Annotated in this window: 216 protein-coding genes and 1 tRNA gene (2 of these 217 running past the window's edge); 84 read left to right on the top strand and 133 right to left on the bottom strand. The window is 66.6% G+C overall.

Annotation, left to right across the window (positions count from 1 at the left end; translation table 11 throughout):
• Positions 1-136: the 3' portion of a protein tyrosine phosphatase family protein gene (locus tag DSHI_RS07175; protein WP_044027672.1), read on the top strand. Its footprint begins 302 nt before the window's first position; only the last 136 of its 438 coding nucleotides appear in the window; the start codon falls outside the window, past its left edge; the stop codon is at positions 134-136.
• A 12-nt stretch (positions 137-148) separates the two neighbouring features.
• Here DSHI_RS07175 and DSHI_RS07170 read toward each other — a convergent pair whose 3' ends face one another.
• From DSHI_RS07170 to DSHI_RS07150, 5 genes are all read right to left on the bottom strand, one after another.
• The gene (locus DSHI_RS07170; RefSeq protein WP_044027671.1) at positions 149-1177 is read right to left on the bottom strand and encodes a FliM/FliN family flagellar motor switch protein; all 1029 of its coding nucleotides are present in this window, start codon (positions 1175-1177) and stop codon (positions 149-151) included.
• 69 nt (positions 1178-1246) lie between these two features.
• On the bottom strand, positions 1247-3940 hold the full coding sequence (locus tag DSHI_RS07165) for an ATP-binding protein (protein ID WP_012178080.1): 2694 nt from the start codon (positions 3938-3940) through the stop codon (positions 1247-1249).
• Positions 3940-4260, bottom strand: coding sequence for a hypothetical protein (locus DSHI_RS07160; protein WP_012178079.1), 321 nt, complete (start codon positions 4258-4260; stop codon positions 3940-3942). The genes DSHI_RS07165 and DSHI_RS07160 overlap by 1 nt, the downstream gene beginning before the upstream one ends.
• 1 nt (position 4261) lies before the next feature.
• Positions 4262-4627 carry a response regulator transcription factor gene (locus DSHI_RS07155; RefSeq protein WP_012178078.1) on the bottom strand — a complete coding sequence of 122 codons (366 nt, stop codon included), beginning with the start codon at positions 4625-4627 and terminating at the stop codon, positions 4262-4264.
• Between the two features lie 104 nt (positions 4628-4731).
• Positions 4732-6027: a helix-turn-helix transcriptional regulator gene (locus DSHI_RS07150; RefSeq protein WP_012178077.1), complete on the bottom strand. Its 1296-nt coding sequence runs from the start codon at positions 6025-6027 to the stop codon at positions 4732-4734.
• Positions 6028-6257: 230 nt separating this feature from the next.
• Between DSHI_RS07150 and DSHI_RS07145 the strand changes: the two genes are divergently transcribed.
• The 6 genes from DSHI_RS07145 to acs all read left to right on the top strand — a co-directional run bounded on the left by DSHI_RS07145 (position 6258) and on the right by acs (position 13711).
• Entirely contained in the window at positions 6258-7613 is a 1356-nt protein-coding gene (locus DSHI_RS07145; protein ID WP_012178076.1) for an ABC transporter substrate-binding protein, read from the top strand.
• A 109-nt stretch (positions 7614-7722) separates the two neighbouring features.
• On the top strand, positions 7723-8754 hold the full coding sequence (locus tag DSHI_RS07140) for a branched-chain amino acid ABC transporter permease (RefSeq protein ID WP_012178075.1): 1032 nt from the start codon (positions 7723-7725) through the stop codon (positions 8752-8754).
• A gap of 4 nt (positions 8755-8758) precedes the next feature.
• A complete protein-coding gene (locus DSHI_RS07135) occupies positions 8759-9967 on the top strand; it encodes a branched-chain amino acid ABC transporter permease (protein WP_012178074.1) in 1209 nt (402 codons plus the stop codon).
• 12 nt (positions 9968-9979) lie between these two features.
• Positions 9980-10738 carry an ABC transporter ATP-binding protein gene (locus DSHI_RS07130; protein WP_012178073.1) on the top strand — a complete coding sequence of 253 codons (759 nt, stop codon included), beginning with the start codon at positions 9980-9982 and terminating at the stop codon, positions 10736-10738.
• Positions 10739-10749: 11 nt separating this feature from the next.
• A complete protein-coding gene (locus DSHI_RS07125; RefSeq protein WP_012178072.1) occupies positions 10750-11505 on the top strand; it encodes an ABC transporter ATP-binding protein in 756 nt (251 codons plus the stop codon).
• A 244-nt stretch (positions 11506-11749) separates the two neighbouring features.
• Positions 11750-13711 (top strand): acetate--CoA ligase, encoded by a 1962-nt coding sequence (gene acs / locus DSHI_RS07120; RefSeq protein WP_012178071.1) that lies wholly within the window; start codon positions 11750-11752, stop codon positions 13709-13711.
• 80 nt (positions 13712-13791) lie between these two features.
• Here the strand turns inward: acs and DSHI_RS07115 are convergent, their stop codons facing one another.
• Both DSHI_RS07115 and DSHI_RS22970 read right to left on the bottom strand, forming a co-directional pair.
• Positions 13792-14244 carry a DsrE family protein gene (locus DSHI_RS07115; protein WP_012178070.1) on the bottom strand — a complete coding sequence of 151 codons (453 nt, stop codon included), beginning with the start codon at positions 14242-14244 and terminating at the stop codon, positions 13792-13794.
• A 131-nt stretch (positions 14245-14375) separates the two neighbouring features.
• Positions 14376-15908: an SGNH/GDSL hydrolase family protein gene (locus tag DSHI_RS22970; RefSeq protein ID WP_050757820.1), complete on the bottom strand. Its 1533-nt coding sequence runs from the start codon at positions 15906-15908 to the stop codon at positions 14376-14378.
• 271 nt (positions 15909-16179) lie between these two features.
• On the opposite strand from DSHI_RS22970, the gene accB reads away from it, so the two are divergent.
• The 4 genes from accB to DSHI_RS07090 all read left to right on the top strand — a co-directional run bounded on the left by accB (position 16180) and on the right by DSHI_RS07090 (position 19516).
• Positions 16180-16674 carry an acetyl-CoA carboxylase biotin carboxyl carrier protein gene (gene accB / locus DSHI_RS07105; RefSeq protein WP_044028497.1) on the top strand — a complete coding sequence of 165 codons (495 nt, stop codon included), beginning with the start codon at positions 16180-16182 and terminating at the stop codon, positions 16672-16674.
• 9 nt (positions 16675-16683) lie between these two features.
• Positions 16684-18030, top strand: a complete 1347-nt coding sequence (gene accC / locus DSHI_RS07100) for an acetyl-CoA carboxylase biotin carboxylase subunit (RefSeq protein ID WP_012178067.1) — start codon at positions 16684-16686, stop codon at positions 18028-18030.
• A gap of 59 nt (positions 18031-18089) precedes the next feature.
• The gene (aat, locus tag DSHI_RS07095; protein ID WP_012178066.1) at positions 18090-18761 is read left to right on the top strand and encodes a leucyl/phenylalanyl-tRNA--protein transferase; all 672 of its coding nucleotides are present in this window, start codon (positions 18090-18092) and stop codon (positions 18759-18761) included.
• Positions 18762-18928: 167 nt separating this feature from the next.
• Complete coding sequence (locus DSHI_RS07090) at positions 18929-19516, top strand: hypothetical protein (protein ID WP_012178065.1); 588 nt, start codon at positions 18929-18931, stop codon at positions 19514-19516.
• 9 nt (positions 19517-19525) lie between these two features.
• On the opposite strand, the gene DSHI_RS07085 is transcribed toward DSHI_RS07090, so the two are convergent.
• The 4 genes from DSHI_RS07085 to DSHI_RS07070 all read right to left on the bottom strand — a co-directional run bounded on the left by DSHI_RS07085 (position 19526) and on the right by DSHI_RS07070 (position 22241).
• Positions 19526-20068 carry a DUF2155 domain-containing protein gene (locus tag DSHI_RS07085; protein WP_012178064.1) on the bottom strand — a complete coding sequence of 181 codons (543 nt, stop codon included), beginning with the start codon at positions 20066-20068 and terminating at the stop codon, positions 19526-19528.
• Positions 20065-20511: an outer membrane lipid asymmetry maintenance protein MlaD gene (gene mlaD, locus DSHI_RS07080; protein WP_012178063.1), complete on the bottom strand. Its 447-nt coding sequence runs from the start codon at positions 20509-20511 to the stop codon at positions 20065-20067. The genes DSHI_RS07085 and mlaD overlap by 4 nt, the downstream gene beginning before the upstream one ends.
• 47 nt (positions 20512-20558) lie before the next feature.
• On the bottom strand, positions 20559-20933 hold the full coding sequence (locus DSHI_RS07075) for an NADH:ubiquinone oxidoreductase subunit NDUFA12 (RefSeq protein ID WP_044028493.1): 375 nt from the start codon (positions 20931-20933) through the stop codon (positions 20559-20561).
• Positions 20934-21023: 90 nt separating this feature from the next.
• A complete protein-coding gene (locus DSHI_RS07070; protein WP_012178061.1) occupies positions 21024-22241 on the bottom strand; it encodes an FAD-binding domain-containing protein in 1218 nt (405 codons plus the stop codon).
• A gap of 236 nt (positions 22242-22477) precedes the next feature.
• Here DSHI_RS07070 and DSHI_RS07065 point away from each other — a divergent pair, with 236 nt between their 5' ends.
• From DSHI_RS07065 to DSHI_RS07055, 3 genes are all read left to right on the top strand, one after another.
• Positions 22478-23104, top strand: a complete 627-nt coding sequence (locus DSHI_RS07065; protein ID WP_012178060.1) for an ATP-dependent Clp protease proteolytic subunit — start codon at positions 22478-22480, stop codon at positions 23102-23104.
• A 207-nt stretch (positions 23105-23311) separates the two neighbouring features.
• Positions 23312-24571: an ATP-dependent Clp protease ATP-binding subunit ClpX gene (gene clpX, locus DSHI_RS07060; protein WP_012178059.1), complete on the top strand. Its 1260-nt coding sequence runs from the start codon at positions 23312-23314 to the stop codon at positions 24569-24571.
• 189 nt (positions 24572-24760) lie between these two features.
• On the top strand, positions 24761-26128 hold the full coding sequence (locus tag DSHI_RS07055) for a hypothetical protein (RefSeq protein WP_044027670.1): 1368 nt from the start codon (positions 24761-24763) through the stop codon (positions 26126-26128).
• Positions 26129-26131: 3 nt separating this feature from the next.
• Here DSHI_RS07055 and DSHI_RS07050 read toward each other — a convergent pair whose 3' ends face one another.
• The gene (locus DSHI_RS07050) at positions 26132-26530 is read right to left on the bottom strand and encodes a RidA family protein (RefSeq protein WP_012178057.1); all 399 of its coding nucleotides are present in this window, start codon (positions 26528-26530) and stop codon (positions 26132-26134) included.
• A 238-nt stretch (positions 26531-26768) separates the two neighbouring features.
• Here DSHI_RS07050 and DSHI_RS07045 point away from each other — a divergent pair, with 238 nt between their 5' ends.
• The 9 genes from DSHI_RS07045 to DSHI_RS07005 all read left to right on the top strand — a co-directional run bounded on the left by DSHI_RS07045 (position 26769) and on the right by DSHI_RS07005 (position 35208).
• Positions 26769-27770, top strand: a complete 1002-nt coding sequence (locus tag DSHI_RS07045; protein ID WP_012178056.1) for an ABC transporter substrate-binding protein — start codon at positions 26769-26771, stop codon at positions 27768-27770.
• 76 nt (positions 27771-27846) lie between these two features.
• Positions 27847-28644 carry an ABC transporter ATP-binding protein gene (locus tag DSHI_RS07040; RefSeq protein WP_050757819.1) on the top strand — a complete coding sequence of 266 codons (798 nt, stop codon included), beginning with the start codon at positions 27847-27849 and terminating at the stop codon, positions 28642-28644.
• Positions 28641-29498: an ABC transporter permease gene (locus DSHI_RS07035; protein WP_012178054.1), complete on the top strand. Its 858-nt coding sequence runs from the start codon at positions 28641-28643 to the stop codon at positions 29496-29498. Before DSHI_RS07040 ends, DSHI_RS07035 begins: the two co-directional genes overlap by 4 nt.
• Positions 29498-30772, top strand: a complete 1275-nt coding sequence (locus DSHI_RS07030) for a cytosine deaminase (protein ID WP_012178053.1) — start codon at positions 29498-29500, stop codon at positions 30770-30772. The genes DSHI_RS07035 and DSHI_RS07030 overlap by 1 nt, the downstream gene beginning before the upstream one ends.
• Positions 30769-32175: an FAD-binding oxidoreductase gene (locus DSHI_RS07025; RefSeq protein WP_012178052.1), complete on the top strand. Its 1407-nt coding sequence runs from the start codon at positions 30769-30771 to the stop codon at positions 32173-32175. Before DSHI_RS07030 ends, DSHI_RS07025 begins: the two co-directional genes overlap by 4 nt.
• 118 nt (positions 32176-32293) lie before the next feature.
• Complete coding sequence (locus tag DSHI_RS07020) at positions 32294-32881, top strand: NAD(P)H-dependent oxidoreductase (protein WP_012178051.1); 588 nt, start codon at positions 32294-32296, stop codon at positions 32879-32881.
• Positions 32881-33516, top strand: coding sequence for an NAD(P)H-dependent oxidoreductase (locus DSHI_RS07015; protein WP_012178050.1), 636 nt, complete (start codon positions 32881-32883; stop codon positions 33514-33516). The genes DSHI_RS07020 and DSHI_RS07015 overlap by 1 nt, the downstream gene beginning before the upstream one ends.
• A complete protein-coding gene (locus DSHI_RS07010) occupies positions 33516-34418 on the top strand; it encodes an isopenicillin N synthase family dioxygenase (protein WP_012178049.1) in 903 nt (300 codons plus the stop codon). The genes DSHI_RS07015 and DSHI_RS07010 overlap by 1 nt, the downstream gene beginning before the upstream one ends.
• Positions 34411-35208, top strand: a complete 798-nt coding sequence (locus DSHI_RS07005; RefSeq protein WP_012178048.1) for a creatininase family protein — start codon at positions 34411-34413, stop codon at positions 35206-35208. Before DSHI_RS07010 ends, DSHI_RS07005 begins: the two co-directional genes overlap by 8 nt.
• Before the next feature lie 56 nt (positions 35209-35264).
• Here the strand turns inward: DSHI_RS07005 and DSHI_RS07000 are convergent, their stop codons facing one another.
• The 10 genes from DSHI_RS07000 to aptA form a co-directional block, all read right to left on the bottom strand.
• Entirely contained in the window at positions 35265-36455 is a 1191-nt protein-coding gene (locus tag DSHI_RS07000) for a type III PLP-dependent enzyme (protein WP_044028491.1), read from the bottom strand.
• A 347-nt stretch (positions 36456-36802) separates the two neighbouring features.
• On the bottom strand, positions 36803-37792 hold the full coding sequence (locus tag DSHI_RS06995) for an ABC transporter substrate-binding protein (RefSeq protein ID WP_012178046.1): 990 nt from the start codon (positions 37790-37792) through the stop codon (positions 36803-36805).
• Positions 37793-38065: 273 nt separating this feature from the next.
• A complete protein-coding gene (locus DSHI_RS06990; protein WP_012178045.1) occupies positions 38066-38977 on the bottom strand; it encodes an ABC transporter permease in 912 nt (303 codons plus the stop codon).
• Complete coding sequence (locus DSHI_RS06985) at positions 38974-39891, bottom strand: ABC transporter permease (RefSeq protein ID WP_012178044.1); 918 nt, start codon at positions 39889-39891, stop codon at positions 38974-38976. Before DSHI_RS06985 ends, DSHI_RS06990 begins: the two co-directional genes overlap by 4 nt.
• Positions 39892-39903: 12 nt before the next feature.
• The gene (locus tag DSHI_RS06980) at positions 39904-40671 is read right to left on the bottom strand and encodes an ABC transporter ATP-binding protein (protein ID WP_044028488.1); all 768 of its coding nucleotides are present in this window, start codon (positions 40669-40671) and stop codon (positions 39904-39906) included.
• A 243-nt stretch (positions 40672-40914) separates the two neighbouring features.
• On the bottom strand, positions 40915-42366 hold the full coding sequence (hydA, locus tag DSHI_RS06975) for a dihydropyrimidinase (protein WP_012178042.1): 1452 nt from the start codon (positions 42364-42366) through the stop codon (positions 40915-40917).
• Between the two features lie 46 nt (positions 42367-42412).
• On the bottom strand, positions 42413-43156 hold the full coding sequence (locus tag DSHI_RS06970; protein ID WP_012178041.1) for a class II aldolase/adducin family protein: 744 nt from the start codon (positions 43154-43156) through the stop codon (positions 42413-42415).
• A gap of 16 nt (positions 43157-43172) precedes the next feature.
• On the bottom strand, positions 43173-43415 hold the full coding sequence (locus DSHI_RS06965; protein ID WP_157865277.1) for a hypothetical protein: 243 nt from the start codon (positions 43413-43415) through the stop codon (positions 43173-43175).
• A gap of 87 nt (positions 43416-43502) precedes the next feature.
• The gene (locus DSHI_RS06960) at positions 43503-44777 is read right to left on the bottom strand and encodes a Zn-dependent hydrolase (RefSeq protein WP_012178039.1); all 1275 of its coding nucleotides are present in this window, start codon (positions 44775-44777) and stop codon (positions 43503-43505) included.
• Between the two features lie 34 nt (positions 44778-44811).
• Entirely contained in the window at positions 44812-46137 is a 1326-nt protein-coding gene (aptA, locus tag DSHI_RS06955) for an omega-aminotransferase AptA (RefSeq protein ID WP_012178038.1), read from the bottom strand.
• Positions 46138-46356: 219 nt separating this feature from the next.
• On the opposite strand from aptA, the gene DSHI_RS06950 reads away from it, so the two are divergent.
• Positions 46357-46992 carry a TetR family transcriptional regulator C-terminal domain-containing protein gene (locus DSHI_RS06950; protein ID WP_012178037.1) on the top strand — a complete coding sequence of 212 codons (636 nt, stop codon included), beginning with the start codon at positions 46357-46359 and terminating at the stop codon, positions 46990-46992.
• A 182-nt stretch (positions 46993-47174) separates the two neighbouring features.
• Positions 47175-47462 carry a hypothetical protein gene (locus DSHI_RS06945; RefSeq protein ID WP_044027668.1) on the top strand — a complete coding sequence of 96 codons (288 nt, stop codon included), beginning with the start codon at positions 47175-47177 and terminating at the stop codon, positions 47460-47462.
• Between the two features lie 13 nt (positions 47463-47475).
• Here DSHI_RS06945 and preA read toward each other — a convergent pair whose 3' ends face one another.
• The 3 genes from preA to DSHI_RS06930 form a co-directional block, all read right to left on the bottom strand.
• Entirely contained in the window at positions 47476-48774 is a 1299-nt protein-coding gene (gene preA, locus DSHI_RS06940; protein WP_012178035.1) for an NAD-dependent dihydropyrimidine dehydrogenase subunit PreA, read from the bottom strand.
• 27 nt (positions 48775-48801) lie between these two features.
• The gene (locus DSHI_RS06935) at positions 48802-50139 is read right to left on the bottom strand and encodes an NAD(P)-dependent oxidoreductase (protein WP_012178034.1); all 1338 of its coding nucleotides are present in this window, start codon (positions 50137-50139) and stop codon (positions 48802-48804) included.
• Positions 50140-50298: 159 nt separating this feature from the next.
• Positions 50299-51705: an FAD-binding oxidoreductase gene (locus tag DSHI_RS06930; RefSeq protein WP_012178033.1), complete on the bottom strand. Its 1407-nt coding sequence runs from the start codon at positions 51703-51705 to the stop codon at positions 50299-50301.
• A 106-nt stretch (positions 51706-51811) separates the two neighbouring features.
• Between DSHI_RS06930 and DSHI_RS06925 the strand changes: the two genes are divergently transcribed.
• Complete coding sequence (locus DSHI_RS06925) at positions 51812-52849, top strand: nuclear transport factor 2 family protein (protein WP_012178032.1); 1038 nt, start codon at positions 51812-51814, stop codon at positions 52847-52849.
• Here the strand turns inward: DSHI_RS06925 and DSHI_RS21325 are convergent.
• The 7 genes from DSHI_RS21325 to DSHI_RS06890 all read right to left on the bottom strand — a co-directional run bounded on the left by DSHI_RS21325 (position 52838) and on the right by DSHI_RS06890 (position 60469).
• On the bottom strand, positions 52838-53215 hold the full coding sequence (locus DSHI_RS21325) for a Zn-ribbon domain-containing OB-fold protein (protein ID WP_012178031.1): 378 nt from the start codon (positions 53213-53215) through the stop codon (positions 52838-52840). The genes DSHI_RS06925 and DSHI_RS21325 overlap by 12 nt on opposite strands.
• A gap of 148 nt (positions 53216-53363) precedes the next feature.
• The gene (locus DSHI_RS06915) at positions 53364-54140 is read right to left on the bottom strand and encodes an SDR family NAD(P)-dependent oxidoreductase (RefSeq protein WP_012178030.1); all 777 of its coding nucleotides are present in this window, start codon (positions 54138-54140) and stop codon (positions 53364-53366) included.
• A 2-nt stretch (positions 54141-54142) separates the two neighbouring features.
• Positions 54143-55192, bottom strand: coding sequence for an ABC transporter ATP-binding protein (locus DSHI_RS06910; protein ID WP_012178029.1), 1050 nt, complete (start codon positions 55190-55192; stop codon positions 54143-54145).
• On the bottom strand, positions 55180-56454 hold the full coding sequence (locus DSHI_RS06905; RefSeq protein ID WP_012178028.1) for an MGH1-like glycoside hydrolase domain-containing protein: 1275 nt from the start codon (positions 56452-56454) through the stop codon (positions 55180-55182). The genes DSHI_RS06910 and DSHI_RS06905 overlap by 13 nt, the downstream gene beginning before the upstream one ends.
• The gene (locus DSHI_RS06900; RefSeq protein ID WP_012178027.1) at positions 56451-57665 is read right to left on the bottom strand and encodes a carbohydrate ABC transporter permease; all 1215 of its coding nucleotides are present in this window, start codon (positions 57663-57665) and stop codon (positions 56451-56453) included. The genes DSHI_RS06905 and DSHI_RS06900 overlap by 4 nt, the downstream gene beginning before the upstream one ends.
• Positions 57666-57852: 187 nt before the next feature.
• Positions 57853-59103: a carbohydrate ABC transporter permease gene (locus DSHI_RS06895; RefSeq protein ID WP_012178026.1), complete on the bottom strand. Its 1251-nt coding sequence runs from the start codon at positions 59101-59103 to the stop codon at positions 57853-57855.
• A gap of 61 nt (positions 59104-59164) precedes the next feature.
• Positions 59165-60469 (bottom strand): ABC transporter substrate-binding protein, encoded by a 1305-nt coding sequence (locus tag DSHI_RS06890; RefSeq protein ID WP_012178025.1) that lies wholly within the window; start codon positions 60467-60469, stop codon positions 59165-59167.
• 651 nt (positions 60470-61120) lie between these two features.
• Here DSHI_RS06890 and DSHI_RS06885 point away from each other — a divergent pair.
• Complete coding sequence (locus tag DSHI_RS06885; RefSeq protein WP_012178024.1) at positions 61121-61450, top strand: TfoX/Sxy family DNA transformation protein; 330 nt, start codon at positions 61121-61123, stop codon at positions 61448-61450.
• Here DSHI_RS06885 and DSHI_RS06880 read toward each other — a convergent pair.
• Both DSHI_RS06880 and ndk read right to left on the bottom strand, forming a co-directional pair.
• Positions 61447-61839, bottom strand: coding sequence for a hypothetical protein (locus DSHI_RS06880; RefSeq protein ID WP_012178023.1), 393 nt, complete (start codon positions 61837-61839; stop codon positions 61447-61449). The two genes, DSHI_RS06885 and DSHI_RS06880, sit on opposite strands and share 4 nt — an antisense overlap.
• 149 nt (positions 61840-61988) lie before the next feature.
• The gene (gene ndk, locus DSHI_RS06875) at positions 61989-62411 is read right to left on the bottom strand and encodes a nucleoside-diphosphate kinase (RefSeq protein ID WP_012178022.1); all 423 of its coding nucleotides are present in this window, start codon (positions 62409-62411) and stop codon (positions 61989-61991) included.
• Between the two features lie 138 nt (positions 62412-62549).
• On the opposite strand from ndk, the gene DSHI_RS06870 reads away from it, so the two are divergent.
• The 3 genes from DSHI_RS06870 to DSHI_RS06860 are packed head-to-tail and all read left to right on the top strand — an operon-like array spanning position 62550 to position 65708.
• Positions 62550-64406, top strand: coding sequence for an ABC-F family ATP-binding cassette domain-containing protein (locus DSHI_RS06870; RefSeq protein ID WP_012178021.1), 1857 nt, complete (start codon positions 62550-62552; stop codon positions 64404-64406).
• Between the two features lie 46 nt (positions 64407-64452).
• Positions 64453-65079, top strand: a complete 627-nt coding sequence (locus tag DSHI_RS06865; protein ID WP_012178020.1) for a MarC family protein — start codon at positions 64453-64455, stop codon at positions 65077-65079.
• 44 nt (positions 65080-65123) lie between these two features.
• The gene (locus DSHI_RS06860) at positions 65124-65708 is read left to right on the top strand and encodes a retropepsin-like aspartic protease family protein (RefSeq protein WP_012178019.1); all 585 of its coding nucleotides are present in this window, start codon (positions 65124-65126) and stop codon (positions 65706-65708) included.
• 97 nt (positions 65709-65805) lie between these two features.
• Here the strand turns inward: DSHI_RS06860 and DSHI_RS06855 are convergent, their stop codons facing one another.
• The 4 genes from DSHI_RS06855 to DSHI_RS06840 are packed head-to-tail and all read right to left on the bottom strand — an operon-like array spanning position 65806 to position 68413.
• Entirely contained in the window at positions 65806-66657 is an 852-nt protein-coding gene (locus tag DSHI_RS06855) for an ATP-binding protein (RefSeq protein ID WP_012178018.1), read from the bottom strand.
• Entirely contained in the window at positions 66654-67694 is a 1041-nt protein-coding gene (tatC, locus tag DSHI_RS06850; protein WP_012178017.1) for a twin-arginine translocase subunit TatC, read from the bottom strand. The genes DSHI_RS06855 and tatC overlap by 4 nt, the downstream gene beginning before the upstream one ends.
• 8 nt (positions 67695-67702) lie before the next feature.
• Positions 67703-68170 carry a Sec-independent protein translocase protein TatB gene (gene tatB, locus DSHI_RS06845; protein WP_012178016.1) on the bottom strand — a complete coding sequence of 156 codons (468 nt, stop codon included), beginning with the start codon at positions 68168-68170 and terminating at the stop codon, positions 67703-67705.
• Positions 68171-68188: 18 nt separating this feature from the next.
• A complete protein-coding gene (locus DSHI_RS06840) occupies positions 68189-68413 on the bottom strand; it encodes a twin-arginine translocase TatA/TatE family subunit (protein ID WP_012178015.1) in 225 nt (74 codons plus the stop codon).
• Positions 68414-68606: 193 nt separating this feature from the next.
• Between DSHI_RS06840 and DSHI_RS06835 the strand changes: the two genes are divergently transcribed.
• Positions 68607-69266, top strand: coding sequence for a helix-turn-helix transcriptional regulator (locus DSHI_RS06835; RefSeq protein ID WP_012178014.1), 660 nt, complete (start codon positions 68607-68609; stop codon positions 69264-69266).
• Between the two features lie 3 nt (positions 69267-69269).
• On the opposite strand, the gene DSHI_RS06830 is transcribed toward DSHI_RS06835, so the two are convergent.
• From DSHI_RS06830 to DSHI_RS06820, 3 genes are all read right to left on the bottom strand, one after another.
• A complete protein-coding gene (locus DSHI_RS06830; RefSeq protein ID WP_012178013.1) occupies positions 69270-70358 on the bottom strand; it encodes an ABC transporter ATP-binding protein in 1089 nt (362 codons plus the stop codon).
• A gap of 45 nt (positions 70359-70403) precedes the next feature.
• The gene (locus DSHI_RS06825) at positions 70404-71792 is read right to left on the bottom strand and encodes an SLC5/6 family protein (protein ID WP_012178012.1); all 1389 of its coding nucleotides are present in this window, start codon (positions 71790-71792) and stop codon (positions 70404-70406) included.
• Between the two features lie 114 nt (positions 71793-71906).
• Positions 71907-72686 (bottom strand): SDR family oxidoreductase, encoded by a 780-nt coding sequence (locus DSHI_RS06820; RefSeq protein ID WP_012178011.1) that lies wholly within the window; start codon positions 72684-72686, stop codon positions 71907-71909.
• 134 nt (positions 72687-72820) lie between these two features.
• Between DSHI_RS06820 and DSHI_RS06815 the strand changes: the two genes are divergently transcribed.
• Entirely contained in the window at positions 72821-73663 is an 843-nt protein-coding gene (locus DSHI_RS06815) for a universal stress protein (RefSeq protein WP_012178010.1), read from the top strand.
• Positions 73664-73730: 67 nt separating this feature from the next.
• On the opposite strand, the gene DSHI_RS06810 is transcribed toward DSHI_RS06815, so the two are convergent.
• The gene (locus tag DSHI_RS06810; protein WP_012178009.1) at positions 73731-74102 is read right to left on the bottom strand and encodes a nuclear transport factor 2 family protein; all 372 of its coding nucleotides are present in this window, start codon (positions 74100-74102) and stop codon (positions 73731-73733) included.
• Between the two features lie 113 nt (positions 74103-74215).
• Between DSHI_RS06810 and DSHI_RS06805 the strand changes: the two genes are divergently transcribed.
• Positions 74216-75823 carry a peptide chain release factor 3 gene (locus DSHI_RS06805; protein ID WP_012178008.1) on the top strand — a complete coding sequence of 536 codons (1608 nt, stop codon included), beginning with the start codon at positions 74216-74218 and terminating at the stop codon, positions 75821-75823.
• A 93-nt stretch (positions 75824-75916) separates the two neighbouring features.
• On the opposite strand, the gene DSHI_RS06800 is transcribed toward DSHI_RS06805, so the two are convergent.
• Positions 75917-76996: a VPLPA-CTERM sorting domain-containing protein gene (locus DSHI_RS06800; protein WP_044027665.1), complete on the bottom strand. Its 1080-nt coding sequence runs from the start codon at positions 76994-76996 to the stop codon at positions 75917-75919.
• A 402-nt stretch (positions 76997-77398) separates the two neighbouring features.
• Here DSHI_RS06800 and DSHI_RS06795 point away from each other — a divergent pair, with 402 nt between their 5' ends.
• Together DSHI_RS06795 and DSHI_RS06790 are read left to right on the top strand one after the other, a co-directional pair.
• Positions 77399-78937: a tetratricopeptide repeat protein gene (locus DSHI_RS06795; protein ID WP_012178006.1), complete on the top strand. Its 1539-nt coding sequence runs from the start codon at positions 77399-77401 to the stop codon at positions 78935-78937.
• Positions 78938-79267: 330 nt separating this feature from the next.
• Positions 79268-80749 (top strand): DEAD/DEAH box helicase, encoded by a 1482-nt coding sequence (locus tag DSHI_RS06790; protein ID WP_012178005.1) that lies wholly within the window; start codon positions 79268-79270, stop codon positions 80747-80749.
• A gap of 88 nt (positions 80750-80837) precedes the next feature.
• Here DSHI_RS06790 and DSHI_RS06785 read toward each other — a convergent pair whose 3' ends face one another.
• The 27 genes from DSHI_RS06785 to DSHI_RS06655 all read right to left on the bottom strand — a co-directional run bounded on the left by DSHI_RS06785 (position 80838) and on the right by DSHI_RS06655 (position 104194).
• On the bottom strand, positions 80838-82511 hold the full coding sequence (locus tag DSHI_RS06785; protein WP_044027664.1) for a ribonuclease J: 1674 nt from the start codon (positions 82509-82511) through the stop codon (positions 80838-80840).
• Positions 82508-83278, bottom strand: a complete 771-nt coding sequence (locus DSHI_RS06780; protein WP_012178003.1) for a type III pantothenate kinase — start codon at positions 83276-83278, stop codon at positions 82508-82510. The genes DSHI_RS06785 and DSHI_RS06780 overlap by 4 nt, the downstream gene beginning before the upstream one ends.
• Positions 83279-83298: 20 nt before the next feature.
• Complete coding sequence (locus DSHI_RS06775) at positions 83299-84054, bottom strand: biotin--[acetyl-CoA-carboxylase] ligase (protein WP_012178002.1); 756 nt, start codon at positions 84052-84054, stop codon at positions 83299-83301.
• The gene (gene nuoN / locus DSHI_RS06770) at positions 84044-85483 is read right to left on the bottom strand and encodes an NADH-quinone oxidoreductase subunit NuoN (RefSeq protein ID WP_012178001.1); all 1440 of its coding nucleotides are present in this window, start codon (positions 85481-85483) and stop codon (positions 84044-84046) included. Before nuoN ends, DSHI_RS06775 begins: the two co-directional genes overlap by 11 nt.
• 10 nt (positions 85484-85493) lie before the next feature.
• Complete coding sequence (locus tag DSHI_RS06765; RefSeq protein WP_012178000.1) at positions 85494-87041, bottom strand: NADH-quinone oxidoreductase subunit M; 1548 nt, start codon at positions 87039-87041, stop codon at positions 85494-85496.
• Complete coding sequence (gene nuoL / locus DSHI_RS06760) at positions 87041-89098, bottom strand: NADH-quinone oxidoreductase subunit L (RefSeq protein ID WP_012177999.1); 2058 nt, start codon at positions 89096-89098, stop codon at positions 87041-87043. The genes DSHI_RS06765 and nuoL overlap by 1 nt, the downstream gene beginning before the upstream one ends.
• A gap of 4 nt (positions 89099-89102) precedes the next feature.
• A complete protein-coding gene (nuoK, locus tag DSHI_RS06755) occupies positions 89103-89408 on the bottom strand; it encodes an NADH-quinone oxidoreductase subunit NuoK (RefSeq protein WP_012177998.1) in 306 nt (101 codons plus the stop codon).
• Positions 89409-89490: 82 nt separating this feature from the next.
• Positions 89491-89985, bottom strand: coding sequence for a hypothetical protein (locus DSHI_RS06750; protein WP_012177997.1), 495 nt, complete (start codon positions 89983-89985; stop codon positions 89491-89493).
• A 181-nt stretch (positions 89986-90166) separates the two neighbouring features.
• On the bottom strand, positions 90167-90781 hold the full coding sequence (locus DSHI_RS06745; protein WP_012177996.1) for an NADH-quinone oxidoreductase subunit J: 615 nt from the start codon (positions 90779-90781) through the stop codon (positions 90167-90169).
• 22 nt (positions 90782-90803) lie between these two features.
• Complete coding sequence (locus DSHI_RS06740) at positions 90804-91217, bottom strand: carboxymuconolactone decarboxylase family protein (protein WP_012177995.1); 414 nt, start codon at positions 91215-91217, stop codon at positions 90804-90806.
• A complete protein-coding gene (nuoI, locus tag DSHI_RS06735; protein ID WP_012177994.1) occupies positions 91214-91708 on the bottom strand; it encodes an NADH-quinone oxidoreductase subunit NuoI in 495 nt (164 codons plus the stop codon). Before nuoI ends, DSHI_RS06740 begins: the two co-directional genes overlap by 4 nt.
• A 3-nt stretch (positions 91709-91711) precedes the next feature.
• Entirely contained in the window at positions 91712-92749 is a 1038-nt protein-coding gene (gene nuoH, locus DSHI_RS06730; RefSeq protein WP_012177993.1) for an NADH-quinone oxidoreductase subunit NuoH, read from the bottom strand.
• A gap of 273 nt (positions 92750-93022) precedes the next feature.
• Positions 93023-95041, bottom strand: coding sequence for an NADH-quinone oxidoreductase subunit NuoG (nuoG, locus tag DSHI_RS06725; RefSeq protein ID WP_012177992.1), 2019 nt, complete (start codon positions 95039-95041; stop codon positions 93023-93025).
• 3 nt (positions 95042-95044) lie between these two features.
• Entirely contained in the window at positions 95045-95563 is a 519-nt protein-coding gene (locus tag DSHI_RS06720; protein WP_012177991.1) for a DUF3291 domain-containing protein, read from the bottom strand.
• A complete protein-coding gene (locus tag DSHI_RS06715; RefSeq protein WP_012177990.1) occupies positions 95560-96021 on the bottom strand; it encodes a DUF5333 family protein in 462 nt (153 codons plus the stop codon). The genes DSHI_RS06720 and DSHI_RS06715 overlap by 4 nt, the downstream gene beginning before the upstream one ends.
• Positions 96018-96410: a DUF5333 family protein gene (locus tag DSHI_RS06710; protein WP_012177989.1), complete on the bottom strand. Its 393-nt coding sequence runs from the start codon at positions 96408-96410 to the stop codon at positions 96018-96020. Before DSHI_RS06710 ends, DSHI_RS06715 begins: the two co-directional genes overlap by 4 nt.
• Entirely contained in the window at positions 96407-97708 is a 1302-nt protein-coding gene (gene nuoF / locus DSHI_RS06705) for an NADH-quinone oxidoreductase subunit NuoF (protein ID WP_012177988.1), read from the bottom strand. Before nuoF ends, DSHI_RS06710 begins: the two co-directional genes overlap by 4 nt.
• A gap of 3 nt (positions 97709-97711) precedes the next feature.
• Entirely contained in the window at positions 97712-97942 is a 231-nt protein-coding gene (locus DSHI_RS06700; protein ID WP_044027662.1) for a DUF5337 family protein, read from the bottom strand.
• A gap of 2 nt (positions 97943-97944) precedes the next feature.
• Positions 97945-98664: an NADH-quinone oxidoreductase subunit E gene (locus DSHI_RS22745; protein ID WP_012177986.1), complete on the bottom strand. Its 720-nt coding sequence runs from the start codon at positions 98662-98664 to the stop codon at positions 97945-97947.
• A 29-nt stretch (positions 98665-98693) separates the two neighbouring features.
• Positions 98694-99902, bottom strand: a complete 1209-nt coding sequence (locus tag DSHI_RS06690) for an NADH-quinone oxidoreductase subunit E (protein ID WP_012177985.1) — start codon at positions 99900-99902, stop codon at positions 98694-98696.
• Positions 99902-100168, bottom strand: a complete 267-nt coding sequence (locus DSHI_RS06685) for a hypothetical protein (protein ID WP_044027661.1) — start codon at positions 100166-100168, stop codon at positions 99902-99904. The genes DSHI_RS06690 and DSHI_RS06685 overlap by 1 nt, the downstream gene beginning before the upstream one ends.
• Positions 100169-100307: 139 nt before the next feature.
• Positions 100308-100496, bottom strand: coding sequence for a hypothetical protein (locus tag DSHI_RS06680; RefSeq protein ID WP_012177984.1), 189 nt, complete (start codon positions 100494-100496; stop codon positions 100308-100310).
• On the bottom strand, positions 100493-101704 hold the full coding sequence (locus DSHI_RS06675; protein ID WP_203426326.1) for an NADH-quinone oxidoreductase subunit D: 1212 nt from the start codon (positions 101702-101704) through the stop codon (positions 100493-100495). The genes DSHI_RS06680 and DSHI_RS06675 overlap by 4 nt, the downstream gene beginning before the upstream one ends.
• A gap of 6 nt (positions 101705-101710) precedes the next feature.
• Complete coding sequence (locus DSHI_RS06670) at positions 101711-102589, bottom strand: sulfotransferase family protein (protein WP_012177982.1); 879 nt, start codon at positions 102587-102589, stop codon at positions 101711-101713.
• Positions 102590-102593: 4 nt separating this feature from the next.
• Complete coding sequence (locus tag DSHI_RS06665) at positions 102594-103214, bottom strand: NADH-quinone oxidoreductase subunit C (RefSeq protein ID WP_044027659.1); 621 nt, start codon at positions 103212-103214, stop codon at positions 102594-102596.
• Positions 103215-103304: 90 nt separating this feature from the next.
• A complete protein-coding gene (locus DSHI_RS06660; protein WP_012177980.1) occupies positions 103305-103838 on the bottom strand; it encodes a NuoB/complex I 20 kDa subunit family protein in 534 nt (177 codons plus the stop codon).
• Positions 103829-104194: an NADH-quinone oxidoreductase subunit A gene (locus tag DSHI_RS06655; RefSeq protein ID WP_012177979.1), complete on the bottom strand. Its 366-nt coding sequence runs from the start codon at positions 104192-104194 to the stop codon at positions 103829-103831. Before DSHI_RS06655 ends, DSHI_RS06660 begins: the two co-directional genes overlap by 10 nt.
• A 341-nt stretch (positions 104195-104535) precedes the next feature.
• Between DSHI_RS06655 and DSHI_RS21315 the strand changes: the two genes are divergently transcribed.
• Positions 104536-105144, top strand: a complete 609-nt coding sequence (locus DSHI_RS21315; protein ID WP_012177978.1) for a VPLPA-CTERM sorting domain-containing protein — start codon at positions 104536-104538, stop codon at positions 105142-105144.
• A gap of 1 nt (position 105145) precedes the next feature.
• On the opposite strand, the gene DSHI_RS06650 is transcribed toward DSHI_RS21315, so the two are convergent.
• The 6 genes from DSHI_RS06650 to DSHI_RS06625 all read right to left on the bottom strand — a co-directional run bounded on the left by DSHI_RS06650 (position 105146) and on the right by DSHI_RS06625 (position 111515).
• A complete protein-coding gene (locus tag DSHI_RS06650; protein ID WP_012177977.1) occupies positions 105146-105364 on the bottom strand; it encodes a glycine zipper 2TM domain-containing protein in 219 nt (72 codons plus the stop codon).
• Positions 105365-105503: 139 nt separating this feature from the next.
• A complete protein-coding gene (locus tag DSHI_RS06645; RefSeq protein ID WP_012177976.1) occupies positions 105504-106292 on the bottom strand; it encodes a crotonase/enoyl-CoA hydratase family protein in 789 nt (262 codons plus the stop codon).
• Positions 106289-107152, bottom strand: a complete 864-nt coding sequence (locus DSHI_RS06640; protein WP_012177975.1) for a hydroxymethylglutaryl-CoA lyase — start codon at positions 107150-107152, stop codon at positions 106289-106291. Before DSHI_RS06640 ends, DSHI_RS06645 begins: the two co-directional genes overlap by 4 nt.
• A complete protein-coding gene (locus tag DSHI_RS06635) occupies positions 107149-107817 on the bottom strand; it encodes a glutathione S-transferase family protein (protein ID WP_012177974.1) in 669 nt (222 codons plus the stop codon). Before DSHI_RS06635 ends, DSHI_RS06640 begins: the two co-directional genes overlap by 4 nt.
• A complete protein-coding gene (locus DSHI_RS06630; RefSeq protein WP_012177973.1) occupies positions 107814-109799 on the bottom strand; it encodes an ATP-binding protein in 1986 nt (661 codons plus the stop codon). The genes DSHI_RS06635 and DSHI_RS06630 overlap by 4 nt, the downstream gene beginning before the upstream one ends.
• 111 nt (positions 109800-109910) lie before the next feature.
• Positions 109911-111515, bottom strand: coding sequence for a carboxyl transferase domain-containing protein (locus DSHI_RS06625; RefSeq protein ID WP_012177972.1), 1605 nt, complete (start codon positions 111513-111515; stop codon positions 109911-109913).
• Positions 111516-111658: 143 nt separating this feature from the next.
• On the opposite strand from DSHI_RS06625, the gene DSHI_RS06620 reads away from it, so the two are divergent.
• Positions 111659-112267, top strand: coding sequence for an OmpW/AlkL family protein (locus tag DSHI_RS06620; protein ID WP_012177971.1), 609 nt, complete (start codon positions 111659-111661; stop codon positions 112265-112267).
• A 74-nt stretch (positions 112268-112341) separates the two neighbouring features.
• Here the strand turns inward: DSHI_RS06620 and DSHI_RS06615 are convergent, their stop codons facing one another.
• The 4 genes from DSHI_RS06615 to DSHI_RS06600 all read right to left on the bottom strand — a co-directional run bounded on the left by DSHI_RS06615 (position 112342) and on the right by DSHI_RS06600 (position 115970).
• Positions 112342-112680 carry a hypothetical protein gene (locus tag DSHI_RS06615; protein ID WP_012177970.1) on the bottom strand — a complete coding sequence of 113 codons (339 nt, stop codon included), beginning with the start codon at positions 112678-112680 and terminating at the stop codon, positions 112342-112344.
• A 24-nt stretch (positions 112681-112704) separates the two neighbouring features.
• Complete coding sequence (locus tag DSHI_RS06610; protein WP_012177969.1) at positions 112705-113868, bottom strand: isovaleryl-CoA dehydrogenase; 1164 nt, start codon at positions 113866-113868, stop codon at positions 112705-112707.
• A 165-nt stretch (positions 113869-114033) separates the two neighbouring features.
• Complete coding sequence (locus tag DSHI_RS06605) at positions 114034-115245, bottom strand: DegT/DnrJ/EryC1/StrS family aminotransferase (RefSeq protein WP_012177968.1); 1212 nt, start codon at positions 115243-115245, stop codon at positions 114034-114036.
• A gap of 50 nt (positions 115246-115295) precedes the next feature.
• A complete protein-coding gene (locus DSHI_RS06600) occupies positions 115296-115970 on the bottom strand; it encodes an HAD-IA family hydrolase (protein WP_012177967.1) in 675 nt (224 codons plus the stop codon).
• Positions 115971-116097: 127 nt separating this feature from the next.
• Here DSHI_RS06600 and glmU point away from each other — a divergent pair, with 127 nt between their 5' ends.
• The 5 genes from glmU to moaA all read left to right on the top strand — a co-directional run bounded on the left by glmU (position 116098) and on the right by moaA (position 121763).
• Positions 116098-117450: a bifunctional UDP-N-acetylglucosamine diphosphorylase/glucosamine-1-phosphate N-acetyltransferase GlmU gene (glmU, locus tag DSHI_RS06595; RefSeq protein WP_012177966.1), complete on the top strand. Its 1353-nt coding sequence runs from the start codon at positions 116098-116100 to the stop codon at positions 117448-117450.
• A complete protein-coding gene (gene glmS / locus DSHI_RS06590; protein ID WP_012177965.1) occupies positions 117450-119270 on the top strand; it encodes a glutamine--fructose-6-phosphate transaminase (isomerizing) in 1821 nt (606 codons plus the stop codon). The genes glmU and glmS overlap by 1 nt, the downstream gene beginning before the upstream one ends.
• Before the next feature lie 3 nt (positions 119271-119273).
• Positions 119274-119822 carry a pyridoxamine 5'-phosphate oxidase family protein gene (locus tag DSHI_RS06585; RefSeq protein ID WP_012177964.1) on the top strand — a complete coding sequence of 183 codons (549 nt, stop codon included), beginning with the start codon at positions 119274-119276 and terminating at the stop codon, positions 119820-119822.
• The gene (locus DSHI_RS06580) at positions 119819-120520 is read left to right on the top strand and encodes a DNA alkylation repair protein (protein WP_012177963.1); all 702 of its coding nucleotides are present in this window, start codon (positions 119819-119821) and stop codon (positions 120518-120520) included. Before DSHI_RS06585 ends, DSHI_RS06580 begins: the two co-directional genes overlap by 4 nt.
• 232 nt (positions 120521-120752) lie before the next feature.
• A complete protein-coding gene (moaA, locus tag DSHI_RS06575; RefSeq protein ID WP_012177962.1) occupies positions 120753-121763 on the top strand; it encodes a GTP 3',8-cyclase MoaA in 1011 nt (336 codons plus the stop codon).
• A 91-nt stretch (positions 121764-121854) separates the two neighbouring features.
• On the opposite strand, the gene DSHI_RS06570 is transcribed toward moaA, so the two are convergent.
• Together DSHI_RS06570 and DSHI_RS06565 are read right to left on the bottom strand one after the other, a co-directional pair.
• Positions 121855-122595, bottom strand: coding sequence for a glutamine amidotransferase (locus DSHI_RS06570; RefSeq protein WP_012177961.1), 741 nt, complete (start codon positions 122593-122595; stop codon positions 121855-121857).
• 47 nt (positions 122596-122642) lie between these two features.
• Positions 122643-123809, bottom strand: a complete 1167-nt coding sequence (locus DSHI_RS06565) for a M20 aminoacylase family protein (RefSeq protein WP_012177960.1) — start codon at positions 123807-123809, stop codon at positions 122643-122645.
• A gap of 345 nt (positions 123810-124154) precedes the next feature.
• On the opposite strand from DSHI_RS06565, the gene DSHI_RS06560 reads away from it, so the two are divergent.
• Complete coding sequence (locus tag DSHI_RS06560; protein ID WP_012177959.1) at positions 124155-125249, top strand: YeeE/YedE family protein; 1095 nt, start codon at positions 124155-124157, stop codon at positions 125247-125249.
• On the opposite strand, the gene DSHI_RS06555 is transcribed toward DSHI_RS06560, so the two are convergent.
• From DSHI_RS06555 to DSHI_RS06530, 6 genes are all read right to left on the bottom strand, one after another.
• On the bottom strand, positions 125182-126465 hold the full coding sequence (locus tag DSHI_RS06555; protein WP_012177958.1) for a DUF3422 family protein: 1284 nt from the start codon (positions 126463-126465) through the stop codon (positions 125182-125184). The genes DSHI_RS06560 and DSHI_RS06555 overlap by 68 nt on opposite strands.
• Before the next feature lie 204 nt (positions 126466-126669).
• Positions 126670-127569, bottom strand: a complete 900-nt coding sequence (folD, locus tag DSHI_RS06550; RefSeq protein WP_012177957.1) for a bifunctional methylenetetrahydrofolate dehydrogenase/methenyltetrahydrofolate cyclohydrolase FolD — start codon at positions 127567-127569, stop codon at positions 126670-126672.
• On the bottom strand, positions 127566-127886 hold the full coding sequence (locus tag DSHI_RS06545; protein WP_012177956.1) for a chorismate mutase: 321 nt from the start codon (positions 127884-127886) through the stop codon (positions 127566-127568). Before DSHI_RS06545 ends, folD begins: the two co-directional genes overlap by 4 nt.
• 58 nt (positions 127887-127944) lie before the next feature.
• A complete protein-coding gene (locus DSHI_RS06540) occupies positions 127945-129612 on the bottom strand; it encodes a formate--tetrahydrofolate ligase (protein WP_012177955.1) in 1668 nt (555 codons plus the stop codon).
• A 129-nt stretch (positions 129613-129741) separates the two neighbouring features.
• Positions 129742-132543 carry a formate dehydrogenase subunit alpha gene (fdhF, locus tag DSHI_RS06535; RefSeq protein ID WP_012177954.1) on the bottom strand — a complete coding sequence of 934 codons (2802 nt, stop codon included), beginning with the start codon at positions 132541-132543 and terminating at the stop codon, positions 129742-129744.
• 2 nt (positions 132544-132545) lie between these two features.
• The gene (locus tag DSHI_RS06530) at positions 132546-134243 is read right to left on the bottom strand and encodes an NAD(P)H-dependent oxidoreductase subunit E (RefSeq protein WP_012177953.1); all 1698 of its coding nucleotides are present in this window, start codon (positions 134241-134243) and stop codon (positions 132546-132548) included.
• Between the two features lie 292 nt (positions 134244-134535).
• Here DSHI_RS06530 and DSHI_RS06525 point away from each other — a divergent pair, with 292 nt between their 5' ends.
• Positions 134536-135801: an aminotransferase class V-fold PLP-dependent enzyme gene (locus DSHI_RS06525; RefSeq protein WP_012177952.1), complete on the top strand. Its 1266-nt coding sequence runs from the start codon at positions 134536-134538 to the stop codon at positions 135799-135801.
• A gap of 16 nt (positions 135802-135817) precedes the next feature.
• Here DSHI_RS06525 and iolB read toward each other — a convergent pair whose 3' ends face one another.
• The 6 genes from iolB to DSHI_RS06495 all read right to left on the bottom strand — a co-directional run bounded on the left by iolB (position 135818) and on the right by DSHI_RS06495 (position 140970).
• Complete coding sequence (gene iolB, locus DSHI_RS06520) at positions 135818-136630, bottom strand: 5-deoxy-glucuronate isomerase (protein ID WP_012177951.1); 813 nt, start codon at positions 136628-136630, stop codon at positions 135818-135820.
• An 11-nt stretch (positions 136631-136641) separates the two neighbouring features.
• On the bottom strand, positions 136642-137811 hold the full coding sequence (locus DSHI_RS06515; RefSeq protein ID WP_012177950.1) for a phytanoyl-CoA dioxygenase family protein: 1170 nt from the start codon (positions 137809-137811) through the stop codon (positions 136642-136644).
• Positions 137808-138050: a hypothetical protein gene (locus DSHI_RS06510; RefSeq protein WP_012177949.1), complete on the bottom strand. Its 243-nt coding sequence runs from the start codon at positions 138048-138050 to the stop codon at positions 137808-137810. Before DSHI_RS06510 ends, DSHI_RS06515 begins: the two co-directional genes overlap by 4 nt.
• Positions 138037-138831, bottom strand: coding sequence for an ATP-binding cassette domain-containing protein (locus tag DSHI_RS06505; RefSeq protein ID WP_012177948.1), 795 nt, complete (start codon positions 138829-138831; stop codon positions 138037-138039). Before DSHI_RS06505 ends, DSHI_RS06510 begins: the two co-directional genes overlap by 14 nt.
• Before the next feature lies 1 nt (position 138832).
• Positions 138833-139957: an ABC transporter permease gene (locus tag DSHI_RS06500; protein WP_012177947.1), complete on the bottom strand. Its 1125-nt coding sequence runs from the start codon at positions 139955-139957 to the stop codon at positions 138833-138835.
• 65 nt (positions 139958-140022) lie between these two features.
• Positions 140023-140970, bottom strand: coding sequence for a sugar ABC transporter substrate-binding protein (locus tag DSHI_RS06495; protein ID WP_044028474.1), 948 nt, complete (start codon positions 140968-140970; stop codon positions 140023-140025).
• Between the two features lie 172 nt (positions 140971-141142).
• Here DSHI_RS06495 and DSHI_RS06490 point away from each other — a divergent pair, with 172 nt between their 5' ends.
• Positions 141143-142141: a LacI family DNA-binding transcriptional regulator gene (locus DSHI_RS06490; RefSeq protein WP_012177945.1), complete on the top strand. Its 999-nt coding sequence runs from the start codon at positions 141143-141145 to the stop codon at positions 142139-142141.
• A 30-nt stretch (positions 142142-142171) separates the two neighbouring features.
• On the opposite strand, the gene DSHI_RS06485 is transcribed toward DSHI_RS06490, so the two are convergent.
• The 3 genes from DSHI_RS06485 to DSHI_RS06475 are packed head-to-tail and all read right to left on the bottom strand — an operon-like array spanning position 142172 to position 145324.
• Positions 142172-143305, bottom strand: coding sequence for a Gfo/Idh/MocA family protein (locus DSHI_RS06485; RefSeq protein ID WP_012177944.1), 1134 nt, complete (start codon positions 143303-143305; stop codon positions 142172-142174).
• A 7-nt stretch (positions 143306-143312) separates the two neighbouring features.
• Positions 143313-144209, bottom strand: coding sequence for a sugar phosphate isomerase/epimerase family protein (locus DSHI_RS06480; protein ID WP_012177943.1), 897 nt, complete (start codon positions 144207-144209; stop codon positions 143313-143315).
• Complete coding sequence (locus DSHI_RS06475) at positions 144206-145324, bottom strand: Gfo/Idh/MocA family protein (protein ID WP_012177942.1); 1119 nt, start codon at positions 145322-145324, stop codon at positions 144206-144208. Before DSHI_RS06475 ends, DSHI_RS06480 begins: the two co-directional genes overlap by 4 nt.
• Before the next feature lie 98 nt (positions 145325-145422).
• On the opposite strand from DSHI_RS06475, the gene iolD reads away from it, so the two are divergent.
• The 5 genes from iolD to iolG are packed head-to-tail and all read left to right on the top strand — an operon-like array spanning position 145423 to position 150969.
• Positions 145423-147288, top strand: a complete 1866-nt coding sequence (iolD, locus tag DSHI_RS06470) for a 3D-(3,5/4)-trihydroxycyclohexane-1,2-dione acylhydrolase (decyclizing) (RefSeq protein WP_012177941.1) — start codon at positions 145423-145425, stop codon at positions 147286-147288.
• A complete protein-coding gene (gene iolC, locus DSHI_RS06465; RefSeq protein WP_044027658.1) occupies positions 147288-148286 on the top strand; it encodes a 5-dehydro-2-deoxygluconokinase in 999 nt (332 codons plus the stop codon). Before iolD ends, iolC begins: the two co-directional genes overlap by 1 nt.
• A 3-nt stretch (positions 148287-148289) precedes the next feature.
• Positions 148290-149150, top strand: coding sequence for a 5-deoxy-glucuronate isomerase (locus tag DSHI_RS06460; RefSeq protein WP_012177939.1), 861 nt, complete (start codon positions 148290-148292; stop codon positions 149148-149150).
• A complete protein-coding gene (locus tag DSHI_RS06455; RefSeq protein WP_012177938.1) occupies positions 149147-149989 on the top strand; it encodes a class II fructose-bisphosphate aldolase in 843 nt (280 codons plus the stop codon). The genes DSHI_RS06460 and DSHI_RS06455 overlap by 4 nt, the downstream gene beginning before the upstream one ends.
• Complete coding sequence (iolG, locus tag DSHI_RS06450; RefSeq protein ID WP_012177937.1) at positions 149986-150969, top strand: inositol 2-dehydrogenase; 984 nt, start codon at positions 149986-149988, stop codon at positions 150967-150969. Before DSHI_RS06455 ends, iolG begins: the two co-directional genes overlap by 4 nt.
• 19 nt (positions 150970-150988) lie before the next feature.
• Here the strand turns inward: iolG and DSHI_RS06445 are convergent, their stop codons facing one another.
• Positions 150989-151396: an ion channel gene (locus DSHI_RS06445; protein ID WP_157865275.1), complete on the bottom strand. Its 408-nt coding sequence runs from the start codon at positions 151394-151396 to the stop codon at positions 150989-150991.
• A 115-nt stretch (positions 151397-151511) separates the two neighbouring features.
• On the opposite strand from DSHI_RS06445, the gene DSHI_RS06440 reads away from it, so the two are divergent.
• Together DSHI_RS06440 and DSHI_RS06435 are read left to right on the top strand one after the other, a co-directional pair.
• Entirely contained in the window at positions 151512-152759 is a 1248-nt protein-coding gene (locus DSHI_RS06440) for an efflux RND transporter periplasmic adaptor subunit (protein WP_012177935.1), read from the top strand.
• Positions 152760-152763: 4 nt separating this feature from the next.
• Complete coding sequence (locus tag DSHI_RS06435) at positions 152764-155817, top strand: efflux RND transporter permease subunit (RefSeq protein ID WP_012177934.1); 3054 nt, start codon at positions 152764-152766, stop codon at positions 155815-155817.
• A 6-nt stretch (positions 155818-155823) separates the two neighbouring features.
• On the opposite strand, the gene gltS is transcribed toward DSHI_RS06435, so the two are convergent.
• From gltS to DSHI_RS06415, 4 genes are all read right to left on the bottom strand, one after another.
• Positions 155824-157032 (bottom strand): sodium/glutamate symporter, encoded by a 1209-nt coding sequence (gltS, locus tag DSHI_RS06430; RefSeq protein ID WP_012177933.1) that lies wholly within the window; start codon positions 157030-157032, stop codon positions 155824-155826.
• 89 nt (positions 157033-157121) lie between these two features.
• The gene (gene cueR, locus DSHI_RS06425) at positions 157122-157517 is read right to left on the bottom strand and encodes a Cu(I)-responsive transcriptional regulator (protein ID WP_012177932.1); all 396 of its coding nucleotides are present in this window, start codon (positions 157515-157517) and stop codon (positions 157122-157124) included.
• A gap of 10 nt (positions 157518-157527) precedes the next feature.
• On the bottom strand, positions 157528-160032 hold the full coding sequence (locus DSHI_RS06420) for a heavy metal translocating P-type ATPase (RefSeq protein ID WP_012177931.1): 2505 nt from the start codon (positions 160030-160032) through the stop codon (positions 157528-157530).
• An 86-nt stretch (positions 160033-160118) separates the two neighbouring features.
• Positions 160119-160862: an SDR family NAD(P)-dependent oxidoreductase gene (locus DSHI_RS06415; protein WP_012177930.1), complete on the bottom strand. Its 744-nt coding sequence runs from the start codon at positions 160860-160862 to the stop codon at positions 160119-160121.
• Positions 160863-160907: 45 nt separating this feature from the next.
• Here DSHI_RS06415 and DSHI_RS06410 point away from each other — a divergent pair, with 45 nt between their 5' ends.
• Complete coding sequence (locus DSHI_RS06410) at positions 160908-161189, top strand: rhodanese-like domain-containing protein (protein ID WP_012177929.1); 282 nt, start codon at positions 160908-160910, stop codon at positions 161187-161189.
• A 10-nt stretch (positions 161190-161199) separates the two neighbouring features.
• Here the strand turns inward: DSHI_RS06410 and DSHI_RS06405 are convergent, their stop codons facing one another.
• From DSHI_RS06405 to DSHI_RS06390, 4 genes are all read right to left on the bottom strand, one after another.
• Positions 161200-161820 (bottom strand): exopolysaccharide biosynthesis protein, encoded by a 621-nt coding sequence (locus tag DSHI_RS06405; protein ID WP_012177928.1) that lies wholly within the window; start codon positions 161818-161820, stop codon positions 161200-161202.
• Positions 161821-161887: 67 nt separating this feature from the next.
• Positions 161888-163156 carry an organoarsenical effux MFS transporter ArsJ gene (gene arsJ / locus DSHI_RS06400; protein ID WP_012177927.1) on the bottom strand — a complete coding sequence of 423 codons (1269 nt, stop codon included), beginning with the start codon at positions 163154-163156 and terminating at the stop codon, positions 161888-161890.
• Positions 163153-164175, bottom strand: coding sequence for an ArsJ-associated glyceraldehyde-3-phosphate dehydrogenase (locus DSHI_RS06395; RefSeq protein WP_012177926.1), 1023 nt, complete (start codon positions 164173-164175; stop codon positions 163153-163155). The genes arsJ and DSHI_RS06395 overlap by 4 nt, the downstream gene beginning before the upstream one ends.
• On the bottom strand, positions 164172-165035 hold the full coding sequence (locus DSHI_RS06390) for an arsenate reductase/protein-tyrosine-phosphatase family protein (RefSeq protein WP_012177925.1): 864 nt from the start codon (positions 165033-165035) through the stop codon (positions 164172-164174). The genes DSHI_RS06395 and DSHI_RS06390 overlap by 4 nt, the downstream gene beginning before the upstream one ends.
• A 111-nt stretch (positions 165036-165146) precedes the next feature.
• Between DSHI_RS06390 and DSHI_RS06385 the strand changes: the two genes are divergently transcribed.
• Together DSHI_RS06385 and DSHI_RS06380 are read left to right on the top strand one after the other, a co-directional pair.
• Positions 165147-165869, top strand: a complete 723-nt coding sequence (locus DSHI_RS06385; RefSeq protein ID WP_012177924.1) for a DUF1045 domain-containing protein — start codon at positions 165147-165149, stop codon at positions 165867-165869.
• Between the two features lie 452 nt (positions 165870-166321).
• On the top strand, positions 166322-166609 hold the full coding sequence (locus tag DSHI_RS06380; protein WP_012177923.1) for a hypothetical protein: 288 nt from the start codon (positions 166322-166324) through the stop codon (positions 166607-166609).
• 6 nt (positions 166610-166615) lie between these two features.
• On the opposite strand, the gene DSHI_RS06375 is transcribed toward DSHI_RS06380, so the two are convergent.
• Both DSHI_RS06375 and DSHI_RS06370 read right to left on the bottom strand, forming a co-directional pair.
• Positions 166616-167671, bottom strand: coding sequence for an ABC transporter ATP-binding protein (locus tag DSHI_RS06375; RefSeq protein ID WP_012177922.1), 1056 nt, complete (start codon positions 167669-167671; stop codon positions 166616-166618).
• A gap of 15 nt (positions 167672-167686) precedes the next feature.
• Positions 167687-168502 (bottom strand): IclR family transcriptional regulator, encoded by an 816-nt coding sequence (locus tag DSHI_RS06370; protein WP_012177921.1) that lies wholly within the window; start codon positions 168500-168502, stop codon positions 167687-167689.
• Between the two features lie 141 nt (positions 168503-168643).
• On the opposite strand from DSHI_RS06370, the gene DSHI_RS06365 reads away from it, so the two are divergent.
• The 13 genes from DSHI_RS06365 to DSHI_RS06305 all read left to right on the top strand — a co-directional run bounded on the left by DSHI_RS06365 (position 168644) and on the right by DSHI_RS06305 (position 184352).
• Positions 168644-169888, top strand: a complete 1245-nt coding sequence (locus tag DSHI_RS06365) for an ABC transporter substrate-binding protein (RefSeq protein WP_012177920.1) — start codon at positions 168644-168646, stop codon at positions 169886-169888.
• Between the two features lie 77 nt (positions 169889-169965).
• A complete protein-coding gene (locus DSHI_RS06360; RefSeq protein ID WP_012177919.1) occupies positions 169966-170892 on the top strand; it encodes a carbohydrate ABC transporter permease in 927 nt (308 codons plus the stop codon).
• Position 170893: 1 nt separating this feature from the next.
• Positions 170894-171742, top strand: coding sequence for a carbohydrate ABC transporter permease (locus DSHI_RS06355; RefSeq protein ID WP_012177918.1), 849 nt, complete (start codon positions 170894-170896; stop codon positions 171740-171742).
• Positions 171739-173079, top strand: coding sequence for an alpha-glucosidase/alpha-galactosidase (melA, locus tag DSHI_RS06350; RefSeq protein ID WP_012177917.1), 1341 nt, complete (start codon positions 171739-171741; stop codon positions 173077-173079). The genes DSHI_RS06355 and melA overlap by 4 nt, the downstream gene beginning before the upstream one ends.
• 43 nt (positions 173080-173122) lie before the next feature.
• The gene (locus tag DSHI_RS06345) at positions 173123-174832 is read left to right on the top strand and encodes an IlvD/Edd family dehydratase (protein ID WP_012177916.1); all 1710 of its coding nucleotides are present in this window, start codon (positions 173123-173125) and stop codon (positions 174830-174832) included.
• On the top strand, positions 174832-175608 hold the full coding sequence (locus tag DSHI_RS06340) for an SDR family NAD(P)-dependent oxidoreductase (RefSeq protein WP_012177915.1): 777 nt from the start codon (positions 174832-174834) through the stop codon (positions 175606-175608). The genes DSHI_RS06345 and DSHI_RS06340 overlap by 1 nt, the downstream gene beginning before the upstream one ends.
• On the top strand, positions 175605-176501 hold the full coding sequence (locus DSHI_RS06335; RefSeq protein ID WP_012177914.1) for a 2-dehydro-3-deoxygalactonokinase: 897 nt from the start codon (positions 175605-175607) through the stop codon (positions 176499-176501). The genes DSHI_RS06340 and DSHI_RS06335 overlap by 4 nt, the downstream gene beginning before the upstream one ends.
• The gene (locus DSHI_RS06330; RefSeq protein WP_012177913.1) at positions 176498-177103 is read left to right on the top strand and encodes a 2-dehydro-3-deoxy-6-phosphogalactonate aldolase; all 606 of its coding nucleotides are present in this window, start codon (positions 176498-176500) and stop codon (positions 177101-177103) included. Before DSHI_RS06335 ends, DSHI_RS06330 begins: the two co-directional genes overlap by 4 nt.
• A complete protein-coding gene (locus DSHI_RS06325) occupies positions 177100-177960 on the top strand; it encodes an SMP-30/gluconolactonase/LRE family protein (protein ID WP_012177912.1) in 861 nt (286 codons plus the stop codon). The genes DSHI_RS06330 and DSHI_RS06325 overlap by 4 nt, the downstream gene beginning before the upstream one ends.
• Entirely contained in the window at positions 177957-179864 is a 1908-nt protein-coding gene (locus DSHI_RS06320; protein ID WP_012177911.1) for a beta-galactosidase, read from the top strand. Before DSHI_RS06325 ends, DSHI_RS06320 begins: the two co-directional genes overlap by 4 nt.
• Positions 179861-182632, top strand: a complete 2772-nt coding sequence (locus tag DSHI_RS06315; protein ID WP_044027657.1) for a molybdopterin oxidoreductase family protein — start codon at positions 179861-179863, stop codon at positions 182630-182632. Before DSHI_RS06320 ends, DSHI_RS06315 begins: the two co-directional genes overlap by 4 nt.
• An 82-nt stretch (positions 182633-182714) precedes the next feature.
• Entirely contained in the window at positions 182715-183461 is a 747-nt protein-coding gene (locus DSHI_RS06310; RefSeq protein WP_012177909.1) for a 4Fe-4S dicluster domain-containing protein, read from the top strand.
• A gap of 3 nt (positions 183462-183464) precedes the next feature.
• On the top strand, positions 183465-184352 hold the full coding sequence (locus DSHI_RS06305) for a dimethyl sulfoxide reductase anchor subunit family protein (RefSeq protein ID WP_012177908.1): 888 nt from the start codon (positions 183465-183467) through the stop codon (positions 184350-184352).
• On the opposite strand, the gene xylB is transcribed toward DSHI_RS06305, so the two are convergent.
• The 5 genes from xylB to DSHI_RS06280 all read right to left on the bottom strand — a co-directional run bounded on the left by xylB (position 184316) and on the right by DSHI_RS06280 (position 190780).
• A complete protein-coding gene (xylB, locus tag DSHI_RS06300) occupies positions 184316-185758 on the bottom strand; it encodes a xylulokinase (protein WP_012177907.1) in 1443 nt (480 codons plus the stop codon). The two genes, DSHI_RS06305 and xylB, sit on opposite strands and share 37 nt — an antisense overlap.
• 114 nt (positions 185759-185872) lie before the next feature.
• Positions 185873-187369, bottom strand: coding sequence for an NAD(P)(+) transhydrogenase (Re/Si-specific) subunit beta (locus DSHI_RS06295; protein ID WP_012177906.1), 1497 nt, complete (start codon positions 187367-187369; stop codon positions 185873-185875).
• Positions 187370-187381: 12 nt separating this feature from the next.
• On the bottom strand, positions 187382-188953 hold the full coding sequence (locus DSHI_RS06290; protein WP_044027656.1) for a Re/Si-specific NAD(P)(+) transhydrogenase subunit alpha: 1572 nt from the start codon (positions 188951-188953) through the stop codon (positions 187382-187384).
• A gap of 178 nt (positions 188954-189131) precedes the next feature.
• Complete coding sequence (locus DSHI_RS06285) at positions 189132-189608, bottom strand: methyltransferase family protein (RefSeq protein WP_012177904.1); 477 nt, start codon at positions 189606-189608, stop codon at positions 189132-189134.
• Positions 189609-189823: 215 nt separating this feature from the next.
• A complete protein-coding gene (locus DSHI_RS06280) occupies positions 189824-190780 on the bottom strand; it encodes an MBL fold metallo-hydrolase (protein ID WP_012177903.1) in 957 nt (318 codons plus the stop codon).
• 126 nt (positions 190781-190906) lie between these two features.
• Between DSHI_RS06280 and kynU the strand changes: the two genes are divergently transcribed.
• The gene (gene kynU / locus DSHI_RS06275) at positions 190907-192088 is read left to right on the top strand and encodes a kynureninase (RefSeq protein ID WP_012177902.1); all 1182 of its coding nucleotides are present in this window, start codon (positions 190907-190909) and stop codon (positions 192086-192088) included.
• Here the strand turns inward: kynU and DSHI_RS06270 are convergent.
• The 6 genes from DSHI_RS06270 to DSHI_RS06250 all read right to left on the bottom strand — a co-directional run bounded on the left by DSHI_RS06270 (position 192085) and on the right by DSHI_RS06250 (position 198064).
• On the bottom strand, positions 192085-192864 hold the full coding sequence (locus DSHI_RS06270; protein ID WP_012177901.1) for a gamma-glutamyl-gamma-aminobutyrate hydrolase family protein: 780 nt from the start codon (positions 192862-192864) through the stop codon (positions 192085-192087). The two genes, kynU and DSHI_RS06270, sit on opposite strands and share 4 nt — an antisense overlap.
• 105 nt (positions 192865-192969) lie before the next feature.
• Complete coding sequence (locus DSHI_RS06265) at positions 192970-193392, bottom strand: GlcG/HbpS family heme-binding protein (RefSeq protein ID WP_012177900.1); 423 nt, start codon at positions 193390-193392, stop codon at positions 192970-192972.
• A gap of 83 nt (positions 193393-193475) precedes the next feature.
• A complete protein-coding gene (locus DSHI_RS06260) occupies positions 193476-195650 on the bottom strand; it encodes a malate synthase G (protein ID WP_012177899.1) in 2175 nt (724 codons plus the stop codon).
• A 167-nt stretch (positions 195651-195817) separates the two neighbouring features.
• Positions 195818-195985: a DUF2256 domain-containing protein gene (locus DSHI_RS21680; RefSeq protein WP_012177898.1), complete on the bottom strand. Its 168-nt coding sequence runs from the start codon at positions 195983-195985 to the stop codon at positions 195818-195820.
• Positions 195986-195993: 8 nt separating this feature from the next.
• Positions 195994-197538 (bottom strand): FAD-binding domain-containing protein, encoded by a 1545-nt coding sequence (locus DSHI_RS06255; RefSeq protein ID WP_012177897.1) that lies wholly within the window; start codon positions 197536-197538, stop codon positions 195994-195996.
• A gap of 10 nt (positions 197539-197548) precedes the next feature.
• Positions 197549-198064: a lysozyme family protein gene (locus DSHI_RS06250; RefSeq protein WP_012177896.1), complete on the bottom strand. Its 516-nt coding sequence runs from the start codon at positions 198062-198064 to the stop codon at positions 197549-197551.
• 207 nt (positions 198065-198271) lie between these two features.
• On the opposite strand from DSHI_RS06250, the gene pepN reads away from it, so the two are divergent.
• Positions 198272-200827 carry an aminopeptidase N gene (gene pepN / locus DSHI_RS06245; RefSeq protein ID WP_012177895.1) on the top strand — a complete coding sequence of 852 codons (2556 nt, stop codon included), beginning with the start codon at positions 198272-198274 and terminating at the stop codon, positions 200825-200827.
• A 25-nt stretch (positions 200828-200852) separates the two neighbouring features.
• Entirely contained in the window at positions 200853-201596 is a 744-nt protein-coding gene (locus DSHI_RS06240) for an SDR family oxidoreductase (protein WP_012177894.1), read from the top strand.
• Between the two features lie 330 nt (positions 201597-201926).
• Here DSHI_RS06240 and DSHI_RS06235 read toward each other — a convergent pair whose 3' ends face one another.
• A complete protein-coding gene (locus tag DSHI_RS06235; protein WP_012177893.1) occupies positions 201927-203333 on the bottom strand; it encodes a helix-turn-helix domain-containing protein in 1407 nt (468 codons plus the stop codon).
• 167 nt (positions 203334-203500) lie between these two features.
• On the opposite strand from DSHI_RS06235, the gene DSHI_RS06230 reads away from it, so the two are divergent.
• From DSHI_RS06230 to DSHI_RS06210, 5 genes are all read left to right on the top strand, one after another.
• Positions 203501-204487, top strand: a complete 987-nt coding sequence (locus DSHI_RS06230) for a tripartite tricarboxylate transporter substrate binding protein (protein WP_012177892.1) — start codon at positions 203501-203503, stop codon at positions 204485-204487.
• A gap of 83 nt (positions 204488-204570) precedes the next feature.
• A complete protein-coding gene (locus DSHI_RS06225; RefSeq protein ID WP_012177891.1) occupies positions 204571-205056 on the top strand; it encodes a tripartite tricarboxylate transporter TctB family protein in 486 nt (161 codons plus the stop codon).
• Between the two features lie 12 nt (positions 205057-205068).
• Complete coding sequence (locus DSHI_RS06220; protein WP_012177890.1) at positions 205069-206583, top strand: tripartite tricarboxylate transporter permease; 1515 nt, start codon at positions 205069-205071, stop codon at positions 206581-206583.
• A gap of 96 nt (positions 206584-206679) precedes the next feature.
• On the top strand, positions 206680-208221 hold the full coding sequence (locus DSHI_RS06215) for an acyl--CoA ligase (protein ID WP_012177889.1): 1542 nt from the start codon (positions 206680-206682) through the stop codon (positions 208219-208221).
• 102 nt (positions 208222-208323) lie between these two features.
• Positions 208324-209301, top strand: a complete 978-nt coding sequence (locus DSHI_RS06210; RefSeq protein ID WP_012177888.1) for a 2-dehydropantoate 2-reductase — start codon at positions 208324-208326, stop codon at positions 209299-209301.
• 98 nt (positions 209302-209399) lie between these two features.
• Here the strand turns inward: DSHI_RS06210 and DSHI_RS06205 are convergent, their stop codons facing one another.
• The 8 genes from DSHI_RS06205 to DSHI_RS06170 all read right to left on the bottom strand — a co-directional run bounded on the left by DSHI_RS06205 (position 209400) and on the right by DSHI_RS06170 (position 218115).
• Positions 209400-210212 carry an XdhC family protein gene (locus DSHI_RS06205; RefSeq protein ID WP_012177887.1) on the bottom strand — a complete coding sequence of 271 codons (813 nt, stop codon included), beginning with the start codon at positions 210210-210212 and terminating at the stop codon, positions 209400-209402.
• Positions 210212-211390: a vWA domain-containing protein gene (locus tag DSHI_RS06200; protein ID WP_012177886.1), complete on the bottom strand. Its 1179-nt coding sequence runs from the start codon at positions 211388-211390 to the stop codon at positions 210212-210214. The genes DSHI_RS06205 and DSHI_RS06200 overlap by 1 nt, the downstream gene beginning before the upstream one ends.
• Entirely contained in the window at positions 211387-212265 is an 879-nt protein-coding gene (locus DSHI_RS06195) for an AAA family ATPase (protein ID WP_044027655.1), read from the bottom strand. The genes DSHI_RS06200 and DSHI_RS06195 overlap by 4 nt, the downstream gene beginning before the upstream one ends.
• A gap of 71 nt (positions 212266-212336) precedes the next feature.
• Positions 212337-214757 (bottom strand): aerobic carbon-monoxide dehydrogenase large subunit, encoded by a 2421-nt coding sequence (locus DSHI_RS06190; protein WP_012177884.1) that lies wholly within the window; start codon positions 214755-214757, stop codon positions 212337-212339.
• Complete coding sequence (locus tag DSHI_RS06185) at positions 214754-215245, bottom strand: (2Fe-2S)-binding protein (protein ID WP_012177883.1); 492 nt, start codon at positions 215243-215245, stop codon at positions 214754-214756. Before DSHI_RS06185 ends, DSHI_RS06190 begins: the two co-directional genes overlap by 4 nt.
• A gap of 12 nt (positions 215246-215257) precedes the next feature.
• The gene (locus DSHI_RS06180) at positions 215258-216112 is read right to left on the bottom strand and encodes an FAD binding domain-containing protein (protein ID WP_012177882.1); all 855 of its coding nucleotides are present in this window, start codon (positions 216110-216112) and stop codon (positions 215258-215260) included.
• 208 nt (positions 216113-216320) lie between these two features.
• Positions 216321-217427 (bottom strand): MHYT domain-containing protein, encoded by a 1107-nt coding sequence (locus DSHI_RS06175; RefSeq protein ID WP_012177881.1) that lies wholly within the window; start codon positions 217425-217427, stop codon positions 216321-216323.
• A 91-nt stretch (positions 217428-217518) separates the two neighbouring features.
• Positions 217519-218115 (bottom strand): transglycosylase SLT domain-containing protein, encoded by a 597-nt coding sequence (locus tag DSHI_RS06170; protein ID WP_012177880.1) that lies wholly within the window; start codon positions 218113-218115, stop codon positions 217519-217521.
• Between the two features lie 181 nt (positions 218116-218296).
• Here DSHI_RS06170 and gatB point away from each other — a divergent pair, with 181 nt between their 5' ends.
• From gatB to DSHI_RS22965, 3 genes are read left to right on the top strand one after another with little or no spacing between them, the layout of a single operon-like run.
• Entirely contained in the window at positions 218297-219814 is a 1518-nt protein-coding gene (gene gatB / locus DSHI_RS06165; RefSeq protein WP_012177879.1) for an Asp-tRNA(Asn)/Glu-tRNA(Gln) amidotransferase subunit GatB, read from the top strand.
• A 7-nt stretch (positions 219815-219821) separates the two neighbouring features.
• The gene (locus tag DSHI_RS06160) at positions 219822-220070 is read left to right on the top strand and encodes a hypothetical protein (RefSeq protein WP_012177878.1); all 249 of its coding nucleotides are present in this window, start codon (positions 219822-219824) and stop codon (positions 220068-220070) included.
• On the top strand, positions 220067-220192 hold the full coding sequence (locus tag DSHI_RS22965) for a hypothetical protein (RefSeq protein ID WP_274580503.1): 126 nt from the start codon (positions 220067-220069) through the stop codon (positions 220190-220192). Before DSHI_RS06160 ends, DSHI_RS22965 begins: the two co-directional genes overlap by 4 nt.
• A 168-nt stretch (positions 220193-220360) precedes the next feature.
• Here the strand turns inward: DSHI_RS22965 and DSHI_RS06155 are convergent, their stop codons facing one another.
• Positions 220361-220909: a VPLPA-CTERM sorting domain-containing protein gene (locus DSHI_RS06155; protein WP_012177877.1), complete on the bottom strand. Its 549-nt coding sequence runs from the start codon at positions 220907-220909 to the stop codon at positions 220361-220363.
• A gap of 342 nt (positions 220910-221251) precedes the next feature.
• Between DSHI_RS06155 and DSHI_RS06150 the strand changes: the two genes are divergently transcribed.
• A complete protein-coding gene (locus DSHI_RS06150; protein ID WP_012177876.1) occupies positions 221252-221668 on the top strand; it encodes a DUF4177 domain-containing protein in 417 nt (138 codons plus the stop codon).
• Positions 221669-221677: 9 nt separating this feature from the next.
• Here DSHI_RS06150 and DSHI_RS06145 read toward each other — a convergent pair whose 3' ends face one another.
• Positions 221678-221935 carry a BolA family protein gene (locus tag DSHI_RS06145; protein WP_012177875.1) on the bottom strand — a complete coding sequence of 86 codons (258 nt, stop codon included), beginning with the start codon at positions 221933-221935 and terminating at the stop codon, positions 221678-221680.
• Positions 221936-222007: 72 nt separating this feature from the next.
• Between DSHI_RS06145 and DSHI_RS06140 the strand changes: the two genes are divergently transcribed.
• Positions 222008-222637: a DnaJ domain-containing protein gene (locus tag DSHI_RS06140; protein ID WP_012177874.1), complete on the top strand. Its 630-nt coding sequence runs from the start codon at positions 222008-222010 to the stop codon at positions 222635-222637.
• 18 nt (positions 222638-222655) lie between these two features.
• On the opposite strand, the gene DSHI_RS06135 is transcribed toward DSHI_RS06140, so the two are convergent.
• Together DSHI_RS06135 and DSHI_RS06130 are read right to left on the bottom strand one after the other, a co-directional pair.
• Positions 222656-222741: transfer RNA gene (locus tag DSHI_RS06135), tRNA-Leu, on the bottom strand.
• Positions 222742-222792: 51 nt separating this feature from the next.
• Positions 222793-223344, bottom strand: a complete 552-nt coding sequence (locus tag DSHI_RS06130) for a tetratricopeptide repeat protein (RefSeq protein ID WP_012177873.1) — start codon at positions 223342-223344, stop codon at positions 222793-222795.
• 88 nt (positions 223345-223432) lie between these two features.
• Between DSHI_RS06130 and DSHI_RS06125 the strand changes: the two genes are divergently transcribed.
• A complete protein-coding gene (locus DSHI_RS06125; protein WP_012177872.1) occupies positions 223433-224209 on the top strand; it encodes a rhomboid family intramembrane serine protease in 777 nt (258 codons plus the stop codon).
• 2 nt (positions 224210-224211) lie between these two features.
• Here the strand turns inward: DSHI_RS06125 and DSHI_RS06120 are convergent, their stop codons facing one another.
• Positions 224212-225006, bottom strand: coding sequence for an inositol monophosphatase family protein (locus tag DSHI_RS06120; RefSeq protein WP_012177871.1), 795 nt, complete (start codon positions 225004-225006; stop codon positions 224212-224214).
• Between the two features lie 152 nt (positions 225007-225158).
• On the opposite strand from DSHI_RS06120, the gene DSHI_RS06115 reads away from it, so the two are divergent.
• Positions 225159-226160 (top strand): serine hydrolase domain-containing protein, encoded by a 1002-nt coding sequence (locus tag DSHI_RS06115; protein WP_012177870.1) that lies wholly within the window; start codon positions 225159-225161, stop codon positions 226158-226160.
• A gap of 48 nt (positions 226161-226208) precedes the next feature.
• Positions 226209-226210, top strand: a 2-nt sliver of a protein-coding gene (locus DSHI_RS06110) for an ATP-binding protein (RefSeq protein ID WP_012177869.1). 1867 nt of this gene lie beyond the right edge of the window; only 2 of the gene's 1869 nt are visible here; the start codon is cut by the window's right edge — 2 of its three bases fall inside, at positions 226209-226210; the stop codon falls past the right edge of the window.

The raw sequence follows: 226210 nt of genomic DNA, 5'->3' as shown, positions 1-226210 counted from the left end.
GGCGATTGTCTGGGCCCTGGCCATGGCCGGAAAAATGCCGACCGACGACATCCTGGAGGCAACCCAGCGCGCAGGTTATGCGCTGGAGGGTCTGCGCGGGCAGATCGACATGCTCGCCGCCCAACAGGCGGGCTGAGCGCCGCCGCCGTCAGGGACCTGCCGCCGCGCCACTCTCCGGCTCGGGGGGCGCGACCTGCGCCGGGATCCCCGCCTCGTCCTGAAATCCCGCACCTGGCGGCAAGGGTTCCGGTGGCACCGGACGCGACGCGATCCCGCCAACCCGCTGGGTGGTGATCTCGTTCAGCCGCAGCGCCCGCACGCCCCGCGCCTGCCCCAGCCGCGCGGTGGCCACGCTCGGCCCGTTGCGTCGGCCCAGCGACACCGAGGACAGCGCCGAGGCCGGGATCGACACCCGGTCCCCCGGTGCCCAGCGGCGCACCTCGTCCAGGGACAACTCCAGCTTGCACAACACCGCGTCCAGCTCCGCCGGGCTTTCCAGCACCGCCGCACGCCAGTCCTTGGCCCATTCGCCCGTGCTCCGCGCGGCATCCCCGGTCTCGACCAGATCGGCGGGTCGGGGCCGGCTCACCGGCAGGGCCACGCTGAAGGCCACCTCGCGCAGCCCGTCGAACTGCGCGGTGATCAGATAGAGCCTGTAGGGAATATCGGGCGCCGACACCGACAGCACATCGGGCTGCATCATCCCGTCCGTGGGGGCATAGCCCGCCAGCCACGCCTCATGGGACGTGCCCGCCAGCAACTCACCCCAGGCCTCGAAGAACCGCTCGATGAAGCCCCGGCACAGAAGCTGGTCGATGCTGCTGGCGTCCCGCGGCTCGGGCTCGCCCGGCGAGATCCGCCCCGTGGTGGTCTTTTCCACCAACCCGGTCATACCCCCCGAGGACAGGGCCGCGAACCCCTCCGCCCCGTCGGGGGCATTGCAGGGGATCAGCAGCGCGACATCGGCCATCTGTTCGGCAAGCCCGGCCACCCCGTCGGTGTCCACCACCTGGACCGACGGTGCGGCGATCTTCAGCCCGGCGGCGATGAAGCCCGCGCGCGCCACGGCCCGCAGGCTCGCCATCTCGGGCGAGACGGGGGCTGCGCTGCCGCCCTGGGCCGCGGGGCTGCTTTCCATCTTGCGCCGCAAAAGCGCGGACTGGTCTGGCACGGACATGGGGCGACTCGCATTCTGCAATCGGAACACCCCCTTGTCGCGCACTCGGGTTAAGGCGAGGTAACCGGCTCAGGCCACGGCGCGGGAAATCTCCATCGGCAGGCTGACCCGGAACGCCGCGCCCGACTGCCCGCGCAGGTAATCGATCGATCCGCCCAGCTTGCTCATCACCTCGCGGCAGATCGCCAGACCCAGCCCCGCGCCGCCCGCCTTGGTCTGGTCGTCCAGCCGCGCGAATTTCTCGAAGATCAGGCCATGGCTGCGCGCCGGGATGCCCGAGCCGTTGTCGATGAAATCGAGCTGCAGCATCCCCTCGCCCGCGCGCACCTCGATCCGCAGTTCCGGATCGGTCGCGTCGCAATACTTGATCGTGTTGGCGATGATGTTGATGAACACCTGCACCAGCCGGTCGGTATCGGTGTAGATCACGTGATCTTCCTGCCCCGGATCGCGCAGCACCCTCAGGCTGCGCGCATGTCCCACCGCCGAGGCCGAGATCGCCCGGTCGATCAGGTCGCCCAGCCGCTCCTGCTGCGGGTTCAGCACCACCTGCCCGTTCTCCAGCACGCTGAGATCCAGCAGATCGTCGAGCAGCCGGGTCAGCCGCAGGCTCTCGTCATGGATGATCGAGGAATAGCGCCGCCGCACCTCCGGCTCCAGCCGCCCCTGCATCAGAATCTCGGAAAACGACCGGATCGAGGTCATCGGCGTGCGCAGCTCGTGGCTGATCTGGCTCAGGAAGGCGTCCTTCTGCACCGACAGCTCGGTGAGCTTCTCGTTGGCCTCGCGCAGCTTGGTCGCCGTCGCCTCCAGCTCCCGCGACTTGGCCTCCAGCTGGCTGGAATATTCCATCATCTGCGCGGTCTCGTCGGCCACCGCCATCAATTCGCGCACCGACACCGACGCCCCGCCGTTGATCTGCGCGATCATCGCATGGGCCGTGGCCGCGCCCACCGATCCGGCCAGCTCCCGCTCAAGGTCCATCAGGAATTCAGGCGTCGTGTCCGGCAGGTACCCGGTCTTGCCCTGGGCGCGCGCGGCTGCGCTGAAGACGTTATGGGCCTCGTCCGGGCCCAGGATCCGCTGCGCCATGATCAGCAGATCCTCGGCCTCCGCCCGCCCCCCGGCCCAGCTGCGCGGGGTGGTCGAATGCTCGAACACGTTGACGAACTGCGCGCCCTGCAACCGCTCCATCGGCGACGGGAAGGACAGCAGGGACACCCCCAGGAACAGCCCCGCATTCAGCACCATCGACCACAGCAGCGCATGCACCAGCGGGTCGAGCCCCGTCAGCCCGAACAGCCCGTGCGGCCGCAGGAACCCCATGCCCAGCGGCCCGTCCCGCACGATATCGGCCAGCACCGATCCCGGCACCGCGAGGCTGGGCATGTAGAACGTGTAGGCCCAGACCGCGAACCCCGCGATCAGGCCCGCGACCGCGCCGCGCCGGGTCGCCCCGCGCCAGAAAATCCCCCCGAGCAGCGCCGGCAGCACCTGCGCCGCGCCCACGAACGAGATCAACCCGATCGCCGCCAGCGCCTCGCCGCCTTCGGACAGGGCGAAATAGGCATAGCCCATGCCCAGCACCGCCGCGATCGAGATCCGCCGCGAGAACAGCATCGCGCGCCGCACATCGCCCGACACGCTGGCCTTGCCGCCATCCTGCAGGCTCAGCCAGACCGGCATGATGATGTGGTTCGACACCATGGTCGACAGCGCGATGGCCGCCACGATCACCATGGAGGTCGCCGAGGAAAACCCGCCCAGAAACGCCAGCGCCGCCAGCATGTTCTGATCCTGCGACAGCGGCAGGGTCAGCACGAACAGGTCCGGGTTGGCCCCCGCGGGCATCAGGTCCAGCCCCACCACCGCGATCGGGATCACGAACAGGCTCATCAGCATCAGGTAGGCGGGAAAGGCCCAGCTTGCCGTGCTCAGGTGGGACTCGTCGGCATTCTCGACCACCATCACCTGGAACATCCGCGGCAGGCAGATCACCGCCGCCGCCGAGACGAAGATCAACCCGACCCAGCGCCCGCCCTCGACCTGCCAGGCCGAGACCGGCGAGGCGTCGAGCCGCGTCAGGATATCCCCGACCCCGTCGGCCAGCCCCCAGACCACGAACACCCCCACCGCCAGCAGGGCCACGAGCTTCATCACCGCTTCGACCGCGATGGCCATGACCACCCCATGGTGCCGCTCGTTGGCATCGAGGTTGCGCGTCCCGAACAGCACCGTGAAGATCGCAAGCCCGATGGCCACCCACAACCCGTCCATCACCGCCCCGGTGGGATTGGCCATGACCTCCGCGCTTTCCGCATCGAACACCGCCAGCGACAGCGAGACCGACTGCAATTGCAGCGCGATATACGGCGCCGAGGCGATCACCGCCATCCCGGTGACCAGCACCGCCAGCCCGTTGGACTTGCCATAGCGCGACGAGATCAGGTCCGCGATCGACGTGACCCGCTGCGCCCGGCCGATCCGCACCAGCTTGCGCAGCAGCCACCACCAGCCGATGAAGACCAGCGTCGGACCGAGATAGATCGTCACGAATTCCAGCCCCGACCGCGCCGCGTAGCCCACCGCGCCATAGAACGTCCAGGCCGTGCAATAGACCGACAGGCTCAGCGTGTAGATCATCGGCGCGCGCAGCCACCCGGTCTTGCCCCGCGCCGCGCGCCGTTCGGCCACGAAAGCCACCCCGAAGAGCAACGCCACATAAGCCAGCGAGATCGCGACAAGCAGGTTGAGCGACAGCATCAGGCCCCGCCCCCGGCGTCGTCATCCCCCTTGTCCCCCTGCCGACGCGACACGGTGAACCCGGGCGCGGGAAGGTTCGCGCGCTCCGCCCGCCGGATGTAGCGGTTGATCAGCGCGCTGAACACGATCAGCAGCGTCCACAACACGAACAGATAGATCAGCGCCTCGCCCGTGGTCCCCGGCTCGTCCCGCGGCAGGAGCAACATCGGCACCACGAACAGGAATGTCCCGAACACCGGCAACAGCCGCGCGGCATCGATCAGCCGCCGCTTGCGATAGGGCTCGGGTTGCAGGAACAAGGGCGGCCGTCCCCGCGCCATCTCAGCCTCCCAGCTCCCGCACGCGGTCCAGGATCTCGGCATTCGAGAAGGGCTTGGTCATGAAATGGGACACCCCGTAGCTCTCGGCCAGTTCGCGATCCTTGCTCTGCCCCTTGGCGGTCAGCATCAGCACCGGCAGGGCGGAAGTCTCCGGATGGGCGCGCAGATCGCGCAGGATATCGAACCCGCTGCGATTGGGCAGCATCACGTCGAGCATGACCAGATGCGGCACCTCGCGCAGGATCGCCTCCAGCGCCGTGGCCCCGTCGGAATGGGTGCGCACGTGCCATCCCTCGCGCGACAGGATGAAACTGATCGCCTCGATGATATTCGGCTCGTCTTCGATCACCAGAACGGTTTTCGCCATGATCGGTTCCTCCTCCGCCCTGGCGACACTACAGGCGCGCAGAATTGCCCGCTTTCCCCCGAGTGTCAAAGCCGTTCCCACCTGCCGCTTGGTCAAGCCCGCCTCTAGTCCGCCAGGATCGACGGCTCGCGCCGGGCCGCGCAGGCGTCCCGCGGGCAGATCCGGCAGGTCGTGCCGATGGGCCGCGCGCGTTCCTCCGGCATCGGGGCGTTGCCGGCGTCCAGCACCAGCATCCAGGACCGAAAGACCTGCGGCGCATCGAAATCCACGGCCGAGGTCAACTCGGATACCGCATAGGTCACGAAACGCCGCCCCGGCGGCGTCTCCACCGCCACCCGGATCGGCTGCACCGGCTGGGTCAGCGCCTGGTAGACCGACCAGAGCGAACAGGCCGCCCCGAAACGCGGGATCGGAAAACCGTCGATCCCCTTGCGAAACAGCAGGCTGCCCGAGGTGTCCGCCACCACCAGCCCCACATCCGGCGCGTCCTTGGCCTTGGGCAGACAGGCCAGCCGATGCATCACCACCGGCAGGGCCACATCGAACCGCCGCGCCAGCTGCGCCGGGTCGCGAACCTCGGCGAAGGCCGCCTGCAAGGGGCGCATGGGCAACGCCTCGGCGTCGCGCACATAGGTGCGGAAATAAGCCAGCGCCAGGGCCCGGGCCTGGGGCATCGCCAGTTGCGGCGCCTTGTCGAGCAGGGCCGCGGCGGCCTCCATGCCCCCGGTCTCCAGCATGGGCAGGTGGTAATCATGCTCCAGCAGCACCGATTCCAGCGCCTCCTGCGGGGTCGAGAACGCGGTCTCCGCCCCCACCTGCCGGTCGAAATAGGACACCAGCGCCTGGCTGCCCTCGGCCAGCCTGTCGCTTTCCTCCAGCATGTTGCGATGGAACCGGTCGCGCCAGGCCTCTTCGATCTCCGGGGTCTGGGCGAGGATCGAGGCGGTCGCCCGGATCGCCGTGACGTTCGACAGCAGGTCATGCATCGCCTCGGCCAGGAACGGGTCATGGGTCAGCCGGTCGTTCAGCGCCTCGATGGTGCGCTCCTGGGTGACCATGCGCCGCCGCTGCGCCGCGATCAGCTGCGCCCAGCCGGGAAAACGGGCCACGAATTCCTCGATCCGGTCGATCTCGGCCGTGCTGCGCCGGGCCGAAACCACCGCCTCGCGCAGCCCTTCCAGCAGGGTCTCCTCCGCGCCCTGGGTCAGGATGGTGATATCGACCCGCAAGGCCTGGGCGAGTTTGACCAGTACCTTGCCGCCGATTCTGCGACGATTGTGTTCGATCAAATTGAGATAGGAGGCGGAGATTCCGACCTGCCGGGCGAGATCGGCCTGTTTGATGCGAAGAGACTGGCGTCTTTCGCGAATGCGACTGCCGGTCAGGGCGCTCTGGGGCATGGTGAAACCTGAGTGTTATCACGCACTTTCTGCGGGTGCGTGACAATAACTTTACACATACTGCGGGCGCATTGTCCAATCGTTTACAAATAAACCCTGTAAATCAAAGCACTTGTTGCGCCATTGGGGCAGTTTGTAATTTCATTGACAGGTGCCTGTACTGTTCGTGCGGGTCCGTCGAGACGCGGGAGAGGTTTAGCGGCTCGAAAGTTTTAAACGGGAGGACTTCAATGTCTAATTCGGAAATCAGCCGCCGTCGCGTGCTGAAGACAGGCGCTGCCACCGGCGCAGGCCTGGCACTGCCCACCATCTTCACCGGCGCCGCCTGGTCGGCGGGCTTCACCAACGAGCCCACCGGCAGCACCGTCACCCTGGGCTTCAACGTGCCCCAGTCCGGCCCCTATGCCGACGAGGGCGCCGACGAGCTGCGCGCCTACGAGCTGGCGGTCGAGCACCTCAACGGGGGCGGCGATGGCGGCATGATGAGCACCTTCAGCTCCAAGGCGCTGCAGGGCAACGGGATCCTCGGCAAGAAGGTCGAGTATGTCACCGGCGACACCCAGACCAAGTCCGACGCCGCCCGCGCCTCGGCCCGCTCGATGATCGAAAAGGACGGCGCGGTGATGATTACCGGCGGGTCGTCCTCCGGCGTGGCCGTGGCCGTCCAGGCGCTCTGCCAGGAGGCGGGCATCATCTTCATGGCGGGCCTCACCCATTCCAACGACACCACCGGCAAGGACCGCAAGGCCAACGGCTTCCGGCATTTCTTCAACTCCTACATGTCCGGCGCGGCACTCGCCCCGATCCTGGCCAAGAACTACGGCACCGACCGCAAGGCCTATCACCTGACCGCCGATTACAACTGGGGCTACACCACCGAAGAAGCCGTGCGCTCCTCCACCGAAGCCATGGGCTGGGAGACGGTGAACACCGTTCTGACGCCGCTCACCCAGACCGACTTCTCGGCCTATATCACGCCCGTGCTGCAGTCGGACGCGGATGTGCTGGTGCTCAACCACTACGGCGGCAACATGGTGAACTCGCTGACCAACGCGGTGCAGTTCGGCCTGCGCGACCGGGTGGTGAACGGCAAGAACTTCGAGATCGTCGTGCCGCTCTACTCGCGCCTGATGGCCAAGGGCGCCGGTGCCAACGTCAAGGGCATCTTCGGCTCCACCAACTGGCACTGGTCGCTGCAGGACGCAGGCTCCCAGGCCTTCGTGCGCTCCTTCGGCACCAAGTACGGCTTCCCGCCGTCCCAGGCCGCCCATACCTGCTACGTGCAGGCGCTGCTCTACGCGGACGCGGTGGAGCGCGCGGGCTCCTTCAACCCCTGTGCCGTGGACGAGGCCCTGTCGGATTTCGAATTCGACGGGATGGGCAACGGCCCGACCCTCTACCGCGCCGCCGACCACCAGTGCTTCAAGGACGTGCTCGTGGTGCGCGGGAAGGAAAACCCGACCTCCGAGTTCGACCTGCTGGAGATCGTCGAGGTGACCCCCGTCGAGCAGGTGACCTATGCCCCGGACCACCCCCAGTTCGGCGGCGCCGAGGCGACCCTCGGGACCTGCAACCCGGGCGCCTGACACCGACCCCGACAAGATCCCGGGACGGGTGCGCACGCGCCCGTCCCGACCTTGCCCCTGCGCCACATAGGCCGGCGGGGCGCGTGACGCTATAGCCGAGGTGGGAGCCATGGACGCCATCATCCTTCAAATTCTCAACGGACTGGACAAGGGCTCGGCCTATGCGCTGATCGCCCTGGGCCTGACCTTGATCTTCGGCACCCTCGGTGTCGTCAACTTCGCCCATGGGGCCCTGTTCATGCTGGGGGCGTTCTGCGCCGTCACGCTCAGCCAGATCCTCACCCTCAGCCACGAGGTGATCGACGACACCCGCACCGATTTTCTCGGCAACCCGCTCAAGGTCGACGTGCCCTATGTCTACGACATCTTCGGCCAGGCCGCGGGCGACACGATCATCGACTGGGCGGTGCCGCTGGGCATCCTCTTTGCCATCCCGATCATGGCCGGGATCGGCATCGCCATGGAGCGCGGCCTGATCAAGCACTTCTACAAGCGCCCCCATGCGGACCAGATCCTCGTCACCTTCGGCCTCGCCATCGTGCTGCAGGAAATCATCAAGTATTTCTACGGCGCCAACCCGATCCCGACCCCCGCCCCGGACGCCTTCATCGGCTCGTTCGACTTCGGCGCGATGCTGGGCTTCGATCCGGGCTCGATCATCTATCCCTACTGGCGCCTGGTCTATTTCCTCTTCGCCATGACGATCATCGCCGCGGTCTTCGCCTTCCTGCAATTCACCACCTTCGGCATGGTGGTGCGCGCGGGCATGGCCGACCGCGAAACCGTGGGCCTTCTGGGCATCAATATCGACAAGCGCTTCACCATCATGTTCGCCATCGCCGCCTGCGTGGCCGGGGTCGCCGGGGTGATGTACGCCCCGATCAACTCTCCGAACTACCACATGGGCATGGACTTCCTGGTGCTCAGCTTCGTGGTGGTCGTGGTCGGCGGCATGGGCTCGCTGCCCGGCGCCGTGGCCGCGGGGTTCCTGCTGGGCATCCTGGAGAGCTTCGCGTCCATGTCCTGGGCCATCAACCTGGTGCCCGGCATCAACCAGATCATCATCTACCTTGTCGCAATCATCATCTTGCTGACCCGGCCCCGTGGCCTCATGGGCCGCAAGGGCGTGATGGAGGACTGAGCCCATGTTCGGACTAGAGAAAAAAGACACCGTCCTTCTGCTGATCGTGGCCGGGCTGACCATGCTCGCCCCCTTCCTGCTCAACCCCTTCCCCGAAGGCTCCGGCATGGCGCAGTTCAACGCGGGCTACCCCGACCTGATGCAGCGCTTCGTGATCTTCGGGATCTTCGCCATCGGCTTCAACATCCTGTTCGGGCTGACGGGCTATCTCAGCTTCGGCCACGCGGCCTTCCTCGGCGTGGGCTCTTACGCGGCGATCTGGATGATGAAGCTGCTGACCATGAACGTGATCCCGGCGATCATCATGGCGATCGTGCTGGCGGGGCTGTTCTCGCTGCTGGTGGGGTGGATTTCGCTGCGCCGCTCGGGGATCTACTTCTCGATCCTCACGCTGGCCTTCGCGCAGATGTCCTATGCCCTGGCCTACTCGGTCCTGACCCCGATCACCGGGGGCGAGACCGGGCTGCAGCCCAAGGTCAACGACCCCCGCCTGCTCGACCCGGCCCTGGCCGAGGGCGCGACGCCGTCCGCCAACCTCTTCGGGCTGACGATGAAATCGAGTTACGAGCTCAATGTCGGCGGCTGGCTCTTCACGTTCAACGCGGGCTACTACCTGGCGGCCGTGATCATGCTGATCAGCTTCTATGTGGCGATCCGCATCTTCCGCTCGCCCTTCGGGATGATGCTGCGCGCGGTCAAATCCAACCAGCAGCGGATGAACTACACCGGCCTGAACTCCAAACCCTACACGCTGGCGGCCTTCGTGATCTCGGGCATGTATGCCGGGCTCGCCGGTGGCCTGATGGTGGCGATGGACACGCAAGTGGGGCCCGAGCGGATGTTCTGGACCGCCTCCGGAGAGGTGGTGCTGATGACCATCCTCGGCGGCGCGGGAACCCTGATCGGCCCGGTCCTGGGCGCGGGCATGATCAAGTACATGGAGAACATCATCTCCAAGATCAACGAGACCATCCTGCACCAGTGGTTCGCCTTCCTGCCCGACGGGATGGAGGACGCGCTCGTCGCCATGGTCTATCCCTTCATCGGCAAGGGCTGGCACCTGACCCTCGGCATCATCTTCATGCTGGTGGTGATCTTCCTGCCCGGCGGCCTCGTCGAAGGCGGCCAGCGCATCGCGCGCCTGTTCGGGCGCGGCAAGAAAGCCGACGCTGAAGGCGACAAGAAATCCGCCGAAACCACACCGGCCGAATAAGGAGACAGACCCATGGGAATTCTCGAAGTCAAAGGTGTGGGCAAGCGGTTCGGCGGCCTTCAGGCCCTGGGGGACGTGAACCTCTCGATCAAGGAAAACTCCGTCCATGCCATCATCGGCCCCAACGGGGCGGGCAAATCCACCCTGCTCAACTGCCTGGTGGGCAAGCTGATACCCGATACCGGCTCGGTGATGTTCGACGGGCAATCCGTGCTGGGCCGCTCCCCGCACGAGATCTGCCAGATGGGCATCTCCCGCGTCTTCCAGACGCCCGAGATCTTCGGCGACCTGACGGTGATGGAAAACGTGCTGATCGCGTGTTTCGCCAAGCGCGACGGCTCGTTCGAGCTGAACGCGATCACCTCGGTGCGCTCGCAATCGGACATGCGCGACATGGCCGAAACCATCCTGCGGGACGTCAACATGCTCGACAAGCACGCCATGCATGCCGCGTCGCTCTCGCGCGGGGACAAGCGGCGGCTGGAGATGGCCATGTGCCTGGTGCAGCAGCCCCGCATGCTGCTGCTGGACGAGCCGACGGCGGGCATGGCGCGGGCCGACACCAACAACACCATCGACCTGCTCAAGGAGATTCGCGACACCCGCGACATCACCATCGCGATCATCGAGCATGACATGCACGTGGTGTTCTCGCTCGCCGACCGGATCACCGTGCTGGCCCAGGGCACCCCCCTGGTCGAGGACAGCCCCGAAAACATCAAGGGCCATCCCAAGGTGCGCGAAGCGTATCTCGGCGAGACGGCGCACTAAGAGGTCACACCATGAACGTCAAACCGGACTTCTCCAAGGGCATCAGCCACGCGGAAACCGCACCGGCCTTCCTGTCGGTCTGGGACCTGCACGCCTATTACGGCGAGAGCTACATCGTCCAGGGCATCAGCTTCAATGTCCACGAGGGCGAGATCCTCGCGCTTCTGGGCCGCAACGGCGCGGGCAAGACCACGACCCTGCGCGCCATCGCCCGGCTCGGCGATCCGCAGGTGCGGCATGGCGAGATCTGGCTCGACCACGCCCGCCTGCACGAGATGGAAAGCCACGAGGCCGCCGTGGCGGGGCTCGGCCTCGTGCCCGAGGACCGGCGCATCATCCCCGGCCTGACGGTCGAGGAGAACCTGCAACTGGCCCAGATCGTGGAGCCGAAGGGCTGGTCGCTTGACCGGCTCTACGACCTCTTTCCGCGCCTGGGCGAGCGCCGCAAGCAAGAGGGCGTGACGCTTTCGGGCGGCGAGCAGCAGATGCTGTCCATCGCCCGGGCGCTCGCGCGCGATCTCAAGGTGCTGTTGCTGGACGAGCCTTATGAGGGGCTGGCCCCGGTGATCGTGGACGAGATCGAAAAGACCCTCCGCGTGATCAAGGAACAGGGCATGACCACCGTGATCGTCGAGCAGAACGCCGTGCGTGCGCTGGAGCTGGCGGACCGGGCGGTGATCCTCGATACCGGCTCCATCGTGTTCGACGGGGCCGCCGCCGAGGTGCTGGAGAATGCCGAGCTGCGCGCCGAGTATCTCGCGATCTGATCGCGCGGGCCGCCGCGGGGCGTTGCGCGCGCCCCGTTGCGGGCGCACGAAGGTGCCCGACACTTGCCCGACAGATGTCCGACACCTGCCCGACGGCGATCCGACGCGGTCGGGCGGCCGTTTCGGGGGCGCATTTTTCGGGCCCTTACGACCAAAGAACGCCCCGCTGCGTCACCCCGCAGGCTTGCCCGGTCGCCGCCCCCGGGTGCAAACTTCGCACAATGGACTGAAAGGGGGGATCCCAATGCTGGACAACAAAGACGGCGTCTACACGCCGAGCGCCGATTTCGTGAAGAACGCCCATATCGATTCATCGAAGTATTCTGAGATGTATGCGGCGTCGGTTTCGGATCCTGAGGGGTTTTGGGGGGAGCATGGGCGGTCTTTGGACTGGATCAAGCCCTACACGAAGGTGAAGGACACCTCGTTCGCCCATGACGACGTGCATGTGCGCTGGTTCGAGGATGGCACGCTGAACGTGGCGGCCAATTGCATCGACCGGCATCTGGCGACCCGGGGCGATCAGACCGCGATCATTTTCGAGCCGGACGATCCCGCCGAGCCTGCCCAGCACATCACCTATCGCGAGTTGCACCGGCAGGTCTGCAAGCTGTCCAACGTGCTGGAGGATCTCGGCGTGCGCAAGGGCGACCGGGTGATCCTTTACATGCCGATGATCCCCGAGGCGGCCTATGCGATGCTGGCCTGTGCCCGGATCGGCGCGATCCATTCCATTGTTTTCGCGGGCTTTTCGCCCGATGCCCTCTCGGCGCGGATCAACGGGGCCGATGCCAGGCTGCTGATCACCGCGGACTATGCCCCCCGGGGCGGGCGCCAGACGCCGCTGAAATCCAACGCCGACGCGGCGCTCTTGCACACCCGCGACGACGTCAAGATGCTGGTGGTCAAGCGCACCGGCGGGCAGACCACCTGGGTGGACGGGCGCGATTTCGACTATCACGAGCTGATGCTGGAGGCCGACGAGGTCCAGCACCCGGTCGAGGTGGAGGCCGAGCATCCGCTCTTCATCCTCTATACCTCGGGCTCCACGGGCCAGCCCAAGGGGGTGGTGCATTCCTCGGGGGGCTACCTGCTCTATGCGGCGATGACCCAGAAATACGTCTTCGACGTGCATGAGGGCGATGTCTACTGGTGCACGGCGGATGTGGGCTGGGTGACGGGGCACAGCTATATCGTCTACGGGCCGCTGGCCAATGGCGGCACCACGGTGATGTTCGAGGGCGTGCCGACCTACCCCGATGCCTCCCGCTTCTGGCAGGTCTGCGACAAGCACAAGGTCACCCAGTTCTACACCGCCCCCACCGCGATCCGGGCGCTGATGGCCAAGGGGCCGGAATTCGTCGAGACATGCGACCTGAGCAGCCTGCGCGTCCTCGGCACCGTGGGCGAGCCGATCAACCCCGAGGCCTGGAACTGGTACAACGACCTGGTCGGCAAGGGCCGCTGCCCGATCGTCGACACCTGGTGGCAGACCGAGACCGGCGGGCACCTGCTGACGCCGCTGCCCGGCGCGATCGCGACCAAGCCGGGCTCGGCGACCCTGCCGTTCTTCGGGGTGCAGCCGGTGGTGCTCGACCCCCATTCGGGCGCCGAGATCACCGAGACCGAATGCGAGGGGGTGCTGTGCCTCAAGGACAGCTGGCCGGGCCAGATGCGCACGGTCTACGGCGACCACGAGCGGTTCGTGAAGACCTATTTCTCGGACTACAAGGGGTATTACTTCTCGGGCGATGGCTGCCGCCGGGACGCGGACGGGTATTACTGGATCACCGGCCGGGTCGATGACGTGATCAACGTGTCGGGCCACCGGATGGGCACGGCGGAGGTGGAATCGGCGCTCGTGGCCCATGCCAAGGTCGCCGAGGCCGCGGTCGTGGGCTATCCGCACGACATCAAGGGCCAGGGCATCTATTGCTACGTCACCCTGATGAATGGCGAGGAGCCCTCCGAGGAGCTGCGCAAGGAGCTGCGCACCTGGGTGCGCACCGAGATCGGCCCCATCGCCGCCCCGGACCTGATCCAGTGGGCCCCCGGCCTGCCGAAAACCCGGTCGGGCAAGATCATGCGCCGCATCCTGCGCAAGATCGCCGAAGACGACTTCGGAGCCTTGGGCGACACCTCAACCCTCGCAGACCCCTCCGTCGTCGAAGACCTCATCGAAAACAGAATGAACAAGAAAGGATGAGGGCGCGGGCCCCTGATCCGACATGAAAAAGGGCCGGTCTGCCGGCCCTTTCCTTTTCCCCCCGGTTTCCCCCCGGTGCGTCAGGGCTTGATATAGGTGTAGCCCTGCATCTGCAGATGGCTCAGCTCGGCGACGCCCGAGGGGACGATATCGTCCTCGAAAACTTCGAAGAGATCGTCCTCGTAGCTGATATCGCGCCCCACCAGCGTGTTGTTGCACACGGTGAACTGCGCATTCTGGCCGCGCAGGTTCAGCACGCGCGACTGCAACGCCGCGTTCGTCTTGGCACTGGCCAGCAGACCGACGCCGTCGCCATGCAGCACGACCTTGATGTCCATGTTCTCGGCCCCGACGGCATTGATATGGTTCTGGATATTACCCATGGCGCCGAGATAGGCACGGTCACCCTCGCCGCCAGTGTAGTTGATGTGATAGACGACTTTCTGCGACGCATAGCGGTCGCCCGAGCCAATCGCGGCGCTGCCCATGACGATAAGCAGCATCGCCGAAATCAGCCCCAGAATTCTGGTCATTTCAGTCTCCTCCCAACGGTGCCCGGTCTTTGCCGGGCCTTGAGCTTGGCATGGAGAGGACGGATCGCAAAGCCGTTTTCAGCCGGCTGCTGCACCCCGGGCCCCGCAAGGCCCGGAGCATGGGCAGCGTGTCAGACCAGCGCCCAGAGATCGGCCTCGCCGAGCCGGGCGAGGTCGTTGAACTGGTTGAGTTCGGCCAGGTCGGTGAACACCCGCACGTCCTCGATCCGTTCGGCCGTGATGCCGAGCGCGCTCAGCGCCTGCGCCTGCCCCTCGGTGGCCGAGGTCAGCGCGAAGGCCTCTGCGGTTTCCTCGGTGAGCACCATGGCCAGGGTGTCGAACCCGGCGCCGCCACGGAAGGTATTCTCGTCGAAGGTTCCATCGCCACCGATCAGGGAGGCTTCGCGGAAGATGAAGAGGTCATTGCCGCCCCCGCCCACGGCGAAGTCGGACCCCAGCCCGTCGATCAGCACGTCATCGCCAAGGCCCCCGCGGGTGACATCGTCGCCGGTGCCGCCGACCAGCACGTCATCGTCGGCACCACCGAACAGCACGTCGTCATCGGCGCCGCCCGAGATGATGTCACGCCCGAGCGCACCGAAGATGAAGTCGTCATCGCCCTCACCGAAGGCGATGTCATCGCCGTCCAGCAGCCCGAGCACATCGCGCCCGCCGCCTGCGAGCACCAGATCGTCCTCTTCGCTGCGCAGCGTGCGGATGCTGCTGCGATCATTGCCGATGGTGACGGTGCCGGTCAGTGCGGCGGCATGGAAACTGCCCAGCACGCCGTGCACGGTATCGGTGGGATGCACCGGGTCGAAGAACGCCACCTGGTCCAGCGGCACACCGTCCAGCGCCGGATTGATCACCGGATCGGTCGGGTCGTCATCCAGCACCTTGACCTCGTCATAGGGCGCGGTGATCCCGAAGTTCAGCGGATCGTCCACGATGGTCGAGGTGATCGCCTCGATATCCACGTAGACCGCGTTGATGCCGGCCTCCTGCAGGGCCTCGACCCCGCGTTCGAGACGGGTGTTATGCAGCGACAGCACGATGTCGGCCACCGGCGCCAGCAGCGGATCGGCCCGCACGCCCGGGAAGAAATCGCCAGACGGCAGGCTGTTGATCACGATCTGGCCGACGCCTTCATCCGCAAGACGCTGGGCGGCGTCGAGGGTCGCATCGGTGATCTGGACCATGAGCGCCAGGCCCTCGATCACGATCCGGTCGGGCGAGGACGGGGCGAAGTTGAGGTAGTCATTGGCGCCGATGAAGAGGGTCGCACTGCTGTCGGCCCGGTCCTGCCCCGCGGTATCGGCGAGATACCGGTCCAGCTGCGCAGAGAGGTTGATGTCGAGATCGAGCCGCGGATCCTCCAGCGGGACGGTCAGAAACTCGGTCACGCCTGCGTTTTCCGCCAGGTCGCGCAGGGTCAGCTCCCCCAGCATGCGGGCGGCGCCGATGCCGAAATTCAGGGTCTCGCTCGCTCCGAGCAGGTCACTGGAATATTCGGCGAAGACCAGGCCGTTGGTGAAGCGCTGATTGTAGCCGGCCGCTTCCAGCGGAACCGCGACGCTGGCGACATCGCTGGTCAGGGAAAAAAGGGTGCCGTCATCTGTCAGGCTGTCGCCGAAAAATACCTTGGTGGAAAACGCGAAACTCATCAGCTGGGTGTCCTCTGTTGGTGGGCTGTGCCGGGTTTTCCCGGTCGTGGCGTCAAGTTTCGCCCGGGGCGGGCGATGTTGCAAACTTTTTCACGGACGGGTCACGTAGGGTCACGCTGCCCCCGCGCCCGGGTTGCGGCATGGTGGAAAACCGGCGTGCGCCCCTTTTCTCGCCCGGTACGGTGCCGTATAGGGGATCAAAACCACAAGAACGCGCATGGGGTCTCGGGGCTCTTGTATGCGGCTTTCAGACCACCCGATTGAGGACGGCATGACGAACAAGTCCCATGATGACGACGTAGCCTTTATCAAGGCTCTTGCGGAACTTCTGCGCGCGAATGACCTGAGCGAATTGCAGGTCAAGCGTGAGTATGGCGAGGATGACAGTCTGAATGTGCGGGTCTCCCGGCAGATGACGGCGGCCCCGGTCGCGGCGGCCATGCCGGTGGCGGCCCCGGCACCGATGGCCGCCCCGGTCGCGCCAGGCGCGGCGGCCCCCGCGCCCCTCGAAGGGGGCGACCCGGCCCAGGACCCCAATGCCCTGACCTCGCCCATGGTGGGCACGGCCTATCTGCAGCCCGAACCGGGCGCGGCGTCCTTCGTGTCGACCGGCGACACGGTCAAGGAGGGCCAGACCGTCCTGATCATCGAGGCGATGAAGACCATGAACCAGATCGCGGCCCCCCGCGCGGGCAAGGTCACGCGGATCTTCGTCGAGGACGGCTCGCCCGTCGAATACGGCGCGCCCCTGATGATCATCGAGTAAGGCGGGCCGATGTTCTCCAAGATCCTGATTGCCAATCGCGGCGAGATCGCCCTGCGCGTGATCCGCGCCTGTCGCGAGTTGGGCATCCAGTCGGTGGCTGTGCATTCCACCGCCGACACCGACGCGATGCATGTGCGCATGGCCGACGAGGCGGTCTGCATCGGCCCGCCGCCCAGCCCGCAGAGCTATCTGTCGATCCCCGCGATCATTTCGGCCTGCGAGATCACCGGGGCGGAGGCGATCCATCCGGGCTACGGGTTTCTGTCGGAGAACGCGAATTTCGTGCAGATCGTGCAGGATCACGGCCTGACCTTCATCGGCCCCACCGCGGAGCATATCCGGGTGATGGGCGACAAGATCACCGCCAAGGAAACGATGAAGAACCTCGGTGTGCCTTGCGTGCCGGGCTCCGACGGGGGCGTGCCGGACCTGGAAACCGCGCGCCGGGTGGCGGGCGAGATCGGCTATCCGGTGATCGTGAAGGCCACCGCCGGCGGCGGCGGACGTGGCATGAAGCTGGCCAAGACCGCCGAGGACCTGGACGAGGCGTTCCAGACCGCCCGGTCCGAGGGCAAGGCCGCCTTCGGCAACCCGGACGTCTATCTGGAGAAATACCTCAGCACCCCGCGCCATATCGAGGTGCAGGTCTTCGGGGACGGCAAGGGCGGCGCCGTGCATCTGGGAGAGCGGGATTGCTCGCTCCAGCGTCGGCACCAGAAGGTGTTCGAGGAGGCCCCGAGCCCGGTGATCGACGCCGAGACCCGCGCGCGGATCGGCAAGACCTGTGCCGAGGCCGTGGCCCGGATCGACTATGCCGGTGCGGGCACGATCGAATTTCTCTACGAGAACGGCGAGTTCTATTTCATCGAGATGAACACGCGGCTCCAGGTGGAGCATCCGGTGACCGAGGCGATCTTCGGCGTGGACCTGGTGAAAGAGCAGATCCGCGTAGCTGCGGGCTATCCGATGACCTTCAAGCAGGAGAACCTGCAGGTGCGGGGCCATGCGATCGAGGTGCGGATCAATGCCGAGAAAGTGCCCGCCTTCACCCCCTGCCCCGGCATGGTCACGACCTTCCACACCCCGGGCGGCCTGGGCGTGCGGATGGATTCGGCGCTGTATGGCGGCTATTCTATCCCGCCCTATTACGACAGCCTGATCGGCAAGCTGATCGTTCTGGCCCAGGACCGGCCCGCGGCGCTGGCGCGGCTGAACCGGGCGCTTGGCGAGTTGATCGTGGACGGGATCGACACGACCGTGCCGCTGTTCCATGCGCTGCTGGCCGAGGAGGCCATCCAGACCGGAGACTACACGATCCACTGGCTCGAAGAGTGGCTGGAGACGGCGCAGATCTGACGCGGGCGCGCGCGGTTCTTCTGGACCGGGCGCGGGTGCGCCTCTAGGTTGTGGGCACGATGGCCCATGACATGTACCCTAATTCTCCGCCGCGGCTGACGCCCGACCTGCTGCTGCGTGGGTATATGGCGGGCATCTTCCCCATGGCCGAAGCGCGCGATGACGACGCGGTGTTCTGGGTGGATCCGCGCCAGCGCGGGGTGCTGCCGCTGGACGGGGTGCATGTGTCGCGCAAGCTGCGCCGGTTCCTGGCGCGCACGGAATGGACGCTGAGCCTGAACCAGGACTTCGCCGGGGTCGTGGCCGGCTGCGCCGACCGGGACGAGACCTGGATCAACGATCAGATCTTCGACGCCTACACGGCCCTGCATGCCATGGGCTTCGCCCATGCGCTGGAGGTCCGCGAGGACGGCGCGCTGATCGGCGGGGTCTACGGCGTGGCGATCGGGACGGCGTTTTTCGGCGAGAGCATGTTCTCGCGGCGCCCGAACGGCTCGAAGGTGGCGCTGGTGGCGCTGTGCGCGCATTTGCGACGCTGCGGCTATACCCTGTTCGACACGCAGTTCGTCACCCCGCATCTGGCGACCATGGGCGCGGTGGAAATCTCGCGCGACAGCTACCGCGCGCAGCTGCGGGCGGCCCTGTCGGCCAAGGCCGACCTCACGGCGCGCCCCCTGCCCCGAACGCCCGCGCAGATCCGCGCGCCCGGCCCCGGACAACCCCGCTCCTGAGCCCGGCGCCGGCCCGCGTATTCCGGGCGCTTCGTGCGCTCTTGCGGGGCGTGTCGGCTTTCCACTAGGTTGTGCTGTGAGTGGGGCGCGCCGGACGCATGGCATCGTGACGCGCGCCGCCAGACGGCCCCGAAACTGGAACCAGACCAAGACCGGGAGGCCGTGACGTGACGCGTATTTCGAGCAGACTTCTCTGGGCCGGGGCTCTGGCCCTGTGGGCCGTGCAGGCCGCGGCCGACCCAGCCCCGGGGGGCGGATGGTCCTGGGCGGTCCAGGGCGGTGTGATGACCGACGACCGCGCAGCCGAAGCCCTGACCCCGACCCGGACAGAGTTGGAGCGCCAATTCGTGCTGGGCGGTGTGTTGGGCTATGACCGGCAGATCGGCACGAGCCGGTTCTCGGTCGGTGCGGAATTGCAGGCCAATGCCCATTTCGGAGACCAGGATTTCGTGGAATTCGCGCTGCCCGTCGCCCTGCGCTATCACCCGCGAGACAGCTGGTGGGATGCCTTCGACAGTTTCGCCTTCGGTCTCGGCCTGTCCCATTACACCGAAGTGTCCCAGTTGGAGAGGGCCAATTACGACGGGCAATCGCGGCGGACCCTGATCTATTGGTACCTGGAGGCGGAGTTTGCCGAGTTGTCGACCGGTGACACGGTGTTCTGGCGCTTGCACCACCGGTCGAATGGCTACGGGACGTTGAAGCCCAATGGCGGTTCGAATGCCCTGATGCTCGGGTATCGCAGGCCGTTTTAGGCCTTGTGTTCAGGGCCGCGCGGTCGGTCGCGGGGATTGCAGACCGGCGGCAACTTCGGGGGTGGCTTCTTCCTCCCCCGGGGTGGCACAGCGCAGGGCCCAGACGTCGTAGCGGTGATGATCAAGGGCGGCGAGCGCGGGCGAGGACGCGATCATCCAGCCGTCATAGAGCGGCGTGTCCCGCTCGGTGATCTGCAGGTGCACGAAGGCGTCAGAGGCGGGGTTTTCCTCAGGAAAGCGGCATTCGATCAAAGTGATGCTGAGCCGACCGCTCTGCCGGGCCTCACCGGCGGGGATTTCCAGGGTCTCGACGCGGCCGGTGGTCTTGTCGAGCACGCGGATCAGGCCGGCTTCGGCCGCGGAGACGCGCAGCTCCTGCTCGAAGGTCTGGAACTCCTCGTCGCGCAGGCGCAACTCCCCACCGAAGCCGTCCTCTTCGCCCTCGGCGCGTTCTTCGAGCTCATCGAGGGGCGAGATGATGATCGCCTCCTGCTGGGCCGCGGCCGCGCATCCGACCCAGAGCAGGGCAACCGCCAGCGTGGTGCGGATCACGAGCCGTCCCCGCCGACGAATTTCATCAGCAGCGACACGAGGCTGACCGAGCCCTGGGTGTCGATGAACTCGCCCCCGGTTTCCATGGCGAAGGGAGAGCCGCCGGGCAGGATTTCGATGAAATTGCCGCCCAGAAGGCCCTCGGAGGACACGGAGATCGCGCTGTCATCGGGGATCTCGATGTTCTCGGAGACCGAGATCGTGGTGTCGGCGCGGAAGGTTTCGGGATTGAGCGCGATGCCCGTGACGGTGCCGATCTTGACGCCCGCGAGGCGGACATCGGTGCCGATGGTGATCCCGTCGGCGGAGCGGAAACTGGCGGTCAGCGGATAGCCGCTGCCCCCGCCGGAAAAGCCCGTGGCATTGGAGACGAAAAGGAGGAACCCGACCGCGGCGGCCAGAACGGCGCCGCCGACGACGACTTCGGTTTTACTGTGTGACATGCCCGTTCGGTGCCCTGTTGACTGGTTGGCGCCAGTCTAGCGCAGCTTCATTCCGGCTGCCATGCCTCATAATCCGCGCGCTCCACCGGCTTGGGACGGCGCAGGGAGCCCGCGGGGGCGTAGGCCAGCGGCGTGCCGGTGAGGTTTTCCTCATGGGGCTTTTCCCAGGACTTGCGCGCCAGCGGCTTGGCGGTGGGCGGTTCTTTCCAGGTGAAATGCAGCCAGCCGTGCCAGTCGGGGGAGACGCGGCTCGCCTCGACCTCGCCGTTATAGATGACCCAGCGACGCTTGCCGTCCTTGGTCTGGAAGAAGCTATTGCCGGCTTCGTCCTCGCCCACCTTCTCGCCGTTGCGCTTGCTCCACAGGCGCATGCCCAGGGTCTCGGCGTTCCACCAGGTGATGAGTTGCAACAGGAACTTCATGATGCCTCCGGTCGGGTTGGCCCAGATATGGACGATTGCGGGGCGGGCGTCCAGCGACATGCGGACGCGGGGGACCGGTGCCGAGCGGGTTCAAGAGGCCAGCGAGAGGCCCTGTCGGCGGGCGATCAGGGCGGGGATCTTTTCCTTGAACTTGAAGAACCCGGCCTTGGCATGGGGCCAGGCGGCGGCATCGTGGTCGCGCAGGACCGGCACCAGCGGCAAATCACTATCGGCAAGGCGCGCGCGCAGCAGATCGCGGGCGGGGCCTTCGGGGGTGTAGGGCATGACGATCTGCGCCGCCCCTGCCCCGCGCGCCCAGGCGCCCAGATCTTCGGGCGCGGGCGTCACCGGACCCAGCCGGTCTGCGTAGCGCGCGCAGGTGCTGTCGAGGGCGGCAGAGGTCCAGTCCGTAACATGGGGCGCCACGGTCAGCGGCGAGCGCGCGGCGGCGCCATCGAGGATCGCGGTGGCCAGGGGCGGGTTGGCCATCTGGTCGAGCACGAAACCCGGCGACAGGTCATCCTCGGTCAGCACCAGCACCCAGGACGCGCTGCGGTCGAAGGTCGGGGTGACAGGTGCGTCATCGGCCGGCGGATGGGGCGGGCCCATCAGGGGGGCGGGATCGGAGGCCAGCTGGTGGACCGGGCGGTGCCGCCCTTCGGTGTATTTCGAGATGTTGGACGCGCGCGCGGCGTAATTCTTGCCCTGGGTCTGCAACCCCGCGACCCAGCGCCAGCTCAGCGTGTTGGAGGCCGCATCCCCGTCGAGCAGATGGCGCAGGAAGAAATCGGCGCCCAGCTCCCAAGGCAGGCGCAGGGTGAAGATCCAGATGGAGGCGAACCACATCCGCGCGTGATTGTGCATGTAGCCGGTCGAGACCAGTTCCCGCGCCCAGGCGTCGAACCCGTCGATGCCCGTCTCGCCCTTGCAGGCGGCCTCCCATTCGGCCCGAAACCCGGATTCCACATGCAGCCGATCGAGCGCCTGGGACAGCCCGCCCTTGTAGGCCATCCAGACCGACGGGCGGCGTTCGAGCCAGCCTTTCCAGTAGGTGCGCCAGTAGACTTCCTGCACGAATTTCTCGGCCGACTTGAGGCTGAAGCGGCCCAGCACGGCATCGAGCACCTCGCCCTCGGTCACCAGCCGGTGGCGCAGATAGGGCGAGAGTTGCGAGACATGGGGGTGCCCCTGCTCGGGCAGGTCGTAGTTGCGCCCACGGGTGTAGTCGCCTGCCGCCTTGGGCAGGAAATCCCGCAGGCGCGCAAGCCCTGCGTCACGGGTCGGGGGGAAGGCTGTGTCCGGTGTCATGGGTCAGGAGCTATCGCGCCCCCGCCCGGGATCAAGGCGCGCCGTGACCCATGGTCGCGAGGCGCGTCTTTTTGCACCGCACCGTGCGCAACGGGGTGTTTTCACAAGCCCGACTTGGGGCCGGAACACGTCCGCGGCAGAAGCGGTCGGATGCTCTTGTACCTCCCCGGACGGGCACATAACATCTTGTTGACACATAAACCTTAGAACCCCCCATACAGACTTGAGGCACCGGCATGCATGATCCCGTAGATACCTACATGAACCTCGTTCCCATGGTGGTCGAACAGACCAGCCGCGGCGAACGGGCCTATGACATCTTCTCACGACTGCTCAAGGAGCGGATCGTGTTCGTGAACGGTCCCGTCCATGACGGGATGAGCCAGCTGGTGGTGGCACAGCTGCTGCACCTGGAGGCGGAGAACCCGTCCAAGGAAATCTCGATGTATATCAACAGCCCCGGTGGCGTGGTGACCTCGGGCCTGTCGATCTATGACACCATGCAATACATCAAGCCGAAGGTCTCCACCCTGGTGGTGGGACAGGCGGCGTCCATGGGGTCGCTTCTGCTGACCGCGGGGGAGAAAGGCATGCGCTTTTCGCTGCCCAACAGCCGGATCATGGTTCACCAGCCCTCGGGCGGCTACCAGGGTCAGGCGACGGACATCATGATTCACGCCCAGGAGACCCAGAAGCTCAAGGATCGGCTGAACCAGATCTACGTCAAGCACACGGGCCAGCCCCTGAAAAAGGTGGTCGATGCCCTGGAGCGCGACAATTTCATGGATGCGGAGCAGGCCAAGGAATGGGGCCTGATCGACGAGATCGTCGAGAGCCGCGCCAACGAGGACACCAGCAAGTAACGCACCCCTTCCGGTGGGGCGGCCCCGGCTGCCCTGCCCTTGCCCCGGCCCCAAAAAATTGTGAAGTCCCAGAGGCCGGGGCGCGCCAATTTTTGGCATTGTGAAGCCCAGAGCCCTGCCCTAGCATGGCCCGAAACGCGCCCCCCTCGCGGCCAGGATGGCTCGATTTGACCGGATCGATCCGGGGGGCAACCGACGAGGTACCCGATGGCGAACAACTCCGGCGACAGCAAGAATACGCTCTACTGCTCCTTCTGCGGCAAGAGTCAGCATGAAGTGCGCAAGCTGATTGCAGGGCCCACCGTGTTCATCTGCGATGAATGCGTCGAGCTGTGCATGGACATCATCCGCGAAGAGACGAAATCATCCGGTCTGAAATCGTCCGAAGGCGTTCCGACGCCGCAGGAGATTTGCGATGTCCTCGATGATTACGTGATCGGCCAGAGCCACGCCAAGCGCGTGCTCTCGGTGGCGGTCCATAACCACTACAAACGTCTGAACCATGCGGGCAAGACGGATATCGAACTGGCCAAGTCCAACATCCTGCTGATCGGGCCCACGGGCTGCGGCAAGACGTTGCTGGCTCAGACGCTGGCGCGGATCCTCGATGTGCCTTTCACCATGGCGGATGCGACGACCCTGACCGAAGCCGGTTATGTGGGCGAGGATGTGGAGAATATCATCCTCAAGCTGCTACAGGCGTCGGAATACAATGTGGAGCGCGCGCAGCGCGGCATCGTCTATATCGACGAGGTCGACAAGATCACCCGCAAGTCCGACAATCCCTCGATCACGCGGGATGTCTCGGGCGAAGGGGTGCAGCAGGCGCTTCTGAAGATCATGGAAGGCACGGTCGCCTCGGTGCCGCCCCAGGGCGGGCGCAAACATCCGCAGCAGGAGTTCCTGCAGGTGGACACGACCAACATCCTGTTCATCTGCGGCGGTGCGTTCGCGGGTCTCGAGAAGATCATCGCGCAGCGCGGCAAGGGCTCTGCCATCGGCTTCGGTGCCGATGTGAAGGAGAACGACACCCGCGGCGTGGGGGAGATGTTCGGCGAGCTGGAGCCGGAGGATCTGCTGAAATTCGGGCTGATCCCGGAATTCGTAGGCCGCCTGCCGGTGATCGCGACCCTCACGGATCTCGACGAGGACGCGCTGGTCACGATCCTGACCCAGCCGAAGAACGCGCTGGTCAAGCAGTACCAGCGGCTCTTCGAGTTGGAGGATGCGCAGCTGACCTTCACCGAGGATGCGCTGAACGCCATCGCCGGGCGCGCGATCGAACGCAAGACCGGGGCACGCGGCCTGCGCTCGATCCTCGAGGACATCCTGCTGAACACGATGTTCGACCTGCCGGGTCTGGACAACGTGGACGAGGTGGTGGTCAACGAAGAGGTCGTCTCGGGCGATGCGCAGCCGCTGCTGATCTATGCCGAGCGCAAGGAAGAGCCCGCCACCGTGGGCTGATCCGGGCCCGCCTTTGGGGCGGTTCCTCGACCAATCACCGGACGCCGCCCTCGCAGGAGGGCGGCGTTTTTCATCCGCGCATTGTCCGTTCGAAGACAGGCACTTGCCCTACGAAGGGCGCGGTCTTGCCCTCCTTTTGCCGCGATGCCACGGTGCAGAAGGGCGATCGATCAACCGAGGACCACCTGCGTGACCAGCCACCGCTATGCCAGCCCCGATGTGATCCTGCTAGATATCCCGGGCACGGGGGCGCAGGCCTTGCGGGACAGCTTCGGCGCGGCGGTGGAGACGCGGCTGAGCACCGGATTCGACGCGCCGGGGGTGCCCCGGATCGCTGCCGTGCGGCACCCGCTGGTGCGGATGGCGCGGATCATCGCGCAGTTTCGCGATGGCGAGAGCCCCGGTGCCAAGCCGCGCCTGCCCGGCCTGACATGGGAGGGCGCGCTGGAGATCCTGGAGAACCCGCGCACGCCCTGTGATCACAGCCGGTCCTATCCGCAGGCCCAGCTCAAGGCGTGCCTTGCGCCGCAGACCCACCCGATCCGGCGGTTGCACGAGGCCGATCACCTGATCCGCGCCGAATGTTTCGCCCAGGACTACGCCCGCGCGGCGGAGGCTTGCGCCCTGCCCATGCCCGCGCGCATCGTGGCCCATGCGCCGCTGCCCGAGATGTCACCCGAAGTGCAGGCGCGCGCCCTGCGCTTCTACAAGCGCGACTTCGAGATCCTCGGCTACCGTCCCGATGCGGATCGGCCGGTGCAGCCCGCTTCCATGCCGGAGGCGCCGGGTGCGCAGGTCTGGGACCTGTGGCCTGCCTTCTTCGAGCAGCGCGACCTGCGCGCGGACGCGGCCGCGGCGGCCCTGCCGATGCCGGGCGTGCCGCTCGCCCCCTTCGCCAGCAGCCTGACCGGCGGGCGTCGCGGCAAGACCTGGGCCGGGCGGGAGGCGAACCTGATCCGGCATTTCCGAAAATTGCAGCCCGAGTTTGCCGACCAGTCCCGGTTGGCGCATCTGCTGGGCGCCGTGATCGTGGTGATGCGCCGGGTGCCGGATTGCCGCGAGGCGCATGCGCTTTTCAGTCAAATCACAGATGCTTATGCGTCGAAGCTTGCGCAAGAGATGAAGCTGCGCTGGCTGGTGTCGGTCTGCGACAGCTTCGCCGATCACGGGGCGAGCCAGGCCCAGCGGGCCATGGGCATCGCCGGAAGCCTGCTGGCCAACACCCTGAAACTGACCGAGACGGAGCGCAAGATTTACGACATCCCGCGCCCCTGGCCGCCCAAGGCGCGTTGGGGCAAGGGCGGCGCGCTGTTCGACGGGATGATCTCCTACTGGGTGGAGAAGGGCGAGATGATCGACCTGATGACCGCGCGGCTGGAGGCGGTCTGCGCGGGCGACCCCCAGGCCGGACCGTTCACCCGCGAGATCCTGGCCCGCGCCCATCGCCACAATACCGTCTACCGGCGGCTGGTCTCGCTTGCGGGCAAGCCCGCGCCGCCTCGGCTCGACCCTGAGTTGCAAAAGGATCTGCGCAAGCTGGTGCAGGAGCTGCTCTGACGCTCAGGGCATCTGTGCGGCGATCAGCTCGATCTCGACCTTGAACTCCGGGCGGGTGAAGCCCGACACGATCATCAGGGTCGAGGCCGGCAGGTGATCGGGCACCGCCGAGAGCCAGGCGTCCCGCGCGGCCATGTAGCCGGTCATGTGGGTGCGGTCGGTGACATAGGCGTTGATCCGCACCACGTCCGCCCGCCCCATCCCGCCTTCCGCCAGCACCGCGTCGAGATTGGCGAAACACAGGGCGGCCTGGGCCTCGGCACTGTCGGGGGCCACGTCATCGGGTCCGATCCCCAACTGCCCCGAACAGACCACGAGCCGCGCCCCCGCGGGCACCTCGACCCCGTGGGCATAGCGCGCAAAGGGCGGACGGATCGTATCGGGACTGAGCGGGCGCAGCATGGCGGGCCTCCTAAGAACGGAACCATGACGTGACGCTGTCAGAGCAGAGGCGCGATGACCAGTCCGGACCCGTCATGCATCACCCCGGAAGCGCCCAGTTTTTGACCCTCCCGCCCGAAATGGGAGCGTTTGCGCCGCCTAATTAGGCAGAATCATTGAGTATCGCGCATGATTTGATGCCAAACTGCGCGCATGCTCTATTTTCAAAAAAAAGCAAATACACCCGACAGGAGATCCCATGACACGTACAACCACTTCGCTTCTGGCGATCGCGCTCGTATGCGGCGCCTCCGCTGCCTCTGCCGAGAACGCCAAGGTCGTCTTCGGCACCAACTGGCTGGCCCAGGCCGAGCATGGCGGGTTCTACCAGTCCGTGGCCGACGGCACCTATGCCGCTTGTGGTCTGGATGTCGAGATCATCTCGGGCGGCCCGCAGGTCAACAACCGGGCCCTGATGCTGGCGGGCCGGATCGACTATCACATGGGCGGAGACATGCTGCAGGCGTTCAACGCGGTGAAGGAGGACATTCCCGTCGTCATGGTCGCCGCGACCTTCCAGAAGCATCCGCAGGTGATCCTTGCCCACCCGGGCGAGGCCGACAGTTGGGAAGAGCTGAAGGATCTCACCCTGTTGATCGGGGATAATGGCTTCACGTCCTACTACCAGTGGATGATCGCCGAGCACGGATTCACCGTGGAGCAGCGCCAGCCCTATACGTTCAATCCCGCGCCCTTCATCGCGGACAAGCGCGTGGGCATGCAGGGCTATCTCAGCTCCGAACCCTTCGCGGTCGAAAAGGAGGCCGGGTTCAAGCCCAACGTGTTCCTGATCGCCGATGCGGGCTTTTCCAGCTACGCCACCATGGTCGAGACCATGCAGGCCACGATCGACGAGAAGCCCGAGCAGGTGAAGTGCTTCGTCGAGGGATCGATCAAGGGCTGGTACAATTATCTCTACGGCGATCCGTCCGCGGCCAACGAACTGATCAAGGCGGCGAACCCGGACATGACCGATGACAAGCTCGCCTTTGCGCGCAACATGATGAAGGACGAGGGCATCGTGGACAGCGGCGACGCACTGGAGATGGGCATCGGCGCGATCAACCCGGACGTGGTGGCCGATTTCTACGCCAAGATGGTCAAGGCCGGGGTGATCGAGGACGGGCTCGACATCGCGGCGAGCTATACCACACAGTTCGTGAACCAGGGTTTGGGCATGGATCTCAAGCCCGGCGGCTGAGACCAGCCTGTCGAGACCTGTCGCGCGGCCCGGGATACGGGGCGCGCGATCCTGTGAAGTTCGTATGAAAGACGCAATGACCCTCGCCACTGCTGCACCGCTTGCGCCGCTCGATGCCCGTCCCCCGGTCCTGACGCTGTCCGGGGTGGACAAGATTTTCAACGGCGACGTGGTGGCCCTGCGCGACCTGAGCCTGACGATCAACCAGGGGGATTTCATGTCCCTGCTGGGCCCCTCGGGCTGTGGCAAGTCCACGGCGCTGCGGATCATCGCCGACCTGTTGCATCCGACGCGCGGATCGGTGGACTGGACCGGGCAGCATGACACGGGCGATCTGGGCGTGGTGTTCCAGGAACCGACCCTGATGCCCTGGGCCACGGTGGCGCAGAACACCTACCTGCCCTACCGGCTGCGCGGCAAACCCTACAACGCGGTCAAGGACGAGGTGCTGGAGGCGTTGAAACTCGTCGGTCTGGAGAAATTCCAGAATGCCTATCCAAGGGAGCTGTCGGGGGGCATGAAGATGCGGGTGTCCATTGCGCGGGCCATGGTCACGCGGCCCCGGCTGATCCTGATGGACGAGCCCTTCGCGGCCCTGGACGAGATCACAAGGTTCAAACTGAACAACGACCTTCTGGCCCTGAAGGAAAAGATCGGCTGCACGGTGATCTTCGTGACCCATTCGGTGTTCGAAAGCGTGTTCCTGTCGGACCGGATCGTGGTCATGGCGGCGCGGCCCGGGCGGGTGCTGCGCGAGGTGCAGGTCGACGCGCCCTACCCGCGCACCGAGACCTTCCGCACCAGCCCCGAATACGCCGCCCATTGCCGGGCGGCCTCCGATGCCCTGCAAGAAGCGATTGGAGCAGCAGCATGAGCCTTGCGGACCCGAGCCCCCTCGTGGACACGCCCGACGCCGACGAGCAGGCGCGCCTGCGCGCCCGCCGGATCGAGAGGATCGGCAAATGGTCCCTGCCGGTGATCGTCATGGCCCTGGGGATCTTCCTGTGGGACCGGATCGTGGTCTGGAACGAGATCCCCCATTACATCCTGCCGGGCCCGGGGCGGGTTCTGGACACGCTGATCGCCGATTGGGGGATCCTTTACGAGGCGTCGCTACTGACCGCCCGGACGACCATTCTGGCACTGCTTCTCGCCGTGATCGGGGGCGCAGGCCTCGCGATCCTGTTCAACCAGTCGAAAATGGTTGAGATGAGCTTCTACCCCTATGCGGTGATCCTGCAGGTGACCCCCGTGGTATCCATCGCGCCGCTGATCTTCATCTATGTCGACAGCAAGACCGCCGGAATGCTGCTCTGTGCGTGGATCGTGGCGTTCTTTCCGGTGCTCAGCTCCACCACGCTGGGCCTGAACTCGGTCGATCACAACCTGCGCGATCTGTTTCGCATCTATGGCGCGACCCGGTGGCAAAAGCTTTGGATGTTGCAGCTGCCTTCGGCGCTGCCCTATTTCCTCGGCGGGCTGAAGATCGCGGGCGGTCTGTCTCTGATCGGGGCGGTGGTGGCCGAGCTGGTCGCGGGCACGGGCGGGGTCGGCGCGGGGCTGGCCGCGCGGATCCAGGAGGCAGGCTACCGCCTGAATATCGCGCGGATGTTCGCGGCGCTCAGCCTGGTCGCGGCCATGGGGGTTTTCATCTTTGCAGCCCTGTCGGTTCTCAGTCATATGCTGTTGCACAAATGGCATGAGAGTGCCCTGACACGGGAGGGATGATGGACTACCGCGCATTGCCCAGCGGCGCCTTTACGATGACGAACGTGCATGTGCCCGCCTGCCTTTTGGGGCAGGACGGGGACCTGGTCAGGACCGAGATTTCCATCGATGCCCAAGGCGACCTGTCGGAGCCGCAGCCCATCGCGGTGGACATGGAAGGCGCGCTCGTGCTGCCGTGCTTCACCGACATGCACACCCATCTGGACAAGGGCCATATCTGGGGGCGCAGTCCGAACCCCGACGGTACGTTCATGGGCGCGCTCAGCACCGTGGCCGAAGACCGCGCGGCGCGCTGGTCGGCTGAGGATGTGCGGCGCCGGATGAGCTTTGCCCTGCGCTGCGCCTATGCCCACGGGACGCGGGCGATCCGCACGCATCTCGACAGCATTCCGCCGCAGGACGGGATCTCCTTTCCGCTCTTTCGCGACATGCAGGCCGAGTGGGCCGGCCGGATCGAGTTGCAGGCGGTCTGCCTGATCGGCTGCGATCACTTCTCGACCGACGGGCCGTTCAAGGCCACCGCCGATCGGGTGGCCGAGACCCCCGGCGGGGTTCTGGGCATGGTGACCTACCCGGTGCCGGACCTGATCGACCGGCTGCGCGGCTTCTTCGCCATGGCCGCCGAGCGGGGCCTTGCCGCCGATTTCCACGTGGACGAAACCATGGATCCGTCGTCCGAGACCCTGCGCGCGATTGCCGAGACCGCCCATGAGGTGGGGTTCGACGCGCCGATCACCGTTGGCCATTGCTGCTCGCTCGGCACGCAAGACGAGGCCCGGGCGCTGGACACGCTGGACCTGGTCGCGCAGGTGGGGATCAACGTGGTGTCGCTGCCCTTGTGCAACCTCTACTTGCAGGACCGTCATGCGGGCCGGACCCCGCGCGGGCGCGGCATCACGCTCGTGCACGAGATGATGGCGCGGGACATTCCCGTGGCCTTTGCCTCGGACAACACCCGCGATCCGTTCTACGCCTATGGCGACATGGACATGGTCGAGGTGATGCGGGAGGCGACGCGGATCGGGCATCTCGATCACGGGCGCTTCGACTGGGTGCGGGCCTTCACCGCGACCCCGGCGGCGATCTGCGGCTTCGACGCGCCGAGCCTTGCGCCCGGCGCGCCTGCGGACCTGGTGATCACCCGCGCGCGGAGCTGGAACGAGTTCTTCTCCCGCCCGCAAAGCGACCGGATCGTGCTGCGCGGTGGCGAGCCCATCGACCGCACCCTGCCCGATTACGCAGAACTGGACGACCTGATGGAGACGCCCCAATGACCATGCCCGACAACGTGGCCGCCGCGAAGGCCGCCCTCGCCCATCTCGATATCGAGCAGAACGAGAACGCGATTAAATCCAAGAGCCGAGATTTCTTCTGGTACTCGCCGGTGTTGAAGGCGCGGATGGATCACCTGGTCGCCGACTTCGTGGTCAGCCCGCGCAATGAGGCCGAGGTGATCGAGGTGCTGCGGATCTGCTATGCCCATGACGTGCCGGTCACCACGCGCGGTGCGGGCACCGGGAATTACGGCCAGGCCATGCCCATGCGCGGCGGCTGCGTCATGCATCTGCGGCATATGACGGGCGTCAAGGAAATCGCGCCGGGTCGCGTGATCTGCGAGCCGGGGATTCTGCTGAAGGATCTCGATGCCGCCTGCAAGGCGGACTCGGGTCAGGAAATCCGCATGTTTTCCTCCACCTGGGCCACGGCCACCATCGGCGGGTTCATCGCCGGGGGTTCCGGCGGGGTCGGCTCCTGCACCTGGGGATCCCTGCGCGATCTCGGCAACATCATCCGGTTGCGCGTCGTGACCATGGAGGAAGAGCCGCGGGTGCTGGAATTCCGCGGCGAAGAACTGGCGCGCGTGTCCCACGCCTACGGCACCAACGGGATCATCACCGAGATCGAGATGCCGCTGGCCCCGGCCTATGACTGGGTCGAGATGTTCGTGGCCTGCGAGGATTTCATGGACGCCGCGCGGTTTGCCGAGGAACTGGCCAATGAGGACGGCATCCTGATCAAGCTCGCCAGCGTTTACGAAGCCCCCGCGCCCTTCGACTATTTCCAGCGGCTGAAGGGGCATGTGACCGACAAGGACACGGTCATCGGCCTGATGGTTGCCCCGCACTCCATGGACGGGTTCGAGACCTTCCTCGGGCGGCGGCCGCAGGCGCGGGTGATCTATCGCTCCGACGACAATGACTGGGCGCGCGGGCCCGGGCCGGTGTTCGAATATGGCTGGAACCACACGACCCTGCGCGCGCTCAAGGTCGACCCGAGCATCACCTATCTGCAGGTGCGCTATGGCTTCCCCGAGCATCTGAACCTGGTTGAGAAGATGCGCGACGAGTTCAGCCCGGAGGTGTTGCAGCATCTCGAAGTGCTGCGCGAGAATGGCAAGGTGATGTTCGCGGGGCTGAGCCTGGTGAAATTCACCACCGAGGCGCGGCTGGACGAGATCGTGCGCATCCACGAGGAGGCAGGTGCCATGATCTTCAACCCGCATCGCTACACCCTGGAGGAAGGCGGGAGGCAGACCGTGGATGACCGACAGCTGGCCTTCAAGCGCGAGGCGGACCCCAAGGGATTGCTCAACCCGGGCAAGATGATCGCCTGGGACGATCCCGATTTCGATTTTTCGGAAATGTACGCCTATCCGAAGATGACGGCGGCGGAGTGACCCGCGGTTTTCAAAATGTGGGCTGCGCCCAGGGCAATACACGCGTCTGGGGGGCTTTGCCCCCCGGCTGCGCCGCAGCCTCCCCCCAGGATATTTTCGGACTTGAGTGGCGCTGGACATGAGCCTCGGGCGGGTTCTGGTGCTGGCCGCGCACCCTTGTGCGGAGAGTTTTTCGCAGGCCTTGCACCGGACGGTGGTGGAGACATTGCGCGCGCGTGGCTGGGAGGTGGACGATTGCGATCTTTATGCCGAAGGGTTCGATCCGGTCCTGTCGGAGGCGGAGCGGCGCGGCTATCACACTTCCCCCGACAACATCGCCCCGGTCGCCGACTACGTCGCGCGGGTGCGGGCGGCGGATGCGTTGGTGATGGTGTTCCCGGTGTGGAATTTCGGCTATCCCGCCATTCTGAAAGGCTTTCTCGACCGGGTCTTCCTGCCGGACGTGTCCTTCAAACTGGTGGATGGCAAGGTCCGGCCCAATCTGACGCATATCAAACGGCTGGCGGCTGTGACAACTTACGGGGGTACGCGTACCCGTGCGTTGCTCGCAGGGGACCCGCCCCGTCATTGCGTCAAGCGGGCTGTCTGGCACGTTTGTCGCCCGTTCAAGATGCGGTACCTCGCGCTTTATGACATGAACCGCGCGAGCGATGCCAAGAGGGCCGCTTTCCTGTCGAAGGTGACCCGGGAGATGGAGGCTTTCTGATGCGCGCCTTGGTCGTGTATTGCCATCCCAAAGAGGGAAGTTTCAACGCCGCCGTGCGGGACACGGTTCTGGACAAGCTGCAGCGCCGGGGGGCGGAGGTGCGGCTGATCGATCTCTATCAACGTCAGTTCGATCCGATCCTGCCGGCCTGCGAGTTCGATGCCTATCTCGACTGCCCGGCGAATGTGGCGCCTGTCGCCCGCGACGTGGCGGACCTGCGCTGGGCCGATACGCTGATCTTCGTCTATCCGACCTGGTGGTACGGGCTGCCCGCGATGCTGAAAGGCTGGCTCGACCGGGTGCTTCTGCCCGATGTCGCCTTCCTGATGCCCGATGCGGAGAACAAGGATATCCGGCCCGGTCTGACCAACATCACCTCCATGGGGGTTTTCACCACCTGCGGGGCGAGCCGGTGGTTGACCTCGCTGGTGGGCGCACCCGGACGGCGGACGCTCACGCGCGGCGTGCGGCTGATCTGCGCCAAGGGGTGCAAGGTGCATTTTGCAGCCCATTACCTGATGGACAGCTCGACCCCGGAAAGCCGGGCGGCGCATCTCGTGAAGGTGGGCAAGGCCATGGACAAGCTGATCGGTAAGGCACCCTCCCGCAGGGGCAACAAGACGGCGGTGGCGTGATGGAGGTTCCGGTTCTCGACGGCGCGAAGCTGACGCGCGACCCGCAGGGGCTGGCTGCGGAGCTTGGGGCCGCGGCGCGCGGGCCCGGGTTCTTCCTGCTGACCGAGCACGGTATCCCCGAGGCCCTGATCACGGCGGTCTTTGCCGAGGGGGACCGGTTCTTCGACCTGCCGAGCGCCGAGAAGGCGCGCGTGGCGATCGATGCCACCAACCGGGGCTGGGCCGCGGAGGGCACCGAGCGGCTGGATCCCGAAGGCGGGGCTGTGGACCGCAAGGAAGCGTTCAACATGGGGCTCGACCTGGCGGCGGACGACCCGCGCGTCCTGGCGGGGGAGCCGTTTCGGGCGGCCAATCGCTGGCCGAAGCTGCCGGGTTTTGCGCCGACGCTGCGCCGCTATTTCGAGGCAGTTCAGGCCTTGGGCGTGCAGGTGATGAGGCTGGTGGCGCGCGACCTGGGCCTTGCGCCGGACCATTTCGACCGCGATTTCGATGCGCCCATGGCGACGCTGCGGCTGTTGCGGTATCCTGCGGGCGATCCGGCCGCCGGTATCGGCGCGGGCGCGCATACGGATTACGGGGCGCTGACCTTCTTGCGCACCGACGGTGTTCCCGGGTTGCAGCTGCGGGTGCGCGGCTCGGACGCCTGGACGGACGTGCCCGATGTGCCCGGGGCCTATATCGTCAATATCGGTGACTGCCTGATGCGCTGGTCGAACGACACCTATGTCTCGACCCCGCACCGGGTGTTGCCGCCGCCGCGCCCGCGCCGGTCGCTGGCCTTCTTCCTCGACCCCAATCCCGATGCGGTGATCTCCGCCCTGCCCGGCACCGGTGCGCCGAAATACCCCGAGACCACGGGTGCGGATTACCTGCGCAGCCGTCTGGAGGCGACCTATGGCTGAGCGACGGCATTGGTGGGCGGAGTACCGCACGACGGAGTTTGACGGTCTGGACCCGGAACGTGTTATCGCGATCCTGCCCACGGCCGCGATCGAGCAGCACGGACCGCACCTGCCCACGGGCACCGATACGATGATCATGGCCGGGATGCTGGACGCGCTCTGCGCCGCTTTGCCCGAGGACCTGAACATCCGCATTTTGCCGATCCAGGCGGTGGGCAAGTCGAACGAGCATATCCACGCCCCCGGCACCCTGACCCTGGAGGCGGAGACCGCCCTTGGTGCCTGGCGGGAAACCGGTCTGTCGGTCGCGCGCGCGGGGCTGCGCAAGATCGTCTGCGTCAACTCCCATGGCGGCAACCTGGACCTGGTGTCGATCCTCAGCCGCGAGCTTCGCGTGCGGGCCGGGATGTTGGCGGTGAAGACCCAGTGGATGAGCTTCGGCACGCCGGAGGGGATGTATTCCGACACCGAGCGCGCCTTCGGCATCCATGGCGGGGATGTGGAAACCTCGCTGATGCTGCATTTCCAGCCCCATACCGTGGACATGGCGCAGGCGCGGAATTTCGCCTCGACTGCCCAGGGCGCCCCGATCTCGCCCATCGGGCCGGTGAGCCTGGGCTGGGTGTCGTCGGACCTGAACGCCGCCGGCACCGTGGGCGATGCCAGTGCCGCCACCGCCGCCAAGGGGGAGGCGACCTGTGCCCATCAGGTGGGGGGCATGATCGACCTGCTCAGGAAGCTGCGCGACCTGCCCCTGGACGGGATCGCGCCAACCTACCCTGATCTCTGACACGAGGCGGCGCCACGCCCTTCTGCCGAAGCAGGCGCCGCCTCGGTGCCCGCGGCTCAGATCACGATCAGATCGAGCGGCGGGAAGCCGTTGAAGCCCACGCTGGAATAGGTGGTGGTGTAGGCTCCGGTGGCCTTGATCAGGATGCGGTCGCCCGATTGCAGCGCCATGGGCAGGTGCACGGGCCGCTGCTCGTAGAGCACATCGGCGCTGTCGCAGGAGGGACCGGCCATGATGCAGGGGCCGGTTTCGCCGCCGTCATGGGGGGTGACGAACTGGTAGCGGATCGCCTCTTCCATGGTTTCGGCCAGACCCGAGAACTTGCCGATATCCAGGTACACCCAGCGACACAGATCGTCCTCGGATTTGCGCGACACCAGCAGCACTTCGGCCACGATCATGCCCGCTTCGGCCACCAGACCCCGGCCCGGCTCCGCCATCACGGTGGCATCGCCGAACCGCGCCCGCACCAGCGCGCCGACGCGCCCGGCATAGGTCTCGGCCTCCAGGATCGGATCGCCGTAGAATGCCGGGAAGCCGCCGCCGATATTGATCAGGTTGAGGTCATGGCCCCGGGCGCGGCCCGCGTGCCAGATCTCGGCCATCTGGTCGAGCGTGTCGGACCACATGCCGGGATCGCGGGTCTGGGAGCCCACGTGGAAGCTCAGGCCCACCGGGCGCAGGCCGAGAAACGCCGCGCGGTCCATCAGGCGCAGGGCGGTGTCGGGCGCGCAGCCGAACTTGCGCGACAGCGGCCAGTCGGCCCCGGTCGCCCCCACCAGCACACGCAGGAAGACCCGCGCGCCCGGCGCATGGGCGGCGATCTTGTCCAGCTCGGCCTCGGCATCGGCCGCAAAGAGGTCGATCCCGTGGGCATGGGCGAAGGCGATGTCCGAAGGACGCTTGATCGTGTTGCCAAAGGAGATCCGCGCCGCGGTGGCCCCGGCGGCCAGGGCCAGTTCGATCTCGCCGCGGGAGGCCGCGTCGAAGCCGCACCCCTCGGCCGCCAGCGCGCGCAGGATCTCGGGCGCCGGGTTGGCCTTCATCGCGTAATGGATCAGCGTCCCCTGCCCCAGGCCATGCGCCAGCGCGTGGTATTTCGCCACCACCGCATCGCAGTCGAGCACCAGCGTCGGACGGTCGAAGATCCGGCCGTCGATGAAGCCGCGCAGACGCGATTCCACGGTTTCGATGGGTGCAAGGGGACGGGAACGGGCGAGCCCGGTTACGTAAGCGTTCATGGTCATCTCCATCAGACCCGGGCCCCAGAGGTCCCGACCAGTACCAAAGAAGACGTTACCGTCGCTACATAACCTGCTTGGACCTTTTGCGGTCCGCCCCGGCAGAGGCGCGTGCGTTGGCGTCACTGCGGCGCGATATGAGACCAAACCCGAGTCGGAGCAAGAGAATTTTTCGCCTTTCGCGGAATTTTTTCCATGCGGGGCCGGTGTGGTGGACCCGCGGGGGAGGCACCGCTAATTGTAGAGGGCGCCGCGTCGGCATCTATTAGGAGTATCCGTCCGCCATATGGCCGGCGGACACGAAAAACCCCGCGCGCCGATCCGGCGCGCGGGGCTAGCTCAGGACCGTCGGATCAGTTCAGCGCCGCATCCGTGATCGCGTGGGTCCAGGCCCCTTCGGGCTGCCTGGTGATCACCGGGTCCGATCCGCCCGCCAGCAGCGTCGCAACGGTGCGTTCGTAATCGGCCGGATCCAGCGCCCCGTTGGAGCCCGCGGTCAGCTTCGCGACCTCGCCCATCATGCGCTTCTGATGGCTTTCGGTCTGCGCCCCTGTCGCGTCGTTGTCGAGCACGATCTCGGCGGCTTCCTCGGGGTTCTCCTCGGCGTATTTCCAGCCGCGCATAGAGGCCCGCACGAAGCGCACCATCTTGTCCTCGAAGGCCGGGTCGGAGAGATTCTCTTCCAGCACGTAGAGCCCGTCTTCCAGCGTCGCGACGCCCTGGTCCTCGTACTTGAAGGTGACCAGTTCGTCCGGGTCCACGCCCGCATCGATCACCTGCCAGTATTCGTTATAGGTCATGGTGGAGATACAGTCCGCCTGCCGTTGCAGGAGCGGGTCGACATTGAAGCCCTGCTTGAGCACCTCGACCCCGGTTTCGGACTTGCCCTCGGTGGAGATGCCGAGCTGGCTCATCCAGGACATGAACGGAAACTCGTTGCCAAAGAACCACACGCCCAGGGTCCGGTTGGACAGGTCGGCGGGCGTCTCGATCCCGGCATCCTTCCAGCAGGTCAGCATCATGCCCGACGATTTGAACGGCTGGGCGATATTGACCAGCGGCAGGCCCTTTTCCCGGGCGGCGAGCGCGGCAGGCATCCACTCGACGGTGACATCCGCGCCGCCCCCGGCGAGCACCTGTGTCGGCGCGATGTCCGGCCCGCCCGGCAGGATCGTCACGTCGAGGTTCTCCTCCTCGTAGAACCCCTTGTCGAGCGCCACGTAATAGCCTGCGAACTGGGCCTGGGTGACCCATTTCAGTTGCAGCTTCACCTCGTCCGCGGCTTGCGCGGCGCCTGCCCCCACAAGGGCGGCGATCCCCAATCCGATCATCGTCGATTTCATACTGGTAACTCCCGTTGTGATTCGTGGTTTCCCGTCCCGCTATGCTGCGGGCTCCGGGGATATTCTGACCATGGGGACAAGAAAGGCCAGCAGAGCCGCACGCGATCGGATGAAAATTCGATAATCGCGCCTGGGGTGGGCATGGATTGACCGCACCGAGCGCGACTTTTGCATCCGTCGAGCGCGCGCCTCCTGCCCAGCCCCGGACAGGCGCGCACAGGCTGCGGGTCTCCCCGGCTGCGCGTCTGTGTCGGGGGCCTTCGGCGTTGCGCTTCAGCGCCCGCGCACGGACGGGTGCCAGAAGGTCACGCGCCGTTCGATGAGGGCCACCGCCCCGTAAAAGGCGGACCCGGCGAGGGCGGCTACGGTGATCTGCGCCCAGACCATATCGAGCGCCAATTGTCCCACGGAGGTCGAGATCCGGAACCCCATGCCCCGGATCGGGGAGCCGAAGAACTCCGCCACGATGGCGCCGATCAGCGCAAGTGTCGTGGCGATCTTCAACCCGTTGAAGATGAACGGCATGGCCGCAGGCAGGCGCAGATAGAGCAGGCTTTGCCAGTTGGTCGCGGCATAGGTCTCCATCAGGTCGCGCTGCATCCGGTCGGCGCTGCGCAGACCCTCGACCGTGTTCACCAGGATCGGGAAGAACACCATCACCACGACCACCGCCGCCTTGGATTCCCAATCGAAGCCGAACCACATCACCAGGATGGGTGCGGTGCCGATGATCGGCAGCGCCGCCATGAAATTCCCCACCGGCAGCAGCCCCCGGCGCAGGAAATCGTAGCGGTCCACCAGAATGGCGACCGCAAAGGCCGCGACCGCGCCCATCGCATACCCCGACAGCGCCCCCTTCACGAAGGTCTGCACGAAATCCTCCCACAGGATCGGCAGGCTGTTCGCGATGCGCACCCCGATCACCGAGGGCGGCGGCAGGATGACACCGGGCACCGCATAGAGCCGCACGGTCACCTCCCACAGCACCAGGATCGTGACCCCGAAGATCACCGGCACCAGCGTCCTTGCCGTCGGGCTGGCCGATTGCGACAGGCGGATGTTCAGTGCCCAGGCCGCGGCCCAGATGGCAAGGATCACCCCCAGCCGCCAGTCCAGCACCGCCGCGATCAACGGCACCGCGACAAACGGCCAGAGACCGGCCTTCGGCGACAGAAGCGCCGTCATTGCGACAGCCCCATCCGCTTGAGGGTGATGCGCTGGATCAGGCCGATGATCCCGACCAGAACCGCCGCGAGAATCGCCGCCCCGAAGAGGGCCGACCAGATCTGGATGGTCTGGCCGTAATAGCTCCCCGCCAGCAACCGTGCGCCCAGACCCGCCACCGCCCCCGTGGGCAGCTCGCCCACGATGGCCCCCACCAGGCTCGCGGCCGCGGCGATCTTCAGCGAGGTGAAGAAATAGGGCATCGAGGCCGGCAGCCGCAGCAGCCAGAAGCCCTGTGACGGGCTGGCATTATAGGTCCGCAGCAGGTCCAGCTGCATCGCATCGGGGCTGCGCAGCCCCTTGACCATGCCGACGACCACCGGGAAGAAACTGAGATAGGCCGAGATCATCGCCTTGGGCAGCAGCCCCTGCACCCCGACGGAATTCAGAACCACGATGATCATGGGCGCGATGGCGAGAATCGGGATGGTCTGGGAGGCGATGGCCCAGGGCATGACGCTCATGTCCATCGCCCGGTTGTAGAGGATCCCCACCGCCAGCAGCACGCCCGCCGCCGAGCCGATGGCAAAGCCCAGCAGCGTGGCGCTGAGCGTGATCCAGGCGTGATAGATCAGGCTGCGTTTCGAGGTGATGCGCTTCTCGACCGTGGTCTCCCAAAGCTCGACCGCGACCTGGTGCGGCGCAGGCAGACGGGGCCGCTCCTGCGCCCAGGTGGCCGGGATGGCAAACCCGTTTTGCGCCACGAGGGCAAAGCTCCTCATGTCCCGCCGCTCTGCCGCGCCCGGGGGCGTGACCTCGGCCCCGGCACGCTCGGCCTCCACCAGCACGCCCTTGATGTTCATCGGCACCGCCGCGATATACCAGAGCGCCACGAGGGCCGCGACCACCGTCAGGACCGGCAGGATCAGGCGCATTGCTGGTTGCTCCTACTCATCCAGATGCCCCGCCCGAAGGCCCTCGCGGACGCGGTGGGCAATCTCGATGAATTCCGGCGTGTCGCGGATGTCGAGCGGGCGGTCGAGGGGGAGCGGGCTGTCGATCACATCCGTGATCCGGCCCGGGCGCGGGGACATCACCACGATCTTGGTGCTGAGATAGACCGCCTCGGGGATCGAATGGGTGACGAAGCCGATGGTCTTCTCGGTGCGCTTCCACAGGGCGAGCAACTGCTCGTTGAGGTGGTCGCGCACGATCTCGTCCAACGCTCCGAAGGGTTCGTCCATCAGCAGGATATCGGCATCGAAGGACAGCGCCCGCGCGATGGACGCGCGTTGCTGCATGCCCCCCGACAGCTGCCAGGGGTATTTCTTGGCAAAGCCCGACAACTCCACCAACTCCAGCACGCGGGCAACGCGCGCCTCCTGATCGGCCTTGGAATAGCCCATGATCTGAAGCGGCAGGGAGATATTCTTGGCGATGGTGCGCCACGGATAAAGCCCCGCCGCCTGGAAGACGTAGCCATAGGCGCGGGCCTGCCGGGCCTCGTCCGGGGTCATGCCATTGACCGTGAGCGAGCCGCCCGTGGGATGCTCCAGCCCTGCGACCGCGCGCAGGAAGGTGGTCTTGCCGCAGCCCGAGGGGCCGATAAAGCTGACGAACTCGCCCTTGCCGATCTCAAGATTGACGCCCGACAGCGCATGAACCGGACCATCGTTGGTCTGGAACACCAGGTCCAGATCCCGCGCCGAGATCACGGTCGCAGGCGCATCCGTCGCGCGCGTCGGCTCGGGCGCCGCGGCCGGTGCCTCGGCGTCGGCCTGGGGCGCCGCGGCCTCCGGCGCGAGGTAGCGCCAATTGCCCTTGCGGCTGGCCAGGTCCGCCTCCCCCGCAAGGGGCTGCGACGGGGTGACCTTCGGCGCGCGTGCGGGCGCGGGTTTCGGTGGCTCTGGGCTGTGGTCGAACCCGTCGATTTCTTCGCGACTGAGCATCGGCGCCGATTACACTCCGCTCGCGGGGATGCCGGTCCGCTCCACCTTGCGCGGGGCGGTCAGCTCCTTCCAGGTGCTGAGCGCCTTGGACACCGGGGTGACCGGCGGGCGTTCGACGAACTTGCCGTGGCCCTCCTGGGTCCGAATCTCGCCATCCATCACCGCCACATGGCCCCGGGTCAGCGTGTAGCGCGGCAGGCCCTTCACATGCTTGCCCTCGAAGACGTTGTAATCAATGGCGGATTGCTGGCTGTCTGCAGAGATGGTCTTCTCCTTCTCCGGATCCCAGACCACGATATCGGCATCCGCGCCGACAAGGATCGCCCCCTTGGTCGGATAGCAGTTGAGGATCTTGGCGATGTTGGTCGAGGTGACGGCCACGAACTCGTTCGGGGTCAGCCGCCCGGTATTCACCCCGTGGGTCCAGAGCATCGGCATCCGATCCTCAAGCCCGCCGGTGCCATTGGGGATCTGGGTGAAATCGCCAACGCCCGTGCGTTTCTGCGCGGTGGTGAAGGCGCAGTGATCCGTCGCCACCACCGACAGCGAGCCGGAGGCCAGACCGTTCCATAAGGAGTCCTGGTGCTGCTTGTTGCGGAAGGGGGGCGACATCACCCGGCGGGCCGCATGGTCCCAGTCGGGATGGGCATATTCGCTCTCGTCCAGGGTCAGGTGCTGGATCAGCGGCTCGCCATAGACCCGCTTGCCCTGCATCCGCGCCCGCCGGATCGCCTCGTGCGCCTCTTCGCAGGAGGTGTGCACGATATAGACCGGCACGCCTGCCATGTCGGCGATCATGATGGCCCGGTTGGTCGCCTCGCCCTCCACCGCCGGGGGGCGGGAATAGGCGTGCGCTTCGGGCCCGGTATTGCCCTCGGCCAAAAATTTCTGCTGCAGATCCGCGACCACATCGCCGTTCTCCGCATGCACCAGCGGCAGCGCCCCCAACTCGGCGCAGCGCCGGAACGAGGCGAACATCTCGTCATCGTTAACCATCAGGGCGCCCTTGTAGGCCATGAAATGCTTGAACGTGTTGATGCCGCGCTTCGTGACCGCCTCCATCTCGTTGAAGACCTGTTCCCCCCACCAGGTGATCGCCATGTGGAACGAGTAGTCGCAATTGGCCCGGGTCGACTTGTTGTCCCACATCTGGATCGCATCGAGCAGCCCCTGCCCCGGGCTCGGCAGGGCGAAATCCACGACCATCGTGGTACCCCCCGAGAGCGCCGCGCGCGTGCCACTCTCGAAATCGTCCGACGAGTACGTGCCCATGAAGGGCATCTCCAGATGGGTGTGCGGGTCGATCCCGCCGGGCATCACGTAGCAGCCCGTCGCGTCCAGCACCGTGTCCCCGGACAGGCCCTGCCCGATCTCGGTGATCTTGCCCCCCTCGACGCGCACTTCCGCTTCGTAGGTCAGGTCGGCGGTGACCACGGTTCCGTTCTTGATGACTGTCGACATGATGGTCTCCCCGTCTTGTTCTGGTTTTGGCCCTTCTTTGGGTGGGCTAGTCCTTGTAATCCGGTGCCTCGCGGTCGAGCAGGCGCTTCATTTCCGCGAAATGGGCGAACTCGGCCTGCTTGTAGGTCTGCCATTCGGCGGCGGTGTCCTCGGCCAGCGCGTCGGGCATGATGGCGAGCGGCTGGCCCGTGGAATAGGCCAGAACCATGGTCCGTGCGGCGCGTTCCAGGTGATACATCGCGTCCCAGGCTTCGGCCACGGTGGCGCCGAAGGTGGTCACGCCGTGGTTCTGCATCATCACCGCGGGCTTGTCCCCGACCGAGGCCGCGATGCGCGCGCCTTCGGCCTCTTCTGTGGCGATGCCGCCGAAGGACAGATCATAGGCCAGACGCTTGTACCAGCGCGCGGTGACCTGGTCGATCGGGTGGATGGTGGGGTCCTTCAAGGCCGCCAGGGCCGTGGCATGGGGCGGATGCAGGTGCAGCGCGACCCGGGCTTGGGGCAATTCCCGGTGCAGGGCCGAGTGGATCGACCAGGCCGAGGGGTCCGGCGCGTCCGGGCGGTCCATGGTGGTCGGATCATCCGCATCGCACAGCACCAGGTCCGAGGCCCGCACCCGGCTCCAATGCATCCAGCGCGGGTTGACCACGAACCGCCGCCCATCCGCCGACACGGCGGCCGAGAAATGGTTCGCCACCCCCTCGTGCCAGCCTTCGCGGCAGGATAGGCGCAGCGCCGCCGCGAGGTCGATGCGGATCTGGGTCTCTTCGATCCGGGACTGTGTGTTCATCTTGTGCTCCGAACTCTCAAGGGTCGCAAATCAGCTGCTGGTTCTCATCCATCAGCGGCGCACCGGTTTGCGGCTCCGTCGCCTCGATGGCGATCCCGTAACAGCCGTTGCCATCCCGGATCAGCAGCGAGGGCGGCACGCCTTCGGGCAAGGCCGCCAGGGCCCGCGGCGAGATATCCTCCAAAAGCGGCACGCCCGCCTCGTCGGTCAGCGGCTCACACCCCGCCAAAACCAAACCCACCACCAGAAATCTCTTCATCACGGCCTGCTCTTCTTCATCTGTGTCAAAATACTCCGGGGGGCGCGCATCGCGCATGGGGGCAACGCCCCCTGCCCGGTCCGATCCCTAGCGCACGATTTCCGAGGTTTCCACAACGGCGTGAAACAGCACATTCGCACCCGCCGCCGCCCATTCGGGGCTGATTTCTTCAGCCTCGTTATGGCTCAGCCCATCCACGCAGGGGCACATCACCATCGCCGTGGGATAGAGGTCGTTGATCCAGCAGGCGTCATGCCCCGCGCCCGACACGATATCCATGTGCGAATACCCCAACCGTTGCGCCGCGCTGCGCACGGCCCCCACACAGCCCTCGTCGAAGGCGGGCGGGTCGAACTGGCCCACGATCTCGGACGAGAATTCCACCCCGATCTCTTCACAGAGCTTCGGCGCTTTCTCGTCGAACTCGGCAACCATAGCGTTGAGTTTGTCCAGCAGATGCGTCCGCATATCAACCGTGAAGACCACCTTGCCGGGGATGATGTTGCGCGAGTTCGGATAGACGTCGATATGCCCAATGGCACCTACGGCGTTGGGCTGGTTCTTCATGGCAATCTCGTGGACAAGTTCAGTAATCCGTGCGAGCCCGCGGCCGGCGTTCCTGCGCATGTTCATCGGGGTGGAGCCGGTGTGGCTTTCCTTGCCGGTCACCGTGCACTCGATCCAGCGCAGGCCCTGGCCATGGGTGACGACCCCGATCTCCTTGCCTTCGGCTTCCAGGATCGGGCCCTGCTCGATATGCAACTCGAAGAACGCGTGCATCTTGCGGTCCCCCACGGGCTCGTCGCCCACATAGCCGATCCGCTTGAGCTCATCGCCGAACCGCTTGCCCTCCGCATCGACGCGGGCGTAAGCCCAATCCTGGCTGTGCTTGCCCGCAAAGACGCCCGAGGCCAGCATGGCCGGCGCGAACCGGGTGCCCTCCTCGTTGGTCCAGTTGGTCACGACGATGGGATGCTTTGTCTTGATCCCGAGATCGTTGAGCGAGCGGATGATCTCCAGCCCGCCGAGCACGCCGAGCACACCGTCATACTTGCCCCCCGTGGGCTGGGTGTCGAGGTGCGAGCCGACATAGACCGGCAGGGCATCCGGGTCGGTGCCCTCGCGCCGGGCGAACATGTTGCCCATGGTGTCGAGCCCCATGGTGCAGCCCGCCTCTTCGCACCAGCGCCGGAAGAGCGCGCGCCCCTCGGCATCGGCATCGGTCAGGGTCTGGCGATTGTTGCCGCCCGCCACGCCCGGCCCGATCCGCGCCATCTCCATCAGGCTGTCCCACAGACGGTCGCCATTGATCTTCAGGTTTTCTCCCGGCGCATTCGGGGCGGTAACGGTGTCGGCTGGCATCAAGGTCTCCTTGGTAGTTTCGGCTGGCCTGTGATCAATCGAGCGCGGCGAGCACCTCGCCCAGCGTCTCGACGATCCGGTCGATCTGCGCTGTCTCGATGATCAGCGGAGGCGAGAGCGCGATGATGTCCCCGGTGGTGCGGATCAACACGCCCTTGTCATAGGCATCCAGGAAAGCCTGGAAAGCGCGCTTGGTCGGGTGCCCCGAAATCGGCTCCAGCTCGATCGCGCCGATCAGGCCGAGATTGCGGATGTCGATCACATGGCGCGCGCCCTTGAGAGAATGCAGCGCCTCTTGCCAATAGGGCTCCAGGTCCAGCGCACGGGCGAAAAGATCGTCTTCGCGGTAGGTTTCCAGCGTGGCGAGACCGGCGGCGGAGGCGATCGGGTTGCCGGAATAGGTGTAGCCGTGGAAAAGCTCGATCAGGTTCTCGGGCCCTTGCATGAAAGCGTCATGGATATGGCTGCCGCAGAGCACCGCGCCCATGGGAATGACCCCGTTGGTCAGCCCCTTGGCGCAGGTGATCATGTCCGGCGTGACGCCGAAGCGCTGCGCACCGAACGCCGCACCGACCCGGCCGAACCCGGTGATTACCTCGTCGAATATCAGAACGATTCCGTGATCTTGCGTGATCTTCCTCAACCTCTGTAAGTATCCCTTGGGCGGCAGCAGAACCCCCGTCGAACCCGCCATCGGCTCCACGATCACGGCGGCGATGGTCTCGGCCCCATGCAGCGCGATGATCCGTTCGAGGTCATCGGCCAGGTGCGCCCCAAGCTCCGGCATCCCCCTGGACCACTGGTTCTCCGGGATATGGGTGTGCGGCAGGTGATCCACCCCGGTCAGCAAGGTGCCGAAATGCTTGCGATTGTTGACGATGCCGCCGACAGAAATGCCGCCGAAATTGACGCCGTGATACCCACGCTCGCGTCCGATCAGGCGCGTGCGCCCCGCCTCACCCCGCGCGCGATGATAGGCAAGGGCAATTTTCAAAGCCGATTCAACCGCCTCGGATCCGGAATTCGTGTAGAAAACATGGTCCATTCCGTCAGGCGCGATCTCGACAAGGCGATTGGCCAGCTCGAACGCTCTGGGGTGCCCCATCTGGAAGGCCGGCGCATAGTCAAGCTCCGCCGCCTGGGCCTGGATCGCCTCGACGATCCTGGGCCGCTTGTGGCCCGCATTGCAGCACCACAGCCCCGCCGTGCCGTCGAGCACCTGTCGCCCTTCGGCGGTCGTGTAATACATGCCGTCGGCGGCGACGAACATCCGGGGATTTGACTTGAACTGCCGATTGGCGGTGAACGGCATCCAGAATGCACTCAGGTCATTCGGACGGGACTTCGCATCCAGTGCCATGGTCGTTTCCCTCTCTGCGGCAGCCGTTTTTTATCAAACGGTCAAGTGACGGTACCAAAGTGCAGGTCTGCGTCAAGCACAGCCACGCGCAACACTCGGCTCCTGCCGAGAAATCAGCCCGCTGCGCGCGTTGTGCTTGTGATTCATGCACAAGTGACGTGTAGTGAGTGTATCGCAAGTTCCCGATTTCCGAAGTGCAATTTGCAAAAGGCATGCACCATGGCCCGTTCCAGTACCAGCGCCCGTCCAGCCCCGCAGACTCGTATTCAGAAGGCCAAGCGCGAAGCAATTTTCGATGCTGCGCTCGACGTCTTCTCGCAGCACGGGTTCCGCGGCGCGACGCTGGACATGATCGCGGCGGGCGCCGGCCTGTCCAAACCGAACGTGCTTTACTATTTCGAGGGCAAGGAGGCGATTTACACCCAGGTTCTTGCCCAGATCCTGGAAACCTGGCTGGACCCGATGTTGAACATGGACCCGGCCGGGGAGCCACTGGAGGAAATACGGGGATATGTGCGCCGCAAACTTGAGATGGCACGTGAATATCCACGCGAAAGTCGTTTGTTTGCAACGGAAATCCTGCAAGGTGCGCCACAGATAAAGTCCCTTCTGAGCGGCGCGTTGCGCGATCTGGTGGAGAAGAACGGTCAAGTGATCGCGGGCTGGGCCGCCGAGGGCAAGATCGCCGATGTGCACCCCAAGCACCTGATCTTCATGATCTGGGCGACCACGCAGCATTACGCCGATTTCCGCACCCAGATCGACCTCGTTCTGGGCACGGGCGAAGACCCATTCCCGGACGCCCAGCACTTTCTCGACCACATGTTCACACGGATGCTGAACCCCGACACCTGAACAGGTCCGCATTAAGATGCGGGTAAGACTTTCATGTTATGTTCCGAACGGTGGGTGGCATAACAACGAGGTGTGTCATGAAGATCGAAGGGCACAGACCATATTTCGATACCGGCCCCGGGGTTGCGCCCATGGGTCCACAGCAGTCTCCGCCGCCGTCCTCTCAACGTGTGCCAGATACCGTGGCGAAAGTTGCAAAGACCAGCGGCGCGCCGCCCTCCCACGCCAGACAGGCGGGCGAGGCCGCGCCGATCACGGAAGCCAAGCAGAAGGCAGATCGGGAGGCCAAGGCCACCGCCGACCAAGGCGAGGCGACGGCGAAAGAGGCTTCTCCGGGTGATCCGACCTACAAGGAACCGACCCTGCCCCGATTGAATGCCGAGGCACTGGCGACGGCGCTGATGAACTCGGAACCGGACAAGGCCGTGGTCCCAAGGGTCCTGCCCCAGGGCATGGTGGAGGGCGAATAGCCCTCCTCCCGCATCACTCGGCGGCTTGCGACGCCGGATTGTTCGGATGCGTGGTCCAGTTCGCGTAGTCCTTCTCGACCACCTTGCCGGTGCGCGGATCGACCTCGCCCGGCTGCATTTCGACCATGGTGATGCAGTCCTCCACCGGGCAGACATTCACACACAGGTTGCAGGCCACGCATTCCGCATCGATCACCTCGAAGACACGGTCCGCACTCATGGAAATCGCCTGGTGCGAGGTATCCTCGCAGGCGGCATAGCAGCGCCCGCACTTGATGCAGCTGTCCTGGTCGATGCGGGCCTTGGTGACGTAGTTCAGGTTCAGATACTGCCAGTCGGTGACGTTCGGGGTCGCCCGTCCGATCAGGTCGTCGAGGGTCATGTCCTTCTCGTCGAGATACTGGGACAGGCCCGAAATCATCTCCTGTACCACCTTGAAGCCATAGGTCATCGCAGCGGTGCAGACCTGCACGTTGCCTGCCCCGAGGGCCAGGAATTCCGCCGCGTCGCGCCAGGTCGTCACTCCGCCGATCCCCGAGATCGGCATCCCGGCGGTTTCCGCATCCCGCGCGATCTCGGCCACCATGTTCAGCGCGATCGGCTTGACCGCGGGCCCGCAATAGCCCCCGTGGGAACCCTTGCCATCGATGCTCGGCTCGGGGCTGAAACTGTCGAGGTTGACCGAGGTGATCGAGCTGATCGTGTTGATCAGGCTGACCGCGTCCGCGCCGCCCGCATGGGCCGCCCGCGCCGGGTAGCGGATATCGGTGATGTTCGGGGTCAGCTTCACGATGACCGGCATGCGCGTGTGCTGCTTGCACCAGCGCGCGACCATTTCGATGTATTCGGGCACCTGGCCCACGGCCGATCCCATGCCCCGCTCGCTCATCCCGTGGGGGCAGCCGAAGTTCAGCTCCACCGCGTCGGCGCCGGTCTCTTCGACCAGGGGCAGGATCTTCTTCCAGGGATCCTCCTCGCAAGGCACCATGAGCGACACGACCATGGCCCGGTCCGGATAGTCGCGCTTGACCTGCTTTATCTCGCGCAGGTTCACCTCCAGCGGCCGGTCGGTGATCAGCTCGATATTGTTCAGGCCCAGAAGCCGCCGGTCCGCGCCCCAGACCGCGCCATAACGCGGGCCGTTCACGTTGACCACGTGGGGGTCGAAGCCGAGGGTTTTCCATACCACCCCGCCCCACCCGGCCTCGAAGGCGCGGCGCACGTTGTACTCCTTGTCCGTCGGCGGCGCGGAGGCCAGCCAGAAAGGGTTGGGGGATTTCACACCGACGAAGTCCGAACGCAGGTCTGCCATGTTCTTGCTCCTTTCCGGGGGAACCCCCTAGACGCCCATCAGGCTTGCATGAATGTCTTCGGCCGCATCACGTCCCTCGGCCACGGCGGTCACGGTCAGGTCCTCGCCGCCCAGGGCGCAGTCGCCTCCGGCCCACACACCCGGCAAGCTGGTCCGCCCCGCGCCGGTCACGGCGATCTTGCCATGCTCCAGCGCGAGGCCATCCGGTGTCCCGGTCAAGGTCTGGCCAATGGCGGTGAGCACCTGATCGGCCGGCAGGGTCCGCGTCTCGCCGGTGGTGCGCAGCCCGTCCGGCGTGGTCTCGGTATAGGCGAATTCCACGGCCTCGCACGCCCCGTTGCCGACAATGCGCTGGGGTTGCGCGTTGTAGAGAATGCGCACCCCCTTGGCGGTGGCGAGCTTCTGCTCGAACTCGCTCGCACTCATGGCGGCCTTGTCGCGGCGATAGGCAATGGTCACGTCCTCGGCCCCCAGAAGCCGCGATTGCACCGCCGCATCGACCGCAGTCATGCCGCCCCCGATAACGACGACGCGGCGGCCCACGGGGACCTCGCGCTTATCCTTGGCTTGGCGCAGATTAGAAATGAAATCAACGGCATCCATGACGTTTTTCATCTCAGAGCCCGCGACACCGAGTGCATTCACGCCCGCCAGCCCGATGGACAGGAAAACCGCGTCGTAATCTTCCGACAACTCGCCGAGCGTCAGGTCGCGCCCCAGCGCCTTTCCGGACTGCAGGGTGATACCGCCGATCTTCATCAACCAGTCGACCTCTGCCTGGGCAAAGTCGTCGACGGTCTTGTAAGTGGCAATACCGTACTCGTTCAGGCCGCCCGGCTTGGGTTTCGCGTCGAACAGATCGACGCCGTGCCCCTTCATCGCCAGCCTGTGCGCGCAGGCCAGGCCCGCCGGCCCCGCGCCCACCACGGCGATCTTCTTGCCCGTCTCCGGTGCACGCGCATAGGGGTGCACCCCGGCAGCCATCACCGTGTCGGTGGCGTAGCGTTGCAGGCGCCCGATCTCCACCGGCTTGCCCTCGGCCACTTCGCGCACGCAGGCTTGCTCGCACAGGGTCTCTGTCGGGCAGACCCGGGCGCACATGCCCCCGAGGATGTTCTGGTCGAAGATCGTTTTGGCCGCCGCCTCGGGCGTGCCGGTCGCGATCTGCCGAATGAAGAGCGGGATGTCGATCGCCGTTGGGCAGGCCGTGATGCAGGGCGCGTCGTGACAGAAATAGCACCTGTCGGCCGCGACCAGGGCCTCATGGGCGTCATAAGGCGCATGCAGGTCCGAAAAATTGGTCTCAAGCTCTGTCTCGGATAACCTTCCCGGGACCACTCCTGGCGTATGCTGGGAGGTAGACATTGCAGTCTCCATCTCGATGTTCCGTCCCATGAAACGCTACACAGGACCGTAATTTTATCAACTGGTAAATTTTGCACGGACCCAATTTGGCCCCTTTCGCGGAATTCTGCCACAAATCCGTGCACATTCCACAGGTTTTCAGCGTCCTTTGCGCAAGGCTCAGCCCTGAAACAGCTTTCCCGGGTTCAGGATATTGTCCGGGTCCATGGCGGATTTCAGCGCGGCCATCACATCGACCGTGTTCGCACCCAGCTCGCGGGCGAGGTATTTCACCTTGCCCTGCCCGATGCCGTGCTCGCCCGTGCAGGTTCCGTCGAGCGATATCGCCAGATCGTTAAGCCACCCGATATAGCTTTCGGCCCGCGCTCGCCCGCCGGGATCGTCCGGATCGATCAGCAGCGCGACATGGAAGTTCCCGTCACCCACATGGCCCAGGGTCGGCGCGATGATCCCGTCCGCCTCGGCCCGTTCGGCGGCGGCGCTGACGGCTTCGGCCAGACGCGAGACCGGCACGCAGACATCGGTCACGAAGGCATCGAAGCCCGGGCGCAGGGCGCGCATGGCCCAATAGGCGTCGTGCCGGGCCTGCCACATCTTCGCGCGCGCCTCGGCATCGGATGTCCAATCGAAGGCCAGCGCTCCATGATCCGCCGCAATCTCGCCGAAGGTTTCGGATTGCTCGGCCACGCCCGCTTCCGAGCCGTGGAACTCCAGCAACAAGAGCGGCGCTTCGGGCAGGGACAGCTTGGAATAGGCGTTGATGCTGCGCACCGACAGCGCGTCAAGAAACTCGATCCGGGCCACGGGCACACCGTACTGGATGGTCGCGATCACCGCGGCACAGGCCGCCTCCACCGATGCAAAGCTGCAGGTCGCCCCCGCAACCGCCTCGGGAATACCGCTGAGCTTCAGGGTCAGTTCGGTGATCACGCCCAGCGTGCCTTCGGAGCCCACCAGCAACCGCGTCAGGTCGTATCCGGCGGAGGTCTTGCGCGCTCGCTTCGCCGTGCGGATCACGCGGCCATCGGCGGTCACCGCCTCCAGCGCCAGCACCACGTCGCGCATGGTGCCGTAGCGTACCGCATTGGTGCCCGAGGCCCGGGTCGCGGCCATCCCGCCCAGCGACGCATCCGCCCCCGGATCGACCGGGAAGAACAGGCCCGTCGCGCGCAACTCTTCGTTCAGCGCCTTGCGGGTGATACCCGGCTGGACCACACAATCCATGTCCTCGGGGTGGATGGCGAGCACCTGGTTCATCTCGGCGAAATCCAGCGACAGCCCCCCGAGCGGCGCATTCACATGCCCCTCCAGCGAGGTGCCGGTGCCGAACGGGACCAGCGGCATCCCGTAGGCGGTGCAGATCCGCAGCACATCCTGCACCTCGGCCGTCTCACGCGGGAGAAACACCGCATCGGGCGGCTGGTTCGGCAGCCATGTGGTGGTGTGGCCGTGCTGTTCGCGCAGGGCGGCCCCGGTCTGCAGCCGCGCCCCGAATTTCTGGCGCAGCACGTCGAGTGCCGTGGCAATCCCGGCCGCGTTGCGCCGCAGCGGTGTCTGATCGGTCATGGCCGCCTCCCCTTTGCGGCCAGAATGCCGTCAACATCGGACCCTGGCAATGGCGCACGCTTTGGCCTTGCGACGGGCGGCGCGCGGGGACACTCTCGCACCCAGGATGACAGACCAGACCACCGCTGAGTTGCAAGAGGCCAAGGCTCGGGTGCGCGCGCTGAATGCCGCGCTCGAGGGGGCCATGGCCGCTGACAAGGCGGCGGCGCTGGCCGATCACGTCGCGCCGGACTGGCACTGGCGCGGGATGCACCCGTTTCACGAGCAAACCGGGCCCGACGCGGTGGCCCGCGCGTTCTGGACCCCCCTGGCCGAGAGTTTCACCAGCCTGCACCGCCGCGAAGACGTGTTTTTCGCGGGCCAGAGCACGCTGGGGGCCACGCCGCAGGTGTGGGTTTGCGCCATGGGGCACCTGACCGGGCTTTTCGACCGCGATTTCCTCGATATTCCGGCCACGGGCAAGCTCACCTGGCTGCGCCATGCCGAGTTTCACCGGGTCTCGGACGGGCGCATCGTCGAGACCGCACTCTTCGTGGACCTTTTGGCCCTGATGCACCAGGCGGGGGTCTATCCGCTGCCCCCCGCCACGGGCGCGATGGCGATCTATCCCGGCCCGCGCACCCATGACGGGCTACTGACCGGCCCCCATGATCCGGCCGAGGGGGCCGCGACACTGGCGCTGGTCGAGCGGATGGTGGCGGACCTGTCTGCGCTGAACCGATCCGGCAACGACCGCGCCGGGATCGAGATGCTGCGCGCGTCCTGGCATGACGACATGACCTGGTACGGCCCCTTCGGCATCGGGGCCACCCACACCTTGCCGCGATACCAGGACCAACACACATTCCCCTTCCGGCTGAGCCTGGGGGACAAGACCTTCAACGGCCATGTCGCACGGCTGGCCGAGGGAAATTACGGCGCGTTCTTCGGCTGGCCGAACCTCACCAATACCTCCAAGGGCGGGTTTCTGGGCCTGCCCGGGTCCGGCACACCTGCCGACATGCGGGTGGTCGATATCTATCGCCGCGCGGGCGACAAGCTGGCCGAGAACTGGGTGTTCATCGACCTGCTGCATTACCTGAAGATGCAGGGCCTCGACGTGCTGGAACGGAACCGGCAGCTGCGCCGGATCTCACACCCCTGAGGGCGCACGGGCGATCAGGGCGCCGCCCAGGACCTCGATCGCGACAAGGGCGCCAACATCCGGCACGGGGCCCGCAATCCGGACGCTGACGGTCGGGCCTTCGGCCAGGCGCACCGCCCCAATGGCCCGCGTGGCGTCCGGATCATCGCCGAAGGCCGACTCGTCACCCAGGGGGATAGTCCGTTGCAGGGTGCCTATCCCGCTGGCCGCGCGCCATTGCAACTGGGTTTCGCCACAAGCCCCGCAGCGACCGGTGGCCGGCGACCAGCTTTTTCCGCAATCAAGGCAAGTCTGGATCATGAAGCGCCCCGCGGCCAGGCCATCATGAAAGGGGCGGTCCGGGTGGGACAGGAAGTCAAAGCTCATAGCATCTCCGCGGCCGCGTCACGGCGCTGGTTCGGATCGCTCCCTGCAGCCCGGCGGGGCCGGGCATTTTCCCACCCGCAATGCTAGCGCCGGTCGGCTGCGTTTGCGAAGCGCCTTTCGCTCGGGTGCAACAAGTTAACGCAGGCGCTCAGCTGAGCGCGAGTGTATGTCCGCCATCGACCACCACGGTCGCGCCCGTCACAAAGCCCGCCCCCGGCCCCAGCAGCATCAGCACCGCCGCATCGAGATCCCCGGGCTGGCCCAGACGGCGCTGGGGCACGCCGCGCAGCATCTTCTGCCCCGCCTCGCTGGCGAAGAACTCGGTGTTGATCGGCGTCTCGATATAGCCCGGCGCCAGCGCATTCACGCGCACCCCGTCGCGCGCCAGCTCCAGCGCCATGGCGCGCGTCAGCTGGATCAGCCCGGCCTTCGACGCCGCATAAGGCCCCACGGTCTTGAGCACCCCGATGCCCAGGATCGACGCCACGTTCAGGATCGTGCCCTGCCGCGCGATCAGCCCCGGCGCGAAGGCCCGCGAGACACGCCAGGCCCCCTTGAGGTTCGTGTCCAGCACACGGTCCCAATCCGCCTCGGTGGTGTCGATCACCATGTCCTGACCCGAAACCCCGGAATTGTTGATCAGAATATCGAGTGGTCCAACGGTGGTGACTGCCGCGGCCACCGACGCCGCATCGGTCACATCCAGCGCCGCGGTCTGCGCCACGATCCCCTCGGCGCGCAACGTCTCGGCAACGGCCTCCAGCCGGTCCGCCCGGCGCGCGGCCAGGATCACCTCCGCCCCCGCCTGGCCCAGGGTGAGCGCCAGATGCGCGCCGATCCCGCTGGACGCGCCGGTGATCAGCGCGCGCTTGCCCTCGAGCCCGAAGAGGCGCTTGAACAGGGCGGCTTGCACGACCTCCTGCATGCTCAGCGGATCGCCAGGCCGTCGGTGTCGAAGAACGACAGACGGTCGGGATTGAAACTCAGGCCCACCGCGTCGCCCGGTGTCAGGTCGGTGTCCCCGATCACCCGGACCGTCACCCGCCCCTCGGGCCCGCAATCCAGCACCAGCAGGGTGTCAGCCCCGAGGTATTCGACCACATCCACCCGCCCGTCGCAGGCCCCGGTCCCCGGCGCGCCCGGCGTGATATGCTCGGGCCGGATGCCCAGTTGTACCGCCGGACGGTCCCCGGAGAACACCCCGCCGCGCCCCGCACTCAACCTGTAGCGTCCCGCATCGGTGGTACAGGGCATGACGTTCATCTTGGGGCTGCCGATGAACTGCGCCACGAACAGGTTCGCGGGGGTCTCGTAAAGCTCCCGCGGGGTGCCCACCTGCGCGATCTTGCCGAACTCCAGCACCACGATCCGGTCGGCGAGCGTCATCGCCTCCACCTGGTCATGGGTGACGTAGATCATGGTGGTGTCGAGGCTCTGATGCAGCTTGGCAATCTCGTAGCGCATCTCGACCCTGAGCGCCGCATCGAGGTTCGAGAGCGGCTCGTCGAACAGGAACGCCGTGGGCGCACGCACGATGGATCGGCCGATGGCGACCCGCTGCCGCTGCCCGCCGCTGAGGTCCTTGGGCCGGCGGTCGAGATACGGCTCCAGCTTCAGCACGGCGGCCGCCGCTTCCACCTTCTCGGCGATCTCGGCGGCGGGGGCGCCTGCGGTTTTCAGGGAAAAGCCCATGTTCTCGCGCACCGACATATGCGGATAAAGCGCATAGGACTGGAACACCATGGTCAGCCCCCGCTTGGCGGGCGGATGGTCGGTCACATCCACCCCGTCGATCAACATCGCGCCGCGGGAGGTGTCCTCCAGCCCGCCGATCATGCGCAACAGCGTGGATTTTCCGCAGCCGGACGGGCCGACGAAGACCACGAACTCCCCGTCGCGGATCTCCAGGTCCACGCCCTTGATGACCTGCACGTCGCCGAACCATTTCTCGACCTTGCTCAGGGTTATCGCGCCCATCGTCCCCTCCCCACATTCGGACTGCACCAGGCGAGCCACACGGCGGCGGTCCAGGTGAAGTCGCGGCCCCCCGCCGGCGCGCCGGTCAGGGGGTCGAAATATTCCGCGAACCCGTTCTCGGCGATCAGCCGCGCGGTGCTGTCGCGCAAGGCGGCGCCTTCGGGCAGGCCCGCCTCGTCGAACCCCATGGCGATCAGCATGTTCATCATCGCCCAGCTCGGCCCGCGCCAGTATCGCTTGGGCTCGAAGGCTGGGCTTTCGGGATCGTGGCTGGCCACGCCGAAGCGCACCGGGGCCTGCACGCGTGCGTAGGTCGCCAGGCTGTCCTTGGGATCGACGCATGCGTACCAGCACAGGAAGGCCGCGTTGCTGACCGCCTGCGCCCAGGCCCCACTGGCGGTGTCACGCACATCGTAGGCGCCAAGGGCCGCGTTCCACAAGGTTTCCGCCCCGGCCTCCAACTGCGCGATCCAGTCGGGCAGCGACGCGGTGTCGAGACCCAGCTCCCGCCCGAGCCACGCGAGGTCCCGGTGCGCCCGCAGGAGCGTGAAATGCATGGTCGGGTCGGCCATGCGGAACGGGTTGATCTCCAGCAGCCGCGCCTGGTCCCAGCCGCAGTCATGGCCCTGCTTGACCAGCCACAGGTAGCGGTCGTAGTCGGATTTCCTCGGCCGCATGCTCGGGTCCACATGCCCGGTGTCGCGCCGCTCATACGGGTCGATGCCCACCGGATCGATCCGCGCGAGCGACCCGTCCCAGTCCGGCGCGTTGTCGCGCCCGGCCTCCCAGGGATGGGTCAGGCACACCGCGCCCGAGTCCAGCCGCCAGTCCATGAACCACCGATGCCAGGCGACAAACGACGGATAGAGCGCGCGCATGGGTGTCGCCCCTGCCTCCGGGTCCAATTCATAAATCAGCCGCGCCATGGTGGCGGCTATCGGCGGCTGACTGATCCCCGAGGACGGCACCGGGCCAACCCCGCCCCAGATATCGGGGCCAGGGAAATAGCTTGGGTCGACCTTGTGGAACTGGATGTGCGGGACCATGCCATCGTCCCACTGACCCGCCATCAGCACCTCAAGTTCTTTCCAACCCCGCGCCAGATCGAACATGGCATAGCCAAGCGCGGCGAAGGCGCTGTCCCAGTTCCACTGGTACGGGTAGAGCCCCGCCGTGGGCACCGAATACCCGCCGCGGTCGTTCATCTCCAGGATGCGCCGAGCCTCCACATCCAGGGCGCTTGCGTCCAGAATATCCTTCATCCCTTCACCGATCCGGCCGTCAGGCCCTTGGTCATGAACCGCTCCAGCCCCAGAAAGATCGCCATGATCGGCACCGTCGCGATCACCGCTCCGGCCATCAGGTGCTGGCGCGGGATCTCCGAGCTGTTCAGGCTGGCGATGCCGCGCGTGAGCGTGAATTTCGACGGATCGTCCAGCAGCATGAAGGCCAACAGGAACTCGTTCCAGGCGATCATGAAAACATAGAGGCTCACCGAGGCCAGCGCCGGCAGCGCCAGCGGCAGCGTGATCTTCCAGATCACTTGCAACCGGTTGAGCCCATCCATCAGCCCCGCCTCCTCGACCTCGGCCGGCAAGCCTCGGAAATAACCCTGCAACATATAAAGCGCCACGGGGATCGTGGTGACCGGATAGATCAGCACGATCCCGAACAGCGTGTTGCGCAGCCCCGTGACCGAAAACGCGATGTAGATCGGCAGGGCCAGCACGATCATCGGCACCATGTAGATCAGAAGGATCGACCGCGAAAACGCCGCCCGCCCGGCAAAGCGCAACCGCGCCACCGCATAGGCCCCGGGGATCGAAAACGCGAGCGTGATCAGCACCGTCAGAACCGACACGAAAAACGAGGTCCACAGATAAGTGCCGAAATTGAACTGCCCGAAAAGCTCCGCATAGGAGCGGAACAGCCCCCAGCCCTGGCTCAGATCCAGCGAGAAATCGAGCGGGTTCTGCAACAACGCCTGCTGGGATTTCAGGCTGGTCATCACCATGACGTAGAACGGGATCAGTACGACCGCGGTGAAGAAGATGTAGCCAAAGCCCGTCAGAAACCGGATCACCGCCGCCTCGAACTCGTGCCGGTTCAGCCGCCCCGCAGGCATCTCGTGCAGGATCCGCGCCAGAGACCAGACAAAGACCACCGCCAATCCCCCCGCCGCGATCCAGCGCGACAGGAGCGCCACCTCAGGCCCCAGCACCATGGGACCGACCCCGATCAGCACCATCCCGAACACCAGCAATCCGGCCCCCGCCTGCACGCTCCGCTTGCCCGGGCGCAGGGGCAGCAACGCCCCCAATACCCCGCCCCACAAGAGCGACATCCAGATCGCAGGACGGAACGGATCGCCGGTGGCAAAGGACATGGTCACCGCCACCGTGGTCGACAGCACCACCATCCACAGCGCGCCCAGAACCGGGCCGGTCACAAGCCCATGCCAGAACAGCTTCACCGCCCGCCCCTTTCATCTTTGCCCAAATACGCCCGCCGGAGGCATGCGGCGCAGCCGCGTCCAAGGATTTTGCAAAATCCTTGCCGGGCGTCGGAGGCTGCGCCCAGACCTGCAACGGAGTGCACACGCGACGGACTGCGTCCATCGCTGCCGCGCACACGGCGTCCTGCATGCAGCAGCACGCCGGTCACAACCCTTCCTCTCGGCTGATGAAGCGGAAAAACAGCACCGAGAACAGCAGCAGACAGCCGAAGATCACCACGGCCACCGCCGCCCCCGCGCCGATATTGCTGACCGCGAAGGCCTGCTCGTAAACATTCACCGTCAGCGTCCGTGTCCCCGCATTCCCGCCCGTCAGCAGGAAGATGTCGTCGAACTTGTTGAAGGTCCAGATGAAGCGCAGCAGGAACAGCACCGACAGGATCCCCACCAGCATCGGCAGGCTGAGATACCAGAACTTCTGGAACGGCGAGGCACCGTCCATGTCCGCGGCCTCGTACATATCGGTGTCGATGCTCTGCATCCGGGCCAAAATGAACAGAAAGGACAGCGGGAAGTACCGCCAGATCTCGAACACCGTCACCATGATCAGCGCAAGCGGGCGCTGGCCGAAGAAATTGATCGCCTCGTTGGTCACCCCCATCTGGATCAGCAGCGCATTGGCCGAGCCCGAGAACGGATCGAACAGGGTCACCCAGGTGAAGGCCACCGCGATGACCGGCGCGACATAGGGGAACAGGTACAGCCCCCGCAGGATCCCCTGCCCCCGGAACGACTTGTTCAGCAAAAGCGCCGCGAAAAGCCCGAACAGAAGTGCGCCGAGCGTGCCGAACACCGTGTAGAACATCGTCACCCCGAGCACGCCCCAGAACTCGTCGGCGTCGAAGATGCGCGCGAAATTCTCCAGGGTGAACTCGGCATTGGTCAGGATGCTATCGCCTTCGCCGGTGATCCTGGGCAGGCTGCCCTCGACGACATCCTCCACCGCGTCTTCATCCGCCCCGGGGGCGAGCGTGATCGGCAGGGCGAAGCGTTCGTTGAACCCGCCCGAGATATCGCCGTAGTCGCAGCGCAAAGCCCGCCCCGAGAGGGTGCAGAACTCCGGCAGCCCCTCGCCCACCACGACCGTGTCCGGCAGGGTGTCGGTCAGGGTGACGCCGCGGATCTCCTTGTCCTGAGACGAGTTGCGCAGCCGGTACTCGATCCGCAGGTCCTCGCCCGAGCCGCGCAGGCTCTCGCGCACCACGGGCGCCGTGGGGCGCAGGTCCGCCAACCCCACAGGCTTGAAGCTGATCCAGAAAATCGCCAGCAGCGGCAGGATCACCACCAGCGACACGCTGATCACAGTGGGCAGCAGCAAGCCCCAGGCCAGCCGCGCCTCGCGCCGATGCAGAGCGCCGCGCCCGGTGGGCGGCGTGGGCGTGGGTGTGTCGGTCATGCGAGGTCGCTCCGCGGCAGGGTCACGATGCCCCACGGCTGGGGCACCGCATCGGCCCAGATCAGTCGATCTGCGACAGCGCGTCGTTCATCGCGGCCACGGCGGCAGCGGCATCGACCTCGCCATCGATATACTGACGCACGATACGGTTGATCGCCTGGCTGTTGATCATCTTGGAGGCCAGCGACAACTGCCCCTCCGCCACGCCCCAGCGCTGCGCCACATCGAGCCCGCCGACGATCTCGTCGATCATCGCCGCGTCATAAAGATCGCCCAACGGCGCCTTGCGATCCACGCCCACGGGCAGCTGCGACCAGGCCTCGGTGAACTTCTGCGGATCCTCGGCCGTGCCCTTGCGGACCGGGAACTTGCCCTCCGGCGCGATGCTGAGGGTTTGGGTATAGCCCTCGTCCATCGAGAACTTCACGAACTCCATCGCCGCGTCTGTGTCCGCGTCCGTGGTGATGCCGAAATACCGGATATCGCCCCAGGCAGCACCTTCGGGGTTCGACGGGCCGGAGAAGTTGGTCACGATGCCGGTCAGGCTGGCCAATTCCGCGCTGGTCGGGTCGTCGTTGATGGTGGGCGGCGCGCTGTCGCGCAGACCGGCCAACTCGTCGAGAATGAAGGGCGACCAGATGATCATCGCGGCCTGTCCCGCGAAATAGAGCTCGCGCGACTGCTTCCAGTAAAGCTCGCCCGGGGGCGAGGCCTCGGCGATCGCCCTGTAGAACTCCAGCACTTCGGTGGTGGCGGCCTCGTCGAGCGGCGCGAAGCCATCGTCGTCCACCGGGCTGACGCCGTTGGCCAGGAACACATGCTCCAGAACCTGGGACATGAAGTTCTCGTCCACCTTGGTGGCGGCCACGAAGCCGTACATCTCCGGCGGATTGTGCAGCGCCTCCAGCGCGGCAGTCACATTGGCAAAGGAGGTCGGCGGCTCCAGCCCCATCTCCTCGAACTTGTCCTTGCGATAGACGATCATCTGGGTCCAGCCATCCACCGGCACCGAGGCCACGCCATCGCCGGTGGAGGCCATCTGCAAGGCCCCGGGCGCAAAGGTATCCTCGCCTAGATCCTCGACCACCTCGGTGGCGGCATCGGTGTCCAGAATGCCAGCCTCCGCCCAGGGCAGCGCGTATTGCAGGGTGTGATAGATCACGTCCGGCAGATCGCCCGCCGCGAAGGCCGCCGTGGCCCGGGTGCCCAGGTCGCTCTCGGTGACCGGGATCACCTCCACGGCGGTGCCGGTCTCCGCCTCGAATTGCGCGGCCATTTCCTGCTGCTTGGCCAGGCGCTCGGGCTGCTCCTCGGTGGTCCAGAAGCGGATCGTGTCGGCGCTGACGGCCCCTGCGGTCAGGGCCATGGCGATTGCGGCGCCGAGCATCAGGTGCCCGGTGCGGGTCGTCGCGTGATAGGTCAAATCATCCTCCCATGGATCGGTTTTGTCCCAAGACGCAGCTGATTTCGGAGAACAATTCCCGGTCAAAATACCGATTGGATGCTCAAGATCCGTTTCAAAAACGTCACAGACCTCGCGCCTTGGACCAGTAATAACGGCCCCGCTCCCCGCTCTCAAACACGCCTCCTGAGCGATAGTTTGTGCGCCCAAACCGTTTTGGGCAAGGGGTTTTTTGGATATCGGGCAGGCGATCCGCGCCGCGGCACCCACACCGAACACAGCCCGTCCGCCCGCTGAAAAACATGGCTTACGTAGGGTCAAACGAAATTTTCATAAAGATTAGAGGCATCCTGTGGTAACATTTTTTTGCGAGCAGCTGCCGTAAAGCTCGCGTGTTTGAGTGGAGTAAGACCATGCAAGACAAGACACAGCCTCAATCCCCGCCCCCTCCCCCGGCGCAATCCTCCGGGCAGACCAGCGGTCCCGGGACGGACCAGTCGCCCCCCCGGTTCACGGACTGGGCCTCGATCTGAGCGTCGCGCGCCCGCTTCGGCGCGTCGGAGCCAGCGCCCTCCGGGGCCTTTCGCGGCGGCTGTGGCCGCAAGGGCTGGGGTCATGACAACCCCGCTGGAAACCGTGCGCAACATCGGCCCGGCCATGGCCGACGCCCTTCGCCTAGCTGGCGTGGGCAGTGCCGAGGCGCTCGTAGCGATGGGCGCGGATGCGGCCTACCTGCGGCTGCTGAACCACGGCGCACGTCCCCATTTCATCGCCTATTACGCCATGGTGATGGGGCTGCAAGGGCGGCCCTGGAACGATGCCAAGGGGGCAGAGAAGGCCGCCTTGCGAGTCCGCTTCGACAGGCTCAAGGCCGATGCCAGCCCCACAACCGACACCGCCTTCGAACGTCTCCTGGATGAGATCGGGGTCAGGCCCGCGCGCTAGCGCCCCTGGGCCCGCCGCGCACATTCCGCCGGCGCCGTGAACCGGTCGAGCAGCACGGATTTCGTCCGCACACGACTGCCTCGGATGTCGAACCGCACGGCAAAGGGCGTGAACCCGGCATAGCCGCCGCCGCGCTTCTTGGCGTTCACCTCGCCGCAGACCACGTAGTCGCCTTCGGGCGTCAGGTAGGCGGCGGACATCCGGTAAAAGGACGACAGCGGCTCTGAAATCGTGCCGCGCATCGCCTCTTCGGCCTGAATGCGCAGGTAATTGTCCAGCGGCACCGATTGCGTCGAGACCTGGGTCGGGCTGCCGCAGGCGCTCAGCAGCGCCGCCAAACCAAGGGCAGCGATCGGTCGCAACGCGCAGAAGGAGTCAAGGGCGGGCATGGCAGGTCTCCGGTCCGTTTGGGCGGCACCTTGAACGGAAAAACAGGCACAAATGAGGCCGACGCGGCCATCTTTGTTTCCATCTCTCGAGACCAGACATGCAAAAGCCGCCCCAGGGCGGCTTCTGACGATCCCTCCTGGCGGCAGGTTCAGCCGACCAGTTCGAGCCCGGAGAAGAAATAGGCGATCTCCACCGCCGCGGTCTCCGGCGCGTCGGATCCGTGGACGGAGTTCTCGCCCACGCTCTCGGCGAACTCGGCGCGGATGGTGCCGGGGGCGGCATCGGCGGGGTTGGTCGCACCCATCACTTCGCGGTTCTTGGCAATGGCGCCCTCGCCTTCGAGCACCTGCACGACCACGGGCTCGGAGGCCATGAATTCGCACAGCTCGTCATAAAACGGCCGCTCGGCATGCACTGCATAGAACACGCCGGCCTGCGCCTTGGTCAGGTGGATCCGCTTCTGCGCGACGATGCGCAGGCCGGCATCCTCGAACTTGGCGTTGATCTTGCCGGTCAGGTTGCGCTTGGTGGCGTCCGGTTTGATGATGGACAGTGTACGCTCGATGGCCATGTGTCTCGCTCCTGCGTCTGGGGCGGGCGGAGTGCCCGCGAAATCCTCGGGCGCCGCCTAACACGGGCCGTGCCGCATGAAAAGACGTGATCGGAGCGCCCCGTTGACAGGGGCCGCAAACAGGGCCACATCGCCCCCATGCTACGCATCGATGACATCTCCTATTCGGTCGAGGGGCGCCCGCTGCTCGAACATGCCTCCGCGGTGATCCCCAGTGGTCACAAGGTCGGCCTGGTGGGGCGCAACGGGACCGGCAAGACCACGCTTTTCCGGCTGATCCGGGGCGAGCTGACGCTCGATACGGGCGAGATCACCCTGCCCCGCGGCGCGCGGATCGGCGGGGTCAGCCAGGAGGTGCCGGGCAACGAGGTGTCGCTGCTGAACACGGTGCTGGCCGCCGACACCGAACGCGCGGGCCTGATGGCGGAGGCCGAGACCGCCACCGACCCGGGCCGGATCGCCGAGATCCAGACGCGGCTCGCGGATATCGACGCCTGGTCGGCCGAGGCGCGCGCGTCGTCCATCCTGCGCGGTCTGGGCTTCACCGAGCCCGAGACGCACCAGCCGTGCTCGGCCTTCTCGGGCGGCTGGCGGATGCGGGTGGCGCTGGCGGCGGTGCTGTTCTCGCAACCCGACCTGCTGCTGCTGGACGAGCCGACCAACTATCTCGACCTCGAAGGGGCGCTCTGGCTGGAGGCGTATCTCGCCCGCTATCCGCACACGGTGCTGATCGTCTCCCACGACCGGGGGCTGCTGAACCGCGCCGTGGGCGGGATCCTGCATCTCGAGGACCGCAAGCTCACCTTCTATACCGGCCCCTATGACCAGTTCGCCCGCCAGCGCGCCGAGAAACGCGCGCTGCAAGCCGCCGCGGCGCGCAAACAGGACGCCAAGCGCGCCCATCTCGAGAGCTTCGTGAACCGGTTCAAGGCCAAGGCGTCGAAGGCCAAGCAGGCCCAGAGCCGGGTCAAGATGCTGGAAAAGATGGAGACGATCCGCGTCCCCGAGGATGCCGCGCGCACGGTCTTCACCTTCCCCACCCCCGAGGAACTCAGCCCACCCATCGTGGCGACCGAGGGGGCCTCGGTCGGCTACGACGGGACGGCCGTTTTGCGCGGGCTGTCCCTGCGGATCGACCAGGACGACCGGATCGCGCTGCTGGGCCGCAATGGCGAGGGCAAGTCGACCCTGTCCAAGCTGCTCGCCGGGCGGCTGGAGGCGATGGACGGCACGCTGACCGCGTCGAACAAGCTGCGCATCGGGTTCTTCGCCCAGCACCAGGTGGACGAGTTGCGGGTCGAGGAAACCCCGCTGCAGCACCTGCTGCGCGTGCGTCCCGATGAAGGCCAGGCCAGGCTGCGCGCGCGGCTGGCGGGCTTCGGGCTGATGGCCGCACAAGCCGAGACCGAGGTCGGACGCCTGTCGGGCGGGCAGAAGGCGCGGCTGTCACTGCTGCTGGCGACGCTGGACGCGCCGCATCTGCTGATCCTGGACGAGCCGACGAACCACCTGGATATCGAAAGCCGTGAGGCGCTGGTCGAGGCCCTGACCGCCTATACGGGGGCTGTGATCCTGGTGAGCCACGACATGCACCTGCTGAGCCTGGTGGCCGACCGGCTGTGGCTGGTCAAGGACGGCCATGTGGCGCCTTACGAGGATGATCTCGAGGCCTACCGCCAGATGCTGCTGACGCCCGACAAGCCGCGCAAGCCCAAGGCCGCCCCCGAGACCGCGCCCAAACGCCCCTCGCGCGATGCGATCCTGGCCCTGCGCGCCGAGGCCCGCAAATGCGAGGAACGGGTGAAGAAGATCACCGAGATGCAGGAAAAGCTGTCGAAAAAGCTCGCCGACCCCGCGCTTTACGAGGACGCCAAGGCGGGTGAGCTGGAAACCTGGAACCGCAAATATGCCGAGGTGATGGACGGGCTCGACCGGGCGGAGGCGATGTGGATGGCCGCGCTCGAGAAGCTGGAGAAGGCCGAAAAGGCCGCCTGAGCCGCCCGGGCTTGCCAGACCGACCCGGCCCGCCTAAAGCGGGGCCATGACCAGCCCCGAAGCCATCACCGCCTTTGTCGCACTGTTCGTCGTGATCGACCCGATCGGGCTCGCGCCGCTTTTCGTGGCGCTGACCCAGGGCATGGATGCACGGGCGCGGCGGGCGATTGCCCTGCGCTCCTGCGGCGTGGCACTCGGGCTTCTGACGCTGTTCGGGGTGGCGGGCGAAGCGGTGCTGGGGTTTCTCGGCATCTCGATGCCCGCCTTTCGGATCGCGGGCGGGATCCTGTTGTTCCTGACCGCCCTCGACATGCTGTTCGAGCGGCGCACGAAACGGCGCGAGGACCAGGCCGCCACTGCCGATGAGGGCCACCCGGAGGACCCTTCGGTCTTCCCGCTGGCCACGCCGCTGATCGCCGGGCCCGGGGCCATTGCGACGATGATCCTGCTGACCGGCGAGGCCCAGGGCAACTGGCTGCATGTGGCCTCTGTCCACGGGGTGATGCTGGTGGTGCTGATCTGCGTTCTGGCCCTGTTTTTGCTAGCCGGGATGTTGGAGCGGCTCTTGGGCCAGGTGGGCATCAACGTCATCACGCGCCTGTTGGGCATGCTCCTTGCGGCGCTGTCGGTGCAATTCGTGCTCGACGGGATGATCGATCTGGGGGTTTTGTGACATCCCCTCTCCCCCCTGCGGCGGAACGTCCTATATAGAAGGGCATGAGCGAGATATCCGTCCCCAACCTGATCTACCTGATTTTGCTGCTTCTGTTCATCGGCGGCGGCACCCTGATGGCATTTCGTGGCCAGCTGGGCGCTTTGGTGCGCACGGCGACGTCCTGGGCGCTGCTGTTTGCGCTGGTGGTGATCGGTTACGGCGTGTTCAGCGACCAGCGCTCGCCCCTGCCCCGGCAGTCGGTCTTTGCCGAAACCGGCCGGGTGGAAATCCCCCGCGCCATGGACGGGCATTACCACGTGGTCCTGGACGTGAACGGCGCGCCTATCGAATTCATCGTGGATACCGGCGCGAGCGACATGGTGCTGAGCCTGCAGGACGCCGCACGGGCCGGGATCAACCCGGAAAACCTGATGTTTTCGGGGCTGGCCATGACCGCGAACGGGCGGGTGGAAACCGCGCCGGTGCGCTTGAAGGAAGTGCGCCTGGGTGGGATTTCGGACGAGAACGTGCGCGCGGTGGTCAATGGCGGAGAGATGCACCGGTCCCTTCTGGGGATGAGCTATCTCAACAGCTTCGACCGGATCGAGATCAACGAAGGCCGCCTGATCCTCGAACGGGGCGTCTGAGCCCTGCGGGCACCGGTCGGCGCAGCGTCGGCTTTGTGTCGGGCATGTGTATGGCAAGTGTCGGGCAAATTGCCTGACAATCCGGTTTTCCCAGTATTTACGGCGCGTTGAGCGTCACGCCATGCCGCCCGGCGAGATCGGTGAAGAACTGCCACGCGACCCGGCCCGAGCGCCCGCCACGGGTCGCCTGCCACTCGATCGCCTCGGCGCGCAGCACCTCGGGCGCGACCTGCAGCCCGTAGGCCGCGCAGTAGCCGTCGATCATCGCGAGATACTCGTCCTGCCCACAGGCATGAAAGCCCAGCCAGAGCCCGAACCGGTCCGAGAGCGACACCTTTTCCTCCACCGCCTCGGAGGGGTTGATCGCGGACGATCGCTCGTTCTCGATCATGTCGCGGGGCATCAGGTGGCGGCGGTTCGAGGTGGCGTAGAACACCACGTTGTCCGGCCGCCCGGCGATGCCGCCATCCAGCACCGCCTTGAGCGATTTGTAGTGCTGGTCGTCATGGGAAAAGCTCAGATCGTCGCAATAGAGCACGAAGCGATGGCCGGGCGCGGCGCGCAGATGGTCGAGCAGCCGCCCGATGCTGGCGAGATCCTCGCGCGGCACCTCCACCAGCTTCAACTCGTGCCCCTGGCGTAGCACTTCGGCATGGACCGCCTTGACCAGCGACGATTTCCCCATCCCCCGCGCGCCCCAGAGGAGCGCGTTGTTCGCGGGCAGACCGCGGGCGAACTGCAGGGTGTTCTCCAGCAAGGTGTCGCGCGCCCGGGTAATGCCCACCAGCAGGGCGATGTCGATCCGGTTGACGTCGCGCACCGGCAGCACCGCCTCGGGCCGTTCTTGCCACAGGAAGGCGTCGGCGCGGGTGAAATCCGGGGCGGCCAAGGGCGGCGGCGCGAGACGCTCCAGCGCCTCGGCGATCCGTACCATCACGTCTTCGGTCAAATCTTGTTGCCTCCCGGGCCCGGCTTGGCCGCCGGATCGTCGTCGTCGCGGAACTCGTCGTAAAGCGGGTCGTCCTCAAGGTCGGGGGCGTCGTCGTCTTCATCCCACAAACCTTGCGCGCGCAGCTCCTTCTCGCGCTTCTTCTCGACGCGGCGCACGAGGAAGATCGACACCTCGTAGAGCCCGTAGACCACCACGAAGAGGATCAGCTGCGTGACCACGTCGGGCGGGGTCACCAGTGCCGCCAGCAGCAGGATGCCCACCATGGCGTATTTGCGCACGGTCCCCAGCCCCTCGGCCGAGACCAGCCCCGCCTTGCCCATCAGCGTCAGCAGAACAGGCAGCTGGAAACACAGCCCGAAAGCCATGATGAATTTCAGGGTGATGTCGAGGCTTTCGTTCACCTTGCCGAAGAAGGTGATGCGCACGCCCTCCTCGGTTTCCGGCACGATGATCGGCATGTTGCTCAGGCCATCGACATCCGGAGAGATGACCGGCGGGCCGGTCTCGGGCGGCACGAGGATCACCCCGTCGGGCACATCGGGCGCGGCCCCCGACAGCAGGTTGGCGAAGATCGAGCTGACATCGGCGAAGCCCAGAAAGAACGCCATGGCGAGCGGTGTCACCACGAAATGCGCGAAGCTCGCGCCCAGCAGGAACATGAAGGGCGAGGCGATGATGAAGGGCAGAAACGCCGCCTTTTCCGTGCGGTAGAGGCCCGGCGCCACGAAGCGCCAGAGCTGGTGCGCGATCACCGGGAAGGACAGCGCGAAGCCGAACACCATGGAGATGCGGAACAGCGTGAAGAGGTATTCCTGGGGCGAGGTGTATTGCAGCGTCGGCGACGGGTCGCCCAGCTCGCGCAGGGTTTCCTCGATCGGCACCAGCAGGAATTGCAGGATCGGCTCGGCCACGGTGAAGGCCAGCACGATGCCCACGATGAAGGCCAGCACCGAGCGGATCAGCCGGGTGCGCAGCTCTGCCAGATGCTCGATCAGCGGGGCGCTGCTGTCTTCTATTTCGTCGGGTTTGGACATGGGGGGCGTCAGGCCTTGTCAGCTTGCGGCGCGGCCGGGGGTGTGGGCGTCTCGTCGGGGCGGTCCGTCTTGGGCGCGGCCTCGGCGGCCTTGGCGGCCTTCTCGGCATCCAGGCGGGCCTGCGCCTTTTTCGCGCTGACCTCGTGGATCTTTTTGGCGGCCTCGGCGCGGTCCTTGGACAGACGGTCGGTTTCGGTCCCGGGTTGCCATTTCTCGAAGGATTTGGCGGCGTCTTCCAGCCGGTCGATGCCCATCTTCTTGGGGTTGGCCGCGTCCTTGAAATCCTTGGCCATGTCCTTGACGCCCGACTCGTTGGCCGCGTCGTCCATGGCGCGGCTGAACTCGCGGGCCATGCCGCGCATCTTGCCCGTGAACCGCCCGAGGGTGCGGAACAGCTTGGGCAAATCCTTGGGCCCCACGACGATCAGCGCGACAATGCCGACCACCAGAAGTTCGGTCCAGCCGAGATCAAACATCCTGCGATCCGATCCGGATCAGACTTTGTCTTTGTCGGTCTCGGGGGTGTTTTCGGGGGTCACGTCCCGGGCGACCTCGGCGGAATCCTCCAGTTCTTCCTTGCTCTCGTTCACGCCCTTCTTGAAGGCGGTGATCCCTTTGCCGACCTCGCCCATGAGCGAGCTGATCTTGCCGCGCCCGAAGAGCACGAGCACCACGATGGCGATGAGAAGAAGGCCGGGAAGTCCGATATTGTTGAGCATGTCTGTATCTCCTGGGTGCGCGCCCGGTCGCCGGGGCGCTGTTGGCACCAGAGCTACGCAAGGGCGGGGGGGATGAAAAGTGCGATTTGCCCGGCGCGGGCATTTTGCCCGTGTCCCCTGGCGATTTGCCAGGTCGGGGCGGGATTGCTGCCGTGCCCCTGACAGGTTAGTGTCAGGAGCAATGGAGCCCCGCATGTCCCGTCCAGAACGTCTCAAGGCGCTGATCCAGTCCCTGGGCACCGGCCCCGCGCGCACGGCGGCGGAGTTGGCGGCGCGGTTCGGCGTGACCGAGCGGACGATCTACCGCGACATGGACCGGCTGCGGGCCGAGGGGGTGCCGCTGGCGGGCACGCCGGGCCAGGGCTACCGGCTGACGGCGGCGTTCGCCCTGCCGCCGCTGGCCCTGTCGGCGCGGGAGTTGGAAGCGCTGCACCTGGGGTTGTCGATTGTCGGCGAAGCGGGGGATGCGGGGCTGGCGGCGGCGGCGGCCTCCCTGTCGGCGCGGATCGACGGGGCGCTGTCGGAGGATGCGGGCACCGCCGGGGCGCGCTGGGGCTTCACGCCGACGCCCACGGGGACGGCGGCGGAATACCTGCGCTTCCTGCCGACCCTGCGGGCGGCGTTGCGGGCCCGCCAGAAGATCGCCCTGCGCCTGCGCGACGGGTCCGAGCACCAGATGCGGCTGCTGGCGCTGGAGTATCACGGGCGGCTGTGGATCTGCGGCGGCTGGTGCGAGGGGTGCGGGGCGTTCCACCGGGTGCGGCTGGACGAGATCAGAGATCACCGGCTCCTGTCGGCGCTGTTCGTGGACGAGCCCGGGCGGGATCTGGCGGCTTACCACGCGGCGGTCTGAGCGTCAGTCGCGGGCGGGGAAGACGAAACAGCGGTCGCGCCGCATGGACAGCCACAGCACGGTGCCCGGTTTGGGCATGAAGACGCCGGGAACCTTGGCGCGCAGGATCACGTCGTCGAAATCCATGCGGAATTCCACGAGGCTTTCGGCGCCCATGAAGCGCGCGCGCTGCACCGTACCGCGCGCGGGCGTGCCGTCCTGGGGGGTGGGCAGCGGCCCCTGCCCGTTCCGGTCGAAATCGATGCGCAGGTGCTGGGGCCGGATGACGATCTCGACCCGGCCGCCATTGGGCACGCCGGGGGCGAGGAACTGGCCGAAGGGGGTTTCGGTGAGCGCACCCTGCACGGTGCTCTCGATCACGTTGATATCGCTGAAAAACGCCGCCGCCGCCTTGTCCACGGGGGAGTTGTAGACGTTGTAGGGCGCGCCCTGCTGGACGATCTTGCCGCCGCGCATCAGCGCGATGTTGTCGGCCATGCGCATGGCCTCCTCGGGCTCGTGGGTCACGAGCAGGACGGCGGTGCCCTCGTCCTTGAGCACTTCGAGCGTCTCGTCGCGGATGCCGTCGCGCAGGCGGTTGTCGAGGCCCGAGAAAGGCTCGTCCATCAGCATCACGCGCGGGCGCGGGGCGATGGCGCGGGCCAGGGCCACGCGCTGCTGCTCCCCGCCCGACAGCTGGTGGGGGAATTTCCCGGCGTCGCCCAGAAGGCCCACGCGGTCGAGCAGCTCATGGGCGCGCGCGCGTTTCTCCTTGCGGCTGCCGGAGAGGCCGAAGCCCACGTTGTCAGCGACGCAGAGATGGGGAAAGAGCGCGAAATCCTGAAACATCAGCCCGACGGAGCGGGCCTCGGGCGGCAGGTGGATGTCGTCGGAGGACACGACCTCGCCATCGACGGTGAGCGTTCCGGAGTCCTGCCGGTCCACGCCCGCGATGATCCGCAGGGTGGTGGATTTGCCGCAGCCCGAGGGCCCCAGAAGGCAGGTGACCTGCCCCGGCATCACCCGGATCGAGACATCGTCCACCACGCGCTGCCCCTGGAAATCCCGCACCAGGTGGGAGACTTCCAGCCGGGGAATCGGTTGATGTTTCAAGAGGGCCGCCTCAATCCCGAAGGTTTTTATCGGAAATGAGGGGTATCAGCGTTGCCCGGCTGCTGCAAGACGGCGTCCGCGGGCCCCGGCGATCACGGCCGCGAAGCCCACGGCGAGCACCGCGATGCAGATCACCAGAAGCTGGTCGTATTTATGGGCGTCGGGCAGCAGGGCCGCGACGATCCCGTTGGCGCGCAGAAAATAGGCCGCCGCCCCGAGGATCGCGGCGCCGAAGGCCACGAGATAGGACCAGAGCGGGATGGGCCGGCCCATCACCAGCCCCACGACCAGCACCGGGGTGAGGAACATCGAGGCCGTGCCGCTGACGGCGACCGCATCGAACAGGGACGCGTTGCCCCAGAGCGTCAGCCCCGCGCCGAGCGTCATGAACCCCACCATGGCGATGCGCCCGCCCGTCAGGCTGCGCGGCAGCAGGCGCAATTCCTCGACCGTGACGCGCGCGGCCGAAGACAGGGCCGAATCGAGCGTGCTGAGCGCCGAGATCAGCAGCGACAGCATCAGCGCGGCCCAGATCCAGGGCGGGAACATCACCGCCCATGTCCCCAGAAGCTCCTCCTCGTATTCGGCGCCCACGAGGCTCGCCTGGATGCCGAACATGCCGAAGCCGAGAATGCACAGAACCGAGATCCAGAAGGCATGCAGGAACGACCGGCGGGTGGTTTTCGCGTCCGCGAGAAAGCCGCGATCCATCATCACCGGGTCATGGGCGGGGTAGGAGTAGACCTGCAGCGCCGCGACCGCCAGCAGGATCCAGCCCTGCCGCGCGCCGGCGGTGCCCTCGGCGGTCAGCACCGCGGCGAGGGAGAAGTCGGGGCCGGTCACCAGGGCGGCGAAGGCGATGCCGAAGACCACGAGGAACAGCAGCATCTGCACCACATCCGTGCGCAAGGCCGCCGAGAGCCCGCCCCAGGCGGAATAGGCGAGGCCCAGGACCGCCACGGCCAGCACCGCGATCGTGCCCGCGCCGCTCTCGGGCAGGAGCGCGTTGAAGATCAGGCCGACCACCAGCAGGTTGGCGAACACCTCCGAAAGCAGGCGCAGGGCGATCACCACGTTGTAGCTGCCCTGCCCCGTGCGCCCGAACTGCGCGCCGAGCCAGTCCTGCACCGACCGCCCGCCGCGGGCCCGGATGCGCGCCACGATGAACCCGCCCGTCAGGAACGAGCCATAATAGGCCGCATAGGCCAGCGTGCCCGCCATCCCGTAGAAATAGCCCAGGATCGCCGCGTTCATCAGCGAGCGCGCGAAGATCCAGGTGGTCACCTGGCTCAGCACGAGGGTCCAGAGACCCGGGGCCGCGCCCGTGGCGCTGGCGCCGCCGAAGAACCCCTCGACCGAGGCGCGGCGCGGGGCCACGGCCACGCTGGCCAAGGCCACCACAAGGAAGGCGAGCGCCACATAGATCGTCATCATGGCCGGGGATCCTCGTCATCGGCGTGCGGTTGCCAAGGGCTAGCAGCCGGACGGGCGCGACAAAAGCGTCATGGGGCCCGTCCACAGGAAAGTGAGGCGGCGTGAAGCCCGCGCTCAGAGCGTGGCGTTGATCGCGCCGCCATCGGCCAGGATGTTCTGGGCCACGATGAAGCCTGCGTGCTGCGAGCAGAGAAACGCGCAGGTCGCGCCGAACTCGGCCGCGGTGCCGTAGCGGCGCGCGGGGATCGTGGCCTGCCGTTGGGCGCGGGCCTCGTCGAGGGTGCAGCCCTGGGCTTTGGAGACCCCGGTATCGAGCATGATCGCGCGGTCCGTGGCGTGGATGCCCGGCAGCAGGTTGTTGATCGTCACCCCGTGGGGGGCCACCTGCCGCGCGGTTCCGGCGACATAGCCCGTCAGCCCCGCGCGCGCGGCATTGGACAGGCCCAGTTGCGGGATCGGCGCCTTGACCGAGCCGGAGGTGATGTTGACCACCCGGCCCCAGCCCGCGTCGATCATCCCCGGCAGGCAGGCTTTCATCAGCGCGATGGGGGTCAGCATGTTGCCGTCGAGGGCGGCGATGAAATCATCCCGGTCCCAGTCGGACCACAAGCCCGGGGGCGGCCCGCCCGCGTTGGTCACCAGGATGTCGACCGCGCCCGCGGCCTCGAGCACCGCGGCGCGGCCGTCTTGGGACGTGATGTCGGCGGCGACCGCCGTGACCGCAACCCCGTGGCGATCGCGGATCGCGGTGGCGGTTTGCTCCAGCGCCTCGGCGCCGCGGGCGTTGATCACCAGGTCCACGCCGGCCTCGGCCAGCGCCTCGGCACAGCCGCGCCCCAACCCTTTCGATGCCGCGCAGACCAGCGCGCGCTTGCCCTTGATCCCAAGATCCATCGGTATTCTCCCTCGTTGCGCCCCAGACCTAGCGCCGGACCCCGGCAAGGCCAAGACCCGACTTGATCCGGGTCAACGAAGCGCGCCGCCGGACGGGGTAAGCTGCGCCAGGAAAGTGGGAGTTGGAGGTCACGATGACATCTATCTGCATTGCAACGGACCTGCATGGGGATACGGATCGCGCCATGGCGAGGGCCGCGCGGCTGGCGCGAATCCACGGCGCGCGGCTCTGCGTGGTGTCGGTGGTGCCGGATGCGGCGCGGGACGCGGAGATGAGCGCGCGTCGCGCCACGCTGGAGGCGCTGGTCGCGAACCTGCCCGACAGCGCAGGTCTGGAGACGGAGATCATCGTCGCCAGTGGCGAGCCGTCGGAGCAGATCCACCATGCGGCCCTTCATGCCAAGGCGGATCTGATGGTGGTGGGGCCCCATCACCAGGCAGGGATGCTCGATTCGTTGCGGCAGACGACGCTGGAAAAACTGGTCAAGGCGGCGCCGACGCCTGTCCTGCTGGTCACGGATCCGGTGGATCACGACTATGCCAGCGTGATCGCGCCGGTCGATTTCTCACCCGCCTGTGCGGCGGCGGTGCGGGCGGCGCGGACCTTCGCCCCGGCGGCTGCGATCCACCTTCTTCATTCGGTGGGCGTGCCCTACCAAACCATCGTCGCGGCCCCGGGGGCGGTGGGCGATGTCAGCCCCATGGCCGATCCGACCCCGTTCATCGAGGATGCCAAGACCCGCGCCGAGGCCTGGCTTGCCGAAGAGCCGGGGCTTCTGGGTCTGACGCCACCGGTCGCCGAGCCGCGGGCCCTGCCGCAATTGCTGGGCACGGTGCGGGCGGAAAAGGGCGGTGACCTGATCTGCCTCGGGGCGCATACGAAGCAGGGGTTTCTGGACCGGTTGCTCGGCAGCTTCACCGCCGAGTTGATCCGCAAACCGCCCTGTGACCTGCTGATCGCGCCGGGCGCGCGGTGATCGCACCGGGGGCGCCGGGCAAGCCGGGGAAAATCCCCGGCCTACGGCAGGTGCATGTCACGCGGGGTCACATGGTGTAGAAGAACTCCTCCCGCGCGATCTTGCCGTCGCGCACGGTGTAGATCGCGACCTCTTCCATGGGGATCTCGGTGCCGCTGGCCTTCTCGCGGATGAGCGACTTGAAGACCAGGGCGAACCGGTCGTCGCTGTGCAGGTGCGGGCCTTCGATGCTGCCGGAGAGGAACTCCATCTCCGCTTCCCACCAGGCGTGCTTGGCGCGGATGCCGTCGAGGCCGACCGTCTCGGCGCTGTCATTGCCGGGCATGCAGGCCGCCTCCACCGAGACGCAGTCCTCGGCATAGAGCGTGTCGAGCAACTGGCCCGTGGTGTTGTCCGCGTTGGCTTTTTTCACCGCCAGCGCGATCTCTTTGAGATCCATGTCACCCTCCCTTTTGTTCTATCAATGTTCCAAGACTGGCGCAGGCCCCGGTTTCCGTCAAGCCGCCGCATCGGCACCTTCCCTTCCCGGCGGCGCATGGCTATATCCGGCCCATGCTGGACCGCACCCATAACGCCCCCGACCTGCCGCCCGAGATCGCGCGGCGCCGCACCTTCGCGATCATCTCGCACCCGGATGCGGGCAAGACGACCCTGACGGAGAAGTTCCTGCTCTATGGCGGGGCGATCCAGATGGCGGGACAGGTGCGCGCCAAGGGCGAGGCGCGGCGCACGCGCTCGGACTTCCTGGCGATGGAGAAGGACCGGGGGATTTCCGTGTCGGCCTCGGCCATGTCGTTCGATTACAAGGACTACCGGTTCAACCTGGTGGACACGCCCGGCCACTCGGATTTCTCCGAAGACACCTACCGGACGCTGACGGCGGTGGATGCGGCGGTGATGGTGATCGACGGTGCCAAGGGGGTGGAGAGCCAGACGCAGAAGCTGTTCGAGGTGTGCCGGTTGCGCGACCTGCCGATCCTGACCTTCTGCAACAAGATGGACCGCGAGAGCCGCGACACGTTCGACATCATCGACGAGATCCAGGAGAACCTGGCGATCGACGTCACCCCCGCAAGCTGGCCCATCGGGGTCGGGCGCGATTTTCTGGGGTGTTACGACCTGATCCATGACCGGCTGGAGCTGATGGACCGCGCCGACCGGAACAAGGTCGCCGAAAGCATCGAGATCAACGGTCTGGACGATCCGAAACTGGCCGAGCATGTGCCCGCGCATCTGCTGGAAAAGCTGCTCGAAGAGGTGGAGATGGCGCGCGAGCTCTTGCCGCCGCTGGACCAGCAGGCCTTGCGCGACGGGACGCTGACGCCGATCTGGTTCGGCTCGGCGATCAATTCCTTCGGGGTCAAGGAGTTGATGGACGGGATCGGGGAATACGGGCCCGAGCCGCAGGTGCAGCCGGCCGAGCCGCGGCAGGTGTCCCCCGACGAGAAGGCGGTGACGGGCTTCGTGTTCAAGGTGCAGGCCAACATGGACCCCAAGCACCGGGATCGGGTGGCCTTCGTGCGCATGGTGTCGGGGCATTTCAAGCGCGGCATGAAGCTGACCCATGTGCGGTCGAAAAAGGCGATGTCGATCACCAACCCGGTGCTGTTTCTCGCCTCGGACCGGGAGTTGGCCGAAGAGGCCTGGGCGGGCGACATCATCGGCATTCCGAACCACGGGCAGCTGCGGATCGGCGATGCGCTGACCGAGGGCGAGTCGATCCGGATCAGCGGCATCCCGTCCTTTGCGCCGGAGTTGTTGCAGAGCGCGCGGGCGGGCGACCCGATGAAGGCAAAGCACCTCGAAAAGGCGCTGATGCAGTTCGCCGAGGAAGGCGCGGCGAAGGTGTTCAAGCCCGCCATCGGCTCGGGGTTCATCGTGGGCGTGGTGGGTCAGTTGCAGTTCGAGGTGCTGGCCAGCCGGATCGAGCTGGAATACGGCCTGCCGGTGCGGTTCGAGCCGTCGCAATTCACCTCCGCGCGCTGGATCACCGGCGAAAAGATCGCGCTGGACAAGCTGGAGGCGTCGAACAAGCAGCACATCGCCCATGACCACGACGGCGACCCGGTCTTCCTGACGCGGCTGCAATGGGACATCGACCGGGTGGAGCGGGATTATCCGGACCTGAGCCTGACCGCGACGAAGGAAATGATGGTGTGAGCCTGACGCCGGCCTCTGGCGCGCGCATCACACCGCGCAAAAAAAGAGCCGCGTTGCCGCGGCTCTTTCCTGTTTCCACAGTCCGTGCTGCGCTCAGGCAGCTTTCTTGCGGCGGCGCGTGGCGGCAAGGCCACCCAGACCGGCCAGCATCAGCCATGCACCGGCAGGCAGCGGAATCGCGCTCGGCTCGGTGAAGGTGTCCTTCTCCGTTGCCACAATGCCACCGTCGACCAGAGCGAAGGTTTCGAACTCGGCAAGGCCTTCGGCATCGCGGGTGAAGGTCACGTCGAATTCGAAGGAGCGCTCGACCGAACGGTCGAACATACCAACGGCGTCGGACCCGACGCACGCGCCGCTATCTGCGGACACACAGACGGTGCTGACAGAGATCAGCGGATCGCCACCGCCCAGATCATCGACGGTCACCGTGCCGTACTCGGAGAAGCCCGCAATGATCCCGGACGTGATGTCGTCCACGATGTCGGCCGGGTCGAGCGTGCTTGCGAAGGCTTCGCCGCCGAGGGCCTCGATGGCCGCGGTGAAGCTGCTGCTATAGGACAGACCGAAAAGCTCGATGCCTTCGGCGTCCAGCGCGCTCACCGCGTCGGCAACGGTCGAGATCGGGTTGCCATCAAAATTGTCGAAATCGTCGAAGTCCATTCCGAAATCGACTTCGCCCGCATCGCTGGTCTTGAAGCCTGCATCGCCGAACATGAAGACGAAGCGGGTGGAGCCATCGCGCCACTCGACGTTTTCCGCCACGAGCTCCGCAGCTGTCGTGCCGTTTTCTGGGAAATCGTCACCGAAATCCGGATCGTTCAGCGTGACGGCATTAATTGCCGCAGAGCCAGCCACCACGTCGGTGGTCAGCGCGGAGTTGATCACACGACCGGGCACGGCGCCTGCCGGAGCGAGGCGTGCATTCTCGGCATAGACGCCGACGCTGGAGGCCACATCGCCGAAGGCTGCGAGTTCGGCAAGCAGATCATCGGCTGCGGCTTGCGCTGCGACGATTTCGTCGCCCATGCTGCCGGACGTGTCAAAAAGAAAGTGAACGTCAATTTTTGCGGCTGTCGGCGGGGCGTTAGACACAGTCACGGTTTTGCGAATGGTTACCGACTCGCCCACGGCCAGCTCGGCGCTGAAGGTCGCCGGATCAATGCTGTCGGCCATGGCGACAGATCCGAGGCAAATTGTGACTGCACCGATACCGGCTGACATCAGCCAAGTGCGTTGAAAAGTCATAAGATTTCCTCCTAAAGAAGGTACAGGACCAGATACTACCGGTAGTTACGTAATGCGCCTCAGCCGAGTCCGAAGCTCAATAAAGTACATCAAATTTACCCACATCACTCCGGCGACCAACATCGACGCCAAGATCACAATGCATCAACTTCTCTTTAGTTAAAAGAGTTTTTACCTTTATTAACGGCGCTCGACCGTCTCCGAACACCCTCGCAGGAGCCAGCGTTGAGCGGCAAGAATAGAGAAAAACCTTGGAAAACAGACATGGACGCGACACAGCGATGAACCTAGAATGGCAGGCAAATTTTGTAGTTGTCGAGGCCTCTCAAGATGTTCGGTTCCTGGCTTTCAAAGGTATTGTTTCCTATAACGATCTGCACGCTGATTGGTGGGCTTTCATTGCAGGATGCCTTTGCCCGGTCATTACAGATTGACGATCTGACCAGGGAGCGGGAACAGAGTAGCATCCTGCGCAGTCTGCAACTTGACGCCTTCAAGGATCCGGAGCTTCTCCAACTTTTCAAAGACGCCTCCAGCGCCTTGCGGGAGGAGCGGTACGAGGACGCAGAGGCCGCAGCCCTCAGCCTGACAGAAAAGGCACCAGACGCGCCACAAGGCTGGCACATGTTGGGAATGGCCCGCGTGAAAAACGGGTCCACTTCCGGTGCGCTTCACGCCCTAGACGCCGCGGCAGCGCGTTACAAGAACAACTCGGACCCTTTGGTCATCAAGGGAGATGTGCTGCGCGGGCTGGGTCGGTTTGACGATGCCGAGGCCGCTTATCGTCGCGCCGTCGAGATTAATCCGGACGATCTGCGCGGGGTCGAGGGGCTTGGTGCGATGTTAGAGGCTGGGGGCAAAGCGGACGAAGCGATCACCGTCTATCAATCTGCTCTTGCAACGAACCCTTCGGATATCGCCTTCGCGTTGAATACCGCGCGCCTCCAGGTGGCACTGGACGATCTTTCCGCCGCACGGGAGACCCTAAAGAGGTTCGAGGCCTCAAATCCCGAAAACTCCCAGGTCAAAATTGCACTCGGGCGAGTTGAATTCCTTTCTGGAAACAATGAAGCCGCGACGGCCTATTTCGATCAGGCGATCCGCATCGCGCCCGAGAATTCGACCCAGTATCTGCTAAAGGCACGCGCCCAGCTGAATGCAACCGAGTTTGCAGCGGCAGAAGAAACATTGCGCGGCGCGCGTGAGATCTTTCCGGATGATCCGCAAGTGCCCTTTGAACTCGCCAGTCTGTACGGAGTCACGCGCGACTACGCCCGGGCTGCCGAAGTGTTCGAGGCAGGCGCCGAAAGGTGGCCTGATATCATGGGATTCCACTCTGGACTCCTCAGGGCCTCTTATCGCCTGAATGATTTTGATGCGGCCCTGTCCGCTGCAAGAGTGCTTTCAAGCCAGCCCGGCGCCTCTGCCGTCGACCACATCTGGCATGCACTCGTCCTCGAGAGGCTCGAGCGGGTCGATAGCGCGATCACCTCGTATGATACTGCACTGGAGCTTGATCCAACAAACTGGCTTGCCGCCAACAATCTGGCAAACCTTTTGTTTGACCGTGCCCCAGACAGGGCATTGGAGCTTGCACGGCTGGCTCATCGGACAGCGTCCGAAAACATCTCGGTAAACAGGACACTCGCCTGGGCAGAATTTTCCGCCGGCAACACCGAGGCCGCCCTCGCGCTCTACGACTCTCTGACGCCAGAAGCTTCCGATGATCCGATCCAACTCTTCCGGCACGGGCAGGTTCTGATTGAAGCCGAAGAGGCCGAAGCAGGCCGCATCCTCATCCAAAAAGCTCTTGCACTTGATGCTGAATTCAGGGGAGCAGAAGATGCTCGGAAGCTGCTCGCGGAATGACCTCTGAAGGCCATCGGACCTGGCCGGTGGCGTGAACATGAAGAAGGTCGCGGGCGGCAGGCTAGTCTGACGGCAAGCCGGTCTGCGTTGTCGGTTCGGTCGTAAAATCGATCGAGAACTCCATCAGCTTCTGACGTTCGGGTTACTGACCCGGAGACTTGCGCAGCACCCGTGCCATACCCGCGCTATCCGCGACCGCGGCGGCGCAGCGTTTGACCGGAATATCTAATTCGGGTATGACGCGGATATCCTTGTGGATAACCGCTCGCAGGACGCACAGAGCACGCGTCCTAACACCCTACGGCCCGATGCCGTAACCAATGGACGTACATGACAAAATTTTCCGACCTGAACCTCGATCCGAAGGTTCTCAAAGCCATATCCGAAGCCGGGTACGACACCCCCACCCCGATCCAGGCCGAGGCGATCCCGCCCGCCCTGGAAGGCCGCGACGTTCTGGGGATCGCCCAGACCGGGACCGGCAAGACGGCGAGCTTCACGCTGCCGATGATCACGATGCTGCGCAAGGGCCGCGCCCGGGCGCGGATGCCGCGGAGCCTGGTTCTGGCGCCTACGCGCGAACTGGCCGCGCAGGTGGCAGAGAATTTCGACATCTATGCCAAGCACACCAAGCTGACCAAGGCGCTGCTGATCGGCGGCGTGTCGTTCAAGGAACAGGACCTGCTGATCGACAAGGGGGTCGATGTTCTGATCGCCACGCCGGGTCGGCTGCTGGATCATTTCGAGCGCGGCAAGCTGATCCTGACGGATGTGAAGGTGATGGTGGTCGACGAGGCCGACCGGATGCTGGACATGGGGTTCATCCCCGATATCGAGAAGATCTTTCAGCTGACGCCGTTCACCCGCCAGACTCTGTTCTTCTCGGCCACCATGGCGCCGGAGATCGAGCGGATCACCAACACCTTCCTCAGCAACCCCGCGCGGGTCGAGGTGGCGCGGCAATCCACGACCTCGGAGACGATCACCCAGGGTCTGGTGCAGTTCAAACCGTCCCGCCGGGACCGGGCGACCGCCTTCAAGGAGAAGCGCGAGATGCTGCGGGCGCTGATCGAGCGGGAGGGCGATGGGTGCCGGAACGCGATCATCTTCTGCAACCGCAAGATGGATGTGGACGTGGTGGCGAAGTCGCTGATCAAGCATGGCTATGACGCCGCCCCGATCCATGGCGACCTGGAGCAGAGCCAGCGGACCAAGACCCTGGACCAGTTCCGCGACGGGACGCTGAAATTCCTTGTGGCCTCGGACGTGGCGGCGCGCGGGCTGGATATTCCGAACGTGAGCCATGTGTTCAATTTCGACGTGCCCAGCCACGCGGAGGATTATGTCCACCGGATCGGGCGCACGGGGCGCGCCGGGCGCAAGGGCACAACGCTGATGCTGGCGGTGCCGGCGGATGACAAGCTGCTGGCGGCGATCGAGGACCTGGTGAAGCTGGAGATCCCGCGGATCGAGGCGCCGGGGATTTCGGCCCCGCAGGGCGGCCGGTCCAAGGACGAAGAGCGCCCGGAGCCCGAGAAGCGGGAGCGGCGCAGCCGCAGGCGGACCAAGCCGGAGCCCGCGAAGGCCAACGCGCCCGCGCAGGCCCCCGTGGCGGCCCAGGCGGAGACCGCCGTGGCGGAGGCCGAGGAGGCACCGATCCCGGACGCGGTGCTGCCCGCGGCCCGCAAGACCGAGACGCCGCAGCGCGGACGCAAGGGGCGCGCGCGCGACACCGGGCCCAAACAGGTGGGCCTGGGCGATCACGTGCCCGATTTCCTGCTGCGCAGCTTCTCGGAACGCTCCACGACCTGAGCCCCGCGCGACGGTCGCCCCGAGACGGGGCGCCGTCCCCGCCGGGGATCGACCCCGGCGCGGACGGGCGGCCAAACCGCCCCTGCCCCTACTCGGCCATCAGACGTGAGATCAGGACGCTGACTTCCGGTCGGCGGCCCAGTTCGGTCACGCAGACCTGGCGCACGGCGCGGGTCACGGCCTCTTCCAGCCGCCCGTCATCGTCGAGCGTCTTGCGGTTGGCACGGGTCAACACCTGGCCCACCTCGTATTCCACCAGCTCCTGCATATCGGCCTTGCTCTGGCCGATCTCGGGCAGGCCGCGCAGTTCGGCCCAGGCGTCTTCGATCGGGTCGTCGCCCTCGTCGATGATCACCGCCACGACCACATGGCCGTTGAGCGCCATCTTGATCCGGTCGCGCACCACGCCGTCGAACGCCCCCACCAGCAGCGAGCCGTCGAGATAGGTGCGGCCCGTCTCGACATGCTCCACCACGCCGGGCTTGTTGCCACTGAGCACGACCATGGCGCCATTGGGCGCGAGAATGCCGCGCCGGCCCTGGGCCTCGGCCAGGCGCGCATGGGCGCGCAGGTGCCGGTGTTCGCCATGCATGGGCACGACCATCTTCGGGTTCACCAGCTTGTGGATTTCCAGCAGGTCGGGCCGGTTGGCATGGCCCGAGACATGGTAGCGCCCGCCCTCGTCATCCACGAGGTCCACGCCCTTCTCGCTGAGCGCGTTCATGATCCGGGCGACGCCCTTTTCATTGCCGGGAATGGTCTTGGAGGAAAAGACGAAGAGATCGCCTTCGGTCAGCTCGAAGCCGAGATACTTGCCGCGCGCCAATTGCGCGGAGGCGGCGCGGCGTTCCCCCTGGCTGCCGGTGACGATCAGCATCAGGTTGTCGCGCGGGATGTCACCCGCGGCCTCGGGCGGGATCGTGGGCGGGAAATCCGTCAGCACGCCGCTTTCGACCCCGGCGGTGACCATGCGCTTCATCGCGCGGCCCAGCAGGACGACGGAGCGCCCGGCCTCCCGGCCCGCCTCGGCCAGAGAGCGCAGGCGGGCGATGTTCGACGCGAAGGTCGTGGCCACCACCATGCCCTTGGCCTCGGCCACCAGCGGTTTCAGCTCGGGTGCCACATCGGCCTCGGACCGGCCGGGCTTGGGCGAGAAGACATTGGTGCTGTCGCAGACCAGGGCCAGCACCCCGTCCTTCGACACCTCGCGCCACAGGTCGGGATCGAAGGGCTCGCCCACGATGGGCGTCGGGTCGAGCTTGAAATCGCCGGTATGGATCACCCGGCCCGCCGGGCTGTCGATCACGAGGCCCGCGGCCTCGGGGATCGAATGGGAGACCGGCAGGTAGGAGACCTTGAAGGGTCCCGCCTCGACCACCTCCGGCCAGGCGCCGACGATACGCACCTCGTCGGGATCGAGGCCCTTTTCCTCCATCTTCCGGCGCGCGATGTTGCCGGTAAAGGCGCGCGCATAGACCGGCGCCTTGAGCCGCCCATGCAGCAGGCTCACGCCGCCCACATGGTCCTCGTGGGCGTGGGTGACGAAGATCGCCTCCAGCCGGTCGGCGCGCTCGGCCAGCCACGACACATCCGCCGTGATCAGGTCCACGCCCGGGGTGGTGTCCATGTCCGGAAACGCCACGCCGAGATCGACGAGGATATACCGCTCGCGCCCCTCGGGACCGTAGCCGTAGACATAGGCATTCATGCCAATCTCCCCCGCGCCGCCCAGGGGAAGATAGATCAACCGCTCTGCCATCATGCCTCTCTGTTATAACTGTTTATCGTCACGAGCCCCTGCATTGTCAGATCATCCACCCACGCGTCAAACAGTTCCGCGCCCTGGGAGAACAATGGAGCCAGTCCGCCGGTGGCAATCACGCGCATGGGGCGGGCGCGCTCGGCCTTGATCTGGGCGCAGATCTCGCGCACGAGACCCACATAGCCCCAGAAGACACCCGACTGCATGCAGGCCACGGTGTTCGTGCCCACGACCGTGTCGGGCATGGAGATATCCACATGGGGCAAGGCGGCTGCGGCGTTGTGCAGCGCCTCCAGGCTGAGATTCACGCCCGGCGCGATCACCCCACCGACATAGGCACCGTCCACATCGACCACGTCGAAGGTGGTGGCGGTGCCGAAATCCACCACGATCAGGTCGCCGCCGAACTGGGTGAAACCGGCCACGGTGTTGACCAGCCGGTCGGGGCCCACCTGGGTGCCCGCATCGACGCGCACATCCACCGGCAGCGCACAGCCGGGCTTGCCCACCACCAGCGGGCGGCAGTTGAAGTAGCGGTCGCACAGGACGCGCAGGTTGAACACCACCCGCGGCACGGTCGACGAGATTATGACCTCGGTGATCTCCACCTCGATCTTCTGCATCTGCATCAGGCTTTGCAGCCAGACATAGTACTGGTCGGCGGTGCGCTGGTGCTCGGTCGCGGTGCGCCAGACCGCCACGAAGTCGGTGCCGTCATGGATCGCGAAGACCGTGTTGGTGTTGCCGCAGTCGATGGCCAGAAGCATTGGGCTGCTCCTCTCGTTTCTCAGAAAAACACGTCTGCCGCCGGGAGGGTGCGCCGGCCGGAGGCGGTGGTGAGGATCAGCGCGCCGTCCTCGGCGAGCCCGTCGAAGGTGCCGTGGACCTCCTCGGTCATGGTGCGGGCGCGGATCGGGGCGCCGAGATGGGCGGCCGCATCGAGCCAAGCGGTGCGGATGGGGGCAAAGCCGTAGGTGGTGAAGCTGGCCTCGCGCCGGGCATAGGCGGGGGCGAGCAAGTCGAGGAAGCCTTCGGGTCCGATCTCGATCCCGGTCTCGCCCGCCAGAGACACAGGCGGCAGCGCGCCGGGCTCCACGCTGTCGGCGGGCGGGGCGGCGATCAGGTTGACGCCGATCCCGATGGCGAGGGTAAGGTTGCCTTGGGTGCCCATGGATTCGAGCAGGATGCCCGCCACCTTGCCGCCATTCAGCAACACGTCATTGGGCCATTTCAGGGATACGGATTCAGGCCGTCCCGTGGCGAGGATCAGTGCATCCATCAGCGCAAGCGCGGCCACGAAGGACCGGAGCGCAACCTGATCGGTGGTCTCGAAAGGGCGCATCACGAGGGTGGCGGCGAAATTGCCCTCGGGATTGGCCCAGGCGCGACCCCGGCGGCCCCGGGCCGCCGTCTGGCGCAGGCCGAGGATCCAGGTCGGGCCGGTCAGGGAGGCGGCGATCCTTGCGGCCTCGGCATTGGTGCTGTCGACCTCCCCCAGGACGCGTTTCGCGACCCCGTCAGGCCAGCGCAGGTCAGCGGACAAGCGATTCCGCCGCGGCCAGCGCCATGCCTTCGACCCCGAAGAAATTGACGATCCCCACCAGCATGATCACGGCGGACGCCATGAGAAAGCCGTATTGGACCATCGGCATGCTGCCTTCGAGCGCGTCGTCGGCCTTGCCGAAATACATGTAGTAGACGATGCGCAGGTAGTAGAACGCCCCGATCACCGAGGCCATGACCCCGGCGATGGCAAGCCAGGTCAGGCCCCCGTCCACCGCGGCCAGCAGCACGGTATACTTGCCGAAAAAGCCCAGCAGCGGCGGGATGCCCGCCAGGCTGAACATCAGCAGCAGCAGCGCCATGGCCTTGGTCGGCTCCCGGCTGGCGAACTGGTTGAGCGAGGCGATCTCTGTCACGGCGACCCCGTCCTTCTCCATCGACAGGATGAAGGCGAAGGTGCCGATATTCATGGTCACGTAGATCGCCATGTAGATCAGCATCGCCTGCACCCCCCCGACCGTGCCCGCGGCCAGCCCCATCAGCGCAAAACCCATATGGGCGATGGAGGAGTAGGCCATCAGCCGCTTGATGTCGGTCTGGCCGATCGCCGCGATGGAGCCCAGGAACATCGACAGCACCGCGAGGAAGGCGACGATCTGCTGCCAGTCGCCGATCGCGTTGCCGAAGGCGTCATGGACCACGCGCGCAAAGAGCGCCATGGCCGCGACCTTGGGTGCGGTGGCAAAGAGTGCGGTAACCGGCGTGGGCGAGCCTTCGTAGACATCCGGCGTCCACATGTGGAAGGGCGCGGCGGAGACCTTGAACGCAAGGCCCGCGGTCAGGAAGACGAGACCGAAGAGCAGACCCATGGAGATCTCGCCCTCGGTCGCCGTGGTGATGATCCCCGAGAAGAGCGTCGTGCCCGCGTAGCCATAGGTCAGCGACGCACCATAGAGCAGCATGCCCGAACTGAGCGCGCCCAGGACGAAGTATTTCAGGCCGGCTTCGGTGGAGCGCGAGTCGTCGCGGTGGATCGAGGCGACCACGTAGAGGGCGAGCGATTGCAGCTCCAGCCCCATGTAGAGCGCCATCAGGTCGCCCGCGGAGACCATCATCATCATGCCCACCACCGCGAGCGCGATCAGGATGGGGTATTCGAATTTAAGGATGCCCAGCTTGGACATGTGATCGAGGCTCATCACCAAGATCGCGGCGGCCGACAGAAGGATCGTGATCTTGGCGAAGCGCGCGAAACTGTCATCGACGAACATGCCCCCGAAGGCGACGCGGTCGCCCTCTGCCGAGATGCCGATCCAGAAGGCCAGCCCGACGAACACGGCCGCGGTCAGCCAGACCAGCAGGGGCGCCGTGCGGTCCTTGCCCGTGTAGACGCCGTACATCAGCCCGGCCATGGCGAAGATCGCCAGGGCAATTTCGGGCATCACGATCGCGATATCTTGGGAAATCATGGCTCAGTCCTCAGTGCGCGGTGCCGGCGACCATGGTGTCGGGCACGAAGGCCGCCACCTGCGCGGTGTATTGGGTCAGCATCCCCTCGACGGAGGGGCCGATGATGTCGGTCACAAGGCTCGGATAGACGCCCAGCAGGAGCGTCATCACGATCAGCGGCGCGAAGATCGCCCGCTCCCGCAGGGTCATGTCGTTGATCGTCTTCAGGCTTTCCTTGATCAGGTCGCCGAACACCACCCGGCGGTAGAGCCAGAGCGCATAGCCCGCCGACAGGATGACGCCGGTGGCCGCGACAAAGGCCACCCAGGTGTTGACCTGGAAGACGCCCACCAAGGTCAGGAATTCGCCCACGAAGCCCGAGGTGCCCGGCAGGCCCACATTGGCCATGGTGAAGAGCATGAACACGAGCGCATAGGCCGGCATCCGGTTCACAAGGCCGCCATAGGCGTCGATCTCGCGGGTGTGCATCCGGTCGTAGATCACGCCGACGCAGAGAAACAGCGCGCCGGAGATGAAGCCGTGGCTGATCATCTGGAAGATCGCCCCGTCGACGCCCTGCTGGTTCGCCGCGAAGATCCCCATGGTCACGAAGCCCATATGGGCGACGGAGGAATAGGCGATCAGCTTCTTCATGTCGGTCTGCACCAGGGCCACGAGCGAGGTGTAGACGATTGCGATGGCCGACAGCCACAGCACCAGCGGCGCCATGATGTCGGAGGCCACCGGGAACATCGGCAGCGAGAAGCGCAGGAAACCGTAGCCCCCCATCTTCAGCAGGATCGCCGCCAGCACCACGGAGCCCGCGGTCGGCGCCTGCACGTGGGCGTCCGGCAGCCAGGTATGGACCGGCCACATGGGCATCTTCACCGCGAAACTGGCGAAGAAGGCCAGCCACAGCAGCACCTGCATCCCGCCGAGGATGTGGATGCCCAGCACCTCGATCGTGGTCGTGCCGAACTGGTGGGTCAGCAGCGTCGGGATATCCGTCGTGCCCGCATCCACATACATCGCGACCATCGCCACCAGCATCAGGACCGAGCCGAGGAAGGTATAGAGGAAGAACTTGAAGCTGGCATAGATCCGGTTCGCCCCGCCCCAGATGCCGATGATCAGGAACATCGGGATCAGCCCGGCCTCGAAGAACAGGTAGAACAGCACCAGGTCGAGCGCGGTGAACACGCCGATCATCAGCGTCTCGAGCACCAGGAAGGCGATCATGTATTCCTTGACCCGCGTCTCCACCGTCCAGCACGACGCGATGGTGATCGGCATCAGGAAGGTGGTCAGCATCACGAACAGGATCGAGATGCCGTCCACCCCCATCTTGTAGGTCAGCCCGAGCACCCAGGGGCGTTCCTCGACGAACTGGAAGCCGGTGTCCTGCGGGTCGAACCCGGCCAGCAGGAAGAGCGACAGGATGAAGGTCACCGAGGTCGCGATCAGCGCCAGCCACTTGGCGTTGCGCCGCGCGGCCTCGTCATCGCCGCGCAGGAACAGCGCCAGGATCAGGGCCGCGACCGCGGGAATGAAGGTGATGATGGAAAGGAGGTTGTCCATTACTCTGCTCCGCCCCCGATCATCATCCAGGTGACCAGGATCGTGATGCCCAGCACCATGGCGAAGGCATAGTGGAAGAGGTAGCCCGACTGCGCCCGGCCCGCGAGCCGCGTGAAGAACGGAATGATCCCCATCGCGAGCCCGTTGATGCCGCCGTCGATGGTCGCCCCGTCCCCCTTGGTCCAGAGGAACCGGCCGATCGCCTTGGAAGGCTTGACGAAGACCGCGTCATAGATCTCGTCGAAATACCACTTGTTGTAGATGAAATTGTAGACCGGCCAGAGCGTCTCGGCGAAGGTGCCCGGCAGGCTCGGCTTGCGGATGTAGAACAGGTAGCTCAGGCCCAGCCCGATCAGCATCGCCACGAAGGGGCTGACCTTCACCCATTTCGGCACGTCATGGGCATCGGCCATGACCGTGTTCTCGGGCGCCATGTAGACCGCGCCCTCACCGGGCTGGCCCGCATAGACATAGTGATGCCCGTCGTCGGCATGGGCCTCCTCGCTCTGCTCCTCGGCATAGGGAATGCCGTAGAACTTCGCGACCTCGTCGGTGTGGCCGAAGAAGCTGCCATACCAGATCGCCCCGGCAAAGACCGACCCAAGCGCCAGAACGCCCAGCGGGATCAGCATGACCTTGGGGCTTTCATGGGCGTGCTCGTGGGTGTGCTTGTCGCCGCGCGGCGTGCCGTAGAAGGTCATGAACATCAGCCGCCAGCTGTAGAAGCTGGTCATCAGCGCGGCGATCACCAGCATCCAGAAGGCGTACATATGCGCCGCGTTCGTCCCGGCAAAGGCGCTCTCGATCACCGCGTCCTTGGAGGCAAAGCCCGCGAAGCCGATCCAACCCGTCAGCGGGATGCCGACGCCGGTGATGGCAAGGGTGCCGATCATCATCGCCCAGAAGGTATAGGGGATCTTCTTGCGCAGACCGCCGTAGTTGCGCATGTCCTGCTCGTGGTGCATGGCATGGATGACCGAGCCCGCGCCCAGGAACAGCATCGCCTTGAAGAACGCGTGGGTGAACAGGTGGAACATCGCCACCGGATAGGCCCCCACGCCCGCGGCCACGAACATGTAGCCCAGCTGCGAACAGGTCGAATAGGCGATTACGCGCTTGATGTCGTTCTGCACCAGGCCCACGGTCGCGGCGAAAAAGGCGGTGGTGGCCCCCACGAAGGTCACGAAGGTCATGGCCTGGGGCGCGAACTCCATCACCGGGGACATCCGGCACACGAGGAACACGCCCGCGGTCACCATGGTCGCGGCGTGGATCAGCGCCGAGACGGGCGTCGGGCCTTCCATCGCGTCCGGCAGCCAGGTGTGCAGGAAAAGCTGCGCCGATTTTCCCATCGCCCCGATGAAGAGCAGGAAGGCGATCAGGTTCGCGGCGTTCCAGTCGGTCCACAGGAAGCTGATCTGGGTCTCGGCCAGCTCGGGCGCGGCGGCGAAGATGTCCGTGAGATTCACGCTGTCGGTCAGGTAGAACAGGGCGAAGATGCCCAGAAGGAAGCCGAAATCCCCCACCCGGTTGACGATGAAGGCCTTCATGGCCGCGGCCCCGGCCGACGGCTTGCGCCAGTAGAACCCGATCAGGAGATACGAGGCCACGCCCACCCCTTCCCAACCGAAGAACATCTGCACCAGGTTGTCGGAGGTCACGAGCATCAGCATCGCGAAGGTGAAGAAGCTCAGATACGCGAAGAAACGCGGCTTGTAGGTCTCGCCCTCGCGCCACTGGGGGTCGTGGTCCATGTAGCCGAAGGAATAGAGATGCACGAGCGCCGAGACCGTGTTGACCACGATCAGCATGATCGCCGTCAGCCGGTCCATCCGGATCGCCCAGTCGGCGGCGAGCGACCCGCTCTCGATCCAGCGCAGGACCTGGATCTGCTCGGTCGTGCCGTCGAAGGTCAGGAAGACGAACCAGCTCAGGATCGCCGCAAGGAACACGAAGCCCGTCGAGACCCAGAGCGCGGCCTTCTCGCCGATGAACTTCCAGCCGAAGCCGCAGATCAGCGCGCCGACCAGGGGGGCAAAGAGGATAATCGATTCCATGGTCTCAGCCCTTCATGTTCGAGACGTCTTCGACCGCGATTGTTCCGCGGTTGCGGAAGAAGCAGACGAGGATGGCGAGGCCGATGGCGGCCTCCGCGGCGGCGACGGTCAGCACGAAAAGGGTGAAGACCTGCCCCACCAGATCCCCGAGGAAGGCCGAGAAGGCCACCAGGTTGATGTTCACCGCAAGCAGCATCAGCTCGATCGACATCAGGATGACGATCACGTTCTTGCGGTTCAGGAAAATCCCGAAGATGCCGATGACGAACAGCGCCGCGGCCACCGTCAGGTAATGTTCCAGTCCGATCATGTGCCTACTCCCGTCCCTCGGGCGGCTGGCGCCCCGGTCCGCTGGCCCGTCCCGCGGGCCGCCTGCATCCAGTGTTCAAAACTCATTGCGCGGTCTCCGCATATGGGGTCCACGCGGCGCCGGCCTGCGGATAGACCGCGGCACAGGCGCAGGGTTCGACCTGCGGCATCTCGATCCGCGTGTCCCGCCCGGTATGCGCGAGGTCGTCGGCCAGCCGGTCGAGATCGAAGAAGATCGGATCGCGCTGCGCGTGACGCTCCAGCACCCGGGTGACCGCCGGGGTGCGGTCGAAGGGCAGGCGCGCGCGCATGCGTTCCTCCGCGGCGCGGGTGACCAGCGCGCGCCCCGCGGCGCACTCGGCCACGATATAGTCGCTGTAGGTGCCCTCCTGGGACCACCAGACCCGGTACATGACCCGGCCCGCCCCCAGGTCGCGATGCCCGTCCTCTCCGCCATGGGAGATATGGGTGGTCCGCGTGCACGCGTTCAGCTCCGGCGCAGCGGCCGACTTCGCCGCAGCCAGCAGCACAACCGCCGAGCCAGCGGCCAAAGTCAGGTATTGCGACACGCGCGTCATAGGCGTTCAGCGCTTCTTCCGGTTGAAATACCCGAAAGACGCGAGCACGCCGACGGCAATCGCCACCAGAATTGCAACAAGGTCACCGTCCATCATGTCCCTCCGGAGCCTTTTGGCTCCGTCTTCTTTATGGTCGTTTCATGGAGCGCCGACATGGACCGGCGCCCCGATCAGGCCAGGGCTAGAGCCCCTGCCCCGGCTTCACGTCCTTCAACTCCATCGCCTTGGCCGGGTCGCGCTGCATCTGGGCGACCACGTTCTGGCGCTTGATGCCCACGCGGTGGCGCAGGGTCAGCACGATCGCCCCGATCATCGCCACCAGCAGGATCAGCCCGGAGGCCTGGAAGAGAAGGATGTAATCGTCATAGATCAGCAGCCCGAGGGCGGCGGTGTTCTGCACCTCGTTCAGATCCGGCGTCACCGCCCCACGCTGGGCGAGCGCCTCCTCGGAGAAGGTCCAGTTGCCGAACACCATGGCCAGCTGCATCAGCAGGACGATCCCGATCAGCGCGGCCATGGGGATATAGCTGGCCATTTCGGCCTTCAATTCGGCGAAATCCACGTCGAGCATCATCACCACGAACAGGAACAGCACCGCGACCGCCCCCACATAGACAATGATCAGCAGCATCGCGACAAATTCCGCCCCCAGGAGCACGAAGAGCCCCGCCGAGGACAGGAACGCCAGGATCAGCCAGAGCACCGAATGGACCGGGTTGCGCGCCAGCGTCACGAAAAGCCCCGCCGTCACCACGGTGATCGCGAAAAGATAGAAGGTGATGTCGGCGACTGTCATGTGCGCCCCTCCGTTGCGACTGTCATTCGCTCTCCCCCTCGCCGGCCTCTTCGAGAACCTCGGTGGCCAGTTCCATGGCCTTGGTCATGGCGGGGATGCCGCTGAACATGGCCATCTGGCCGATGGTCTCGGCGATCTCCTGTTTCGTCGCCCCCGCCTCGACCGCATGGCGCACGGTCATGCGGATCTGCGCCTCGGCCTGCGCGCCGTGCACCGTCAGCCCGCCGAGCGTGAGCAGCAGCCGCGTCTTGGCATCGAGCCCGCCGGGATTGAAGGTCTGGCCCATCATGGCTTCCATGACCTCAGCGGGCACGGTCGGCCAGAGCTTCTCGAACCCCTTAGGGGTGAAATGCTCCAGCGCGGGGTTCATGGATTTCGCCCAGGCCTGGCTCTGTTCCATCAGCATGGCGAAGGGGTTGGCGTTTTGATCACTCATCTGTACGGCGCGTCCAGTTCGAGGTTGCGGGCAATCTCGGCCTCCCAGCGTTCGCCGTTATCCAGCAGCTTCTCCTTGTCGTAGAAAAGCTCTTCGCGGGTCTCGGTGGCGAATTCGAAATTCGGCCCCTCGACGATGGCATCCACCGGGCAGGCTTCCTGGCAGAAGCCGCAATAGATGCACTTGGTCATGTCGATGTCATACCGCGTGGTCCGGCGTGAGCCGTCATCGCGCGGCTCTGCGTCGATGGTGATGGCCTGAGCCGGGCAGATCGCCTCGCACAGCTTGCAGGCGATGCAGCGCTCTTCCCCGTTGGGATAGCGCCGCAAGGCGTGCTCGCCCCGGAACCGCGGGGAGAGCGGGCCCTTTTCATGCGGATAGGCGAGGGTTGCCTTGGGCTTGAAGAAGTACTTCAGACCGAGCTTGAAGCCTGCAAAGAAGTCGAACAGCAGGAAGTACTTGGCCGCGCGGGTGTAGTCCATCTGTGCCATGTGTCAGCCTCCGATTGCCCAGCGGGCATAGGCCCCGCCGAAGAGTTCGAATTGTGCGGCGAATGCCACGAACACGACCCAGGCCAGGCTGAAGGGGAGGAACACTTTCCACCCCAGACGCATGAGCTGGTCGTAGCGGTACCGGGGCACGATGGCCTTGACCATCGCGAAGAGGAAGAAGAAGAACGCCATCTTGCCAACCATCCAGATCGGGCCGTCCGGCAGGAACGGGATCGGCGACAGCCAGCCACCGAAGAACAGCAGGGTGATGAGCGCGCACATCAGGAAGATGGCGATATACTCGCCCGCCATGAAGAGCAGGAAGGGGGTCGAGGAATATTCCACCTGGTAGCCCGCCACGAGCTCGGATTCCGCCTCCGGCAGGTCGAAGGGCGGTCGGTTCGTCTCGGCCAGCGCCGAGATGAAGAACAGGAACACCATGGGAAGGTGTGGCAGCCAGTACCAGCTGAAGAAGCCGAAATCGCCATCCTGGGCGGCCACGATCGCGCTGAAATTCATCGACCCGGTAGACAGGATCACGCCGATGATGATCAGGCCGATCGACACCTCGTAGGAGATCATCTGTGCGGCCGAGCGCAAGGAGCCGAGGAACGGGTATTTGGAGTTCGACGCCCAGCCCCCCATGATCACGCCGTAGACCTCCAGCGAGGAGACGGCGAAGACATAGAGGATCGCGACGTTGATATCGGCCAGAACCCAGCCGTCGTTGAACGGGATCACCGCCCAGGCAATCATCGCCAGCACGAAGGAGGTCATGGGCGCCAGCATGAAGACCGGCTTGTCGGCCCCCGCGGGCACGACCACTTCCTTGACCACGTATTTCAGCGCATCCGCCACGGTCTGCAACAGGCCGAAGGCGCCCACGACGTTCGGGCCCCGGCGCATCTGCACCGCCGCCCAGATCTTGCGGTCGCCATAGACGAGAAACAGCAGCGAGACCATCACGAACCCCAGTACCGCGAGGCATTGGGCGATGATGAGCACGGCGATGCCCGGTCCTGTCGAAAAGAAATCAGCCATGTTTCCTCACATCGCCCTCTTGGTACGGACGGGGTCGGGGCTCCCGCCTGATGCCTGGTCTTTTTCGCGGATCGGGCCGGTCAAGTGGTGGTCCGATCCGGTGTCGCGCTCTGGCGCCGGTATACCGGTGTAAACCGCATCCCGGCTGCCTTTGCCACCTCCGAGCCGCGGGTTGTGCGCTCTTGTCGCGCACATGCGAACCGAGAGGGATTTCCCTGTGATCACAAACGCAATCCGCAGGGCGCGGGGCCGGGAATTCCCCGGCCCCGGCTGTTATTCTGCGGCCATCGCCGTGCTGCCGCGGGCCTTGGCGGCGGCACTCAACTCGCCCATCAGCGCACTGGCGCGGGCGATCGGGTTGGTCAGGTAGAAATCGCCGATCACGCCGCGGAAATCGGCCTTGCCGAGCGTGCCCCTGGGCAGCGGCTGCCATTCGTTTTGCGGCACCGCGTCCACCTCTGCCAGGTGCGGGACATCCTTGACCAGCGCCTGGCGCAGTTGCGCGAGGCTGTCATAGGGCAGCGTAGCACCCAGTTCCGCCGACAGCGCGCGCAGGATCGCCCAGTTCTCCTTGGCCTCGCCCGGTGCGAAATTGGCGCGCAACGCCAGTTGCGGACGCCCTTCGGTGTTCACGAAGAGCCCCGGTTCCTCGGTATAGGCCGCCCCCGGCAGGATCACGTCGGCCCGGTGCGCGCCGCGATCCCCGTGGGAGCCCTGGTAGATCACGAAGGGCCCCGGCGCGATCTCGACCTCGTCGGCGCCGAGGTTGTAGACCACCTCCGCCTTCGCCACGTCGTCCATGCCGTTCTCGGCGGTGCAGCCCGCATCCATCGCGCCCACGCGCCCGGCGGCGGTGTGCAGCACCAGCAGTTTCGAATTGCTCGCCTCGGCGAAGGCCATGACATGGCCCAGAACGGCGGCGCCATCGGCCTCGTTCAACGCGCCCTGCCCGACGATGATCAGGCTGTCCTTCTCGCGGGTTTCGTCGGAGACCCCCTTGTCGACCAGGGCCGCCAGCGCCGCGCGATCCGTGCCCATATGGGCGTACTCGTAGGTCAGATCGACGGCTTGCCCGATCAGCCCCACATCCGCGCCGCCCGCCCAGGCCTTGCGGATGCGCGCGTTCAGCACCGGCGCCTCGACGCGGGGATTGGTGCCCACGAGCAGGATCATCTCGGCCGTGTCGATCTCCTCGATCGCAGCGGTCCCGACATAGCCGGAGCGGTTGCCCGCGGGTAGCCTGGCGCCATCGGTCCGGCATTCGACCACACCGCCCTGCCCTTCGATCAGCTGCCTGAGCGCATAGGCCGCCTCGACCGGGGCCAGGTCGCCCACGATCCCGGCGAGCGCCTTGCCCCTCATGGCCGTGGCCGCCGCCGAGAGCGCCTCTGGCCAGGACGCGGGACGCAGCTTGCCGTTCTCGCGGATATAGGGCTTGTCCAACCGCTGCCGCCGCAACCCGTCCCAGATGAAGCGGGTCTTGTCGGAAATCCATTCCTCGTTCACGCCGTCATGGTTGCGCGGCAGGATGCGCATGACTTCGCGCCCCTTGGTGTCCACGCGGATGCTCGAGCCGAGCGCGTCCATCACGTCGATGGTCTCGGTCTTGGTCAGCTCCCAGGGGCGCGCGGTGAAGGCGTAGGGTTTCGAGACAAGTGCACCCACCGGGCACAAGTCTATGATATTGCCCTGCAAATTGCTGTCGAGCGTCTGGTTGAGGTAACTCGTGATCTCGGCATCCTCGCCCCGGCCGGTCTGGCCCATCTGGGTGATCCCCGCCACCTCGGTGGTGAAGCGCACGCAGCGGGTGCAGGAGATGCAGCGCGTCATATGCGTGCCCACCAGCGGCCCGAGGTCGAGGTCCTCGACCGCGCGCTTGGGCTCGCGGAAGCGGCTGAAATCGACGCCATAGGCCATCGCCTGGTCCTGCAGGTCGCACTCGCCGCCCTGGTCGCAGATCGGGCAATCCAGCGGGTGATTGATGAGAAGGAACTCCATCACCCCCTCGCGGGCCTTCTTGACCATGGGCGAGTTGGTCTTCACAACCGGCGGCTGGCCCTCGGGCCCTGGCCGCAGATCGCGCACCTGCATCGCGCAGGAGGCCGCGGGCTTGGGCGGCCCGCCCACCACCTCGACCAGGCACATCCGGCAGTTGCCGGCGATGCTCAGCCGCTCGTGATAGCAAAACCGCGGGATTTCGATCCCCGCTTCCTCGCAGGCCTGGATCAGGGTCATCGCCCCGTCCACTTCCACTTCGATCCCGTCGATGACGACTTTGCGCAGATCAGACATCGGTTACTCCGCCGCTACGGGCGCGCAGCTGTGGTCCTTCCACAGGCGCGCCTCTTTCAGATATGACCAGCCGAAGGCGTGGTCGCTGTCTCCGTGGGTCTCGAGATGCGCAAGCCGCGCCAAAGCCTCGTCGAGGCTCGGGCGGTGGCCCGCGGGGACCCACCACATCACGAAATGCATCTCGCCAAGGGCCTCGAACCACTCGGCGCGACGCGCATAGAACTGCTTGTGGATCGTGCCCCAGACGAAGGTCTCCAGGCTCGCCACGTCCTCCCAGACGGTCAGGTTGGACACGTAGCGCGGATCGCCCTCGATCTTGGCATCCGTGTTGCCGGTGTCCGGCGCGCCAGAGCCTTCCATCATCCACACGAACCCGGGCATGCGCTTGCCCAGGCCGTTGATGCGGTCGAGATTCTCCATGAACTCCGCCACGCGCGGATCGTCCGTCTCGGCCACCAACCGCCCGACATTGAGCTGCGCCAGGTGATGCCCGGCGGCCGCGTATGTCTGCGCCGCGCTCATGCGCCCACCGCCAGGAAGCGGCCGATGCCGGTGCGGGCCGAAGCCTCCCGCCGCGCGGCGGCGCAGAAGCTGTCGGGGTTGTCCGGCGTGATCGCGTTGCTCTGGTAATAGGCCGCGCGGTCCGCGGCGACCCGGGCCTCGGGCAGGGTCTCGCGCACGCGCTGGATATCCGCCGATGTATAGCCCTGCACCGACAGATCGCGCGTCGCTTCCTGCAGGATGGTGTCGGTCAGCCCCTCGTTCACCGAAACCCCGCCGCCGCATTCCGCCGCCAGGGTCCGCGCCATGGTCAGGTCGAAGGCCAGGGCATAAAGCTCCGGCGGCAATTCTGTCGGCAGCGCCGCCCGGTTGGGTGTCTCGGTCTCCGCCGTGGCCGGTGCCACGGGCATCCCCGTGGAGACTGGGGCCGTGCAGCCCATCAACAGCCCCAGCACCGCAACTGCACCAGCGCCCCTCATCGCGGCGCCTCCAGCAGCAGCGACCCGATCAGGGTCTCGTCCGCGATCTCGGCGCTGGCGGCGTTGCAAACGGCCTCGGTCCCCTGCCCCTCGATCGGGTGCTTGGCCAGAAACGCCCGCCCCATCGCATCGAACACCGCGCTGGGATCCAGCATCTGCTCGAACGGCGTGGCCGTGTCGAACCCGTCCTCGGACAGCTGGGCCTCCAGCCGGGTCATCTGCTCCGACACCGCGCCGATATCGACGCCCACGGTGGCGCAGCCGGTGGCCAGCGCCTCGGCCATGGTCACGGCAAAGACCGCGTCGGTATAGTAGTCCGGCGCGGGCCTCAACTCCTGGCTGAACGCGGGGCCAGCCAGGAGGAGCGATATGACGGCCGCGCGGATCACTCGGCTGCCAGGGCCGCCGTGACGCGCCCGGTCTTCTGCGCCTTGATCCGGTCCTCGATCTCGTCGCGGAAGTTGCGGATCAGGCCCTGGATCGGCCAGGCCGCCGCGTCGCCGAGCGCGCAGATCGTGTGGCCCTCGACCTGCTTGGTGACGTCAAACAGCATGTCGATCTCTTCGACCTCCGCCTCGCCGCGCACCAGCCGGTCCATCACCCGCATCATCCAGCCGGTGCCTTCGCGGCAGGGCGTGCACTGGCCGCAGCTTTCGTGCTTGTAGAAGGCCGAGAGCCGCCAGATCGCCTTGATGATGTCGGTGGACTGATCCATCACGATCACCGCCGCCGTGCCGAGGCCGGAGCCCAGCTCGCCCCGCAGGTAGTCGAAATCCATGATCGCGTCGCGCATGTTCTCGCCGCGCACACACGGCACGGACGACCCGCCGGGGATCACCGCCTTGAGGTTGTCCCACCCGCCGCGAATGCCGCCGCAATGCTTGTCGATCAACTCCTCGAAGGAGATGCTCATGGCCTCCTCGACCACGCAGGGCTGGTTCACATGGCCCGAGATCGCGAAGAGCTTGGTGCCCGCGTTGTTGGGGCGCCCGAACTGCGCGAACCAGTCGGCCCCGCGCCGCAGGATCGTCGGCACCACGGCGATGGATTCCACGTTGTTGACCGTGGTCGGGCAACCATAGAGCCCCGCGCCCGCCGGGAAGGGCGGCTTCATGCGCGGCATGCCCTTCTTGCCCTCCAGGCTCTCGATCAGAGCGGTTTCCTCGCCGCAGATATAGGCGCCCGCCCCGTGGGTCAGGTAGAGGTCGAAATCCCAGCCGGAGCCGGCGGCGTTCTTGCCCAGAAGCCCCGCCTCGTAGGCCTCGTCGATCGCCGCCTGCAGCGCCTCGCGCTCGCGGATATACTCGCCGCGGATATAGATGTAGCTGGCATGGGCCCCCATGGCGAAGGACGCGATCAGGCAGCCCTCGATCAACGTGTGGGGATCATGGCGCATGATCTCCCGGTCCTTGCAGGTGCCCGGCTCGGATTCGTCGGCATTCACCACCAGGTAATGGGGCCGCCCGTCGCTTTCCTTGGGCATGAAGGACCACTTGAGCCCCGTGGGGAAGCCCGCGCCGCCCCGCCCGCGCAGACCACTGTCCTTCATGATCTTGACGATGTCGTCACGGCCCATCTGGATCAGCTTGTCGGTCCCGTCCCAGTGCCCGCGCTTGCGGGCTCCGGCCAGAGTGCGGTCATGCATCCCGTAGATATTGGTAAAGATCCGGTCCTGATCTTGCAGCATCTCTCACTCCTTCGCCTGGCGTGCCCGCCAGAGTCTGAACCCCACCACCAGCGCCCAGAAGAACGCTGCCAGTGCGGCAAAATCGAACAGGAAGACGTAACGGACCGGCAGGCCCATCTGTCCCCCTGCAAATTGCGCCCCGAGCCACAACACCATCGTCGCCGCCACCACGATGGCGGCGGTGCGGGCCTGCATCACGCGGGCCTGCTCCTGGGGATCGGGGCGCTGGGGCATGGTCAATAGACATCGCCCCCATCGACCCGCTTGGAGAACTCGGTCTCGCCGCCCTGGGCGAGCAGTTTGGCTTGCGCCACCCATTCATCGCGCGACGCCCGGCCCTTGAAACCTTCGAGGTTCTCGTCGACCCAGGCCAACTCCTGCTCCGACCAGCTGGCGACCTGGTCGAAATGGTAGAACCCCATCGAGTGCAGCATTTCTTCGAGCTTGGGACCGACGCCCTTGATCTTCTTGAGGTCGTCCGCCTTGCCATCGCGCGCCGCCGTCAGGGTCGCAGGCTTGGCCGCGTCCGTGCCAGCGTCATGCCCGGCACCGCTGGCATGGCCTGCCCCGCTGTCATAGCTCCAGCTGCCCTTGCGACCGGCCAACTCGGCCTCCCCGGCCAGCGCCGCACTCGGTTGCACCTTGGAGCGCACATCCGCCGGCACGGAGGGGGCGGGCTTGGGCGTGATCCCGGGCGTTGCGCCCCGCACGCGTTCGCGCGCCGCAGCCATCTCGGCCCGGATCTGCTCGGCGTTGTCTTTGGGCCGACCGGTCTCGCCACATACGGCAACCGCCAGCACGCCGCCCACGATCAGCCACGCGAGCACGCCCATGAACGCCCCTTGCAGGAACGACCACCCCACGACCATCAAACCAACCGTGGTCATGATGCCCAACAGGACACCAATCCCCCAGCACGTGATCGTGCAGGTCATGTCTTTGCGTTGTGTTGCCATACCGGTTCTCCCCCTAAATCAAGACGCTTTCAGTAAACGTCACCCTTTGTAACGCGGGAAGAAAATTCTGTCTCTCCTCCCGACGCAAGGGTTTTCGCCTGTGCGACCCACTCGTCCCGCGACGCCCGTCCCTTGAACCCCTCGAGGTTCTCGTCGACCCAGGCGAGTTCAGCGTCGGACCAGGCCGCGATCTGGTCGAAATGATAAATCCCCATGCTGTTCAGCAAGGTCTCGAGCTTGGGGCCCACGCCCTTGATCTTCTTGAGATCGTCCGCACCGCCCGCGCGGGCACTCTCCAGCATCTTGGGCTTGGCGCCCTGCTGCGGGGCGGCGGCCCCGTACTTCCAGTTGCCCTTGCGCGTGGCCAACTCGGCCTGCCCCGGCAGAACGGCGGTCGGCGTGACCTTGGGCGCCTCGGCAGGGGTCGCTGCGGGCGCGACCGCCGGGTCGGGCGCGGCCTCGGCCGCAACGGATTTGGCTTCTGCCACCGGGGCGTCCTGGCGGTTCGCGGGCTTGGGCAGCGCGGCGTCCTTGCCGAGCCAGGGTGCCGTCAGCGGCACTTCGGAGCCGTCGATCCGCTTGAGCGTATCGCCCAGGTCCACCGCCAGACGCGCGGAGGCGTTATAGGGATCCTTGCCGGCCTCGTACTCGGTCAGGCTTGTCAACCCGCCCGCAGGCTCCGAGGTGTAGCGGCCGTTTTGCGGGCCGGGCACGGGCACCTCGCCGGCAGCCATCCTGTCCAGCAGAGCCGAGAAGCTCTCCACCGTCAGGTCCTCGTAATAATCCTTGCCGATCTGGGCCATGGGCGCGTTGGCACAGGAACCGAGGCACTCGACCTCTTCCCAAGAGAACTTGCCATCGGCGCTCAGCTGATGGGCGCGCGGCGCGATCTTCTCCTTGCAGACCGCGACCAGGTCCTCCGCCCCGCAGATCATGCAGGAGGTCGTGCCGCAAATCTGGATATGCGCCACGGATCCAACGGGTTGCAGCTGGAACATGAAGTAGAATGTCGCCACTTCCAGCGCCCGGATATAGGGCATGTCCAGCATGTCCGCGACGTATTCGATGGCGGGTTTGCTGAGCCAGCCTTCCTGTTCCTGCGCGCGCCACAGGATCGGAATGATCGCGCTGGCCTGTCGCCCCTCGGGAAACTTGGTCATCTGCGTCAGCGCCCAGGCCTCATTCTCGGGCGTGAACGCGAAATCCGCGGGTTGTTCGGCGTGAAGACGACGCAGCATCAGATCGTTTCCCTCAGTGGCGCAACCTGTTCGAGGATCAGCAGAAGCCGCTCGACCAGTTGCGGTAAATACGTCTCGATAAAGCTGCGCAACTCGGCGCGCAGCCAGATGGCCAAACCGGCCAGATAGGCGACCAACAGGCCCGCAAGGGCGATCAGCCCGACGATCATGCCCAGCAGGGACGAACGTGATGCCTTCCCCGCCGCGGCACTTGCCCAGAAGGACAGACCGAAAACCGCCCCGAACCCGACCGCGATCCACATCATCCGCGATCTCCCCGGCACAGCGCCCCACGCGGGGCGCGCTGCGCACCCACCTTGCAGGCGGCGGGCCCGACAGGGGCGGTGATCGAAGGCAGGCACATGGTCGTTTCTTTCATTCTCTCGTTTCCCGGGGCGGGTGCGGTCACACCGCCGCCGACCCGAAGCTGCCCATGGCGACGAACAGCGCGATGGTGCCGATCACGGTCAGGGCGCCGCCCAGAACCAGCCGGCCCCGCTGGTGGTTGAGCGCGCCCATCACACCGACGACCAGCCCGACGCAGATCCCGATCAGCGATACGCCGAGCACAACCTGTGCAACCATCATGCTCATCGATCGATCTCCCCGAAAACCACGTCCATGGTGCCGATGATCGCGGCCACGTCCGCCAGCTGGTGACCCTTGGCCACATGGTCCATCGATTGCAGGTGCAGATACCCGGGCGCGCGGATCTTGGCGCGGTAGGGCCTGTTGGTGCCATCGGATTTCAGGAACACGCCGAACTCGCCCTTGGGCGCCTCGACCGCGGCATAGACCTCACCCGCGGGCACGTGGAACCCCTCGGTATAGAGCTTGAAGTGATGGATCAGCGCCTCCATCGAGGTCTTCATGTCCGCCCGCGACGGTGGGGTCAGCTTGCCGCGCGCCAGCACGTCGCCCTTGGTCTCGCGCAGCTTGACGATGGCCTGCTGGATGATCTTGAGGCTCTCGCGCATCTCCTGCATCCGCACGAGATAGCGATCGTAGCAGTCGCCGTTCTTGCCCACGGGGATCTGGAAGTCGAACTCGTCGTAGCATTCATAGGGCTGCGCGCGGCGCAGATCCCAGGCCAGGCCCGAGCCGCGCACCATCACGCCGGAATAACCCCATTCGAGGATCTCCTCCTCGGTGACCACGCCAATGTCGCAATTGCGCTGCTTGAAGATCCGGTTTTCCGTCAGAAGCCCGTCGATATCGTCCATGACGGACGGGAACTCGTGGCTCCAGGCCTCGATGTCGTCCAGCAGGTCCGGCGGCAGGTCCTGGTGCACGCCACCGGGCCGGAAATAGGCCGCGTGAAGCCGCGCGCCGCAGGCCCGCTCGTAGAACACCATGAGCTTCTCGCGCTCCTCGAAGCCCCAGAGCGGCGGGGTCAGCGCGCCCACGTCCATCGCTTGCGTGGTGATGTTCAGCAGATGGTTCAGGATGCGCCCGATCTCGCAATAGAGCACCCGGATCAGGGAGCCGCGCCGGGGCACGACCGTGCCGGTCAGCTTCTCGATGGCCAGGCACCAGGCGTGCTCCTGGTTCATCGGGGCGACGTAGTCGAGCCGGTCGAAATAGGGCAGGTTCTGCAGGTAGGTGCGGCTCTCCATCAGCTTTTCGGTGCCGCGGTGCAGAAGCCCGATATGGGGATCGCACCGCTCCACGATCTCGCCGTCCAGCTCCAGCACCAGCCGCAGCACCCCGTGGGCCGCCGGGTGCTGAGGCCCGAAGTTGATGTTGAAGTTGCGGATCTTCTGCTCGCCCGTGAGGGCATCGTCGAAATTCGTGCCGTCCATCATCGGTTACACTCCAACTTCTGCCGCGTGCCAGCCCGCAGGGATGCGGCCGATCAGGCGGTGTACATGGTCATATTGCGGCGCCAGCGCCTCGGCCGCGATGGCGCGGCGGCCCGGCTCCAGCGCGATGGGCGCGCTTGCATGCACCCGGGTCTCCAGCGGCGCGGGGCGCGACGCGATCCCGAGAAAGGCACAGATCCGCGCCACGGTCTCGGGGCGGAACAGCTCTTCGTAAAAGCCCAGGAAGCGGTCCTTTTCGGGGATCGCCGACAGGATCCGCGTCAGCGGCCCCTCGTAGTCGCAGCGCTCCGCCAGGGCCTTCTCTTCGCCCCGGGTCCAGCGGTCGAAGATCCAGTTGGCCCGATCGGCGATGTCCTTCTCGGACCCGCCCTTCCAGCCCGCCATCATGCGGATATTGGACCACAGCCGGTCGATGGGATCGCGCAACAGGTAGATGAATTTCGTCACCGGTCCGAGGGCGGCCATGGACCGCAGACGGTCCTCCGAGAGCAGCGCATAGGCCGGCGTGATATCCCCCACGACCCTCGCGCCCTTGCGCCCCTTTTTGAGGAAGGCGACATAGGCCTGGGGCCGCTCGACCCCCTGCCCCAGCAGGCCGAGATAGCGGTCGATCTCGGCCACTTCGAAACGCAGCCTGTCATGCTCGGCGCCCGAGGCGTCGCGCATCCGCGCCCGCAGACCCGCCCGCTTGTCACATAGCCCGTCGATCTGCTCCATCACCTGGTCGCGATCCAGTGCGTCGAAGTAATGCAGCTCCTTGTGGGTCCAAAGATGCACCTCCGGGTGGCGATCCAGGTAGTACTGGAGCCAGCTCGTGCCCGCTTTCGTGGCACCGATCCCGAACAGGAGCGTGACATCGGCCATCGGCTCAGCCCTTGGCCTCTGCTTTGTCGTCGGTCTTCTCGTCGCCGGGCAGGATGTATTCCGCGCCTTCCCAGGGCGACATGAAGTCGAACTGACGGTATTCCTGCACCAGGTTCACCGGCTCATATACGACGCGCTTCTTCTCCTCGTCATACCGCACCTCGGTGTAGCCCGTGGTCGGGAAGTCCTTGCGCAGCGGGTAGCCGCGAAACCCGTAATCCGTGAGGATCCGCCGCAGGTCGGGATGGCCCGAGAACAGGATGCCGAACATGTCGAACACCTCGCGCTCGAACCAGTTGGCCGACGGGTGTTCGGAGATGATCGAGGGCACGATGTCGTCCTCGCGCACCGGCACCCGGATGCGGATGCGGTGGTTCTGGTACATCGACAGGAAGTGGTAGACCACGTCGAAGCGTTGCGCGCGCTCGGGGTAGTCCACCGCCGTGATGTCGATCAGGGTGGAGAACTTGCAGGTCGCGTCCGTCTTGAGAAACGCCACCAAGCCGACAATCGAATTCGGTGTTGCCACCACGGTCAGCTCGTCATGGGCGATCTCGGTCGAGATCACGCAATCGGGGCGTTTCATCTCGATATGAGCGGCCAGCTCCTGGAGGGCTGCGGTCATGGTCGTCTCTCCTGCGCGTCCGCGCATCTGTCGTCCTGCGCGCGGCACAGCACGCGCTCGTTCATACCGCGTCGCCGCGGCCAACGCGCGTCACCGCACGATCGTTCCGGTCCGGCGGATCTTGCGCTGCAACTGCAACAGACCGTAGAGCAGCGCCTCCGCCGTCGGCGGGCAGCCGGGGACATAGATGTCCACGGGCACCACGCGGTCGCAGCCGCGCACCACCGAATAGCTGTAATGGTAATAGCCCCCGCCATTGGCGCAGGACCCCATCGAGATCACGTAGCGCGGCTCGGGCATCTGGTCGTAGACCTTGCGCAGCGCGGGCGCCATCTTGTTGGTCAGCGTGCCGGCCACGATCATCACGTCCGACTGGCGCGGCGAGGCGCGCGGCGCGATCCCGAAGCGTTCGGCATCGTAGCGCGGCATCGAGGTGTGCATCATCTCGACCGCGCAGCAGGCCAGACCGAAGGTCATCCAGTGCAGCGAGCCGGTGCGCGCCCAGTTGATGATGTCCTCGGTCGAGGTCAGCAGAAAGCCCTTGTCCTGCAACTCGTTGTTGAGAAGTTGCGTCGCGTGCTCCTTGTCGGGGCCTGCGTCATAGGCTGCGGTGCTCACTCCCATTCGAGGGCTCCTTTTTTCCATTCGTAGGCGAACCCGATCGTCAGGACCGCCAGGAAAACCATCATGCTCCAGAACCCGACGACCCCCACATCCTGGAACGCCACCGCCCAGGGGAAGAGGAACGCGACCTCCAGATCGAAGATGATGAAGAGAATCGCCACCAGGTAGAAGCGCACGTCGAACTTCATCCGCGCATCGTCGAAGGCGTTGAACCCGCACTCATAGGCCGACACCTTCTCGGGGTCCGGATTGCGCACCGCGAGGATCACCGCAGCGAGGATCAGGACAAGGCCCAATCCGATGGCAATCGCCAGGAAAACAAGGATCGGAAGGTATTCTCGAAGCAACTCTTCCACGTGGGGCTCCTTCCTGCGGCGCGCCGGGGCAGGCGCTCGTGGGCTCAGATCATGTCGGTCCGGTCGGGGCGGGTCTACCGTTGCATACCGAGCCGGTCAACAGAACCGCCTGCGGCAAACACGCCTCCGATTTGTCCCGAGTGTAAGACCCTTGCGGGCGGGTGCCAGAGACGGGGTGACGCAGGCGCCTCACCCGGCGCCCTTCCCGCGCCGCGACCATAGCACAAAACCGAACCTGCGATACAGGTTTTACCGCGAACGGCGCGTCTCGCGTCCCTCTTGACGCAAACGGGGCGCATCAGGCAGGGTTTCCTTAATTTTCAGCCAATGAAGGATTACCCATGATCAAACGCTTTTTTCACGCTGCGCTCTGCACTGCCCCATTGCTCGCGGCCCTTCCCGCCTCCGCCGCCACCGTGTTCGAGGCAAACCCCCTTGGGCCCGGCGGTTTCGACATTACGGCGACCGCGCCCTCTTCGATCGCACCTGCGTCGATCACCTATCTCGACACGGTGTTCGGCGGGGCGGCCCTCGTCATCAGCGGGAAAGAGAGCTTCTCCGGCGTGCTCGCCTCCGGCCGCGACATGGTCTCTCTGAGCTTCGAGGTCTATGAACCGAATACGCCGCAACTGCTCGAGGGCTGTAATGCGGTCTGCGAGGACAGCACCTTCACCCTGGCGCTGTTCGACGATGGCACGGAGGTGTTCTCGGCCAGTTTCAGCCCCACGGACAATACCGAACAACTGGTGGAATTCTCCGGACTGCCCGGCGTGGTTTTCGATACCTTCACGATCACCGAAACCGTCGGCGGCATCGACAACGAGTTCTTCGCAAATTTCGAAGCCGGTCTCGCGCCGATCCCCCTGCCCGCGCCGGCGCTGCTGTTGCTGGCGGGGCTCGGCGGGCTGGGGATGCTGCGCCGGAAGCGCTCGGCCCCGGCGCAGTCCTGACCTAGCGGCTCGCGGGCTGGCTGGCGCCCACCTGCGCCCCGGCGGCGGCGCCAAGCAAGGTGGCGGCGGTACGGCCGCTGCCACTGCCGATCTGGTTGCCCACTGCCGCCCCGGCGAGCGCGCCGGTGGCTGCATTGATGGTCTGGTTGTCACTGCAACCGGCGACGGCCCCGGCGCCGATCACGACGAGGCCCAAAACGAAACTGCGAGATAGGGTCATATTTCCTGTCCTTTTACTGCACGCACTGCCTGTCCCGACAGCCTGCGTGAAAGGATGCGGCCGCAACCGCCGCAACGCAAGAGGTCTCACGCGCGCCCAATGCGCAAGCGCGGTTTCCAGCCGGTTCCGCCCGGACAGATCAGGATGCCCATCGCGCTTTGCGCTTGTCGAAGAAGGCGGCGATCCCCTCGGCCGCCTCGTCGCTTTCCCACCTTTCGCGCAGCGCCGCCACGGTCGCGTCGATCTGCGCCTCGGTGACCGTGCCGCCCAGCTCCAGCGTCAGCGCCTTGGCCGCCGCCACCGCCCCCGGCGCCACCGCGAGATAGGGCGCCACCTCGGCCTCCACGGCGGCGTCCAACTCCGCCTCCGGCACCGCCCGCGCCAGAAGGCCCAGCCGGACCGCCTCGGCCCCATCGAAGAGCCGGGCCGACATGAACACCCGCCGCGCGCAGGCCTGGCCCATGCGCGCTACAACATAGGGCCCGATCGTCGCCGGGATCAGCCCGAGCCGCGTCTCGGTCAACCCGAACCGGGCGTCCTGCACCCCCACCGCCACGTCGCAGACGGCCATCAGCCCGACACCCCCGCCGAAGGCCTGCCCCTGGATACGCCCGATCACCGGCTTGGGCAGCGTGTTCCACGCGCCCAGCATCTGCGCCAGGCTGCGCGCCTCCCGCGACCGGGTGTCAGGGTCCGCCGCCATCTGCGCGCGCATCCAGCCCAGATCGCCACCGGCGCAGAAACTCCGGCCCGCCCCGGTCAGCACCACCACCCGGACCGCCGCATCCGCGGCAAGGCTCCGGGCGAGACCGTGCAACTCGGCGATCATCGCGGCATTCATGGCGTTGTGCTTGTCCGGGCGCGCCAGGGTGACCGTCACGACCCCGCGCCCGTCCCGCGCAACCTCAAGTGTCTCGAATCTCGTCATGCGCGCTCCTTTCGGCGCAGGGCCCGCGCCATCTGCGCCGCCCGGTCCAGCGCGTCGCGATCGAGCCCGGTCTCGTAACCGGCCGCCGCGAGATGCGCCGCCACGGCCTCGGTCGCCACGTTGCCCGCCGCTCCGGGCGCATAGGGACAGCCCCCCAGCCCCCCGGCGGAGGCATCGAAGACCCGCAGCCCCGCGTCGAGTGCGGCATCGATATTGGCCAGGGCCCGCCCGGCGGTGTCGTGGAAATGCCCGGCCAGCTCCGCCGCGGGCAGCTCCGCCAGCACGGCCTCCAGCATCCGCGCCACCGCCCGAGGGGTCGCGCGCCCCAGCGTCTCGCCCAGCGAGACCTCGTAGCATCCCAGCGCCCGCAGGCGCGCGGCCACCCGCGCGACCGCCTCGGGCGGGGTCGGGCCGTCATAGGGGCACTCCGTCACGCAGGAAACATACCCCCGCACCGGCAGCGCGGCCTCCGCCGCCGCCGCGCAGATCGGCGCGAACCGCGCAAAGCTCTCGTCGATCGAACAGTTCAGATTGGCCTGCGAGAACCCCTCGCTCGCCGCCCCGAAGATCGCCACCTCGTCGGCCTGCGCGGCCAGGGCCGCCTCGAACCCGCGCAGGTTCGGCGCCAGCGCGCCGTACCGCACCCCCGGCGCGCGGGCGATCCCGGCCAGCACCTCGGCGCTATCGGCCATCTGCGGCACCCATTTCGGGCTGACGAAGCTCGCCACCTCGATCCGCCGGAAGCCGACGCGGCTCAGCGTATCGACCAGGGCGACCTTCCGCGCGGTCGCGATCACCCCCGGCTCGTTCTGCAAACCGTCGCGCGGGCCGACCTCGACGATCTCGACCGCATGGCTCATGGCCGGTCATCCAGCGGCGCATAGAAGTCGCGGTCATAGATGCCCGTTCCCGGCTCCGGCAGCGAGGCCTGGAACGCGGGCCGCTCGGCCATGCGCGCATACCAGTCCGCCAGCGCCGGATACGGCTCCAGCGCCGCGAAATGCCGCCCCATGTAGACCGCCTGCCCGACGCTGACATCCGCCGCCGAAAACCCGCTTTCCAGAAGTGTGCGCGCCGCGAACCCCTTGGTCAGCCTGGCCTCCAGCGCGGCATAGCATTTCTCCAGCCGCCGCGCCTCCAGCCGGGTCAGGATCGGGGAGCGCATGGCGTCGTCGTAGAGCATCACATGCTGCTGGGTCAGGGCCGCCACATGGGCGCTGAGCGTCTCGGCGAAATGCACCAGGACCAGCCAGTCCATCCGCTCCATGCTGCCGGGGCTGCGGCCCAGCCCGTCGGGCGAGAACCGCTCGCACAGGTACTCGGTGATGGCGCCGGTCTCGACCATGACCTCGCCGTCGATCTCCAGGGCGGGCACCCGGCCCGCGGGCGACAGGGCCAGGAATTCCGGGCTGCGCAAGGTCTTGTCGAAGGGATAGATCCGGATTTCGGCGTCCAGCCCCAGCTCCTGGATGAGCCACAGGGTCCGCATGGACCGGGTCTGCGGGCAGTGATGCAGGCGGATCATTCGGCGGCCTCCTCCGGGCTCTCATCCGTGCGCTCGTTTGGGGTTTCGTCGGGGGCCAGCAGGATCAGCGGCGCTCCGGCGCTGACCTGTGCGCCCTCGGCCACCAGAACCTCCGACACCACCCCGTCCCGGCCCGCCGTCAGCGTATGCTCCATCTTCATCGCCTCCAGGATCGCGAGCCGCGCGCCCTGCGCCACGGTATCGCCGGGGGCGACGAACACCGCCTTCACCAGCCCCGGCATCGGCGCCTCCACATGGCCCGCCCCCGGTCCCGCCGCCCCGGCCCGGTGCAGCGGGTCGGGCGCGGTGAAGTGGTAATTGTTGCCCCAGAACACGCTGACGCCCGCGGCATGGACGACGATCCGCGCCGGTGTCGGTGCGCCGTCCACCCACCAGGCCCCGCCGCGCCGGGTGATCTCGTGGGTCGCCTCCCCGATGCCCACCCGGAAACTGCCGGCCCCGCGTGTCTCGATCCGGGCCTCGATCTCCGCCTCGCCGAACCGCAGCCCCTGCGCCTGCACCAGCGGCGCCCATAGCGTGAACCCCGCCCCGTCCGGCCCCCCTTCATGGAGCCCCGCCGCCCCGAGCGCCGCCAGCGCGCGCGCCCGGCTGCACGGCACCGGCGCGGGCGACAGGGTCTCGACCTCCCGGTCGATCAGGCCGGTATCCACCTCGCCCGCAAAAAACCCGCCATGCCGCGCCAACGCCCGCAGAAAGGCGAGGTTCGTCACCGACCCGGCCACCTCGCACCCCGCCAGCACCCGGTCGAGCTTGCGCAAGGCGCTTTGCCGCGTCGGGCCATGGACCACCAGCTTGGCGATCATCGGATCGTACCACGGGCTGATCTCGTCGCCCGCGCGCACCCCGGTTTCGATCCGCGCATCCGCCGGAAAGGCCAGATGGGTGAGCCGCCCGGTCGCAGGCAGAAAGCCCTTGGGCACGTCCTCCGCATAAAGCCGCGCCTCGAAGGCGTGCCCCCGCAAGGACAGATCCTCTTGCCGCGCGGGCAAAGGCTCCCCCGACGCCACGCGCAATTGCCACGCCACCAGGTCGACGCCGGTCACCGCCTCGGTCACCGGATGCTCCACCTGCAGGCGCGTGTTCATCTCCATGAACCAGAACCGATCCGGGCGCAGCCCGTCGCTGGCGTCCACGATGAACTCCACCGTGCCCGCCCCGGCATAGCCGATGGCCTCCGCCGCCCGCACCGCCGCCGCCCCCATGGCCGCGCGCATCTCCGGCGTCATGCCGGGGGCTGGCGCTTCCTCGATCACCTTCTGGTGACGCCGCTGGAGCGAACAGTCCCGCTCGAAGAGATGCACCGCCCGCGCACCATCCCCGAACACCTGCAGCTCGATATGGCGCGGCGTCGCCACGTATTTCTCCAACAGCACATGGTCATTGCCAAACGCACCGCGCGCCTCGGCCCGGGCCGCCTCCAGCGCACCGGCGAACCCCTCCGGCCCCTCGACCCGGCGCATGCCCTTGCCGCCGCCGCCCGCCACGGCCTTGATCAGCACCGGATAACCGATCGCCTCGGCCTCCGCCGCCAGGCGCGCGGGGTCCTGATCCGCCCCCTGGTAGCCGGGCACAACCGGCACGCCCGCCTCCGCCATCAGCGCCTTGGCGGCATCCTTCAGGCCCATCGCCCGGATCGCCGCCGCCGAAGGCCCGATGAAGACCAGCCCGGCCGCCGCCACGGCCTCCACGAAATCCGGGTTCTCCGACAGAAAGCCGTAACCGGGATGGATCGCCTCCGCCCCGGTCGCCCTGGCCGCGGCGATGATCGCCTCCCCCCGCAGGTAGCTGTCACGCGGCGCGGCCCCGCCGAGGTTCACCGCCATATCCGCCATGGCCACATGCCGCGCCCCGGCATCCACGTCGGAATGCACCGCCACGGTCTGCACCCCGAGCCGCCGACAGGTGTCGATGACGCGGCAGGCGATCTCGCCCCGGTTCGCGATCAGGATACGCTCAAACACCGGCCCATCCCTTCCTTGTTCCCCAAATACTCATCTCCCGGTCCCGCCGACCCTCGCCCACGCCTGCCACGCCCGCCGGCCGCGCAACGCAAAGAGAGGCGCGCGCGACCGTCACATCCGGAACACGCCGAAGCGCGTCTCCTCGATGGGCGCATTCAGCGCCGCGCGCAACGACAGCGACAGCACCGCGCGCGACTTGCGCGGGTCCACGATCCCGTCATCCCACAGCCGCGCCGAGGCATAGAGCGGATGCGATTGCGCCTCGAACATCTCGATGGTGGGCTGCTTGAACGCGGCCTCCTCTTGCGCCGACCAGCTGCCGCCCTTGCGCTCGATGGCGTCGCGCTTCACCGTCGCCAACACCCCCGCCGCCTGCGCCCCGCCCATGACCGAGATCCGCGAGCTCGGCCAGGACCACATGAAGCGCGGCTGATAAGCTCTTCCCGCCATGCCATAATTCCCCGCCCCGAAGGAGCCGCCCACGACCATGGTGATCTTCGGCACCGCGGTCGTCGCCACCGCCGTTACCATCTTGGCCCCGTGGCGCGCGATGCCTTCGTTCTCGTACTGCCGCCCGACCATGAACCCGGTGATATTCTGCAGGAAGACCAGCGGGATCTTGCGCTGGCTGCACAGTTCCACGAAATGCGCGCCCTTCTGGGCGGCTTCGGAAAACAGCACCCCGTTATTGGCGACGATCCCCACCGGGCAGCCCTCGATATGGGCGAACCCGGTCACCAGCGTCTCGCCGAAGCGCGGCTTGAACGCATCGAAGCGCGAGCCATCCACGATCCGCGCGATCACCTCGTGAATATCGTAGGGAACGGAGAGGCTTGCAGGCACAAGCTCAAGTAATTCCTCAGGATCGTAAGCCGGGGCCTCCGGGCTCTGCCACACCACCGAAGAAGGTGCCGCCCGGTTCAGCGACGCCACCGCCTGCCGCGCCAGCGCCAGCGCATGGGCGTCATCCTCGGCCAGCGCATCGGCCACGCCCGACAGGCGGGTGTGCACATCGCCCCCGCCCAGATCCTCGGCGCTCACCACCTCGCCCGTGGCGGCCTTCACCAGGGGCGGCCCGGCCAGGAAAATCGTGCCCTGCGCCTTCACGATGATCGTCACGTCCGACATCGCGGGCACATAGGCACCCCCCGCCGTACACGACCCCATCACCACGGCGATCTGCGGAATGCCCGCCGCCGACATCCGCGCCTGATTGTAGAAGATCCGCCCGAAATGGTCCCGGTCGGGGAAAACCTCGTCCTGGTTGGGCAGGTTGGCGCCCCCGCTATCCACCAGGTAGATGCAGGGCAGATGGCATTCCGCCGCGATCTCCTGGGCGCGCAGGTGCTTTTTCACCGTGATCGGATAATAGGTGCCGCCCTTCACCGTGGCATCGTTGCACACGACCATCACGTCCTGGCCGTGCACGCGGCCCACCCCGGCAATCGCCCCGCCACAGGGCGCCGCCCCATCGTGGAGCCCGTGCCCCGCCGTCGCGCCCACTTCCAGAAACGGCGATCCGGGGTCGAGCAGGTTTGCCACCCGGTCCCGCGGCAGCATCTTGCCCCGGGCCACATGACGCGCGCGGGCCGCCTCTCCGCCGCCGGCCGCGGCCAGGGCTGCCACCTGCGACACCTGCGCAAGTGCAGCGAGATGGGCCGCGCGATTGGCCGCCCCCTCGGAGGTACCCGCAACCCAATTCGTGTTCAGTTTCATGTCACAAGCCCCGTATCTCGGATCGGTTTCGGGGTGGGTGCCATCATGCCGCAGGTGCGAAATCCGGCGGTTTGACCTGTATCAAAGTTGGCGCAATCCCCCGACGTCAGAAGAGGGCCCGAACCAAGAAGAGGGACAGACCCATGAAGACACACCTCCTGACGACCGCCGCCGCGCTCGTGCTCACATCCGCCGCCCCGGCGCTCGCGCAATCGGCCGGCGACTGGACCTTCGGTGTCGGTATCATCAACGTGAACCCGGACTCCGACAATGGCTCGGTCGTAGACGGCACGCTGGACGTGGAGGTCGGGTCCGACACGCAACTGTCGCTGACGGCGGAGTACTTCTTCACCGACAATATCGGCCTCGAAATCCTCGCCGCGACCCCGTTCACCCATGACATCGATGTCGGCGACGGCGCCGTCACCGGCGAAACCAAGCACCTGCCGCCGACCGTCTCGGTGAACTACCACTTCACGCAGTTCAGCGGGTTCAAGCCCTATGTGGGCGTCGGCATCAACTACACCAACTTCTTCGAAGAGAAGTCTTCCGCCGGCACGCTGGAGCTGGACGACAGCTGGGGTCTCGCTGCGCAGATCGGTGTGGACATCCCCGTGACCGAGCGCGGCGCGCTGCGCCTCAACGCCCGCTACATCGACATCGAAACCGATGCCAAACTGAACGGGGCGGATATCGGCACGGTCAAGATCGACCCGGTCGTTCTGAACGTGGCTTACGTCTTCACCTTCTGATCTGGTCCGAAGCCGCACATCCCGGGGCGCATCCACGCGGTGCGCCCTTTTTCGCGCCGTGACACAGCCCGTGCTCATGTCTGGGGCCTCTGGGCGCGCTCGCGCCCGGTGAAGGCCAGCCCCCCGTCGCGGCGGATGTAGTAGTCCCAAGCCTCCTGCGTGCCCTGGGGCCGGCAGCGCACGACCAGCCAGACACCGGGATCGCGCCCCGGCACCGCCGCGCAATCGGTCAGCACCGCCGTGCCCTCCCCCTCAAGCCGCGCGTGATCCGCAAGATACTGCGCCGCGTAGTGGTTGATCACCGCCGTCTCGTCCAGCGCCGCGCGCTGCATGCCCAACCGTACCCCGTTCGCCGCCAGGATCAACACGATGATCCCCAGCGGCAGGAACCACAACCACCGCGGCCACGCCATCGCCTCACGCCTCCGGCCCCATGGTCATGCCATGGCCGCCATCAATTCGCGCCCGACCAGCATGCGCCGGATCTCCGACGTGCCCGCGCCGATCTCCATCAGCTTGGCGTCCCGGAACATCCGCGCCACGGGGCTGTCGTTGAGAAACCCCGCCCCGCCCATGGCCTGCACCGCCTGATGGGCGACCTTCATCCCCTCCTCGGAGGCATAGAGCACACAGGCCGCCGCGTCCTGGCGCGTCACCTCGCCCCGGTCGCAGGCCTTGGCGACCTCGTAGGCATAGGCCCGCGCCGAGTTCATCGCGGTATACATGTCGGCGATCTTGCCCTGCATCAGCTGGAAATTCCCGATCGGCTCCCCGAACTGCCGCCGCTCGGTCATATACGGCATGACCTCGTCGAGACAGCCCGCCATGATCCCGATATTGACCCCCGACAGCACCACGCGCTCGTAATCCAGCCCGGACATCAACACCGCGACCCCGCGCCCCTCCTCGCCCAGCACGTTCTCGAAGGGCACCTCCACATCCTCGAAAATCAGCTCCGCGGTGTTCGACCCGCGCATCCCCAGCTTGTCGAAATGGGGCGAGGTGGAGAAGCCCGCCATCTCCTTTTCGATCAGAAACGCGGTGATTCCCTTCGATCCCGCCTCCGGGTCGGTCTTGGCATAAACCACCAACGTATCGGCATCCGGCCCGTTGGTGATCCAGTATTTCGTGCCGTTCAGCCGGTAGTGATCGTTGCGCTTCTCGGCGCGCAGCTTCATGCCCACCACGTCCGACCCGGCCCCGGCCTCGGACATGGCCAGCGCCCCCACATGGGCGCCCGAGACCAGCTTGGGCAGGTATTTCTCCTTCTGCGCGTCAGTGCCGTTCAGCTTGATCTGGTTGACGCACAGGTTCGAATGCGCGCCATAGCTCAGCCCGATGGAGGCCGACGCGCGGGAGATTTCCTCGACCGCGACCGTATGGGCCAGGTATCCCATCCCGGCCCCGCCATAAGCCTCGTCCACGGTGATGCCCAGCAGGCCCAGCTCCCCCATCTCGGGCCAGAGCGCGTTGGGAAACGCATTGCTCCGGTCGGTCTCGGCGGCGAGCGGCTTCACCCGCTCCTGCGCCCAGCGATGGACCATCTCGCGCAGGGCTTCCACCTCTTCGCCGAGATCGAACTTCATGGATGCCATGAACATGGGCGCCCGCTCCTCCCAAAATTGAACGCTTGTTCATTTGTAGGCATGGTGAGGGAGTCTGTCCAGAGGAATTGCGCGCGCCGAGGCGCACGCCCGAAAGGGGGCGCTGCCCCCGTCGCCCTGGCGGGCGCCTCCCCCGGGATATTTATCGACTTGAGCCCAGGGTCATTCCGCCGCCATGGCCCCTGGCAGGCGCCGGGCCTCGTCGGCCAGGATCCGCGCGATCTGCGCGCAATCGGCCTCCGAGAAGGTCAGCGGGAGGCGCAGGTCGAGCAGGGTCGCAAGGACACGGTCCGTGCGCGGCAGGGTCTGGGCCGGGGCGTAGCGCCAGCTGTCATAGCGCGAGGTAAAGCCCACCGGCTCCGCCGCGCCGAACCATTTAAGCTCCACCCCGCGCGCGGCACAGCGCGCCACGAAGGCCGCGATCGCCTGCGGGGCCGCCTCGGGCAGGCGGAACTGGAAGGACGAGGCGACGAATTGCTCTTTCCCGGGCCGATGCGGCAGTGCGAGGCCCTCGGCCCCTGCCAGGGCGGTCTCCAGCACCCGGTAAAGCGCATTCCAGCGCGCCGCCTGCCGCGGCAGGTCCGCCAGTTGCGGCCGCAGGACCGCCGCGCGCAGATGGTCCATCCGGCCCGAGACATTTGGCGTGTCGTATTTCACCCGCTCGAACACCTCCGGATCCGGCGCGGCCCCGTGACGGGCATAGAGCATGTAGCTCCCCGACAGCATCACCGCCCGCGCCATCAGTTCCGCATCGTCGGAGATCAGCAAGCCGCCCTCGCCGGAATTGATATGCTTGTAGGTCTGGGTCGAGAAACAGCCGAACGCCCCGAAGCGGCCCGTGGGCGTCCCGTCCCAGGCCGCCCCCATGGTGTGCGCGCAATCCTCGATCAGGGTCAGGCCATGGCGGGTGCAGATCGCGCCGAGCGCCTCCACGTCGCAGATATGGCCGCGCATATGGCTCAGCAGCAGGGTCCGCGCGTCGCCCGCCGCCGCCTTCGCCTCCAGATCGTCGAGATCAAGCACCAACTCCTCGGTCGTCTCCAGAAACACCGGCACCGCGCCCACCGCCGCCACCGCCCCCGGCACCGGGGCCAGGGTGAAGGCGTTGGTCAGCACCTTGTCGCCCGGGCCCACCCCCAGCGCGCGCAGGGCCGTGCCCATGGCATAGCCGCCCGAAGCCACGGCCAGGCAATACCGCGCCCCGGTCTGCGCGGCGAACTCCTGTTCCAGCAGGCCGACCTCGCCCAACTCGCCGGGGGCCAGGTTATAACGGTGCAACCGGCCCGAGCGCATCACCGCCACCGCCGCCGCGATGGCGGCCTCCGGGATCGGCTCCTGCTGAGTGAAATTGCCTTGGAAGATCTCGTCGGACATATCGGCCCCCTGCCCTGTTGCCCAAGGATTGGACCGATCGAGCCCAGCCGTCAATGGCCGGGATGGAGCCCCGAAAGCACCGCGTCCAGCCCGTCGTAATGATCGAGCAGCGCCTCGGGCGCCAGCTCGGCCACCGCGCGCCCGGTCGGCCCGAAGGTCACCAGAACCGACGGGATGCCCGCCGCGCGCGCGGTTTCCCGGTCGGTCACCGTGTCGCCGATCAGCACCGCGCGCGCCGGATCGCCGCTCACCCGCGCGATGGTCTCGAACAGGGGCGCGGGGTCGGGCTTGCGCACGGGCAGGGTGTCGGCCCCCACCAGGGCGGCGAACCGGTCGCGCACCCCCAGCCGGGTCATCAGCGTCTCGGCCAGCCCCGCGGGCTTGTTGGTGCAGATGCCCACCTTGTGCCCCGCGCCCCACAACCGCTCCACCGCCGCCATCGCGCCGGGATAGAGCCGCGTATGCACATCGATGGCCCCGGCATAGGCTTCCAGCAGGACGGGATAGTCCCGGTCCACATCCGCCTCGCTCCAGCCCTGGCCGAGCCGCTCCATCCCCAGCCGCAGCATCGCGCGCCCGCCGGCGAAGGCCGTCGCCGCATCGGCCAGCGGGTCGAGGGGCGCGCCCTGCCCGCGGGCCGCGAAACAGGCATTGGCCGCGGCGATCAGGTCCGCACTGGTATCGGCCAGGGTGCCGTCGAGATCGAAGATCACCGAAAGAGACATGCGCGCGCCTTTCCGCCTGCGGGGCGTGAGGGGGTGAAAAGAACGAAACACCAAGTGACATCGCCCCCGGTTGCGGGGCTTCGGGCTTTGCGTAATAGAACGGGGACCAAAGGTGAAGGACGGATGCATGGGCGTGGCGTTGATCGTGCTGGCGGCGGGGCAAGGCTCCCGGATGAACTCGGAGCTGCCCAAGGTGCTGCACCCGCTGGCGGGCGCGCCGCTGCTGGCGCACGGGCTGCGGGCGGGGGCCGCGCTCGACCCGGCGCGGATCGTGGTCGTCACCGGCCACGGCGCGGCAGCGGTGGAGGCCGCCACGGCGCAGCTGGCCCCCGAGGCCATCTGCGTCCGCCAGACCGAGCAGCTGGGCACCGGCCACGCGGTGGCCCAGACCGCCCAGGCGCTGGCGGGGTTCGGGGGCGATGCGCTCGTGCTCTATGGCGACACGCCCTTCATTTCTCCCGAGACGCTGCTGGCGATGCAGGCGGCGCGCGCGGCGGGCGCGGACATGGTCGTGCTGGGCTTCGAGGCGGCGGATCCCGGCCGCTACGGCCGGCTGGTGACCGACGGAGACGCGCTGCTGCGGATCGTGGAGGCCAAGGACGCCACACCCGACGAGCTGGCCCTCGACCTGTGCAATTCCGGCGTGATGATGGCCGACGCGCAGGTGCTGCTGCGGCTGGTCGCGGGGCTGTCGAACGACAATGCCTCCCGCGAGTACTACCTGACCGACACGATCGCCGCGGGCCGGGCCGAAGGCCTGCGCGCCAGGGTGGTGGTCTGCCCCGAGGCCGAAACCCTCGGCATCAACACCCGCACCGAACTGGCCGCCGCCGAGCAGGCCTTCCAGGCCCGCGCCCGGGCCCGGGCGCTGGAGGATGGCGTCACCCTCGCCGATCCCGCCACCACCCATTTCGCCGTCGACACGGTGATCGGCCGCGACGCCACCATCGGCCCCCAGGTCGTCTTCGGCCCCGGGGTCACCGTCGAATCCGGCGCCGAGATCCGCGCCTTCAGCCATCTCGAAGGCTGCCATGTCAGCCGCGGCGCCCGCGTCGGCCCCTTCGCCCGGCTCCGACCCGGCGCGGAGCTTGCCGAAAACACCCATGTGGGCAACTTCGTCGAGATCAAGAACGCCACCCTGGCCCAGGGCGCCAAGGTCAACCACCTGTCCTATATCGGCGACGCGGCCATCGGCGAGGCCAGCAATGTCGGCGCAGGCACCATCACCTGCAACTATGACGGCGTCTTCAAGCATCGCACCGAGATCGGCGCGCGCAGCTTCATCGGCTCCAACACCTGCCTCGTGGCCCCGGTCCGCGTCGGCGACGAGGCCATGACCGCGACCGGCACCGTGGTCACCCAGGACATCCCCGACGGCGCCATGGCCGTGGGCCGCACCCGCCAGGAAAACAAACCCGGCTTCGCACGCAAGTTCATGACCATGCTGCGCGCCAGAAAATCCGCGAAAGGAGCCCAGTGATGTGTGGCATTGTCGGCGTCCTCGGGCACAACCAGGCGGCCCCCCTGCTGGTGGAGGCGCTTAAACGGCTCGAATACCGCGGCTATGACAGCGCCGGTGTCGCCACGGTCCAGGACGGCCATCTCGACCGCCGCCGCGCCATGGGCAAGCTGGTGAACCTCAGCGACCTGCTGGTGGAAAACCCGCTCGCGGGCAAGGCCGGCATCGGGCACACCCGCTGGGCCACCCATGGCGTCCCGTCGGTCTCCAACGCCCACCCGCACCAGGCCGGGCCGGTCGCCGTGGTCCATAACGGCATCATCGAGAATTTCCGCGCCCTGCGCGCCGAGCTGATCGCCGATGGCGCCAATTTCGAATCCGAGACCGACACCGAAACCATCGCCCAGCTCTGCGCCCGCGAGCTGCGCGCCGGGGCCACCCCGGTCGAGGCCGCGCGCCGCACCATCGCCCGGCTCGAAGGCGCCTTTGCCCTGTGCTTTCTGTTCGACGGCCATGACGACCTGCTGATCGCGGCGCGCAAGGGCTCGCCGCTCGCCATCGGGCATGGCGATGGCGAGATGTTCGTGGGCTCCGACGCGCTGGCGCTCCACCCCATGACCGACCGGATCACCTACCTGGAGGAAGGCGACTGGGCCGTGGTCACCCGCGCCGGGGTGCAGGTCTTCGACGCCCGGGACACCGAGGTGCTGCGCCCCGAAACCCATGCCCGCATCGACGGCACCCAGATCGGCAAGGGCGGCCACCGCCACTTCATGGCCAAGGAAATCGCCGAGCAACCCAGCGTGATCTCCGACGTGCTGGGCCATTACACAAAGACCGGCACCCGGATCGACATGCCCGCCGAGCTGCCGGATTTCGCGCAGATCGACCGGCTGATCCTCGTGGCCTGCGGCACGGCCTTCTATGCCTGCCAGACCGCGAAATACTGGTTCGAGCAGCTGACCGGCCTGCCCGTGGACATCGACATCGCGTCGGAGTTCCGCTACCGCAGCCCGCCCATCGGGCCGCGCACCGCAGCCCTGTTCGTCAGCCAGTCGGGCGAGACCGCCGATACCCTGGCGGCCCTGCGCTACTGCGCAGGCAAGGCCGACCACATCCTGTCGATCTGCAACGTGCCGCAAAGCTCCATCGCCCGCGAAAGCACCGTCGCCCTGCCGACCCTCGCGGGCGTCGAGATCGGCGTCGCCTCGACCAAGGCCTTCACCTGCCAGCTCACCGTGCTGGCGCTGCTGGCGCTGCACGCCGCCCGACAGCGGGGCCATTGCGACGACGCAACCCTGGCCGAACATCTGACCGCCCTGCGCGGCCTGCCCGGCCTGCTCAACCTCGCGCTGGGCCAGGAGGCCGAGATCGAGACGGTCTCCCGCGAGCTGGCCGAGGCCCGCGACATCCTCTTTCTCGGGCGCGGCGCGATGTATCCCATCGCCCTGGAAGGTGCGCTGAAACTCAAGGAAATCAGCTACATCCACGCCGAAGGCTACGCCTCGGGGGAGCTGAAACACGGCCCCATCGCCCTGGTGGACCCCGCCGTTCCGGTGATCGTCTTCGCCCCCACCGACCCGCTCTTCGACAAGACCGTCTCGAACATGCAAGAGGTGATGGCCCGCCAGGGCAAGGTCCTGCTGGTCAGCGACGCCACCGGTCTCGACACGGCCGGCCCCGGCAGCTGGGCCACGATCCAGATGCCCCATGTGTCGCCCTTCCTCGCCCCGATCCTCTATGCGATCCCGGCGCAGCTGCTGGCCTATCACACGGCGGTCGCCAAGGGCACGGATGTGGACCAGCCCCGCAACCTCGCCAAATCCGTCACGGTGGAGTGAGCCATGGCCAGGCAGTTCCCCCGCATCGGCCTCGGCCACCAGGCGATGATCGAAGCCCAGAAGGTCTTCTTCGTCGCCACCGCCGCCGAGACCGGCCGGATCAATCTCAGCCCCAAGGGCATGGACAGTCTGCGCGTGCTGGGGCCGAACCGCCTCGCCTGGCTCAACGTCACCGGCTCGGGCAACGAGACCGCCGGGCACCTGCGCCAGAGCCCGCGCATGACGCTGATGTGGTGCAGCTTCGATGCCACCCCGATGATCCTGCGCGTCTATGGCACCGCCCGCGCCGTGCACCGCCGCGATGCGGATTGGGACGCCCTTGCCGCGCTCTTCCCCGGCGGGCCGGAAAAACGCCAGGTCTTCGACATGGATGTCGAGATGGTGCAAACCTCCTGCGGCTACGCGGTCCCCATGGCCGACGAGATGACCGAGCGGGACACCCTGAAGACCTGGGCCGCCGCCCGGGGCGCGGACGGGATCCGCGCATATTGGGCCGAGACCAACGCCGAAACCCTCGACGGTGCCCCCACCGGGATCGAGCGGAACCTGTGACCCCAGAGAGCGCGCTCGCCCGGATCACCGCCCATGCGGACCCTGAAAAGGCCGCGGGGATGGCCGCCTATCACAAGGTGGCGCGCCCCTATCTCGGGGTGCCCGTTCCGGTGCTCGACGATCTGGCGCGCGACTGGCGGCGGGCGCTCGACATCCCCGCCCGGGCCGCGCTGGCCTGCGCGCTCTGGGATACCAATATCCACGAAGCGCGGGTGGCGGCGGCCAAACTGCTGACCCAGGCCCGGCAGCGCCCCGACGACACGCCCAGCTGGGACGCGATCCTGGCCTGGGTGCCCCAGTTCGACGGCTGGGCGCTGGCCGATCACGCCTGCGCGGCGGGCGCGAAACGGCTGGTGGCCGATCCGTCCCGGCTAGATGTCGTCGAGACCTGGACCGGCTCCGATCACATCTGGACCCGGCGCGCGGCCCTGGTGATCACCCTGCCCTGGACGATACAGCGCGACGCCAAACCGGAGGATCTCGCGATCCGCGAACGGGTGCTCGGCTGGGCCGCGGGCTATGTGCCCGACCGCGACTGGTTCATCCAGAAGGCCATCGCCTGGTGGCTGCGCGATCTGTCGCGGCGCGACCCGGACCGGGTGCGGGCCTTTCTCGACATCCACGGCGCCGGGATGAAGCCCTTCGCCCGCCGCGAAGCCGCCCGCCTGTTGCCGCGCGCGGCGACGGAGGAAAGCTGAGGCTACGCAACGGCTTGCATGGATTGTCAGACAATGTGCCATACACTTGCCCGACAGGTGCCATACACTTGCCCGACAGGTATCCGACCGCGGAAACACCGGGGTTTCGCGGGCGGCCGGGCGCGGATGTGTCCGAGATAAAATCCCTATCAGAGAATCATGTTTTCACCCCGCGCGGACCTTGCGCCCCCCCGCCCCGCCCGGTAGCTTTGCGACATTGGGAGGTTGCCTCATGACCACGACACCACTGATCGACCCGTTCCAGCGCGCCATCGACTACCTGCGTGTTTCGGTGACCGACCGCTGCGATTTCCGCTGTGTGTATTGCATGTCCGAGAACATGACCTTCCTGCCCAAGAAGGAATTGCTGACACTCGAAGAGCTGGATCGCATGTGCTCCACCTTCATCCGGCTCGGGGTGAAGAAGCTGCGCATCACCGGCGGCGAACCCCTTGTGCGACGCGATATCATGACGTTTTTCGACCGCATGTCCCGACATCTGGACAGCGGCGCGCTGCGGGAGCTCACCCTCACGACCAACGGCTCGCAGCTGGAGAAATTCGCCGACGGCCTCTACGCTGCCGGGATGCGCCGGATCAACGTGTCGATGGACACGCTGGACGAGAAGAAGTTTGCCGAGATCACCCGCTGGGGCCGCCTGCCCCAGGTCCTGCGCGGGATCGACGCGGCCCAGAAGGCCGGATTACGCATAAAAATCAACGCCGTGGCGCTTAAGGGCTTCAACGAGGACGAGCTCTTCCCGATGGTCGACTGGTGCGCCGAGCGCGACATGGACCTGACCTTCATCGAGGTCATGCCCATGGGCGATATCGGCAACGAGAACCGGCTGGGCCAGTACTGGGCGCTGTCGGACCTGCGCAACACCCTGCGCGAACGGTTCACCCTGACCGAACTGGACGAGCGGACCGGCGGGCCCGCGCGCTATGTCCGGCTGGAAGAAACTGGGCAAAAACTTGGGTTTATCACCCCCCTGACCCATAATTTCTGCGAAAGCTGCAACCGAGTGCGCCTGACCTGCACGGGCGAGTTGTTCATGTGCCTGGGCCAGGAGGACAATGCCGACCTGCGCAAGCCCCTGCGGGAATATCCCGACGACGACCGCGCGCTGGAGAACGCCATCCGCGCGGCGATCGCCCTGAAGCCGAAGGGCCATGATTTCGACTATTCGCGCCAGCGCCTCGACGGGCAGATGACCCGACACATGAGCCACACGGGCGGCTGACCCCGCACGGCGGAGGGGGCGCTGCCCCGGCGGACCTGCGGTCTACACGCCGGAGTATCTCGGCCCGGATGGAATCCTGCGGCTTGCCGGGTCAACCGGTTGCGTATCGGGCCACGAAATTCCTGAGAATACGGGCACTTGCGCGCACATCCGCATGCTGGACCCGCGCGATGAGGGGCTCGGCCTCTTCGGGCGGGAAATACCCCTTGTCGCGATAGGCGCGGATGCGCAGGGCCACGCCGTCGCCATCGGCTTCGGGGTGGAACTGGGTCGCGTAGACATTTTGCCCGTAGCGGATCATCTGGAACGGGCACGCCTCGCCGCGCATCAGGTGCACGGCCCCCTTGGGCAGGTCCTGCAACGCCTCCTTGTGGCCGACGAAGGCGTCGAACCGGTCCGGCAGGTCGGCGAGGATCGGATCGGCGCGCCCGGCCTCGGTGCGTTCGCAGGGCACCGCGGCGACGCCCTCGCCATAGCGGCGCTTGGAGACCTCCGCACCCAGGTGATGCCCGAGCGCACCCATGCCGTAGCAGCAGCCCATGAACGGCACGTCGCGGCCCACCACCTCGGGCATGAGCGACAGGATCGCCGCCTCGATCCGCGCCTCGGTCGGTGTTTTCACCTCTGCGGGGTCGCTGATACAGCCCGGCCCGCCGCCGACGATCACGCCGGAATAATCCGCGAGATCAAGCTCATCGGGCAGTTTCTCGTGATCGAGACAGATCCGCTGCGTGTCCTGCGCGCGCAGGCCCGACTTGGTCAGGATCGCGGCATACTCGTCGTCGGACACCTCCGGTTCGGGGCGCAGTTGCAGGATCAGAAACGGCTTCATCCCCGCGAGGTACCCAAGCGGCGCGTCCGGCGCAAGCGCCGCGCGCCTCAGGAGGCGATGGGCAGCCGCGTCTCGACGATCTCGGCCCACCAGGAACAGCCCGCCGGGATCGCCTCGTCATTGAAGTTGTAGGCGGGGTGATGGACCGCCGCCGTGTCCCCATTGCCCACCAGGATATAGGCCCCGGGCCGCGCGTTCAGCAGATAGGCGAAATCCTCGCCCCCCATGACCAGCGGCGCCTCGGCGCAGTCGCCCGAGACCTTGCGCGCGACATCCGCGGCAAATTCCGTCTCCGGCCCGGAATTCACCATGACAGGATAGCCCTTGTGATACTGCACCTCGGCCTCGGCCCCCATGGCCTGGGCAATGCCGGTGGCGATCTCGGTCAGACGCCGCTCGGCCATGGCGCGCACGTCCTCGTCCAGGGTCCGCACGGTGCCCTTCAACGCCACCTGCTGCGGGATCACGTTGAACGCGGTGCTGGAGGTCTGGAAGGACGTGACCGACACCACGATCTGCCGGATCGGGTCGGCATTGCGGCTGGCAATGGTTTGCAGGGCAAGGACCACCTGGCTGGCCGCCACGGTCGGATCCACGGTTTCCTGCGGCTTGGCGGCGTGCCCGCCCTTGCCCTTGATCACGATGTCGAACTGGTCCGTGGCCGCGAAGAACGGGCCCGGGCGGATCGCGAAGCTGCCCGTGGGCACGCCGGGCCAGTTATGCATGCCGTAGATCTCTTCGATGCCGAAGCGTTCCATCAGCCCGTCCTCGACCATTTCGCGCCCGCCGCCGCCACCTTCTTCGGCGGGTTGGAAGATCACCACGCAGGTGCCATCGAAATTGCGCGTCTCGGCCAGGTATTTGGCCGCCCCCAGCAGCATCGCGGTGTGCCCGTCATGGCCGCAGGCATGCATCTTGCCCGGCACCTTGGAGGCATAGGGCACGCCGGTTTCCTCGGGGATCGGCAGGGCGTCCATGTCGGCGCGCAGGCCGATGACCCGGCCGGAGCCGGTCTGCCGCCCCTTGATGACACCGACGACGCCCGTGCGCCCGAGGCCTTCGACGACCTCGTCGCAGCCGAAGGCGTGGAGCTTCTCGGCCACGATCCCGGCGGTCCGGTGCGTGTCGAAGAGCAGTTCGGGATGGGCGTGGAAATCCTGCCGCCAGGCCGTGATCTCGGGCAGAAGTTCGGCAAACCGGTTCTTGATGGGCATGGTGCACTCCGTTGACGCAGGATGTGTCCTTTAGGTGCTTCGCACAGGCGCAGGCGTCAAGGTGCGACCTGCATCAGGCCGAAAACACCCCCGAACGGCCAAAGACGAATATGACCGGCCTTGCGGGGCGAAGACGTCGAAATAAGAATTGAGTTCGATTAGCAAGCCCTCTTCCGGGAAAATCCTCCAAACCGGGGCGATTTTCGTGCTGACGATCCAGTCCGGGCCAGCAAGCCGGATTCGTGGTCCGGCGTACTCTGTCGCCCGAGAGTGTCTCGCGCTTGATTCAGGACCGGTTCCTCGCCTATCTGCGCGAGACTGACCCCCGTGATCCCGGAGACGGCCATGTACGCTGACCTTGGTTTGGACTTTATCGATGTGCGCCTTGCATCCGCCCTTTTCGGGCTTGCCCTGGGCCTGGCCTTCGGTGTGCTCGCACAGCGGACACGGTTCTGTCTGCGCCGGGCCGTGGCAGGTGCGCCCGAGGATCGGCGGAGTGCCGCGGGGGTCTGGCTGACCGCGCTGGCCGTGGCGCTGGTCGGCACGCAAGCGATCGTCGCGCTGGGGCTGGTCGGGTTTTCGGAGCATCGGTTCTTCGTCTCGGAGGTGCCCGTGCTGGCGATCCTCGCGGGCGGGCTGATGTTCGGCGCGGGCATGGTGCTGACCCGCGGCTGCATCTCGCGCCTGACGGTGTTGGGTGCCTCGGGCAACCTGCGCGCGCTGACGGTCGTGTTGATCTTCGCCGTTGTCGCCCATGCGACCTTGAAGGGCGTTCTGGCGCCGCTGCGCACCAGCCTGGCCAGCGCCACGGTCGATTTCGGCGACATGACCGGGTTTGCGAGCCTGCCCGGCGGCGCCTGGGGCTGGACCGCCGTGCTCGCCCTGCTCGCCGTTGCGGTGGCGATCCGGTCGGGCAATCGGCCCGGTGTTCTGCTGCTGGCGGCGCTGCTGGGCGCGCTGGTGCCGCTGGGCTGGGTCGGGACGGGGTATGTTCTTTACGACGATTTCGATCCGATCGCCCTGGAATCGCTGTCCTTCACAGCACCTGCCACCGAAAGCCTGTTCTTCGTGATCGCGTCCACGTCGATCCCGGCCGGGTTCGGCACGGGCCTGATTGCCGGGACTCTGTTGGGCGCGCTTCTGGCGGCGTTGGCGTCGCGCAGCTTCGCCTGGGCGAGCTTCGACAGCCCGCGCCAGACCGGCCGCTACGCTGCGGGCGCTGCGCTGATGGGCGTGGGCGGGGTTCTGGCGGGCGGGTGCACCGTGGGCGCTGGCCTGGCCGGTGTGCCGACCCTGAGCTTCGCCGCGACCCTTGCCCTGGTGGCCATCGCGGTGGGCGGGGCCGTGACGGGGCGGCTGCTGCCCGAGGGCGTTACTTCTCCATCCCTTCGCGGATCCGGCGCACAAGGAACCAAACCCCAAGCACTACCAGCGGAGTGACCGCGGCGGTCAGCACCGTCTTGGAGACACCCGCGGTATAGGCCAGCGGGCCGATCAGGTAGATGGCGAGGTTCACCGCGTAGTAGCTGATCGCGACCACGGACAGCCCTTCGACCGTCTTCTGCAGGCGCAGTTGCAGCGCCGCGCGCCGGTCCATGCTTTCGAGCAGCGCCTGGTTCTGGGTCTGGCGTTCCACATCGACGCGGGTCCGGAGCAGCTCCGCCGCCCGTGTCGCGCGATCCGCCATCTGCTGCATCCGCCGCTCGGTCGCCTTGACCGTCCGCATGGCGGGATCGAAGCGGCGCATCATGAACTCGGCGAAGGTCTGCCGCCCGTCGAAGCGTTCCTCGCGCAGCACCTCGATCCGCTGGGTCACCAGCGCCTCGTAGGCCCGGGTGGCACCGAACCGGAACGAGCTTTGCGCCATCAGGTTTTCCAGATCGGCCGAAATCTCCAGCAGGGCGGTCAGCGTGTCCTCGGCGGGGGCGGCGTTGCTGCTCATGCTGCCGACCATGTCCGAGAGTCGGTCGTCGATTTCGTTGAGCTGGCCGCCAATGGTCCGCGCACGGGCCAGACCCAGCATCGACACGGTCTTGTAGGTCTCGATCTCGGTGACCCGTTGCAGGATGCGCCCGACCCGGCGCTTGCCGATGTCATCGCCGACGAAGATCGCGAAGCGCGAATGGCCGCCCGCATCGATGCGGAAATCGCCCGCGATCACGGCCGAGTCGTCGAGCACCTGGCTCACCGCGAGGCTTTCGGGCACGAACCAGCTTTCAAGCTTTGTCTTGATCTCTTCCTTGCTCGGCCGCTCCTCGACCCGGATCAGGGAGGAGCCCATGCGCATGCCGGGCGCCTTTTTCAGCCAATCCTCGGGAAAGACATCGAAGCTGTCGGGATCGAAGGGGCGGGCCGCGGTCCCGTCGACGAAGATCGTGAAGGTCACGAACTCGGTATGGCTCTCCCATTTCAGGGTGTGCTTGCCGATCTGGCCGGAAAAATGGGTCGCCCCGGGCGACGGATGCGGCGCGCCGTAGCGGTCGAGCAACTCGATCAGGTGCGCGCGGTCCAGGTCCCGGTTGCGCATCGCCGCATCCTGCGGCTGCTTGATGGCGAGAAACACGGCATGGCACGGCGCGGACAATTCCGGGAAAGGCCGCGCATGCAATTCATTGGCCAGCGCATAGCGTAGCGGGTGGTCTTCGATGGCGGGCATTCGGGATTCCTTCTTTGGCTGCAAGATAGGTCCGCGCAGGAAAATGGAAAAGGGAAAAACCCGCGAAAAGAGGGGCTTAGCGGTACACGTCGGTATGCGAGCGGGCGGTTTTGAAACCTCGGCCCCGGCACGGCACCACGCCCGCCCGGCGAAGCACTTGAAGCGTCAGTCAAATTTGCCCATCGCGCATGCAGGCTGCCCGGCTCACACGGCCAGCCCGTCGGGCTCCGGCAGGCCGTGGGCCCGGCAACATGCCGTCACGGTGTTGGCCAAAAGGCACGCAATGGTCATGGGACCGACGCCGCCGGGCACCGGTGTGATCGCGCCCGCCACCTCTGCCACGGCGGCGAAGTCCACATCCCCCAGCAGCCGGGTCTTGTCGGGGTCGTCCGGGTGCGGCTGGCGGGTGATGCCCACGTCGATCACCGTTGCGCCGGGCTTGACCCAATCGGCCTTCACCATCTCGGCCCGGCCCACGGCGGCGACGAGGATATCGGCGCGGCGACAGACCTGCGCGAGGTCACGGGTGCGCGAATGGGCCATGGTCACGGTCGCGTTCTCGCGCAGCAGGAGCTGCCCCATGGGCTTGCCGAAGAGATTGGAGCGGCCGATCACCACCGCCTCCAGCCCCGACAGGTCGCCGAGCCGGTCGCGCAGCAGCATCAGGCATCCCAGGGGCGTGCAGGAGACAAGGCCCCGCTCGCCGCTGGCCAGAAGGCCCGCATTCACCACGCTCAGCCCGTCCACATCCTTGGCCGGATCGATGCGCGCGACCACGGCGCGTTCGTTCAGATGTTCGGGCACCGGGAACTGGCACAGGATGCCGTGCACCGCCGGGTCCGCGTTGAGTTGGTCGATCAGGGCAAACAGGTCCGCCTCGGACGTCTTTGCCGGCAGCTTGTGCGAGAAGGAGGCCATGCCGACCTCCACCGTCTGGCGGTGCTTGTTGGCGACGTAGACCTCGCTGGCCGGATCCTCGCCCACCAGCACGACCGCCAGGCCCGGCGTGATCCCGTGGGTGTCGCGCAGGGTCTCAACATTGTGCGCAACCTTCGCCCGCACCCCGGCTGCAAACGCCTTTCCGTCGATTATCTCGGCTGTCATATCTCTCTTGTCTCTTTCGGAGCGTCCGCGCCCAGAACCACCTCTTCCCGAGCGATGGACCACTCGATCAGCTGGTGCCAGAGCCCCTCGACGAGGTCGGCGTCGAGGCCCTGCGTGGCCGCCTCGGCCCGCACCTTTGCCTTGACCTGCGCCACGCGGTCCTCGATGCGGGCGGGCAGGTTCTCGGCCGGTTTCAGGGCGATGGCCCGGTCGATATAGCCCGCGCGCCGGGCCAGAAGGGCCACGAGGGATCTGTCCAGCGTGTCGATCGCGGCGCGCAGTTCCGCCATGGAGTTGCAGTCTTCGGGCGCGCGCATGTCTGGTCCTCCAGGGCGGTTCGGCGTTTGGTACCGCGCGGACGCATCGGATTCCAGCCTAGAACAGGCCTTCGACCTCGCCTGCGTCATTGAGCCGGATATGTTCGGCCGAGGGCACGCGGGGCAGACCCGGCATGGTCATGATCTCGCCACAGACCACCACGACGAAGCCCGCGCCCGCCGACAGGCGCACTTCGCGCACGGGGATCGCATGGCCCGTGGGCGCGCCGCGTTCATTGGGGTCGGTGGAAAACGAATACTGGGTCTTGGCCATGCAGATCGGCAGGTGGCCATAGCCCTGCTCTTCCCAGAGCTTGAGTTGATCCACGATCTTGTTATCGGCGATCACCTTCTCGGCGTGGTAGATCCGCTTGGCGATGGTTTCGATCTTCTCCAGCAGGGGCATCGCGTCGGGATAGAGCGGGGAGAATTGCGACGCGCCGCTCTCGGCGATCTCGGCAACCCGCGTGGCCAACGCGGCGGAGCCTTCGGAGCCCAGTTCCCAATGGCGCGACAGGATGGCCTCGGCCCCCTGCCCCGCGACATAGTCCTTGACCGCCTGGATCTCGGCCTCGGTGTCGGTGACGAAATGGTTGATCGCCACGACTACGGGCACGCCGAAGCCCTGGAGGTTGCCGATATGGCGGCCGAGATTGGCGCAGCCCGCCTGCACGGCCGCGACGTTCTCGGCGCCCAGATCGGCCTTGGCGACACCACCGTTCATCTTCATCGCGCGCACGGTGGCCACCAGCACCACGCAATCGGGGGCGAGGCCGGCCTTGCGGCACTTGATGTTCATGAACTTCTCGGCGCCCAGATCGGCGCCGAAGCCCGCCTCGGTCACCACGAAATCCGCCAGTTTCAGCGCCGTGGTCGTGGCGATGACCGAATTGCAGCCATGGGCGATATTGGCGAACGGGCCGCCATGGACGAAGGCCGGGTTGTTTTCCAGCGTCTGCACGAGGTTGGGCTGCATCGCGTCCTTGAGCAGCACGGTCATCGCCCCTTCGGCCTTGATGTCGCGGCAATAGACCGGGGAGCGGTCGCGCCGGTAGGCCACGATCATGTCGCCCAGGCGCTGTTCGAGGTCCTTGAGATCGCGCGCCAGGCACAGGATCGCCATGACCTCGGAGGCGACGGTGATGTCGAACCCCGCCTCGCGCGGAAAGCCGTTGGCCACCCCGCCGAGGCTCGCCGTGATCTGGCGCAGGGCGCGGTCGTTCATGTCCACCACACGCCGCCAGGTGACGCGGCGGATGTCGATCTCCAGCTCGTTGCCCCAGTAGATGTGGTTGTCGATCATCGCCGAGAGCAGCGAATGGGCCGAGGTGATCGCGTGGAAATCGCCGGTGAAGTGGAGGTTCATGTCCTCCATCGGGATGACCTGGGCATGGCCGCCGCCCGCCGCGCCGCCCTTCATCCCGAAATTCGGCCCGAGGGAGGCTTCGCGGATGCACACGCAGGCCTTCTTGCCGATCCGGTTGAGCCCGTCGCCCAGGCCCACGGTGGTGGTGGTCTTGCCCTCGCCCGCGGGGGTCGGGTTGATCGCGGTCACCAGGATCAGCTTGCCATTGGGGCGGTCCTGCACCGAGGTGATGAAGGATTGGCTGACCTTGGCCTTGTCATGGCCGTAGGGCAGCAGGTCGTCCGCGCCGATGCCGAGGGTGGCGCCGATCTGCTGGATCGGTTTCTTGGTGGCGGCGCGGGCAATCTCGATATCGGACATGGGGGCGGTCTTTCTCAGGGGATCTCTGTGCCATGAGTGCACTCCGGAACGCGGAACCGCAATCGCCCAGAGCCGACATTTTCGCAGGCGTCTGCGGCGCGCGCGGCACGATCGCCCGCGGGTGCGGGGTTACTGCGCCGCAACTTGCGGATCGTCCAGGGGGTTTTCCACCCGCACGGCGGCGAACTTGAATTCCGGGATCTTGCCATAGGGATCGAGCGCGGCATTGGTCAGGATGTTCGCCGCCGCCTCGACATAGGCGAAGGGCAGGAAGACCATGTCCTCGGCCACGGCCCGGTCGGCGCGCGCCATCACCGTGATCGTGCCGCGGCGGGTGGTCAGGCGCACATGGCCGCCCGGCTCCACCCCCAGCTTGCGCAGGGTCTTGGGATGGAGCGAGCAGTTCGCCTCCGGCTCCACCGCGTCGAGCACGCTGGCCCGCCGGGTCATGGAGCCGGTGTGCCAATGCTCCAGCTGCCTGCCCGTGGTCAGGATCATCGGATAGCGCTCGTCCGGCACCTCGGCGGGCGGGGTGACGCGGGCGGGCGTGAACATCGCCCGGCCCGCGCGGCGCGGAAAGCCGTCGCCGAACACGATGGGCTGGCCCGGATCGTCGTTCGACAGGGACGGATAAGTCACGGCCCCTTCGTTTTCCAGCCGCGACCAGGTGATGTGATGCAGCGAGCGCATGGACATCTTCATCTCGTTGAACACCATACGCGGCGTGTCGTAGTCCCAATCGAGTCCGAGCCGGTTGGCCATGTCGACGATGATGCGCCAGTCCTCGCGCGCCTCGCCGGGGGCGTCGACGGCCTTGCGGCCCATCTGCACCTGGCGGTTGGTGTTGGTCACGGTGCCGGTCTTTTCGGGAAATGCGCTGGCAGGCAGGATCACGTCCGCGTAATTCGCGGTCTCGGTCAGGAAGATGTCCTGCACCACGAGATGGTCGAGATGGGCCAGTGCCTTGCGGGCATGTTCCACATCCGGGTCGGACATGGCCGGGTTCTCGCCAAGGATATACATGCCGCGGATCTCGCCGCGATAGACGCGGTCCATGATCTCGACCACCGTCAGGCCCGGGGTCGCGTCGATCTGGGTGCCCTTCCAGATATGGCGGAACAACTCGCGCACCTCCGGGTCGGTGACGTTCTGGTAATCCGGCAGCACCTGCGGGATCAGCCCCGCATCGGAGGCGCCCTGCACGTTGTTCTGACCGCGCAACGGGTGCAGGCCGGTCCCGGGTCGGCCCACATGGCCGCACAGCAGCGCGAGACTGATCAGGCAGCGGGCGTTGTCGGTGCCATGGATATGCTGGCTGACCCCCATCCCCCAGAAGATCATGCCCGCGCGGGCGCGCGCGAAACTGCGGGCGACGGCGCGGATCTGCGCGGCCTCGATGCCGCAGAGCTCGGCCATGCGTTCGGGCGTGAAGGCGCGGATATGCTCGCGGAACTCGAAGAAGCCTTCGGTGAAGCCCTCGATATACTGCCGGTCGTAGAGTTTTTCCTCGACGATCACGTTCATGATGCCGTTGAGCAGGGCCACATCCGTGCCGGGGCGGAATTGCAGCATGTGCGCCGCGTGACGTTTCAATGCCTGCCCGCGCGGGTCGAGCACGATCAGCTCCCCGCCGCGCTTGGCGAACTGCTTGAAGAAGGTCGCCGCCACGGGGTGGTTCTCGGTCGGGTTGGCGCCGATCACGATCGCCACATCGGCATTCTCTATCTCGTTGAACGTGGCGGTGACCGCGCCGGAGCCGATGTTTTCCATCATCGCCGCCACGGAGGACGCATGACACAGCCGCGTGCAGTGATCGACATTGTTGTGGCCAAAGGCCTGCCGGATCAGTTTCTGGAAGAGATAGGCCTCTTCATTGGTGCATTTGGCCGAGCCGAACCCGGCCACGGATTTGCCGCCATAGAAGCTGCGCAGATCGCCGAGCCCGTGGGCGGCGGCATCGAGGGCCTCTTCCCAGGTGGCTTCGCGGAAATGGGTCCAGGGATTGCCAGGGTCCACGTTCAGCCCCTTTTCCGGCGCGTCGTCGCGACGGATCAGGGGCTTGGTCAGCCGGTGGGGGTGGTGGATATAGTCGAAGCCGAACCGGCCCTTGACGCAGAGCCGCCCTTCGTTCGCGGGCCCGTTGATGCCGTCGGCCTTGACGATCGCGCCATCCTTGACCTTGAGAGAGACCTGGCAGCCGACGCCGCAGAACGGGCAGATGGAGCTGACCTCATCGTCGAAATCCTTGCTGTCGCCCTGCTGCGCCTCGTCGAGGAGTTTCGCCTCCATCAGCGCGCCGGTCGGGCAGGCCTGCACGCACTCGCCGCAGGCGACACAGGTGCTGTCGCCCATGGGATCATCGAGGTCGAACACCGGATAGGCGTCGTGGCCGCGCCCGGCCATGCCGATCACGTCGTTGACCTGCACCTCGCGGCAGGCCCGCACGCACAGCCCGCACTGGATGCAGGCGTCGAGGTTGACGCGCATCGCCACATGGCTGTCGTCGAGCAGCGGGATGCGCGGGCCCTCCAGCTTGGGAAACCGGCTCTCGGTCACCCCGGCCGCATCCGCCATGTCCCAGAAATGGGCGGAGCGGTCATGGGCCTCGGCGCGGGCGGGCTGGTCCGTCACCAGCATCTCGACCACCATCTTGCGCGCGGTTTCGGCCCGGGCCGACGACGTGGTCACGACCATGCCCTCGGACGGTTCGCGGATGCAGGAGGCCGCCAGCACCCGCTCGCCCTCGATCTCGACCATGCAGGCGCGGCAGTTGCCATCGGGGCGGTATCCCGGCGCGGGTTTGTGGCACAGATGGGGGATCTTCAGCCCGCGCCCATTGGCCACCTCCCAGATGGTCTGGCCCGCCTCGGCGGTCACGGTCTGCCCGTCCAGGGTGAAGGTCACGGTCCGCAGTTGTGCGCCATCGGCCATGGTCAGACCTCCTCTGGGAAATGCTTGATCGTGGACAGGATCGGGTTCGGGGCCGCCTGGCCCAGCCCGCAGATCGAGGCATCGGCCATGGCGGTGCAAAGCTCGGACAGCAACCCGGCATCCCAGCGCTCGGCCTGCATCAGTTTGACGGCCTTTTCGCAGCCGACCCGGCACGGGGTGCACTGGCCGCAGCTTTCATCCTCGAAAAACCGCAGCATGTTGAGGGCGGCGTCGCGGGCGCGGTCCTGGTCCGACAGAACGACAACCGCCGCGGAGCCGATGAAGGTGCCCAGAGGTTGCAGCGTGTCGAAATCGAGCGGCACATCCGCCGCCGAGGCCGGCAGCAGCCCCGAGGATGGCCCGCCGGGCTGGAACGCCTTGAAGACATGGCCCTCGGCCATGCCGCCCGCCGCGTCGATGATGTCGAGGATCGTGGAGCCCGCAGGCAGCAGGTAGACCCCCGGCCGCGCGACCCGGCCCGAGACCGAATAGCTGCGCAGGCCCACGCGGTCGTTATGGGTGGTGGCACTCAGCACCTCCGGCCCTTCGCGGCAGATGCGGGCGATCCAGTGCAGGGTTTCGACATTGTGCACCAGCGTCGGCCGCCCGAAAAGGCCCACCTGCGCCACGTAGGGCGGGCGGTGGCGCGGCATCCCGCGCTTGCCCTCGATGCTCTCGATCATGGCGCTTTCCTCGCCGCAGATATAGGCGCCCGCGCCACGGCGCAGCTCGATATGACCCGGCTCGGCGATCCCGGCCTCTTCGAGCGCGGCGATCTCCCGGCGCAGGATTTCGAGCACGGCCGGGTATTCGTCGCGCATGTAGATGTAGCAGCGCTCCGCCTCCACCGCCCAGGCGGCGATCAGCATGCCTTCGAGGAAGAGATGCGGCACCCGTTCGAGGTAATGGCGGTCCTTGAAGGTGCCAGGCTCGCCTTCGTCGCCGTTCACGGCCAGGTAACGCGGCCCGGGATTGGCGCGCACGAAGCCCCACTTGGTCCCCGACGGAAAGCCCGCACCGCCAAGACCGCGCAGCCCGCTTTGCTTTACTTGTGCCTGCACCACTTCCCAATCGCCGGAGGCGCGCAGATCGCGCAGCACACCATAGCCGCCCTCCGCGCGGTAGGCCGCGAGGGTTTCATAGTCGGGGATCGTGGGGTGCGTGTGGTTTGCGGCGATGGCCTGCTGCACCTTTTCCGGGGTGGCGTGGTCGATATGGTTATGTCCCAGCTCCAGCACGGGCGCGGTCGCACAGCGCCCCATGCAAGGCGCGCGCAGCACGCGCACCTGGCCCGGGTCGAGCCCGTCCTCCAGCGCAGATTTCAACGCCTGCGCCCCGGCCAGCTCACACGACAGGGAGTCGCAGACCCGGATGGTCAGGGCCGGTGGCGGGCTCTCGCCCTCCTTGACCACGTCAAAATGGGCATAGAAACTCGCGACCTCGTAAACCTCGGCCTGGGACAGGCGCATTTCCTCGGCAAGGGCGCGCAGATGCGCAGCCGACAGATGGCCGTAGCGGTCCTGGATGAGGTGCAAAAATTCGATCAGCAGGTCGCGCCGCCGCGGCCGGTCGCCCAGCACTTCGCGCAGTTCTGCCCAGGCCTGATCGGTGACCTGCCGGCCCTTGGGGGTCTTGCGGCCGCGCCCGGCGCCCGATGTCCAGACGCCGGTCTTCGTGGCAGATTTTCGATCCAACGCCATGTGCTTGCCTTCCCTGTTGCCATCAGACAGCCGTGAACCGGCCCGCTCCGCAATCCCATAACCGTCGTTTCCGGTCACTATCCGACCCCCGGGGGGATCTCGGGCAGGGTCAAACCGCACCGTTTGTGCCCTTTTGACGCCAAAAGGAAACGTCACGGTCCAGTCTGGCCCTGCTCGGCGGCGCGATCAAGGGCCTGAAGGGGCACATTCAGTCGATTGAACTCGGGGCCGCTTTGTGGTTGCTGGCGCGTGACCCTTCTAGCACAGTTTTCCCGAACCCCGAGCCCCAACCATGCTGCATACCGAACCGACGCTTCTGCAAGACGTGCGCGCGCGCTTCGCCCATGTCGAGACCTGCCCCTTCACCGGCGCGCGGATCTTTTTCGAGAACGCGGGCGGCGCGCTGACGCTCAACAGCGTGGTGGAGACCTCGGCACGGCTTGCCGCGATCCCCGACAACCAGGGCCGCGCCAACGGGGCCTCCGCCGCGCTGATGGAGATGATCGCGAGGGGCCGCGAGGACATGCGGCTCTTCTTCAACGCGCCCGGGGGCGAGGTGATCGTGGGCGAGAGCGGCACCGAATTGCTGTTCCGGCTGATCCGGGCCGCGTGCCTCGGGACGCCGGAGGGGGTGGTGCTGGGCTCCACCGTGGAGCATCCCGCGACCCGGAGTGCGGCGGATCACTGGGCGCGGGCGGCGGGCAAGACCCATGTGCTGGTCGCCCATGACCCAGCAGCCGGGCGGGTCAGCGCGGCCGCCTATGCCGCCGATGTGACCGCGCAGACGCGCGTGGCCACCATCGTGCATACCTCGCCGGTCACGGGGATCGGCATGGACATCGCCGAGATCGCCGCCGAGATCCGCCGCCGTGCGCCCGCCTGTTTCATCATCGTCGACGGCATCCAGCACGCCGCCCACGGGCCGATCGACATCGCAGGCGCCGGGATCGATGGGTATGTGGTCTCGCCCTACAAGATGTTTGCGCGCCACGGCTACGGGGTTGCCTGGCTGTCGGAGCGGCTGGCCGCCCTGCCCCATGAGCACCTGTTGGACGCGCCGGGGGATCCTTGGGAGTTCGGCACCCGCGATACCGCCGCCTATGCCACCTTCACGGATGTGGTGGATTACCTGCAATGGCTGGGCACGTCGGTCGGCGCGAAAGGCGGGCGACGCGCCTGCCTCGAAGCCGCGGGAGGCGCAATCGCCGCCCAGGAGCGCGCGCTGTGCGAGGCGATGCTGCACGGGATCGGCAACCGTGCGGGGCTGGCCGCCCTGCCCGGCGTGCAGATCATCGGAGGGGCCGAGAACCCCCATCGCGAGGGGCTGGTGACCTTTGCCCTGGCGGGGCGCGATTGTGCGCAGGTGGTCGAGAAGCTGAACGCCCGGGGCATCCGCACCCATCTGCGCAAGGCGGATCACTATTCCGGCAGCGTGCTGAAGCCCCTCGGGATCGAGACGAGCACCCGCGTTTCCTTCTGCCATTACAACAGCCTGGACGAGGTATCCGCCTTTCTCGATGCCATGGCCGAGATCGTGGACCGCCCGGACGGTCCCTGACCGCCGCGTCGGGCGCTCAGGCCCGGGCGTCCCGCTCCGCGATCCAGGCGAGGTTCGGGTCCAGTTCGAAGCGCCAGTTGCGGCGCGGCCCGGCCATGACGTTGAGGTAATACATCTCGATCCCGTAAGGCGCGGCGCAGGGGTGGTGGCCACGCGGCACCAGCACCACGTCGCCGTCCTGCACCGCCATGGCCGCGTCGAGCGACAGATCGTCGGTATAGACCCGCTGCATCCCGAACCCGGTCGCGGGGTTGAGCCGGTGGTAATAGGTCTCTTCGAGATAGGTGATGCGCGGAAAGTCGTCCTCGTCATGGCGGTGGCTGGGATAGGAGGACCAGTTGCCCGCAGGGGTGAACACCTCGGTCACCAGCAGGCTGCCGGCGACGTCGCGATCCTCCATGGCGATATTGTGGATGTGGCGCAGGTTCGCGCCGCGGCCCCGCGGGACCATCTCGATCCCCTCCGGTCCGAGCCGCCGCACGGGGTGATTGCCCCGCGCCGGGGCGGTGCAGACCGCGAGGGTGCAGGGTGTGGTCGCGGTGGCGGTCCAGTCGGAGCCGCCGGGGATATAGAGGCAATGGGGCGGGGTCTTGTCGAAGACGTTCATCCGCTGGCCCATCTCGCCGAAAGCCTGCCCGCCGCCGGTGATCTCGGCGCGGCCCTCGACCAGCACGAGGATCGCCTCCCGGTCGCCGGTGGCCTGGGCGGCGCTGTCGCCCGGCGCAAGGTGGTAGAGGTCGAAGCCGACATAGGACCAGCCCGCAGCCTCGGGGGAGATCGCGTGCACCTTGCCGGTGCTCGCGGAGGGTCGGCGCAAGAGATCGGGCATGGCGGGCTCCTTCACGGGGTGCGGCGCGCGGCCTGGGCGTCCAGCGCCGCCTCGAACGCAGCCGGGCTCAGCCCCGCGTCCAGTGCGCGCTGCATCAACTCGGCCTGGGTTTCCGGGGCGAGACTGCCGCTCGGCGGGTCGGTGTCGAGATTTGTGGGAAAGGCGTAGCCTTCGGCGGCGCAGGCGATGACCGCGGAAAGGGCTGCGGACCCCAGGCGTTCCTCGGCCGCCAGACGTTGCAACACGGGATAGAGCGCGCGGCACATGGCGGGGCGATCCAGCGCCTCCATCGCGCGACCGAAGGGGGACGAGACTTGCAGCAGGTTGACCATGCGGTGGATATCCGCGCTGCGGTTCGCCCCGGCCGCATGAAAGAGCGCCGGGTTGAAGAACAGCGCTTCGCCCTTGGCGAGCGGCAGCTGCACATGGGCGCGCTCGAACACCTCGCCAAAGGCCGGGTCATGGAAGGCGAGATAGCCGGTCGGGAACTGCTGCGACCAGGGCAAGAGCTTGGTCGGGCCGCTCTCCACGGGCATGTCGCAATGGGCGATGCCCCCCTGCAGGGTCAGCGCCGGGGACAGGGCATGGACATGGGCGGGGTACCGGGCCGCCTGGTCCGCGCTCTGGAACCCGAGATGGTAGTCGCGGTGCCCCGTCTGCGCGGCCCCGCCGGGGTGCACGAGGTTGATCTGCGCGGTCATCTGGAAACCGGGGCCCAGCCACGCCTCGGCCGCGGCGGTCAGAGCCGGGGTGCCGAAATAGAGCGCGAAGAGCTCGGGATCGGCGCGGCAGAGCTTCTCAAGGCTGTTCCAGATCCGGTCATTGGCCCCTGCGGCGGCGAAATGGTCCGCACCGGGGCCGCCTGCGGATTTCTCCGCGGCGATGATGTCGAGATAGCGGGCCGTGACCGCGTCGAGTATGGCGTGATCCGTCAGCGCGCGGCGCAGCACGAAGACCCCCGGCCCCGCGCCAAGCACCCAGGCCCATTCCGCCATCAGAGCACGGCGCGCGAGACCATCCGCCAAATCCCCCGACCGCACGGTCATGTCGTAAACCGGGATGCCCGATGCGATCTCGGCCGCATGCGGCACGCGTTGCGGATCGAGCTGCTGCGAGATCAGCGCCTCGAAGGCAGGCAGGTCGCAGGCACCGGGTTCGAAATAGCCTTGCGCCGTGGTCATCCGCTATCGGCACCGTCATCCGGGGGATCGAAGTCGAAGGCAAAGACATAGATCGCGTAGACCCCGATACCGCCCGCCAGGAGTGCCCAGAACGGGTTGCCCATGCTCACCTCGACACCGGTCCAAAGCGCCAGAACCAGCACCATCGCCACCCGGCGCCAGACCGGGCGGAAGAACGGCACGCGCAGGTCGAGCACGGCCTTGCGCCGCCGCTTCGGCTTGGGATCAGACGGTGCCACCGAGAGACCCTTCGAGCGTCGCGAGCTCCTGCCCGCCGGCCATCATGTCCTGCAATTCTTCGGGGGTGATTTCCCCACGCTCTGCCGTGCCCAGGGTCTGGCCCCGGTTGAGCACCGTGAACCGGTCGCCCACGGCCATGGCGTGGCGCACATTGTGGGTGATGAACACCACCGCGACCCCCTGCTTGCGCACCTTGTCGATGGTGGCCAGCACGTTGGAGGTCTGACGCACCCCAAGCGCGGAGGTCGGCTCGTCCAGGATCAGCACCTTGGCCCCGAAATAGACAGCGCGCGAGATCGCGACGGTCTGGCGCTCACCGCCCGAGAGCGTGCCCACCGCCTGGTCCGGGCCGCGCAGGTTGATGCCCATCTTGCGCATCTCTTCCATGGTGACCCGGTCGGCGAACTCGCGGTCGAGGAAATTGATGCCCGCGATCTTCTTCACCGGCTCGTTACCCATGAAGAAATTGCGGCTCACCGACATCAGCGGGATCATCGCGAGGTGCTGATGGACGGTGGCGATCCCGGCCTCCATCGCGTCGCGAGGGTCTTCGAAGTGCATCGGTCTGCCTTCGAAGATGATCTCGCCCTTGGTGGGCTTGTGCACCCCGGACATGGTCTTGATGAAGGTCGACTTGCCCGCCCCGTTATCGCCGAGCAGGCAGTGACACTCGCCCGGGAAGATATCGATGGACACCCCGGCGAGCGCGATGACCGCGCCGAAGTGTTTCTCGATGTTCTTCATCTGGATGATGGGGGCGCGGTTGGTTCTGGAGTCCATGTCAACGCTCCCCCGTGATCATGCGCCGGATATAAGTGTTCAGGATCACCGCGCCGAGCAGGATGACCCCCAGGAACACCCGGAAGAGCGAGCTTTCGACCCCGGCGAAAAACAGCCCCTGCTGGACCACGCCGAAGATCAGCGCACCAAGGGCCGCCCCGATCACCGACCCGTAACCGCCGGTCAGGAGCGCGCCGCCGATCACCACGGCGATGATCGCCTCGAATTCCTTCAGAAGCCCGCGATCCGCGCCCGCAGAGCCGAACTCCATCACCTGGCAGGTGGCGAAGACGCAGGCGCAGAAGGCGGTAAACATGAACATCAGGATCTTGACCTTGTTCACGGGCACGCCGGAATTGCGCGCGGCCTCCGCATCCCCGCCGGCGGCGAAGATCCAGTTGCCGAAGCGGGTGCGGGTCAGCAGGATATGACCGAATGCGATCAGCAGCAGCGCCCAGATCACCAGCATGGGCAGACCGTCGATCACCGCCTCCCCCGCGCGGTTACCGCGAGAGAAGGTCTCGATCACGCCGATATCGCCGAGCCATTGGAAAAACCCGTTGCCGATCTTGCCGCCGAAGACCGGCGCCAGCCAGTCGCCTTCGGCCGCGTCGCGGATGCCTCCGATGATGGTTTTGCTTTCCAGCGTCTGGGGGATGAAGATGGTGAAGCCACGCAGGATGAACAAGAAAGCGAGCGTCACGATGAAGCTCGGCAGGCCGGTTCGGATCACGATCGCGCCATTCAGTGCCCCGATGGACAGGCAAATGGCGAAGGTGATCAGGATGGCGATCCACATGGGCCAGGCCAGCACCACGCCGAAGACCGCGATCATCATGCCCGCGAAGCCGATCATCGAGCCGACCGACAGGTCAAACTCGCCCGCGATCATCAACAGGCACGCGCCCACGGCGATGATCATGAATTGTGCCGAGACAAGGGTCCAGTTCAGGACCCCTTGCGGCGTGAACATGCCGCTGTCGAAGGCGGTCAGAAAGAAGAAGACAAAGACGATGACAGTGCCGCAGATCCCGCCCAACTCGGGACGGATCAGGGCCTGACGGAACTTCGATGTCTGTTTGATACGTTCATCGACAACGGGCGCCGGCGGTGCTGTCTCGGTCATGATTTCCCCCAAAGATCAGATAGAGACAACAGGGGCGGCCGGTTGCCGGGCCGCCCCTGTATGGATTAGCGGTACTCGCCCGCGAAGGCCTCGACCTTCTCCAGACCGGAGGCGGTCACGAAGCCTGGGCCGGAGTTGATGTTGTTGCCCGGCAAAACCCCGTAGCGGTCCCAGTTGGCCAGGATCACCACCGGCATGTAGGCCTGCAGGAAGGGCTGCTGGTCGATGCCCCAGTTGATGGTGCCGTCCTTGATCGCCTTCACGATTTCCTCGCCCAGATCGAAGGTGCCGAAATGGATTTCGCCCGCCAGGCCCATCTCGTTCAGCGCCGCGATGGTCGGGTCCGCCGAGACCGGGCCGAGGGTCAGGATGCCATCGACGTCTTCATTCGTGGACAGGTAGGCCATGACCTTGTTCTTGATCTCGGCGGGGTCGGTGCCGCTGTCCATCATCGCATCGCCCAGCTCGATCCCGAGCCCGTCGGCATAGCCGCGGCAGCGCTCGCCCACGGTGGGCTGCTGGATCGCGTGGTTCACGCAAAGAAACTTGGTGACCCCCTCGCCCTTGGCGCGCTGCCCGGCGGCGAAGCCCGCGTCGTACTCGGGCTGGCCGACATACATCAGGGCGCCGATCTCGCGGGCCTGTTCGGGTGTGCCGGTATTCATGATGATGACATCGATGCCCTGATCGACCGCGTTCTTGATCGGCCCTTGCAGCACGTCGAAATCCGCCAGCGTGGTGATGATGCCATCGGGCGCGGAGGCCGCGGCCTGCTCGATGATTCGCGCCATGTCGGCAATGTCACCGGTGGGCGGGTTGCGGTATTCGACCGACACGCCCATCTGCTCGCCCGCCAGCGCGATGCCGTTCTTGATGGTGTTCCACCAGGTGTCACTGTCGGGTGCATGGCTGACCAGCACGTAATTCAGATCATCGTCACTCTGCGCGAAGGATGCGAAAGGTGCCGCGACCAGTGCGGCACCAAGCGCCACCGATTTCAGGATGGTTTTCATGTCGTCCTCCCAGACTATGTCCGCGCGCATCTCGGGCGCGCCTGTCACACCAGACGGATGGCCCGCCTTCCCCTGACACAAGCACAAGGTCCGTCAAAATGCAACCGGTTGCAAAATATGGTTCCAATTTTCTGACAGCTCTTCTATCTTCCCTGCAGGCACAGGAGGAACGATGCCTGTCACTTTGAAAGAAGTCGCGGAACGCGCCGGGGTTTCGCGGTCGGCGGTCTCGCGGACCTTCACCGAGGGCGCGTCGGTCTCGCCCAAGACCCGCCGCAAGGTTGAAAAGGCCGCGGTGGAGCTTGGCTATCGGCCCAATGCGCTCGCCTCGTCGCTGACGACCGGGCGGACCAAGCTGATCGGGCTGATCTCGAACAACTTCCGCAATCCGCTCTTTCTGGAGGTGTTCGACCTCTTCACCCGGCTGTTGCAGGAGCGCGGGTTGCGTCCGCTGCTGGTGAACCTGTCGGACGAGAACGACCCGGAAAACTCGATCAGCATGCTGCGGCAATACTCGGTCGACGGAGTGATCGTCGCCTCGTCGACGTTGCCCCCCAGTTTCTCCAAGGCGTTCCGGGATGCCGGGATTCCGGTTGTCCATTCCTTCGGACGCTTTGCCAGCGCGCCCCATGTCCACGTGGTGGGCATCGACAATATCGAATGCGGCCGGATGGCGGCGCGCACCCTGCTGGCGCGCGGCTACCACAAGATCGGGTTCATGGGCGGCCCCCGCGAGGCCACCTCGACCATTGATCGCCGCGAGGGATTCCACCAGGTCGTCGCCCGCCGCAACGGCATCGAGGTCTCGGAAAGCTTCGCTGCCGCCTATTCCTTCGACGCAGGCAAGACCGAGATGTCCCGGCTGTTGCAGCACGGCCCGGCGGAGGCGTATTTCTGCGGCGATGATGTTCTGTCCATAGGCGCGCTGGCCGCGATCGAGGCGGCGGGCCTGCGCGTGCCCCAAGATGTCGGGATCATCGGTCTCAACGACATGGAAATGGCCGGCTGGAGCAATCTGGACCTCACCACCATTCGTCAGCCCGTGCAGCAGATCATCAGCAGTTCCATCGAGTTGGTCGTGGCCATGCTCGAAGAGCCGGACCGATATCCCGAGGCCCGGCTCTTTGCCTGCGAGGTGATCGAACGGGGGACGCTGCGCCCCGTGCCCTGAGGCCGCTCGGCCAGAACCCTGCGCGCAGCCTTACCGCAAGGAGGGCGGACGGGCATCGACCCAGGCCCCGTTTTGCCCCGCGCTTTGCACGGCCGCGTGCACCGCCGCCATGGACCGCAACCCATCCACCGCCAGGGGCAGGTCGCCCGAGGCCTCGCCACGGATCCGGGCCGCGAGATCGACATAGATGTTCGCGACCGCCAGCGGGAACCCCTCCGGGTGGGCGATGGCCACGCGGCTGAGGCGCTGCGCCTCGGAGGTCAGCCCCGCCTCGCCCTTCTCGATGATCTCGGTGCGCCCGTTCAGGCGCGTGTAGTAAACTTGGTTGGGCTGCTCGGAGGCCCACCGGATGCCGCCCAGTTCGCCGAAGACCTGGATATCGAGCCCGTGCATCCGTCCGATGGCGATGGTCGAGGACCAGAGCCTGCCGACCGTGCCCCCCTCCATCCGGAAATTGACCATCGCGTCATCCTCCAGCACGCGGGAGGGCACGGTGGATGCGAAATCCGCCGACAAGGTGCGCACCTCGTCCCCGGTGATGAAGGACGCCAGGTGGAGCGCATGGATCCCGCAATCGGCCATTTGCCCCGAGACCCCCGCCATGGCCGGATCGTAGCGCCAGCGCACGCGCGGGTTGTCGGCATCGTCCCCGGCGGCGTGATGCCCGTGGGAGAAGTTGGTAACGACCGTGCGGATTGCGCCCAAATCGCCCCGGTGCACCATGGCGCGCATTTCCCGCACCATCGGGTAGGCCGAGTAGCAGTAATTCACCGCGCAGATCCGACCCGAGGCCTCGGCGATGCGCACGATCTCCTCCCCCTCTTCGACCGTCATGGTCATGGGCTTCTCGCACAGCACGTTGAACCCGGCGTTCAGGAAAGCCTTGGTGATCTCGAAATGGGTGGCGTTGGGCGTGGCGACGGTAACGAGGTCCAGCTTGTCGGGGCGATCCCGTTCGCCCGCGAGCATCTCGCGCCAATCGCCATAGGCGCGGTCCGGGGCAACGCCGAGGCGCTCGGCATAGGCCTTGCCCCTGGGGCCGTCCGCGTCCAGCGCGCCCGCAGTCAGCGTGAAATTACCGTCCGCCAGCGCGCCCAGCCGATGCGCCGGCCCGATCTGGCTGCCTTCGCCGCCGCCGATCATGCCCCAGGTCAGTTTCTTCATGGCTGTCTCATTCAAATCCGATGGCGCGCAGATAGGCGCGGTTGGTCATGGCATCGCCGAAGGGGTCGGTGTCCGGCAGGGTCGGATCGCAGTCCTGTTCCACCGTGCACCAACCGTCGAACCCGTGATCGATCAGCAATTGGCGGACGCGCGGGAAATTCACGTCGCCTTCACCGAGATTACAGAAAATTCCCTGGCCGCAGGCGTCGTAGAATCCGGTCCCCCGCGCGATGACGTTCGCCTTCACGGCGGGATCGATATCCTTGAAATGCATGTAGCTGATGCGCGGCAAATGCCGCTGCATGAAGGCCACCGGGTCGAAGCCCGCATAGGAATGGTGGCCCGTGTCGAAGCAGATCTTGAGGATGCTGTCATCCACCTCGTCCAGCAGGCGCTCCAGCTCCGGCTCGAAATCCATGAAGCCCGCGGCATGGGCATGGATGCCCACGGTCAGCCCGTACTCATCGGCTCCCATCCGCGCCACATGGGCGATGCGGTCGCGAAAGGCGGCCCATTCCACCGCGTCCATCTGTTCGGCAGCCCCTGCCCGACCCGCCGTGGGCGCGCGGCGCGGCGAGATCGAGTCGATCAGCACGAGATGCTGCGCGCCATGGGCGACCAACGCCTTGCAGGTGCGGACGGAAGCATCCAGCACCTCCTCCCACGCCGCCCGGTCATGGAAGGGGCGAAAGACGACGCCGCCGATCAGCTCCAGCTCATGTTCGGCGAGGGCGTCGGCGACCTGTGGCGGGTCCTCGGGCATGAAGCCGATCGGGCCCAGCTCGATGCCCGTGTAGCCCGCTGCCGCGGTCTCGCGCAGAACCTGCCGCCAGTCGGGATTGCGCGGATCGCCCGCGAATTCCACACCCCAGGAACAGGGCGCATTGCCGATACGAATGGTCACTTGGGGTCTCCCTTCAGTTGGGCAACGTCCTGCCACTGTCGCGTGGCATGGGATTTGAGGGCCGCGGCGGTGACGTGGCTGACCGCCAGCCCGTCGCGGAAACTGGGCCAGCGGGACGCGCCGTCGGCGATGGCTTCGAGAAAATCGCGCGCCTCGATGGTGATCTGGTCCTGGTAGCCGGTGCCGTGGCCCGGCCCCTGGCAGAACGGCAGGTAATCGGGATGGGCCGGACCGGTGAGGATCTGGCGAAAGCCGCGCTCGGCCTCGGGCCCTTCGGCGCGGTAGAGCCAGAGGCTGTTCTGGTCTTCCTGGTTGAAGCGGATTGCGCCCCTGGTGCCGGTGATCTCGTAGATATAGCCCATCTTCCGGCCCGTCGCGATCCGGCTGAAATAGAGATGCCCCATGGCCCCGCCCGTGAACCGGCACATCATTTGCGCCTGGTCGTCATTGGTCACGGGTGTGCCATTCCGATCCGTATGCACGGTCTCGACCTCCGCCATGACCGCGCCGATGGGACCGATCAGGGCGAGGGCCGCGTTGATCATGTGGGGCGCAAGATCGCCCATGGTGCCGTTGGCCATCCCGCTGGTGCGCCAACTGGCAAGCATGGCCGGGTCGGCGTAGAAATCCTCGGTATGCTCGCCGCGGAACCATGTCACCTCGCCGATTTCGCCCTCGGCGATCAGCCGGCGGGCGTATTGCGAGGCGGGCGTCCGGATGTAGTTGAACCCGACCATGTTGACGATCCCGGCGCGCTCCGCCGCCTCGGTGATCGCGATGGCATCTTCGAGCGACGCGCCCAGCGGCTTCTCGCAGAACACCGGTTTGCCCAGGGCCGCCGCGGCCTCGACGATCGCGCGGTGGGTGTCCTGCGGCGACGCGATGACCACCGCTTCTACGTGTGGATCAGCCACCAGCGTTTCCCAATCCGGGGCCGCGCGGCGAAACCCGAAGGCCGCGCGGTAGCGCTCCGCCGACGCGCGCGAGGAGGCCGCCACCATCTCCAGCCGCGGACGCAGGCGCGTGTTGAACAGGGCCCCGACGCTGGCATGAGCGACCGCATGGGCCTTGCCCATGTAGCCACCGCCGACGATACCTACCCCAATCTCGGACATGAGCCCTCCCGAAAACCCTTGCAACCGGTTGCAACGTGAGTATCGTTGAAGCACGAACGCGGTCAAGCACGAACCTGACGGCCCGGGAGGCGAAAGACATGCGCGAGGACACCATCCGCCTGACAACCGCGCAGGCGATCATACGCTATCTGAACGCACAGTTCATCGAGACAGACGGCACGCGGCAGCGGGTCTGCGGCGGGGGTTTCGGCATTTTCGGCCATGGCAATGTGACTTGTCTGGGCGAAGCGCTCCATGATCATCGCGAAACGTTGCCGCTTTATCGCGGCCAGAACGAGCAAAGCATGGGGTTCGCCGCGGCGGCCTATGCCAAGTATCACCTGCGGCGGCGATTCATGTTCTGCACGGCGAGCGCGGGACCGGGTACGGCGAACCTGCTAACGGCCTCTGCGCTCGCCCATGCCAACCGTTTGCCGATGCTGATGCTCTGCGGCGACACGTTCCTGACCCGCCTGCCCGATCCGGTGCTGCAGCAGTTGGAGCATTACGGCAACCCGGCGCTGGGTCTGAACGATGCGTTCCATGCGGTCACCCGGTATTGGGATCGCATCACGCACCCCGCGCAGGTGATCCAGTCCCTGCCCGCGGCGCTGGCCACCATGCTGGACCCGGCCGATTGCGGCCCGGCCTTCCTCGCCCTGCCCCAGGATGTGCAGGGCTGGGCCTATGACTATCCACGCGCGTTTTTCGAGGAAAAGACACACCGCATCCGCCGGATCACGCCCGACGCGGACGAGGTGGCGGAGGCTGCGGCTTTGCTGCGCAGCGCCGAGCGGCCGGTGATCATCGCAGGCGGCGGTGTGCAGTATTCCGGTGCGGTGGCCGAGTTGACCGGTTTCGCCGAAGCCCATGGCATTCCGGTGATCGAAACCATCGCGGGGCGCGCGAACCTGCTGGCCGACCATCCGCTGAATATCGGGCCCGTGGGTGTCACAGGCTCGGATAGCGCCAATGCGATCGCCGAGCAGGCGGATGTGATCCTCGCGGTCGGCACCCGGCTGCAGGATTTCACCACCGGGTCCTGGACCGCCTTCGCGCAGGAGGCTCGGTTCATCGCCCTCAACGCCGCGCGGCACGATGCGGGCAAGCACCGGGCCCTGCCTATCGTCGGGGATGCCAAACTTGGCCTGGTGGCGCTGGAGGCCGCCTTGGGTGACTACCGATGCCCCGAGGCCTGGCGCAACTACGCCCAGACCGAGCGCAAGGGCTGGGACGCCTATGTGGCCGACAATGTCCGCCCCGGAAACCGACCCAATTCCTACGCCCAGGCCATCGGCGTGGTGAACGCGCTGTGTGAGCCGCGCGACCGGGTCGTGGCGGCGGCGGGCGGTCTTCCGGCGGAGGTCACCGCGAACTGGCGCACGTTGGATATCGGCACCGTGGACGTGGAATTCGGCTTTTCCTGCATGGGCTACGAGATTGCGGGCGGCTGGGGCGCGCGCATTGCCCAGACGGAGGTGGAGCCCGAGGCAGACACCATCGTCTTTTGCGGGGATGGCAGCTACCTCTTGATGAACTCCGACATCTACTCATCTGTTCTGACGCGGAAAAAGATGATCGTTCTGGTGCTCGACAATGGCGGTTTCGCGGTCATCAACAAGCTGCAGAACAACACCGGGAACGAGAGCTTCAACAACCTTCTGGCCGACGCCCCCACGATCCCGGAGGCTTTCGGGGTCGACTTCGTGGCCCATGCCGCCGCCATGGGGGCGGAGGCCACGCAGGTGGCCAATGCCGACGAGTTGGCCGAAGCCTTCAAGGCTGCAAAAGCCTCGGACAAGACCACCGTCATCGTGATGAGCGTCGATGCCTATGACGGCTGGACGACCCAGGGCCATACATGGTGGGAGGTCGGCACCCCCCATGTCACCGACAACCCCAAGGTGCGCGAAAAGCACCTGGAGATCGAGGCGGAGCGCGCCAAGCAGCGGCGCGGCATATGATGGACGTTCTCGAAGCTATCCGAAGCCGGAATTTCCTTGTGATCGGGCGGGTCGGCATGGACTTGTCGCCCGCCCCCGCGGGCACGGCCATCGAGGACGCCACCGACCTGATGGTTGCCATGGGCGGGTCGTCGGCCAATATCGCCGCCGGTCTGGTGAAGTTCGGCGCAAGAGCGGCCCTGGTCACGCGGGTGTCCGACGATGCGGTCGGGCGCTACTGCCTGAACCAGCTCGCCGCCTACGGGGTCGATGCGACCCACGTGACGCCGGTGGCGGGCGAGTTTCGCAATTCTCTCGCGCTTTATGAAAGCCGCTTGGCGGACCACAACTCGGTCATCTACCGCAACGGGGCGGCGGATTTCCAGATGAGCGTCGCCGATGTCGAGGCCGTCGATTACAGCCAGTATGGCGCGCTGATCACCGCGGGCACCGTCTTCGCCGCAGAGCCGTCGCGCAGCGCCACCTTCCGCGCCTTCGAGTTGGCCCGCGCCGCCGGGCTGCCGATCATATTCGACGTGGATTACCGCCCCTATAGCTGGCCTTCCCCCCAAGTCGCCGAAGAGGTGCTGTCGCGCGCGGGGGCCCTGTCGGACATCATCGTCGCCAATGACGAGGAATTCGGCTTCATGGCCGGCGGGATCGACAAGGGCCTCGCCAAGGCCCGCGAGCTGGCGCAAACCAGTGCCGGCATCGTGGTCTACAAGATGGGGCCGGAGGGTGCGATCACCTTCGCAAACGGCACCGAGCTGCGCACAGGCATCTACCCGGTCACGGCGCTCAAACCCACCGGCGCGGGCGACAGTTTCATGGCCGGGTTTCTCGCAAGCCTCGCCGAGGGCCGCGAGTTGCGCGAGGCCGTCCTGCGTGGCTCGGCCTGCGCGGCCATCGTGGTGGCCAAGCCCGGCTGCGCCCCCGCCATGCCCGATGCGCGGGAGCTCGACGCGTTCCTTGCCCGCCATCCCGGCCCCCGCAACGCCCCGCAGCCCGCGGAAGGATAACCCATGCATATCGCCCCCCATGACAACCGCAACAAACCCATCGTGGACGCAGGCGACGCCCTCGTCCCGCTGAACTACTTCAACATCGTCAAGCTGAAGAAGGGCGAAAGCTTCGGCTACGCGGTCCCCGGCTACGAGACCTGCATCGTGCCCGCCACCGGGCTGATCGACGTGACCGTGGGGGGGTTTTCCGCCGACAAGCTCGGCGGGCGCGGCGTGGATGTCTGGGACGGGGAGCCCGAGGGCGTCTATGTCCCCACCGGCCAGGAGGCGCGGTTCACCTGCCTGTCTGACACGGCCGAGGTGTTCATCGCGGGTGCGAAGTTCGACACCGTTCTGGAGCCGTTCGCCGTGCGCGCAGACGAGCTGGACCTGGTTCAATACGGCTCCGACGACACCAAGACCCATCGCAAGATCAAGCATATCCTCGGCGCCAACCAGCACGGGCGCGTGGGTCGCTTGCTGGTCTCGGAATTGTTCACCGTGGGTGCGGGTGGCTGGTCGGGGTTTCCCAGCCACAAGCACGACACCGACCGACAGGACCCGGCCACGGGCGAGATGATCGAGACCCGCCATGACGAGACCTACAATTTCCGCTTCCGGCCCAATTACGGCTCCGGGCTGCAGATGCTGCAGCGCGCCGACAACGCGCCGGGCGATGCCTATCATATCATGGATGGCTCCACGATCTGCATCGACAAGGGCTACCACCCCTGCTGCGCCCTGCCCGGTTACGAGATGTATTACTTCACCATTCTCGGCGGGTTGAGCCAGCGCAGCCTGAAGCAGTATTTCCAGCCCACCCATGCGGAGCAGCTGCATACCATCCCCGGGATCATGGACATGGTGGCCAAGTTCAAATGACGCTCGCGACGCTTTCGGAGGTTCTGCAACCTGCGCTCGAGGGCGGCTATGCTGTGGGTGGTCTGGTGTGCCTTGGCTGGGAAGAGATGCGCGCCTACACCCGCGCGGCGGAAGCCGAGGGCGTGCCGCTGATCCTGCAGGCCGGGCCGTCCTGTCGCGCCCACACCCCCCTGCCGGTGCTCGGCGCGATGTTTCGACACCTGGCGGAAAGAGCCTCGGTGCCCGTGGTCGCCCATCTCGACCACGGCTACAGCTTCGCGGAGTGCCAGGAGGCGCTCGACAGTGGGTTCACCTCACTGATGTTCGACGGATCGCGCCTGCCGCTGGAGGAAAACATCGCGCAGACCGCGCGTATCGTCGATCTGGCCCACAAAGCAGGCATTTCCTGCGAGGGGGAGATCGGGTTCGTCGGCTATGCCGAGGGGGATGCCAGCCAGGGCACCGACCCCGAGGAGGCCGCGCGTTTCGCCCGGGAGACCGGCGTCGATGCCATGGCGATCTCCGTCGGGAACGTGCATTTGCAGCAGAACCGCGAAGGCGGGCTGGATGAAGGGCGCATTGCCGAGATCGCAGCCCGGACCGAGGTGCCGCTGGTGATCCATGGCGGCTCCGGCGTGCCGCTGGCGCAGCGCACGCGCCTTGCGCGCGGCTCGACCATCTGCAAATTCAACATCGGAACGGAGTTGCGCATGGCCTTCGGCGCGGCACTGCGCGAGGCGGTCACGTCTGACCCGGACCGGTTCGACAGGGTCCAGATCCTGCGCGAGGTGGAAGCCCCGGTCGAAGCCGCCGCCCGATTGGCCCTGCGGGCGCTGGCCCCGGAAAGAGAGGTTGCATGAAACTCGGATTGCTCGGCTGCGGCCGGATCGGACAGGTCCATGCCCGGAGCCTGTCCCGAATTGCCGAGGCCCGGCTTGTGGCGGTCGCGGATGCCGTCCCCGAGGCGGCGCAAGCCCTGGCCGCGCGCGCCGGGGCCGAGGTGCGCGGCAGCGAAGAGATCATCACCGCACCCGATATCGACGCGGTGATCGTCGCCACCCCCACCACTCTGCATTTCGAGCAGATCCATGCCATCGCCGCCGCGGGCAAGGCGATCTTCTGCGAAAAACCCATCGATTTGAGCGCCGAGCGCGCGGCCCAGTGCCAGCAGGCGGTGGAGGCCGCGGGTGTGCCTTTCCTCACCGCGTTCAACCGGCGCTTCGATCCGAGCTTCGCCCATCTGCACGACCAAGTGCGGGACGGTGCGATCGGCGAGATCGAAATGGTCGTGATCACCTCCCGCGATCCCGCCCCGCCGCCGATTTCCTATATCGAAAGCTCCGGCGGGCTGTTCCGGGACATGATGATCCATGATTTCGACATGGCGCGGTTCCTGCTGGGTGAAGAACCGGCCGAGATCCACGCGTTCGGAAGCTGCCTCGTCGACCCCGCCATCGGCGCGGCGGGCGATATCGACACGGCCATGGTCACCCTGCGCACCGCCTCCGGCAGGCTGTGCCAGATCAACAATTCCCGGCGCGCCACCTACGGCTATGACCAGCGGATCGAGGTGCACGGATCAAAAGGCATGCTGCAGGCGGCAAACCAACCTGCGCATCTCGTCACGCAAGCCAGCGGTGGCGGCTTCACGGCCGCGCGCAGCATGGACTTCTTTCTGGAACGCTACGAGGCGGCCTATCTCGCCGAGATGACCCATTTCGTCGATGCCGTCACCCGCGGCAGTCCGCTCAAGGCGACCATCGCTGACGGGGTCGCGGCACAGCGCCTTGCGGACACGGCCGACACAGCGCGGAAAACCGGAAAGGTCCTGTCGCTCTGACCTGATCTTCGCGGCGCGCTCACAGCATCTTGTGACCCTGGTCCTCCGCAGGCAGGATCCGCCCGATGACCCCGATCAGGAACGCCGTGCTGATCCCGAAGGTCAACAGCCCCGTGATCGCGCCGAAGGTCGCGAAGATCCGCAAGCCTTCGCCCAGAACGATGTCGCCATACCCCAGTGTCGTGTAAGTGACTGTAGCAAAATAGAAACTGGTCTGGATATCCGGGAAAAGCCCAACGAACTTGAACACGAAGGCCCAGGTCCAGATCTGGATCGCGTGCGCCAGCACGATGCCGAAAACCGTCAATGACAACAGAACCGTGGTGCGGATCAGCTTGCCCCGGTGCTTCAGCCTTGCGGCAAACCGCGCGACCAGAGGGACCGTCGCCGCCACGATCCCAACATGCACCAGCGTACAAAGTATCAAGAAAGAAGTCCCCAGTAACACCTGGGCAGCCATCGACATCGGCGGGTCCTTTCGGGTTTGACTGGCTACTGAAACGCTGCAACCGTGCGTGGCAAGTCTAAGGGCGGAGTATTGGATGTTGAACCTGAATGTTTCCCGGGCCTTGCTGGTTGTCGTTGCCGCAGCGATGACCGGCCCGGCAGCAGCGCAAGACACCGCGCGCCCTGCGAAGGTGGTCACGGTCGCGCTGACCGAGGCGGAGGTCGTCCGCACCTACCCCGCGATCGTGCTGCCCTCGGACGAGGTGGAGCTGTCGTTCCGCGTCGGCGGCCCGGTGGTGGAGCTTCCGATCCGCGCTGCGACCTCGGTCGAAACCGGTGACATGATCGCCCGCATCGACCCGCGGGACTTCGAGCGCCAGATCGCCCAACTCGAGAGCCAACGCGACCAGTCCGCCGCCCAGCTTGCAGCCCTGCGCACCGGCGCGCGCACCGAAGAGATTTCCGCGCTGCAGGCCGCCGTCGCCTCGGCGGAGGCACAACTGGCCCAGGCCGAGGAACAGGCCGCGCGCACCCGGCAACTGGCCGAACGCGGGGTCGCGGCCGCCGCACAGCTGGACAATGACGAGGCCGCGTTGCGGGTCGCGCAGGCAAACCTGCAGGCGCAGCGGGAACAGCTTGCCATCGGGCAATCAGGGGGCCGCCCCGAAGATATCGAAGCGGCCGAGGCCGGGCTGCGCGGGCTGGAAACCCAGATACAGATCGCTCGGGACCAGCTCGACGACGCCACCCTGCGCGCGCCGTTCCCCGGCATTATCGCCCGGCGCTACATCGACGACTTCTCGATCGTGCAGCCGGGACAGCCCATTGTCCTGCTCCAGAACCTTCAGGTCGTGCACCTGACCTTCGATGTCCCGGGACCGGACGTGACCGCCCTGTCAGCCAACGGACAGGGCAACATCCGAAACGAGGTGACCTTCGACGCGCTGCCCGGGCGGGTCTTCGACGCCGAGATCGTCGAGTTCTCGGTTCAGGCGGATTCGGCGACACAGACCTATCGGGGCCGCGTGGCGGTGACCTCCCCGGACGAGACGACAATCCTGCCGGGCATGGTCGGGCGCGTGATCTCGAGCGCGCCGGGCGGGACGCCCCGGCTGATGGCCCCCCTGACCGCGGTGGCCGCCGCCGCCGACAGCAGCCCCTTCGTCTGGATCGTCGAGGACGATGACACCGTGCGCAGCCAACCGGTCACCTTGGGCGAAGCCTCCGGAGAGATGGTCGAGATCCTCGATGGGCTGGAGTCCGGTACCACCGTCGTGTCCGCGGGCGTCAACCACCTGGTCGAGGGGATGCGCGTGCGTCCCGTGACCCGGATCGGGGGCTGAGCCCTTGGACCTGGCACGTTTCGCGCTGCAAAAGCGCCTGATCTCGGCGATCTCGACCCTGCTCATCCTGATCGCGGGTTTCTATGCCTATTCGACCCTGCCGCGCTTCGAGGACCCCGAGTTCATCATCCGGCAAGCGCAGATCATCACCCCCTACCCCGGCGCCCAAGCCGAGGAGGTGGCCGAAGAGGTCACCGATGTCATCGAGGACGCGCTGCAGCAATTGCAGGGTGTACTGGAGGTGCGTTCGGTGTCGTCGCCCGGGCTGAGCAACGTAACAGTGGAATTCACGATCCCGTCGGTGCCGGACTACACGACGCTCTATGAACGCTTCGCGCAGATGCGCGCCAAGATCGACGACGCGCAATCCCTGTTGCCGCCCAATACCCTGCCCACGCAGGTCTATGACGATTTCGGGGATGTCTACGCGCTCTACTTCGCGGTGGTGGGCGATGGCTACACGATCACCGACCTGCACAGATACGCCAAACAGTTGCAAAAGCTGCTCGTGACCGTGGAGGGCGTGTCGAAGGTGGTCCTCAATGGGGTGCAGGACGAGGTCATTTATGTCGAATTCTCGCCCGCGCGTCTGATCGAGCTTGGCCTGACCGCACAGGATGTGTCGCAACTGCTAGAGGCCGAGAACCTCGTCGCGCCCGCCGGATCGATCCAGGCCGGGGCCACGCGGCTGGAATTGCGCCCGCAGAGCGCCATCTCTTCGACCGAGGCGATCGGGAACCTGATCATCACCAACCCGGAGACCGGCGCGCTGTTCCGGCTCGGCGACATCGCCAAGGTCACGCGCGGCCTCGTGGACCCGGCCGATCCGATGATCTTCCGCGACGGCCGACCCGCCATCGGGATCGGCATTTCCAACACCCTCGGCGGCAACGTGGTCGACATGGGGGTTGCCGTGAAGGACCGCATGGAGGCGCATATCGCCGAGCGCCCCATCGGGATGGACGTCATTGCGATCTCCGACCAGTCGGAGTCGGTCAAGGTTTCGGTGAACAGTTTCGTGAGCAACGTGCTGGTGGCCCTCGTGATCGTGGTCGGCACGCTGATGGTGTTCATGGGGTTCCGCTCGGGGATCCTGATGGGGGGCATCCTGCTGGTAACGGTGGCGGGCACGCTCTTCGGCATGTTGCTGTACGGGCTCGACATGCAGCGGATCTCGCTGGGCGCGCTGATCATCGCGCTCGGCATGCTGGTGGACAACGCCATCGTCGTGGTCGAAGGCACATTGGTGCGCGTGCAGAAAGGCGAGAACACCGCCGAGGCCGCCATCGCCGTGGTCAACCAGACCAAATGGCCCCTGCTGGGCGGGACCGTTGTCGGGTTTCTCGCCTTCTCGCCGATCGGGTTCTCGCCCGACAATACCGGCGAGTATGCGGGCAGCCTGTTCTGGACGATCGCGATCTCGTTGCTTTTCTCCTGGCTCGTTGCGATCTGGCTGACCCCCTATTACTGCACGCTTCTGCTCAAGCCCGGTGACGCGGACGCACCGGAACAGGCCGAAAACGGCATGCTGCGCGCTTACCGGCGCCTGCTCGACCTCGCGATCCGGTTCCGCTACGGGACCGTGGTGCTGGTGGTGGCGCTCTTTGCATCGGCGCTGGCGATGTTCAGCCAGGTGCCGCCGGGGTTCTTCCCCACCTCGACACGCGAGCAGTTCGTGATCGACTACTTCCTGCCCGAGGGCACGGATATCTCCAAAACCCGACAGGACATCCTGGAAATCGACGCCCATGCCCGCAGCCTGGCCGGCGTGACGGGCACGAATGCCGCTGTCGGCGCCGGGCATCAGCGTTTCATGCTGATCTATCAAAGCGAGGACGCCAACAGCGCCTATGGGCAGATCCTCGTGGATGTCGAAGCCTTCGACCAGATAGATGGTCTTGTGGACGAATTGCAGGCCTGGATCGTCGCGAACTACCCTGATGCCAATACCAAGGTATGGAAATTCCAACTCGGCCCGGGGGGCGGCTCGAAGATCGAAGCCCAGTTCAGCGGCCCCGATGCGGCCACCTTGCGCGCGCTCGCGACCCGCGCCAAGGAAATCATGGCCGAGTACGGCGCAATCGCGATCAAGGATGACTGGCGCGAACAGGTCCAGATCATCCGCCCGATCATCGATGCCGAGAACGCACGGCGGCTCGGCCTGTCGCAAGCCGACATCTCCCACGCACTATACGGCCATCTCAACGGGATCACGTTGGGCGTGTACCGCGAGGCCGACGAACTGCTCGACGTGATCATGCGACCGCGGGCGGCGGACCGCAACGAGATCGGCGAATTGCGCAATGTCCAAGTCTACAGCCAGGTGGTCGGAGGCTATATCCCGATCTCGCAAGTGGTGGAGCGGTTCGAGATCGCGTTCGAGGCTGGCAACCTGCGCCGCATCGACCGGCAGCTGACGATTACCGCGCAATCGGACAATGCCCCCGGGGTGCTGTCGGGCGAACTCTTCGAGCAGTTGCGCGGTCCGATCGAGGACATCCCCCTGCCGCCCGGCTACAGCCTGAGTTGGGAGGGCGAGTATGGCTCGTCGCAGGAGGCGAACGAGGGGCTGGCCTCCACCATGCCGCTGGGGTTCGGGGCGATGGTGCTGGTCGTGATCTTCCTGTTCAACGCGGTCCGGCAGCCGCTGATCATCCTGTTGACCGTGCCCCTGGCCCTGATCGGCGTCATCTGGGGATTGGCGCTGAGCGGCACACCGCTGGAGTTCATGGCGATCCTCGGCATACTTTCCCTGACGGGGATGCTGATCAAGAACGCGATCGTGCTGCTTGATGAGACCGACAGCCAGATCGCGGGGGGCAAGGCCCGCATGGCGGCGGTCGTCGACGCCGCCGTCAGCCGGGTGCGCCCGGTCTCGCTGGGTGTTCTGACCACGGTGCTGGGGGTGGTGCCACTGTTGTGGGATCCGTTCTTCAAGTCCCTCGCCGTGGTCATCATCTGCGGGCTGAGCTTTGCCACGATCCTGACACTGATTGTGGTGCCGACCCTCTACACGATCTTCTACCGGGTCACCGGGGACGAGACCGGCGGCACCTGAGACCTCTCAGAGCCCGACAAAGACCTGGATGATGACCGCGTTGGCCAGGTCTACGAAAAAGGCCGAGACCAGCGGCAGCACGATGAAGGCCAGCGGCGCGGGTCCGTAGCGCTTGGTGACCGAGGACATGTTGGCAATCGCCGTGGGGGTCGCGCCAAGGGCGAACCCGGCAAACCCCGCGCTCAGCACCGCGGCAGTGAAATTGCGCCCCAGGGCGGCGAACACGACCAGCAGGATGAAGGCCACCGTCATGGCCACCTGCATCGCCAGAACCCCGAGCAACGGCCCGCCAAGCTCCGTTAGGGTCCACAGCTGCATGCTCATCAGCGACATGGCGAGGAAAACCGATAGGCTGTAATCCGACACCACCGCCAGCGCCCGGCTGCCTGCGGGCCAGGTCAGGCGCGGAAAGAGATACGGGATGGTGTTCGACGTGACGATCCCCACCAGCAGACACGGCACGAAGAGCGGCAGCATCACGCCCGCCGCGGCAATCGCGCCATGCGCGAGGAAGCCCAGCAGGATCGCCACGTGGGCGGCCAGCATGGACCGCATCAGGCTGACATGGTTGACCACCTCCGGCGCCTCACCGGGTTCTTCGAATTCCAGCCCTACCACCGGGGCGGCGCCCTCCTCACCGCTGAGCCCGTTGCGATCGATCAGCCGTTTTGCAATCGGCCCGCCGATCAGGGCCGCGAACACCAACCCAAGGGTGGCTGCGGCGATCCCGACCTCCGCGGCGGCGGCGAAGCCCGTGACCTCTTCGATTTCGGGGCCCCAGGCAATCGCCGTACCGTGCCCGCCGATCAACGCGGCCGAGCCGAGCAACACCGCCATCGGCGTGGGCAGATCGAACAGGATCGTGCCGACAAGCCCCACGAGGTTCTGGAGCACCATGAACCCCACGGTCAGCCCGAGCAACACCAGCAGCAACCGACCCCCGCGCAACAGGTCGGCAAGCCGCGCGTTCAAGCCGATGGTCGAGAAGAACAGCACCAGCAGGTAGTCCCGCACCGCCAGGTCGAACACGATCTGGCGCCCGGTGAGTGCGAAGAACGCCCAGGTGACGAGAGCTATGGCCAACCCGCCCGAGACCGGCTCGGGAATGTTATAGTCCTTCAGGAACTGCACCTTGCGGGTCAAGAACGCACCAATGAAATAGACCAGCAAGCCCAGCGTGACCGAGATGAAAGCGGGTACGAGAAGGTCGGGCATTGGCGGCACCGCATGGGATCAGGGACAGGGTCGTCGCCCTCTTCTCAGGTGCCGTGCGCAGGATCAACCGTCAGGGGTGCCCGGGACGGTCAATCGCCGTCGATCTTTGCCAGATCATTGAGGATCGGGCAGTCCGGGCGCTGATCCCCGTGGCAGGCCCGCACAAGCGTTTGCAACGTGTCCTGCATGGCGCGTAGCTGGGCGATCTTGTCCTCGATCTTGGCCAGATGCTCTTCGGCCAGGGATTTGACCTGCGCGCTCGCGCGGCTCTCGTCCTCGTAGAGCGCAAGCAGCGTGCGGCAGTCCTCGATGGAGAACCCCAGCGCCCGCGCCCGGCCCAGAAAGACCAGCTTGTGCAGGTCCTGCATCCGGAAGGCGCGGTAGCCATTGGCACTGCGCACGGGCCGCACCAGGCCGATCTCTTCATAGTACCGGATCGTCTTGGCCGGCAGGCCGGAGCGTTCCGCAACTTCGCCGATATTCATTCCCGTCCCCTCATTCCGCCGGTTGCGGCTCCGCGGCCACGGCGCCCTGCGGGCCCTGGGTGTCCATGCTTTGTTGCGGGCGGACACGGCGCAGCCGCAGCGCGTTGCCCAGGACCGACACCGACGACAGCGCCATGGCCCCCGCTGCGAAGATCGGCGACAGAAGGATGCCGAACGCCGGATAGAGCACCCCGGCCGCCACCGGGATCAGCGCGGCGTTGTAGCCGAAGGCCCAGCCGAGGTTCTGCTTGATGTTGCGCATGGTCCGCCGCGACACGTCGCGCGCATTGACCACGCCGCGCAGGTCCCCGGACATCAGCACCACATCCGCGCTCTCGATCGCGATATCCGTGCCCGTCCCGATCGCCACACCCACATCCGCATGGGCCAGTGCCGGGGCGTCGTTGATTCCGTCGCCGACGAAGGCCAGCTTGCGACCCTCGGCGCGCATCGCTTCGAGGGCGGCGACCTTGCCCTCGGGCAGAACGCCCGCCACCACGTGGTCGATGCCGACGGCACGGGCCACGGCGCGGGCGGTACCTTCGTTATCCCCGGTGATCAGCGCGACATCAACGCCCTGCGTCTTGAGCGCAGCAATCGCTGCCTTGCTCGTCGGCTTTATGGGGTCGGAGACCGCGGCAATCGCCGCCAGTGCCCCCTCGACCGCGACGAAGAACACCGTATGGCCCTGCTCTGCGAGGGCGGCGGCCCGTTCGGCCAACCGCCCGGTCTCGACCCCCTCCTCCGCCATCAGGCGGGCGGTGCCGACGAGGACGCGCCGCCCCGACACCGTGCCGGAGATACCGCGCCCGGTGTGGCTTTCAACATCCGTTGCCCTCTCGGGCACGACCCCTTCGCCGCGGGCCGCGCGCACGACCGCCGCGCCCACGGGATGCTCCGACGCCATCTCGACCCCCGCCATCAGGGCGAGCACTTCGGCGCGCGCCCAGCCTGTCGCAAGTTCGAGGTCGGTCAGCACGGGACGGCCTTCGGTCACGGTGCCGGTCTTGTCGAGCGCGATCATGTCCACATCCGCCAGCGCCTGCAGCGCATCGCCCTTGCGGAACAGAACCCCCATCTCCGCCGCACGGCCGGTGCCGACCATGATCGAGGTCGGCGTCGCCAGGCCCATGGCACAGGGGCACGCGATGATCAGCACCGACACCCCGGCCACGAGCGCAAAACCCAGCCCCGGCCCGAGCGCGAGCCAGACCGCGACCGTCAGCGCCGCGATCCCCAGGACGATCGGCACGAACCACAGGGTCACCCGGTCGACCAGCCCCTGGATCGGCAGCTTGGCGCCCTGGGCCTGTTCGACCATACGAATGATCTGCGCCAGCACCGTGTCGCCCCCCGTGCGCGTAACCGCGACGCTCAGGCTGCCGGTGCCGTTGACCGTGCCGCCCGTCACCTCGGCGCCAGCGGCTTTCGGTACGGGCATCGGCTCGCCGGTGATCATGCTCTCGTCCACATTGCTCGTGCCCGCGATCACGGTGCCATCGACCGGCAACCGCTCCCCCGGGCGCACCAGAACATGGTCCCCGGGCCCCAGCGCCTCTACCGGCACTTCGGCGATGTCGTCGCCCCGGATCAACCGGGCGGTCTTGACCTGCAAACCGAGCAAGCCCTCGATGGCGGCCCCGGTGCGGCCCTTGGCGCGCGCCTCCAGCCAGCGTCCCACGAGGATCAGCACCACGATCACCGCGGCAGCCTCGAAATAGACCGCACGGCTCGCCTCTGGCAGCAGCGCGGGGAAGAAGGTCGCCACCACCGAATAGGACCAGGCCGCTCCGGTCCCCAGCGCCACCAGCGCATTCATGTCCGGCGTCCCATGGGCAAGGCTTTGCGCGCCCTTGACGAAAAACAGCCGCCCGGGGCCGAAAAGAACCAGGCTGGTCAGCACGAATTGCAGAAGCCACGAGGTCTGCATCCCGATGGTCGCCATGATCCAGTGATGAAAGGCGGGCACCATGTGACTGCCCATCTCCAGGATGAAGACCGGCAGGGCCAGCGCCGCGGCCCCTGCCACCCTGCGCGCCATCGCCTCGGCTTCGTCCCGCTGGCGCTGCGCACGGGCGGGCGCTTCATCGGTCGCCGCCAAACGCGCGGGAAACCCGCCCTCGCTGCACCGCGCGATCAGCCGTGCAGGGCTAGTCACCCCGTCGAGCACCCGCACGGTCGCGGTTTCGGTGCCCAGGTTGACCGAGGCCTCCAGAACACCCGGCTCCGCCTGCAGGATCCGCTCCACCCGCCCGACGCAGGAGGCGCAGGACATCTCGGCCACGCGCAACGAAATGGTGGCCTCCCGCGGCGCGTATCCCCTGGTGGTCAGCATCTCGACCAGATCCGGCAAGGCATCCGGCTGCGCCAGCGTCATCCGCGCGGTCTCGGTAGCCAGGTTCACCGACACATCGCGCACACCAGGGCGTTCGGCCAGGGCACGCTCGACCCGCCCGACGCAGGACGCACAGGTCATTCCCGTAAGGGACAGCGAAACGGTCATGGGTTCGGACATGGTGGGGCGCTCCTTCTGCTGAGCCTACCATAAGGCTTCCAGTCACTGGAAGCTCAAGCCACCCGGAGCATTTGTCGCGCCCCCGCTCAGCAGGTGTAGTTCAGGCCCAGGCGCCCTCCGTCCACATAGATCGTCTCGCCCGTGACATAGCTGGCTTTGTCGGAGCACAGAAATGCGACCACGTTCGCGATCTCCTGCGCGGTCCCGACCCGTTTCAGGGGCGTGCGCGACAGGACCATGTTCATGGCCTCCGGGTTGGCATTCACCCCCGCCATCATCTCGGTATCGATGGACCCCGGCCCGACCGCGTTCACGCGGATGCCGTGGGGGGCAAGCGCAAGGGCCGCGACCTTCGTCAGCTGCATCAGCCCGCCCTTAGAGGCGCAATAGGCCGGAATCGACGGGATCGCCACCTGCGCGTTGATAGAGGACATGTTCACGACAGCCCCCTTGATGCCGTGTGCCACCATGCTGCGCCCGGCCCGCTGGGTGGCCACGAACACGCCGCGAAGGTTGATATCGAGCACCCGGTCGAAGGTCGCCAGATCATAATCGAGAAAGTCGCCCGGCGCCGCGATCCCCGCGTTGTTGACAAGGTAGGTGACCGCGCCGTGCTCCGCCTCGATCCGGTCGAACAACGCGCCGACCGCCGCGGCATCCCCCATGTCGCACAGGTATCCCGCACCGCCGAGGCGCGCCGCAGCCTCCTGCACACTGTCCTGAATGTCCGCAAGGATGATCCGCGCGCCCTCAGCGGCGAGCGCCTCGGCACAGGCGTATCCGATCCCCTGCGCCCCCCCGGTGATCAATGCCAGCGGTGTTTGCGACATGGCTCAGCTCCTTCTTGCCCAGGTGATTTCCGTAGCGCAGGGATCATGCCAGCCTTCCCCGGTCAAGCAAGTTGGGAGGGCAACGGCGACATCCGCGGCAGTTTCCATGCAACGCGCGGGATGAACGCGTTCCGGGTCGACCCGGACAGCCCATGTTTCGAGGGTGTGTTCAGGCAGGACAAGCGCGTCGCCGCCCATTGCACCTCGGGCCTGTGGTCGGTCCTGCCCGTGGCCACGCGACAGGACTTGGGGTTCGCCGCCGCGCATGGGAAGGACAGGTTCTCGGACTGGGTCGTCCAGGGCCGGCCACTCACCAAGGACGCCTAGAACGCCCCGATCAGGTCAGCACTTTCGACACGATGGTCAGGGCACCTATGAACGGCACCATCCCGGCCAGCACCCAGAGCCCGTCCCGGGTCAGCATCCCGAGGCTGATGAACACCACCGCAAGCCCGAGCAATGACGACGAGAACGGCACCAGTTCGAGAAACGGGATCATCGCGGCCAGCCCGACACAGCTCAGGGGCAGGACATACCAGATCGGCCGCCGGAACAGTACGCCGATGCGCCGATGCGCATTGCGGTCGAACCAGGCCGCCAGCGGCCGGACCCGTACCAGCCCCTTGCGCAACTGTTGCCCCGACAGGCTGCGGCGCTTGACCCAGTCCGGCAACCATACGCAGCTGCGTCCAGCGACCATCTGCGTTGCCACTAGGATGATCAACACCGCGCAAAAGCTTGAAAACAAGGGGATTCCACTCAGTGGCGACACGAGGAGCATCGCAGGCATCAGCAGCAGTGGCAAGAAACTCGCGGGCCCGAAGGCCGCGATCATATCCCCCACGCAGACATCCTCGCGGTCCGAGACATCCATCGCGCAATCGAGGATGCGGGTCATCGACCAATCCCCGAAGGACGCCTCCGCCTCTGCCGCGTGTTGTGAGCTCACGTCTGCCATGTCATACCCCGATCAATCCAAAGGTTTTTATGGGGCCGTCTCGATCACAGATGGGGCGGTCTGTGGATTATGCAAGCGACCTCGGCGGCAGACGGCCGAGCCGTGCCGCGGCGCGCCAACTCAGCCCCGCCATGACAGCCGCCGTGGCAAGGCAGAGCGGCAGTCCCCCAAGCTGAAAGCTCAGCCCCGACAGGAGCGTCCCGATCAGCCGCCCCGCCGCGTTCGACATGTAGTAGAAACCAACATCCATGGTCACGCGTTCCGTCCGTGTGAAGGCGAGGATGAGGTAGGAATGCAGTGCCGAGTTGAGCGCGAAGACCACCCCGAAGACCAGCAACCCGAGCACGAGGCTGGCCGTCAGCCAGGGCGCGGCCCCACCCGCCAGCACCACAAGGCCCGCAAGGGCAGCCGGGATCAAGGCAAGGATACCCACCCAAACCCGCGCCAGCCGGATGATCTCGGCATCGGTTTTCTGCCGGGCGCGCAGGATCTTTGGCGCGAAGCCCTGCACCGCGCCGTAGCCGATGATCCAGAGCGCCATGAACCCACCGATCTGGAAGAATGCGGCCCGGTTGCCTGCGACGCTACCATCGGACAGCACGCTGTAGAAATAGATCGGGATGCCGACCACGAACCATACGTCCCGCGCCCCGAAGAGGAACATCCGCGCCGCGCTCAGCCAGTTCACCCGTGGGTCGGTGGAAAGCACATCCCGCAGTTTCGCGCCCCTGCCCCCCTGTGGCAGCCCCGGCGGCATGAATAGCGCCAGGAGCAGCGTCACCAGGCCCAGCATCCCCGCCATCACCCAGACCGCAGGCACGAACCCCACCATCGCCAGAAGCGCCGCTCCCAGCAGGAAGCCAAGCCCCTTGACCGCGTTCTTGGACCCGGTCAGCGCCGCGACCCAGCGAAACAGCGCCCCATCGCCAGCGGGCGCCAGCACTTTCACCGCGGATTTCGCGCTCATCTTGGACAGGTCCTTGGCAACGCCCGACGCCCCCTGCACCGCCATCACGAAGGCGACCGAGGCCGCAACGCTCCATCCCGGATCCAGTTGTGCCAGGGCAACCAGCGCCGCGATCTGGATCGCCAGCCCGGCATAGAGCGTGCTGGCCAGCCCGAACCGCGCCGCGATCCAGCCCGCGCTCAGGTTGGTGACCATTCCCATGAATTCATAGAGCAGAAACAGGTAAGCCAGCTGCAGCGCCGAGAAGCCCAGCGTGTGGAAGTGCAACAGCACCAGCATCCGCAGCGCCCCGTCGGTGAGCATGAAGGCCCAGTAGGCCGCCGTCACCGCCAGGTAGGCGCGCAGCCCGTCCGGGACCGGACGCTTCACAGGCTTTCCAGCACCATGCGCGTCACATCCGCCAGACGCCACGCATAGCCATACTCGTTGTCGTACCAGGCATAAACCTTCACCTGCGTGCCATTGACGACCATCGTGCTTGGCGCATCGATGATCGCGGAGCGCGGATCATTGGTGTAGTCGGCGGAAACGAGCGGGCGTTCTTCGTACCCCAAGATGCCCGCCAGAGCCCCCTGAGAGGCCGCCTTGAGAAGCCCGTTGACCTCCTCGACGCTGGTTTCGCGCGCCATCTCGAACACGCAGTCGGTCAGGGAGGCATTGAGCAAAGGCACCCGCACCGCGTGCCCGTTCAGCCGCCCCTTCAGTTCCGGGTAGATCAGGGTGATCGCGGTCGCGGACCCGGTGGTCGTCGGGATCAGCGAGTTAAGCGCCGACCGCGCGCGCCGCATGTCCTTGGCCGGGCGGTCGACGATGGTCTGGGTGTTGGTCACATCGTGGATCGTCGTGATCGACCCGTGCCGGAGTCCGATCCCTTCATGGAGGACCTTGACCACGGGCGCCAGGCAATTGGTCGTACAACTCGCCGCCGTGATCAGCCGGTGTGCCGCAGGGTCGTACAAGTCGTGGTTGACCCCGTAGACCAGGTTCACCGCGCCGCCGTCCTTGACCGGTGCCGACACCACGACCTTCCTGACGCCTGCATCGAAATAGGGCGCGGTCTTCGCGGCGGTCTTGAACACGCCCGTGCAATCCAGCACCACGTCCACGCCCATCTCGCGCAAGGGCAGATCTTCGATCCGCGCAGCTTGGGTCAAGCGCACAGAGGTGCCATTGATCGTCAGGCTGTCGGCGTCATGGGCGATCACCGCCTCCCAACGGCCGTGCACCGTGTCGAACTCCAGCAGCAGCGCGTGCTGTTCCGGTGTTGCAACGGGGTCGTTCAGAAGGACCAGATCGGCCTCCAACCCCTCGTCGAAAAACGCGCGCAGCACGAGTTTTCCAATCCGGCCAAGGCCGTTGAGCGCGACTCTCGGGCGCGGTGTCGTCATGTCAGTGTCTCTCGGCTTTGGAAAGATGGGCGCCGCCCGATCTCATCGAGGCGCTGTTGCAGTGCCAGTCGGTCCAGAGATTGCAGCGGCAGGGCCACGAAACCTTCGATCCGGCGGCGCATCTGGGCGTAGGTCTGGGCGAAGGCGAGAGATTTCTCCGCCTCGGTCCCTTGGGCGGCGACCGGGTCCGGCAGGCCCCAATGGCCCGTCATCGGCTGGCCCGGCCAGGGGGGGCAATGCTCGTTCGCCGCCCGGTCACAGACCGTGAAGACGAAATCCATCCGCGGCGCATCGGATCGCTGGAACTCGGACACGGGCTTGGCGCGCAGGCTCGAGACGTCGTGGCCTGCCCGCTCCAAGACCTCGACCGCCCGGGGGTTGAGACCGGCGGCCGGATCAAGCCCAGCGGAATGCGCCACGAAGCGCGCCCCGCCAAGCTCGGTCAGCAGCGCTTCGGCGAAAATCGACCGGGCCGAGTTTCCGGTACAGAGGAAAAGCACATGAAACGGGGCCTCACGCGCCGCCCCGTCGCGCGACATCGGTGTCATGTCCAGGTGGGTGCTGCACAGGTCAGGCCGTCCCCGGCAGCAATCATCGACGAGGTAATCCACCAACGCGCCCACCCGGCGCAGTTCCGCCCGGTAGAGCACCGCCCGACCCGCCCGCTGGGAGGCAACCAGCCCCGCGGCCTGCAGCGCCGCAAGGTAGACCGACAAGGTATTGGGCTTGAGTCCCAAGGCCGCGGCAATGTCGGACGGGCGCACCCCGCTCGGCCCGCGCCGCACCAACAGGCGGAATACCTCCAACCGTGCGGGATGGCTCAGCGCATCGAAAGCGTGGGTGGCATCTATTGATTCCATAATTCATGAATACTCGAACTATTGAGAAGTTCAAGCCGTCTTTCAGCGCTTTTGCAAAGAAAGCCGATCTGCGCTATCACCGAAGTGTCATCCCGCCGAGGAGGGCCGGAGATGCACCGATACGTCAGTTTCGCACTCAGTTGCGTGCCCGAACCCGGCAGTGACCTCGCCGTGCTCGGCAAGCATTGGTTCGGATGGGACGTGGACAGCCGCACTGAATCGGCCCTGCTGAACATCGAAAAACTTCCCCGCGCACCGCTGGCCTTGATCGGACGCCACCGCCGCTTCGGGTTCCAGGCGCCGATCCTCGCGCCCTTTCGCCTCGCCCGGGGTCACAGCCCGCTCGATCTGCACCATACCGTCCGTGCGATCGCGGACTATTTCGGCCCGATCAAGCTGCCGGCCCTGCGCATGGCGCGCCGCCGGGCGGGTCTGTGTATCGTGCCGCTTCGGGGATCGCCCGAGTTGCGGCAGGTCGCCACGACGGTGCGGGGTGTTTTCGACAGGTTTTACGCGCCGCCAGCGCGATCCGCCCGCAGTACTCCGCCCCGCGCTGCGTGCGATATGCCGTCGGAAGCGCCATTCGAATTGCAATTCCAGATCACCGATGGCGTGCTGCCTGAGGAACAGGCGAGGGTGTTTTCGATCCTGCGTCCGATCATCGAGCCGAACCTGCCCCGCCCCTTCGTCATCCGGTCGCTCACCCTGCTCGGAGAAGACCAGCACGGCTGGTTCCGAAAGATCCAACGCTATCCGCTTGGCGGAACAAGCCGTGTCCGCGGACTGCAGGACGATCTTGCGCCGCCGCTCACCGGAGTGCCACTGAGCTGGTAGGGTCCGATGGCGCGGCGGACGCCCATCTGGTCAATGCCCGCGCTCGAAGAGGGGAGGAGGAGGCCTGCAAGCGCAGGCATTGCCAGACGAGGTCTTTACCGAAACAGAACGCATGCGTCCTGCTCTGTGTTGAACATACCCCCCTTTGAAGGCCGGTGGCGAAATCAGACTTTCTGCGCGCGCAAACTTCGCTGCAGCGCAACAACCTGCAGCCTGGGGCGGCGACAACGGCTGCCAAAGCTTCATTTCTAGGCAGGATTTGCGCCAGATCCCGCGCGCGCAAGGCGCGCGGGTCGCCTCAGGTCGGGAGAATCACGCCTCCCGCGGGTCACCCGGCACGCAAAAACGCCCAGCGCATGCCGGCGGGCCGTCCTCCCTGCCCTACCATTGCCCATATATGGTCCATTTCACGGTGCAGGCTGATACGGGCATCCCCCCCTACGGAGCCCGAGATGGAACCCAGCCTTCTGCAAGTTTATGAGTGCCGCGAGAGCGTCGGTATCCTCGCCTACTGGCTGTATGCTGTCGGACCGGACACCTGCCTGAGCCTGGTGGGGAGCCTTCTGCAACTCGCCCTCGTTCTGGCGGCGATCCTGGCGGCCAAGCATATTGTCATGCGCAAAATTTCCGCCGCACGGCAGAGACGGCGCGCCTCCGCCGCCGATCAAAGCGCAGCGTCGGACTCGCCGGGATGGATCGATGGCAAACCTGCGATCTACACCAAGTTTCCCCAGCGCTGAGCCGGATCAGCCGCGCAGGCGCTGGCCGGTCTCCGCCTCGAACAGCATGACCCGGTCCGGCGCCAGGGACAGCCCCACGGGCGTGCCCTCGGCGATCGGGTCTTCCTCGCCCGCCTCCACCGTCAGCCTGGAGCCGTCCGCCCCACGCAGATAGAGGTACGACACCCCGCCCAGGGACTCCGTCAACTCCACCAGATACCCGTCCCCCCCGGGCTCCAGCGCGATGTGCTGCGGACGCACCCCCACAGTCACCGGACCCGACCGGCCCGCGGCACCCGGCACCGGCAGGGGCGGAAGCCCGGCGAGATGCACGGCGTCGTTCTCGATCCGACCATCGAGGAAATTCATCGCCGGAGACCCGATGAACCCCGCCACGAACACGTTGTCCGGGTCGCGGTAGAGCTCCAGCGGGGCGCCCACCTGCTCCACCCGGCCGGCCCGCAGCACCACGATCTTGTCGGCCAGCGTCATCGCCTCGACCTGGTCATGGGTCACGTAGATCATCGTGGCGCCGATCTCCTTGTGCAGGCGCGCGATCTCCACCCGCATCTCGACCCGCAACTCCGCATCGAGGTTGGACAACGGCTCGTCGAACAGGAACACCTCCGGGCCGCGCACGATGGCCCGACCGATCGCCACACGCTGCCGCTGCCCGCCCGACAGGGCCTTGGGCTTGCGCGCGAGGTAATCATCCAGCTTCAGGATCTCCGAGGCGGCGGCCACCTTGGCCTTGATCTCCGCCTTGGGCACGCCGTTCATCTTCAGCCCGAAGCCCATGTTTTCCGCAACGGTCATATGGGGATAGAGCGCATAGGTCTGAAACACCATCGCCACACCGCGTTCGGACGGATCCAGCCGGGTGACATCCCGCGCCCCGATATGAATGCTGCCTTCGCTGGTCTCTTCCAGCCCGGCGATCATCCGCAACAGGGTGGACTTGCCGCAGCCGGACGGGCCGACAAAGACGCAGAACTCACCATCCGCGATGGACAGGTCCACGCCATGCACGACCTGCGTTTCACCGTACCGCTTGACGGCGCCCCGTAATGTGATCCCGGACATGGGCTGCCCCTCCCTCTAGGCTCGGGTTTCGTGCTGCAAACGCGGCCCGGTCGCATCCGGAAAGCGCCAGGTCTCCGCCTCGGCCGCGATCCGGCCGGCGGCTTGGCCGATCAGCGGCGCGTGGCCTTCGAGCTCGGCAAGCGACATGCGCGTGGTAGTGCTCGTGACCGACAGCGCCCCGAGGACCCGGCCGGTCTGGCTCAGGATCGGCAGGGCGACGCAGATGATCCCGGGCTCATGCTCCTCCCGGTCCAGCGCGTAGCCCCGCGCCCGGGTTTTCTCCAGATCGGTGCGCAACTGCGCTGCCGAGGTCAAGGTGTGGGGCGTGAACGCGTGATAGGACTGCTGATCCAGGATCGGCGCGAGCTCGGCATCGGGCAGAAAGGCCAGCATCGCCTTGCCGACCCCGGTGCAGTATGCCGGACCGACCTTGCCCGCCTGGGAGAACATCTCCACCGGCTTGGCGGCGTTGCGCTTGTCGACATAGAGCACCTGTGCATTGTCGAGCTGCGCCAGATGCACCGTCTCGCCGAGCTCCGCGCTCAGGGCGTCGAGATGGTCCCTGGCAATCGGCGCGAGCGCGCTTTGCTCCCACGCGGCATGGGCCAGCCGCACCAGGCGCAAGCCCGGAGCGTAGGTCTGACGCTCCGGATCGAACGCCAGCATCCCCTGGCTCGTGAGGGTCTGCACAAACCGGTAGAGGGTCGCCTTGGGAAACGGGCTGGCCGCCAGCAGCTCGCCAAACCGGACCGGGCGACCGAACGCCGCCACCTGGTCCAGCACGGCCAGGGCCTTGCCGACGGTCCCATCTGCAGTCCCGCCACCGGTCATGCGGGTCTCCTCCCTGTCGCGCCACTCTTTGCGGTGGAAAGCTGTTGACAGGTTAGGACCAGCGGGGCCATGATTTCAACATATAAAACATGGTTTCAAATAATGAGACCGGCCACTGCATGAGACCATAGGGAGGATATCATGCGCCCATCCACGAAATCGCTTCTGGCCGCGCTTGCCACGTCTGTCGCCTTCACGGTGCCCGCGGCGGCCGAGCTGACCGGCGAGCTGAAGATTTTCTCGGATATGTCGAACCCGGCTCCCCGCGCCACCATGGAAGGTCTCGTCGCCGGGTTTCAGGAGCAGCACCCCGATCTCGACATCGAGCTGACGATCATCGACCGCGAGGCCTACAAGACGCAGATCCGCAACTTCCTGACGGCCAACACGCCGGATGTGGCCAACTGGTACGCGGGCAACCGGATGCTGCCCTTCGTCGAGGCCGGGCTTTTCGAGGATATCTCGGACCTCTGGGATGACGAGAAATCCGCAAATCTGGCGTCGACCAAGCCGTCCATGACCATCGACGGCAAGCAATGGGGCGTGCCCTATACCTACTACCAATGGGGCGTGTATTACCGCGAGGACATCTATAACGACCTCGGCCTGACCGAGCCGACCACCTGGGCCGAGGAAAAGGCGAACTGCCAGACTCTGCTGGAAAACGGGATCAAGTGTTACACCATCGGCACCAAGTTCTTGTGGACCGCGGGCGGCTGGTTCGACTACCTCAACCTGCGCACGAATGGCTACGAGTTCCACATGGCGCTCACCAACGGCGAGGTCGCCTGGACCGACGACCGGGTGCGCCAGACCATGGCGAACTGGCGCGAGCTGATCGATATGGGCGCCTTCATCGACAACCATCAGACCTACAGCTGGCAAGAAGCCCTGCCTTTCATGGTCCGGGGCGAAGCCGCCGCCTACCTGATGGGCAATTTCGCGGTCTCGCATCTGCGCGAGGCCGGGCTCGGCGACGACCAGCTGGGCTTTTATCAATTCGTCGAAATCACCCCAGGCATCCCCAAGGCCGAGGATGCGCCGACCGACACGTTCCACATCCCCGCCCAGGCCGCGAACAAGGAAGCCGCCCGCGCCTTCCTGCGGTATGTCACCTCTCCCGAGGTCCAGACACAGATCAACGCGGGCGACCAGCTCGGCCAGTTGCCCGTGCACAAGGCCGCCAGCGTGGATGACGACAAGTTCCTGAAAGAGGGCTTCGACATGCTCTCGAACGCCTACGCACTGGCACAGTTCTTCGACCGTGACGCGCCCGCCGAGATGGCCAAGGCGGGGATGGAGGGCTTCCAGGAATTCATGGTGAAACCCGACAATCTCGACCGCATCCTGGAGCGGATGGAGCGGGTCCGCCAGCGCGTCTACTGACCACCACCACTCACCCAAGGGGCGTTCCCGGCATTTCCCGGGGACGCCCACCCCACCACCGAACGGTGAGCACGCCCATGACCTCTTCTGATCTTTCCGAAGTTCGGTCGCTGGCTGGCGGCAGCTGGTGGCACCGCAATCAGCAGGCCCTGACCCCGATCCTGTTCCTGATCCCGGGCATCCTGTTTTTCGCGGTCTACGTGATCATCCCTATCTTCCAATCCTTCCAGATCAGCTTGCTGGAATGGGACGGGCTGGGGGAGCCGGAATTCGTCGGCCTGCGCAACTATGACGAGCTGCGCTACGACGATGCGTTCTATACCTCGCTCAAGAACAATATCATTTGGCTGGCGCTCTACCTGCTGGCGATCCCGGCGGGGCTGTTCATCGCGCTCTTCCTGAACCAGACCGTGACGGGCATCCGGCTCTACAAGTCCCTGTTCTTCTTTCCCTTCGTGATCAGCCAGGTTGTCGTGGGCCTTGTCTTCACCTGGTTCTACGACCCGAATTTCGGCATGCTGAACACGATGCTCGGCTGGGTCGGCCTCGGCCCCATCGCGGTTCTGGGGGATGAGCGTTACGTCACCATCGGCATCATCGCTGCCGGGCTTTGGCCCCAGACCGCCTATTGCATGATCCTGTACCTGACCGGCCTGAACGCCGTTGACCCCGAGCAGATCGAGGCCGGGCGCCTCGATGGCGCCAAGGGCTGGCGGATGCTGTGGCACGTTGTGCTGCCGCAACTGCGCCCGGCGACCTTCATCGCCTTCGTGGTCACGATCATCGGCGCGCTGCGCAGCTTCGATCTGATCTCGATCATGACGCAGGGTGGCCCGTTCGGCTCGTCCCGCGTGCTCAGCTTCTACATGTTCGAGGTGGCGCTGTCGGAATACGGCTTCCGCATGGGCTATGGCGCGGCCATCGCGGTGGTGCTCTTCCTGATCATGATGGTCTTCATCACCGGCTTTCTGGTGAAGATGTACCGCGACGAGCGGGGGTACTGAGATGTTCCCCCGCCCGATCGAGAAAGCCCCCCGCGCCGCCCAGCTGACCTATCAGGGGATGATCCCGCTGGCCCTGATCCTATGGCTTCTGCCGCTCATCGCCGTGGCGATCTTCTCGGTCAAGCCCGCCGGGGATTTCGCCGCCGGGAATTACTGGGGCTGGCCTGCGGAATTCGCAGGCTTCGAGAATTACGCCCGCGTCTTCACCGACAGCGAGATGCCTCGCTACATCCTCAACTCCTTCATGATCACCATTCCCACGGTGATCGGCGCCGTGGCCCTGTCCTGCATGACGGGCTTTGCGCTTGGGATCTACCGCTTCCGGGGTAACCTGTTGATCTTCTTCATGTTCATCGCGGGCAACTTCGTGCCGTTCCAGATCCTGATGGTGCCGGTGCGCGACCTCACGGTCGATATGGGGCTCTACAACACCAAGACCGGGCTGGTGCTTTTCCACATCGCGTTCCAGACCGGGTTCTGCACGCTTTTCATGCGCAACTTCATCCGCGCCCTGCCCTATGAGTTGATTGAGGCCGCCCGGGTCGAAGGGGTCGCCGAATGGCGGATCTTCTGGTTCGTGGTGCTGCCCCTGATGAAGCCCGCCATCGCGGCGCTCTCGGTGCTGATCTTCACCTTCATCTGGAACGACTATTTCTGGGCCGTGGTTCTGACCCAGGGCCCGAACGCCCAGCCGGTGACGGCCGGGATCACCAGCTTCAACGCCCAGTTCGGCATCGCCTACAACATGCTCAGCGCAGGCAGCCTCATTGCCGCCCTGCCCCCGGTCATGATGTTCTTCCTGATGCAGAAACACTTCATCGCAGGTTTGACACTCGGAGCCGTCAAATGACCCGGATCGCGTTCATCGGCGCAGGATCGACCATTTTCATGAAGAACATCCTCGGCGATGCCCTGCATTTCGAGGCCCTGCGCGACGGCCATTTCGCCCTGATGGATATCGACCCCGACCGGCTGGCCGAAAGCGCCGCCGTCGCCCGCGCCATGATCGCCACCATGGGCACCGGGGCCACGATCAGCACCCATGGAGAGCGGCGCGCTGCGCTAGAGGGGGCGGATTTCGTGGTCACCGCCTTCCAGATCGGCGGCTACCAGCCCTGCACCGTGACGGATTTCGAGATCCCCAAGGTCTACGGCTTGCGCCAGACCATCGGCGACACGCTCGGCGTTGGCGGCATCATGCGCGGCCTGCGCACGGTCCCGCATCTCTGGGCCGTGGCCGAGGATATGGCGCAGCTCTGCCCGGACGCGACGCTGCTGCAATACGTCAACCCCATGGCGATCAACACCTGGGCGCTGGCCGAACGGTTCCCGACCCTGCGCCAGGTCGGCCTGTGCCACTCGGTGCAAAACACCGTGCAGGAACTGGCCCATGACCTCGACCTGCCGCCACATGAGATCCGCTACCGGGTCGCGGGGGTCAACCACGTGGCCTTTTTCCTCGACCTGACCCACCGGGGCCGCGACCTCTATCCGGCGCTGCGGGTGGGATACGCAGAGGGGCGCCTGCCCAAGCCGCCGCTGCTGATGCCGCGCTGCGCCAACAAGGTGCGGTACGAGGTGATGAATCACCTCGGCTATTTCTGCACCGAAAGCTCCGAGCATCTGGCCGAATACGTCCCCTGGTTCATCAAGAACGGGCGCATGGATCTGATCGAAACCTACGCCATCCCGCTCGACGAATACCCCACCCGCTGCCTCGAGCAGATCGCAGACTGGCGCGCCCAGGCCGAGGCGCTGACCAATGCCGCCCGGATCGACGTGCCCAAGAGCCACGAGTTTGCCGCCGAGATCATGAACGCCGTGGTCACCAATACGCCCTACCGGATCTACGGCAACTTGGCGAATACCGGCCAGACCCCGCAACTGCCCCCGGGGGCCGCGGTGGAAACCCCCTGCCTCGTGGATGCGAACGGCGTGCAGCCCACCACCGTCGCCGACATCCCGCCGCAACTGGTCGCACTCATGCGCAGCCAGATCAACGTGCAGGAACTTGTGGTCCGCGCGCTGATCGACGAGAATCCAGCGCATCTCTATCACGCCGCGATGATGGACCCCCACACGGCCGCCGAGCTTGACCTGCGCCAGATCCGCAGCCTGGTCACCGACCTGCTCAACGCCCATGGCGACTGGATCCCGGCCTGGGCCCGCCCCGCCAAGGCCGCCTGATGCCTCATCTTTGCCCAAATACTCAAGACGCAAGGCCCGCCCCATGACAACCGATCGCCGCAACCGTGCCTGGTATGGCAAGCTCGACAAGGACGGGTTCATCCACCGGTCGTGGATGAAAAACCAGGGCTTTCCCGACCATGTCTTCGATGGTCGTCCCGTGATCGGGATCTGCAACACCTGGTCCGAACTGACCCCGTGCAACCACGGCCTGCGCACCCTCGCCGAAGGCGTCAAGCGCGGGGTATGGGAGGCCGGGGGCTTCCCGGTTGAGTTCCCCGTAATGTCCCTGGGCGAGACCCAGATGAAGCCGACGGCCATGCTGTTTCGCAACCTTCTGGCCATGGATGTCGAGGAATCGATCCGCGCCTACGGCATGGACGGGGTCGTCCTGCTGGGCGGGTGTGACAAGACCACGCCGGGGCAACTCATGGGCGCGGCCTCGGTGGACCTGCCTTCCATCGTGGTCTCGGCGGGGCCGATGCTGAATGGCAAGTATCGCGGGCAGGATATCGGCTCCGGAACGGATGTGTGGAAATTCTCCGAAGCCGTGCGCGCGGGCGAGATGACGCTTGCGGATTTCATGAATGCCGAGGCCGGCATGTCCCGCTCCGCCGGGGTCTGCATGACCATGGGCACGGCCTCGACCATGGCCAGCCTGGTCGAAGCGATGGGCATGTCCCTGCCCCTGAACGCCGCCCTTCCGGCGGTGGACGCCCGCCGCATGGCGCTGGCGCATCTGACGGGCAAGCGCATCGTCGAGATGGTCGAGGAAGACCTGCGCCCCAGCGCGATCCTGACCAAACCCGCCTTCGAGAACGCCATCCTCGCCAACGCTGCCGTGGGCGGGTCCACGAACGCGGTGATGCACCTGCTCGCCCTTGCGGGCCGGGCCGGTGTCGACCTGACGCTCAAGGATTTCGAGATCGGAGGCGAGATCCCCTTGCTGGTCAACTGCATGCCATCGGGCAAATACCTGATGGAAGACTTCGCCTATGCCGGGGGGATGCCCGTGGTTCTGTCGGAGTTGCGCGACCACCTGCGCCCGGCCACCACGGTGCTGGGCAAGGATATCGCCGCCTATACCGAGGGGGCAGAGTGCTTCAACCGGGACGTCATCCATGCCTATGACGCACCTGTGAAACCTGCTGCCGGGCTGCGGGTGCTCCGGGGCTCACTTGCGCCCGATGGCGCCATCGTGAAACCGTCGGCCGCCACGGACGCTCTGCTTGAGCACGAAGGCCCGGCCTTCGTCTTCGAGAACATCGAGGACATGAAGGCCAATATCGACCGCGACGACCTGCCGATCACACCCGACACGATCCTCGTGCTCAAAGGCTGCGGACCCAAGGGGTACCCCGGCATGCCCGAGGTCGGGAACATGCCGATCCCGGCAAAACTAGTCCGCGAGGGCGTGCGTGACATGATCCGGGTCTCGGATGCGCGCATGTCCGGCACCGCCTATGGCACGGTGATCCTCCATGTGGCACCAGAGGCGCAGGCGGGCGGGCCGCTGGCGCTGGTCAAGACCGGCGACCGCATCCGCGTCTCGGCCCGCGAGGGCGTGCTCGACCTGTTGGTGGATGCCACCGAACTGGCGGCCCGCCGCGCCGCATGGCAACCCGATCCGCCCCACTACACCCGCGGCTATGCCAAGCTCTACATCGATCACGTCTTGCAGGCGGACCGCGGGGCCGACCTGGATTTTCTGGTGGGCAAGGACACCCGCCCCGTCACACGAGAGAGCCACTGATGCCCGCGCCCCGAAACGCCACCTTCCACGACCTCGACGGCGCATCCGTCTTCGTAACCGGCGGCGGCTCCGGCATCGGTGCGGCCCTGACCGACGGCTTTCTCGCCCAGGGCGCGCAGGTCGCCTTCATCGGCCGTTCCGACGCCAGCGCCTTCGTGGCAAAGATGCGCGCGGCCCACGGACGCGCGCCGCTCTTCGTGCAAGGCGACATCACCGATACCGACGCCCTGCGCGCCGCCATCGCCCAGGCCACCGCGGCCCACGGCCCTATCACCGCGCTGGTGAACAACGCCGCCAACGACAAGCGCCACAGCACCGCCGAAGTCACCCCGGAGTTCTGGGACCAGATGCAGGCGATCAACCTCAAGGCTTATTTCTTCGCCGCCCAGGCCGTCACCCCCGGCATGGCCGAGGCCGGCGGCGGGGCGATCGTCAATTTCAGCTCGATCAGCTACATGATGGGCAACGCAGGCTACCCCGCCTATACCGCCGCCAATGCCGGGATCACCGGGCTGACCCGCTCGCTCGCCCGCGAATTCGGCCCGGACGGGATTCGCGTCAACGCCCTCGCCCCGGGCTGGGTCCTGACCCCGAAACAACTGGAGATGTGGGCCACGCCCGAGGATCTCGCCGCCCATCTCGACCGCCAGTGCCTCAAGACGCATCTCGCGCCCGAGGACATCGTGGAGGCGACCCTGTTTCTGGCCTCCGGCGCAAGCAAGATGATGACAGGGCAATGCATGGTCGTGGATGGCGGCGTAGTGGTGACGGGATGACGAACGATACCTGGATCGCGGTCGACTGGGGCACCTCGCACTTGCGGGCCTGGCACATGGCTCAGGATCGGGTTCTGGCCGAGGCGGCGTCGGATGCGGGCATGTCCGCCCTGGGCCGGGCCGATTTCGAAGCCGCCCTCCTGGCGCTGATCGCAGGATGGCTCGACGGGCCGACGGATGTTCTGGCCTGCGGCATGGTCGGCTCGCGCCAGGGCTGGCAGGAGGCCCCCTATTCCGCCGTCCCCTGCGCACCGCTCGGGGCTGCCCCGGTGCGGGCGCACGCCACCGATCCACGCCTGCGGGTCCACATTGTTCCGGGCCTGAAACAGGTCCGTCCCGCCGACGTGATGCGCGGCGAGGAAACCCAGGTCGCCGGGTTTCTCGCGCGCAACCCGGGCTGGGATGGCGTGGTCTGCCTGCCGGGCACCCATACGAAATGGGCCCATGTCAGCGCGGGCGAGGTCGTCAGTTTCCAGACCTTCATGACCGGCGAGCTTTACTTCACCCTCGCCCGCCATTCGGTCCTGCGCCATTCGCTGACCGAGGCGGGCTGGGACGCCGAGGCCTTCGCCGACGGGTTGAAGGACGGCATGGCCCGACCCGAACGCCTGGCTGCGCGGCTGTTCGGCCTGCGCGCCGCGGACCTGCTGGAAAACGCATCGCCCGAGGCGACCCGCGCCCGGCTCTCCGGCCTGCTGATCGGGGCGGAGCTTGTGGCGGCGCGGCCCTATTGGCTAGGCCAGCAGGTGGCCCTCGTGGGCGCCGCCAAGGTGACCGGTCCCTACAAGAACGCCCTCGACCAGCAAGCCGTCCCCGTCCAGATCGCCGATGGGGCCGATATGGTGCGCGCAGGGCTCAAGGTCGCCCATGACAGCCTGAAGGAAACCGCATGAGCCGTCCCCTGATCGCCATCCTGCGGGGCATCACGCCGCCTGAAGCCGTCCCCGTGGCCAGCCGCCTCGTCGCCGCGGGCATCGACCGGATCGAGGTGCCGCTGAACTCGCCCGATGCGCTCGACAGCATCGCGGCCCTCGCCGGTGCCTTGGGCGACCGCGCGCTGATCGGGGCGGGCACCGTGCTGCGCCGATCCGAAGTGCGCGACGTGCAGGCCGCGGGCGGGCGCATCATCGTGTCGCCCAACACCGACCCGGAGGTCATCCGCGCCACCCGCGACGCGGGCCTTCTGAGCTTTCCGGGCGTCTTCAGCCCGACGGAGTGCTTCACTGCCCTGCAGGTGGGCGCGACGGGGCTGAAGCTCTTCCCGGCCTCCGTGGGGGGCATCGGGCTGTTGAAAGCTCTGGTCCCGGTCCTGCCCGAGGGCACGGAGATCTACGCCGTGGGCGGGATCGATGGCGGCGATTTCGCGACCTGGCTTGCGGCGGGGGCCAAAGGCTTCGGTCTGGGCAGTTCGCTCTATGCGCCAGGCGACACGGACGAGCAGGTCTATCTCAAAGCGCTGAGCATCGTGCGCTATTACGGAGCGGCGGTGCCGTGAGCGCGACGCTCTATGACGACCGCCCTTGCGCCCTGGGCGAAGGGCCGCTCTGGCACCCGGAGCGGCAGCAGCTCTTCTGGTTCGACATCACCGGGCAGCGGATGCTGTCGCGCGACGGCGACACACCGTTGGAATGGCAGTTCGACGAGATGGTCTCGGCCGCAGGCTGGGTCGATCACGACACCCTCCTGATCGCGTCAGAGACCGCCCTTGTCACATTTGACCTTGCGGAGGGCGAGAGCCGCTTTGTCGCCCCGCTGGAAGCCGACCGCCCCGAGACCCGCTCCAACGATGGGCGCGCGGACCCCTGGGGCGGGTTCTGGATCGGCACCATGGGCAAATCGGCCGAGCCCGGCGCCGGAGCGATCTATCGCCTCTTCGATGGGACGCTGCGGCGGGTGGTGCGGGACGTGACCATCTCCAACGCGCTCTGCTTCGATGCCGCCCAAAGCTGCGCCTACTATGCCGACACCCCGACGCGGCAGGTGATGCGCCTGCCTCTGGACGGCGATGGCTGGCCATCGGGCCCGGCAACCGTGGCGGTCGATCTGCGCGCCGAAGGGCTGAACCCGGACGGGGCGGTGACCGATGCCGCAGGCAACCTCTGGATCGCCCAATGGGGCGCCGGGCGCGTCGCCTGCCACGCCCCCGACGGCACCTTCCTGCGCGCCTTGGCCTGCGGCGGCCGGCACAGCTCCTGCCCGGCCTTCGGCGGCCCAGACCTTGACCAGCTCTTCATCACCACCGCCCGCGAAGGGCTCAGCGCCGACGACATCGCCGCCGCTCCGGAAAACGGCTGCGTCTTTGCCGCCGAGGGGGTCGCACGCGGCCTGCCGGAACCCCGGGTGATCCTGTGACGCGCAAGCTGGGCGTCTGCTACTACCCCGAGCATTGGCCCGAAGACCAATGGCCGCGGGACGCCGCACGCATGAAGGACGCGGGCCTCACCCTCGTCCGGATCGGGGAATTCGCCTGGTCCCGGCTCGAACCCTCCCCCGGCGATCTGCGGTTCGACTGGCTCGACCGTGCCATTTCCGTTCTGGCCGAGGCCGGGCTGGAGGTCGTTCTGGGCACCCCCACCGCCACACCGCCGCGCTGGATGCTCGACCGCCACCCCGACATGCTGGCCGTGGACGCCCGCGGCCAGCCGCGCAAGTTCGGCTCCCGGCGGCACTACTGCTTCAGCCATCCCGGCTACCGGGCCGAGGCCGCGCGCATCGCCCGCCTGCTGGGGGAGCGGTACGGCCGCGACCCCCGCATCGTGGCCTGGCAGATCGACAACGAATACGGCTGCCACGACACAACGCTCAGCTATTCCGACGCCGCCCGGCATGGGTTTCGCGACTGGCTCGCCCAACGTTATCAGTCCACCGACGCGCTCAACCGCGCCTGGGGAAACGTGTTCTGGTCTATGGCGTACGACCGCTTCGACCAGATCGACCTGCCGAACCTGACCGTGACCGAGCCGAACCCGGCCCATGCGCTGGCCTTCCGGCGCTACGCATCGGACATGGTGGTGGCCTTCAACCGCGCGCAGGTCGCGGCCCTGCGCCCCCTGACGGACGCACCGCTGATCCACAACTACATGGGCCGGGTGACCGAGTTTGATCACCACGCGGTGGGCGCGGACCTCGATATCGCCAGTTGGGACAGCTACCCGATGGGCTTTTTGCTCGACCGGGTCGAAGCACCCGCCGATCACAAGGCGGCCTATCTCCGCCAGGGCGACCCGGATTTCCAGGCCTTCCACCACGACCTCTATCGCGGGGTCGGACGGGACGGCCGCTGGTGGATCATGGAACAGCAACCCGGCCCGGTGAACTGGGCGCCCTGGAACCCCGCCCCCCTGCCCGGCATGGTGCGGCTGTGGTCCCACGAAGCCTTCGCCCACGGCGCCGAGGCGGTCTGCTTTTTCCGCTGGCGCCAGGCCCCCTTCGCGCAGGAGCAGATGCATGCGGGCCTTCTGCGCCCCGACGACAGCCCGGCCCCAGGGCTGGAGGAGGCCGCGGCCCTGGCCGCAGACCTCCCCCGGCTTCCCGACGTGTCACCGAGCCGCGCCCCCGTGGCGCTCGTGTTCGACTACCCCTCCCAATGGGCGTGGGAGGTGCAGCCCCAGGGCGCGGATTTCGACTATTTCGCCCTGTGCTTTGCGATGTATCGCGGGCTGCGCAAGCTCGGCCTCTCGGTCGACATCCTGCCCGCGGACCCGGCACGGCTGGCGGGCCATGACCTGATCCTTGTTCCCGGGCTTTTGCACCTGTCAGCCGACATGACCGCATATCTCGCAACGACCCAGGCGCAGGTGCTGGTCGGCCCGCGCGCGGGTTCCAAGACGCCGGAGATGTCCATCGCCCTGCCGCTCGGCCCCAATCTGCAAGGGCTCGACGCCACCGTGACCCATGTCGAAACCCTGCCCCCCGGCGCCGAACGCGCGCTGCAACGCGGCGGGGCCGCCGAACGCTGGATCGAGGCCGTCGAGACCCGCGCCGAGATCCTGGAGGAAACCACCGAAGGCGCCCCCGTCCTGATCCGCACCGGACGGCAACACTACCTCGCGGCCTGGCCGGACCCGGAGGCCATGGGCCGCATCCTGCGCGATCTCTGCTCGCGCGCAGGCATCCAGACCACCGACATGCCCGAAGGCGTCCGCCAACGCGTCCACGGCCACCACAAGCTGGTGGTCAATTATTCCTCCGAAATGCGGGTTTTCGAAAACGATGCCTTGCCCCCTGCGGGTCTGGTGTGGAAATTGATCCCATGAAAGACAGTGTCGCACCAGACATCCCGACCCCGCGCTTCGACGAGATGCGACAAACGACCTGCTACATGTGCGCCTGCCGCTGCGGGATCAACGTTCACCTCAAGGACGGCAAGGTCGCGTATATCGAGGGCAATCGCGCCCACCCTGTGAACAAGGGCGTCCTTTGCGCCAAGGGCTCCGCAGGCATCAAGCAGCACACCGCGCCCTCGCGCCTGCGCGCGCCGATGAAGCGCGTCGGCCCGCGCGGCTCGGGCCAGTTCGAAGAGATCACCTGGGACGAGGCCCTGCAATTGGCGGTCGACTGGCTCGCGCCCTTGCGCGAGACGGCACCCGAGAAGCTCGCCTTCTTCACCGGGCGCGACCAGTCCCAAAGCTTCACGAGCTTCTTCGCGCAGAATTTCGGGACCCCGAACTACGCCGCCCATGGCGGGTTCTGCTCCGTCAACATGGCAGCGGCCGGCATCTACACCATGGGCGGGGCCTTCTGGGAATTCGGCGCGCCGGATTGGGAGCATACCAGGATGTTCCTGCTCTTCGGCGTGGCCGAGGACCATGACAGCAACCCGATCAAGATCGGCCTCGGCAAGCTGAAGGCCCGCGGTGCCAAGGTCGTCGGCATCAATCCGATCCGCACCGGCTACAACGCGATTGCCGATGACTGGTACGGGATCACACCGGGCACGGACGGCCTCTTGATCCTGTCGCTGATCCACTGCCTGCTGCGCGCGGGCCGGATCGATCTCGACTACCTCGCGGCCTTCACCAACGCGCCTGTCCTGGTGAACGAGGATCCCGCCAGCCCCGAAAAGGGTCTCCTGCTGCGCGACGAGGCGGACAAGCTGCTGATCCTCGATCGCGCCACGGGCAAGCCGGTGCCTTTCGACACCCAGGGTGTGCAGCCCGATCTCGCGGGCTCCTATCGCCGCGCGGGCGTATCGCACCGCCCCGTGATCCAGCACATCGCCGAGAAGTACCTGAGCGATGATTACGCGCCCGAGGCCGTGGCCGACCGCTGCGGCATCCCGGCCGCGCGCATCCGCACGCTTGCCGCCGAGCTTGCCCGGACCGCCTTCGACGAGGCCTTCGAACTCGATATCCCCTGGACCGATTTCCGCGGCAACAAGCACCAGACCATGCAAGGCCGCCCGGTCTCGATGCACGCCATGCGGGGCATCTCCGCCCATGCCAACGGGTTTCAGACCGCCCGCGCGCTGCACCTGTTGCAGATCCTGCTGGGCACGGTGGAGGTCCCCGGCGGCTTCCGCTTCAAGCCCCCCTACCCCAAACCGCCCGAGGCGCATCCCAAGCCCCATTGCAAGGTCACCCCCGGCGCACCGCTCGATGGCCCGCATCTGGGCTTCGTGCACGGCCCGGACGATCTGTGCCTGACCCCCGAGGGCGCGCCTGCCCGCATCGACAAGGCGTTCTCCTGGGACAACCCCATGTCGGCCCACGGGCTGATGCACATGGTGATCTCCAACGCCCATGCAGGCGATCCCTACAAGATCGACACCCTGTTCATGTACATGGCCAACATGGCCTGGAACTCCTCCATGAACACCGCCGAGACCATGGCGATGCTCACCGACACCGACGAGACCGGCGCCTACAAGATCCCGCGCATCATCTATGCCGATGCCTACAAATCCGAGATGGTCGCCTATGCCGACCTGATCCTGCCGGACACCACCTATCTCGAACGCTACGACTGCATCTCGCTGCTCGACCGTCCGATCTGCGAGCCGGACGCCGTGGCCGACGCGATCCGCTGGCCGGTGGTCGAGCCTGATCGCGACGTGCGCGGGTTCCAGTCGGTGCTGGTGGATCTCGGCGCACGGCTGGGTCTGCCCGGCTTCGTCGATGCCGAGGGCGCGCCGCTTTACGCCGATTACGCCGATTACATGGTCAAGCACGAACGCCGCCCCGGCGTCGGCCCGCTCGCGGGCTTTCGCGACACCGGCGAGGCGGCGGGCCGCGGCGCGCCGAACCCTGACCAGATCCAGCGCTACATCGACAATGGCGGCTTCTGGGAGGCCGAGGTGCCCAAAGAGGCCCGCTACTACAAACCGTGGAACACCGCCTACCAGGACTGGGCGGTCGAAATGGCCTTCTACGACGCGCCGCAACCCTACATCTTCAACCTCTGGTCCGAACCCCTGCGCCGGTTCCAGCTCGCCGCCGAGGGCCATGGCGAACGCCAACCGCCCGACCACTTGCGCGCGCAAATCCGCGAGAAGCTCTCGCCGCTCCCGATCTGGTACGAGAGCACCGATGCCCGCGCGAACGAATTCCCCCTTCACGCCCTGACCCAGCGGCCCATGGCGATGTACCACTCCTGGGGCTCGCAAAACGCCTGGCTGCGCCAGATCCACGGGGTCAACCCGCTCTACGTGCCCTCCGCGGTCTGGGAGGAACACGGGTTTTCCGACGGCGACTGGGCCACGCTCATCTCACGCCACGGGGAGATCACCATCCCCGTGGCCCTGATGGCCGCACTCAACCCGAAAACCGTCTGGACCTGGAATGCCATCGGCAAGCGCAAGGGCGCCTGGGGCCTCGACGCGGACGCGCCGGAGGCGACCAGGGGCTTCCTGCTCAACCACCTGATCTCCGAACTTCTGCCCGCCCGCGCCGACGGGATGCGCTGGTCGAACTCCGACCCCGTGACAGGACAGGCCGCCTGGTTCGACCTGCGCGTCAACATCGCCAAGGCTCCGGCGCGCGCCGAGGCCGCACCCAGCTTCCCCCCGGTCCACGGCCCCGCATGACACATTCCCTCAAGTCCGCAAATATCCCGGGGGGTGCGGGGGGCTGGCCCCCCGTCTCCCAAAGCCAGGCCAGGAGTACGCCATGACCGCGTTGCCCAGCCATACCGAGAAAAAGCTCGGCCTCGTCATCGACCTCGACACCTGCGTCGGCTGCCACGCCTGCGTCGTCGCCTGCAAGGGCTGGAACGACCAGGCCTATGGCGCGCCGCTCAGCGATCAGGACCCCTACGGCGCCGACCCCACGGGCAGCTTTCTCAACCGCGTCCACAGCTACGAGGTCACCCCCGCCTCCGGCCCCGCGCAACTCGTGCATTTCCCGAAATCCTGCCTGCATTGCGAGGACGCGCCCTGCGTCACCGTCTGTCCCACCGGGGCCAGCTATAAACGCGCCGAGGACGGGATCGTCCTGGTGAACGAGGACGCGTGTATCGGCTGCGGCCTATGTGCCTGGGCCTGCCCTTACGGCGCCCGAGAAATGGACGCGGCCGCCGGCGTGATGAAGAAATGCACCCTCTGCGTCGACCGGATCTACAACGAGGCCCTGCCCGAAGAAGACCGCCAACCGGCCTGCGTGCGCACTTGCCCCGCAGGCGCACGCCATTTCGGCGACCTGGGCGATCCCGACAGCGAGGTCAGCCAACTCGTGGCCGCGCGCGGCGGTGTGGACCTGATGCCCGAGCAAGGCACCAAACCCGTCAACAAGTACCTGCCGCCGCGCCCCAGGGACGAGGTGCCCGAGTTCGACGTGCTCGCCCCCTATCTCGAGCCCGTCGCGACCGAGCCGCAGGGCTTTCTCGGCTGGCTCGACCGCACCCTCGATCGGATCTGACCCATGCATCCCGCCCGCTCCGTCATCCTCTTCACCTCGCTCTCCGGCATCGGCTTCGGCTTCCTGATCTGGCTTGGCCTCGGCATCCCCAAGGCGGTCGGCGGGGTCGGCGCGGTCTATTACGCGCTGGCCTTCGCCTTGACCGTCGGCGGGCTGATCGCCTCGACCTTCCACCTGGGCAATCCCCAACGGGCTTGGCGCGCCTTCAGCCAGTGGCGCACAAGCTGGCTCAGCCGCGAGGCGGTGCTGGCGGTGCTCGCCCTCGCAATCATGGCCCTGCACGGCGCGGCGGCGGTGCTCCTCGGCTACCAACCCGCGTTTCTCGGCCTGCTCGGTGCCGCGCTCTGCCTCGCCACGGTGCTGGCCACGGCGATGATCTACACCCAGCTGAAGACCGTGCCGCGCTGGAACCAGCCGAGCACCCCGATCCTCTTTGCGCTCCTCAGCCTCGCGGGCGGGGCGCTCCTCGCTGGTCGGATGGACCCCGCGCTCTGGCTGCTGATCGCCGCTGGAGCCGTGCAGCTCTGGGCCTGGCTGCAGGGCGACAAGGCCTTCGCCGAGAACGCGACGACGCTCGCCACCGCGACACGGATCGGCGAGGAGGTTCGCGCGTTCGAGCCGCCCCATACGGGCGGCAACTACCTGATGCGCGAGATGGTCTTTCAGGTCGGGCGCAAGCACGCGCTCAAACTGCGGGCCATCGCCTTCGCCCTGATGATCGCCCTGCCGGTGCTCATCATCCTGGTGAACGACAAGCACCTCATGGTGGGCATCGCGGTCCTGCTGCATTTCGCGGGGGTGCTGGTCGCCCGCTGGCTCTTCTTCGCCGAGGCCGAGCATGTGGTCGGGCTCTACTACGGGCGCGCGCAGACCCCCCTGAGCTCGGAGTAAAGCGCCCGGTACCGCGCCAGCCGCGCGCCGTGACGCGCGGAGGGGCGCGGGTGGAACACCGCCCCGATCTCCGGCGGGTCGGCCAGCCGCGCCGCAGGCATCGCCCCGCTGCCCACCGCCGCCAGCTTCGCCGCCCCGAGCGCCGGGCCCAGATCCGCGCTGGCCGGGCGCTGCACCGGCACCTCCAGCACATCCGCCAGCGTCTGCAGCACCAGGTCGCTGCGCGCCCCGCCGCCGATGGCCAGGGGCGACGCGGCCCGCACCCCGGCCTCGCCCAGAACCGCCTGCGCGTCAGCAAAGCTGTAGGCGATCGCGTCGACCACGGCACGCATCATCTCGCCCGGGCCGGAGCCATGGCTCAGCCCCTCGAACCCCGCCCGCGCCTCCGGGTCGCCATGGGGCGTCCGCTCGCCGGTCAGGTAAGGCAGAAAGAGCGGCACATGCGCCGGGTCGGCCGTCTCCGCCGCTGCGAGGAGGTCCGGCACGGACCGACCGAGCACCCCCGCCAGCCATGCCATGGGTGCTGCCCCGTTCAGCATCGCCGCCATCTGGATGTAAGCGCCCGGCACACAATGCGCAAAGCTGTGGACCAGCCCGGCGGGATTGGGCCGATGCGCCTCCGACGCCACCAGGTACTGCCCCGAGGTCCCCAGCGAGATCATCGCCTGTCCCGGGGCCACCACCCCGATCCCTGCCGCCCCGACCATGGCATCGCCGCCCCCCCGGATCACCGGCACCCCGGGCTTGAGACCCAGGGCGGCCGCCGCCGCCGCGCTCAGCGGCCCGGCGAGGTCCGTCCCGGCCCCGAGCGCGGGCATCTGCGCGCGCTCCAGGCCACTGAATGCCAGGGCTTCCCGGTCCCAGTCCCGCGCCGCCTGGTCGAGCCAGAGCGTGCCCGCCGCCTCGGAATACTCCGTCACCGCCCGCCCGTGCAGCCGCATGCCCACCCAGTCCTTGGCCTGCATCACCATCGTCGTGGCGGCATGCAGCTCCGGCTCGGTCCGCGCAAGCCACGCCAGCTTGGGCGCGGGAAAGCCCGGCATGGGCGGCACACCCACCCGCGCGGCCAGGCCCGGCAGCGCGGCCATTTCCGCCGCCTCCCGCACCGCCCGATTGTCGTTCCACAGGATCGCCGGGCGCAGCACCGCGCCATCGGGCCCAAGGCACACCGCCCCGTGCATCTGCCCCGACAGCCCGATGGCCGACACCTCCGCCCAGCCGGGCTGCGCGGACAACTCGGCGCAGACCGCCAGGATCCCGCGCCACCACGCCTCGGGGTCCTGCTCGCTCGCGCCCGGTACCGGCACCTGCACCTTCAGCGGTGCCGAGGCAGCCCCCAGCACCCGCGCCCCGTCCCACACAAGCCCCTTGACCGCCGATGTTCCGATATCCAGCCCAAGAAACATCTCACCCCGCCCCCATCTGCCTGCATTGCGCGATGGGGTACGAAAGCCAGCCGCGCCCTGCAACGCAAAAGGCCCGCACGGGGCGGGCCTTTCGGTGGTCTCTGTCCGCCTGGATCAGTCGATCAGCGGAAGCAGCTTGTCGAAGCTCGCCTTCGCATCGCCGTAGAACATCCGGGTGTTGTCCTTGTAGAACAGCGGATTCTCGATCCCCGAATACCCCGTGCCCTGCCCGCGCTTGGACACGAACACCTGCTTGGCCTTCCAGCACTCCAGAACCGGCATCCCCGCAATGGGGCTGTTGGGGTCCTCTTGTGCCGCCGGGTTCACGATGTCGTTCGACCCGATCACGATGGCCACGTCCGTGTCCGGGAAGTCCTCGTTGATCTCGTCCATCTCCAGCACGATATCATAAGGCACCTTCGCCTCGGCCAGCAGCACGTTCATGTGCCCCGGAAGACGCCCGGCGACCGGGTGGATGGCGAAGCGCACCTCCTTGCCCTTGGCGCGCAGCTTGCGGGTCAGCTCCGCGACCGTCTGCTGGGCCTGTGCGACGGCCATGCCGTAGCCCGGGATGATGATGATGCTGTCGGCCTCGTTCAGCGCCGTGGCCACACCGTCGGCATCGATGGCAATCTGCTCGCCCTCGACCGCCATCTGCGGGCCCGAAGAGCCGCCGAAACCGCCGAGGATCACGCTGATAAAGGCCCGGTTCATGGCCTTGCACATGATGTAGGACAGGATCGCACCCGACGAGCCCACCAGCGCACCGACCACGATCAACAGGTCGTTGCCGAGGCTGAAGCCGATCGCCGCCGCCGCCCAGCCGGAATAGCTGTTCAGCATCGAGACCACCACGGGCATGTCCGCCCCGCCGATCCCCATGATCAGGTGATAGCCGATGAACAGCGCCAGCAGCGTCAGCAGAACCAACGTCCAGCTGCCCGCACCGCCCAGGTACATCCCCGCCAGCACGACCGACCCCACGGCCGCCGCCGCGTTCAGCATGTGCCCGCCGGGCAGCTGCTTGGCCGCCGTGTTCACCTTGCCCGCCAGCTTGCCATAGGCGATGACCGACCCGGTGAAGGTCACGGCACCGATCCAGATGCCGAGCACCAGCTCGACCCGCAGGATGCCGATTTCCACGCCCGTTTTCTTGGCGATGAGCTGCCCGAAGGAGGACAGACCGTCATAGATCTCCACGGGCAGGCCGATGGCGGTGTAGCCATCCGGCCCGACAGCCCCCAGAACCTGGCCCGCCTCGGTGTAGAGCGCCGCGATGTCGTTGATCATCAGGTCGGCGTTGAAGCCCACGAAGACCGCCGCGAGACCCACGAGCGAGTGCATGATCGCCACGAGCTCGGGCATCTGGGTCATCTGCACCTTGGTGGCCAGCTGGTAGCCCACCGCAGCGCCGAGCGCGATCAGCACGATGGACGCGCCCGCAAGCCCCTGTCCCGGCCCGATGATGGTCGCCACGACCGCAATGGCCATTCCGACAATGCCGTACCACACCGCGCGTTTCGCGCTTTCCTGACCGCTCAGGCCCCCGAGCGACAGGATGAAGAGAACTGCTGCAACCGCGTAGGCTGCAATCGTAAATCCGAATTCCATAGTCCGGGCTCCTTAGGATTTCTGGAACATGGCGAGCATGCGCCGTGTCACGAGGAAGCCGCCGAAGATATTCACCGAGGCCATGAAGATGCCCGCCGCGGCGAGCACGGTGATCAGCAGCGAGCTGGACCCGATCTGGATGAGCGCGCCGAGAATGATGATCGACGAAATTGCGTTGGTCACCGCCATCAGGGGCGTGTGCAGCGAATGCGCCACGTTCCAGATCACCTGGAAGCCGATGAAGACCGACAGGATGAAGACGATGAAATGCTGCATGAAGCTTGCCGGCGCGATCAGCCCGACACTCAGCACCAGCGCCGCGCCGACGCCCAGCAGGATCACCTGCTGCTTGGTCTGCGCCTTGAAGGCCGCGACCTCTTCGGCGCGGATCTCTTCGGGGGTCTTTTCCTTGACCTTTTCCTTCGGCTTGGCCGCGATGGCCGCCACCTTGGGCGGCGGCGGCGGGAAGGTGATCTCGCCCGCATGGGTGATCGTCGCCCCGCGGATCACGTCGTCCTCCATGTTGTGATTGGTCTGACCGTCCTTCTCGGGGGTCAGATCCGTCATCAGATGGCGGATGTTCGTGGCATAGAGCGTCGAGGATTGCGCGGCCATCCGGCTCGGAAAGTCGGTGTAGCCGATGATGGTCACGCCGTTATCGGTGACGATCTTCTCGTCCTTGACGGTCAGCTTGCAGTTGCCGCCGCGTTCGGCGGCGAGATCCACGATGACCGAGCCGGGCTTCATCGCCTCGACCATGTCCTTGGTCCACAGCTCCGGCGCCTCGCGGTTCGGGATCAGCGCGGTGGTGATCACGATATCCATGTCCGGCGCAAGCTCGCGGAACTTGGCGAGCTGTGCCGCGGCGAATTCCGGGCTGGAGACGGAGGCATAGCCGCCCGTGGCGGCCCCGTCCTGCTGCTCTTCCTCGAAATCGAGGAAGACGAACTCCGCCCCCATCGATTCGACCTGCTCGGCCACTTCGGGCCGCACGTCGAAGGCGTAGGTGATCGCACCGAGGGACGTCGAGGTCCCGATCGCGGCCAGACCCGCGACACCGGCACCGACGACCAGCACCTTGGCCGGGGGCACCTTGCCGGCGGCGGTGATCTGGCCCGTGAAGAACCGTCCGAAATTGTTGCCCGCCTCGATCACGGCCCGGTAGCCCGCGATGTTCGCCATCGAGGACAGCGCATCCATCTTCTGCGCGCGCGAGATCCGCGGCACCATGTCCATGGCGATGACCGATGCGCCCTTGTCCTTGGCCAGCTCCATCAGCGCCTCATTGGCCGCCGGATAGAAGAAGCTGATCAGCAACTGCCCCTTGCGCAGACGCTTGGCCTCGGCCTCCGAGGGCGGGCGCACCTTGGCAACGATGTCCACCTCCTTGAACAAGGCCGCCCCGGTCTTGGCGATGGTCACGCCCTGGGCGGTGTACGCCTCGTCCGAGAACCCGGCCGCCGCACCGGCGCCGGTCTCGATCACACATTCGTATCCAAGCTTCTGCAGCTGAACCGCAGAGTCCGGCGTCATCGCAACGCGGTTCTCGCCAGGGAAGATTTCTTTCGGTGCCCCGATCTTCACGTAATATCCTTTCCCCTTATCAGCCCAGCCGGGCCCAGTGTTCAAACCGCCTCTTAACAGACGGATTTATGCGGCCGCAACAGGGTGATAGCGCCACCATCCAAAGACGCCCCCCTATGCATCACCCATGGCTTCCCTAGCGGCAGATGCATACGCCGGTATACATACCCATCCCCGGTCACAGCCACCGACGGGTGCGGGCGCAATAGGCCTCGAAGGCCGGACCGAAGGTCTCCAGCGCCCGCTGCTCCTCGGCCCGCACGAAACGGCGTTCCAGCACCAGCACCAGAACCGCCGCCAGCGGCAGCGACAGCCACGCCTCCCAACGCAGCAGCAGCCCCGTCAGGATCAGCACATCCGCCAGGTAGATCGGATTGCGCGTCCGGCTGAAAATGCCCTCGGTGATCAGGGTATCGGGGGTCAGGTGGGGCACTATCGTGGTGGAATGCTTGCGGAATTCCAGCACCGCAAGCAGGATCAGCAGGATACCGCCCCCTACCAGAAGACCGCCCAGAAGATCCGTGATCGCCCCGCCTGGCGGCCCGACCGGCAGGAACCGCGCCTGCGCCCAGCCCAGCAGGACGCAAATCAGCAGCCACAGCGGCGGGATGTCCAGCGCCTGTTCCAGACTGAGTTCCTTCAACCGCTCAAGCATGGTCGCTCCCTCATGTGCCCCTGCCGCGGTGATAGCAGACCCGCCCAAGGATACCAGAGGGCCGCGCCGCCGGAATTGATGCCGCCATCCGCGCCCCTGCACCCCGCGTGCTGCGTCAAGATGCGCGCAGCCAAGGCCGATGCGTCACGCCGCACCCCGCCCTCCAGGGCCCCCGCAGCCCGGCCCGGCGCGCATCGCCCGCGCCTGCACCGCGGCTATTCCCACTCCATCTCCTCGAAGACTCGGCCCGCGTTCCGCGTCGCCAGTTCCTCGAACGTGTCGAGATGAGCATAGGGCGTCTGGTCCACGTAATAGGCCCCCGCCAGGTCCCCGCCCGCATCCAGATGCGCCCGGATCTGCCCGCGCAGGTAGACGAGGTAGTCATGGGTATACCGCCGCACCTGCGCCATGTTGGTCGGATGCCCATGCCCCGGGATGACATACGTGGCGCCCAGCGGCTCGAAGGCCGTCTCCCAGGTCTCGATCCACTCCGCCGTCACGGTGTCGCCGAAAATGGGCGGCATCCGCTCGTGAAACGCGATGTCGCCCGCGATCACGATCTCCCAGTCGGGCAGCCAGACCTGCACGTCGCCCGGACTATGCGCCGGGCCGAGATGCAGCACCTCGATCCGCACCCCGCCCAGCTCGATCACCTCGCGCTCCTCGAACGTCCTGTCCGGGCTGACCAGGCGCGTGCCCTCCGCCCGGTCGCGGTTATAGCGGATCATTCCCTCCAGGATCTGCGCGCCGTATTCCTCGAACTCGGCGGCGGCGTCCGCATGGGCCAGGATCTCCACCCCCTGGTCGCGCCAGTAGGAGTTGCCGAGCATCGCGTGCCCCTGCCCGTTCTCGTTGATCACCAGCAAGACGGGCTGATCGGTGATCCCCCTGATCTCCGCATGCAGCGCCTCGGCCAGCTCCGCCGAAGCCCCGCCATTGACCACCACAACCCCCTCGTCGGTGACGATGAAACTCAGATTATTGTTATGGCCTGCATTCTCATAGGTCGGCGGTGCGGTCGCGCCGATGGCAGACCAGACATGGGGGATCACCTCCACCGGCTTGGAATAGAGCGGGCTCTGGGGGTACTGGTCGGGAATATCCTCGCTCGCAAGCGCCGGAAACGCGACCGACGCCGTGGCAAAGGCCAGCAGCAGGGGCAATTTGGGCATGATGTTTCCTCCTCCCGAAAAACATTCCATTTTGTGAATATCAAGTCCAGCGCCAATTCGCACAGCTGCGCCCCGGTTGCATTTGCCGCCCCATCGCGCCACAGCCCCCTGCAGGAGGACACACCCATGCTGCGACGCGACGCATTCGATCTGCCCGAGGGCGTGATCTATCTCGACGGCAACTCGCTCGGCCCCCTGCCGCGCAGGGCAGAGGCCGCTGTGGCTCGGGCAATGCAGGCGGAATGGGGCGCGATGCTGATCCGCGGCTGGAACGAGGCGGGCTGGATGGATCAGCCCGACCGGCTCGGCGACCGGATCGCGCCACTGATCGGCGCGGCGCCCGGCACGGTGACCGTGGGCGAAACGCTGTCCATCCGCGTGTTCCAGGGCCTGGCCGCCGCGCTCTCTTTGCGGCCCGGGCGCAAGGTGATCCTGACCGAGGCCGGGAACTTCCCCTCCGATCTCTACATGGCCCAGGGCCTGATCGACGCGCTCGGCCAAGGTCACGTTCTGCGCGCCCTGCCCGCAACCGAGATCCCCGCCGCCCTGACCGACGAGGTGGCGGTGCTGATGCTGACCGAGGTCGATTACCGCAGCGGCGCGCGCCACGACATGGCCGCGCTTACCGCCCAGGCCCACGGGGTCGGCGCGCTGACCCTGTGGGATCTCGCCCATTCCGCCGGTGCCCTGCCCGTGGCGCTGACACGCTGCAACGCGGATTTCGCCGCGGGCTGCACCTACAAGTACCTCAATGGCGGGCCCGGGGCGCCCGCGTTCTTCTACGCCCGCCCCGATCATTCTGAAATCACCCGCCCGATCCTCGCAGGCTGGCTCGGCCACGCCGCGCCCTTCGACTTCGCGCCGGACTATGCCCCCGGCCCCGGACGCGCCCGGTTCCGCATCGGCACCCCGCCGGTTCTGCAAATGGCCGCGCTCGACGCCGCGCTCGACATCTTCGACGGGGTGGATATCGCGGCCCTGCATGCCCGCGCCATTGTCCTGGCCGACCGGCTGGCCACGGGGTTCGAGGCCGTCTGCCCCGATCTGCGCCGCCTCACCCCGATGGACCCCGCGCGGCGCGGCAGCCAGATCGCCTTCGCCCACCCGAACGGCTACGCCATGGTGCAGGCGCTGATCGCCCAAGGGGTTATCGGGGATTTTCGCGCGCCGGACATCCTGCGCTTCGGCCTCACGCCGCTCTACCTGGATGCGGGCGACATCGACACGGCCATCGAGCGCTTCGCACAGGTGATCGAGGGGCGGCTCTGGGACGATCCCGCCTACCGCACCCGCAACAAGGTGACCTAGGCGGACCGTGCCACCGCCACCGGGCGGCGCCCATCGGCCCAGGCCCGCACCGCTTCGCCAAATGCCGTGAAGAGCGGTCGCGACACCGGGTCCCGATCCGCGTTCCACTCCGGATGCCACTGCACCGACAGGGTGAAGCCCGGCGCATCGGCGATGTAGATCGCCTCCGGTGTGCCGTCCTCCGCATGCCCGTCGATGACCACCCGCGTGCCGGGGTCCATGATCCCCTGGCCGTGCAGGGTGTTGGTGCGCACCTGCGTGGCGCCGAACACCCGCGCGAACGGCCCACCAGGCGACACCGTCACCGTCTGGCGGATCTCGAACTTCTCTTCCAGCGTGCCCTCCGGCGGCATCCGGTGATTGATCCGCCCCGGCAATTCGCGGATCTCCGGATGCAACGTGCCGCCCATGGCCACGTTGACCTCCTGAAACCCCCGGCAAATGCCGAGAAACGGCTGGCCCCGCTCGACACAGGCCCGCACCAGCGGCAGCGTGATCCGGTCACGGTCACGGTCGAAATCGCCATGCTTGTCGGTGGGTTGATGCCCGTATTCCTCGGGATGCACATTGGCCCGCGCCCCGGTCAGCACGAAACCGTCGCAAACCTCCAGAAGCTCGTCCACGCTCACCAGCGTCGGGTCCGTCGGCACGATGAACGGGATCGCGCCCGCCACCTTGCTGACCGCGCAGGAGTTCATCGAGCCCCCGGCATGGGCCGGATACTCGTCATTGATCAGGTAGGAGTTGCCAATAATTCCGACGACCGGACGCGACATTTGGATCCTGCGAGAAACATGTACCTGCCCCGCATATATGACAGATGCGTGACCGGGTCGAGGGACAGGCGCGCACAACCGGGCCGCGCGCACCGCACAGCCCGTTCAGGCGTCAGCGAAGAGCCCCGCCGCCTCGATCCCCGCGACGGCCGCCTCGGCATCATTCTCCGAGGTGTCGCCAGTTACGCCCACGGCGCCGATCACCTCGCCCTTGCGGTTCTTCACGAGGACCCCGCCCGGCACCGGCACGACCTTGCCGCCGAACGCGCCGTTCATCGCCCCCATGAAATAGGCCTGGTTTTCCGCCCGCGCCATCTGCGCCGAGCCCGGCAGGCCCAGCATGACCGCGCCATAAGCCTTGCCGCGCGCGATCTCGAACCGGCCGGGGCTGGCACCATCCTCCCGCTCGAAGGCGATCGGGTGGCCGCCCGCGTCCAGAACGACGACGCTGAGGGGCTTGAGCTCCATCTCCTTGCCCTTGGCCAGGGCGCTCTTGATGATGGTGCGGGCTTTGCGAATGCTGATCATGGTCTGTTTGTTCCTGCTGAGGCGCGGCGCGCGCAAAATGGGCGCAGGCCCGAAGGCCTGCGTCTGGGTCGAAGGGCGGTCTGTCAGGCCCTGAGCGCCTCGGGCGCGACCAGCGCGGCCTTCAGCTCCAGCCGCCGCGCATGCAGCACCGGCTCGGTATAGCCCGAAGGCTGCTCCCGCCCGGCGAACACCAGGTCGCAGGCCGCCGCAAACGCGATCCCGTCGAAGCCGGGCGCCATGGGCCGGTAAGCCGGATCGCCCGCGTTCTGCTGATCGACCACCGCGGCCATCTTGCGCAGCGCCCCCATCACCTGCTCTTCCGAGACGATCCCGTGATGCAGCCAGTTGGCCAGCGCCTGCGAACTGATCCGGCAGGTCGCCCGGTCCTCCATCAGTCCCACATCATGGATATCCGGCACCTTGGAGCAGCCCACCCCCTGGTCGATCCACCGCACAACATAGCCGAGAATGCCCTGCGCGTTGTTCTCGACCTCCGCCGCAATCTCCGCCGCGCTCAGGCTGCGGCCTTCGAGCAAGGGAATGGTCAGCAAGTCCTCCAGCGTCCCGCGCGCCCCGCCCGCGGCAATCTCGTCCTGCCGCGCGAACACATCCACCTTGTGGTAATGGGTCGCGTGCAGCGTGGCCGCGGTCGGCGACGGCACCCAGGCACAGTTCGCCCCCGACATCGGGTGCCCGATCTTGGCCTCCAGCATATCCGCCATCAAATCCGGCATCGCCCACATGCCCTTGCCGATCTGCGCCCGACCCTTGAGCCCGCAGGCCAGACCGATATCCACGTTGCGATCCTCGTAGGCCGCGATCCAGGCCGTGCCCTTCATCTCGCCCTTGGGCAGGACCGGCCCCGCCTCCATCGAAGTGTGGATCTCGTCGCCCGTGCGGTCGAGGAAGCCCGTGTTGATGAACGCCACCCGCGACCGGGCCGCATGGATGCAGGCCTTGAGGTTCGCGCTCGTGCGCCGCTCCTCGTCCATGATCCCGATCTTGACCGTGTTCGCCGGCAGCCCCAGCGCCGCCTCCACCCGGGTGAAGATCCGGTCGGTGAAGGCGACCTCTTCGGGCCCGTGCATCTTCGGCTTGACCACATAGACCGACCCGTGGACCGAGTTGCCCCCCGCACGGCCCAGATCGTGCATGGCGATCAGCGTGGTGACCATGGCATCCATCAGCCCCTCGCCGATCTCCGCCCCGTCGCGATCCAGGATCGCCGGGTTGGTCATCAGGTGCCCGACATTGCGCACCAGCATCAGCGCCCGACCCTTCAGCACCAACCGGTCGCCATTGGGCGCGGTCGCCACCACGTCCCGGGCCAACGCCCGGGTGAAGCTCTTGCCGCCCTTGGTCACCTCTTGCGACAAGTCGCCCTTCATCAGGCCCAGCCAGTTGCCATAGGCCAGCACCTTGTCCTCTGCATCCACCGCCGCGACACTGTCCTCGCAATCCATGATGGCCGAGATCGCCGCCTCGATGATGACGTCGGAAATCCCCGCCGGATCCGCCGCGCCGATACGGCTCGTGGGGTCGATCATCACCCGCAGATGCAGCCCGTTCTTGCGCAGCAGCACCGAGGTCACATCGCCCGCAGGCCCCGTGGTGTAGCCTGCGAATTGCGCCGGATCGACCAGCGGGCGCAGATCGCCCGCCACCAGCTCCAGCGCCCCATCGGCCACGTCGATCCGCGTGACATCCGCCCAGGACACGCCCGCAATCGGGGCCGCATGGTCCAGGTGATCCCGCGCCCAGGCCATCACCCGCGCCCCGCGCTCGGGATCGAACCCCTTGCCCGACGGCAGATCGCCCAGGGCATCCGTGCCGTAAAGCGCGTCATAGAGCGACCCCCAGCGCGCATTCGCCGCGTTCAGGGCATAGCGCGCATTGGTGATCGGCACGACAAGCTGCGGGCCGGGAATGGTCGCGATCTCCGGATCCACGTTGGCGGTGTCGATCTCGAAATCCTCAGGCTCCGGCACAAGGTAGCCGATTTCGCGCAAGAACGCCGCATAGGCCGCCGCGTCATGGGGCTGGCCCTTGCGCGCGACATGCCAGGCATCGATCTTGCGCTGCAACTCCGTGCGCTTGGCCAGCAGCGCCCGGTTGGTCGGGCCTTCCTCATGGACCAGCGCCGACAACCCCTCCCAGAACGCCGCCGCGGTCACACCCGTGCCCGGCAGCGCCTGCGTTTCGAGGAACTCCACAAGCTCGGGGGCCACCTGCAGACCTGCGCGCTCTACCCGTTTCATACCGTCACTCCTTCGTCGGGGCCGACCGCACCCGGGCGCGGCCTGTATTCTGTCGTATGCGATGGTGGACGGATTAGGGAAAAAGTTTCCGATAGGCAACAAGACTTCGCAAAATTGGTCGGAAAAAAGGACCATGACCCGGCAAACTGCGCCTTCGCGCAACTTTGTTACGGTTTGGATTGCGCCTTGCCTGAAACCGGGGCGGCCCCGGCCCGGCGGCAGCGGTCGGAGCAATATTTCACGGCCTCCCAATCCCGCGCCCATTTCTTGCGCCAGGCGAAGGGCAAACCGCAAGAAACACACGTCTTGGTCGGCAGGTCGGATTTCTTGCGCATCCGCCCCATCACAGGTCGAGGCTCATCTGCCCCGGCGGGGCCTTCGGCGCCCGGCGGCGGGTCTTGCGCGGGGCGCGGTCATTGACGAACCGCCCCTGCGCGTCCTTCCGGCTGGCGTGCTTTTCGACCACCCGGGCGGCCTCGCTGCGAAACGCCTCTCCGCGCCGCACGGCCCAGACCTTGTCGCGGGCCGCTGCCGCCGCGGCCTTGGGCTCCACGATCGGCGCGGGATAGGTCCGGTTCAGCACGCTGTCCGCCCCCTCCCAGCGCCAGGGCTCCTGCAGGTACCGGTCCGGAACTTCCGCCAGTTCCGGCAGCCAGCGGCGGGTGAACACGCCCTCGGGGTCGTTGTCATGCCCCTGCTTGACCGGGTTGTAGATCCGCACCGTGTTCATCCCCGTGGTGCCCGACTGCATCTGCACCTGCGGCCAGTGAATCCCCGGCTCGAAATCGGTGAAATACCGCCCCAGGATCGTGCCGGAGGCGCGCCAATCCAGCCACAGGTGATAGGACGCCACCGCCACCAGCATCGCGCGCGCCCGAAAATTCAGCCACCCCGTGGCGATCAGCGACCGCATGCAGGCATCGACGAAGGGCAATCCCGTCTCCCCCTTGGCCCAGGCCCCCAGCCGCACCGGGTCCGGCACCGCGGGCCGCAACCCCTCATAAGCCGAATGGAGGCACGCATGCTCCAGCCGCGGCGCATCCTCCAGCTTCTGCATGAAGTGATCGCGCCAGGCGAGCCGCGCCTCGAAGCTCTTCATCGCCCCGATCCAGCCGTCCCGCGTGCCCTTCACCTCGGCCTTGCGCATTGCCGCCGCCTGAACCGCCTCCCGCCCCGACAGGGTGCCGAGCGCCAGGTGCGGCGACAGGCGCGAGCACGCTTCCGCCCCGTCCAGCGGATTGGCCATCGCCGCGCGGTAGGTCCGGCCCCGCTCGGTCAGAAACCCGCCCAACAGGGACAAGGCCTCATCCCGCCCGCCGCGCTGCCGCCCCGGGCAGGGATCGTCGGCAAGGCCCAGCGCGGCCGCATCGGGCAAGGCCCCGCCCCCGCCGTCGACACCGCGCAGCACGGGCACCGCCACCTGCGGCTGTGCCATGAACCGGTCCCGCGTACGCGCCCAGCCGTCCCGCCCGTTCAGCCGCCGCACGACCCCGGATTGCGCCAACTCCTCCCAGGCCACGCCCTGCGCCCGCGCCCAATCGGCCACTGCCCGGTCGCGGGCATAGGTCCAGCCATTGCCGATCTCCTCATGGCTGATCATCAGGGTGATCCCGTGCGCGGCGCGCAGCCGCTCCAGCACCGCGACCGCCTCTCCGGTCTCGATCCGCAAGGGCGCGCCCAGCGCCGCAAGCTCCCGCGACAGGTCCGCCACACATTCCCGCGTGAACGCCCACTGCCGCGCCGAGACGTCCCGAAGCTGCCAATACTCCGGCTCCACGATGTAAACCGGCAGGACAGGCCCAAGTGCGGCCGCCCGCGCCAGCGCCGGGTGATCGGCCACGCGCAGGTCGCGCTTGAACCAGACAAGGATGGGGGCGGGATCGGTCACCGGCGAAAACCTAGCCTGCCGCGACGGCGGTCAAGGGTCGCGCCGTGGCGCGCGGGGCGAAGGCCTGCGCCAGCCGCACCGCCGCCCGCGCCCGCCCCGCATCCGACCCCGCCGCCCGTCGGGCCGCATCCAGTGCGCGCAAGAGCGGCGCAGGCTCCACCTCCGCCCCGGCCAGAACCGCGCGCACCTCCGCGCCGAGCCGCCCGTCCACCGCCACGCCCAGCGCGCGCTGCAACACCCCGTTCGCCGCCGCAGGCCCCAACTCCGCACAGGTGTCGCGCAGCAGGAAATCGACGCCCGCGTTCCGCGCCACCCCGCCCAGCTTGCCGGAATACCGCCAGACGCTGCGCGCCAGCATCGCTTCCAGGGCGACAAACTCCCCCGCCGCCGCCAGCGCCTGCGCCCGCCCGCGCAACTCCGGTGTCAGCCAGGGCGCAGCGGTCCCGGCCACGCAGATCCGCCCCGCCCGATCCCGCGCGAAGGCGAGATTGACCAGATGCAACGCCATGATCTCTTGCAGTGTCATGCCCGTCCCGACTCGCGTGTTCGCTCTATGTTCTCACCTGCCCCGCGCGCACTCAAGCCCCCTCTGTGCCCGGCGCGCGAAATCACACCGCCCAAACCTCCCCATCACCCTCGGAAATCCCGAATCCGCACCTGCACGGCCCGCCTGCCTCTGGCCATTCCCCGCGAAACCTCGCAGTCTGCTGCCAAATCCACACGAGGATCCCCCATGCGCGACGCTGCCCCCCAGACCATCCGCCTTGCCGACTACACCCCCTACCCGTTCCGCATCGACCATGTGGAGCTGATCTTCAGCCTCGCCCCCACGGCAACCCGGGTACTCTCGACGCTCAAGGTGACACCCCTGCAACCGGGCACGGACATGCGGCTCGACGGCGAGGACCTGCTGCTGATCCGCGCGGCGATCGACGGCGCGCCGGTCTCCGTGACCCCCGACGCCACGGGCCTGACCGTGCCCGCCGCCCTGCTGCCCGATGGCCCCTTCACCTGGGAATGCGAGGTCCAGATCGCGCCGGCCGAGAACACCGCCCTCGAAGGCCTCTACATGTCCAAGGGCATGTATTGCACCCAGTGCGAGGCCGAGGGCTTCCGCAAGATCACCTACTATCCCGACCGCCCGGACGTCATGGCCCCCTTCGACGTGCGCATCCTGGCGGCCGAGGACGGCTCCACCCCGGTGCTGCTGTCCAACGGCAACCCCACCGGCCACGGCCGCTGGACCGACCCCTGGCCCAAACCCGCCTACCTGTTTGCCCTGGTGGCCGGCGACCTCGTGTCGGTGGACGACAGCTTCACCACCCGGTCGGGCCGCGACATCGCGCTCAGGATCTGGGTCCGCCCAGGCGACGAGGGCAAATGCGCCTACGCCATGGATGCGCTCAAACGCTCCATGCGCTGGGACGAAACCGAATACGGCCGCGAATACGACCTCGACATCTTCCAGATCGTCGCCGTGGACGACTTCAACATGGGCGCGATGGAGAACAAGGGGCTGAACATCTTCAACTCCAAATATGTGCTCGCCTCGCCCGAGACCGCCACCGACCGCGACTACGAGCTGATCGAGGGCATCATCGCGCATGAATACTTCCACAACTGGACCGGCAACCGCATCACCTGCCGCGACTGGTTCCAGCTCTGCCTCAAGGAAGGGCTGACCGTCTTCCGGGACCAGCAGTTCTCCGGCGACATGCGCTCCCACGCGGTCAAGCGGATCGACGACGTGCTGATGCTGCGCGCCCGCCAGTTCCGCGAGGATGCAGGCCCGCTGGCCCACCCCGTGCGCCCCGAGGAATATATCGAGATCAACAACTTCTACACCGCCACGGTCTACGAAAAAGGAGCCGAGGTGATCGGCATGCTGCGCACTCTCATCGGGCCGGAGGCGTATCGCAAAGGCTGCGACCTCTATTTCGACCGCCACGATGGGCAGGCCTGCACGATCGAGGACTGGATCGCGGTGTTCGAGGACGCCACGGGGCGCGACCTGAGCCAGTTCAAGCTGTGGTATTCCCAGGCCGGAACTCCGCGCCTCGACGTGGCCGAGGCCTTCTCGGACGGCACCTACACCCTCACCCTGCGGCAAGAAACCCCCGATACCCCCGGCCAGACCGACAAGGCGCCCCAGGTGATCCCGGTCACGGTCGGGCTGCTGGGACGCGACGGGCGCGAACGCGCCCCCTCCACCACGCTGGAGCTGACCGAGCGCACCCAATCCTTCCGCTTCGACGATCTGCCGGAGCGGCCCGTCCCGTCCCTCCTGCGCGGCTTCTCCGCCCCGGTGATCCTGCGCCACGAGGTCAGCCGCGACGACCAGCTCCTGCTGCTGGCCCATGACACCGACCCGTTCAACAAATGGGAGGCCGGGCGCAGCCTGGCCAAATCCACCCTGATCGCCATGGTAACCGAGGACACCGCGCCCTCCGAGGCCTTCCTCGATGCGCTCACCACCGTGGCCGGAGACGGCAGCCTCGATCCCGCCTTCCGGGCGCTGGCCCTGGCGCTGCCGTCCGAAGACGATCTCGCCCAGACCCTCCATGCCAGCGGCGTGACCCCGGACCCCGACGCGATCCACGCCGCGCGCCAATCCCTGACCCGCGCCTTCGCCGCCCATGCCGAGCCGACCCTGTCGGCGCTCTACGACACCATGGCCGTGCCCGGCCCCTATACCCCCGACGCCAAGGCCGCGGGCCGACGCGCCCTGCGCGGCACCGCCCTGCGCCTGCTGTCCGAGCGCGACAATGGCGACCGGGCACGGGCGCAGTTCCTGTCGGCCGACAACATGACCGAACAGCTGGCAGCCTTCTCGGCGCTTTTGATCATCGGCCAGGGCAGCGCCGCCGTGGGCACCTTCTACGAGCAGTGGCACGAGGACCGGCTGGTGATGGACAAGTGGTTCGCGCTACAGGTGTCTCTCGCCCCGCCCGAGAAAGCCGTGCGCGCCTGCAAGGCGCTCGCGGCGCATGCGGATTTCGACTGGAAGAACCCCAATCGTTTTCGCAGCACCCTCGGCGCGCTGACCATGAACGCCGCCGGGTTCCACAATCCCAGCGGCGAGGGCTATGAGTTGCTGGCGGACTGGCTGATCCGGCTCGACCCGGTCAACCCGCAGACCGCCGCGCGCATGACCACCGCCTTCGACAGCTGGCGGCGCTACGACACCAACCGCCAACGGCTGATCAAGATGGAGCTGGAGCGTATTGCAGCGACCCCGGGGCTCTCCCGGGACGTGACCGAAATGGTCGGCCGCATCCTCGCGGCCTGACCCGACCCAGCGGACCGGAGGCCCCATGTCCACCCTGCTCATCACCGGCGCGAGTGCCGGCATCGGGGCCGCCTGTGCCCGGCTGGCCGCACGCCCCGGCCTGCATCTCGCCCTGCACTACAACCGCGACGCCGCCGGGGCGCAGGCCGTGGCCGAGGCGGCCCGCGCCGAGGGGGCCGGGACCACCTGCCTGCAGGCGGATCTGGGCGACCCGGATCAGATCGACGCGCTCTTTGCCCGGCTGGACGCCGACTGCCCGCCCCTGACGGGGCTGATCAACAACGCGGGCATCGTCGATGTCACCGCCCGCGTGGACGAGATGGATGCCGCCCGCCTGAGCCGGATGTTCCAGGTCAATGTCATCGGTGCGATCCTCGTGGCCGGGTCGGCGGTGGGGCGCATGTCCACCCGCCATGGCGGGACCGGCGGCGCGATCGTGAATGTCTCGTCCGCCGCCGCCCGCCTTGGGTCCCCGGGCCAATACGTGGATTATGCCGCCTCCAAGGGCGCGATCGACACCTTCACCCGCGGCCTTGCGCTGGAGGTCGCGGGCGAAGGTCTTCGCGTGAACGCCGTGCGCCCCGGCATCATCGAGACCGGGATCCACGCCAGGGGCGGCCTGCCCGACCGCGCCCGGGATCTCGCGCCCACGGTCCCGCTCGCGCGCCCGGGCACGCCCGAAGAGGTCGCCCGCGCGATCCTCCACCTGCTGTCGGACGAGGCGAGCTACACCACCGGCGCCATCCTCGACATCTCCGGCGGTCGGTGATCCAGCGGCGCGCGCTGCGCGCGCATACCTGCGGCCCATGCCGGGCCGATGCTGAAGGGGGGCGCTGCCCCCGCCGCGCTGCGCGCGTCTCCCCCGGAGTATTTTCGCACAAATGAAGTCAGGGGCGTTGGCGCAGAAACGAGTTAAGATCTCGTGACGGCAACGTACGGTGAACCCCTTGAGAACATGGGACAAAAACCTTCCCCGCGGGGAAGGTTTTCCGCCGCGCAGCGGCGCCGGGCCCAACGCTGGGCAAGGCCCCGCAGGGGGCGCGGGCCGGGGGCGGGAGCGCCACGAATCGTCTTTTTCGGAGAAGCCTCGGTCCGAAGATCAGCTTTCGTAGCGAGTGTTCCCGCGCCGGTTGGTGTCGAGCGGCAGATCCATGTGGAGCGGCTGGTGAGCGCGCTGGGAACAGCTCTGGCGCGGGCACATCTGGCAATTGATCCCGATCTTGCTGAACAGCCCCTTTTCGCTGACCCGGTAGGGCGCGGCATAGCCGATCCGGTCCGCATGGCTCATCTCGCAGCCGAGCGCGACCGCGAGGCGGCGCTCCTGCGTGTCGCGGCTGAAGACCGGGCGATCGGTGGTCCGGCTGATGGTGAAGAAACGTTCCCCGTCGGGAAGCTCCACGAATTGCGGCAGGATCACGCCGGGCGAGGTGAAGGTGTTGTGGATGTTCCAGACCGGGCAGGCCCCGCCATATTCGGCCAGGTGGAACGAGGTCGAGTTGAACCGTTTCGACACATTGCCCGCCTTGTCGATCCGCAGAAAGAAGAACGGCACCCCCTTCGCCCCGTCGCGCTGCAGGGTGGTCAGCCGGTGGCAGACCTGCTCGAACGAGACCGAGAAGGCCGCCGAAATCCGGTCCACGTCGTAGCGTGTCGTCTCGGCCAGCGACAGGATCTCGTCATAGGGCATCAGCAGGGCGGCGGCGAAGTAGTTGGCCAGCTCCACCCGGCAGCGCCCCAGCCCCGAGCCCTCCTGCAGCCCCGCCCCCGCGGTCAGGCTGTCGAACACGTCGGGGAACTCGACCAGGCCCAGGACATGGGCCAGCTGGAAGATGCGGTTGGGATGGTCCAGCGCCTCGGAGATCCGCAGCACCTTGCGGCGTGCATCATAGACCCGCAGGCTGTCTGGCATGTCATGGACACGCTCCAGGGTCACGGTGATCCCGTGCAGGGTGGCGAGCCGCGTCTTGAGGTCGCCATAGATGTCGTCGGGGCGACCCGGCATCTCGGCGCGCACAGCCTCGGCGGCGCATTCCAGCTCGTCGAAATGGTTGCGATGGTTGCGGAAGAAGTCGTGGATGATCGTCTCGGGCGAGGTCGCGGTCAGGTCCGGCAGCACCCCGCTGGAGCCCATGCGCATCACCTTTTCAAGCGTGCTGCGATGGGCCTGGTGGAGCTGCAGCAGCCGCGAGACCAGCTTGGGCGCGTGATCCAGGGCCGCGCGCAACTCGGTCAGGTCCGGGGCGGCATCTGTGAAGACCGGGTCCTGCATGGCATGGCGCAGGTCGGTCAGCTGCGTGGCCGCGTCGTCCTTCACCAGGTCGCGCCAGTCCACGTTGTAGGTCTCGGTCAGCGCCATGAGCATCTGCACCGACAGGCTGCGCTGGTTGTTCTCCAGCAGGTTCACATAGGCCGGCGACACCCCGAGGGCCTGGGCCATCTCGGCCTGGGTCTGTTTGCGTTCCCGCCGCAGGGCCCGGAGCCTGGGCCCCACCAGTGTCTTGCGCATGGCAAACCTTACAAGTTTACAAATTTCCGACCTGTTATTTCGACATATAACATACCAACCCGAAATCCAGTGAAATCTCGTCCCAAGCGCGCCATCTAGTGCCCCACGCCGCAGCCGGGGTCTTCCGGAACACGGCTGACCCAAGGATGTCACCAGGGAGGAACATGATGACACTGAACTTTACCCGCCGCGTCGCACTGACGATCGCAACTGCCGCTGCCACCTCGATCGCGCTGCCCGCCTTCGCAGACGACGACTGGAAGCCGAACAAGCCGATCGAGATGGTGATCATGGCCGGTCAAGGGGGCGGCGCGGACCGTCTCGCGCGTCTGTTCCAGTCGATCATCCAGAAGGAAAACCTCGCCTCCATGCCGGTGCTGCCGGTCAACAAGGGCGGCGGCTCCGGCGCCGAGGCGCTGCGCTACCTCAAGGACAAGGAAGGCGACTCCCATGTCATCATGGCGACGCTGAACAGCTACTACACCACCCCGATCCGCACCGACATCGGTGTCGACATCGAAGAGTTCACCCCGCTGGCACGCATGGCGCTCGACACCTTCGTGCTCTGGGTCAACGCCGACAGCGACATCTACACCCTCGAAGACTACGTGGCGGCGGTGAATGCCTCCGGCGGCGCGTGGAAGATGGGCGGCACCGGCACCGGGCAGGAAGACAGCCTCGTGACCGCGATGCTGGAGAAGGAATTCGGTATCAAGCACACCTATGTGCCCTTCAACGGCGGCGGCACAGTCGCCAAGAACCTGGTGGGCGGGCATATCGACAGCACCGTCAACAACCCGTCCGAGGCGATGGGCTTCTGGCAGGCGGGCAAGGTGCGCCCGATCGCGGCCTTCACGCCCGAGCGCCTGGCCGTCTTCCCGGACGTGCCCACGGCGACCGAACTGGGCCATGAGAGCCTGGTCTACTGGATGCAGCGCTCCTTCGTCGGGCCCAAGGACATGCCGGCAGAGGCCGTGGCCTATTACACCGCCATGTTCGAGGGCCTCGCCCAGACCGAGGAATGGCAGACCTACACCCAGGAGAAGGCCCTGATGGCCGACTTCCTGACCGGGGATGCCCTGCAGGCGTACTTCCTGGAAGAGCGCGACAAGCACGCTGCGATCCTGCAGGAAATGGAAGGCACCGGTTCCTGATCCCCTACGCCGGTCACGAAACGCGGGCCGCATTTCCGGCCCGCGTTTCTCACGAACAGAACAGCTGAATCGAGGGGTTGGGGATGCTGAAAGCCGAGAGCGTCATCGCGATGGGTCTGATGGGCCTGTCTGTCTATTTCATGTACCACGCACTGGTCCTGCCGATCGGCTGGGTCGAATTCGCGGGCCCGGGCGGCGGGGCGTTTCCGTTCTGGCTCTCGGGGATCATGCTGCTGGCGTCGGGGGCGATCCTGATCCGCTCCCTGCGCAGCGCCGCACCATCCGAACCCTTCTTCGACCCCGACACCCGCCGCGCGGTCCTGTCGGTCTGCATCGCCCTGGTGGTCACCATCGCCCTGCTGCCCATCGTCGGCGCCTACGTGGCGATCCCCCTCTTCATGATCTGGTATCTCGCGATCTATGGCGGGCACGGCTGGAAGCTGACGGCGATTCTGTCGGTTTCGGTGCCCACCTTCCTGTTCTTCTTCTTCGAGGTCACGCTCAAGATCCTGCTGCCCAAGGGGATCACAGAGCCACTCTTCATCCCGCTCTACGCGATCTTCTTCTGAAGGCCCCCGGATATGGATATCTTCCCGCTTCTGGCTGAAGGCTTTGCCACATCGCTCTCGCCGCTCAACATCTTCATCGTCCTGATCGGGGTCACGGTCGGGCTCTTCATCGGGGCCATGCCGGGCCTCGGGTCGGTCAACGGGGTCGCCATCGTGCTGCCCCTGACCTTCGTGGTCCCGCCCGCCTCGGCGATCATCCTGCTCTGCGCCATTTACTACGGCGCGATGTACGGGGGCGCGGTCAGCTCGATCCTGCTGGGGATACCCGGCGCGTCCACTGCCGTGGCCACCACCTTCGACGGGCGGCCCATGGCGCAGAAGGGCGAGGCGGGCCTGGCGCTGATCGCGGCGGCCGTGGCGTCCTTCATCGGGGGGACGATCTCGGTCATCCTGTTCACCGCCTTCGCCATCCCACTGGCGGATCTCGCGCTCGCCTTCGGACCAGCGGAGGAATTCGCCCTCGTGCTGCTGGCCTTCACCACCTTCGTGGGGCTGGGCGGCGATGACGCGCTGAAAACCATCGTGATGATCTGCCTTGGCCTCGTGCTCAGCACCGTGGGGCTCGACCTGATCTCGGGCCAGCCGCGGCTGATCTTCGGCGACCTGCCGGGGTTTTATTCGGGCATTTCCTTTCTGGTGCTGGCCATCGGGGTCTACGGGATCGGCGAGATCCTCTATACCATTGAAACCTCGAAGAAATCGCCAACGGTCACGGCGGCCAAGATCACGTTTTCCGAGCTGGGCGCGGGCCTGCGCCGGATGAACAAGCTGTGGAAGACCATGTCCATGGGATCCTTCCTCGGCTTCTTCGTCGGCATGCTGCCCGCCGCCGGGGCCACGCCCGCGGCGCTCATGGCCTACGGGATCGCGCGCACCACGTCGAAGAAGTCCGAGAATTTCGGCAAGGGCGAGATCGAGGGCGTCGCCGCCCCCGAGACCGCGAACAACGCCGCCTCCACCGGATCGCTGCTGCCGATGCTGACGCTGGGCATTCCCGGCTCGCCCACCACGGCGCTGCTGCTCGGGGGCATGGTGATGTGGGGGCTGGTGCCTGGTCCGATGCTGTTCATCGAGCAGCCGGATTTCGTCTGGGGCATGATCTCTTCGCTCTATACGGCCAATGTGGCGGCGGTGCTGATCAACCTGGCACTCATACCACTCTTTGTCTGGGCCTTGCGGATGCCGTTCACGGTGCTCTGCTCGGTGGTCGTGGTGCTCTGCATCGTGGGCGGCTTCGCGCCCTCCCAGAAGATCCACGATGTCTGGCTGATCGCGGCCTTCGGCATCCTGGGCTACATCCTGCGCAAGGCGGATTACCCGCTGGCCCCGCTGGTTCTGGCCCTGGTGCTCGGCCCGCTGATGGAGAAGAGCTTCCGTCAGAGCCTGGTGATGGAGCAGGGCAACGTGTTCGTGTTCGTCGAGCGTCCTCTTTCGGCCACCTTCATGGTGCTGGCCCTGATCTTCTTCCTGCTTCCGCTTTTGAAGTACCTAAAGAAACCGGCTAAGAAGCCCGTGGCGGTCAAGTAACCGCGACACAGTTCGGCCGGACCCGGGGGAGCGGGTCCGCGCCATGCCATCGCAAAAACGACGACAAGACCCAAGGAAAGACGAGGGGAGACCACCATGGCCCAGACAGTCTCTGAGCTGATTGCCACTCATCCGGATGCAGCACCCGCCATCGGCGCCCCGGACCGGGGCTGGCTCGATTATGCCGGGCTGCGCGCCCAGACCGAGGCGACCCGGGCCGCGCTGCATGCCGCCGGTGTCGGGCGCGGCGACCGGGTGGCGATCGTGCTGCCCAACGGGCCGGAGATGGCGTCGGCCTTCGTGACAATCACGCAGGTGGCCACGACCGCGCCGCTGAACCCGGCCTATCGGCAGGAAGAGTATGAATTCTACCTCAGCGACCTGAACGCCAAGGCCATCGTGCTGGCCGAGGGCTATGACGGCCCGGCGCTGGCCGCGGCGCAGACCACGGGCCTGACCGTGCTGCGGCTGTCCTTCGATCCGGCGCGGCCCGCGGGCACCTTCACCCTGACCGCCGAAGCCAGCGCGGGCGAGGCAGATACCGCCGCCCCGGAGGCCGGCGATGTGGCGCTGATCCTGCACACCTCGGGCACCACCTCGCGGCCCAAGATCGTCCCGCTGTTGCAGTCGAACGTGGCGGCCTCGGCGGCCAATATCCGCGCCTCGCTGGACCTGACGGCCGCGGACCGCTGCATGAACGTCATGCCGCTCTTCCATATCCACGGGCTGATCGCAGCCGTGTCCGCGTCGCTCGAGGCGGGCGCGTCGATCTGGTGCACCCCGGGCTTCAACGCGCTTGCGTTCTTCGGCCAGCTCGATGATTGCAAGCCCAGCTGGTACACCGCAGTGCCGACCATGCACCAGGCGATCCTGACCCGGGCGGGCCGCAACGCGGAGATCATCGCGCGCGCGAACCTGCGCTTCCTGCGGTCCTCCTCGGCGTCCTTGCCGCCGCCGGTGATGGCCGAGTTGGAGAAGACCTTCGGCGCGCCGGTGATCGAGGGCTACGGGATGACCGAGGCCGCGCACCAGATGTGCTCCAACCCGCTGGGCTTCGACACGCAGAAGCCCGGCTCCGTCGGCGTGCCCGCCGGTCCACAGGTCCGCATCGCCCACGAGGCCGAGGACCGGCTGATCGACAGTTCCGAGATCGGAGAGGTCGTCATCTCTGGCCCGAACGTCACCCCGGGCTACGAGGGCAACCCGGAGGCCAACGCCAAGAGTTTCTTCGAGGCCGAGGGCGCGCGCTGGTTCCGCACCGGCGACCAGGGGGCGTTCGACGCAGATGGCTACCTGTCCCTGACCGGGCGGCTGAAGGAGATCATCAACCGCGGCGGCGAAAAGGTCAGCCCGCTGGAGGTGGACGCGATCCTGCTGGACCATGCCGAGATCGCGCAGGTCGTCACCTTCGCCCTGCCCCACCCCAAGCTCGGCGAGGAGGTCGCGGCGGCCGTGGTGCTGACCGAAGGGTCCACAATGACCGAGCGCGATATCCGCGATTTCGCCGCCTCGCGGCTTGCGGATTTCAAGGTGCCGCGCAAAGTGGTGATCCTGGACGAGCTGCCCAAGGGCGCCACGGGCAAGATCCAGCGCATCGGCATGGCCGAGAAGCTGGGCCTGATCGAGCAGGCCGCCTGATCTGACCTCTACGCCGGGGGCACCTTCGGGACGCCTCCGGCGGGAGTATTTGTGCACAAAAGAAGAAGGACGCGCGCCGGGGTGCGTGCGTGGGGAAAATCAATGAAAATCTGTGTGTTCGGCGCCGGGGCGATCGGCGGCTATATGGGCGTGAAACTGGCGCAGGCGGGGGCGGATGTGAGCCTCGTGGCGCGCGGCCCGCATCTGGCGGCGATGAAGGCAAACGGGCTGACGCTGATCGAGGAGGGCGACCAGCGCACCAACGTGGCGGTCACCGCGTCGGACAATCCCGAGGATCTGGGGCCGCAGGATTACGTGATCGTCACACTCAAGGCCCATTCGGTCCCGCCCGTGGTGCCGAAGATGCAGCCGCTGATCGGGCCGGACACCACCATCGTTTCTGGCGTGAACGGGGTGCCCTGGTGGTATTTCCACAAGATCGGCACCGAGCTGGAGGGCACGCGGCTGGAGAGTGTCGATCCGGGCAATGCCCAATGGGACGGGTTCGGCCCGGACCGGGTGCTGGGCTGCGTGGTCTATCCGGCCGCCGAGGTGATCGAGCCGGGGGTGATCAACCATATCGAGGGCAACCGGTTCTCGCTGGGCGAGCCCGACGGGTCGAAATCCGAACGCGCCATGGCGCTCTCGAAGGCGCTCTCGGCGGCGGGGCTGAAGGCGCCTGTGCGCCCGCGCCTGCGCGACGAGATCTGGGTGAAGCTCTGGGGGAACCTGTCGTTCAACCCAATCTCGGCGCTGACTCATGCCACGCTCGACGTGCTGTGCACCGACCCGGGCACCCGCGCCGTGGCACGCGGCATGATGCTGGAGGCGCAGGAGATCGCGGAAAAGCTGGGCGTGAAGTTCCCCATCGACGTGGAGAAGCGCATCGATGGCGGCGCCGCCGTGGGGGCGCACCGCACGTCGATGTGGCAGGACCTTGACCAGGGGCGGCCGATGGAGATCGACGCGCTGGTGGGCTCGGTCCAGGAGTTGGGCCGTCTGACCGACACGCCCACGCCGACCATCGACACGGTGCTGGCGCTGGTGGCCCTGCGCGGCAGGACCGCCGGGCTCTACTGACGCCGGGGCTCAGCAGCAGGGAAACTTGATCCGGCTCAGCACCTCGGCCTGGGCCGGGTTGGGCCGGAGCCTGCAGAGCAGTCGTCATACCCAGCCGGTCATGGCGCGTCCCGTTGCGCACTGCGCCGGGTGGCGACGATTTCCGCCAGGATCGACAGGGCGATTTCCTCGGGCGTGATCGCCTTGATGTCGAGCCCCGCGGGGGCCTTCACCCGGTCCAGCGCCTCCGGCGGCACCCCGTCCGCCGCCAGCCGGGAGCGCAGGGTGGCGAATTTCCGGCGCGAGCCGACGAAGGCGACATAAGCCCCGCCCGCCGACAGGGCCGCGCGCAGGGCCGCCTCGTCCCCCTTGCCTTGGGTCGCCACCACCAGAAACCGGGCCGCGTCAGCGCAGGTGTCGAAAGCGTAGCTGTCGGACAGGCGCACGCCCGCCGGGGCATCGGCCGCCGCGAGGCCCGGCGCGGCGAGCGCCAGGTCGAAATCGAACCCGGCCCCGAGCCGCGCGAGCGCTTGCGCCACCGGGCCGCCGCCGCAGATCTGCAGCACCGGGCGGGGCAGAACCGGTTCGATGAACACATCCATCGACCCCTTGGACGGGCAGCCGTTGCGGGCAAAGCGGATGCCTGCGCGCTCCTCCCCCGGGGCGACGCCTTCGGCCTCCAGCACCTCTTCGGGGCGCAGGGACAGAAAGCGCGTCGCGCCATCGGCCACGGCCTCCCGCGCGGCGCGGCCCACGGCGGCGCGGATGCACCCACCCCCGACCCAGCCCGCGAGGATCTCGCCCTCGGCGGAGATCAGCGCCTTGGCCCCGGGTTTGGCCGAGGTCGCCTCCAGCGTGCGCACCACGGTCGCCACGGCAAAGGCGCGGCCTTCGGCGCGCAGCGCCTCCATGTCGCGGTCCAACGGGTCCATCACACCCCTCCCAATTCGGTTTCCAGTGCGGCGAGATCCGCCAAGGTCGCGGCCGGGTGGAACAGGTCGAGATGGGGCATCGCCGCCGCCATCGCACCCGCCACCGGTGCGTAGTCTTTCCATGATTTCAGCGGGTTGAGCCAGATCACCTTGCACCCCCGTTTTTTCAGCCGGGCCAGGGCCGCCCCGGTATCGCCCGCCTCGGCGGTGTCGTAGCCATCCGACAGGATCAGCACCACCGTGCGCCCGTCGACGAAGCGGCGGGCATAGGTGGCGGCGAACTGCTCCAGCGCCGCGCCGATTTTCGAGCCGCCCCCGAACCCGTCCGCAAGCAGGCTCAGCCGGTTGAGCGCCCGGATCGGGTCGTCATCGCGCAGGGCCTGGGTGATGCGCACGAGCCGCGTGTGAAAGAGATACGCATCCGAGGCCGGATCGGCCCGCATCAGCCCCGCAAGGAAGGCGAGGAACACGCGGGCATAGAGGGTCATGGAGCCGGAGACATCGCAAAGTGCCACGATCTTCACTGGCCGGTCGGGGCGGTGGCGGCGCGCCAGCCGCAGGGGCTCGCCCCCGGTGGCCAGGGCCCGGCGCAGGGTGCGGCGCATGTCGACCCCCTGCCCCTTCGCGGCGGCCTTGCGGCGGCGGGAGCGGCGGTCGCGCAGGGCCCGGCCCAGACTTTCGGCCACCTTCTCGGCGGCGCGGATATCGGCGGCCGAGACCACGTCGCGCAGGTCTTTCTTCATCAGGTTCGCCACGGCGTAGGCGACGAGCTTGCCCTCGCCATCCGCGCCCGCCTCGCCGTCGCCCCCATCGGGGCTTTCGGCCTGTCCGCGCCCGCCCTGAGAGGCGCCCTCGGCCAGCTCGGACGAGCTGTTCTCGGGCGTCGGGACCGCCGGGCTCGGGACAGCCCTGGTGCGCACGCGCCCGCCATTGAGCCAATAGGCATCGAAGAGGGCGTCGAACTGCGCGGCTTCGGCCTGGCTGCCCGCGCAGACTGCGCGCAGGGCCGCGCGGGCCGTGTCCGGGCGGGTGCAGTCGACGCAAGCCAGCGCCTCCATCCCCAACTCGGTGGCCCCGACGCCGAGGCTCAGGCCATGGGACCGCAGATGGGCCATGAACCCGGCCATGCGCGCGGCGGGCCCGGCATCGCGGGCGGCAAAGCGGGTCGCACGGCTCACGCCGCCTTCCCCGCGAGCCGTTGGGCCACCTCGACCGACAGGGTGTCGCGGTCCTGGCGGGTTTTCAGCAGGGTGGCGAGGGTCGCGCCCAGAACCACGGGGTCGTCGTTCAGATCGGCGATGCCGAGGCCCGACAGGGCGGCGGCGAAATCCAGCATCTCGGCGATGCCCGGTTTCTTTTCCAGGTCCTCCCGGCGCACGGCCTGCACGAAGCCGACGATCTGCGCAGCCAGCTGGTCGGCGATCTCGGGGCAGCGCGCGAGCAGGATCGACAGCTCCACCTCGCGGCTGGGATACTCGACGTAGGCGTAAACGCAGCGGCGGCGCAGCGCGTCGCTGAGATCCCGCGTGCCGTTGGCCGTCAGGATCACCGTGGGTCGCGTGACCGCGGTGAGCGTGCCCAGCTCCGGCACGGTGATCTGGAACTCCGACAGCACCTCCAGCAGATAGGCCTCGAACTCCTCATCCGCCCGGTCGATCTCGTCGATCAGTAGCACCGGCGCGCGGTCCTGCCGGATCGCCGCCAGCAGGGGCCGTTCGAGCAGGTAGTCTTCGGAGAATACCCGCGTCTCCGCCGCCCGCGCGCTCTCGCCGTCCTCGGCGGCGGCGCGAATGGCCAGCAACTGCCGCGGGTAGTTCCATTCATAGATCGCGTGGGAGGCATCGAGCCCCTCGTAGCATTGCAGCCGGATCAGCCGCGTATCCTCGACCGCCGCAAGCACGCGGGCGACCTCGGTCTTGCCGACGCCTGCCGCGCCCTCGAGCAGCAATGGCCGCCCGAGCGACCGGGCGATATGCAGCGCCATGGCCAGGTCGTCGGAGGCGACATAGCCGTGCTCCGCCATCGCGGTCTGAAGAGATGTCCAGTCTGTCATTCCTTGCCTGGATGGAGGGTGAAACCCCACCCTACCCCCGAAGGTGTAGGGCGGGGTTCACCCCGCCATTCCTATCCGTGCAGGCCGAGTTGATTGGCGGTCTTCCAGATCCGCCAATGATCGTGCGGCATGTGGCTCTGCCGCAGCCCGAAGGCGCGGAAGGCATCATGCACCGCGTTCGAGAACGCCGGCACCCCGCCGACATTCGGGCTCTCGCCCACGCCCTTGGCCCCGATCGGGTGATGCGGGCTCGGGGTCTCGGTGAAGTCGGTGGTGTAGTTCGGCGTCTCCCACGCGGTCGGGATGAAGAAATCCATCAGCGTCCCGGTCTTGCAGTTGCCGATATCGTCATAGGCGATCTCCTGGCCCATGGCGATGGCGAGCGCCTCGGTCAGCCCGCCATGCACCTGCCCCTCGATGACCATCGGGTTGATCCGGGTGCCGCAATCGTCCAGCGCATAGAACTGCCGGATCTCGTGCTCGCCCGTGTCCACGTCGATCTCCATCACGCAGATATAGGCCCCGAACGGATAGGTCATGTTGGGCGGGTCATAATAGCTGACCGCCTCCAGCCCCGGCTCGACGCCCGGGATGGCCTGGTTATAGGCAGCATAGGCGATCTCCTGGATCGTCTTGAACCGCTCCGGCGCGCCCTTGACCACGAAGCGGTCCACGTCCCATTCCACGTCGTTGTCGTGGACCTCCAAGAGGTAGGCCGCGATCATCTGCGCCTTGGCCCGGATCTTGCGGCCCGCCAGCGCCGTGGCCGCCCCGGCAACCGGCGTGGAGCGGGAGCCGTAAGTGCCCAGACCGTAAGGCGCGGTGTCGGTGTCGCCTTCCTCGATGGTGATGCTGTCGGCAGGGATGCCGGTTTCCGAGGCGAGTATCTGCGCGAAGGTCGTCGCATGCCCCTGCCCCTGGCTGATCGTGCCCAGCCGCGCGACGGCGGACCCGGTGGGGTGGATGCGGATCTCGCAGCTGTCGAACATGCCCATCCCGAGGATATCGCAGTTCTTCACCGGGCCCGCGCCGACGATCTCGGTGAAATGCGTCAGGCCGATGCCGAGCAGTTTCCGCGTCTCGCCGCGCTTGAACGCCTCGACGCGCTCAGCCTGCTCGGCACGCAGGCCCTTGTAGTCCACGGCCTCCAGCGCCTTGTCCCAGGCGGTGTGGTAGTCGCCGCTGTCATATTCCCAGCCAAGCGCGCTGGTATAGGGAAACTGCTCCTTGCGGATGAAGTTGATCCGGCGCAGCTCGGCCGCGTCCATGTTCAGCTCCATGGCCAGCACCTCGATCATCCGCTCGATGAAATAGGCGGCCTCCGTCACCCGGAAGGAGCAGCGATAGGCCACGCCCCCTGGCGCCTTGTTGGTATAGACCCCGTCCACGCCGACATAGGCGACCGGAATGTCATAGGAGCCGGTGCAGATGTGGAAGAAGCCGGCGGGGAACTTGGTGGGGTCCGCGCAAGCATCGAACGCGCCATGATCCGCGGTCACATGACAATGCAGCCCGGTGATCTTGCCCTCTTTGGTCGCGCTGATCCGCCCCTTCATCCAGTAATCGCGCGCAAAGGCCGTCGCCATCAGGTTGTCCATCCGGTCCTCGATGAACTTCACCGGCTTGCCCGTGACGATGGAGGCCACGATGGAGCAGACATAGCCCGGATAGACCCCGACCTTGTTGCCGAAGCCCCCGCCGATATCGGGGCTGATCACCCGGATGTTATGCTCTTCGATCCCCGACAGCAGGCTCGCGACCGTGCGCACCACATGCGGGGCCTGGAACGTCCCCCAGAGCGTCAGCTTGCCGTTGACCTTGTCCATGGACGCCACCGACCCGCAGGTCTCCAGCGGGCACGGGTGCGTGCGGTGATAATAGACCATCTCCTCGACCACGACCTCGGCGTTTTCGATCACCTGCTCGGTGGCCGCCTTGTCGCCCTCTTCCCACAGGAAGATGTGGTTGTGATGGCGGCGGGGCCCATGGGCCCCGTCGGCCCCGGGCTCCAGATCCTCGCGCAGCACCACGTCGGATTGCAGCGCCTCGAACGGGTCCACCAGCACGGGCAGTTCCTCGTACTCGACCTCGACCAGCTCCACCGCGTCGGCGGCGATATAGCGGTCCTCGGCCACGACAAAGGCGACCTCCTGGCCCTGGAAAAGGACCTTGCCGTCGGCGAGAACCATCTGCTTGTCGCCCGCCAGCGTCGGCATCCAGTGCAGCGACAAGGGCTCCAGGTCCTTGGCGGTCAGCACCGCGACCACACCGGGCAGCGCCAGCGCCGCCTCGGCATTGATCGAGACCACGCGGGCATGGGCATAGGGCGAGCGCACGAAATCGCCGTGCAGCATCCCCGGCAGCTTGATGTCATCGACATAGTTGCCCTTGCCTTGGGTGAAGCGCGCGTCCTCAACCCGCTTGCGCGACGAGCCCAGGCCCTTGAGCTTTTCGACCCGCTCTTCGCGGGTGGGGGGGGTCATGTCATTCATTCTGCGGCCTCCTTGGCGGAGTTCATCTCGGCGGCAGCGGCCAGGATGGATTTCACGATGTTCTGGTACCCGGTGCAGCGGCAGAGGTTCCCGGCCATGCCGAAACGGACCTCTTCCTCGGTCGGGTTCGGGTTTTCCTGCAGCAATCTGTGCGCGCGGGTGATCATCCCCGGCGTGCAGTAGCCGCATTGCAGCCCGTGATGCTCCTTGAACATCCGCTGCAGCACGTGGAGGTTATCGGGATCCCCCAGCCCCTCAACCGTGGTGATCTCGGCCCCGTGGGCCTGGGCGGCGAACACGGTGCAGGCCTTGACGGACTTGCCGTCCATTTCCACCGTGCAGGCCCCGCAATGGGAGGTCTCGCAGCCCACATGGGGCCCGGTGATGTTGAGCCGCTCGCGCAGCGTGTAGATCAGCAATTCGCGCGGTTCGGCGAGCATTTCCTCGGGTTTGCCGTTCACGGTCATCTTGATGTGCATCTTGCTCATGTCTGCTCTCCCTTATGCGCGCGACCAGGCCCGGGCGATGGCCCGGCCCAGGATGACGCCCGCAACATGGCGTTTGAATTCCACCGGCCCGCGGTTGTCGGGCATCGGGTCGATGTCTTCGAGCATCGCGGTGACGGCGGCCTTGACCGCCTCCGCGTCGCAACTCGTGCCAACCAGCGCAGCGCCCGCGGCGGCGGAATACACCGGCGTGTCGCTCAGGTTGGTCATGGCGATGTCGACCTTGCCCGCGACCGTGCCGTCCTTCTCGATCAGGACGGCGGCGGCGGCGGTGGCATAATCGCCGATCTTGCGCTTCTGCTTCTCATAGGCGTAGCCCTTGGCATGGGCATCGAAGGCGATCTGGGTCAGGATTTCCTCGTCTTCACGGGTGGTGGTATAGGCCCCCTCGAAGAAGTCCCGCGCCGCAACCTCGCGGGTGCCGTCCGGCCCCATCAGGGTGAAACTCGCATCGAGCGCCTGCATCAGCCCCGGCATGTCATTGCCCGGATCGCCATTGGCGACATTGCCACCCACCGTGCCCATGTAGCGGACCTGCGGGTCGGCGATCTGCTCGGCCGCCTCGCGCAGCAGCGGCGCGGCGGAGGCCAGCGCGTCGGAGGTGATCAGCGCGTGTTGCGTGACCATGGCCCCCAGGGTCACCCGACCGCCCTCGACCCGGATCTCGCGCAGCTCGGCGATGTCCTGCAGATCGACCAGGTGTTCCACCGCGGCCATGCGCAGCTTCATCATCGGGATCAGGCTGTGCCCGCCCGCGAGGCACCGCGCCTCGTCGCCATGTTCCTGCAAAACGCTCACCGCGGACGCGAGGTCCGTCGGCCGATGGTATTCAAAGGCCGGTGGTATCATGTGGTGTTCCTCCCAACTGGCTGACCCGTCTGACGCGGGTTCATACTCGCTGAGGCTGAGCGTAGTGCGACCGCCTGCCGCAGGAGGAGGCGCAACACACCGAAAACGCGGGTCGTTTCACGAAATGCGAAATACGCGCACGAGTTGCGATGGGCGAGCCGCGCGCGATCCGGGCCCGGGTTTCAGCGATCCGTGGGGAAGGTGCGTGTCAGACGAGGCCGAGGGCCGTGCGCACGTCCTGCAGGCGCGAGCGGCTCACGGGGACTTTTTCCAGCGCGCTGCGCGCGTCGAAGAACACCACCCCGTTGTCCTTCTTGCGCTCGAACCCGGTGACATGGCCCGGATTGACGAGGTAGCTGCGATGGGCGCGGACGAACTGCCCCCGGGGCAGCCGCGCCTCGGCCTCGGAGATCGACCAGGGGCAGAAAAGCTTGCGCTCGTCCTGGTAAAGGACGGTGTAATGGCCCTCGGCCCGGATCGCCGCGACCTGGCGGCTGTCGATGAAGAATGTCCGACCATCGAGCTCATAGGGGATTTTCCGGATCTCCGCCTCCGGCGCGGGCATTTCCGCCTCAGCCCCGGGCGCCGGGGCCTGGGCGCGCGCCTCCGCCTGTGGCAGCAGGGTGACGCTGGACAACAGGAACGCACCGCAGATCACGAAGGCGATCAGCGCCACGATCAGCGCAAGCGTCGCGTTGCTGATCAACGGGCCGGCCGCCGCCGCCCCGGGCACGGCGCTGAAATCGGTGCCGAACATGGCGACGAAATGCACCGCGAAGACGGCAAAGCCGAAGCCCAGCGTGCCGAGCAGGATGTTGCGGTAGGTGCGCGCGCCATAAGCGATCCAGATCGCGCCCATGGACAGAACCACCGAGGCCACGCCCGCCTCCATCACCGCCGCGACCGAATAGCTGGGCTGGCACAAGCGCATCCCCGACATGCCGATATAATGCATCACCGGAATGCCCAACCCGACACAAAGCCCCGCCGCCGAGATCGTCAGCGCGCGGCGCGGCAGGAAATGCAGCACCAGCAACGCCACGCCGACGATCAGGATCGCCACCAGCGCCGAGATCAGGGTGATCAGCGGGTCGTAGTAGAACAGGATCGGCAGTTGCAGGCCCAGCATCGCGACGAAATGCATGGCCCAGATGCCGCCGCCCAAGGCGACAGACGCCATCGCCACCCGCGTCTTGCGCGGCCCCGCGGGCAAGGTCGAGGCGCCCTTGGTCAGGGACAGCCCGGTGAAGCCCGCCATCAGCGCAACCGCCAGGGAGGCCGCGACCAACCACGGGTTATGGGAAAAATCGAGCACCCAGCCTCCTCCCAGCGACCCTCGTGCCGATCAAAGGTAGGCCAAGCCCCGCCGGGCGTCCATCCCGATCGCAGTCAGGGGCTGCGCAGGGTTACTGGCAATAGGGTTGGGCCGAGGTCCAGCTGCGCATGGACTCGCGTTTGGGCGGGCTGAGCAGCGGCGCCCAGTCGGCCGCCACCCCGGCCCCGCCCGCCGCGATCACCCCGTCGCGCGGCACGGTCACCGCCATGATGCGGATCGCACAGGCGAGGTTCGCGGGACCGTCCAGCAACGCATTGCCCGTCGCCGCGGCACAGCCATAGCCCCGCGCGGTGGCCGGCGAGATCTGGGTCAGCCCGAACCACCGGCCACCGCCGCCCACGGCTTTTGGATTCCAGGTGCTCTCGTATTTCGCCAGCGCCGACAGGAACCCGGCCCAGAACGCTTCGCGATCCGCCCGGTCGGCGTCGAGGTAAGCCGGGCACCACTGGCGCACATCGGCAGGTGTGACCAGTGGCAGCGCCGCGCCGTGGCTCGACAGCGCATCCAGGGCCGCGCGGGTCAGCTGGTCGCTGTCGGGGCGGAAATCCCATTGTGCCACTGGCAGATCGGCGGTGCCGCCCCCGCCGTCTCGCGCCGTGCTGCCCGTGCTGCACCCTGCCAGAACACAGAGCCCAAGCCCCACAAGCGCCCCTGCCAGTTTTCGCATGTCCAAGTCCCGAACCGTTTCGTCGGGCGCAGGATTCCCCGACAAACCCGGCCCGCACCAGCCCCCAATTTCCGCACGGGCGGAAACCGGCCCATGGCGGGCCGCACGGGCGCCGCAATCCGCCTTGCCCCGCCGCCTGCCCTCCCCTAAAAACGCGGGCGGAACAGGCGGAGACGGACCCATGCTCGACCTCACATACGAGACCCCGAAACCCAAGGTCATCGCAGGCGCGCGGGAGGATTGGGAACTGGTGATCGGGCTTGAGGTGCACGCCCAGGTCGCCACCAATGCCAAGCTGTTCTCCGGCGCCTCGACCCTGTTCGGGGCGGAGCCGAATTCCAACGTCGCGTTCGTGGATGCGGGCATGCCGGGGATGCTGCCGGTGATCAACGAGGAATGCGTCGCGCAAGCGGTCCGCACGGGGCTGGGCCTGAAGGCGGCGATCAATCTGACCTCGGCCTTCGACCGCAAGAACTATTTCTATCCCGATCTGCCCCAGGGCTACCAGATCAGCCAGCTTTACCACCCCATCGTGGGCGAGGGCGAGGTGCTGGTCGAGCTGGGCGATGGTACGGCGCGCGTGGTGCGGATCGAGCGCATTCACCTGGAACAGGACGCGGGCAAGTCGATCCACGACATGGACCCGCATATGTCCTTCGTGGACCTGAACCGCACGGGCGTGGCCCTGATGGAGATCGTCTCCCGCCCCGATATCCGCGGGCCCGAAGAGGCGGCCGCCTATGTCAGCAAGCTGCGCCAGATCATGCGCTATCTCGGCACCTGCGACGGCAACATGCAAAACGGCAACCTGCGCGCGGATGTGAACGTGTCGGTCTGCCGCCCCGGGGATTACGAGAAATACCAGGCGAGCCAGGATTTCTCACATCTCGGCACGCGCTGCGAGATCAAGAACATGAACTCCCTCCGGTTCATCCAGCAAGCCATCGAATACGAGGCGCGCCGCCAGATCGCGATCATCGAGGACGGCGGCAGCGTGACCCAGGAAACCCGGCTCTACGATCCGGACAAGGGGGAGACGCGGTCCATGCGCTCCAAGGAAGAAGCGCATGATTACCGCTACTTCCCCGACCCCGACCTGCTGCCGCTGGAGATCGAGCAGGCCTGGGTCGACGATATCGCCGCCGCCCTGCCCGAGCTGCCCGACGCCAAGAAGGCGCGGTTCATCACCGAGTTCGGCCTGTCGGATTACGATGCCAGCGTCCTGACCGCCGACACCACTAATGCCGCCTATTTCGAGGCCGTGGCGGGGGAGGCAGGCGATGGCAAGCTCGCGGCGAACTGGGTGATCAACGAGCTGTTCGGGCGGCTGAAGAAGGAAGACCACGACATCACCGAAAGCCCGGTCTCGCCCGCGCAACTCGCCGGGATCATCAAGCTGATCAAGGCCGACGCGATTTCGGGCAAGATCGCCAAGGACCTGTTCGAGATCGTCTATACCGAGGGCGGCGATCCGGCCGAGATCGTCGAGGCGCGCGGGATGAAGCAGGTCACCGATACCGGTGCGATCGAGGCCGCGGTGGACGAGATCATCGCCGCCAATCCCGCCCAGGTCGCCAAGGCGCAGGAAAATCCCAAGCTCGCCGGTTGGTTCGTGGGCCAGGTGATGAAGGCCACGGGCGGCAAGGCCAACCCCAAGGCCGTGAACCAGATCGTCGCCGCCAAGCTGGCGCAGCAGTAAACGCCCCATGGGCCTGCGCCGCCCCCGCCCGCCCCGGGACGCGATCCTGGTCTATAACGAGCGTGTGAAGCTGTTCTCGACCTTCACCAACGCGCTGGCGCTGGGTCTGATCGGCTTCGCGATCCTGCGCCCGCTGACCGGGGCCGCACCGGGTATGGCGGCCTCCGCCCTGTGGTGGGGCCTCGCCGGACTGGTATTGCACGGCGTTTCGCACTATATACTAGGGTATCTGAAGAAGGAGGAGCGCGATCCATGACGCTCTATGAATTCATCATACCCGTTCTTGCCCTGGCCCTCGCGGCCGGTGGCATCGTTGTGCTGCGCCGGGAACGCCGCAGGATAGACACCCAGGTCTCACGCCAGCATCCGGCGGAGTGACGTCGTCCGGTTCGGCCGGTTCCGTTTACTTGTACTCTATAAAGGTGACGCGCCTCGGGCCGCAAACGTCGCCTTGTGTACGTCACACATCCACGCCCTTCCAGACGGAAAAAAAGCGGCCCTTTCGGACCGCTCCTTGAAGTCTTGGCTGCGTGATCGCTAAAACGATCAGGCAACTTTCTTGCGACGACGTGCAACCGCCATGCCGCCCAGGGCAGTGCCCAGCAGCAGAAGGCCCGCCGGCAGCGGCACCGCAGAGACCCGCAGCGAATAGGACGCGGCCGAGTTGGTGTCATTGTCCCAGTCGAACACGACGAACAGGGGCGACGCATCCGCCTCGATCATGAAGGTGAACGGGTTCGTATCCACGGGTCCGGTGAACACCGGCGCGGAACCGTCAGAGTTGAACGACAGCGACGCGACTGTGGGACCGAACTCATCGATGCTCAGCGCATCAAAGCTCAGAGACACCATCGCGTTCACGGGGACCGGGTTAAGGTTGAACCCCAGGATTGAGATCGAGTCGTGCAATTCGGACGCCACGAGGTTGACGTTCACAGTGTCACCAATCGTCAGAGTTGCGGCGGCAACATCTCCATTCTCCAGCCCGCCTTCAACGATCGGGCCGGGACCAACTACGGTGTGGACCGTGGACGCGCCGGCAAATGCCGGAATCGCAGCCAGCGCTACCGCAGCAATCAAAGTCTTAAAGTTCATGTTTTTACCCTCATGGTTTACTCACAAGCGTCATACCTGCTGTGCTTAACATTACGTTAACAAATCCGACCGAGCAAGAACTTGCTTATTGACCGAGGGGACTGACCCCGATTTTCTGCGCTCACGTCGTGAAATTGCGAACAATCGGCGCAGAAATCTGTCCTTCTTGCTCATATTTCCACGTTCCCGGCGGCGATCACGGCAATTGGCGCTCGTTTCCGCCGCGCGATTCGCGCTGTGCGACGGCACGGCCAGTCGCGTGATCCGTTGACATGACAGGGGTGGCAAGCCCTCTAGGACCCGCGGCGCGCGATCAATGAAAACGGTGGAAAAGTAGTGGAAATGTACGAATACAAGATAGTGCCTGCCCCCAACACGGGGCTCAAGAAAAAGGGGCTGAAACGCATCGAGGACCGCTTCGCCGCGCAACTTGAACAGGCAATCAACGCGCTGGCGGCTGAGCGTTGGGAATATGTCCGTACCGACACCCTGCCCTGCGAAGAACGCGCGGGGCTGACCTCCAAGACGACCCGGTTTCACACTTTGCTGGTGTTTCGCCGACCGCTGCCCGGCGCCGCGACGGCCGCCGAGGCCGCGGCGCTGATCCCGGCGGGCCCGCCCCCCGTGGCCGGCCCCCGGGACGCGGAAAAGCCCGCGGGCGAAATGCTGTCGGTCCTGCGCGAGATCAAGGGCCCGCGTCCGGACCCCGACGCGACCGCGCCCAAGGTCCCTGCGCCCGACGCGCCGTCGCGCGGCTGATGCCGACGCTCAGGCCTCGATCTTCAGCGCCAGCGCATGGATGCGCCCGACCAGGTCCTTGCCCAGCGCGTCATGGACCGCCCGGTGCCGCGCGATCCGGCTCATGCCCTCGAATTTTTCCGAAACTATCCTTACATTCCAATGGCTTTCGCCACCTTCCTGATATCCTGCATGACCGCGATGGCTCTCGCTGTCGTCCACCACGTCCAGCTCCCGCGGCGCGAAGGCCGCCTGCAGACGGGTCTCGATCTCGGTTTTCACGCCCATTTTGTCGCAATCCTCTTTGCTTGCCCGAACAAAGCATTAAACTCTTCGTTCCGAGTCGGAAAGTGAGGTCCTATGTCGAAGAGTGATCCCTTCGGGTTCGATATGTCCGTATCGTCCTCCAAGAAGAAGAATCCACGCGGCCGCCGGGGCATGTCCGGTGCGTTCGAGACCTCCACACGCCAATGCGAGCATGAAGGCTGCGAGGAGGCCGGGAAATACCGGGCGCCGAAATCGCCCGATATCCTCGACGACTATTTCTGGTTCTGCCAGAAGCACGTCCGCGAATACAATCTGAAGTGGAATTTCTTCAACGGCCAGTCCGAGGAAGAGATGGCGCGCCGGATGGACAAGGACCGCGTCTGGGACCGGGAGACCAAGCCGTTCAAGCGCTCCACCGAGGAGCGTGCCTGGGCCCGGCTGGGCGTGGATGACCCGCACCAGGTGCTGGGCGAGAACGCCACGCGCAACCCCGGAAAGTCGATCACCGGCACCCGCCGCCTGCCCCCGACCGAACGCCGCGCGATCGAGATCCTGGAGGCGAAAGATCACTGGTCCAAGCCCGAAATTCGCAAGTCTTACAAAGCGTTGATCAAGGTTCTTCATCCGGATATGAACGGCGGCGACCGCAGCGATGAAGAGAAGTTGCAAGAGGTCGTCTGGGCCTGGGACCAGATCAAGGACAGCCGCAATTTCAAGACCTGAGCGCGGCTGTCAGGGGCGTGGTACGGGCGGTGGGACTCGAACCCACACGGCACTAGGGCCTTCGGATTTTAAGTCCGATATGTCTACCATTCCATCACGCCCGCACGCCCCTCTTGGCTAGGCAAGCGGTCCGGGTCGTGCAAGCCCGAATCGTCTCAGAGCTCCCGCCCTGGCGGGCGCAGCAGGTAGACGCGCTCTGGCAGCCACGGGTTCAGCGCCACCGCCGCGCGCAGCACGTCTTGGGCCAGCCCCATCCGCCCCATCCGGATCAGGGTCAGCGCCTTGCCCGACAGGGCCGCGGTATGGGTCGGGCTGAGCGCGAGCGCCCGGTCGAGATCGCCCAGCGCCGCATCGTAGCGGTCTTGCAGGAACCGGGCAAAGGCACGCTGGTTCCAGCCCTCGGCATAGTCCGGGCAATAGGCGATCAGCGCGTCGAACACCTCCACCGCCCCTGCGAAGTCATACTCCCGCCGCTTGCGCATCCCCTCGTCCAGCAGCGCCTGCGCGGCCGCGTCCGGCGCGCGGGTCCAGACCTGCCATAGCGCGCCGATCAGGGGGCGGGCGGCGGTCTCCGAGGGGGCCGCCTGGAGCTGTGCGTGCAGGCCCGCGATCTCCGCGCGGGTGTCGGGCACGGGTGCACAGCCCTCGGCCCAGCCCGTCGCGGGCAGGCCCATCGCAAGCACCAGGGCGAGAAGTCCATGTCTCATGGGCCAAGGATGACACGAAACCGGCCCGCGTCAATTCCGTAACCCCCCGCCCCTTGACCCGGACCGCCCGGAGACTGAGGTAAGAGCGATGTTTCCCATCCGCGACCACAACCCCTCCGAGCGCACGCCCTATGTGACGCTGATGCTGATCGGCCTGAATGTGCTGATCTTTCTCGCCTACCTGCCGCTGATGGGCGACCCGCGCGCGCTTTCGCTGTTCTTCCAGACCTGGGGCCTTGTCCCGCGGGAGCTGACCGCGGGCAGCGGGACGCTGGGCCTGTTCACGTCGATGTTCCTCCATGGCGGGTTCATGCACCTGGCGGGCAACATGCTTTTTCTGTGGGTCTTCGGCGACAACCTGGAGGACCGGCTGGGGCACGGGCGTTTCCTCGGCTTCTACCTGCTCTGCGGGATCGGCGCGGCGCTGGCGCAGGTGCTCGCCGCCCCGTTCAGCCCGGTGCCCATGGTGGGCGCGTCGGGGGCCATCGCCGGGGTGCTGGGCGGCTACCTGTTGCTCTATCCCAAGGCGCGGGTGGATGTGCTGATCATCATCGTGATCATCTTCCGGGTGATCCCGATCCCGGCGGGCCTCGTTCTGTCGGGCTGGTTCGCGCTGCAGGTGTTCAGCGGGGCGTCCACGCCGATGGACGGGGGCGGTGTCGCCTACTGGGCCCATGCGGGCGGGTTCGTTGCGGGGCTGATCCTGATCCTGCCGGTCTGGTTGCGACTGGGGGGCCCGCGCTTCTGGGCGCGCACGGATGGCCATCCGGACCACCCGGAGGCGCGCTACGACGCCATCGCCTCGCGCATCCCCAAGGTGCGGCGGCGCACCAGTCGCGTTCCCCGCGTGCGGCGGCGCAAGTAGGCTCAGCTCTTGCGGATGGTCGCGGCGAACTTGCCGAACATCGGCTCGCTGGCGGCCAGGATATGCCCGTCCTCCAGCAGCAGTTGGTCCTCGCGGATCGGCTCCACCAGCCCGCCCGCCTCGCGCACCAACACGATGCCCGCGGCCAGATCCCAGGGCTTCAGCCCACGCTCCCAGTACCCTTCGTAGCGGCCTGCCGCCACGTAAGCCAGATCGAGCGCCGCCGCCCCCCAGCGCCGCACGCCCGCGCATTGCGGCAAGAGCTGGCCCAGATCCTTGAGCGTTGCGGGCAGGTACGCGTTGTTGGCGAAGGGCAGGCCCGTGGCGAAGACCGACTCGATCATCATGCGCCGGCCCGAGACCCGCATCCGGGTCTGGTTCATCCAGGCGCCCTGCCCCTTCTCGGCAAAGAACATCTCGTCCTTGGCCGGGTCGAACACCACGCCCGCGACCACATCGCCCTTGTGCTCCAGCCCGATGGAGACGGCCCAATGGGGCATCCCGTGCAGGAAGTTCGTGGTCCCGTCGAGCGGATCGACGATCCAGCGCCGGGTCGGGTCCTTGCCGATCACCTCTTCCTTGGCCTCTTCGGCCAACCAGCCATAGTTCGGGCGCGCCTCGCGCAGCTCGTTTTCCAGGATTTCCTGGGCCCGCAGATCGGCGCGGCTGACGAAATCGCCCGCCCCCTTCATCGACGATTGCAGGTTCTCCACCTCGCGGAAATCCTTCACGAGGCTGCGCCCCGCCGCCCGGGCGGCCTTGATCATCACGTTGAGGTTTGCGCTGCCAATCGCCATGTCCGGCCTCCTGAATTCCAGCGCCCGCGTATAGACCCGCGCCCCGGGCGCGACAACCCCTATCTCTGGCCCCCGGTTCCCCCGTGCGGGCGCCTCTGACGCAGATGTGAGCGGTGCTTTCCATCGGGCGCGGACACCCCATTTATGACAGCATGATCACACGACGCACGGCCCTCGCCTTTTCCACCGCCGCGCTGCTGGCCGGCCCGGCTCGCGCCAATGGCACCGACTGGACCCGCGTGCGGGACCGCGCGCGGGGGCTGGACCAGTTGCACAGCCTGACCGTGGCCCAGGGCGGTACGGTCGTCCTGGCCGAGGCGCTGCGCGGCCCGGCCCTGTCGCGGGCGGTGCCGATCAAGTCGGTGTCGAAATCCCTCGTGGCCCTCCTGCTGGGGGCGGCCATCGACCGGGGCGAGATCGCGGGCGTGGACGCCACCCTGGCCGAGGTCGCGCCGCAGTTGATCCCCGCAGGCGCCGACCCGCGGGTGCCCGACCTGACCATGGCCGACCTCGTGACCATGCAGGCGGGGCTGGAGCGGACCTCGGGCGCCAATTACGGCGGCTGGGTGTCGAGCCGGAACTGGGTCGCCAATGCCCTGAGCCGCCCGATGGTGGCCACGCCGGGGCAAGGGATGCTCTATTCCACCGGGTCGTTCCATATCCTCGGCGCAGCCCTGGCCGAGGCGACGGGCCTGTCGCTGCTGGCCCAGATGCGCCGCCGGATCGGCGCGCCACTCGGCATCGACATTCCCGCCTGGACCCGCGACCCGCAAGGCTACTACCTGGGCGGCAACGAGATGTCCCTGCGCCCCCGCGACCTGCTGGCCATCGGCGAGATGGTGCGTCTGGGCGGGGCAGCCGAGGGCGGTCAGGTGATCAGCAACGGCTGGCTCAGCGCCTCGGCCATCCCGCGCACGCAATCGCGGTTCTCCGGGCTGGGCTATGGCTATGGCTGGTTCTTGGGGCGTGCAGACGGGGCGGAGTTTCTTCTGGCGCGCGGCTATGGGGGCCAGATCCTGTGCATCGTGCCGGACCGCGCCCTGACGCTCGTGATCACCTCGGACCCGACGCGTCCTGCCCGTTCGGGCGGCTATTTCGGCGACCTGATGGCCCTGCTGGACGACGCGATCCTGCCCGCCGCCCGCGCGGCGTGAGCCACCGGAGCGATTGGAAATCGCCGCCGACTGGCCCATAGTGCGGCCAT

Origin of the sequence: Dinoroseobacter shibae DFL 12 = DSM 16493 (assembly GCF_000018145.1) — a bacterium.
GTDB lineage: Bacteria > Pseudomonadota > Alphaproteobacteria > Rhodobacterales > Rhodobacteraceae > Dinoroseobacter > Dinoroseobacter shibae.
This window is presented reverse-complemented; position numbering and strand designations above follow the sequence as displayed.

Bases quoted from the DNA above. Each gene is read 5' to 3' on its own strand.
- DSHI_RS06315 (WP_044027657.1), top strand. From the start codon at position 179,861: ATGAAAGACAGTGTCGCACCAGACATCCCGACCCCGCGCTTCGACGAG.
- DSHI_RS07140 (WP_012178075.1), top strand. From the start codon at position 7,723: ATGGACGCCATCATCCTTCAAATTCTCAACGGACTGGACAAGGGCTCG.
- DSHI_RS06825 (WP_012178012.1), bottom strand. From the start codon at position 71,792: ATGATGACGATCTATGTGGCGCTCGCCTTCCTTGTGGTGGCCTTGGCC.
- DSHI_RS06820 (WP_012178011.1), bottom strand. From the start codon at position 72,686: ATGGATCTTGGGATCAAGGGCAAGCGCGCGCTGGTCTGCGCGGCATCG.
- DSHI_RS07115 (WP_012178070.1), bottom strand. From the start codon at position 14,244: ATGACCAGAATTCTGGGGCTGATTTCGGCGATGCTGCTTATCGTCATG.
- DSHI_RS07075 (WP_044028493.1), bottom strand. From the start codon at position 20,933: ATGAAGTTCCTGTTGCAACTCATCACCTGGTGGAACGCCGAGACCCTG.
- DSHI_RS06180 (WP_012177882.1), bottom strand. From the start codon at position 216,112: ATGATACCACCGGCCTTTGAATACCATCGGCCGACGGACCTCGCGTCC.
- DSHI_RS06525 (WP_012177952.1), top strand. From the start codon at position 134,536: ATGCTGCATACCGAACCGACGCTTCTGCAAGACGTGCGCGCGCGCTTC.
- iolC (WP_044027658.1), top strand. From the start codon at position 147,288: ATGGACGTTCTCGAAGCTATCCGAAGCCGGAATTTCCTTGTGATCGGG.
- DSHI_RS06505 (WP_012177948.1), bottom strand. From the start codon at position 138,831: ATGGACTCCAGAACCAACCGCGCCCCCATCATCCAGATGAAGAACATC.
- hydA (WP_012178042.1), bottom strand. From the start codon at position 42,366: ATGTCGACAGTCATCAAGAACGGAACCGTGGTCACCGCCGACCTGACC.
- DSHI_RS06865 (WP_012178020.1), top strand. From the start codon at position 64,453: ATGACCAGCCCCGAAGCCATCACCGCCTTTGTCGCACTGTTCGTCGTG.
- iolB (WP_012177951.1), bottom strand. From the start codon at position 136,630: ATGCCCGATCTCTTGCGCCGACCCTCCGCGAGCACCGGCAAGGTGCAC.
- DSHI_RS07035 (WP_012178054.1), top strand. From the start codon at position 28,641: ATGAGCCTTGCGGACCCGAGCCCCCTCGTGGACACGCCCGACGCCGAC.
- DSHI_RS07070 (WP_012178061.1), bottom strand. From the start codon at position 22,241: ATGACACCGGACACAGCCTTCCCCCCGACCCGTGACGCAGGGCTTGCG.
- DSHI_RS07020 (WP_012178051.1), top strand. From the start codon at position 32,294: ATGAGCCTCGGGCGGGTTCTGGTGCTGGCCGCGCACCCTTGTGCGGAG.
- DSHI_RS06415 (WP_012177930.1), bottom strand. From the start codon at position 160,862: ATGTCGCAAACACCGCTGGCATTGATCACCGGGGGGGCGCAGGGGATC.
- nuoI (WP_012177994.1), bottom strand. From the start codon at position 91,708: ATGGCACAGATGGACTACACCCGCGCGGCCAAGTACTTCCTGCTGTTC.
- DSHI_RS21680 (WP_012177898.1), bottom strand. From the start codon at position 195,985: ATGCGCAAGAAATCCGACCTGCCGACCAAGACGTGTGTTTCTTGCGGT.
- DSHI_RS06305 (WP_012177908.1), top strand. From the start codon at position 183,465: ATGCATCCCGCCCGCTCCGTCATCCTCTTCACCTCGCTCTCCGGCATC.
- DSHI_RS06120 (WP_012177871.1), bottom strand. From the start codon at position 225,006: ATGGCGATTGGCAGCGCAAACCTCAACGTGATGATCAAGGCCGCCCGG.
- nuoK (WP_012177998.1), bottom strand. From the start codon at position 89,408: ATGATCGGACTGGAACATTACCTGACGGTGGCCGCGGCGCTGTTCGTC.
- DSHI_RS06395 (WP_012177926.1), bottom strand. From the start codon at position 164,175: ATGACGACACCGCGCCCGAGAGTCGCGCTCAACGGCCTTGGCCGGATT.
- pepN (WP_012177895.1), top strand. From the start codon at position 198,272: ATGCGCGACGCTGCCCCCCAGACCATCCGCCTTGCCGACTACACCCCC.
- DSHI_RS06895 (WP_012178026.1), bottom strand. From the start codon at position 59,103: ATGACCGACACACCCACGCCCACGCCGCCCACCGGGCGCGGCGCTCTG.
- DSHI_RS06265 (WP_012177900.1), bottom strand. From the start codon at position 193,392: ATGATCAGCATTCGCAAAGCCCGCACCATCATCAAGAGCGCCCTGGCC.
- mlaD (WP_012178063.1), bottom strand. From the start codon at position 20,511: ATGTCACACAGTAAAACCGAAGTCGTCGTCGGCGGCGCCGTTCTGGCC.
- DSHI_RS07030 (WP_012178053.1), top strand. From the start codon at position 29,498: ATGGACTACCGCGCATTGCCCAGCGGCGCCTTTACGATGACGAACGTG.
- DSHI_RS06295 (WP_012177906.1), bottom strand. From the start codon at position 187,369: ATGGAATTCGGATTTACGATTGCAGCCTACGCGGTTGCAGCAGTTCTC.
- DSHI_RS06285 (WP_012177904.1), bottom strand. From the start codon at position 189,608: ATGCTTGAGCGGTTGAAGGAACTCAGTCTGGAACAGGCGCTGGACATC.
- DSHI_RS06385 (WP_012177924.1), top strand. From the start codon at position 165,147: ATGCACCGATACGTCAGTTTCGCACTCAGTTGCGTGCCCGAACCCGGC.
- DSHI_RS07165 (WP_012178080.1), bottom strand. From the start codon at position 3,940: ATGCTGTCGCTCAACCTGCTTGTCGCGATCTCGCTGGCTTATGTGGCG.
- DSHI_RS06220 (WP_012177890.1), top strand. From the start codon at position 205,069: ATGGATATCTTCCCGCTTCTGGCTGAAGGCTTTGCCACATCGCTCTCG.
- DSHI_RS07155 (WP_012178078.1), bottom strand. From the start codon at position 4,627: ATGGCGAAAACCGTTCTGGTGATCGAAGACGAGCCGAATATCATCGAG.
- DSHI_RS06840 (WP_012178015.1), bottom strand. From the start codon at position 68,413: ATGCTCAACAATATCGGACTTCCCGGCCTTCTTCTCATCGCCATCGTG.
- iolD (WP_012177941.1), top strand. From the start codon at position 145,423: ATGCGCGAGGACACCATCCGCCTGACAACCGCGCAGGCGATCATACGC.
- nuoL (WP_012177999.1), bottom strand. From the start codon at position 89,098: ATGGAATCGATTATCCTCTTTGCCCCCCTGGTCGGCGCGCTGATCTGC.
- DSHI_RS06455 (WP_012177938.1), top strand. From the start codon at position 149,147: ATGACGCTCGCGACGCTTTCGGAGGTTCTGCAACCTGCGCTCGAGGGC.
- nuoH (WP_012177993.1), bottom strand. From the start codon at position 92,749: ATGGCTGATTTCTTTTCGACAGGACCGGGCATCGCCGTGCTCATCATC.
- DSHI_RS06805 (WP_012178008.1), top strand. From the start codon at position 74,216: ATGCTGGACCGCACCCATAACGCCCCCGACCTGCCGCCCGAGATCGCG.
- DSHI_RS22970 (WP_050757820.1), bottom strand. From the start codon at position 15,908: ATGAGTTTCGCGTTTTCCACCAAGGTATTTTTCGGCGACAGCCTGACA.
- DSHI_RS06485 (WP_012177944.1), bottom strand. From the start codon at position 143,305: ATGAAGAAACTGACCTGGGGCATGATCGGCGGCGGCGAAGGCAGCCAG.
- DSHI_RS06540 (WP_012177955.1), bottom strand. From the start codon at position 129,612: ATGTCCGATATCGAGATTGCCCGCGCCGCCACCAAGAAACCGATCCAG.
- DSHI_RS06615 (WP_012177970.1), bottom strand. From the start codon at position 112,680: ATGGCGTGGCCGCGGTGGTTGTGGTTCCTGCCGCTGGGGATCATCGTG.
- gatB (WP_012177879.1), top strand. From the start codon at position 218,297: ATGCTCGACCTCACATACGAGACCCCGAAACCCAAGGTCATCGCAGGC.
- DSHI_RS06515 (WP_012177950.1), bottom strand. From the start codon at position 137,811: ATGACCACGGCGCAAGGCTATTTCGAACCCGGTGCCTGCGACCTGCCT.
- DSHI_RS07000 (WP_044028491.1), bottom strand. From the start codon at position 36,455: ATGACCATGAACGCTTACGTAACCGGGCTCGCCCGTTCCCGTCCCCTT.
- DSHI_RS07050 (WP_012178057.1), bottom strand. From the start codon at position 26,530: ATGCTGCGCCCGCTCAGTCCCGATACGATCCGTCCGCCCTTTGCGCGC.
- DSHI_RS06990 (WP_012178045.1), bottom strand. From the start codon at position 38,977: ATGACGGCGCTTCTGTCGCCGAAGGCCGGTCTCTGGCCGTTTGTCGCG.
- DSHI_RS06195 (WP_044027655.1), bottom strand. From the start codon at position 212,265: ATGACAGACTGGACATCTCTTCAGACCGCGATGGCGGAGCACGGCTAT.
- DSHI_RS06785 (WP_044027664.1), bottom strand. From the start codon at position 82,511: ATGATGGCAGAGCGGTTGATCTATCTTCCCCTGGGCGGCGCGGGGGAG.
- DSHI_RS06365 (WP_012177920.1), top strand. From the start codon at position 168,644: ATGCGCCCATCCACGAAATCGCTTCTGGCCGCGCTTGCCACGTCTGTC.
- nuoN (WP_012178001.1), bottom strand. From the start codon at position 85,483: ATGATTTCCCAAGATATCGCGATCGTGATGCCCGAAATTGCCCTGGCG.
- DSHI_RS06335 (WP_012177914.1), top strand. From the start codon at position 175,605: ATGACGAACGATACCTGGATCGCGGTCGACTGGGGCACCTCGCACTTG.
- DSHI_RS06215 (WP_012177889.1), top strand. From the start codon at position 206,680: ATGGCCCAGACAGTCTCTGAGCTGATTGCCACTCATCCGGATGCAGCA.
- cueR (WP_012177932.1), bottom strand. From the start codon at position 157,517: ATGAATATCGGCGAAGTTGCGGAACGCTCCGGCCTGCCGGCCAAGACG.
- fdhF (WP_012177954.1), bottom strand. From the start codon at position 132,543: ATGGCCGATGGCGCACAACTGCGGACCGTGACCTTCACCCTGGACGGG.
- DSHI_RS06555 (WP_012177958.1), bottom strand. From the start codon at position 126,465: ATGCCCGCCATCGAAGACCACCCGCTACGCTATGCGCTGGCCAATGAA.
- DSHI_RS06800 (WP_044027665.1), bottom strand. From the start codon at position 76,996: ATGGCCGACAGCATTGATCCGGCGACCTTCAGCGCCGAGCTGGCCGTG.
- moaA (WP_012177962.1), top strand. From the start codon at position 120,753: ATGACCACGACACCACTGATCGACCCGTTCCAGCGCGCCATCGACTAC.
- DSHI_RS06610 (WP_012177969.1), bottom strand. From the start codon at position 113,868: ATGTTCATGGCATCCATGAAGTTCGATCTCGGCGAAGAGGTGGAAGCC.
- DSHI_RS06985 (WP_012178044.1), bottom strand. From the start codon at position 39,891: ATGCGCCTGATCCTGCCGGTCCTGACGGTGGTCGCGGCCCTCGTGGCG.
- DSHI_RS06995 (WP_012178046.1), bottom strand. From the start codon at position 37,792: ATGAAATCGACGATGATCGGATTGGGGATCGCCGCCCTTGTGGGGGCA.
- DSHI_RS06185 (WP_012177883.1), bottom strand. From the start codon at position 215,245: ATGAGCAAGATGCACATCAAGATGACCGTGAACGGCAAACCCGAGGAA.
- DSHI_RS06675 (WP_203426326.1), bottom strand. From the start codon at position 101,704: ATGGACGGCACGAATTTCGACGATGCCCTCACGGGCGAGCAGAAGATC.
- DSHI_RS06155 (WP_012177877.1), bottom strand. From the start codon at position 220,909: ATGAACTTTAAGACTTTGATTGCTGCGGTAGCGCTGGCTGCGATTCCG.
- DSHI_RS06340 (WP_012177915.1), top strand. From the start codon at position 174,832: ATGCCCGCGCCCCGAAACGCCACCTTCCACGACCTCGACGGCGCATCC.
- DSHI_RS07005 (WP_012178048.1), top strand. From the start codon at position 34,411: ATGGCTGAGCGACGGCATTGGTGGGCGGAGTACCGCACGACGGAGTTT.
- DSHI_RS06230 (WP_012177892.1), top strand. From the start codon at position 203,501: ATGACACTGAACTTTACCCGCCGCGTCGCACTGACGATCGCAACTGCC.
- DSHI_RS07045 (WP_012178056.1), top strand. From the start codon at position 26,769: ATGACACGTACAACCACTTCGCTTCTGGCGATCGCGCTCGTATGCGGC.
- kynU (WP_012177902.1), top strand. From the start codon at position 190,907: ATGCTGCGACGCGACGCATTCGATCTGCCCGAGGGCGTGATCTATCTC.
- DSHI_RS06645 (WP_012177976.1), bottom strand. From the start codon at position 106,292: ATGACGAGATTCGAGACACTTGAGGTTGCGCGGGACGGGCGCGGGGTC.
- DSHI_RS06600 (WP_012177967.1), bottom strand. From the start codon at position 115,970: ATGTCTCTTTCGGTGATCTTCGATCTCGACGGCACCCTGGCCGATACC.
- DSHI_RS06495 (WP_044028474.1), bottom strand. From the start codon at position 140,970: ATGAAAACCATCCTGAAATCGGTGGCGCTTGGTGCCGCACTGGTCGCG.
- DSHI_RS06375 (WP_012177922.1), bottom strand. From the start codon at position 167,671: ATGTCCGGGATCACATTACGGGGCGCCGTCAAGCGGTACGGTGAAACG.
- accB (WP_044028497.1), top strand. From the start codon at position 16,180: ATGACGAACAAGTCCCATGATGACGACGTAGCCTTTATCAAGGCTCTT.
- DSHI_RS06620 (WP_012177971.1), top strand. From the start codon at position 111,659: ATGAAGACACACCTCCTGACGACCGCCGCCGCGCTCGTGCTCACATCC.
- DSHI_RS06720 (WP_012177991.1), bottom strand. From the start codon at position 95,563: ATGAGCGCGGCGCAGACATACGCGGCCGCCGGGCATCACCTGGCGCAG.
- xylB (WP_012177907.1), bottom strand. From the start codon at position 185,758: ATGTTTCTTGGGCTGGATATCGGAACATCGGCGGTCAAGGGGCTTGTG.
- aat (WP_012178066.1), top strand. From the start codon at position 18,090: ATGGCCCATGACATGTACCCTAATTCTCCGCCGCGGCTGACGCCCGAC.
- DSHI_RS06885 (WP_012178024.1), top strand. From the start codon at position 61,121: ATGACAACCCCGCTGGAAACCGTGCGCAACATCGGCCCGGCCATGGCC.
- DSHI_RS06570 (WP_012177961.1), bottom strand. From the start codon at position 122,595: ATGAAGCCGTTTCTGATCCTGCAACTGCGCCCCGAACCGGAGGTGTCC.
- DSHI_RS06765 (WP_012178000.1), bottom strand. From the start codon at position 87,041: ATGGACAACCTCCTTTCCATCATCACCTTCATTCCCGCGGTCGCGGCC.
- tatB (WP_012178016.1), bottom strand. From the start codon at position 68,170: ATGTTTGATCTCGGCTGGACCGAACTTCTGGTGGTCGGCATTGTCGCG.
- DSHI_RS06810 (WP_012178009.1), bottom strand. From the start codon at position 74,102: ATGGATCTCAAAGAGATCGCGCTGGCGGTGAAAAAAGCCAACGCGGAC.
- DSHI_RS06130 (WP_012177873.1), bottom strand. From the start codon at position 223,344: ATGAGACATGGACTTCTCGCCCTGGTGCTTGCGATGGGCCTGCCCGCG.
- aptA (WP_012178038.1), bottom strand. From the start codon at position 46,137: ATGGCACTGGATGCGAAGTCCCGTCCGAATGACCTGAGTGCATTCTGG.
- DSHI_RS06250 (WP_012177896.1), bottom strand. From the start codon at position 198,064: ATGACACTGCAAGAGATCATGGCGTTGCATCTGGTCAATCTCGCCTTC.
- DSHI_RS06910 (WP_012178029.1), bottom strand. From the start codon at position 55,192: ATGGGCGCGATAACCCTGAGCAAGGTCGAGAAATGGTTCGGCGACGTG.
- DSHI_RS06870 (WP_012178021.1), top strand. From the start codon at position 62,550: ATGCTACGCATCGATGACATCTCCTATTCGGTCGAGGGGCGCCCGCTG.
- DSHI_RS06190 (WP_012177884.1), bottom strand. From the start codon at position 214,757: ATGAATGACATGACCCCCCCCACCCGCGAAGAGCGGGTCGAAAAGCTC.
- DSHI_RS06930 (WP_012178033.1), bottom strand. From the start codon at position 51,705: ATGACCGATCAGACACCGCTGCGGCGCAACGCGGCCGGGATTGCCACG.
- DSHI_RS06405 (WP_012177928.1), bottom strand. From the start codon at position 161,820: ATGGCAGACGTGAGCTCACAACACGCGGCAGAGGCGGAGGCGTCCTTC.
- DSHI_RS06545 (WP_012177956.1), bottom strand. From the start codon at position 127,886: ATGCGCGCGCCCGAAGACTGCAACTCCATGGCGGAACTGCGCGCCGCG.
- DSHI_RS07015 (WP_012178050.1), top strand. From the start codon at position 32,881: ATGCGCGCCTTGGTCGTGTATTGCCATCCCAAAGAGGGAAGTTTCAAC.
- DSHI_RS21325 (WP_012178031.1), bottom strand. From the start codon at position 53,215: ATGAGCTTTGACTTCCTGTCCCACCCGGACCGCCCCTTTCATGATGGC.
- DSHI_RS06270 (WP_012177901.1), bottom strand. From the start codon at position 192,864: ATGTCGCGTCCGGTCGTCGGAATTATTGGCAACTCCTACCTGATCAAT.
- DSHI_RS06235 (WP_012177893.1), bottom strand. From the start codon at position 203,333: ATGCGCAAGACACTGGTGGGGCCCAGGCTCCGGGCCCTGCGGCGGGAA.
- DSHI_RS06140 (WP_012177874.1), top strand. From the start codon at position 222,008: ATGTCGAAGAGTGATCCCTTCGGGTTCGATATGTCCGTATCGTCCTCC.
- DSHI_RS06605 (WP_012177968.1), bottom strand. From the start codon at position 115,245: ATGTCCGACGAGATCTTCCAAGGCAATTTCACTCAGCAGGAGCCGATC.
- DSHI_RS06950 (WP_012178037.1), top strand. From the start codon at position 46,357: ATGGCCCGTTCCAGTACCAGCGCCCGTCCAGCCCCGCAGACTCGTATT.
- nuoF (WP_012177988.1), bottom strand. From the start codon at position 97,708: ATGCTGCAAGATCAGGACCGGATCTTTACCAATATCTACGGGATGCAT.
- DSHI_RS06225 (WP_012177891.1), top strand. From the start codon at position 204,571: ATGCTGAAAGCCGAGAGCGTCATCGCGATGGGTCTGATGGGCCTGTCT.
- DSHI_RS06355 (WP_012177918.1), top strand. From the start codon at position 170,894: ATGTTCCCCCGCCCGATCGAGAAAGCCCCCCGCGCCGCCCAGCTGACC.
- DSHI_RS06475 (WP_012177942.1), bottom strand. From the start codon at position 145,324: ATGTCCGAGATTGGGGTAGGTATCGTCGGCGGTGGCTACATGGGCAAG.
- DSHI_RS06680 (WP_012177984.1), bottom strand. From the start codon at position 100,496: ATGAGCATGATGGTTGCACAGGTTGTGCTCGGCGTATCGCTGATCGGG.
- DSHI_RS06745 (WP_012177996.1), bottom strand. From the start codon at position 90,781: ATGACAGTCGCCGACATCACCTTCTATCTTTTCGCGATCACCGTGGTG.
- DSHI_RS06905 (WP_012178028.1), bottom strand. From the start codon at position 56,454: ATGAAGGATATTCTGGACGCAAGCGCCCTGGATGTGGAGGCTCGGCGC.
- DSHI_RS06740 (WP_012177995.1), bottom strand. From the start codon at position 91,217: ATGAGTGATCAAAACGCCAACCCCTTCGCCATGCTGATGGAACAGAGC.
- gltS (WP_012177933.1), bottom strand. From the start codon at position 157,032: ATGCCCGACCTTCTCGTACCCGCTTTCATCTCGGTCACGCTGGGCTTG.
- DSHI_RS06460 (WP_012177939.1), top strand. From the start codon at position 148,290: ATGCATATCGCCCCCCATGACAACCGCAACAAACCCATCGTGGACGCA.
- DSHI_RS07040 (WP_050757819.1), top strand. From the start codon at position 27,847: ATGACCCTCGCCACTGCTGCACCGCTTGCGCCGCTCGATGCCCGTCCC.
- DSHI_RS06145 (WP_012177875.1), bottom strand. From the start codon at position 221,935: ATGGGCGTGAAAACCGAGATCGAGACCCGTCTGCAGGCGGCCTTCGCG.
- DSHI_RS06310 (WP_012177909.1), top strand. From the start codon at position 182,715: ATGACCGCGTTGCCCAGCCATACCGAGAAAAAGCTCGGCCTCGTCATC.
- DSHI_RS06925 (WP_012178032.1), top strand. From the start codon at position 51,812: ATGACAGACCAGACCACCGCTGAGTTGCAAGAGGCCAAGGCTCGGGTG.
- DSHI_RS06915 (WP_012178030.1), bottom strand. From the start codon at position 54,140: ATGCAGGAGGTCGTGCAAGCCGCCCTGTTCAAGCGCCTCTTCGGGCTC.
- tatC (WP_012178017.1), bottom strand. From the start codon at position 67,694: ATGTCCAAACCCGACGAAATAGAAGACAGCAGCGCCCCGCTGATCGAG.
- DSHI_RS06380 (WP_012177923.1), top strand. From the start codon at position 166,322: ATGGAACCCAGCCTTCTGCAAGTTTATGAGTGCCGCGAGAGCGTCGGT.
- DSHI_RS06685 (WP_044027661.1), bottom strand. From the start codon at position 100,168: ATGATGTGGATCGCGGTCGGGTTCGGGGCGGTTTTCGGTCTGTCCTTC.
- DSHI_RS06835 (WP_012178014.1), top strand. From the start codon at position 68,607: ATGTCCCGTCCAGAACGTCTCAAGGCGCTGATCCAGTCCCTGGGCACC.
- DSHI_RS06665 (WP_044027659.1), bottom strand. From the start codon at position 103,214: ATGACCGCAGCCCTCCAGGAGCTGGCCGCTCATATCGAGATGAAACGC.
- DSHI_RS06970 (WP_012178041.1), bottom strand. From the start codon at position 43,156: ATGAACACACAGTCCCGGATCGAAGAGACCCAGATCCGCATCGACCTC.
- DSHI_RS06170 (WP_012177880.1), bottom strand. From the start codon at position 218,115: ATGCGAAAACTGGCAGGGGCGCTTGTGGGGCTTGGGCTCTGTGTTCTG.
- DSHI_RS06935 (WP_012178034.1), bottom strand. From the start codon at position 50,139: ATGTCTACCTCCCAGCATACGCCAGGAGTGGTCCCGGGAAGGTTATCC.
- DSHI_RS07150 (WP_012178077.1), bottom strand. From the start codon at position 6,027: ATGCCCCAGAGCGCCCTGACCGGCAGTCGCATTCGCGAAAGACGCCAG.
- DSHI_RS06390 (WP_012177925.1), bottom strand. From the start codon at position 165,035: ATGGAATCAATAGATGCCACCCACGCTTTCGATGCGCTGAGCCATCCC.
- DSHI_RS06410 (WP_012177929.1), top strand. From the start codon at position 160,908: ATGCCAGCCTTCCCCGGTCAAGCAAGTTGGGAGGGCAACGGCGACATC.
- DSHI_RS06560 (WP_012177959.1), top strand. From the start codon at position 124,155: ATGTACGCTGACCTTGGTTTGGACTTTATCGATGTGCGCCTTGCATCC.
- DSHI_RS06210 (WP_012177888.1), top strand. From the start codon at position 208,324: ATGAAAATCTGTGTGTTCGGCGCCGGGGCGATCGGCGGCTATATGGGC.
- DSHI_RS06625 (WP_012177972.1), bottom strand. From the start codon at position 111,515: ATGAAACTGAACACGAATTGGGTTGCGGGTACCTCCGAGGGGGCGGCC.
- DSHI_RS21315 (WP_012177978.1), top strand. From the start codon at position 104,536: ATGATCAAACGCTTTTTTCACGCTGCGCTCTGCACTGCCCCATTGCTC.
- DSHI_RS06670 (WP_012177982.1), bottom strand. From the start codon at position 102,589: ATGGCCGATGTCACGCTCCTGTTCGGGATCGGTGCCACGAAAGCGGGC.
- DSHI_RS22745 (WP_012177986.1), bottom strand. From the start codon at position 98,664: ATGGCAACACAACGCAAAGACATGACCTGCACGATCACGTGCTGGGGG.
- preA (WP_012178035.1), bottom strand. From the start codon at position 48,774: ATGGCAGACCTGCGTTCGGACTTCGTCGGTGTGAAATCCCCCAACCCT.
- nuoG (WP_012177992.1), bottom strand. From the start codon at position 95,041: ATGTCTGATCTGCGCAAAGTCGTCATCGACGGGATCGAAGTGGAAGTG.
- DSHI_RS06890 (WP_012178025.1), bottom strand. From the start codon at position 60,469: ATGGCCCTGACCGCAGGGGCCGTCAGCGCCGACACGATCCGCTTCTGG.
- DSHI_RS06240 (WP_012177894.1), top strand. From the start codon at position 200,853: ATGTCCACCCTGCTCATCACCGGCGCGAGTGCCGGCATCGGGGCCGCC.
- DSHI_RS06420 (WP_012177931.1), bottom strand. From the start codon at position 160,032: ATGTCCGAACCCATGACCGTTTCGCTGTCCCTTACGGGAATGACCTGT.
- DSHI_RS06490 (WP_012177945.1), top strand. From the start codon at position 141,143: ATGCCTGTCACTTTGAAAGAAGTCGCGGAACGCGCCGGGGTTTCGCGG.
- DSHI_RS06660 (WP_012177980.1), bottom strand. From the start codon at position 103,838: ATGGGAGTGAGCACCGCAGCCTATGACGCAGGCCCCGACAAGGAGCAC.
- DSHI_RS07025 (WP_012178052.1), top strand. From the start codon at position 30,769: ATGACCATGCCCGACAACGTGGCCGCCGCGAAGGCCGCCCTCGCCCAT.
- glmS (WP_012177965.1), top strand. From the start codon at position 117,450: ATGTGTGGCATTGTCGGCGTCCTCGGGCACAACCAGGCGGCCCCCCTG.
- DSHI_RS06715 (WP_012177990.1), bottom strand. From the start codon at position 96,021: ATGAGGGGCGCTGGTGCAGTTGCGGTGCTGGGGCTGTTGATGGGCTGC.
- DSHI_RS06530 (WP_012177953.1), bottom strand. From the start codon at position 134,243: ATGGCGTTGGATCGAAAATCTGCCACGAAGACCGGCGTCTGGACATCG.
- DSHI_RS06370 (WP_012177921.1), bottom strand. From the start codon at position 168,502: ATGACCGGTGGCGGGACTGCAGATGGGACCGTCGGCAAGGCCCTGGCC.
- DSHI_RS06330 (WP_012177913.1), top strand. From the start codon at position 176,498: ATGAGCCGTCCCCTGATCGCCATCCTGCGGGGCATCACGCCGCCTGAA.
- DSHI_RS06790 (WP_012178005.1), top strand. From the start codon at position 79,268: ATGACAAAATTTTCCGACCTGAACCTCGATCCGAAGGTTCTCAAAGCC.
- DSHI_RS06960 (WP_012178039.1), bottom strand. From the start codon at position 44,777: ATGCCAGCCGACACCGTTACCGCCCCGAATGCGCCGGGAGAAAACCTG.
- DSHI_RS07010 (WP_012178049.1), top strand. From the start codon at position 33,516: ATGGAGGTTCCGGTTCTCGACGGCGCGAAGCTGACGCGCGACCCGCAG.
- DSHI_RS06260 (WP_012177899.1), bottom strand. From the start codon at position 195,650: ATGAAACGGGTAGAGCGCGCAGGTCTGCAGGTGGCCCCCGAGCTTGTG.
- DSHI_RS07135 (WP_012178074.1), top strand. From the start codon at position 8,759: ATGTTCGGACTAGAGAAAAAAGACACCGTCCTTCTGCTGATCGTGGCC.
- DSHI_RS06500 (WP_012177947.1), bottom strand. From the start codon at position 139,957: ATGACCGAGACAGCACCGCCGGCGCCCGTTGTCGATGAACGTATCAAA.
- DSHI_RS06795 (WP_012178006.1), top strand. From the start codon at position 77,399: ATGTTCGGTTCCTGGCTTTCAAAGGTATTGTTTCCTATAACGATCTGC.
- acs (WP_012178071.1), top strand. From the start codon at position 11,750: ATGCTGGACAACAAAGACGGCGTCTACACGCCGAGCGCCGATTTCGTG.
- DSHI_RS06125 (WP_012177872.1), top strand. From the start codon at position 223,433: ATGTTTCCCATCCGCGACCACAACCCCTCCGAGCGCACGCCCTATGTG.
- accC (WP_012178067.1), top strand. From the start codon at position 16,684: ATGTTCTCCAAGATCCTGATTGCCAATCGCGGCGAGATCGCCCTGCGC.
- folD (WP_012177957.1), bottom strand. From the start codon at position 127,569: ATGACAGCCGAGATAATCGACGGAAAGGCGTTTGCAGCCGGGGTGCGG.
- DSHI_RS06360 (WP_012177919.1), top strand. From the start codon at position 169,966: ATGACCTCTTCTGATCTTTCCGAAGTTCGGTCGCTGGCTGGCGGCAGC.
- ndk (WP_012178022.1), bottom strand. From the start codon at position 62,411: ATGGCCATCGAGCGTACACTGTCCATCATCAAACCGGACGCCACCAAG.
- DSHI_RS07145 (WP_012178076.1), top strand. From the start codon at position 6,258: ATGTCTAATTCGGAAATCAGCCGCCGTCGCGTGCTGAAGACAGGCGCT.
- DSHI_RS06585 (WP_012177964.1), top strand. From the start codon at position 119,274: ATGGCCAGGCAGTTCCCCCGCATCGGCCTCGGCCACCAGGCGATGATC.
- melA (WP_012177917.1), top strand. From the start codon at position 171,739: ATGACCCGGATCGCGTTCATCGGCGCAGGATCGACCATTTTCATGAAG.
- DSHI_RS06650 (WP_012177977.1), bottom strand. From the start codon at position 105,364: ATGACCCTATCTCGCAGTTTCGTTTTGGGCCTCGTCGTGATCGGCGCC.
- DSHI_RS06880 (WP_012178023.1), bottom strand. From the start codon at position 61,839: ATGCCCGCCCTTGACTCCTTCTGCGCGTTGCGACCGATCGCTGCCCTT.
- DSHI_RS07065 (WP_012178060.1), top strand. From the start codon at position 22,478: ATGCATGATCCCGTAGATACCTACATGAACCTCGTTCCCATGGTGGTC.
- DSHI_RS06565 (WP_012177960.1), bottom strand. From the start codon at position 123,809: ATGCCCATCAAGAACCGGTTTGCCGAACTTCTGCCCGAGATCACGGCC.
- DSHI_RS06965 (WP_157865277.1), bottom strand. From the start codon at position 43,415: ATGAAGAGATTTCTGGTGGTGGGTTTGGTTTTGGCGGGGTGTGAGCCG.
- iolG (WP_012177937.1), top strand. From the start codon at position 149,986: ATGAAACTCGGATTGCTCGGCTGCGGCCGGATCGGACAGGTCCATGCC.
- DSHI_RS06635 (WP_012177974.1), bottom strand. From the start codon at position 107,817: ATGATCCGCCTGCATCACTGCCCGCAGACCCGGTCCATGCGGACCCTG.
- DSHI_RS07130 (WP_012178073.1), top strand. From the start codon at position 9,980: ATGGGAATTCTCGAAGTCAAAGGTGTGGGCAAGCGGTTCGGCGGCCTT.
- DSHI_RS07170 (WP_044027671.1), bottom strand. From the start codon at position 1,177: ATGTCCGTGCCAGACCAGTCCGCGCTTTTGCGGCGCAAGATGGAAAGC.
- DSHI_RS06640 (WP_012177975.1), bottom strand. From the start codon at position 107,152: ATGAGCCATGCGGTCGAGATCGTCGAGGTCGGCCCGCGCGACGGTTTG.
- DSHI_RS22965 (WP_274580503.1), top strand. From the start codon at position 220,067: ATGACGCTCTATGAATTCATCATACCCGTTCTTGCCCTGGCCCTCGCG.
- DSHI_RS06440 (WP_012177935.1), top strand. From the start codon at position 151,512: ATGTTGAACCTGAATGTTTCCCGGGCCTTGCTGGTTGTCGTTGCCGCA.
- clpX (WP_012178059.1), top strand. From the start codon at position 23,312: ATGGCGAACAACTCCGGCGACAGCAAGAATACGCTCTACTGCTCCTTC.
- DSHI_RS06690 (WP_012177985.1), bottom strand. From the start codon at position 99,902: ATGCTGCGTCGTCTTCACGCCGAACAACCCGCGGATTTCGCGTTCACG.
- DSHI_RS06280 (WP_012177903.1), bottom strand. From the start codon at position 190,780: ATGCCCAAATTGCCCCTGCTGCTGGCCTTTGCCACGGCGTCGGTCGCG.
- DSHI_RS07160 (WP_012178079.1), bottom strand. From the start codon at position 4,260: ATGGCGCGGGGACGGCCGCCCTTGTTCCTGCAACCCGAGCCCTATCGC.
- DSHI_RS06115 (WP_012177870.1), top strand. From the start codon at position 225,159: ATGATCACACGACGCACGGCCCTCGCCTTTTCCACCGCCGCGCTGCTG.
- DSHI_RS06150 (WP_012177876.1), top strand. From the start codon at position 221,252: ATGTACGAATACAAGATAGTGCCTGCCCCCAACACGGGGCTCAAGAAA.
- DSHI_RS06815 (WP_012178010.1), top strand. From the start codon at position 72,821: ATGACATCTATCTGCATTGCAACGGACCTGCATGGGGATACGGATCGC.
- DSHI_RS06780 (WP_012178003.1), bottom strand. From the start codon at position 83,278: ATGCTTCTGGCCATCGACTGCGGCAACACCAACACGGTCTTCGCGATC.
- DSHI_RS06860 (WP_012178019.1), top strand. From the start codon at position 65,124: ATGAGCGAGATATCCGTCCCCAACCTGATCTACCTGATTTTGCTGCTT.
- DSHI_RS06750 (WP_012177997.1), bottom strand. From the start codon at position 89,985: ATGACGCGCGTGTCGCAATACCTGACTTTGGCCGCTGGCTCGGCGGTT.
- DSHI_RS06345 (WP_012177916.1), top strand. From the start codon at position 173,123: ATGACAACCGATCGCCGCAACCGTGCCTGGTATGGCAAGCTCGACAAG.
- DSHI_RS06205 (WP_012177887.1), bottom strand. From the start codon at position 210,212: ATGGACCCGTTGGACCGCGACATGGAGGCGCTGCGCGCCGAAGGCCGC.
- DSHI_RS06700 (WP_044027662.1), bottom strand. From the start codon at position 97,942: ATGCCCCAGCGCCCCGATCCCCAGGAGCAGGCCCGCGTGATGCAGGCC.
- DSHI_RS07125 (WP_012178072.1), top strand. From the start codon at position 10,750: ATGAACGTCAAACCGGACTTCTCCAAGGGCATCAGCCACGCGGAAACC.
- glmU (WP_012177966.1), top strand. From the start codon at position 116,098: ATGGGCGTGGCGTTGATCGTGCTGGCGGCGGGGCAAGGCTCCCGGATG.
- DSHI_RS06160 (WP_012177878.1), top strand. From the start codon at position 219,822: ATGGGCCTGCGCCGCCCCCGCCCGCCCCGGGACGCGATCCTGGTCTAT.